At 55.1% G+C, this 230686-nt stretch carries 212 protein-coding genes, 1 tRNA gene and 5 pseudogenes (2 of these 218 only partly in view); 120 read left to right on the plus strand and 98 right to left on the minus strand.

Going from position 1 to position 230686, the window contains the following annotated elements:
* Window positions 1-1173, minus strand: the 5' portion of a protein-coding gene (locus MID00_RS16860; RefSeq protein ID WP_021446536.1) for an NCS2 family permease. It extends 120 nt beyond the left edge of the window; only the first 1173 of its 1293 coding nucleotides appear in the window; its start codon is at window positions 1171-1173; its stop codon lies off the left edge, out of view.
* Between the two features lie 188 nt (window positions 1174-1361).
* Between MID00_RS16860 and tsaD the strand changes: the two genes are divergently transcribed.
* Window positions 1362-2420: a tRNA (adenosine(37)-N6)-threonylcarbamoyltransferase complex transferase subunit TsaD gene (tsaD, locus tag MID00_RS16865; RefSeq protein ID WP_254499156.1), complete on the plus strand. Its 1059-nt coding sequence runs from the start codon at window positions 1362-1364 to the stop codon at window positions 2418-2420.
* Between the two features lie 3 nt (window positions 2421-2423).
* Here the strand turns inward: tsaD and plsY are convergent, their stop codons facing one another.
* Window positions 2424-3065 carry a glycerol-3-phosphate 1-O-acyltransferase PlsY gene (plsY, locus tag MID00_RS16870; RefSeq protein ID WP_026483344.1) on the minus strand — a complete coding sequence of 214 codons (642 nt, stop codon included), beginning with the start codon at window positions 3063-3065 and terminating at the stop codon, window positions 2424-2426.
* Between the two features lie 114 nt (window positions 3066-3179).
* On the opposite strand from plsY, the gene surE reads away from it, so the two are divergent.
* From surE to rlmD, 4 genes are all read left to right on the plus strand, one after another.
* Complete coding sequence (gene surE / locus MID00_RS16875; protein ID WP_226349772.1) at window positions 3180-3920, plus strand: 5'/3'-nucleotidase SurE; 741 nt, start codon at window positions 3180-3182, stop codon at window positions 3918-3920.
* Window positions 3917-4741: a protein-L-isoaspartate(D-aspartate) O-methyltransferase gene (locus MID00_RS16880; protein ID WP_009462090.1), complete on the plus strand. Its 825-nt coding sequence runs from the start codon at window positions 3917-3919 to the stop codon at window positions 4739-4741. Before surE ends, MID00_RS16880 begins: the two co-directional genes overlap by 4 nt.
* Before the next feature lie 23 nt (window positions 4742-4764).
* Complete coding sequence (locus tag MID00_RS16885) at window positions 4765-5589, plus strand: peptidoglycan DD-metalloendopeptidase family protein (RefSeq protein ID WP_009462088.1); 825 nt, start codon at window positions 4765-4767, stop codon at window positions 5587-5589.
* 297 nt (window positions 5590-5886) lie between these two features.
* Window positions 5887-7197: a 23S rRNA (uracil(1939)-C(5))-methyltransferase RlmD gene (gene rlmD / locus MID00_RS16890; RefSeq protein WP_254499157.1), complete on the plus strand. Its 1311-nt coding sequence runs from the start codon at window positions 5887-5889 to the stop codon at window positions 7195-7197.
* 321 nt (window positions 7198-7518) lie between these two features.
* On the opposite strand, the gene MID00_RS16895 is transcribed toward rlmD, so the two are convergent.
* A complete protein-coding gene (locus MID00_RS16895; protein ID WP_254499158.1) occupies window positions 7519-8187 on the minus strand; it encodes a TetR/AcrR family transcriptional regulator in 669 nt (222 codons plus the stop codon).
* A 218-nt stretch (window positions 8188-8405) separates the two neighbouring features.
* On the opposite strand from MID00_RS16895, the gene MID00_RS16900 reads away from it, so the two are divergent.
* Window positions 8406-9818 (plus strand): FAD-binding oxidoreductase, encoded by a 1413-nt coding sequence (locus MID00_RS16900; protein ID WP_254499159.1) that lies wholly within the window; start codon window positions 8406-8408, stop codon window positions 9816-9818.
* Between the two features lie 154 nt (window positions 9819-9972).
* Complete coding sequence (locus tag MID00_RS16905; RefSeq protein ID WP_254499160.1) at window positions 9973-12423, plus strand: penicillin G acylase; 2451 nt, start codon at window positions 9973-9975, stop codon at window positions 12421-12423.
* 420 nt (window positions 12424-12843) lie between these two features.
* Here the strand turns inward: MID00_RS16905 and MID00_RS16910 are convergent, their stop codons facing one another.
* The 4 genes from MID00_RS16910 to MID00_RS16925 form a co-directional block, all read right to left on the minus strand.
* The gene (locus MID00_RS16910; RefSeq protein ID WP_254499161.1) at window positions 12844-14787 is read right to left on the minus strand and encodes an AAA family ATPase; all 1944 of its coding nucleotides are present in this window, start codon (window positions 14785-14787) and stop codon (window positions 12844-12846) included.
* Window positions 14775-15338 carry a hypothetical protein gene (locus MID00_RS16915; protein ID WP_254499162.1) on the minus strand — a complete coding sequence of 188 codons (564 nt, stop codon included), beginning with the start codon at window positions 15336-15338 and terminating at the stop codon, window positions 14775-14777. Before MID00_RS16915 ends, MID00_RS16910 begins: the two co-directional genes overlap by 13 nt.
* A complete protein-coding gene (locus MID00_RS16920; protein WP_254499163.1) occupies window positions 15331-16590 on the minus strand; it encodes a hypothetical protein in 1260 nt (419 codons plus the stop codon). The genes MID00_RS16915 and MID00_RS16920 overlap by 8 nt, the downstream gene beginning before the upstream one ends.
* Before the next feature lie 278 nt (window positions 16591-16868).
* Window positions 16869-17492: a tyrosine-type recombinase/integrase gene (locus MID00_RS16925; protein ID WP_254499164.1), complete on the minus strand. Its 624-nt coding sequence runs from the start codon at window positions 17490-17492 to the stop codon at window positions 16869-16871.
* Window positions 17493-17794: 302 nt separating this feature from the next.
* Here MID00_RS16925 and MID00_RS16930 point away from each other — a divergent pair, with 302 nt between their 5' ends.
* On the plus strand, window positions 17795-18616 hold the full coding sequence (locus MID00_RS16930) for a hypothetical protein (RefSeq protein ID WP_254499165.1): 822 nt from the start codon (window positions 17795-17797) through the stop codon (window positions 18614-18616).
* Window positions 18617-19098: 482 nt separating this feature from the next.
* Here the strand turns inward: MID00_RS16930 and argH are convergent, their stop codons facing one another.
* Window positions 19099-20520, minus strand: a complete 1422-nt coding sequence (argH, locus tag MID00_RS16935; protein ID WP_254499166.1) for an argininosuccinate lyase — start codon at window positions 20518-20520, stop codon at window positions 19099-19101.
* Between the two features lie 145 nt (window positions 20521-20665).
* Here argH and MID00_RS16940 point away from each other — a divergent pair, with 145 nt between their 5' ends.
* From MID00_RS16940 to MID00_RS16950, 3 genes are read left to right on the plus strand one after another with little or no spacing between them, the layout of a single operon-like run.
* Entirely contained in the window at window positions 20666-21976 is a 1311-nt protein-coding gene (locus MID00_RS16940; RefSeq protein ID WP_060185150.1) for a mechanosensitive ion channel family protein, read from the plus strand.
* A gap of 19 nt (window positions 21977-21995) precedes the next feature.
* Window positions 21996-22334, plus strand: coding sequence for a P-II family nitrogen regulator (locus MID00_RS16945; protein WP_003799650.1), 339 nt, complete (start codon window positions 21996-21998; stop codon window positions 22332-22334).
* Window positions 22335-22384: 50 nt separating this feature from the next.
* Window positions 22385-23227 carry an aldo/keto reductase gene (locus MID00_RS16950; RefSeq protein ID WP_254499167.1) on the plus strand — a complete coding sequence of 281 codons (843 nt, stop codon included), beginning with the start codon at window positions 22385-22387 and terminating at the stop codon, window positions 23225-23227.
* Window positions 23228-23302: 75 nt separating this feature from the next.
* Here the strand turns inward: MID00_RS16950 and MID00_RS16955 are convergent, their stop codons facing one another.
* Both MID00_RS16955 and MID00_RS16960 read right to left on the minus strand, forming a co-directional pair.
* A complete protein-coding gene (locus MID00_RS16955) occupies window positions 23303-24511 on the minus strand; it encodes an MFS transporter (protein WP_250755758.1) in 1209 nt (402 codons plus the stop codon).
* A 50-nt stretch (window positions 24512-24561) separates the two neighbouring features.
* Complete coding sequence (locus MID00_RS16960; protein WP_254499168.1) at window positions 24562-25137, minus strand: chorismate lyase; 576 nt, start codon at window positions 25135-25137, stop codon at window positions 24562-24564.
* 36 nt (window positions 25138-25173) lie between these two features.
* Between MID00_RS16960 and MID00_RS16965 the strand changes: the two genes are divergently transcribed.
* Window positions 25174-25908: a pseudouridine synthase gene (locus MID00_RS16965; protein ID WP_009457119.1), complete on the plus strand. Its 735-nt coding sequence runs from the start codon at window positions 25174-25176 to the stop codon at window positions 25906-25908.
* Between the two features lie 15 nt (window positions 25909-25923).
* Here MID00_RS16965 and MID00_RS16970 read toward each other — a convergent pair whose 3' ends face one another.
* Both MID00_RS16970 and ugpQ read right to left on the minus strand, forming a co-directional pair.
* Window positions 25924-26778: a 23S rRNA (adenine(2030)-N(6))-methyltransferase RlmJ gene (locus MID00_RS16970; protein WP_254499169.1), complete on the minus strand. Its 855-nt coding sequence runs from the start codon at window positions 26776-26778 to the stop codon at window positions 25924-25926.
* A 25-nt stretch (window positions 26779-26803) separates the two neighbouring features.
* On the minus strand, window positions 26804-27550 hold the full coding sequence (gene ugpQ / locus MID00_RS16975; protein WP_009457115.1) for a glycerophosphodiester phosphodiesterase: 747 nt from the start codon (window positions 27548-27550) through the stop codon (window positions 26804-26806).
* Window positions 27551-27720: 170 nt separating this feature from the next.
* On the opposite strand from ugpQ, the gene MID00_RS16980 reads away from it, so the two are divergent.
* The 4 genes from MID00_RS16980 (at window position 27721) to MID00_RS16995 (ending at window position 31681) form a co-directional block, all read left to right on the plus strand.
* The gene (locus tag MID00_RS16980; RefSeq protein ID WP_021446540.1) at window positions 27721-29679 is read left to right on the plus strand and encodes a SurA N-terminal domain-containing protein; all 1959 of its coding nucleotides are present in this window, start codon (window positions 27721-27723) and stop codon (window positions 29677-29679) included.
* Window positions 29680-29749: 70 nt separating this feature from the next.
* Entirely contained in the window at window positions 29750-30622 is an 873-nt protein-coding gene (locus MID00_RS16985; protein WP_254499170.1) for a M23 family metallopeptidase, read from the plus strand.
* A gap of 21 nt (window positions 30623-30643) precedes the next feature.
* Window positions 30644-31327 carry an AzlC family ABC transporter permease gene (locus MID00_RS16990; protein ID WP_254499171.1) on the plus strand — a complete coding sequence of 228 codons (684 nt, stop codon included), beginning with the start codon at window positions 30644-30646 and terminating at the stop codon, window positions 31325-31327.
* Window positions 31328-31336: 9 nt separating this feature from the next.
* The gene (locus MID00_RS16995) at window positions 31337-31681 is read left to right on the plus strand and encodes an AzlD domain-containing protein (protein WP_009457110.1); all 345 of its coding nucleotides are present in this window, start codon (window positions 31337-31339) and stop codon (window positions 31679-31681) included.
* Between the two features lie 193 nt (window positions 31682-31874).
* On the opposite strand, the gene MID00_RS17000 is transcribed toward MID00_RS16995, so the two are convergent.
* The 6 genes from MID00_RS17000 to MID00_RS17025 all read right to left on the minus strand — a co-directional run bounded on the left by MID00_RS17000 (window position 31875) and on the right by MID00_RS17025 (window position 36862).
* Entirely contained in the window at window positions 31875-34154 is a 2280-nt protein-coding gene (locus MID00_RS17000; protein WP_009457108.1) for a bifunctional (p)ppGpp synthetase/guanosine-3',5'-bis(diphosphate) 3'-pyrophosphohydrolase, read from the minus strand.
* A gap of 21 nt (window positions 34155-34175) precedes the next feature.
* Window positions 34176-34379 carry a DNA-directed RNA polymerase subunit omega gene (rpoZ, locus tag MID00_RS17005; RefSeq protein ID WP_003799665.1) on the minus strand — a complete coding sequence of 68 codons (204 nt, stop codon included), beginning with the start codon at window positions 34377-34379 and terminating at the stop codon, window positions 34176-34178.
* Between the two features lie 35 nt (window positions 34380-34414).
* Window positions 34415-35059 (minus strand): guanylate kinase, encoded by a 645-nt coding sequence (gene gmk, locus MID00_RS17010; protein ID WP_254499172.1) that lies wholly within the window; start codon window positions 35057-35059, stop codon window positions 34415-34417.
* 37 nt (window positions 35060-35096) lie between these two features.
* Complete coding sequence (locus tag MID00_RS17015) at window positions 35097-35426, minus strand: hypothetical protein (protein WP_009457104.1); 330 nt, start codon at window positions 35424-35426, stop codon at window positions 35097-35099.
* Window positions 35427-35441: 15 nt separating this feature from the next.
* Complete coding sequence (gene xth, locus MID00_RS17020) at window positions 35442-36224, minus strand: exodeoxyribonuclease III (protein WP_009457100.1); 783 nt, start codon at window positions 36222-36224, stop codon at window positions 35442-35444.
* A 564-nt stretch (window positions 36225-36788) separates the two neighbouring features.
* Window positions 36789-36862: transfer RNA gene (locus tag MID00_RS17025), tRNA-Cys, on the minus strand.
* Between the two features lie 165 nt (window positions 36863-37027).
* Here MID00_RS17025 and MID00_RS17030 point away from each other — a divergent pair.
* Window positions 37028-39295, plus strand: a complete 2268-nt coding sequence (locus MID00_RS17030; protein WP_021446542.1) for an arginine/lysine/ornithine decarboxylase — start codon at window positions 37028-37030, stop codon at window positions 39293-39295.
* A gap of 192 nt (window positions 39296-39487) precedes the next feature.
* Here MID00_RS17030 and MID00_RS17035 read toward each other — a convergent pair whose 3' ends face one another.
* Window positions 39488-40381: a LysR family transcriptional regulator gene (locus tag MID00_RS17035; RefSeq protein WP_254499173.1), complete on the minus strand. Its 894-nt coding sequence runs from the start codon at window positions 40379-40381 to the stop codon at window positions 39488-39490.
* A gap of 286 nt (window positions 40382-40667) precedes the next feature.
* Between MID00_RS17035 and MID00_RS17040 the strand changes: the two genes are divergently transcribed.
* Window positions 40668-40808 carry a hypothetical protein gene (locus MID00_RS17040; RefSeq protein WP_021446543.1) on the plus strand — a complete coding sequence of 47 codons (141 nt, stop codon included), beginning with the start codon at window positions 40668-40670 and terminating at the stop codon, window positions 40806-40808.
* Window positions 40809-40877: 69 nt separating this feature from the next.
* Here MID00_RS17040 and MID00_RS17045 read toward each other — a convergent pair whose 3' ends face one another.
* Window positions 40878-41663 carry an isocitrate lyase/phosphoenolpyruvate mutase family protein gene (locus MID00_RS17045; protein ID WP_254499174.1) on the minus strand — a complete coding sequence of 262 codons (786 nt, stop codon included), beginning with the start codon at window positions 41661-41663 and terminating at the stop codon, window positions 40878-40880.
* Window positions 41664-41724: 61 nt separating this feature from the next.
* Window positions 41725-42186 carry a universal stress protein gene (locus tag MID00_RS17050; RefSeq protein WP_009457090.1) on the minus strand — a complete coding sequence of 154 codons (462 nt, stop codon included), beginning with the start codon at window positions 42184-42186 and terminating at the stop codon, window positions 41725-41727.
* A gap of 193 nt (window positions 42187-42379) precedes the next feature.
* Here MID00_RS17050 and MID00_RS17055 point away from each other — a divergent pair, with 193 nt between their 5' ends.
* The 11 genes from MID00_RS17055 (at window position 42380) to MID00_RS17105 (ending at window position 56401) form a co-directional block, all read left to right on the plus strand.
* Window positions 42380-43561: an acetyl-CoA C-acyltransferase family protein gene (locus MID00_RS17055; protein WP_009457088.1), complete on the plus strand. Its 1182-nt coding sequence runs from the start codon at window positions 42380-42382 to the stop codon at window positions 43559-43561.
* Window positions 43562-43821: 260 nt separating this feature from the next.
* Window positions 43822-44994, plus strand: a complete 1173-nt coding sequence (bktB, locus tag MID00_RS17060) for a beta-ketothiolase BktB (protein ID WP_009457084.1) — start codon at window positions 43822-43824, stop codon at window positions 44992-44994.
* A gap of 186 nt (window positions 44995-45180) precedes the next feature.
* Window positions 45181-45942 carry a hypothetical protein gene (locus MID00_RS17065; protein WP_009457082.1) on the plus strand — a complete coding sequence of 254 codons (762 nt, stop codon included), beginning with the start codon at window positions 45181-45183 and terminating at the stop codon, window positions 45940-45942.
* Window positions 45943-46097: 155 nt separating this feature from the next.
* Window positions 46098-47009, plus strand: coding sequence for an ABC transporter substrate-binding protein (locus tag MID00_RS17070; protein ID WP_223254123.1), 912 nt, complete (start codon window positions 46098-46100; stop codon window positions 47007-47009).
* A gap of 79 nt (window positions 47010-47088) precedes the next feature.
* Window positions 47089-47985: an ABC transporter permease gene (locus MID00_RS17075; RefSeq protein ID WP_009457079.1), complete on the plus strand. Its 897-nt coding sequence runs from the start codon at window positions 47089-47091 to the stop codon at window positions 47983-47985.
* Entirely contained in the window at window positions 47985-48779 is a 795-nt protein-coding gene (locus MID00_RS17080) for an ABC transporter ATP-binding protein (protein ID WP_009457077.1), read from the plus strand. The genes MID00_RS17075 and MID00_RS17080 overlap by 1 nt, the downstream gene beginning before the upstream one ends.
* A 307-nt stretch (window positions 48780-49086) precedes the next feature.
* Window positions 49087-50325 (plus strand): efflux RND transporter periplasmic adaptor subunit, encoded by a 1239-nt coding sequence (locus tag MID00_RS17085; protein WP_009457075.1) that lies wholly within the window; start codon window positions 49087-49089, stop codon window positions 50323-50325.
* 5 nt (window positions 50326-50330) lie between these two features.
* A complete protein-coding gene (locus tag MID00_RS17090) occupies window positions 50331-53525 on the plus strand; it encodes an efflux RND transporter permease subunit (protein WP_021446545.1) in 3195 nt (1064 codons plus the stop codon).
* Entirely contained in the window at window positions 53525-54988 is a 1464-nt protein-coding gene (locus tag MID00_RS17095) for an efflux transporter outer membrane subunit (RefSeq protein WP_254499175.1), read from the plus strand. Before MID00_RS17090 ends, MID00_RS17095 begins: the two co-directional genes overlap by 1 nt.
* Before the next feature lie 55 nt (window positions 54989-55043).
* Window positions 55044-55781 carry a pyridoxine 5'-phosphate synthase gene (gene pdxJ, locus MID00_RS17100; RefSeq protein WP_009457072.1) on the plus strand — a complete coding sequence of 246 codons (738 nt, stop codon included), beginning with the start codon at window positions 55044-55046 and terminating at the stop codon, window positions 55779-55781.
* A gap of 50 nt (window positions 55782-55831) precedes the next feature.
* Window positions 55832-56401 (plus strand): nitroreductase, encoded by a 570-nt coding sequence (locus MID00_RS17105; protein WP_009457070.1) that lies wholly within the window; start codon window positions 55832-55834, stop codon window positions 56399-56401.
* 198 nt (window positions 56402-56599) lie between these two features.
* Here the strand turns inward: MID00_RS17105 and MID00_RS17110 are convergent, their stop codons facing one another.
* Window positions 56600-57061 (minus strand): MerR family transcriptional regulator, encoded by a 462-nt coding sequence (locus MID00_RS17110; RefSeq protein WP_254499176.1) that lies wholly within the window; start codon window positions 57059-57061, stop codon window positions 56600-56602.
* Between the two features lie 128 nt (window positions 57062-57189).
* Here MID00_RS17110 and MID00_RS17115 point away from each other — a divergent pair, with 128 nt between their 5' ends.
* Window positions 57190-58575, plus strand: a complete 1386-nt coding sequence (locus tag MID00_RS17115) for a dihydrolipoyl dehydrogenase (protein WP_254499177.1) — start codon at window positions 57190-57192, stop codon at window positions 58573-58575.
* 133 nt (window positions 58576-58708) lie between these two features.
* Here MID00_RS17115 and MID00_RS17120 read toward each other — a convergent pair whose 3' ends face one another.
* Window positions 58709-59062: a helix-turn-helix transcriptional regulator gene (locus MID00_RS17120; RefSeq protein ID WP_035271750.1), complete on the minus strand. Its 354-nt coding sequence runs from the start codon at window positions 59060-59062 to the stop codon at window positions 58709-58711.
* A 204-nt stretch (window positions 59063-59266) separates the two neighbouring features.
* On the opposite strand from MID00_RS17120, the gene fusA reads away from it, so the two are divergent.
* Complete coding sequence (gene fusA / locus MID00_RS17125) at window positions 59267-61384, plus strand: elongation factor G (RefSeq protein WP_254499178.1); 2118 nt, start codon at window positions 59267-59269, stop codon at window positions 61382-61384.
* 201 nt (window positions 61385-61585) lie between these two features.
* On the opposite strand, the gene MID00_RS17130 is transcribed toward fusA, so the two are convergent.
* From MID00_RS17130 to MID00_RS17150, 5 genes are read right to left on the minus strand one after another with little or no spacing between them, the layout of a single operon-like run.
* Complete coding sequence (locus MID00_RS17130) at window positions 61586-62197, minus strand: SCO family protein (protein ID WP_250755744.1); 612 nt, start codon at window positions 62195-62197, stop codon at window positions 61586-61588.
* Window positions 62198-62212: 15 nt separating this feature from the next.
* On the minus strand, window positions 62213-64285 hold the full coding sequence (locus MID00_RS17135; protein WP_254499179.1) for a M3 family metallopeptidase: 2073 nt from the start codon (window positions 64283-64285) through the stop codon (window positions 62213-62215).
* A 15-nt stretch (window positions 64286-64300) separates the two neighbouring features.
* Entirely contained in the window at window positions 64301-65164 is an 864-nt protein-coding gene (folD, locus tag MID00_RS17140) for a bifunctional methylenetetrahydrofolate dehydrogenase/methenyltetrahydrofolate cyclohydrolase FolD (RefSeq protein ID WP_026483301.1), read from the minus strand.
* Window positions 65165-65788 (minus strand): response regulator transcription factor, encoded by a 624-nt coding sequence (locus MID00_RS17145; protein WP_009457051.1) that lies wholly within the window; start codon window positions 65786-65788, stop codon window positions 65165-65167.
* Window positions 65785-67542 (minus strand): PAS domain-containing sensor histidine kinase, encoded by a 1758-nt coding sequence (locus tag MID00_RS17150; RefSeq protein WP_009457049.1) that lies wholly within the window; start codon window positions 67540-67542, stop codon window positions 65785-65787. Before MID00_RS17150 ends, MID00_RS17145 begins: the two co-directional genes overlap by 4 nt.
* A 267-nt stretch (window positions 67543-67809) precedes the next feature.
* Here MID00_RS17150 and aceE point away from each other — a divergent pair, with 267 nt between their 5' ends.
* The 8 genes from aceE (at window position 67810) to MID00_RS17190 (ending at window position 79853) form a co-directional block, all read left to right on the plus strand.
* Window positions 67810-70518 (plus strand): pyruvate dehydrogenase (acetyl-transferring), homodimeric type, encoded by a 2709-nt coding sequence (gene aceE / locus MID00_RS17155; protein WP_060185117.1) that lies wholly within the window; start codon window positions 67810-67812, stop codon window positions 70516-70518.
* Window positions 70519-70529: 11 nt separating this feature from the next.
* A complete protein-coding gene (gene aceF / locus MID00_RS17160) occupies window positions 70530-72230 on the plus strand; it encodes a dihydrolipoyllysine-residue acetyltransferase (RefSeq protein WP_021446548.1) in 1701 nt (566 codons plus the stop codon).
* Between the two features lie 9 nt (window positions 72231-72239).
* Entirely contained in the window at window positions 72240-74018 is a 1779-nt protein-coding gene (lpdA, locus tag MID00_RS17165) for a dihydrolipoyl dehydrogenase (protein WP_009457034.1), read from the plus strand.
* 92 nt (window positions 74019-74110) lie between these two features.
* On the plus strand, window positions 74111-75502 hold the full coding sequence (gene folC / locus MID00_RS17170) for a bifunctional tetrahydrofolate synthase/dihydrofolate synthase (RefSeq protein WP_009457032.1): 1392 nt from the start codon (window positions 74111-74113) through the stop codon (window positions 75500-75502).
* Between the two features lie 38 nt (window positions 75503-75540).
* The gene (locus MID00_RS17175) at window positions 75541-76383 is read left to right on the plus strand and encodes an SPOR domain-containing protein (protein WP_250755741.1); all 843 of its coding nucleotides are present in this window, start codon (window positions 75541-75543) and stop codon (window positions 76381-76383) included.
* Entirely contained in the window at window positions 76380-76868 is a 489-nt protein-coding gene (locus MID00_RS17180) for a CvpA family protein (protein WP_009457028.1), read from the plus strand. The genes MID00_RS17175 and MID00_RS17180 overlap by 4 nt, the downstream gene beginning before the upstream one ends.
* Before the next feature lie 23 nt (window positions 76869-76891).
* On the plus strand, window positions 76892-78376 hold the full coding sequence (purF, locus tag MID00_RS17185; RefSeq protein ID WP_009457026.1) for an amidophosphoribosyltransferase: 1485 nt from the start codon (window positions 76892-76894) through the stop codon (window positions 78374-78376).
* 259 nt (window positions 78377-78635) lie between these two features.
* Window positions 78636-79853 (plus strand): serine hydrolase, encoded by a 1218-nt coding sequence (locus MID00_RS17190; RefSeq protein ID WP_254499180.1) that lies wholly within the window; start codon window positions 78636-78638, stop codon window positions 79851-79853.
* Window positions 79854-79919: 66 nt separating this feature from the next.
* Here the strand turns inward: MID00_RS17190 and MID00_RS17195 are convergent, their stop codons facing one another.
* Genes MID00_RS17195 through map form a run of 4 tightly spaced genes read right to left on the minus strand, consistent with a single transcriptional unit; the run spans window position 79920 to window position 84524 of the window.
* A complete protein-coding gene (locus tag MID00_RS17195) occupies window positions 79920-80420 on the minus strand; it encodes a disulfide bond formation protein B (protein ID WP_021446550.1) in 501 nt (166 codons plus the stop codon).
* Between the two features lie 4 nt (window positions 80421-80424).
* A complete protein-coding gene (locus MID00_RS17200; RefSeq protein ID WP_254499181.1) occupies window positions 80425-81138 on the minus strand; it encodes a MarC family protein in 714 nt (237 codons plus the stop codon).
* Window positions 81138-83717 (minus strand): [protein-PII] uridylyltransferase, encoded by a 2580-nt coding sequence (locus MID00_RS17205; protein WP_021446551.1) that lies wholly within the window; start codon window positions 83715-83717, stop codon window positions 81138-81140. Before MID00_RS17205 ends, MID00_RS17200 begins: the two co-directional genes overlap by 1 nt.
* Window positions 83718-83720: 3 nt before the next feature.
* Window positions 83721-84524 (minus strand): type I methionyl aminopeptidase, encoded by an 804-nt coding sequence (map, locus tag MID00_RS17210; RefSeq protein WP_254499182.1) that lies wholly within the window; start codon window positions 84522-84524, stop codon window positions 83721-83723.
* A gap of 609 nt (window positions 84525-85133) precedes the next feature.
* Between map and rpsB the strand changes: the two genes are divergently transcribed.
* The 17 genes from rpsB to MID00_RS17295 all read left to right on the plus strand — a co-directional run bounded on the left by rpsB (window position 85134) and on the right by MID00_RS17295 (window position 102270).
* Complete coding sequence (rpsB, locus tag MID00_RS17215; RefSeq protein WP_021446553.1) at window positions 85134-85883, plus strand: 30S ribosomal protein S2; 750 nt, start codon at window positions 85134-85136, stop codon at window positions 85881-85883.
* A 111-nt stretch (window positions 85884-85994) separates the two neighbouring features.
* Window positions 85995-86873 carry a translation elongation factor Ts gene (tsf, locus tag MID00_RS17220; RefSeq protein ID WP_009457016.1) on the plus strand — a complete coding sequence of 293 codons (879 nt, stop codon included), beginning with the start codon at window positions 85995-85997 and terminating at the stop codon, window positions 86871-86873.
* A 93-nt stretch (window positions 86874-86966) separates the two neighbouring features.
* The gene (gene pyrH, locus MID00_RS17225) at window positions 86967-87683 is read left to right on the plus strand and encodes a UMP kinase (protein ID WP_003799741.1); all 717 of its coding nucleotides are present in this window, start codon (window positions 86967-86969) and stop codon (window positions 87681-87683) included.
* Between the two features lie 19 nt (window positions 87684-87702).
* Window positions 87703-88263: a ribosome recycling factor gene (gene frr / locus MID00_RS17230; RefSeq protein ID WP_009457015.1), complete on the plus strand. Its 561-nt coding sequence runs from the start codon at window positions 87703-87705 to the stop codon at window positions 88261-88263.
* A gap of 25 nt (window positions 88264-88288) precedes the next feature.
* Complete coding sequence (gene uppS / locus MID00_RS17235; RefSeq protein WP_035271876.1) at window positions 88289-89053, plus strand: polyprenyl diphosphate synthase; 765 nt, start codon at window positions 88289-88291, stop codon at window positions 89051-89053.
* A 13-nt stretch (window positions 89054-89066) separates the two neighbouring features.
* Window positions 89067-89921, plus strand: coding sequence for a phosphatidate cytidylyltransferase (locus MID00_RS17240; RefSeq protein ID WP_254499183.1), 855 nt, complete (start codon window positions 89067-89069; stop codon window positions 89919-89921).
* Between the two features lie 40 nt (window positions 89922-89961).
* A complete protein-coding gene (locus MID00_RS17245) occupies window positions 89962-91164 on the plus strand; it encodes a 1-deoxy-D-xylulose-5-phosphate reductoisomerase (RefSeq protein WP_250755736.1) in 1203 nt (400 codons plus the stop codon).
* Between the two features lie 11 nt (window positions 91165-91175).
* The gene (gene rseP, locus MID00_RS17250; RefSeq protein WP_254499184.1) at window positions 91176-92498 is read left to right on the plus strand and encodes an RIP metalloprotease RseP; all 1323 of its coding nucleotides are present in this window, start codon (window positions 91176-91178) and stop codon (window positions 92496-92498) included.
* 52 nt (window positions 92499-92550) lie between these two features.
* On the plus strand, window positions 92551-94893 hold the full coding sequence (gene bamA, locus MID00_RS17255; RefSeq protein ID WP_009457011.1) for an outer membrane protein assembly factor BamA: 2343 nt from the start codon (window positions 92551-92553) through the stop codon (window positions 94891-94893).
* A 61-nt stretch (window positions 94894-94954) separates the two neighbouring features.
* Window positions 94955-95509 carry an OmpH family outer membrane protein gene (locus tag MID00_RS17260; protein WP_003799754.1) on the plus strand — a complete coding sequence of 185 codons (555 nt, stop codon included), beginning with the start codon at window positions 94955-94957 and terminating at the stop codon, window positions 95507-95509.
* Between the two features lie 6 nt (window positions 95510-95515).
* Window positions 95516-96649, plus strand: a complete 1134-nt coding sequence (gene lpxD, locus MID00_RS17265; RefSeq protein WP_021446557.1) for a UDP-3-O-(3-hydroxymyristoyl)glucosamine N-acyltransferase — start codon at window positions 95516-95518, stop codon at window positions 96647-96649.
* A 12-nt stretch (window positions 96650-96661) separates the two neighbouring features.
* The gene (fabZ, locus tag MID00_RS17270; RefSeq protein ID WP_003799758.1) at window positions 96662-97117 is read left to right on the plus strand and encodes a 3-hydroxyacyl-ACP dehydratase FabZ; all 456 of its coding nucleotides are present in this window, start codon (window positions 96662-96664) and stop codon (window positions 97115-97117) included.
* A 3-nt stretch (window positions 97118-97120) separates the two neighbouring features.
* Window positions 97121-97909: an acyl-ACP--UDP-N-acetylglucosamine O-acyltransferase gene (gene lpxA, locus MID00_RS17275; protein WP_254499185.1), complete on the plus strand. Its 789-nt coding sequence runs from the start codon at window positions 97121-97123 to the stop codon at window positions 97907-97909.
* A 77-nt stretch (window positions 97910-97986) separates the two neighbouring features.
* On the plus strand, window positions 97987-99168 hold the full coding sequence (lpxB, locus tag MID00_RS17280; RefSeq protein ID WP_250757231.1) for a lipid-A-disaccharide synthase: 1182 nt from the start codon (window positions 97987-97989) through the stop codon (window positions 99166-99168).
* Window positions 99165-99770, plus strand: coding sequence for a ribonuclease HII (gene rnhB / locus MID00_RS17285; RefSeq protein ID WP_009454127.1), 606 nt, complete (start codon window positions 99165-99167; stop codon window positions 99768-99770). The genes lpxB and rnhB overlap by 4 nt, the downstream gene beginning before the upstream one ends.
* A 10-nt stretch (window positions 99771-99780) precedes the next feature.
* On the plus strand, window positions 99781-100563 hold the full coding sequence (locus MID00_RS17290; RefSeq protein WP_009454126.1) for an RNA methyltransferase: 783 nt from the start codon (window positions 99781-99783) through the stop codon (window positions 100561-100563).
* Between the two features lie 258 nt (window positions 100564-100821).
* Entirely contained in the window at window positions 100822-102270 is a 1449-nt protein-coding gene (locus tag MID00_RS17295) for an amidase (protein WP_021446559.1), read from the plus strand.
* Window positions 102271-102469: 199 nt separating this feature from the next.
* Here MID00_RS17295 and MID00_RS17300 read toward each other — a convergent pair whose 3' ends face one another.
* Window positions 102470-103303, minus strand: a complete 834-nt coding sequence (locus tag MID00_RS17300) for a pyruvate, water dikinase regulatory protein (protein ID WP_009454124.1) — start codon at window positions 103301-103303, stop codon at window positions 102470-102472.
* 169 nt (window positions 103304-103472) lie between these two features.
* Between MID00_RS17300 and ppsA the strand changes: the two genes are divergently transcribed.
* Window positions 103473-105839, plus strand: coding sequence for a phosphoenolpyruvate synthase (gene ppsA, locus MID00_RS17305; RefSeq protein ID WP_021446560.1), 2367 nt, complete (start codon window positions 103473-103475; stop codon window positions 105837-105839).
* Between the two features lie 425 nt (window positions 105840-106264).
* On the opposite strand, the gene MID00_RS17310 is transcribed toward ppsA, so the two are convergent.
* Window positions 106265-106906 carry a TetR/AcrR family transcriptional regulator gene (locus tag MID00_RS17310; protein ID WP_235484220.1) on the minus strand — a complete coding sequence of 214 codons (642 nt, stop codon included), beginning with the start codon at window positions 106904-106906 and terminating at the stop codon, window positions 106265-106267.
* A 341-nt stretch (window positions 106907-107247) separates the two neighbouring features.
* On the opposite strand from MID00_RS17310, the gene MID00_RS17315 reads away from it, so the two are divergent.
* Window positions 107248-108558, plus strand: coding sequence for an NAD(P)/FAD-dependent oxidoreductase (locus MID00_RS17315; protein ID WP_254499186.1), 1311 nt, complete (start codon window positions 107248-107250; stop codon window positions 108556-108558).
* A 32-nt stretch (window positions 108559-108590) separates the two neighbouring features.
* Here the strand turns inward: MID00_RS17315 and smpB are convergent, their stop codons facing one another.
* The gene (gene smpB, locus MID00_RS17320; RefSeq protein ID WP_003799781.1) at window positions 108591-109055 is read right to left on the minus strand and encodes an SsrA-binding protein SmpB; all 465 of its coding nucleotides are present in this window, start codon (window positions 109053-109055) and stop codon (window positions 108591-108593) included.
* A gap of 59 nt (window positions 109056-109114) precedes the next feature.
* On the opposite strand from smpB, the gene MID00_RS17325 reads away from it, so the two are divergent.
* The 5 genes from MID00_RS17325 to mmsB all read left to right on the plus strand — a co-directional run bounded on the left by MID00_RS17325 (window position 109115) and on the right by mmsB (window position 113272).
* On the plus strand, window positions 109115-109549 hold the full coding sequence (locus MID00_RS17325; protein ID WP_009454121.1) for a type II toxin-antitoxin system RatA family toxin: 435 nt from the start codon (window positions 109115-109117) through the stop codon (window positions 109547-109549).
* Window positions 109542-109895: an RnfH family protein gene (locus tag MID00_RS17330; protein WP_009454120.1), complete on the plus strand. Its 354-nt coding sequence runs from the start codon at window positions 109542-109544 to the stop codon at window positions 109893-109895. The genes MID00_RS17325 and MID00_RS17330 overlap by 8 nt, the downstream gene beginning before the upstream one ends.
* 149 nt (window positions 109896-110044) lie before the next feature.
* Window positions 110045-111193 (plus strand): acyl-CoA dehydrogenase family protein, encoded by a 1149-nt coding sequence (locus tag MID00_RS17335; RefSeq protein WP_250755726.1) that lies wholly within the window; start codon window positions 110045-110047, stop codon window positions 111191-111193.
* Window positions 111190-112317, plus strand: coding sequence for an enoyl-CoA hydratase/isomerase family protein (locus MID00_RS17340; RefSeq protein ID WP_254499187.1), 1128 nt, complete (start codon window positions 111190-111192; stop codon window positions 112315-112317). The genes MID00_RS17335 and MID00_RS17340 overlap by 4 nt, the downstream gene beginning before the upstream one ends.
* Before the next feature lie 58 nt (window positions 112318-112375).
* The gene (gene mmsB, locus MID00_RS17345) at window positions 112376-113272 is read left to right on the plus strand and encodes a 3-hydroxyisobutyrate dehydrogenase (protein WP_035271705.1); all 897 of its coding nucleotides are present in this window, start codon (window positions 112376-112378) and stop codon (window positions 113270-113272) included.
* Here mmsB and MID00_RS17350 read toward each other — a convergent pair.
* Complete coding sequence (locus tag MID00_RS17350; RefSeq protein ID WP_254499188.1) at window positions 113247-114098, minus strand: folate-binding protein YgfZ; 852 nt, start codon at window positions 114096-114098, stop codon at window positions 113247-113249. The genes mmsB and MID00_RS17350 overlap by 26 nt on opposite strands.
* 269 nt (window positions 114099-114367) lie before the next feature.
* On the opposite strand from MID00_RS17350, the gene mltG reads away from it, so the two are divergent.
* A complete protein-coding gene (gene mltG, locus MID00_RS17355; protein ID WP_254499189.1) occupies window positions 114368-115375 on the plus strand; it encodes an endolytic transglycosylase MltG in 1008 nt (335 codons plus the stop codon).
* A gap of 88 nt (window positions 115376-115463) precedes the next feature.
* Here mltG and MID00_RS17360 read toward each other — a convergent pair whose 3' ends face one another.
* Window positions 115464-116273, minus strand: coding sequence for a deoxynucleotide monophosphate kinase (locus MID00_RS17360; RefSeq protein WP_250755717.1), 810 nt, complete (start codon window positions 116271-116273; stop codon window positions 115464-115466).
* Window positions 116274-116409: 136 nt separating this feature from the next.
* On the opposite strand from MID00_RS17360, the gene holB reads away from it, so the two are divergent.
* Together holB and MID00_RS17370 are read left to right on the plus strand one after the other, a co-directional pair.
* Window positions 116410-117459 carry a DNA polymerase III subunit delta' gene (gene holB / locus MID00_RS17365; RefSeq protein ID WP_250755716.1) on the plus strand — a complete coding sequence of 350 codons (1050 nt, stop codon included), beginning with the start codon at window positions 116410-116412 and terminating at the stop codon, window positions 117457-117459.
* A gap of 17 nt (window positions 117460-117476) precedes the next feature.
* Entirely contained in the window at window positions 117477-118247 is a 771-nt protein-coding gene (locus tag MID00_RS17370; RefSeq protein ID WP_009454112.1) for a TatD family hydrolase, read from the plus strand.
* A 232-nt stretch (window positions 118248-118479) separates the two neighbouring features.
* Here the strand turns inward: MID00_RS17370 and MID00_RS17375 are convergent, their stop codons facing one another.
* Window positions 118480-118641, minus strand: coding sequence for a hypothetical protein (locus MID00_RS17375; RefSeq protein WP_254499190.1), 162 nt, complete (start codon window positions 118639-118641; stop codon window positions 118480-118482).
* Between MID00_RS17375 and MID00_RS17380 the strand changes: the two genes are divergently transcribed.
* Window positions 118640-119494 (plus strand): ankyrin repeat domain-containing protein, encoded by an 855-nt coding sequence (locus tag MID00_RS17380; protein ID WP_021446566.1) that lies wholly within the window; start codon window positions 118640-118642, stop codon window positions 119492-119494. The two genes, MID00_RS17375 and MID00_RS17380, sit on opposite strands and share 2 nt — an antisense overlap.
* A gap of 163 nt (window positions 119495-119657) precedes the next feature.
* Here MID00_RS17380 and MID00_RS17385 read toward each other — a convergent pair whose 3' ends face one another.
* The 3 genes from MID00_RS17385 to MID00_RS17400 form a co-directional block, all read right to left on the minus strand.
* Window positions 119658-120497 (minus strand): DUF2789 family protein, encoded by an 840-nt coding sequence (locus tag MID00_RS17385; protein ID WP_081055307.1) that lies wholly within the window; start codon window positions 120495-120497, stop codon window positions 119658-119660.
* A 167-nt stretch (window positions 120498-120664) separates the two neighbouring features.
* Window positions 120665-121456: an RsiV family protein gene (locus MID00_RS17395; RefSeq protein WP_254499191.1), complete on the minus strand. Its 792-nt coding sequence runs from the start codon at window positions 121454-121456 to the stop codon at window positions 120665-120667.
* Window positions 121457-121468: 12 nt separating this feature from the next.
* On the minus strand, window positions 121469-122167 hold the full coding sequence (locus MID00_RS17400) for a glutathione binding-like protein (protein WP_009454096.1): 699 nt from the start codon (window positions 122165-122167) through the stop codon (window positions 121469-121471).
* 122 nt (window positions 122168-122289) lie between these two features.
* Here MID00_RS17400 and arsC point away from each other — a divergent pair, with 122 nt between their 5' ends.
* Window positions 122290-122634 (plus strand): arsenate reductase (glutaredoxin), encoded by a 345-nt coding sequence (arsC, locus tag MID00_RS17405; RefSeq protein WP_009454095.1) that lies wholly within the window; start codon window positions 122290-122292, stop codon window positions 122632-122634.
* 31 nt (window positions 122635-122665) lie between these two features.
* Here the strand turns inward: arsC and MID00_RS17410 are convergent, their stop codons facing one another.
* Genes MID00_RS17410 through MID00_RS17420 form a run of 3 tightly spaced genes read right to left on the minus strand, consistent with a single transcriptional unit; the run spans window position 122666 to window position 124421 of the window.
* Window positions 122666-123238 (minus strand): YceI family protein, encoded by a 573-nt coding sequence (locus MID00_RS17410; RefSeq protein ID WP_250755711.1) that lies wholly within the window; start codon window positions 123236-123238, stop codon window positions 122666-122668.
* Window positions 123239-123291: 53 nt separating this feature from the next.
* On the minus strand, window positions 123292-123855 hold the full coding sequence (locus MID00_RS17415) for a YceI family protein (protein ID WP_254499192.1): 564 nt from the start codon (window positions 123853-123855) through the stop codon (window positions 123292-123294).
* Window positions 123852-124421 carry a cytochrome b gene (locus tag MID00_RS17420; protein ID WP_254499193.1) on the minus strand — a complete coding sequence of 190 codons (570 nt, stop codon included), beginning with the start codon at window positions 124419-124421 and terminating at the stop codon, window positions 123852-123854. Before MID00_RS17420 ends, MID00_RS17415 begins: the two co-directional genes overlap by 4 nt.
* 214 nt (window positions 124422-124635) lie before the next feature.
* On the opposite strand from MID00_RS17420, the gene MID00_RS17425 reads away from it, so the two are divergent.
* From MID00_RS17425 to MID00_RS17500, 16 genes are all read left to right on the plus strand, one after another.
* Window positions 124636-125220, plus strand: a complete 585-nt coding sequence (locus MID00_RS17425; protein WP_009454091.1) for a hypothetical protein — start codon at window positions 124636-124638, stop codon at window positions 125218-125220.
* A gap of 74 nt (window positions 125221-125294) precedes the next feature.
* A complete protein-coding gene (locus MID00_RS17430) occupies window positions 125295-125807 on the plus strand; it encodes a ClbS/DfsB family four-helix bundle protein (protein ID WP_009454089.1) in 513 nt (170 codons plus the stop codon).
* Between the two features lie 73 nt (window positions 125808-125880).
* The gene (gene xerC / locus MID00_RS17435) at window positions 125881-127002 is read left to right on the plus strand and encodes a tyrosine recombinase XerC (RefSeq protein WP_254499194.1); all 1122 of its coding nucleotides are present in this window, start codon (window positions 125881-125883) and stop codon (window positions 127000-127002) included.
* Window positions 127003-127084: 82 nt separating this feature from the next.
* Window positions 127085-127546 carry a GNAT family N-acetyltransferase gene (locus MID00_RS17440; RefSeq protein ID WP_009454086.1) on the plus strand — a complete coding sequence of 154 codons (462 nt, stop codon included), beginning with the start codon at window positions 127085-127087 and terminating at the stop codon, window positions 127544-127546.
* A gap of 483 nt (window positions 127547-128029) precedes the next feature.
* Complete coding sequence (locus MID00_RS17445; protein WP_009454085.1) at window positions 128030-128692, plus strand: hypothetical protein; 663 nt, start codon at window positions 128030-128032, stop codon at window positions 128690-128692.
* A gap of 137 nt (window positions 128693-128829) precedes the next feature.
* The gene (locus tag MID00_RS17450) at window positions 128830-129591 is read left to right on the plus strand and encodes a glucose 1-dehydrogenase (RefSeq protein WP_009454084.1); all 762 of its coding nucleotides are present in this window, start codon (window positions 128830-128832) and stop codon (window positions 129589-129591) included.
* A 157-nt stretch (window positions 129592-129748) separates the two neighbouring features.
* Window positions 129749-130693 (plus strand): ParA family protein, encoded by a 945-nt coding sequence (locus MID00_RS17455; RefSeq protein ID WP_131070579.1) that lies wholly within the window; start codon window positions 129749-129751, stop codon window positions 130691-130693.
* 8 nt (window positions 130694-130701) lie between these two features.
* The gene (locus tag MID00_RS17460; protein WP_254499195.1) at window positions 130702-132486 is read left to right on the plus strand and encodes a ParB family protein; all 1785 of its coding nucleotides are present in this window, start codon (window positions 130702-130704) and stop codon (window positions 132484-132486) included.
* A complete protein-coding gene (locus MID00_RS17465) occupies window positions 132483-133088 on the plus strand; it encodes an STY4526/YPO1902 family pathogenicity island replication protein (protein WP_026484871.1) in 606 nt (201 codons plus the stop codon). Before MID00_RS17460 ends, MID00_RS17465 begins: the two co-directional genes overlap by 4 nt.
* 6 nt (window positions 133089-133094) lie before the next feature.
* Window positions 133095-133691, plus strand: coding sequence for a hypothetical protein (locus MID00_RS17470; protein ID WP_254499196.1), 597 nt, complete (start codon window positions 133095-133097; stop codon window positions 133689-133691).
* Between the two features lie 7 nt (window positions 133692-133698).
* Window positions 133699-135333, plus strand: coding sequence for a hypothetical protein (locus MID00_RS17475; protein WP_254499197.1), 1635 nt, complete (start codon window positions 133699-133701; stop codon window positions 135331-135333).
* Window positions 135334-135481: 148 nt separating this feature from the next.
* A complete protein-coding gene (locus tag MID00_RS17480; protein ID WP_051316415.1) occupies window positions 135482-135871 on the plus strand; it encodes a hypothetical protein in 390 nt (129 codons plus the stop codon).
* Between the two features lie 47 nt (window positions 135872-135918).
* Window positions 135919-137037: a PFL_4669 family integrating conjugative element protein gene (locus MID00_RS17485; RefSeq protein ID WP_226348712.1), complete on the plus strand. Its 1119-nt coding sequence runs from the start codon at window positions 135919-135921 to the stop codon at window positions 137035-137037.
* A gap of 31 nt (window positions 137038-137068) precedes the next feature.
* The gene (locus tag MID00_RS17490) at window positions 137069-137563 is read left to right on the plus strand and encodes a hypothetical protein (protein ID WP_045929872.1); all 495 of its coding nucleotides are present in this window, start codon (window positions 137069-137071) and stop codon (window positions 137561-137563) included.
* Window positions 137564-137629: 66 nt separating this feature from the next.
* Window positions 137630-138067, plus strand: a complete 438-nt coding sequence (locus tag MID00_RS17495; protein WP_086060003.1) for a single-stranded DNA-binding protein — start codon at window positions 137630-137632, stop codon at window positions 138065-138067.
* A 52-nt stretch (window positions 138068-138119) separates the two neighbouring features.
* Entirely contained in the window at window positions 138120-140123 is a 2004-nt protein-coding gene (locus MID00_RS17500; protein WP_254499198.1) for a DEAD/DEAH box helicase, read from the plus strand.
* A gap of 44 nt (window positions 140124-140167) precedes the next feature.
* On the opposite strand, the gene MID00_RS17505 is transcribed toward MID00_RS17500, so the two are convergent.
* The 3 genes from MID00_RS17505 to MID00_RS17515 all read right to left on the minus strand — a co-directional run bounded on the left by MID00_RS17505 (window position 140168) and on the right by MID00_RS17515 (window position 143199).
* Window positions 140168-140776: a hypothetical protein gene (locus tag MID00_RS17505; RefSeq protein ID WP_254499199.1), complete on the minus strand. Its 609-nt coding sequence runs from the start codon at window positions 140774-140776 to the stop codon at window positions 140168-140170.
* On the minus strand, window positions 140766-141836 hold the full coding sequence (locus MID00_RS17510) for a DUF262 domain-containing protein (protein WP_254499200.1): 1071 nt from the start codon (window positions 141834-141836) through the stop codon (window positions 140766-140768). The genes MID00_RS17505 and MID00_RS17510 overlap by 11 nt, the downstream gene beginning before the upstream one ends.
* 394 nt (window positions 141837-142230) lie before the next feature.
* Complete coding sequence (locus tag MID00_RS17515; RefSeq protein WP_254499201.1) at window positions 142231-143199, minus strand: IS5 family transposase; 969 nt, start codon at window positions 143197-143199, stop codon at window positions 142231-142233.
* 241 nt (window positions 143200-143440) lie between these two features.
* Between MID00_RS17515 and MID00_RS17520 the strand changes: the two genes are divergently transcribed.
* Window positions 143441-144052 (plus strand): DUF937 domain-containing protein, encoded by a 612-nt coding sequence (locus tag MID00_RS17520; RefSeq protein ID WP_042489548.1) that lies wholly within the window; start codon window positions 143441-143443, stop codon window positions 144050-144052.
* A gap of 51 nt (window positions 144053-144103) precedes the next feature.
* A complete protein-coding gene (locus MID00_RS17525; protein ID WP_042489547.1) occupies window positions 144104-144640 on the plus strand; it encodes a DUF2058 domain-containing protein in 537 nt (178 codons plus the stop codon).
* Between the two features lie 89 nt (window positions 144641-144729).
* Here the strand turns inward: MID00_RS17525 and MID00_RS17530 are convergent, their stop codons facing one another.
* The 5 genes and pseudogenes from MID00_RS17530 to MID00_RS17550 all read right to left on the minus strand — a co-directional run.
* Window positions 144730-145854 carry a GGDEF domain-containing protein gene (locus MID00_RS17530; RefSeq protein ID WP_042489545.1) on the minus strand — a complete coding sequence of 375 codons (1125 nt, stop codon included), beginning with the start codon at window positions 145852-145854 and terminating at the stop codon, window positions 144730-144732.
* Complete coding sequence (locus MID00_RS17535; RefSeq protein WP_123794763.1) at window positions 145854-146747, minus strand: amino acid ABC transporter substrate-binding protein; 894 nt, start codon at window positions 146745-146747, stop codon at window positions 145854-145856. The genes MID00_RS17530 and MID00_RS17535 overlap by 1 nt, the downstream gene beginning before the upstream one ends.
* 135 nt (window positions 146748-146882) lie before the next feature.
* On the minus strand, window positions 146883-147200 hold the full coding sequence (locus MID00_RS17540; RefSeq protein WP_042489543.1) for a cupin domain-containing protein: 318 nt from the start codon (window positions 147198-147200) through the stop codon (window positions 146883-146885).
* 41 nt (window positions 147201-147241) lie between these two features.
* Window positions 147242-147934: pseudogene (locus MID00_RS17545) on the minus strand (IS5 family transposase); the annotation flags it as partial.
* 68 nt (window positions 147935-148002) lie between these two features.
* Window positions 148003-148230 (minus strand): annotated as a pseudogene (locus MID00_RS17550) (recombinase family protein); the annotation flags it as partial.
* A 429-nt stretch (window positions 148231-148659) separates the two neighbouring features.
* Between MID00_RS17550 and MID00_RS17555 the strand changes: the two are divergent.
* The 13 genes and pseudogenes from MID00_RS17555 to MID00_RS17615 all read left to right on the plus strand — a co-directional run bounded on the left by MID00_RS17555 (window position 148660) and on the right by MID00_RS17615 (window position 160150).
* Entirely contained in the window at window positions 148660-149358 is a 699-nt protein-coding gene (locus MID00_RS17555; protein WP_254499202.1) for a DUF3577 domain-containing protein, read from the plus strand.
* A gap of 411 nt (window positions 149359-149769) precedes the next feature.
* Window positions 149770-150384, plus strand: a complete 615-nt coding sequence (locus MID00_RS17560; RefSeq protein WP_254499203.1) for a DUF3275 family protein — start codon at window positions 149770-149772, stop codon at window positions 150382-150384.
* A 530-nt stretch (window positions 150385-150914) separates the two neighbouring features.
* Window positions 150915-151190 (plus strand): hypothetical protein, encoded by a 276-nt coding sequence (locus MID00_RS17565; protein ID WP_254499204.1) that lies wholly within the window; start codon window positions 150915-150917, stop codon window positions 151188-151190.
* 78 nt (window positions 151191-151268) lie between these two features.
* A complete protein-coding gene (locus tag MID00_RS17570; RefSeq protein WP_254499205.1) occupies window positions 151269-151577 on the plus strand; it encodes a hypothetical protein in 309 nt (102 codons plus the stop codon).
* Between the two features lie 190 nt (window positions 151578-151767).
* Window positions 151768-152103, plus strand: coding sequence for a hypothetical protein (locus tag MID00_RS17575; RefSeq protein WP_254499206.1), 336 nt, complete (start codon window positions 151768-151770; stop codon window positions 152101-152103).
* 108 nt (window positions 152104-152211) lie between these two features.
* Complete coding sequence (locus tag MID00_RS17580) at window positions 152212-152517, plus strand: hypothetical protein (protein WP_254499207.1); 306 nt, start codon at window positions 152212-152214, stop codon at window positions 152515-152517.
* Between the two features lies 1 nt (window position 152518).
* Window positions 152519-153634: a DUF6094 domain-containing protein gene (locus MID00_RS17585; protein ID WP_254499208.1), complete on the plus strand. Its 1116-nt coding sequence runs from the start codon at window positions 152519-152521 to the stop codon at window positions 153632-153634.
* Window positions 153635-153914: 280 nt separating this feature from the next.
* Window positions 153915-154472 carry a DNA repair protein RadC gene (gene radC / locus MID00_RS17590; RefSeq protein WP_254499209.1) on the plus strand — a complete coding sequence of 186 codons (558 nt, stop codon included), beginning with the start codon at window positions 153915-153917 and terminating at the stop codon, window positions 154470-154472.
* A 109-nt stretch (window positions 154473-154581) separates the two neighbouring features.
* Entirely contained in the window at window positions 154582-154923 is a 342-nt protein-coding gene (locus MID00_RS17595; RefSeq protein WP_254499210.1) for a hypothetical protein, read from the plus strand.
* A gap of 82 nt (window positions 154924-155005) precedes the next feature.
* The gene (locus tag MID00_RS17600) at window positions 155006-155626 is read left to right on the plus strand and encodes a hypothetical protein (protein WP_254499211.1); all 621 of its coding nucleotides are present in this window, start codon (window positions 155006-155008) and stop codon (window positions 155624-155626) included.
* A 116-nt stretch (window positions 155627-155742) separates the two neighbouring features.
* On the plus strand, window positions 155743-158040 hold the full coding sequence (locus MID00_RS17605; protein ID WP_254499212.1) for a DEAD/DEAH box helicase: 2298 nt from the start codon (window positions 155743-155745) through the stop codon (window positions 158038-158040).
* 225 nt (window positions 158041-158265) lie between these two features.
* Window positions 158266-158400, plus strand: a pseudogene (locus MID00_RS17610) (integrase); the annotation flags it as partial.
* 328 nt (window positions 158401-158728) lie between these two features.
* Complete coding sequence (locus MID00_RS17615) at window positions 158729-160150, plus strand: HEPN domain-containing protein (protein ID WP_254499213.1); 1422 nt, start codon at window positions 158729-158731, stop codon at window positions 160148-160150.
* A 403-nt stretch (window positions 160151-160553) separates the two neighbouring features.
* Here MID00_RS17615 and MID00_RS17620 read toward each other — a convergent pair whose 3' ends face one another.
* The 9 genes and pseudogenes from MID00_RS17620 to MID00_RS17670 all read right to left on the minus strand — a co-directional run bounded on the left by MID00_RS17620 (window position 160554) and on the right by MID00_RS17670 (window position 167894).
* A complete protein-coding gene (locus MID00_RS17620; RefSeq protein WP_254499214.1) occupies window positions 160554-161861 on the minus strand; it encodes a Y-family DNA polymerase in 1308 nt (435 codons plus the stop codon).
* Window positions 161831-162310 carry a LexA family protein gene (locus MID00_RS17625; RefSeq protein WP_368044553.1) on the minus strand — a complete coding sequence of 160 codons (480 nt, stop codon included), beginning with the start codon at window positions 162308-162310 and terminating at the stop codon, window positions 161831-161833. Before MID00_RS17625 ends, MID00_RS17620 begins: the two co-directional genes overlap by 31 nt.
* Before the next feature lie 39 nt (window positions 162311-162349).
* The gene (locus MID00_RS17630) at window positions 162350-163018 is read right to left on the minus strand and encodes a recombinase family protein (RefSeq protein WP_045929848.1); all 669 of its coding nucleotides are present in this window, start codon (window positions 163016-163018) and stop codon (window positions 162350-162352) included.
* A 229-nt stretch (window positions 163019-163247) separates the two neighbouring features.
* The gene (locus MID00_RS17635) at window positions 163248-163484 is read right to left on the minus strand and encodes a hypothetical protein (RefSeq protein ID WP_254499215.1); all 237 of its coding nucleotides are present in this window, start codon (window positions 163482-163484) and stop codon (window positions 163248-163250) included.
* A 375-nt stretch (window positions 163485-163859) separates the two neighbouring features.
* The gene (locus tag MID00_RS17645) at window positions 163860-164624 is read right to left on the minus strand and encodes an IS6-like element IS6100 family transposase (RefSeq protein WP_001389365.1); all 765 of its coding nucleotides are present in this window, start codon (window positions 164622-164624) and stop codon (window positions 163860-163862) included.
* A 506-nt stretch (window positions 164625-165130) separates the two neighbouring features.
* Window positions 165131-165631 (minus strand): GNAT family N-acetyltransferase, encoded by a 501-nt coding sequence (locus tag MID00_RS17655; RefSeq protein WP_000376623.1) that lies wholly within the window; start codon window positions 165629-165631, stop codon window positions 165131-165133.
* Window positions 165632-165758: 127 nt separating this feature from the next.
* A complete protein-coding gene (gene sul1 / locus MID00_RS17660) occupies window positions 165759-166598 on the minus strand; it encodes a sulfonamide-resistant dihydropteroate synthase Sul1 (protein WP_000259031.1) in 840 nt (279 codons plus the stop codon).
* Window positions 166592-166939 (minus strand): quaternary ammonium compound efflux SMR transporter QacE delta 1, encoded by a 348-nt coding sequence (locus MID00_RS17665; protein ID WP_000679427.1) that lies wholly within the window; start codon window positions 166937-166939, stop codon window positions 166592-166594. Before MID00_RS17665 ends, sul1 begins: the two co-directional genes overlap by 7 nt.
* A 116-nt stretch (window positions 166940-167055) precedes the next feature.
* A pseudogene (locus MID00_RS17670) lies at window positions 167056-167894 on the minus strand (AadA family aminoglycoside 3''-O-nucleotidyltransferase).
* Window positions 167895-168039: 145 nt separating this feature from the next.
* Between MID00_RS17670 and intI1 the strand changes: the two are divergent.
* Window positions 168040-168837, plus strand: a pseudogene (intI1, locus tag MID00_RS17675) (class 1 integron integrase IntI1); the annotation flags it as partial.
* A gap of 52 nt (window positions 168838-168889) precedes the next feature.
* Here intI1 and MID00_RS17680 read toward each other — a convergent pair.
* From MID00_RS17680 to tetR(C), 3 genes are all read right to left on the minus strand, one after another.
* Window positions 168890-169594 (minus strand): IS6-like element IS26 family transposase, encoded by a 705-nt coding sequence (locus MID00_RS17680; protein WP_001067855.1) that lies wholly within the window; start codon window positions 169592-169594, stop codon window positions 168890-168892.
* Between the two features lie 374 nt (window positions 169595-169968).
* Window positions 169969-170283 (minus strand): helix-turn-helix transcriptional regulator, encoded by a 315-nt coding sequence (locus MID00_RS20690; protein ID WP_061342203.1) that lies wholly within the window; start codon window positions 170281-170283, stop codon window positions 169969-169971.
* Window positions 170270-170929, minus strand: a complete 660-nt coding sequence (gene tetR(C), locus MID00_RS17685) for a tetracycline resistance transcriptional repressor TetR(C) (protein WP_001038045.1) — start codon at window positions 170927-170929, stop codon at window positions 170270-170272. Before tetR(C) ends, MID00_RS20690 begins: the two co-directional genes overlap by 14 nt.
* Before the next feature lie 92 nt (window positions 170930-171021).
* Here tetR(C) and tet(C) point away from each other — a divergent pair, with 92 nt between their 5' ends.
* A complete protein-coding gene (gene tet(C) / locus MID00_RS17690; protein WP_001297013.1) occupies window positions 171022-172212 on the plus strand; it encodes a tetracycline efflux MFS transporter Tet(C) in 1191 nt (396 codons plus the stop codon).
* Between the two features lie 55 nt (window positions 172213-172267).
* Here the strand turns inward: tet(C) and MID00_RS20695 are convergent, their stop codons facing one another.
* Entirely contained in the window at window positions 172268-172396 is a 129-nt protein-coding gene (locus tag MID00_RS20695; RefSeq protein ID WP_001260374.1) for a type VI secretion protein, read from the minus strand.
* A gap of 265 nt (window positions 172397-172661) precedes the next feature.
* On the opposite strand from MID00_RS20695, the gene MID00_RS17700 reads away from it, so the two are divergent.
* Complete coding sequence (locus MID00_RS17700; RefSeq protein ID WP_000015696.1) at window positions 172662-172940, plus strand: tyrosine-type recombinase/integrase; 279 nt, start codon at window positions 172662-172664, stop codon at window positions 172938-172940.
* Between the two features lie 55 nt (window positions 172941-172995).
* Here MID00_RS17700 and MID00_RS17705 read toward each other — a convergent pair whose 3' ends face one another.
* The 7 genes from MID00_RS17705 to MID00_RS17735 form a co-directional block, all read right to left on the minus strand.
* Window positions 172996-173700, minus strand: coding sequence for an IS6-like element IS26 family transposase (locus MID00_RS17705; protein WP_001067855.1), 705 nt, complete (start codon window positions 173698-173700; stop codon window positions 172996-172998).
* Window positions 173701-173816: 116 nt separating this feature from the next.
* Window positions 173817-174137, minus strand: a complete 321-nt coding sequence (locus MID00_RS17710) for an H-NS family nucleoid-associated regulatory protein (RefSeq protein ID WP_254499216.1) — start codon at window positions 174135-174137, stop codon at window positions 173817-173819.
* A gap of 102 nt (window positions 174138-174239) precedes the next feature.
* Window positions 174240-175148: a hypothetical protein gene (locus MID00_RS17715; RefSeq protein ID WP_254499217.1), complete on the minus strand. Its 909-nt coding sequence runs from the start codon at window positions 175146-175148 to the stop codon at window positions 174240-174242.
* Window positions 175149-175155: 7 nt separating this feature from the next.
* Complete coding sequence (locus tag MID00_RS17720) at window positions 175156-175755, minus strand: hypothetical protein (protein ID WP_254499218.1); 600 nt, start codon at window positions 175753-175755, stop codon at window positions 175156-175158.
* A gap of 23 nt (window positions 175756-175778) precedes the next feature.
* The gene (locus MID00_RS17725) at window positions 175779-176528 is read right to left on the minus strand and encodes a DsbC family protein (protein ID WP_254499219.1); all 750 of its coding nucleotides are present in this window, start codon (window positions 176526-176528) and stop codon (window positions 175779-175781) included.
* Window positions 176529-176549: 21 nt separating this feature from the next.
* Window positions 176550-177038, minus strand: a complete 489-nt coding sequence (locus MID00_RS17730) for a PH domain-containing protein (protein ID WP_254499220.1) — start codon at window positions 177036-177038, stop codon at window positions 176550-176552.
* Window positions 177039-177130: 92 nt separating this feature from the next.
* The gene (locus MID00_RS17735; protein WP_254499221.1) at window positions 177131-177937 is read right to left on the minus strand and encodes a SprT-like domain-containing protein; all 807 of its coding nucleotides are present in this window, start codon (window positions 177935-177937) and stop codon (window positions 177131-177133) included.
* A 479-nt stretch (window positions 177938-178416) separates the two neighbouring features.
* Between MID00_RS17735 and MID00_RS20700 the strand changes: the two genes are divergently transcribed.
* The 10 genes from MID00_RS20700 (at window position 178417) to MID00_RS17780 (ending at window position 191893) form a co-directional block, all read left to right on the plus strand.
* Window positions 178417-178776 carry a hypothetical protein gene (locus MID00_RS20700; RefSeq protein WP_368044554.1) on the plus strand — a complete coding sequence of 120 codons (360 nt, stop codon included), beginning with the start codon at window positions 178417-178419 and terminating at the stop codon, window positions 178774-178776.
* A gap of 93 nt (window positions 178777-178869) precedes the next feature.
* Window positions 178870-179136, plus strand: a complete 267-nt coding sequence (locus MID00_RS17740) for a CopG family ribbon-helix-helix protein (protein ID WP_115633686.1) — start codon at window positions 178870-178872, stop codon at window positions 179134-179136.
* Window positions 179136-179411, plus strand: a complete 276-nt coding sequence (locus tag MID00_RS17745) for a type II toxin-antitoxin system RelE/ParE family toxin (RefSeq protein ID WP_115633685.1) — start codon at window positions 179136-179138, stop codon at window positions 179409-179411. Before MID00_RS17740 ends, MID00_RS17745 begins: the two co-directional genes overlap by 1 nt.
* A 103-nt stretch (window positions 179412-179514) precedes the next feature.
* Window positions 179515-179733 carry an antitoxin MazE-like protein gene (locus MID00_RS17750; RefSeq protein ID WP_254499222.1) on the plus strand — a complete coding sequence of 73 codons (219 nt, stop codon included), beginning with the start codon at window positions 179515-179517 and terminating at the stop codon, window positions 179731-179733.
* Between the two features lie 542 nt (window positions 179734-180275).
* Window positions 180276-183509 (plus strand): DEAD/DEAH box helicase, encoded by a 3234-nt coding sequence (locus tag MID00_RS17755; protein ID WP_254499223.1) that lies wholly within the window; start codon window positions 180276-180278, stop codon window positions 183507-183509.
* Complete coding sequence (locus MID00_RS17760) at window positions 183506-184312, plus strand: DUF4391 domain-containing protein (RefSeq protein ID WP_254499224.1); 807 nt, start codon at window positions 183506-183508, stop codon at window positions 184310-184312. The genes MID00_RS17755 and MID00_RS17760 overlap by 4 nt, the downstream gene beginning before the upstream one ends.
* A 9-nt stretch (window positions 184313-184321) precedes the next feature.
* On the plus strand, window positions 184322-186445 hold the full coding sequence (locus MID00_RS17765; RefSeq protein WP_254499225.1) for a DUF262 domain-containing protein: 2124 nt from the start codon (window positions 184322-184324) through the stop codon (window positions 186443-186445).
* Window positions 186446-186486: 41 nt separating this feature from the next.
* Window positions 186487-188394 (plus strand): site-specific DNA-methyltransferase, encoded by a 1908-nt coding sequence (locus tag MID00_RS17770; protein ID WP_254500310.1) that lies wholly within the window; start codon window positions 186487-186489, stop codon window positions 188392-188394.
* Complete coding sequence (locus tag MID00_RS17775; protein ID WP_254499226.1) at window positions 188394-188903, plus strand: gamma-glutamylcyclotransferase family protein; 510 nt, start codon at window positions 188394-188396, stop codon at window positions 188901-188903. Before MID00_RS17770 ends, MID00_RS17775 begins: the two co-directional genes overlap by 1 nt.
* Window positions 188900-191893, plus strand: coding sequence for a type III restriction-modification system endonuclease (locus MID00_RS17780; RefSeq protein ID WP_254499227.1), 2994 nt, complete (start codon window positions 188900-188902; stop codon window positions 191891-191893). The genes MID00_RS17775 and MID00_RS17780 overlap by 4 nt, the downstream gene beginning before the upstream one ends.
* A 210-nt stretch (window positions 191894-192103) precedes the next feature.
* Here MID00_RS17780 and MID00_RS17785 read toward each other — a convergent pair whose 3' ends face one another.
* The 21 genes from MID00_RS17785 to MID00_RS17885 form a co-directional block, all read right to left on the minus strand.
* Complete coding sequence (locus tag MID00_RS17785; protein WP_254499229.1) at window positions 192104-193732, minus strand: conjugal transfer protein TraG N-terminal domain-containing protein; 1629 nt, start codon at window positions 193730-193732, stop codon at window positions 192104-192106.
* Window positions 193733-193747: 15 nt separating this feature from the next.
* On the minus strand, window positions 193748-194149 hold the full coding sequence (locus MID00_RS17790; RefSeq protein ID WP_254499230.1) for a hypothetical protein: 402 nt from the start codon (window positions 194147-194149) through the stop codon (window positions 193748-193750).
* The gene (locus MID00_RS17795; protein WP_254499231.1) at window positions 194146-195537 is read right to left on the minus strand and encodes an integrating conjugative element protein; all 1392 of its coding nucleotides are present in this window, start codon (window positions 195535-195537) and stop codon (window positions 194146-194148) included. The genes MID00_RS17790 and MID00_RS17795 overlap by 4 nt, the downstream gene beginning before the upstream one ends.
* A gap of 17 nt (window positions 195538-195554) precedes the next feature.
* A complete protein-coding gene (locus MID00_RS17800) occupies window positions 195555-196901 on the minus strand; it encodes a TraU family protein (RefSeq protein WP_254499232.1) in 1347 nt (448 codons plus the stop codon).
* Between the two features lie 9 nt (window positions 196902-196910).
* Complete coding sequence (locus tag MID00_RS17805; protein ID WP_254499234.1) at window positions 196911-197390, minus strand: TIGR03757 family integrating conjugative element protein; 480 nt, start codon at window positions 197388-197390, stop codon at window positions 196911-196913.
* Window positions 197387-200317 carry a conjugative transfer ATPase gene (locus MID00_RS17810; RefSeq protein ID WP_254499235.1) on the minus strand — a complete coding sequence of 977 codons (2931 nt, stop codon included), beginning with the start codon at window positions 200315-200317 and terminating at the stop codon, window positions 197387-197389. Before MID00_RS17810 ends, MID00_RS17805 begins: the two co-directional genes overlap by 4 nt.
* The gene (locus tag MID00_RS17815; protein ID WP_088452920.1) at window positions 200307-200816 is read right to left on the minus strand and encodes a TIGR03751 family conjugal transfer lipoprotein; all 510 of its coding nucleotides are present in this window, start codon (window positions 200814-200816) and stop codon (window positions 200307-200309) included. The genes MID00_RS17810 and MID00_RS17815 overlap by 11 nt, the downstream gene beginning before the upstream one ends.
* A complete protein-coding gene (locus tag MID00_RS17820; RefSeq protein WP_254499236.1) occupies window positions 200803-202383 on the minus strand; it encodes a TIGR03752 family integrating conjugative element protein in 1581 nt (526 codons plus the stop codon). The genes MID00_RS17815 and MID00_RS17820 overlap by 14 nt, the downstream gene beginning before the upstream one ends.
* A 15-nt stretch (window positions 202384-202398) precedes the next feature.
* Window positions 202399-203286 carry a TIGR03749 family integrating conjugative element protein gene (locus tag MID00_RS17825; protein ID WP_254499237.1) on the minus strand — a complete coding sequence of 296 codons (888 nt, stop codon included), beginning with the start codon at window positions 203284-203286 and terminating at the stop codon, window positions 202399-202401.
* A 284-nt stretch (window positions 203287-203570) separates the two neighbouring features.
* Window positions 203571-204371 carry a PFL_4703 family integrating conjugative element protein gene (locus MID00_RS17830; RefSeq protein ID WP_254499238.1) on the minus strand — a complete coding sequence of 267 codons (801 nt, stop codon included), beginning with the start codon at window positions 204369-204371 and terminating at the stop codon, window positions 203571-203573.
* Window positions 204368-204907: a TIGR03750 family conjugal transfer protein gene (locus tag MID00_RS17835; RefSeq protein WP_009454033.1), complete on the minus strand. Its 540-nt coding sequence runs from the start codon at window positions 204905-204907 to the stop codon at window positions 204368-204370. Before MID00_RS17835 ends, MID00_RS17830 begins: the two co-directional genes overlap by 4 nt.
* 15 nt (window positions 204908-204922) lie before the next feature.
* Complete coding sequence (locus MID00_RS17840; protein ID WP_254499239.1) at window positions 204923-205333, minus strand: DUF2976 domain-containing protein; 411 nt, start codon at window positions 205331-205333, stop codon at window positions 204923-204925.
* 45 nt (window positions 205334-205378) lie between these two features.
* Window positions 205379-205630, minus strand: a complete 252-nt coding sequence (locus MID00_RS17845) for a DUF3262 family protein (protein ID WP_021446579.1) — start codon at window positions 205628-205630, stop codon at window positions 205379-205381.
* Between the two features lie 22 nt (window positions 205631-205652).
* The gene (locus MID00_RS17850; RefSeq protein ID WP_131071821.1) at window positions 205653-205916 is read right to left on the minus strand and encodes an RAQPRD family integrative conjugative element protein; all 264 of its coding nucleotides are present in this window, start codon (window positions 205914-205916) and stop codon (window positions 205653-205655) included.
* A gap of 103 nt (window positions 205917-206019) precedes the next feature.
* On the minus strand, window positions 206020-206802 hold the full coding sequence (locus MID00_RS17855) for a TIGR03747 family integrating conjugative element membrane protein (protein ID WP_003799956.1): 783 nt from the start codon (window positions 206800-206802) through the stop codon (window positions 206020-206022).
* Window positions 206799-209063 carry a type IV conjugative transfer system coupling protein TraD gene (gene traD, locus MID00_RS17860; RefSeq protein WP_254499240.1) on the minus strand — a complete coding sequence of 755 codons (2265 nt, stop codon included), beginning with the start codon at window positions 209061-209063 and terminating at the stop codon, window positions 206799-206801. The genes MID00_RS17855 and traD overlap by 4 nt, the downstream gene beginning before the upstream one ends.
* Window positions 209053-209604 (minus strand): PFL_4695 family integrating conjugative element protein, encoded by a 552-nt coding sequence (locus MID00_RS17865; protein WP_045931319.1) that lies wholly within the window; start codon window positions 209602-209604, stop codon window positions 209053-209055. The genes traD and MID00_RS17865 overlap by 11 nt, the downstream gene beginning before the upstream one ends.
* A complete protein-coding gene (locus tag MID00_RS17870) occupies window positions 209594-210385 on the minus strand; it encodes a transglycosylase SLT domain-containing protein (protein WP_003799963.1) in 792 nt (263 codons plus the stop codon). The genes MID00_RS17865 and MID00_RS17870 overlap by 11 nt, the downstream gene beginning before the upstream one ends.
* 11 nt (window positions 210386-210396) lie before the next feature.
* A complete protein-coding gene (locus tag MID00_RS17875; protein WP_003799964.1) occupies window positions 210397-210969 on the minus strand; it encodes a hypothetical protein in 573 nt (190 codons plus the stop codon).
* The gene (locus tag MID00_RS17880; RefSeq protein ID WP_254499241.1) at window positions 210969-212201 is read right to left on the minus strand and encodes a hypothetical protein; all 1233 of its coding nucleotides are present in this window, start codon (window positions 212199-212201) and stop codon (window positions 210969-210971) included. Before MID00_RS17880 ends, MID00_RS17875 begins: the two co-directional genes overlap by 1 nt.
* Window positions 212198-212752 carry a hypothetical protein gene (locus tag MID00_RS17885; RefSeq protein ID WP_009454013.1) on the minus strand — a complete coding sequence of 185 codons (555 nt, stop codon included), beginning with the start codon at window positions 212750-212752 and terminating at the stop codon, window positions 212198-212200. The genes MID00_RS17880 and MID00_RS17885 overlap by 4 nt, the downstream gene beginning before the upstream one ends.
* Before the next feature lie 530 nt (window positions 212753-213282).
* Here MID00_RS17885 and MID00_RS17890 point away from each other — a divergent pair.
* From MID00_RS17890 to pap, 3 genes are all read left to right on the plus strand, one after another.
* Entirely contained in the window at window positions 213283-213822 is a 540-nt protein-coding gene (locus tag MID00_RS17890; RefSeq protein ID WP_254499242.1) for a hypothetical protein, read from the plus strand.
* Window positions 213823-213981: 159 nt separating this feature from the next.
* Window positions 213982-216309: a MobH family relaxase gene (mobH, locus tag MID00_RS17895; protein WP_254499244.1), complete on the plus strand. Its 2328-nt coding sequence runs from the start codon at window positions 213982-213984 to the stop codon at window positions 216307-216309.
* Window positions 216310-216661: 352 nt separating this feature from the next.
* Window positions 216662-218191: a polyphosphate:AMP phosphotransferase gene (gene pap, locus MID00_RS17900; protein ID WP_254499245.1), complete on the plus strand. Its 1530-nt coding sequence runs from the start codon at window positions 216662-216664 to the stop codon at window positions 218189-218191.
* A 74-nt stretch (window positions 218192-218265) separates the two neighbouring features.
* Here pap and MID00_RS17905 read toward each other — a convergent pair whose 3' ends face one another.
* The 4 genes from MID00_RS17905 to MID00_RS17920 all read right to left on the minus strand — a co-directional run bounded on the left by MID00_RS17905 (window position 218266) and on the right by MID00_RS17920 (window position 223334).
* A complete protein-coding gene (locus MID00_RS17905) occupies window positions 218266-218724 on the minus strand; it encodes a hypothetical protein (protein ID WP_254499246.1) in 459 nt (152 codons plus the stop codon).
* An 18-nt stretch (window positions 218725-218742) separates the two neighbouring features.
* A complete protein-coding gene (gene purT / locus MID00_RS17910) occupies window positions 218743-219945 on the minus strand; it encodes a formate-dependent phosphoribosylglycinamide formyltransferase (RefSeq protein ID WP_009454002.1) in 1203 nt (400 codons plus the stop codon).
* A 150-nt stretch (window positions 219946-220095) separates the two neighbouring features.
* Entirely contained in the window at window positions 220096-221685 is a 1590-nt protein-coding gene (locus MID00_RS17915) for a multicopper oxidase family protein (protein WP_009454001.1), read from the minus strand.
* A gap of 584 nt (window positions 221686-222269) precedes the next feature.
* Complete coding sequence (locus tag MID00_RS17920) at window positions 222270-223334, minus strand: DNA-binding protein (protein WP_254499247.1); 1065 nt, start codon at window positions 223332-223334, stop codon at window positions 222270-222272.
* 188 nt (window positions 223335-223522) lie between these two features.
* Between MID00_RS17920 and MID00_RS17925 the strand changes: the two genes are divergently transcribed.
* The 5 genes from MID00_RS17925 to MID00_RS17945 all read left to right on the plus strand — a co-directional run bounded on the left by MID00_RS17925 (window position 223523) and on the right by MID00_RS17945 (window position 228259).
* On the plus strand, window positions 223523-224722 hold the full coding sequence (locus MID00_RS17925; protein WP_035271586.1) for a tyrosine-type recombinase/integrase: 1200 nt from the start codon (window positions 223523-223525) through the stop codon (window positions 224720-224722).
* Window positions 224723-224869: 147 nt separating this feature from the next.
* A complete protein-coding gene (locus tag MID00_RS17930) occupies window positions 224870-225802 on the plus strand; it encodes a LysR family transcriptional regulator (RefSeq protein ID WP_254499248.1) in 933 nt (310 codons plus the stop codon).
* A 103-nt stretch (window positions 225803-225905) separates the two neighbouring features.
* Window positions 225906-226577 carry a DsbA family protein gene (locus tag MID00_RS17935; protein WP_137430408.1) on the plus strand — a complete coding sequence of 224 codons (672 nt, stop codon included), beginning with the start codon at window positions 225906-225908 and terminating at the stop codon, window positions 226575-226577.
* 45 nt (window positions 226578-226622) lie between these two features.
* Entirely contained in the window at window positions 226623-227648 is a 1026-nt protein-coding gene (locus MID00_RS17940) for a cyclase family protein (RefSeq protein WP_035271584.1), read from the plus strand.
* 170 nt (window positions 227649-227818) lie between these two features.
* Entirely contained in the window at window positions 227819-228259 is a 441-nt protein-coding gene (locus MID00_RS17945; protein ID WP_009453991.1) for a YtoQ family protein, read from the plus strand.
* Window positions 228260-228407: 148 nt separating this feature from the next.
* On the opposite strand, the gene MID00_RS17950 is transcribed toward MID00_RS17945, so the two are convergent.
* Window positions 228408-230686, minus strand: the 3' portion of a protein-coding gene (locus tag MID00_RS17950) for a heavy metal translocating P-type ATPase (protein ID WP_083053514.1). 184 nt of this gene lie beyond the right edge of the window; 2279 of the gene's 2463 nt are visible here — the last part of the coding sequence; the start codon falls outside the window, past its right edge; the stop codon is at window positions 228408-228410.

Below are 230686 nucleotides of genomic sequence, written 5' to 3' on the forward strand. Positions count from 1 at the left end.
GGCCAGACCGTTGGCAATCGAGTAGGTGAAGGGCATGGTGAAGGCAGCCAGGGCAGCAGGCACGGCCTCGGTCATGTCGTCCCATTTCACTTCAGTGATTTCGCGCATCATCAAGCACGCCACATACAGCAAGGCGGGGGCGGTGGCGTAACCGGGAACGGTCGCGGCCAGTGGCGAGAAAAACAGGGCCAGCAGGAACAGGACACCAATGGTCAGCGCTGTCAGACCGGTACGGCCACCGGCTTGCACACCCGAGGCGCTTTCCACATAGGCAGTGGTGCTGCTGGTACCCAACATGGAACCGGCCACAATGGCGGTGCTGTCAGCCAGAAGGGCGCGGCCCAGGCGATTGGGCTTGCCTTCTTCAATCAGGCGAGCGCGCTTGGCAACCCCGATCATGGTGCCCGTGGCATCAAACACCTCAACCAGTACCAGAACCAGAATCACGTGCACAAAGCCGGTGTGCAGGGCACCCATGATGTCCAGTTGCATGAAGGTAGGCATCAGTGAGGGGGGAGTGGAGACCACACCACCAAATTCGCTGTGACCGGTCAGCATGGACAGAATGGTCACGGCCAGAATGCCGATCAGGATTGCACCGCGCACCTTCAGCGCGTCCAGGGCGGCAATAATGAAAAAGCCCAGAATTGCGTACAGGGCTGCGGGCTGGGTCAGGTCACCCAGACCAATCTTGGTGGCAGGGTGGGCCACCACAATACCCGAGTTCATCAGGGCGATCAGGCCCAGGAACATGCCGATACCGGCGGCAATGGCGCTTTGCAGGGATTTGGGAATGCCCCGAATCAGCCAGGACCGGATGCCAGTCACCGTTAGAATCAGGAAGATCACGCCGGAAATAAAGACCGCGCCCAGTGCCTGTTGCCAGGTATAGCCCAGGGTGGCGACCACGGTGAAGGCAAAAAAGGCGTTCAGGCCCATGCCCGGTGCCATGCCGATAGGCCAGTTGGCCACAAAGGCCATGATGAACGTGCCCAGAGCAGCAGCCAGGCAGGTGGCTACAAAAATGGCATTGCGATCCATCCCTGTGGACGACAGGATGTCTGGATTCACAAAAATAATGTAGGACATGGTCAGGAAGGTAGTGATACCTGCCAGGACCTCGGTACGGACGTTGGTGCCATGCTCAGTGAGTTTGAAGAGACGTTCAAACATGGGCAGCCTCCTTGTGATTATTAGGCGATCGGAGCGTGAAATTATCGATGCGGGATTTTAACCACGAGTGTGCCACTGCGTCGCCCCCCTTTGTCGCGATGTATCGGCACAACCCAGACACTATCCGCTGATTGTCTTGAGGGGATAAATTCCTATTTTCCCCAATACAGCAGGCTAAAATAGGCGCCATGAATATTCTTGGATTTGAAAGTTCCTGCGATGAAACTGGCGTGGCGCTGGTCAGCACGGAACAGGGCCTGCTGGCCCATGCCTTGCACAGCCAGATCGTCATGCACCGTGAATATGGTGGGGTGGTGCCTGAACTGGCCTCTCGCGATCATATCCGTCGCGTCCTGCCTTTGACACGGCAGGTGTTGGCTTCTTGCCATATGCAGCTCGATCAGGTCGATGCCATTGCCTATACCGCCGGCCCCGGTCTGGCCGGTGCCTTGCTGGTGGGAGCCAGTGTGGCGCAGTCGATTGCCTGGTCGCTGAAAAAACCGACGATTGCTATCCATCACCTGGAAGGTCATTTGCTCTCGCCCTTATTGGCCGAGCCGCGTCCCGACTTTCCCTTTGTGGCCTTGCTGGTCTCGGGTGGCCACACTCAGCTGATGCGTGTAGATGGTGTGGGTCAGTATGAATTGCTGGGTGAAACGCTGGACGATGCAGCAGGCGAAGCCTTTGATAAAAGCGCCAAGCTGATGGGCCTGGGTTATCCCGGCGGCCCGGCCTTGTCGCGTCTGGCTGAACAGGGTGACCCCAGCGTCTACGAGCTGCCGCGTCCCATGATGCACAGCAAGGATCTGGATTTCAGCTTTAGTGGTTTGAAAACTGCCGTGCTGACGCGCTTGCGCAAGCTGGAAGCGGAAGAGGGCGGGATTACCGAACAGCAACGCGCTGATCTGGCTGCTGCGACCGAGGCCGCCATTGTGGACGTGCTGGCCGCCAAGGCGATCAAGGCCTTGAAGCAAACGGGCTTGAAACGTCTGGTGGTTGCCGGTGGTGTGGGCGCCAACCGCCACTTGCGGGCTTATTTACAGAAAGCCGTGGCGCGTTTAAAGGGCGAGGTGTTCTTTCCACCGCTGGAATTTTGTACCGATAACGGTGCCATGATTGCTTTTGCGGCGGCCATGCGTGTCAAGCACGGTTTGGTGACTTTGGATGATAGCCAGCATGGCTTTGCCATCCGGCCTCGCTGGGATCTGGCTTGTGTGAACCAGCCTGTCTCCCAGCAAGAGCGTTAGTGCTTATTTTTTCTTGGAACCGATCTTGCTTTCTTTGCCCGTCATCAGACGACGAATGTTTTCCTGGTGACGCCAGAGCAAGAAGGCACTGATCAGGACCAGGGCCGTGGCAATAGAGGCATTCATGGGCCAGACCACCTTGGCACCGAGCAGGTAAAACAAGGGGGCAAACACGGCACTGATGATGGCTGCCAGCGACGAGTAACGGCTGACATAAGCGATAATCAGCCAGGTGGCCGCGGTAGCCAGAGCCAGCCAGGGCAGCAGGGCCAGGATGACACCCAGCGCGGTTGCCACGCCTTTACCGCCTTTAAAGCCCAGAAAGACCGGGTACAAGTGACCCAAAAAGGCAAAAAAGGCGCTGACACCCAGTAAAGTCGGTGCCCAGCCCCAGTTGCTGATGGCCTGTTGGGTCAGAAAGACAGCCAGCCAGCCTTTGAAGGCATCACCCAACAAGGTCAGGACAGCTGCTTTTTTATTGCCGCTACGTAGTACATTAGTGGCTCCCGGATTTTTCGAACCAAAGGTGCGAGGGTCTTGCAAGCCCATGATCTTGCTGACGATTACGGCAAACGGCAAGGATCCCAGCAAATAGGACAAGAGGGCGACAAGCGGGGCGGCCACAGCAAAAGAAACGGCGTTCATGAGGATTGAGCTCCACAATTATTGTTGCGCGGATTCTACCGGCCTTGCAGCAAAATACCAAAGGCAGCGGGTACAATTTGCTGCCCCTGTTAGATTTTTAACGGAAAAGTAAGCATGCGTATTCTGGTCTCCAACGATGATGGCTATACAGCAGCCGGTATCGAGGCTTTGTATGAAGCCTTGCAAGGACTGGGTGAGCTGACTGTCATTGCACCCGAGACCAATTGCAGCGGTGCCAGCAATTCCCTGACCTTGAATCGTCCCCTGTCGCTGCGCCAGGCCAGCAATGGTTTTTATTTTGTTAATGGTACACCGTCCGATTGTGTGCACGTGGCCCTGACAGGCCTGCTGGATTTCCGTCCCGATCTGATTGTGTCCGGCATTAATAACGGCGCCAATATGGGCGACGACACCTTGTATTCGGGCACGGTGGCGGCCGCGATGGAAGGTCATTTGTTTGGTATTCCCGCAATTGCGTTTTCCCTGATTGAACGCGGCTGGAAGAACCTGGACAGCGCAGCGCGCGTGGCACGAGATCTGGTACAGCGTTGTCAAAAGAAGCCGTTGGCGGCCAATACCTTGCTGAACGTGAATATCCCGTGTTTGCCCTACGAAGCCTTGAAGGGCACGCAAGTCACCCGCCTGGGCAAGCGTCATCCTTCGGAGCCGGTCGTAAAAAGCCAGACGCCTTATGGCGAACCCGTGTACTGGATTGGCCGTGTCGGTGGTGTGTCCGATAGCGAGAAGGGCACAGATTTCGGTGCCGTGGAACAAGGTGCAGTATCCATTACGCCCTTGCGCGCGGACCTGACTCACCACGAGCAACTGGCCGGATTGCGGGACTGGATGCAATGACAAGTAAACCAGGCAAACGCTATCCTTTTGCAGACGGCACTCGGAATCGGTTTGGCAAGTCCAGCCTGGGCAGTGGCCTGTCTGCCAGCAACAGCAATACCCGTATTGTGCAACGGGGCCAGTTACAACCGACACCGTCGGCCATTTTGTCACCGCAAGTGTCAACAAGTGTCAACCTGGGTTTGAACTCGGAACGCTCGCGTGGCATGATGATCGAGCGCTTGCGCCGTCAAGGAATTACCGACGAACGAGTGCTGGCGGCCATGCAGGCAGTACCGCGCCATCAGTTTGTTGATCAGGGTTTGGCCAGTCGGGCCTATGAAGATGATGCCTTGCCTATCGGCTTTGCGCAGACCATCTCCCAGCCTTGGGTTGTGGCCCATATGATCAGCCTGGTGTGTGACCAGAAAATACCGACCAAGGTGCTGGAAGTGGGGGCCGGATGTGGTTATCAGGCTGCTGTTTTGGCACAATTGGTCAAAGAAGTGTATGCGGTAGAACGTATCAAAGGCTTGTGTGATATGGCTCGCGATCACATGCGCCAATTAGGGCTGTCGCAACGGGCTCGAATAATGTTTGGTGACGGAATGCAAGGTTACCCTGCCGCGGCACCATATGATGCTATTGTTGTGGCGGCAGCCGGTCCGGTCATTCCCAGAACCTTATTGGAACAATTAACATTGGGGGGGAGACTGATCGCCCCTGAAGGTACGACACAACAGCGCCTGGTTTTGGTGGAACGCACCGGACAGGCTACTTGGCGTCGTGAAGAACTTGATGCGGTTCGCTTCGTGCCGATGCGAGCCGGAACCCAGATTTAGTCAGATATTCTCAGGAGATTTATATGCAGCATGCAGTCAGGTTACCGTTAACCGCTGCTTCCACCGGTACACAGTGGTTCTTGACGCCCCGTCAGTGCCTGGTGGCGGCTGTGGTCACCAGTACCCTGCTGGCTGGTTGTGCAAGCCGTAATGAGCGCGCTCCAGTCACTGACCTGAGTTCCTCTTCGGCGGCAGGCAGCGTCAGCAGTGCCTCGGGTACCTATGTGGTACGCCCCGGCGATACGCTCTACAAGATTGCACAAGCGCACGGCATGGACGTGAACTCGCTGATCCAGTTGAACCAGATTACGGATCCTTCCATGTTGCGCGTGGGTCAAACCTTGCGTCTGGATGGCAATACCTCGATGGCGGCAGTGACGACTCGCCCAGCCGGTAGCGGTAGCACACAGACCTCGCCCGTCAGCCCCGCCACCCCGGTCAAGACTGAAACGCCCGTGTCTGCGCCTCGCGCCAGCGACGCGGCTCTGATCGCCTGGGGCTGGCCTGCCAGTGGCAAGATCATCCAGGGTTTCAATGCCTCGACCAAGGGTATTGATATCGAAGGCAAGGTGGGCGACCCCGTGGTTGCCGCAGCGGATGGCAAGATCATGTACGCCGGTAACGGTGTGCGCGGTTTAGGCTCCATGGTGCTGGTCGGCCACAGCAATGGCTTTATCACTGCTTACGCCCATAACAGTGTCTTGCACGTTAAAACGGGTCAGCAGGTGAAGAAGGGGCAGCGTATTGCCGATCTGGGTCAGTCTGACACCACCTCGCCACGACTGCACTTCGAGATTCGTCGCTCCGGTACGCCGGTCAACCCGATCTCGTACCTGCCTACGCGATAAGCTCGGTATCTGGACTGAAAAAAGCGGCTTCTGGCCGCTTTTTTTGTGCGCCCTGTTCGAGGGTGCTCAACTGAATGACTTTTTGAGTGCAGATTGCTCTTCCAACTTGAAGGCTATGCCTGTCGGACGGGCGGGTCATTCAGAATTTAATAGCGTTGTGGAACAGCTAGTGCCGCGTTGTGCTTGTTTTTACCCGTTGTGCCGAATGCTCATTGTAAAATCAGCGATTCGCCATCGTTTGCAGCAATGCAACTGCGCCATTCTGCTTGGCAGGACGCTTATTTAGGTTTTTATCGAATGTCTGACGTATTGTTAATTGAATCGCTGGATCTGGAAGGACGCGGCGTCGCCCACAAAGAGGGCAAAGTGGTGTTTGTGGAAGGTGCCTTGCCCGGCGAGGAGGTGCTGGCCGAGACGGTGCGCTCCAAGGACTCCTACGATAAAGCCCGCATGACGGCCTTGTTGAAAGCCTCGTCGCAGCGTGCTGAACCTCCCTGTCCCAACTTTGGTGTCTGTGGTGGCTGTGCCATGCAGCACCTGGAGCCTTCGGCCCAGGTTGCCGTCAAGCAACGTGTGCTGGAAGATTCCTTGGGTCATATTGGCAAGGTAAAGCCAGGTCGCGTGCTGGCACCCTTGCACGGCCCTTACTGGGGTTACCGTTACCGCGCCCGTTTCTCCATGCGCTACGTGCCTAAGAAGGGTGGGGTGCTGGTCGGCTTTCGTGAAAAGAATGGTCGCTACGTGGTGGACATGACGGAATGTCGTGTGTTGCCCGCCAAAGTTTCTGCCTTGCTGGAGCCCTTGCGTTCTTGTTTGGCAGGCCTGTCCCGCCCGGATCGCTTGCCGCAGATCGAGCTGGCCATGGGCGACAAGATCACCACCTTGACCTTGCGCCATATGGAGCCGCTGACCAGCGAGGATATCCAGCGTTTGCAGAGCTTCGGTCAGGAGCACGACATTAGCTGGTGGCTGCAGCCCAAGGGCCCGGAAACGGCCCATCCTTTGCTGCGCGAAGATGCGGGCAAGCTGGCGTATGCATTGCCTGAATTTGATTTGCGTATGCCGTACCGTCCTACAGACTTTACGCAGGTGAACCACGACATTAACCGCAGCCTGATCTCGCGTGCCTTGACCCTGCTGGACGTCAAGCCCGAGCATCGTGTGGCGGACTTGTTCTGTGGTCTGGGTAACTTCAGCCTGCCGCTGGCACGCCGTGCCGCCGAGGTGGTTGGCATTGAAGGCAGCAGCACCTTGACCGAACGTGCCGGTGAAGCAGCCTTGGCCCACAATTTGCAGGACAAGGCGAAATTTACAACGCTGAATCTGTTTGAGGTGGACGTGCAATGGCTGCGTGACCTGGGCCATTTTGATCGCATGTTGATTGACCCGCCGCGTGATGGTGCCTTTGCGGTCGCCACTGCTTTGGCGCAGCTGGAAAAGCACGAGCGCCCCGAGCGTCTGGTTTATGTGTCCTGTAGCCCAGGTACTCTGGCTCGGGACGCCGGTGTATTGGTTCACCAGGGTGGTTACACGCTGGAATCGGCCGGTGTGGTGAATATGTTCCCGCATACGGCACACGTGGAATCGATTGCCGTATTTACGCGCTAAGCCCAGCTAGGCAAGCTTGGACTAAAACGCCCCGCCAATTGGACAAAGTTCCAATTTGTGGGGCGTTTTGTTTTTCTTGGAGGGCTTTGTCAGCTCGTTCGTCCAAGGTGCTGTTGCCTTCAACACCGACCATTTCGGTGGTGTCACGTTTTAAAGGCTGGCTGAAGGATCAGTCCCGTTCAGGTGTTTTTCTCGAAATGTGGGCATGAGCCAGCCCGTGTCCTTGCCAAGGTGGCCGGCAGCTACATGCTTTTCATCACCACGTTTGAAGGCTAGGCTGGCTGATCGGCTTTGTGTGTTTGATTCGGTCCGTTTCTGGTTTTACTGCTTGGTGGCAGGTGTCGCCGCTTTACCTGCATGGGCAATCAAGCCATCGTGTATCAGCTCCATCATCATCTTGAATACCTGCTCGGATTGCAGATGCACAAAGCGCGGCAGAATCTGGCGCAGCATAGGCACATCCTCGGCGGGCCATTGTTCCAGTTCGCTCAGTTCTTCTTCTGTGACCGGGCGGATAAGCCCACCCAGCTCGCCCTGAATCAATCCATATAAAGCGGCATACCAGCCCACACAGGCGGCGGGGATTTCGGCATCGCTCAAACCGCCATCGCGCAAGGCCCTGTATACCTGCTCAAGAACCAGATAGTCGGCCTTGCCGGTATTCAGAAAACGCTGCATTTGCTGAAAAGTCTGTGGGTGGCCCAAGGCCAGCTCACGGTACTGTCGGGCCAATTCATACAAACGCTCTGTCCACGACAGACCTGTATCCACAGCCTGAATGCGGCCTGTCAAATAATCTGCCATCGCACGCAGCAAGCCGTCCTTGGACTTGAAGTGATAGAGCACGGCCATTGGATCGCAACCGACTCGCTCTCCCAGCTTGCGTAAAGAAAAGCCGCTGTCTCCGGCTTCCTCCATCAAGATGACGGCGGCGATCACCAGCTCGTCCTTATTCAGTTTGCGTGTGCGCGTGGCGGGTGCTTGGGCCAATAGAGTTCCTTTGATAGGGAAAGGGCAGATTTGCCAAGTTTAACTCTACAGAGTAGAATAAATTAATTCTACAGCGTAGAAGAAGATCGTTCCACCCCGTTTTTACAACGGGGTGTTGATAACGAGACAGAACGGAACGCCGCGTTGACGGGGCGTCACCGGAGCATTCCGCTCTGTGATCCAGGCGGCCAAAAGGCCGTAACAGACACAGGACATTTATGCTTATTTCCAAACCGACTCTTTTAAATGATGTTTCCAATGCAGAGAGCCTGCTGGTCAGTAATCCCCGATTGTGGAACTGGCGACAAGGCCATCTGAACGAAGCTGTCGCGCCCGCGACGTATTACGAAGCATCGCTTGCCCCCTGGAACCGCTTTGAGCCTCTGCAAGCCGACACGCAATGTGATGTGCTGGTAGTGGGTGGTGGCTTGCTGGGTGCCTCTACCGCCTTGCACCTGGCCCGCTCTGGCCTGGACGTGGTGCTGGTAGAAAAAGACAGTATTGGCTCTGCCGCTTCAGGCCGAAACGGTGGTCAGTTGACTCCCGGCCTGGCCCGTTGGGAAGCCGCAGACATGATTGCGCATCTGCCTTTGGATGAAGCTCGCCGCTTATGGCGCTTCGCGTCGCATGAAGCTATGGATCTGCTCGATCAGATTGCTCAGGATTACGAACTGGATTTTGATCGGCGTCGTGGTCATTTAACGGCTGCCATTCACGCAGGCCATATGGGAGCATTGGTAGAGGGGGCGGATGCCCGCCGCTATCTGGGCGATACCAGCGTGGAAGTTGTGGGTAGCTACGAGCTGGAGCAGGAAATCCGCTCGCCCTTATATCATGGTGCCGTGGTGGATACCTTGGGTGGTCAACTGCATCCTTTGGCGCTACTGCGCGGACTGGTTTACGGCCTGGTTCAGCACGGCGGTCGAGTTTACGAAGGCAGCCCGGTCGAGGAAATCGAGCAGACGGAAAAGGGCGCTTTGGCTATCACCCCCGGTGGCACGATTCTGGCCCGTCAGGCCTTGGTGCTGGCCGTGCATGATACGACTTCGCAGTTCTTGCCGACACAATCCAATACCACTGTCCCGTTCTATACCTATGTGGGTGTGACTGAACCTTTGGGGTGTCCAGTCAGCGAGTTGCTGCCAACAGACCGTGCGGTGTATGACACGCAATTCCAGATCGATTATTACCGCGCCGTGCGTCAAAACCGCCTGTTGTTTGGCGGGCAGGGTACGGGCACCAGTTGGTCCCCCGAACGTATCAATGACTACCTGCTGGATCGTATCCAGACGGTTTTCCCACAGCTGGAGCAGGTGCAGCTGGACTTTTCCTGGAGCGGGATCAGTGATTTCACCTTGAACGGGGCAACCGACTCGCGCAAGACCGAGGATGCGGTACCTGTGTACATGGTGCATGGCTGGAGTGGTCACGGCGTGGCGCAAACCGTGCGTATTGGTAAAGCCATTAGTGACGACGTCATGGGTCGCAACGAGGACTTTGCCATGCTGACGGATATTACCCATCGCAGCATTCCCCTGGGCCATCAGTTATCCGGCCTGGCGATCCCTGTGGTCAAGGCAGCCATTGGCATGATGAGTGCGGTGAATCCCGGTCGTCTGGTGTCTTTCTAAATACGTTTTCAAGCCCTTGCTTAGCAGCGCTGACTAGGGCAAGCCCTTACTTGTTTTCGATCCTGATTGTTTTACATTGTGATTTCCTATTTGTATTGGCTTCAATATTTTAGGTTCATAAGAATTTTCAGTATCATAAAAACAAGGGACAGATATGCAGAAAGGGCTTGTTCGTACAGGGGTTACGGCCGCTGGTTTGATCTTGGGTTTGGCGGGGGCACCGGCCCACGCGCAGGTGCAGTCGGTAGAGGTGATGCGTGACAGCTATGGTGTGCCGCACGTCTTTGCCGACAGCCACTATGGCTTGTATTACGGCTATGGTTATGCGGTCGCCCAAGACCGTCTGTTCCAGATGGATATGGCGCGCCGCTCCTTTGTAGGCACAACAGCCGCCGTTCTGGGCCCTGGCGAGCAGGATGTCTACGTCAAGTACGACATGCAGGTGCGACAGAACTTCACCCCTGCCTCTATTCAGCGGCAGATTGCAGCCTTGTCCAAAGATGAGCGCGATATTTTCCGTGGCTATGCCGATGGCTATAACGCTTATCTGGAGCAGGTGCGCCGTCGTCCAGAACTGCTGCCTAAAGAATACATAGACTTTGATTTCCAACCCGAGCCGCTGACCGACTTTGATGTGGTCATGATCTGGGTGGGCTCCATGGCCAATCGCTTTTCCGACACGAATCTGGAAGTGACGGCACTGGCCATGCGTCAGTCTCTGGAAAAACAGCACGGCCCGGAACGTGGCCGCGCCTTGTTTGATGAACTGCTGTGGATCAATGACACAACAGCCCCCACCACCGTTCCGGCACCTGCTGCCGAGCGCAAGCCAAAGGCGCAAGCAGGGACGCAGAATCTGGCTCATGTTTCTTCACAAGTGCTGGCTGCCGAGCTGGAGCGTCAGGACAAGCATTGGGGTGGCCGTGGCCCGGACTTTGCACCTAAAGCCAGTAATCTGTGGAGCACCCGCCCCGAGCTCGTTCAGGATGGTTCTACGGTTCTGATCAACGGCCCGCAGTTTGGCTGGTACAACCCGGCTTACACCTACGGTATTGGCCTGCACGGCGCGGGCTTTGATGTGGTGGGCAATACGCCTTTTGCTTATCCGATTGTTCTGTTCGGTACCAACAGCGAGATTGCCTGGGGGGCGACTGCTGGTCCCCAGGACGTGGTGGATATGTATCAGGAGAAACTGAACCCGGCGCGCGCCGATCAGTACTGGTTCAATAATGCCTGGCGCACGATGGAGCAGCGCAAGGAGCGTATCCAGGTACGCGGTCAGGCTGATCGTGAAATGACGATCTGGCGCACCGTACACGGCCCCGTGATGCAGTTTGATTACGATCAGGGCACGGCTTACAGCAAGAAACGCAGCTGGGATGGTTATGAGGTGCAGTCCTTGCTGGCTTGGCTGAATGTGGCCAAGGCGCGCAACTGGACGGAGTTTCTGGATCAGGCCAGCAAGATGGCGATTTCCATTAACTGGTACTACGCCGACAAGCACGGCAATATCGGCTATGTCTCTCCTGCTTTCTTGCCCCAGCGTCCTGCCAATCAGGACATCCGCGTGCCAGCCAAAGGGGACGGCAGCATGGAGTGGCAGGGCATCAAGAGTTTTGACGCGATTCCTAAAGCCTACAATCCGCCGCAAGGCTATCTGGTCAACTGGAATAACAAGCCCGCGTCGGATAAAACTAATACGGATACTTACTACTGGACCTATGGCGACCGCATGAACGAGCTGGCCAGCCAGTATCAGCAGAAAGATGTGTTCAGCGTGCAGGAGATCTGGGCGTTCAACAAGAAGGCGTCCTACAGCGATGTGAACTGGCGCTACTTTCGTCCGCATCTGGAAAAGCTGGCGCAAAGTCTACCTGCCAATGACGCTGGTCAGGCGGCGTTGACGACTTTGCTGGCCTGGGATGGTATGGAACGCGATAAAGCTGGGCAAAATGCTGGACCAGCTCGGGTGCTGTTCAAGACATGGCTGGAAGAAATGTACAAACAGGTCCTGATGCCGGTGGTGCCTGAATCGCATCGCGCCATGTATAGCCAGACCGGTTTTGCCACGCAGCAAGGCCCCAACCCCGGTTCGATCAACTTGAGCATGGGCACCAAGGTTCTGTTGCGTGCTTTGGCGCTGGAAGCCCATCCTGATCCCAAGCGTGTGAATGTCTTTGGCGAGCGCTCGTCTCAAGACGTCATGCACACAGCTTTGCAAAATGCGCAGGCCCGCTTGAGCCAGGAGCAGGGTGCCCAGATGGAGCGCTGGACCATGCCGACCTCAGTGCATCGCTTCAGTGACAAGAACTTCACGGGAACGCCGCAAACGATGTTGGGCAACACCTTTGCTTTTACCGGCTATCAGAACCGTGGCACGGAAAACAACCGTGTGGTGTTTGATGCCCAGGGCGTGGAGTTTTGCGATGCCATGCCACCCGGGCAAAGCGGTTTCACCGACCGTAATGGTGTGCGCAGCCCGCATTACGAGGATCAGCTGAAGTTGTACGAGAACTTTGAGTGCAAGACCATGGATGTGACGCATACGGACATTCGTCGTAATGCGCAAACCAGCACGATGCTGTTGATTCAGCCGCAGCCTTAACGTCGAGTGCGGCACCTGCACTTTGAGGCGGTGCCGCTTTTTTGATCGTTGCTGGAGGCTTTAGCTGGCCAGGAGATGTAGCCCGAAGTTGTAAATTAGTAAAGATAGCCTGTCAGTATCAGGAGCGAAGCTGAGCATGAAGTCCAAGCTGCAAATCCGGGCAGGATCGGAAGTGGGTTGAAGCGATATAAATGTATTGACTCAGGTTGATCTGACAGACGCTGGCAGATCTATTGGGCAGAAAACGACCCAAAGCGGTCATTTAATAGGAGAAACCACAAGCTGTTTTGTAGCAGAAGCGGTCGTCCGGCGCATGGCCGCGACCGGCTGGCTCAGGCAGATTAGCTTCAGTTAGCTAAAAAAGAGTAATGACAGTTGTTAGTGAAAAGCCTTTATCCAAAAAGCGAGAGCGTTGCTCGTTCAAGACGTCATCGCGTCTTTAGGAATCAAAAGTCTGTTCGCTTTTGACATTCTCAACAGGACTTTCGATGCAAACTCCGGAGGGTACTTGTCTTGACCTGTTGAGAAGAGAATCTGAAATGGCTTGTCATTGGGATTCTCTAGCTCTGCAATCTTTCGAATAACCTTCACGAGTCCATCGAAGTCGATACCGGCAGTTTCAGGTGTGTCAATCAATAGGAGACGCGGGAATGGAATTTCCGAAATCAACGACAACTGCAACAAGCTGAGGTAGTAGAGAAAACGCTTAGGAACCATAGCGCTGTGCTCTCGGTACTTCCCTCCGTCGATAAGAGGCAAGTACGTCTCAGGGTCGATGGATGCACTTCGACAATCAGCAACGGCCGACGTCATGAAGTCGTTATAGATTTTGTTGAAGGCGGTAAGCTGAGTCTCAAGTTCCGTCTTTGATTCTGCATCCAGACGCTTCACATTATTCTTCGCGGTAAAGAGAAGGGCCGTCTTATTATTGAGCTTGGCTTGAAGTCCAACTAGCTTGCTTTCGAGCCTCAGCGCCTCTTTTGCCTTGGCCAACTTCTCACGCGCCTCCAAAATTTTTTCGTCGAGTTCCTCGATAACTTTCTCGACTTTATAGGGGCTAGCGCCAGCTTCAGCGATTCGTGCCCGCTTTGCGGAAAGTTTGTCCATGACCCTGTTGCGCTCATCTATCGTGCTGGCGTGCTCATCTCTAACGCCAGACATCGCCAATCGCAAGGTGGACAGTGCACTGGTCTTTCCCTTCAAAATCTCCAAGTACTCCGCAGGGCTGTAGAAGAACCGCTGATAGTCCTGCTCCTCAACACGTTCTCCGCAAACACAGTGACCGGGTGTCCGTATGACGTCATTCAAGCAATAAGGGCATGTGTCGCGAGAGAAAAGATTCAGTTGACTATGAGCATAGATAACCTTGTTGATTCGCAGAATGTCGGCTTCAAGTGAACGCTCAACATCAACCAGGCGACCAGCTTCGCGAGCCAATTGCTCTCGCTGCTCGTCAATGACACGCCGCTGCCCTTCAAGCTCAACGACCTGCTGTAGCTCTGCATCCAGAGCTTGCTGCGCTTGTTCGTCACCCAACTGCCCACGGGAAAACGCCCTGCGTGATTCAAGCAGTGCAGAAATTTGGTCATTGAGCTCGTGAGTTTGCGCCGTCCATGCCTCAGCATTCGAGGTCTCACTGATTCCACTAGCGCGGAGCAAATGCCCAACGATGTCTTGGTACTCTTGGTGCACCGACTTCGCGGCTTGAAAATCTCTCTCTGCATTCTTCTGGGCACCTATCGCCTCGTAGAGCTCCAGCAAGGTCTTGCCCACCAGAATCTGGAAGATTGCACGACGAATCTCTAAGGAGTCGGACAAAAAGCTCCCCACGTCTGCCGGCTTATAAATACCGTTTGGGTCCGAGTTCTGGTTGTGATAAATCAGCCGAGCTAGGTCGGTGAAATTTAGCTTGAACTGTCTCCCTCCCTGAACGATGTCGACGACAGGAATGTTCAACTTCTCCAACAACCAGTCAGAAAAAATTTTCGCGTCATCGCGTCGGAATAGCGGATAGGTATCAGCTTGCACTTCGGCCGTGACCCCATCTACCTCCGGAGCGGCCTTGATTACGGTGATGTTGTTGTCACCAAAGCGCCGATTGAGGGTGAAGAGCTCTTCATCGATGCCAATGACGAGACGAACGAGGTTGTTCGTGTCATTCACAATCTCCGTGTGTGGCTCTTTCGCGTCGGAGCTAAACTCTTCGACCCTTCCCCCCAGCCCGTAGTAAATAAGATTAAAGAAGGTCGACTTACCTCCGCCGTTCTCCGCGGCGATGAAGGTGACACCGTCCCCAAACGTAGGTGACTCAAAGCTGTACTGATCACCGATGTATTCAACCTTCCTGATGCTCAGGAAACCCATACGCTAACCCCTCTCTCCCTGTACAGGTGTGACAGCAGAGTGTCCAATGTAAATCTCGATAGACGAGGCAGAAGCCTCTTCAACGTTTCAGCGTTAGTTCGCTCTTCAGCGAATTGGTCACTCTTGAAAAAGTCCTTTGGTAAGGCTTTGCTTGTTAAGGTGATGGCGAGCTCCTCGACTCTTCCTGCTCGCTGTATCGTTAGGAAGCCCTTCCGCTCCAACGAGAAAAGTATCTTGAAGACCTCTCGCTTATGAAGTTCTGCATTGGCATAGCTAGAGAAGAGAAGTTCGCGGTCAACCATGTTGGCGACGCCGGTTTCCTGTGTCCTCTCCAACAAATCGACCAGTCGTGAGTCTCCTAAGAACTGGATTAAGTAGGCAATCTTCCTATGGTCCGCCACCCTCTTGGACGGCCCCCCTAGGAACTCAAGAACCAAGAGGATGGAATAAGCTACAAAGTAGAAGTCTTCACCAGAGATGAAGAACAACGGGCGTTTGCTCTTGTGTGGTCCCTTGGGGGGGCCTGCCGGCGAATGTTCATTACTACTCATCAGCTTGGACCTCATCGAAGGCTAAGTAGCAGTCGTCAAACAAGGTAAGCACGGCTCCCTTAATCGACTGAGCGTCACGTAAGCCATACTGATAGCGACCTCGTAAGGAAGCGACATGCTGGTCGGCAAGCTTCACCAACTCCTCAATCATGTCTTGCACCTGCCTCTGAGTGAACGCGGAAGCCTCAGAGCTACTTGCCAGCAGGGGCTCTTCACATACGTCCAAAATTCTGCGAAGAAGCGCCTTCATTTCTTTTTCCTCATGTGCCCCTACGTTTCTCGCGAGGCTACAAGTTCGTGCGTATACCTTCAGTAATTTAGGACTGAAATCAGGACAAACGGCCGTGATTTTCTCGGTCAGGTTTCTGAACTCAGGCTGCTCAACATCGTCCCAATCGTCCCAGGCAGGGTCAACTGTCAGCACGTTAGTTGAGGGAGCGAAGAGGATGTCACTGAAAATAGTTTTTAGAGTGTCTGTGCTGAGCAGTCTGTCAGTAACAGATTTCGCACCAGACCTTTTTTCGAGCTCATTGAGTAGAGTCGAAAGAATGAACCGCTCGAGGCCGGTATGGCGGTGGGTGTAGAACTTGCATGTTCTGACTAAGTGGAGTGCTGCTGTCTCTAGGCTTTCATTGGTTTCATCATTCAGTGACCACTCAATTGACTTGATGAAGGCTGAGAAATTGGCCAGAGGCATTGCCTCCAGCATGGCTCCATACCCCTTTTTTTGGGCGTCTTTGTACTGCTTGAGGTACTCAGTCCGAACTATCGCAAATGCAATTTTGCTCTCTTCTGCATCCAGGTCAAAACCCAGCGTGAGGTTCTGAAGGATGTCATAGAATTTCTGCTTTTTTTCGAAACCGAGACTGGATCGAAACTCAGCAGAGATACGTTCTTGAGCGACTTCTGCAGAGGCGTAAACACCTAGCTTTAAGTCTCCTGAGCCTTGGAACGCGAAGTATAGGTCCAAGAAGGCGACCATGGTGTTCTTCATGGCCTCAGAATTGAAGCTGATGCGTGAACCGTAATATTTGTTCTCTTCACCATTGACGAGGGCTTCACTACTGCCGTCAAACAGCACAGAGTCCTCAAGAAGCTCCATTGCACAAAGGACTTGCCCGCCATTGCTAGCCTGCACTCGTTCTAGAAAACGAATTGCCGCACGTAGCTTCTGAAAACGAAAGCCTTTCGTCTTATCGCCAGCCTCCCGATTAATGTGCTCGGCACTTGTGGAGCATGTTTCCTCTGTCATTACCCTTACCAAATGATTTGATTTGTATATTTATCTAAATCTACTTAGTACATCGGTCGAGACTACGTCTTGGTCAGCCCCTAAAAAGCACATGCGAGCGGCAAGTCAACAAATTGCATCCGAGCCATCATCTCCATCGATTTACTGAATTTGCATCGAATCGCATTTCCTAAATCGCGTCCGACCTTTGGTAACTGCTCAATCACTGTCACTTAATGACTGCTCTTGGCCGGACAGCGACAATCTGGATAGATGCGCTGTCCGATTGTAAGCAAACCTCACGTTTCTGTCTGCTCTGCCATTTCCAGCGCATCGTCGACTTCGATGCCAAGGTATCGCACTGTGCTCTCCAACTTGGTATGTCCAAGAAGGAGTTGGACGGCCCGAAGGTTCTTCGTTCGCTGGTAGATAAGCGTCGCCTTGGTTCGACGCATAGTGTGCGTGCCATATGTCCCAGGGTCTAAACCGATCGATTTGACCCAACCGACAACGATGCGTGCATACTGCCGCGTAGACAGGTGCGGCGATTTTGTTATCTTGCTTGGAAATAAGTAGTTGTCTGGAGCAAGACTCGCCAGATCAATCCACGCTGCCACCGACTGTCGCGTCAATTCAGTGATCTCGAATTGCACACGATGTGTCTTGCGCTGCATGACGATAGCTCGTGGGTAGATGATCTTCCCTTGTGAAATATCGCAAACGCGCAAGCTGACTAAATCGCAGCCACGTAATTTACTGTCGATGACTAGGTTGAAAAGCGCCAGATCCCGCACTTTTTCAGCTAGCTGTAGCCGTATGCGGATCGCCCAGATTTCTTTCAGCTTCAACGGAGCCTTTTGGCCAACAAGCCTCCCCTTGTTCCAAGGAAAGAACGGTTTTGCTTCATTGATATCCGGTTTCATGGGGTTCTCCTTCGATGAAAGGAGCCCTCATTGTCGTCAACGAACAGTATGCTTTCGACCCGAGGCGGACGTTGAGTCGCTCCCACCATAATTGGCGGCTCTTGCGCCAACAACTGTCAGTGTCCCGGACGTAAAGTCACCCCGCCTCAACGGCTAAGGTGGGCCGGAGCAGCAACGGCGGCTCGTCTACAAAGATTAAGTTAATTTATACTATTGGCCAATCTGCGGTTTATCAAATTCTACTAATGCCAAAGCCATCGAATACTCTTGCGTTGATTCCAGGTGCACGTCTCAGCAGCCGCATGCGCGAGCAATTGGAACTTGAGGTCGTTTCCACGTCCGCACGGCTTCAACTGACGAGGCTCTTACGTAAGAGTGTGAAATCAGACAGCGCTAATGATGATGCGCATCAGATCGAACTCATCCGGCAAAACAAGGTTGTCAACATCGTGAACAACGCTGTCGGTAAGCCAATCTACACTCTCGAGCTTTCGGACTGGGACTACCTTCCGGCCGAGTACGCTTGGCATAACGGTGAAATGGAGGTTGCGATGCGGCGACCCGACACCGCGACGCTCGCTGAAATCCTTGCGGACCTGATCGAGGAAACTAACATCCAATCGACAGACGTCAATCGGATCCTAAAGGCAGACGGGTGCGGCTTTCGCATATCTCTAAAAGACGACGACGCACGGATCGTAATAGCTAAGGTTACGGAGCTGCCAGACCAACCAGTCGGATCGGAAAAGTACGTAAACATCCGCAAACTTGTTGAGCGCATGGACAGGGCCATGCAAGATAAGGATTGGTCGCTAGTGCTTCACACTGGAGCGTCAATTTTTGAGACTCTCGCCAAGCAAGTTGTGCCAAACCCTAACGTACAAAACCAGAGTCTCGGAGGTTGGTTCAGCCAGTATCGCAACCATTCGAAACTGGCCACACCGCTACTTGATGTCATGGAGGGCATTTTTAAACGCCGCAACATAGAGCCTCTCGCGGGCCACGGTTCCGCAAGTGACCCTTCCATCACTCAACAAGAAGCGATTCAAATTCGTGAACTCGCGATTGTCCTCGTTCGCTTAGAGCGAGCTCTTACCGAAACGACGGTCGGTGCCCATAGTTAATCCTATTTTTCGCTCGCGTTAAACCTGCGTTCCGCATACGACTTGAGATGTGACCGCCTGCGCTTGAATCGCCTTATGCCAGAGGTGTCGGCATGATTGCTATCAACTTGACGGCTAAAGGCTTGATGTCTAACGTCCATTCGGCATTCGAGTGGCGCTGGACGCACGCAGTTAGATCCGTCGTCAGTGGCGGCTGCCGTGCCCGCGAAACCGACCCTGTGCGACTTCCAGCATGTTTTGGAAACGGCGCAATAGGCAACGTTCATAGGTGTGCGTCGAGTGGCCGCTTTCTCGGTGGATGAGACGTTTGAACGTTTGAGCGACGGTCCCGGCGAACGGCGCTTCCTGGCCGAAAGCAGAAGTTCCAGTCCTAACCCTAACGCAACTGACAAAACACGTCAGATCAAATCTGAGTTGATACCTATAAAAAAAGCCGCTCCTAAAACAGGAGCGGCTTTTTCTGCTTCCAGTCGAAGCTCTTATCAGCCTGGAATGCGATCCAGAATACGCTTTGCTTCGATACGAACACGCTCGGGGGCGGTGCCACCGATGTGTTTGCGCGAAGCAACCGAGCCTTCCAGAGTCAACACGCCAAAAATGTCCGACTCGATACGGCTGTCGAATTTCTGCAGCTGTTCCAGCTTCAGATCAGCCAGATCGCAACCCAGTTGCTCGCACTCACGCACGGCCAAGGCCACGGTTTCGTGGGCATCACGGAAAGGCAGGCCTTTCTTGACCAGGTAGTCGGCCAGATCAGTAGCAGTCGCAAAACCTTGCAGCGCTGCGGCGCGCATGGCTTCTGGCTTGACCTTGATGCCCGAGATCAGGTCTACAAAAATGGTCAGGGTGTCGCGAATGGTATCAGCCGAATCGAACAGACCTTCCTTGTCTTCCTGGTTGTCCTTGTTGTAGGCCAGTGGTTGGCCTTTCATCAAGGTCAGCAAGGCGATCAGGTGACCATTGACGCGACCGGTCTTGCCACGGGCCAGCTCGGGAACGTCGGGGTTTTTCTTTTGCGGCATGATGGAGCTGCCGGTGCAAAAGCGGTCGGCCAGATCGATAAAGCCTACGCGTGGGCTCATCCACAGCACCAGCTCCTCGGAGAAGCGGGAAATGTGCGTCATGATCAGGGCGGCAGCGGCGCAGAATTCGATGGCGAAGTCGCGGTCCGACACAGCGTCCAGCGAGTTGCGGCACACATCGTCAAAATCCAGCAGCTTGGCAACCATTTCACGGTCGATCGGGTAGCTGGTGCCGGCCAGTGCGGCCGCGCCCAATGGCAGGCGGTTCACGCGTTTGCGGCAGTCTTGCAGACGCTCGGCATCGCGCTGGAACATTTCGGCGTAGGCCAGCAAATGGTGGCCAAAAGTAACGGGCTGTGCCACTTGCAGGTGGGTGAAACCGGGCAAAATAGTGTCTGCCTGAGCCAGTGCCAATTCAGCCAGCTTGCGCTGCATCTGGGCCAGCAGGTCCAGGGCAATGTCGATTTCGTTGCGCAGCCACAGGCGGATATCGGTGGCGACCTGGTCATTGCGCGAACGGCCGGTGTGCAGGCGCTTGCCCGCATCGCCAATCAGCTCGACCAGACGTTTTTCAATGTTCAGGTGCACGTCTTCCAGATCCAGCAACCACTGGAACTGGCCTTGGGCGATTTCGTCCAGAATCTGGCTCATGCCGCGCTCGATGTCGGCCTTGTCCTGCTCGGTGATCACACCGACGGCAGCCAGCATGCTGGCGTGGGCCAGGGAACCCTGAATATCAAAGCGGGCCATGCGCTTGTCAAAGTCCACCGACGCTGTGTAGCGTTTGACGAGGTCAGAGACGGGCTCGGAAAAGCGAGCCGACCAGGCCATGGCCTTATTGGCGAACTGGTCTTGGGAAGAGGAGGGGGTGTTTGATGACATAGAGGGCAATTATAGTGGATCGGACGGGCTGACGCAGGTCATCCAGTCCCGCAGGAAACAGACGCTGTGCAGTATATTAGATAGTTTTCAGACTCTAGGAAACCATGCGGGCCCTTTTTGGGGTTGGCTGGACAAGGAAGAATACATGGAGCAAGAACGCACCTTTGCCGATTTGTTGGGATGGCAATGGATCGAAGCGTATTTACCGCAGGATCGCTGGGTACAGATTTTGGCCGGTTTGGCCATGCTGACGGTGCTGGTCTGGATTGTCAGCTGGTTGACCAGTTCCGTACTCTCACGCCTGGTGCGGCGCTTGCTGAAAGTGGCGGGCAAGGACGATTGGGCGCGTGCCCTGGTCAAAAAGCGCTTTGTGCGCAATGTGGGCTATGCCGTGCCCTTGCTGGTGGTCAGCTCCAATCTGACCTTGCTGCCCCTGGCCAAGACCTTGCTGGAAATCATAGAGCGGGTGGCCTTGCTGGGCTTTCTGGTCTTTCTCATCATGGCGATTGTCAGCCTCCTGGGGGCCTGGCAAGAGGTCTACGCCAATTCCAGCAAGGGGCGCACCAAGTCCATCAAGGGCTATGTGGAAGTGGCCAAGATAGCGGTGTGGGCGATTGGCATTATTGTCATGATCTCCATCATTCTGGATCAATCGCCTGTTCTGCTGCTCTCCGGTTTGGGTGCACTGTCGGCGGTGCTCTTGCTGGTCTTTAAAGACACTTTGCTGTCGCTGGTGGCCAGCACGCAGATGAGCACCAATGACATGTTGCGCATCGGCGACTGGATCGAAATGAAGCAGGCCGGGGCGGATGGTTTTGTCATTGATATGGCGCTGCACACGGTCAAGGTCCAGAACTGGGACAAGACCGTCACCACCATTCCCACCTACAAGCTGTTCTCCGAGAGCTATCGCAACTGGCGTCAGATGTTTGAGTCAGGCGGCCGCCGTATCAAGCGCACGTTGAGCGTTGATGCCTCCAGCGTTCGTTTTTTGACGCCGACTGAAGTCGATAGCCTGTCGCGCTTTGCCTTGCTGCGCGATTACCTGAACGAGAAAAAAGAAGATCTGGAGCGTTCCAATCAGGAATTGAGCCGTGCCGGTCTGGATGCGGTCAATTACCGCCGCCTGACCAATCTGGGTACCTTCCGTGCCTATTGCATGGCGTATATCAAGCGCCATCCTGAAATCCATCAGGACATGATTCAGATGGTGCGCATGATGGAGCCCACGGCGGACGGTATTCCTATCGAGGTGTATTGCTTTACCAATAAAACCGCCTGGGTGGACCACGAGCGCATCCAGGGCGATATTTTTGACCACATTCTGGCTGTGCTGCCTGAGCTTGGCTTGCGTCTGTTCCAGTCGCCTACCGGTCGCGACTTGAGCCTGGGCTTGAGTCTGGCAGCAGAAAGTCATCGTCCGTCCTTGCCGGGCGCTGCCAAAGATCCTCTTTAAATTTGACGTGCGAGTAACCATGAAACAAATTACGGCCATCATCAAACCCTTCAAGCTGGATGAAGTTCGCGAAGCCCTGGCAGAGCTGGACGTTAACGGCTTGACCGTGACTGAAGTGAAAGGCTTTGGTCGCCAAAAGGGGCATACCGAGCTGTACCGCGGTGCCGAATATGTGGTGGATTTTCTGCCCAAGATTCGTGTGGACATCGTGGTGGCAGCTGATCGCTGTGACGCGATTATCGAAGCCATTATCAAAGCCGCCCATACGGGCAAAATTGGCGACGGCAAGATTTTCGTGACGCCGGTCGAGCAGGCTATCCGTATCCGTACTTCGGAGAGCGGTCGCGACGCCTTGTAAGGGGGTCGCAGTTGGGCTGGTTTGGACAGTAGTTATGGCAGGACAAGCTGATGCGATATGAAAAACTAGGGTCGGCACCACGTGTTTCGCGTGTAGGCCAAGGCAGTTGGTATGTGGAGCAGGCTGATTGGGCGCAGAGCGTGGCCGCGTTTCAGGCCGGGCTGGACGCGGGCATGAACCATATCGACACCGCCGAGATGTATGGCGATGGTCAGGCAGAAACCTTGATCGGTCAGGCCCTGCAAGGTCGTCGGCACGAGGCGTTTCTGGTGTCCAAGGTCTTGCCCTTCAATGCCAGCCGTCAGGGTGTAATCCGCGCTTGCGAGGCCAGCCTGAAGCGTCTGGGCACGGACTATCTGGATCTGTACTTATTGCATTGGCCCGGCCAGATTCCTTTGGAAGAAACCTGCGCAGCCTTTGACCAGCTGGTTCAGCAAGGCAAGATCAAGCAATGGGGCGTCAGCAATTTTGATGTGCCGGATCTGGAAGAGCTGTATGACATCGTTGGGCCGGGTGAAATTGCCTGCAATCAGGTCTTGTATCACCTGAACGAGCGTGCCATTGAACACGCAGTCATGCCCTGGTGTCAGCAGCATCAAGTCAGCGTGGTGGCTTACAGTCCTTTCGGTCACGATGATTTTCCCGAGCCGGACTCTCAAGGCGGGGCCTTGCTGGCCGAGATTGCCAGCCATTATCAGGCTACTGCGCGGCAAGTGGCTTTGGCTTTTTTGCTGCGTGACCCCAATGTGTTTGTGATTCCCAAGGCCTCGCGCGCGGTTCATGCCCAGCAAAATGCCGCCGCCGGGGATCTGGTGCTGCAGCCCGAGCATATTCAGGCATTGGACGCTCAGTTTCCTCGCGGCCCTAAGCCTGCTTATTTACCGATGATTTGAACGCAAGAGGAACGGCCTCCAAGCCTTGGATTTCATCCAGGCTTGGGGGCCGTTTTTCACGAGCCCTTGCTTTGCCTAACTGGCGAAGTAGGGCTGACGCTTATTCTTGAAGTACAACCAGGCCAAAGCCAGCATGACTACCGCCGAGATCGGCAGCGTCCAGGTATTGACCCCATACCAGCCATACACGGCCAGCACGCGGCCCGAGGTGAAGGAGGACAAGGCCACACAGGTAAAGATGATGAAGTCATTCAAAGCCTGCACACGGCCACGCTCTTCGGGGCGGTAGCAGTCCACCACCATATTGGTGGCACCGATGAAACCGAAGTTCCAGCCCAGACCCAGCAAAATCAGGCTCACCCAGAAATGCGGCACCGTCATGCCCAGCAGCGCCACAATGCTGGCCAGTCCCAGCAAGAGCACGCCCGCAAAGGTGACGGGGATCTTGCCAAAGCGCTTGATCAGATTGCCGGTAAAGAAGCTGGGGCCGAACATGGCCAGAATATGCCACTGAATCCCCAAGGTGGACTCTTTCAGGCTATGGCCGTGCATCACCATGGCCAAGGGCGAAGCCGTCATCAAAAAGTTCATCAGCACATAGGAAGCGACTCCGGCCAGGAGCGCAATGATGAAGTAGCTATTGGAGGCAATCTCGCGTAAGGGGCGTCCGGTGTAGGGGATTTTCTCTTGCTGATTCCGTGTGCCCGGTGCCAGGCGCAGGCCAAAGGCGAAGGGCAGGACCAGGGCTGCCAAGACTGCTTGTGCCAGGAAGGCGGCGGCAAAAGGGTGCTCCGGCCAAATGTCCTGGGTATGGATAATGGTCTGGGTGGCGATAATCGCGCCCAGCAGCCCCCCGGCCATGACCCAGGAAATGGCCTTGGGGCGGAAGGCATCACTGGCGTCATCGGCCGCGGCAAAACGATAGCTTTGTACGTAAGAGGCATACAGCCCGGCCAGCAGAGTGCCCACACAGAACATGACAAAGGACAGGCTGTAGATCCCGGCGGCGGCCAGCAGGCCCGCCCCTATGCCCAGCAAGGCACCGATGATATAGCCACCCTGGCGCCCCAAGCGGCGCATCAGGTAGGCCGCTGGCAAAATGCCCACAGCCAGACCCAGGTTGAAAATACCTACCGGCAAGGTCGCCAGGTCCGGGCTGCTGGCCATTTTTTGGCCCACCAGACTGCTGAGTGCGACCACCAAGGCCGGGTTTGCCCCGCCTAATGCTTGCATCCCGGAAAGAATAAAGGCGTTGCGTCGGCTTGGATCGGCTTGCGTGGACATGGTCTGGTTCTGTATATAACTTTGTTTTATTAGCTAATGCTGAATTTGAGCTAAACCAGTGTAGCACCGCGTGCCCAGAAGGCTGGCATAAAGGATTCGGCCACCAGGAGGGGGTGACCGTGCCGCCAGAAGACGGAGCAGCGCGACAGAATCTGCTGAGCCTGCGGAACCGGCTCGCCACTGGGATTCAGGGCGCGCTCAATCGTGCGAAAAAAGCTCATGCCGCGATTCAAACGGCAGCTTAAAAAGGCGGAACGTTGTATCTGGGCATCGTTATAAAGCATGTCGGCCAGCGGACGGCTACGCAGCCGCCGTATGCCTTGCCAGACGCTGTGTGAGGCGGGCAGGGGAGTGAAACTGCGGGCAATCACGCAGCGGATTCCGTCCACCGCCATGGACACCTCGCGTATCCAGGCCAGCGTGCCTGGCGGCTTTTGAATCAAAGCGGCTTCTTGCGGGTTCAAGCGGCAAGCGTATTCGCTGACCACTTCCAGATCGACCTTGCCCAAGCGGCGCAGACCGCCAGTCAGGGCACCGGGACGGTGTAGCCAGTACTTTTGAGCGGGGGTAGCAGAGGGGTGAACGTGCTCATGCCAGGGTTTTTTTGTGCTGGAGGGAAATTTCATGTCCTGTATTATCGCCAAAGCCATAAAATAGCGCTCATGGAAAAAGAACGTATCTCAAAATTAATGGCCCAGCGCGGCATGTGTTCACGCCGTGAGGCGGATGCTTTCATCGAGCGCGGCTGGGTTCGTGTGGACGGTCAAATCGTCTCTGAACTGGGGAGCAAAGCCTACCCCAATCAGAAAATCACACTGGAAAAACAAGCGCGTCAGCGTCAGACCCAACGTGCCACTATCTTGCTGCACAAGCCCGTGGGCTATGTGTCGGGGCAAGCCGAAGCCGGTTATCGCAATGCGGTTTCCCTTATCGGCGCTTCCACGCAGTACAAGGGTGGTCGCGGCAGTCAACGCTTTGATCCGGCGCATTTGCGCGGTCTGGCGCCGGCTGGTCGTCTGGATATCGACTCCACCGGATTGCTGATTCTGACTCAGGATGGTCGTATTGCGCGGCAGATTATTGGCGAAGACTCGGTCATCGACAAGGAATATCTGGTGCGTGTAACCGGCAAGTTGAGCGAGCGTGGTCTGGAACTGCTGAACTTTGGTTTGAGCCTGGACGGCAAGCCCTTGCTGCCGGCTCAAGTGTCCTGGCAGAACGATGACCAGCTGCGTTTCATCTTGCGCGAAGGCAAGAAACGCCAGATTCGCCGCATGTGTGAACTGGTCGGCTTGAAAGTGGTGGGTCTGAAGCGCGTGCGTATTGGCGATCTGGTGCTGGGCGACCTGCCTATGGGCCAGTGGCGCTACATGAAAGAATCCGAGAGCCTGGCCTAAAGGCAAAGGGGCGGCTTACAGCCCCGAGTGACGAAGTTGAAAGCTGGCCTTGTCATCCTGGGCCAGCGTTTTTGTTAACCACGGCATGCTTTGTTCCAGAGCTTTGAGCAGCGTCCAGGGAGGATTGCTGATGAACAGGCCACTGCCATGCAAACCCAAACCATTTTTGGCCGGAGCACGAACCGACAGGCTGACATGCAGCCAGGGCGTATCCAGTTGCTCCAGCTTGCGTTGCAAGGCTTGTACTTCGGGCCGCTGCACAATGGGATACCACACGATAATACAGGCTTGAGCAAAACGCTTGAGCGCGTTTTTGACGCTGTTCAAGACCTGCTGGTAGTCGGATTTGGCCTCGTACGAGGGGTCCATTACCACGATGGCACGTCGCGAGGGCGGCGGTAGCAGGCGTCCCAACTGTTCAAACCCATTTTCCGGATACAGGCGCACCCGACGGTTTCCCTGGGGGAATAGTTGCGCCACGTTGTCGCTCAAGACTTCGAATTCAGATGGGTGCAGTTCAAAGCCGTGAAAGCTGTCCTGCGTGCGCAAGCGCTCCAGCGCCAGCCAGGGCGAACCGGGATAGTAGCGCGCGGTACCGTCCGGGTTCAGGTCGGCAATGGCATCAATATAGTGTTCCACCAGCTCCGGGTAGTCGTCCTGCTGCAAGACCCGGTCCAGGCCGTCGTAGAACTCGCCCTTGGTTTGCGCCCAGTCGTGCTCCAGATCATAGATACCGGCACCACAGTGGGTATCGATGATGCTGAAAGCGCTGTCTTTTTGAGCGTAGTAATTAAAGATATGCAGCAAGGTGGCGTGCTTGAGCACGTCTGCATGATTGCCAGCATGAAAGGCGTGACGGTAACTGAACAAGAGAAATCCTGGTGTTGCGGTTTAATTAAAGAGTGTCGGGGCGAATGGTGGTGACTTTATCAGTGAAAATGCCATTGCACCCCCAATCGAGCAGTTCGCGCACCCGCTCGGCATCGTTCACGGTCCAGACAGCCACGGTGTAGCCTTTTTGTCGAATTGCCTGAACCAAAGCCTGAGTGACAAAGCGGTCATTCAGATTCAGACCCATGCAGCCCAGACGCTCCAGACGTTCGGGCCAGTCGGCCGGAACATCTTCTTCAATCAGCAGGGCACGGGGCAGGGTGGGGGCGGCTTGTTGGGCTGCTTCCAGAGCCTCTTCAGAAAAAGACGACAGCAGCGGCGGCAAGCTGGCCTGCGCCCACAAGGCTTGGGCGGCCAGGGCGACCAGTCGGCCCGTTTCGGCTTCGTCCCCGGTAGTCGGCTTGATTTCGATATTGCTGTGAACCTGATTGGCCAGGGTGAAGGCGGCTATCGAACTTAATGTGGGCATGGGCTCCCCGGCGTAGGCCGAGGAATGCCAGGCACCGAAGTCCAGGGCGGACAGCTCGGCCAAGGTTAGCCTGGAGGCAATACCCTGACCATTGGAAGTACGGTCCAGCTCGTCATCGTGCAGCAGCACGGGAACCGCATCACGGCTCAGTTTGACGTCGTACTCCATCATGCGAAAACCGTTCTGGGCACCGACCCGAATGGCGGCCAGGGTGTTCTCCGGGGCAATCTTGCCGGCGCCACGGTGGGCGATCAAAGCAGGGTAGGGCCAGTGATGATTCATTGAAGACATGGCGGACTCGCAAGAGGCGTGATAAAAAGCCAATGTACTATTTTAACCGGGGCTGTACACTGTACGGTTTTCATATACGGTATATTTTCAGGCCGAGCCGGCTCACCGGCCTGATGCGCCACCCGCAGCGCCCTGCTGCAAGCGAAAGTAGGTGATGATTAATGTTCGAGATTATCCGTAAGAACCAACGCGTCATGCAGCTGGTCCTGTTAGTGTTGATTTTGCCGTCTTTTGTACTGATCGGCGTCAGCGGCTACTCCAGCTACGTTTCGGGCGATAGCGATATTGTCAAAGTTGGCGATAGCGCCATTACGTCCCAGGAATTTGATCGTGCGCGCCGCATGCAGCTGGACGATATGCAGCGCAACAATCCTTCCGGTTTTGATCTGGCCCAGGCCGACAGCCTGGAAAGCCGTCGTGCATTGCTGGAATCCTTGATTGATCAGCGTGTACAAATCGAAGTGGCTACTGCCGCTCGCTTTAACGTCTCCGACATTGCGCTGCGCGACTACATCGCCACTATGCCGGAATTTCAGGAAAACGGTTCTTTCTCGCCCGCCCTTTACAGCCAGGTTCTGGCTTCGGCTGGCATCAATACCCGTGATTTCGAGCAAAGCCAGCGCGGTCAGATGGCCCTGCAACGCGTGCTCGGTCCCGTGGCTGCCAGCTCCTCCATGCTGCCCAGCGTGATGAACAAGTTGGAAATCGCCCTGACCGAAGAGCGTGGTGTACGCACACGCAGCTTCCTGACCCGTGATTTCGAATCCAAGGTTCAGATCAGCGATGCCGATCTGCAAGCCTGGTATGACGCCAACAAGCAATCGCTGGAACTGCCCCAGCAAGTCAAAGTGGAATACCTGCTGCTGAATGAAGCAGCGGCCTCCAAAGATCTGGCGACACCTACCGACGATCAGCTCAAGCAATACTACGAGCAAAACAAGGCTCGTTACGTGCAAGCTGGCCGTGTGAACATCAGTCACATTCTGGTGACATTGCCTGCCGGTGCCTCCGATACCGAACGTGAAGCGGCCCAGACCAAGGCTCGCGAACTGGCTGAAAAAGCCCAGGCCAATAAAGAAGGCTTTGCCGACCTGGCCCGTGCCAACTCCCAGGACGAGGGTAGCGCCCGTGAAGGTGGCGAACTGGGCTGGATCAGCAAAGGCTCCTGGCCGTCCGTGCTGGAAAGCGCTGTATTTGCCTTGAAAAAAGGTGATGTGTCGGGCGTGATTGAAGGCCCCAACGGTTTCCACATTTTCAAGAGTAACGAAGTTCAGCCCGAACAAGGCGAGTCCTTCGAGCAAGCTCGCAGCAAGGTGCAGGACGAAGTGCGCAAGCAGCTGGCTTCCGAGCGCTTTGCCGATATGGCCAGCAAGCTGACCAATCTGGTTTACGACAACGAGGACAATCTGGAAGCCGCCGCCAATGCCTTGGGCCTGACTCTGAAGCAGGCTGAAGGCATCAGCCGCCAAGGTTTGATTCCTGCTTCGCAAGTTGAAGGTGAGCTGGCTGCCGCCAAGAGCCCTGATGCAGCCGTGCTGGATGACAGCCGTGTTCGCCAAGCCTTGTTCAATGCCGAAACTCTGGCTTCGCGCAAGAATGCAGGCGTTGTAGAAGTATCGCCTGACACCTTGATTGCCCTGCGCGTCACCGACGTCACCGAGGCTCATGTGCCTGCACTGGATAAAGTACGCACTATTGCTGAGGAAAACCTGCGCCGTGAAAAAGCGGCTGCCTTGGCGGTTCAGGCCGGTGAGGACTACCTGAAGCAGCTGCAAGCGGGTGCCGAACCTGAGAACTTCTCGGCCCAGTTTGCCGTGAGCCGTGCGGAATTCCCCGAGATGGACGAAGCCTTGCTGAACAAGGTTCTGGCCAACCCCGTGGACAAGCTGCCTGCCTATGTGGGTGATCGCCAACCCCAGGGCTACACCGTGGTGCAGATTCTGAGCCATGAGCCCGGCAAGTCCGGCAACCCTGGGCTGGACATGCTGACAGCACAGTTGACCCAAGCCATGGCCCGCACGGAGACTCAAGCCGTTCTGCAAGCCATGCGTGTGGAAGAGAAGGTTCAGATTCTGCCAGAAGCAGAAAAAGAGTTGACCTCCACAGGTGAAAATGAATAAAGCGGCTTGAATCAGAGCCTGTAACCCTGGAGCCAGCAGGCTCCAGGGGTGTTTTTCAAAGAGCATTCTGATGAATCACACTGATATTTCCCTGGTACGGCGGCGCCTTTTAGGCGCCGCAACTGTTTGGGGCCTGACGGCACCGTACTTGGCCTATGCTGCACCTGGTCAGGGCACTTTTATCGAACGCACCTTGCATCGCCCTGTGCCGGGCGGGGTGGCAGTGCTGGACCTGGGAGCGGGTGGCTCAGCGCCGGTGGTGCACTTTAATGGCAACCGTGTGCTAGTGATTCAGGATGCTGATCAGCGTTGGAAAGCGATTGTCGGACTGGACTTGAAAACCCAAGCAGGCCAGTACAGCATATCCGTGCAAGGACAGTCGGGCGTAGCGTTTCAGGTTGGCAGCAAGCGTTACCGCGAGCAGCGCATCACCCTGAAAAACAAGTCGCATGTGAATCCGGACCCGCAGCAGCAAGCCCGTTTTAAGCGTGAATACGAGGAGCAGATGCAGGCATATGCCAGCTTCCGCACAGAAGGCCCCAGCAATGTGGTCTTTGAAAAGCCGGTACCGGGTCGCCTGACCAGTCCTTTTGGTTTGCGCCGTTTCTTCAATGGTGAAGAGCGTAATCCACATTCGGGCCTGGACTTTGCCGCGCCTACCGGCACGGCAGTAAAAGTGCCCGCTGACGGGATCGTCACCATTGTGGCGGATTACTTCTTTAACGGTAAAACCGTATTTGTGGATCATGGTCAGGGCCTGATCACCATGTTTTGTCACTTGTCGGCTTTTGATGTGCGCGTAGGTGATCGTGTCAGCAGGGGCGATGTGGTGGCGCGTTCCGGCGCAACGGGCCGTGCGACTGGCCCTCATTTGCACTGGAATGTCAGTCTGAATAACGCACGGGTGGACCCCGCCATCTTTATTGGTGCATTCCAGGCCTAGGCAAGGCCTGCAAGGTTTTTCATGATCATCGGTTCGGCATATCGACGGGGCTTGCGAGACAGCGCCTCAATCGCCCTGGGCTATGTCCCCGTTGCGATTTCCTTTGGCTTGACTGCTGTGCACGCAGGCTTGTCGCCCTGGCTGGCAGTCATGGTGTCCCTGATCGTGTACGCGGGAGCCAGTCAGTTTATTTTGATCAGTCTGCTGGTGGCAGGTGCCGCCTATCCCAGCATTTTGGGTATTGTGCTGCTCATGAACCTGCGCCATGTGTTCTATGGCCCAACCTTGATGGGCTTTTTTACCGGCCCAAGAACTGTCTCCAGTCTGTTCATGGCTCCTGGCCTGACCGATGAGGTCTTTGCCGCTTCTGCAGCCGGAGTAGCCCGCCAACCGGCCCAGGAGCAGGAGTCCTGGTACTGCGGCTTGCAACTGGGCTCTTACCTGTCCTGGGTGCTGGGCACCGCCGTGGGGGCCTTCTTCGCCAGCGATTTGCTCGGTCAATCTCCCGTGCTGGAAAAGACGCTGGGTTTTGTCTTGCCCGCCTTGTTCTTTGCCCTGTTGCTGGAAATCCGCCGATCTGCACCTTTGCCGGTGTTGGTGGCTGCCGCTGTAGGGGCTGTTCTGGCCATGGCTTTCTTGCCAGCATATCTGGCGATTATTGTCGGCATGCTGGCCGGTGGTTTGATGGCCCTGCGCCGCGCTTAAGGAGTGGAGATGGATTGGAGTTTTCTGCTCATGATTGTGCTGGCGGGTCTGGGCACATTTTTGATTCGTTACTTGCCCTTGCGTCTGGGTGGACGACAAGGCAAGGTGGACCCCAGCCGCGTTTCGATCTGGCCACGCCTGTTTGGGGCCATTGGCCCGGCAGGTGTGGTGTCCTTGCTGGTTGTGTCCCTGATCTCTTTGCTGCGCCCTGAACATATGTCCCTGGACTTGCCGCCTTTGCTGGCAGGTCTGGCAGGGGTGCTGCTGGGCCGTCGCTGGCCAGGTGGCATTGCGGGTTCAACACTGACTGGCGTGCTGGCCTATGGCCTGTGCGTGGCTTACGTGGGTGTGTAAGTCGCTTGTCTCCCTGTTTCTGCCTTTGTGATATCTGGTGTCATGAGCCGGATGGGAGTTATTTGTGTGCTATTACAGCTTGTATGTGAGGCCCTGACATAGGGCACAGTGAGCACGGTAATGAGATCTGAAAAAAACGCCTGCTATTGAGCAGGCGTTTTTTGTACGGCTGAAAGCTGGTTTGCAAGCGGGTTTAGCCCTTCACACGCACAATCTTCTGAACCTGCGGTACGTGACGGATGGCGCGAATCACGCGTGCCAGGTGGGTACGGCTATCAACCTGAACGGTCAGGTGCAGTACCGAGGTCGCAGCCGATTCGTCCGGCATGGAAATATGCAGGATGTTGGAGTCGGCATCGGTAATTTCAGCAGCCAGACGGCCAAGAACACCACGCTCGTTGATCGCAGTGACATCCAGACGGGTGGACAGGTGGCGGGCGGTATTGCTGTCCCACATGACAGGAACCCAACGTTCGGGCTCTTTGGCCTGGGCGCGTTGTGCCACCGCACACTCAGCCATATGAACAACCAAACCGTGACCCAGACGGATGCCGCCAATAATGGCGTCACCGGGCAGGGGGCCACAGCACGGTGCCAGCTGTACAGCCTGACCTTCGTTACCGTGAATCAGAATCGGTGCAGAAGTGTTGGCGTTAATTTCGTCAAACTCGGCCGCAGTGGTTTCCAGCAAGGGGTTTTCTGGAGCAAAGCGGCGCGCCACGACGGCGGCCAAACGTTTGCCCAAGCCAATATCGGCCAGAATTTCTTCACGGGATGCGGCGCCCGAACCCTTGGCCAGTTTGTCCCAGTTGGGATCGTCGTCGGTGGCATGTGGCAGGCTTAGCTGGTCAAAGGCTTGATCCAGCAGACGGCGGCCAAAAGCCACGGATTCTTCGTATTTAACCGTGCGCAGGTAATGGCGGATTTCCGAACGGGCGCGGCCCGAACGGACGTAGTTCAGCCACTGAGCGCTTGGGCGAGCGGCGGGAGAGGTAATGATCTCTACCGAGTCACCGCTTTTCAGCTCGGTGCGCAGCGGGGCAAACTCGCCATTGATTTTGGAAGCAACAGCGTGATTGCCGATATCGGTGTGAATGCTGTAGGCAAAGTCCACCGGAGTCGCACCACGAGGCAGGGAAATAATCTTGCCTTTGGGCGTATGGACGTAAACGGCATCGGGGAACAGGTCAACTTTGACGTGTTCCAGGAATTCTGTGGAGTCGCCTGTCTGGCTTTGGATATCCAGCAAGGATTGCAGCCAGCGGTGTGTGCGCTTTTGCAGATCGTTCAGGGTGACGTCGTCTTCTTTGTACAGCCAATGAGAGGCCACGCCTTCTTCTGCCACGTGGTCCATTTCGCGGGTGCGGAACTGGAACTCGACAGGGGTGCCGTAGGGGCCAATCAAGGTAGTGTGCAGGGACTGGTAGCCATTCACTTTGGGGATGGCAATGTAGTCCTTGAATTTGCCCGGTACGGGGCGATACAGCTGGTGCAGCGTACCCAAGGACAAATAGCACTCGGGCAGGGTATGCACAATGACGCGAAAGCCATAAATATCCAGCACGTCCGAAAAGGACTTCTTCTGCTCGACCATCTTGCAGAAAATACTGTAGAGCGACTTCTCACGGCCGGAAATTTCGGCATCAATTCCGGCAGCAGGCAGGGCGATCTTGACGGCTTCGGTGATCTTGCCCAGCACTTCACGGCGATTGCCACGCGCTGCCAGCAAGGCCTTGTGCAGCACCTTGTAGCGATTGGGGTAGATCGCCTTGAAGCAGCGATCCTGCAGCTCGCGGAACAGGGCGTTCAGGCCCAGGCGATGCGCGATCGGAGCGTAAATATCCAGCGTTTCCTGGGCGACGCGGCGGCGTTTTTCCGGCTTGACCGCATCCAGGGTGCGCATATTGTGCAAACGGTCGGCCAGCTTGATCAGAATCACGCGCACGTCGCGTGACATGGCCAGCAGCATCTTGCGGAAGCTGTCGGCCTGTTGCTGTGTCTTGGTAGCAAACTCCAGGCGTTCCAGCTTGGACAGGCCGTCCACAATCTCGGCCACATCGGTCCCGAACTTCTCAGCCAGTTCCTGCTTGGTGACGTCCTGATCTTCGATCACGTCATGCAGCAGGGCCGACATCAAGGCATCGGTATCCAGCTTCCAGCCGGCACAGATTTCCGTGACGGCAATGGGGTGCGAGATATAGGGTTCGCCACTGGCGCGAAACTGCCCCAGATGGGCCTGATCGGAGAAACGATAGGCCTCCCGTACCCGTTCTACATCTTTCGGGTCCAGGTACTGCGAGATGATCTTGTGTAGCGGAGCCAGTGAGGCAATAGGAGGACTGGCACTTTCCTGGGCAGCTTGTGCCAGTGCCGGGGTGTTCTTGTCTTTAGGCTTGCGACGACCTAGCCGTGAACCTTTTTTAAGGACGGCCAACAGCCCAGACGATGCGCCCCGTAAACCAGAAAATGCCATACCGTGCTCCGCCTGTGCCTATCAGGTAGGAACTTTGCGCAGCATTTCCAGACCGGTCGCGCCGGAGGCGATTTCTCGCAGGGCGGTAACCGTAGGCTTGTTCTTGCTTTCCAGGCGTGGTTCGTGGCCTTGAGCCAGTTCGCGCGCACGGTAGGCGGCTGCCAAGGTGAGCTTAAAGCGATTGGGGACTTGCTCCAGGCAGTCCTCGATAGTGATGCGAGCCATAGTAGACCTGTTATCAAAAAGTAATAAGAAGGAGATCAGCCCTGATTCAGCAGGGCATCTGCGCCTAATTGTTGAAAGAGTTGGCGATGCCGTACTGACTGAGTGGCAGTGCGCAAACGACTGGCCTGCACAATACTCAATAGCTGCTGTAATGCCGTATCAAAATCCTCATTGATAATAGCATATTGACAGTCATGAACATGGGCGATTTCGTGCTCGGCAGCCTCGAGGCGGCGGGCGATGATCTCTTCGCTATCTTGTCCACGTTTGCGCAAACGGGCCTGCAAGGTGGGCAAGGAGGGCGGCAGAATGAAAATGCCGACGGCTTCGGGGAAATGTTCACGCGCCAGGCGGGCGCCTTGCCAGTCAATTTCCAGCAACACATCACGGCCTGCATTCAGGGCTTTCTGAATGGGTTCGCGGGGCGTGCCGTAGTAGTTGTCATGCACCTTGGCCCATTCCAGCATGGCGTTTTCTGCGACCATGCTTTCAAAACGCGCTTTGTCCACAAAGAAGTAGTGCTGGCCGTCGCTCTCGCCGGGACGGGGGGCACGTGTGGTGGCCGAGATGGACAGCATGATGTTGGAATCGTTGGCCAGAAGGGCGTTGACCAGACTGGATTTACCCGCCCCGCTGGGGGCGACAACCATAAAGACGGTGCCAGGATAGCTCGTGGACATGGAGAGCAGACTCTAGAAGTAGATTTTTATAAAAGAATTAATTGCTGCTTGGGTCGGTTTGCCCAAACTCATTCAAAACGGCCAGGATGCTGGCCTGGTCCGCGCACAGAAAGACCACCGTGTCATTGGGGTTCATGGAGAACAAAACGTCTTCCACTTCCTGTGGGGCATCTTCGGGCTGGGCAATGGCCATCACGTGCACATCGCCACCGGCTTCGAATTGCTCGGGCGGGACAATATGGGCGACCGCATCCAGATCAGGCTCGCTGATGGCCAGATAGGCCCAGACCTTGTGCTCCTCTTCCAAGGTGATCTCAAGCACATAGGCCGAGTCAGTCTGCTCGATGATTTGGCTTTGAATTTGCATAATGAAAAGAGTGTGTCAGCTAAAAGACAAGGTAGCGGTAACGGGAGCGTGATCCGAGGGCTGCTCATTGGCGCGCGGCTCGCGGTCAATATCGCAGGCCGTGCAACGGGACTTGAGCTCATCAGACAACAAGGCGTGATCAATACGCAGCCCCGCATCGCGACGGAATGCAAAACGACGATAGTCCCACCAGGTAAAGGGGCTGCCGCTTTGCTCAAACAGACGGTAGGCATCGTGCAGGCCCAGTGCCAGCAAACGCTCGAACGCAGCGCGCTCGGGCGGGGATACCAGAACATCGACTCCCCATTTGACCGGGTCGTAAACGTCCTGGTCGGCTGGGGCAATATTATAGTCGCCCAGAATGGCTAGACGGGGATACTGCTGCAATTCTTTTTCCAGCCAGTCGTGCAAGGCGGCAAACCATTCCAGCTTGTAGGTGTACTTTTCGCTTTCCAGCGATTGCCCGTTGGGGCAGTAGGCACAGATCACACGCACCGGGCCGTCAGGCGAGGGGTACGTGGCGGCCAGCAAACGCTGTTGTGGGTCTTCGTAGTTGGGTAGATTGCGTTGCACATCCGCGCCAGGCTCACGCGAAATCAGGGCCACGCCGTTATAGGTTTTCTGACCCGCCCAGTGAGCGTGATAACCCATTTCCTGAAAAGCCTCCAAGGGAAAACGCTCGTCGGGCAGTTTGAGCTCTTGCAGACACAGCACGTCTACGGGGTTGGCCTTGAGCCAGTCCAGAACTTGGGGAAGACGGACGTTCAGGGAGTTCACGTTCCAGGTGGTGAGTTTCATGGTGTCAGACAATCTCGGTAAATCAGAGAAAGCCGCTTGTACAGGGCTTTGTCGATAAAGGTAGTGCAGAGGCGGCCATCAGCGTGTTGGAAACGGGCAGGATGGCGCTTAGCGTGCGCGAATGCCGCCATCATATCAGCGCTAGCCAGGGACTGGTTTTAAAGCCAGCGCCACCGACAGGATGAAAATGGCCGATGAGCCTGGGCTTTGTTCTAGGTCGTAGTGAAAAACAGACATTTTCAGACAATAAATTTGTCCTCAAACTATCTGCATGTAACAGCCATAAAGTCAGGCGGCAAGACCCAAAGCGCGCTTGGGGCAGATTGATGTTTTTAGGGCACGAAAAAGAGGGTTTTTTGCGCAGATCACGCGCCTGCTTGTGTTAAATTGCAGGCCAAGTTGGAACGGTGGGCCAAAACCGATGGAAGGGCTTGGCCGCAGCGCGTAGTACAAGGATTTGCTGTACAGGAAAAGGGAATAAAAAAATCGCCGTAATGGCGACTTTTTCTGTGTGATCAAAACCGGAAAGAAGGCCAGTTTTGTCTGTCTTGAATGCAAGCAAGATGGAGGCGTGTGCTGGAATCGAACCAACCTGAACGGATTTGCAGTCCGTCACATAGCCAATCTGTCACCACGCCTTTTGTTTTGTCCTGGGACATGTAGAATTATGCCCAAGGACGTAGGGAAAAGCAAGTGTCACATGACGGGACGTGAAACACGGTACGATCTGCTGCGCAAAAGCGACTGACGTCCCTCCCTTTTTTTGCCGCCCCTGCGGCACTCCCTTGTATTAAGGACATGGCATGCAATATCAATTCCCCATTGTGATCATCGATGAGGATTTTCGTTCTGAAAATGCGTCTGGTCTGAGCATTCGTGTATTAGCAGATGCGATCGAGGCCGAAGGCTTCGAGGTGTTGGGAACCACCAGTTATGGCGATCTGAGTCAATTTGCCCAGCAGCAAAGTCGTGCCAGCGCGTTTATTTTGTCCATCGATGATGAGGAGTTCACGCAAGATGGAGACAGCGCCCCGGCGCTGGTGAATCTGCGTGCCTTTATTCGGGCTGTGCGTCGTCGCAATACCGATGTGCCTATCTATGTGTATGGCGAGACCAAAACGGCTCGTCATATGCCAAACGATATCTTGCGCGAGCTGCAAGGCGTCATTCACATGTTCGAGGATACGCCCGAGTTCGTGGCGCGTCATATCGTGCGTGAAGCGCGCAGTTATGTGGAAGGCGTCAAGCCTCCATTTCTGAAAGCCTTGCTCGATTACGCCGAGGATGGCTCGTATTCATGGCATTGCCCCGGTCATTCCGGCGGCGTAGCCTTTCTGAAAAGCCCGGTCGGGCAGATTTTTCACCAGTTTTTTGGCGAGAACATGCTGCGTGCCGACGTCTGCAATGCCGTTGAAGAACTGGGCCAACTGCTGGATCACAACGGGGCCATTGGCGCCAGCGAACGCAATGCCGCGCGTATTTTCAACGCTGATCACTGCTTTTTCGTGACCAACGGCACCAGCACCAGCAACAAGATTGTCTGGCACCATGCCGTGGCTCCGGGTGATGTGGTGGTCGTGGACCGTAACTGCCACAAATCCATCCTGCACAGCATTGTGATGACGGGGGCTATCCCCGTGTTTCTGCGTCCTACGCGTAACCACTTCGGGATTATTGGCCCGATTGCGCGCAGCGAATTTGATATCGAGACCATTCGCGAGAAGATCCGCAAGCACCCCTTGCTCTCGCATCTGGATGCCGATACGGTCAAACCCCGTGTGCTGACGCTGACCCAGTCCACCTACGACGGCATTATTTACGACACCCAGGTGATCAAGAATGCCGTGGATGGTTACGTGGAAGTGCTGCATTTTGATGAAGCCTGGATTCCGCACGCAGCTTTCCATCCCTTCTATGGTCAGTTTCACGCCATGGGCAAGAACCGTCCGCGCCCGCAGGAAACCATGGTGTTCTCCACCCAGTCCACGCACAAGCTGCTAGCCGGTTTGAGCCAGGCCAGCCACGTGCTGGCACAGGACTCGGTCACCCGTAGCCTGGATCGTCATTTGTTCAATGAAGCCTATCTGATGCACACCAGCACCAGCCCGCAGTACGCAATTATTGCGTCTTGCGACGTGGCCGCTGCCATGATGGAGCCACCCGGTGGCCGTGTGCTGGTTGAGGAAAGCATTATTGAAGCGCTGGACTTCCGCCGTGCCATGCGCAAGGTCGAGTCGCAATTTGACGAAGACGACTGGTGGTTCAAGGTCTGGGGCCCGCCAACACTGGCAGAAGACGGTGTGGGCAAGCCTGAGGACTGGATCATTACGGACGATGCGGAGCATAGCGAGTGGCACGGTTTCGGCCCGCTGGCTGATGGCTTCAATATGCTGGATCCGATCAAGGCCACGATTGTTACCCCCGGCCTGGATCTGACAGGCACATTTGGTGAAACCGGTATCCCGGCTTCCATCGTGACCAAGTTCCTGGCGCAACGTGGCGTGATTGTGGAGAAGATTGGCCTGTACAGCTTCTTCATCATGTTCACCATCGGCATTACCAAGGGCCGTTGGAACTCCCTGGTGACTGCGCTGCAGCAGTTCAAGGACGATTACGACCGCAACTTGCCTGTCTGGCGTGTTCTGCCGCAGTTTGCGCGCCAGTATCCTTGCTACGAGGAAATGGGCTTGCGCGATTTGTGCCAGCATGTGCACCAGTTGTACGCCAAGCACGACATTGCCCGTTTGATGACCGATATGTACCTGTCGGATGTAGTGCCTGTCATGCGTCCGGCTGATGCTTTTGCCTGCATTGCGCAGCGTCGTACGGAACGGGTCGAGATTGATCAGCTGGAAGGTCGCGTGACTACCAACCTGATCACACCTTATCCCCCTGGTATCCCGCTGCTGATTCCTGGTGAAGCCTTTAACAAGACGATTGTGGATTTTCTGAAGTTCTCGCGTGAACTGCATCGCCAGTGTCCGGGCTTTGGTACGGATATCCACGGTTTTGTGGAAGAGGTGGATGCCTCCGGTCAGAAGCGTTACTACGTGGACTGCGTGGCACAGTAAAGCAGTTTGCTATCCAGGGCCGGGGCAGGGCATCGGCCTTTGGGTAGAGCAGTGAAGCAAGCGGGCCTGATGAGGGATGTTCAGGGTTCTGGAAGACTTCCAGACTTGAAGTGTCTGTCATCAGGCCCGTTTTTTTTATGGGCTGTCTATCTGCCACGAATCCTTGCGACAGGTTCGTGTTGCAGAGGCTTGTTACAGACTTTGCGCTGTGCGCAAGGCACATTCCAGCAGCCGTGAAGTCAGTGCTTGGGGATCACGGTCTGCCCGCAAGATCGCCACAACCCGGCGTTTCAGGGCAGGTTGCTCAATCGGGTATTTATGCAGATTGTGCTCGTTCAGCAGGTTGTCGGGAATGCGGCTCGGCAAGATACAGTCCCCCAATCCTGAAGCGACCAGTCGCAACATGGCATCTATGGTTTCGACCTCCGCCACAAATTCGGGGTGCAGGCCGCTGCTGTGAATCATGCGGCGCAGGGCGTAATGGGGCGGAAAACCGATCAGGCGCAAGGCCTGGTGGCTTAAATCTGCACTGGGAAAAGGCTCCTGCTTGGCGGAGATGCGGCACATTTGGTCGTCAAACAAGGTGTGCGAGATCAAGCCGCCACAGTCCACCGCCGAGTCGTACACAAACCCCACATCGGCTTTACCACTTTCCACTAAAGCCACTACTTCGGGCGAACTGCGTCCCAATAAGGACAAATTCACGCCGGGATGCGAACTCATGAAAGTGGCAGCGACATCGGACATGAAGTAGTAGCTCAGGGTATGGACGGTGGCTAGCCTCACGGTGCCTGAATTGACGCCGTGCTCCTGGCGCACGGCGTGGATAGCGCTATCAATACGGCTATAGGCGGGTTCGATTGCTTGGCGCAGCAGCTCGCCCGCATCATTCAGGCTGACTCCGCGCCCGGTACGGTTAAACAGGGTTTGGCCCAGGCTTTGTTCCAGCGAGCTTAATTGTTTGCTCAGGCTGGATTGGCTTTGTCCCAAATCATCAGCTGCTTTGCTGACCGAGCCTAATTGTGCAATGCGTAAAAAACAGCGCAAGGAGCGATCCAGATGATCGGTGGGGCGGGATTCGTGCATGCCATTGTCTCTTTATTGTTGTACTCAAATGGGTGAAAAATGAGTTTTCAAGGGTGCCTGGGGGGCTATGTGAGCAGTCGCGTATTCAGGGCAGTTATTTTGGCTTGAATTGTCTATGAAAAGCCTTGTTTTGAATTGCCTTTATTTTGTTCTAACGTCGCCTAATTTGCATTCATAATGCGCCCATATCATGATCAAAATTGATTTGTGGTCTAATCATTGATATAATAAAGAAATCGGGGCGCTAAGGGCAGCGCCCCCTGTCGATATTGAGCAGGAGTTATTCGTGAGCAAATCGAAACCAGTACGTCGTAAACAGGCCTTTGAGGTTGAGCCCCTGAATTGGGTGGCTCCCAAGAAAGCAGTCGTAGAAACCGATCAGGAAGCCAAAGTGGACGCGTCCAGCGACCAGGCTCAGGACAGCTAAGTTCTGACTGAAGGGTTAAAAAGCGCAAGCCTTGCAGCTTGCGCTTTTTTTATGCCTGCCTGTCTTGTATCAGGACCAGCGGCGATGGGCTTTGGTGGCCGGCAGATGCCCTTGCTCCAGCAGTTGCAGGCTGGCCTCTTCAAAGCGGTTCCAGGTGGCCAGAGCCAGTTGTGACCCTGTGCTGACACGGCGTACACCGATGGTGGCCAAATCGGGCACGTTCAGCCCCGGATGAATCAGCAGCACATTGAGGGGCGTAGGTGCCAGTGCCTGGACCACTTGGGCAATATCGTCCAGATCGCGTAATCCGGGGGCGTAGACCACATCGGCGCCTGCCTGGGCAAAGGCTTTTAGCCGGGTTATGGTTTGTCCCAGATCCAGCGCGTCAATCAGCAGGCCTTCGCTGCGTCCTATTAACAGAACGTCCTCGCCACTGTCGATAATTGCTTGCTTGGCAGCCTGTATGCGGGCCACAGCCAACTCAAGTTCATACAGTTCGTCGCCATGGCGATCTTCAATGGATAAGCCTGCAATGCCGGTTTCAATGGCCAGGCGGACGTTTTCGGCGACCTGTTCGGGCTCATCGGCAAAGCCATTTTCAAAGTCGGCGTTCAGTGGCAGATTCGTGCTGGCCGCCAGCTCTCGCAAATGCGCCAGCAGGGCATCCCGGCCCACCTCAAAGTCTTCCAATCCCTTTGACCAGGCAAACGCAGCGCTGCTGCTGGCAATTGCCTGTGCACCCAGTCTTTCCAGACGCTTGGCTCCACCTATGTCCCAGGGGTTGGGCAAAATCAGTAAGCCACTTTCATGCAAGGCTCGAAAACGGCGTCGTTTTTCCTGTGTGCTGACGTTCATGCGGGACTCCTGAGAATAAAAAACGCAAACCGGAGTTTGCGTTTTGATGCCTGGCCGCGTTTTATTTTTTCTTGGCTTTCTTGCGGATCACCAGAACGGGGATTTCCGAGTAGGTCAGAACGTGCTGGGTTTCGCTGCCCAAGAGCAGGCGCTTGTAGCCCTTGCGGCCATGCGAGGACATGACGATCAGGTCAGCTTTCTGTTTTTCAGCGGTAGAAATAATGGCATCGGCCACCAGTTCGGACTTCACCACCAGGCCCTTGACCGAGACACCAATGTCTTTACCGGCTTGCTTGACGGCGGCCAGCTCGGATTGGGCGTGCTCTACCCAGGAGGCTTCGATACGGCTATCGAGTTTCTGGTCGATAATGGGGCCGCCCTCCAGGTAGCTTTGGCGATAGCGCGGAATGACGCGCAGGGCCAGCAATTTGGCGCCGCTGGTCTTGGCCAGATTCAGGGCATGGGTGACAGCGTGGGCGGACAGTTCTGAGCCGTCGGTACATACCAGGATACGCTCGTACATGAGGGGGGATCCTATAAAAAGGGTTATCAAGAACGTGTCTTGTGGGTAAGGTATCAAACCATACTGCGAATTACGGTCTTTGTGTCTGCTTTATGGTTTTCCATGGCAGCCGTGTATATTCGAGTGGACGTTTTTGTCAGCTTGGCTTTTTTATGCTGGTCATCATATCCCACCGGGATTGAGGGAGATTCATATGAAAGAAGTGGTTGTAGTCCAGGCATGCCGTACCGCGATTGGTGACTTTGGTGGTGCTTTGAAGAACGTGTCGCCTATCGAGATGGGCGCGACGGTATTGCGCGCAGTACTGGATCGCAGTGGCGTGTCGGCGGCAGACGTTCAGCATGTAGTGATGGGGCAGGTTATTCAGACCGAACCACGTGATATGTACTTGTCGCGTGTGGCGTCGGTGCAGGCGGGCGTGGGACACGGAACACCGGCCATGAACGTCAACCGTTTGTGCGGTTCTGGTCTGCAAGCCATTGTGTCGGCCGCGCAGGGTATTCTGGTCGGTGATGCCAAGGTGGCTTTGGCAGGCGGAGCAGAAAGCATGAGCCGTGCGCCTTATATGTCCAGTGCTCATCGCTGGGGCGCTCGCATGGGGGACTCGGTCATGATGGACATGATGACTGGCGCACTGACAGATCCTTTTGATCGCGTTCATATGGGCATTACGGCCGAAAATGTGGCCCGCCAATACGGCGTGACCCGAGCCGATCAGGACGAGCTGGCATTGGAATCGCACCAGCGTGCCCGTCGCGCGATCGAGCAAGGTTATTTTAAAGAGCAGATCGTGCCCATTATCCAGAAAAGTCGTAAGGGCGAGATCGTGTTTGATCAGGACGAGCACGTACGTCTGGACGCTACGATGGAAAACTTTACCGGCCTGAAACCTGTGTTCATGCCTGACGGCGGCAGTGTTACGGCAGGTAATGCCTCGGGCCTGAATGACGGTGCAGCCGCTGTCTTGCTGATGTGCGCGGAAGAAGCTCGCCAGCGTGGGCTGAAGCCTTTGGCCAAGCTGGTGTCCTGGGGGCATGCCGGGGTGGATCCCAGCATTATGGGTATTGGGCCAGTGCCAGCTAGCCGTCTGGCACTGGAGCGCGCCGGTTTGAGCGTGTCGGATCTGGATGTGATCGAGTCCAACGAAGCTTTTGCCGCCCAAGCGTGCGCAGTTGTGCGTGAACTGGGTCTGGATCCGGCACGTGTGAATCCCAATGGTAGTGGTATCAGCCTGGGCCACCCTATTGGCGCGACCGGCGCCGCTATTACAGTCAAGGCCTTGCATGAACTGCAGCGTGTCCAAGGTCGTTACGCGCTGGTCACCATGTGTATTGGTGGTGGGCAGGGGATTGCGGCGATTTTCGAGCGCCCTTGAACCTTGCTGATTATTTCTCTTTAGGCTTCGTTTAAAGAGCAGGAAAGCCGGAAGTGCTACGAGTCACTTTCCGGCTTTTTTTTCGGCATATACAAGTAAATCTTATAAAAACGCCGACTTGATTGTTTGTTTTTGTAATGGGCCCTAAGTATCCAGCCAATTGCATTGAATTGTTTTAAAAGTAACGCGTGGCTTGTGTGGCTGAGCATGAAGCCCTTGTTTTTTCTCATCGGAATAAAACGGAATAAAAGGAGATTCATATGCAAGAAGTCGTCCTGGTTCAAGCTTGTCGAACTGCTTTTGGTAACTTTGGTGGCTCGTTACGGAATGTGCCTCCCATTGAGATGGGGGCGGCAGTCATGCAGGAGGCGCTGGGCAGGAGTGGAGTAGCTGCCTCGGAGGTGGACCAGGTGGTGATGGGGCAGGTGGTGCTGACTGAGCCCCAGGATATCTATATGGCGCGGGCAGCCTCCATGAAAGCGGGAGTGGCTCATGAGGCTGTCGCGATGAGCGTAAACCGTTTATGTGCATCCGGTTTGCAGGCCATTATTTCGGCAGCGCAAGCGATTGTATTGGGTGAGGCTCGGGTGGCCTTGGCCGGCGGTGTTGAAAGTACCAGTCGAATGCCCTATCTGGCGCCAAGCCAGCGCTGGGGGAGTCGCATGGGCAGTGTGGCCTTGGTAGATGTCTTGTCGGAGATTTTCATCAGTCCTCTGACTCGGGAGCATGTGGGGGTGACGGGGGAGAATGTCGCCAGAAAATACGGTGTGTCCCGCTGTGAGCAAGATCAGTTGGCCCTGGAGTCGCACCGTAGAGCGGCTCGTGCCATTGAAAATGGGTACTTCAAGGAGCAGATCGTCCCGCTGGCGGCCCACGATGGGAGCATCTTCGAGCAGGATGAGCATGTTCGGCATGATGGCAGTCTGGAGCAGCTTGCCGCCTTGAAGCCTATTTTCCAGAGCGACGGGGGGACGGTGACGGCCGGTAATATCTTGGGTCTGGCGGATGCGGCGGCGGTGGTGCTGATGATGGAAGAGGGGCAGGCACGCCGTCAAGGCTTGAAGCCTTTGGGCAAGCTGCGCTCATGGGCGCATGCGGGCGTGGATCCTCAATTTGCGGGAATGGGGCCGGTGCCATCGACTCGCTTGGCGCTCAAGCGGGCGGGGCTGACGGTAGCCGATATTGATGTGATCGAGTCCAATGAGGCGTTTGCAGCACAGGTGTGCGCCGTTGCCAAAGAATTGGATTTTGATCCGGAGCGAGTCAATCCAAATGGCGGCAGCATTAGCATGGGGCATCCTTTGGGGGCGACAGGAGCGGCACTGGTAGTCAAGGCCTTGCATGAGTTGCAGCGCATCCAGGGGCGGTATGCTCTGGTCACCATGTGTCACGGCGGTAGCGAGGGAGTAGCCATGATTATCGAACGTCAGTGAGCCGTTCCCCATCAAGTGATCGCTGTTATGATGGCGCCTTGCTAAAAAACGCCGGAAGTGGCGCAATGCCGCCTTCCGGCGCTGTTTTCTCTGTCGTCAGGCCATATCCAGGTTCAGGATTATGTGGGGTGCCACGTTGCTCCCGTGTGAGCCGGGCCGCCTGACTGCTTTGCAAGGAAGAGTTTCATGGCTGGTGAGCAGGGGGACGATAGTCCTACGTTGTCGGAAAGCGAAGGGATCCGTTATCTGCACTTTGGAACGGAGTGGATTCAAGGTGCAATGCGTATTCGCAAGCCCGCTGAATTGGTCTTGGCCTACACACAACAAATGATGGCCTGGCTGCTATTTATGGAAGACCCCAAACCCGAGCACAAGCTGGCTATTCTGGGGCTGGGGGCGGGTTCCCTGCTGCGTTTCTGCCTGAAGCAGACCAGCAGTCAGGTACAGACGGTGGAGTGGAATCCGTCGGTGATTGGTATGTGCAATGCTTTCTTCCGGCTGCCGCGCAGTCCACGGTCTCTGATTGATCAGGCTGACGCCGGTGTCTGGGTACAGGATAGCGATCAGCACAGTCAGTATCGCGCCTTGATGGTGGACTTGTACGACGCGCATGCCGAAGGTCCGGTACGTGACAGTCTGGAGTTCTATCAGGATTGCCGCGCGGTTCTGGATGATGAAGGCATCATGACGGTTAATCTTTTTGGTGCCCATCCCAGCTTCAAACATAATATTGACAACATTCGTGAAGCCTTTAGTGGCAAAGTATTGCTCTTGCCTGAAATGGACGAGGGCAATCAGGTGGTTTTGGCCTTCAAAGGCAGCACGCTGGAGATGACGGCCGGAGAGCTGCTGAGTCGGGCCGAGCAAGTGCAGGCCGATTATGGTTTGCCGGCTACACGTTGGGCCAGGGAACTGCTCTCGTTCCGTCGCCAGATGCAGGACCAGTAGGGGAGCGGGGCAGGGATTACCTGAAGGGTCAAAGTCCTGTCGTTCGCGTTAGACTAAACACCTAAAATTTTCGTTTTTTTGCATCTAAGGAGTATTGGATGAAACTGATCAGATCGGTGCATCAGGTGGCGGCCGCTTTGGCTTGTGTGGGATTGATGTCGGGCGCTGCAGTTCATGCGCAATCTGTATCGGTATCGTCGATTGTGGAACATCCGGCTCTGGACGCCATTAAGGATGGAGTACACAAAGCGCTGACCGATGCTGGTTATAACGAAGCCTCCGGCTTCAAATGGCAGTTTCAGACCGCCCAGGGCAATCCTGCCATTGCGGCTCAGATCGCTCGTAAATTCGTCGGTGACAAGGCTGACGTGATTGTGGCCATTTCCACTCCTTCGGCGCAGGCCGTGGTGTCGGCAACCAAGACTATCCCTGTGGTGTACTCGGCCGTGACCGATCCTGTGGTGGCGCACTTGGTACCCAGCATGGCACCGTCGGGCACCAACGTGACAGGCGTGTCCGATGCGCTGGCACTGGAAGCCCAGGTTGATCTGATCAAGAAAGTCGTGCCTGATGCCAAGCGCGTGGGTATGGTTTACAACCCTGGCGAAGCCAACTCCGCCGTGGTCGTTAAAGAAATGAAAGAATTGCTGCCCAAGCATGGCATGACGCTAGTGGAAGCCACCGCGCCTCGTACCGTGGACGTGGGGGCGGCTGCTCGTAGCCTGGTGGGCAAAGTCGATGTGATCTACACCAATACCGACAATAACGTGGTGTCGGCCTACGAGTCCCTGGTAAAAGTGGGCGTGGACGCCAAAGTGCCTTTGATCGCTTCGGACACCGACAGTGTGGCCCGTGGTGCTATCGCGGCTTTGGGCGTGAACTACTACAACCTGGGTCTGCAGACCGGTCAACAGGTCATCCGTATTCTGAAGGGTGAAAAACCCGGTGATATGGCCTCCGAGACCAGCAGCAATCTGGAACTGTATGTCAATCCGGGCGCTGCCAAGCGCCAAGGCGTTTCGCTTAACGAGGACTTCGTGAAGTCCGCAACAAAAATCGTCGAATAAGCCTGATTTGACTGCTTCTTGCAGGTGGGTTGCCACAAGCTGCCCGCCTGTTTCTTTTGTATCCTAGACGTCCAACAATATGTCTATTTATTCAATGTGGGGGGCCCTGGAGATTGGTCTGATTTTCGGACTGGTTGCTCTGGGTGTTCTGATTTCTTTTCGCATCCTGCGATTTCCTGACCTGACGGTCGATGGTAGTTTTCCTTTGGGTGGGGCGGTTGCCGCCATCCTGATCAGTCAGGGCAATGATCCTTTCCTGGCGACTGTAGTGGCCACTTTTGCTGGTGCCATTGCCGGCACGATTACTGGCTGGTTGAACGTACGCCTGAAAATCATGGATCTGCTGGCCAGTATCCTGATGATGATCGCCTTGTATTCCATCAACCTGCGCATCATGGGCCGTCCCAATGTGCCCCTGATCATGGAGCCGACGGTCTTCACGATTCTGCAGCCCGAGTCCATCGCTGACTATATTGCTCGTCCCTTGATGCTGATTGGTTTGGTAATCATTGCCAAACTGGCGCTGGATTGGTTCTTCGGTACGCAAACTGGCCTGGCCATGCGCGCTACCGGCGCCAATGCGCGTATGGCCCGTGCTCAAGGTGTGGCAACTGGCAATATGCTTTTGCTGGGCATGGCTATTTCCAATGCCCTGGTCGCCTTGGCTGGTGCCTTGTTTGCACAATCGCAGGGTGGGGCGGATATCTCCATGGGTATCGGGACCATCGTGATTGGTCTGGCTGCCGTGATTGTGGGTGAAAGCATCTTGCCCGCACGCAAACTGTTCTACGCCACCTTGGCCGTGGTGCTGGGCGCGATTCTGTACCGTTTCTTTATTGCTTTGGCTCTGAATGCCGATGTGATCGGCCTGAAAGCGCAGGACTTGAACCTGGTCACCGCTTTGCTGGTTACCGTGGCGCTGGTGATTCCATTGCTCAAGAAAAAGCGTGCTCGTAAACAGAAGGGGGCCCAGTAATGTTAGAAGCAAAAGATCTGTCCCTGACATTTAATCCAGGTACGCCCATTGAAACCCGTGCCTTGCGCGGTTTGTCCCTGACCATTCCGGAAGGGCAGTTCGTGACCGTGATCGGTTCCAACGGTGCGGGCAAGTCTACTTTTCTGAATGCGATCTCGGGCGACCAGTCTGTTGATGATGGCCAAATCATGATCGACAAGGTAGACGTGACTCGCCGCCCGGTCTGGGAGCGAGCCAATTGGGTAGCACGTGTGTTTCAGGATCCAATGGCCGGTACCTGTGAAGATCTGACCATTGAAGAAAATATGGCGCTGGCCACCTGCCGTGGCAGCCGCCGTGGTCTGAGCCGTGCCGTGCGTCACTCCATGCGCGCTGAATTTGCAGAGCGTCTGGAAACCTTGGGTCTGGGTCTGGAAAACCGTCTGACAGACCGCATCGGATTGTTGTCCGGTGGCCAGCGTCAGGCCGTCAGCCTGTTGATGGCGGCCTTGCGTCCTTCCAAGATCTTGCTGCTGGACGAACATACGGCGGCACTGGACCCGCGTACGGCTGACTTTGTTTTGCAACTGACCAATCGGATTGTGCGTGAAGGTGGCCTGACCACCATGATGGTCACGCACAGTATGCGTCAGGCGCTGGATGTGGGTGATCGCACGGTCATGTTGCACCAGGGCAAGGTGGTTCTGGATGTCAGTGGTGAACAGCGTCAAGGCCTGGATGTGCGAGATTTGCTGGAGATGTTCGAGCGGGTTCGGGGCGAGACTTTAGCCGACGATAGTTTATTGCTAGGTTAGGAAGCACTATCCCGGATTTGGAAAACCGCGTGAACTCTGAGGGTTAAACGCGGTTTTTTTATATTCAAGAAACCGTAGGTATATGATAATACGTGTTCTTTTGGCATAGGCAGACAGCGGAGCGGGTGCAAGGGGGTAGCTGGCTAATCGTAGTCGCCAAATAATGGCAAGATCGAAATGAGTCTCATCGCAAATTTTCCTGTTTGATTTGCGCTTTTTCGACATATACTTGCTGCTTGTCCAAACCATACAATCCAGTCAGTTTAAGCGTTAAACTCCCATGCAACGCTTAGCTCAGGAGTTCTTCATGTCATTTCAAAGCTTGTTGGGTCGGCAGACTTTTCGTATTGCTGCCTTCTCTTCCTTGGTTCTGCTCGCCGCTTGCGGCAACAAAGAGCCTCAAGCTCCGGCCGGCGGGATGAAGGTCCCAGTCAGTGTGATTACCGTCCAACCGACCTCTACCGAGTTGTTCTCCGAGCTGCCTGGACGAGTCGAAGCAATTAAAGATGCACAAATCCGCGCCCGTGTTTCCGGGATTGTGGAAGAGATCAACTTTGAGCAGGGCGCTGATGTCAAACAAGACCAGCTCTTGTTTACCATTGACCCGGCTCCGTACCGTGCAGTTCGTAACCAGGCTGCAGCTCAGCTGAAAAACGCCCAGGCTGACGCACAAAGTGCCAAGCAGTTGGCCCAGCGTTACGAGCGTCTGATCAAGGAAAATGCAGTTTCCCGCCAGGATTACGACAACGCCAAGGCCCGCGCCATGCAGGCCGATGCCGCCATTGCCGCTGCACAGGCGACCCTGGACAGCGCCAATATTGATCTGGGCTACACCAAGATTGTGTCGCCCGTGTCGGGCCGTATCGGCAAGTCCCTGGTTACCGAAGGTGCTCTGGTTTCCGCCGCCAACGCCACCCATATGGCCACCGTGCAGCAACTGGACCGTGTCTATATTGACGTGACGCGTTCCACTGCTGAACTGACGCAGCTGCGTCGCGCCATGGCCGATGGCACCTTGAAGTCGGCTGGTGAAGGCCAGGCCAAGGCCAAGGCCGTTCTGGAAGATGGCTCCCTGTACGATCAGGATGGCGCTTTGCTGTTTAGCGGTGTCAGCGTGGATCCATCCACCTCGCAAGTAACCTTGCGTGCCGTGTTCCCTAATCCTGACGAAATCCTCTTGCCCGGCATGTACGTACGCGTACGCCTGGAACAAGGCGTTATTCCGGATGCCTTGCTGGTGCCCGCCCAAGCTGTTCAGTACACCTCGGATGGTGCTTCCAACATTTATGTAGTTCGTGAAGAAAAAGCCCAGTCCGTACCTGTCGTGCTGGGACCTGAGAGCGATGGTCAGTATGTGGTCAACAAAGGCCTGCAAGCTGGCGACCAGATCATTGTCGAAGGCTTCCAGAAGATTCGTCCCGGTGCCCCTGTCCAGACGATGCCTTGGAAGGGCAACAAGTCAGCCGCTGCACCTGCTCCTGATGCGGCTCCCGCACAGGAACCGGCCGCCGCTGCTGAGCCAAACGAAGCCAAGTCTAGCGAGTAAGCGACATGCCTCAGTTTTTTATTGAAAGGCCCATTTTTGCATGGGTCGTTGCCTTGGCGATCACGCTATTTGGCTTATTGGCTTTGCCCAATATGCCTGTAGCGCAGTATCCCGATGTGGCACCACCTTCGGTCACCATCCGGGCGACCTACCCAGGCGCAACCGCGGAAGACGTTGCCAGTACGGTAGCCAGTGTGATCGAAGATCAGCTGAACGGTGCCAAAGGCCTGCTGTACTACGAGTCCGTCAGTGACTCCTACGGCTCGACCGAAATCACCGCCACGTTCCGTCCTGGTACCAATCCTGACATGGCTCAGGTAGACGTCCAGAACCGGGTCAGCAACATTACTGCGTCCTTGCCGACAGCGGTGATGGAGCAGGGCCTGCACGTGGAGCAGTCCAGTACCGGCTTTCTGCAAGTGGTGACCTTGTCCTCCACGGATGGCAGTCTGGATCAGACAGCTCTGGCTGACTACATCGAACGCAATATCAAGAACACGATTTCTCGTGTTCCTGGTGTGGCTCGCTTCCAGCTGTTTGCATCCGGTCGCGCCATGCGTGTGTGGCTGGACCCTGCCAAGCTGGTCGGTTACCAGATGAGCCCAGCGGACGTGACCAACGCGATTCGTCAGCAAAACATGCTGGTGTCTGCCGGTATTCTGGGTGGCCCACCCAATCAGGACAGTCAGCGTGTGGCCGCACCCATTACGGTGAACGGTCAGTTGGCAACCGTGGAAGAGTTTGAAAACATCATTCTGCGCTCGCAGCCTGATGGCTCGACCGTACGTATTAAAGACGTCGCTCGTGTGGAAGTGGGGGCGGACAACTACCAGTTTGGTGCCCGTCTGAACAGCAAGCCAACAGCGGCTTTTGCTATCTCCCTGTTGCCTGAAGCGAACGCGCTGGATACTGCCGCGGCAATCAAAGTCGAAATGGAGAAGTTGGCCGAGTTCTTCCCGGAAAACATCCGCTACGACATTCCTTACGACACCTCGCCCTACGTGGACAAGTCCATCACCCAGGTGGTTTACACCTTGCTGGAAGCCATGGTGCTGGTGTTCATCGTGATGTACGTGTTCCTGCAAAACGTGCGCTACACCCTGATCCCTGCACTGGTGGTGCCGGTGGCTATCTTGGGGGCGTTCGCGGTGATGCAGGTGCTGGGCATGTCCGTGAACGTGCTGACCATGTTCGCGATGGTGCTGGCCATTGGTATTTTGGTGGACGACGCGATCGTGGTGGTGGAGAACGTCGAACGTATCATGGTGGAAGACGGGCTCTCGCCTAAGGAAGCGACCAAGAAAGCCATGCCGCAAATTAGTGGCGCTATTGTGGGTATTACGCTGGTGCTGTCGGCCGTGTTCTTGCCCCTGGCATTCATGGCCGGTTCGGTGGGGGTGATTTACCGTCAGTTCTCGGTGGCCATGGCCGTGTCGATTGCCTTCTCCGGCTTTTTGGCACTGACCTTTACACCTGCCTTGTGCGCGACTTTGTTGAAACCTATCCCCAAGGGTCATCACGAAACCAAGCGTGGCTTCTTTGGTTGGTTCAACCGTGTCTTTACGCGTACCACCAATGGTTACGAAAGCTTTATTGGCAAGACCTTGCGTCGTGGCGGTCGGATGATGTTCATCTACCTGATCATGGTGCTGGTGCTGGGCTTCCTGTACATGCGTATGCCAACCGCGTTCTTGCCCGAGGAAGATCAGGGCTACGTGATTGCCAACATCGAACTGCCTGCCGGTTCGACGGCCAACCGTACGATTGAAACCATCTCCAAGGTAGAGGACTACTTCAAGGAGCAGCCTCAGGTTGAAAACATCATTGCCGTGCAAGGCTTCAGCTTTAACGGTAGTGGTTTGAACTCGGCGATTGCCTTTGTGCCCTTGAAAGATTTCAACGAACGTAAAGGCAAGGAAAACTCGGCTCAAGCCATTTCCGGCAAGGCCATGGGCCAATTGCTGTTCGGTTTGCCCGACTCCATGGTGATCGCGATTGTGCCACCCGCTATTTCTGCTCTGGGTAACTCCTCGGGTATTGATATGCGTCTGGAAGACCGCGGCGGCATGGGTCACGATGCCCTGATGGCAGCCGCGGATCAGTTGCTGGCCCTGGCCAAGGCAAGCCCTGTGTTCGATCCACAGAGTGTGCGTATCACGGGCTTGGGACCTGGCAAACAGATTCGTCTGGAAATTGACCGAGACAAGGCGGCTGCCCTGGGTGTGAACTTCAGCGAAGCTTCTGCCTTGATCAGTGGCGCCCTGGGCTCGTCTTTTGTGGGTAAATTCACCAACCAGGGACGTGTGCAAAGTGTCTGGGTACAAGCTGATGCGCCATATCGCATGACCATCGACGATGTGCTCAAGCTCAACGCTCGCAACAGCGAAGGCAAGATGGTTCCGCTGTCGGCTTTTGTCAGCCAGACGACCGAACAAGGTCCGGTACAGATCGTGCGCTACAACAGCTACGAGTCTGTCCGTATCGGTGGTGGCCCCGCTCCAGGCTATACCTCGGGTGAAGCCATGATCGAGATGGAAAACCTGATGAAGCAGTTGCCTAGCGGCTTTGGTGTGGACTGGACAGGTCTGTCTTATCAAGAGCGTCAGGCCGCAGGCCAGTCCGCTATCTTGATGGGCTTGGCGGTTCTGGTGGTGTTCATGCTGCTGGCTGCCTTGTACGAAAGCTGGGCGATTCCGCTGTCCGTGATGCTGGCCGTACCGTTGGGTATGCTGGGTTCGGTCTTGCTGGTCTCCGGTCTGGGTATGCCTAACGACGTGTACTTCCAGGTGGGTATCGTGACGGTGATCGGTCTGTCAGCGAAGAACGCGATTCTGATTGTGGAGTTTGCCAAGGATGCCTACGCACGTGGTGCTACCTTGATCGACGCCACTCTGGAAGCCGCTCGCTTGCGTTTCCGTCCTATCTTGATGACCTCTTTCGCCTTTGTGCTGGGTGTGGTGCCTCTGGCTACCTCGACTGGTGCGGGTGCTGCCAGCCAGAACGCCGTGGGTCTGGGTGTGCTGGGTGGTATGTTGGCCGCAACGCCCTTGGCTGTCTTGATGGTGCCGACCTTCTTTGTCGTGATCCTCAAGCTCTTTAAAACTAAACCCCGTCTGTTTGGCGAAGCCGCTAAATTGCACGAGGAAGAACAGGCCAAACAAGCTGCACAGCCGGCCGGTTCGCAAGGAGGACAGCACTGATGTCTAGCATGTTTTTACGTAGCCCCTTGGTGCTGGCCGTGGCGTTTGCCTTGTCGGCTTGCTCCTTGGCACCGAAGTACGAGCGTCCTGATTCTCCCGTGCCCGCACAATTCCCTCTGGCCCAGCAGGGCCAGGCGGATGCGGCACAGGCTGCTGATCTGGGCTGGCGTGAATTCTTTACGGATCCGCGTCTGCATGCCCTGATCGAGCAGGCTCTGGAGAATAACCGCGATCTGCGTATTGCCACCCAGCGCATCGAGGAAGCTCGCGCGCAATACGGCGTGGCACGCAGTGACCAGTTGCCCAGCATTGGTGTGCAGGCGGCCGAGCAGGCCACCCACACACCGGCTGAGCTGCGTCCTGGTGGCCCAAATTCGGCCCCCGTAACCCGTACGTTCCAGGCCGGTGTCGGTATCACTGCTTTCGAGCTGGACTTCTTTGGTCGAGTGCGTGATCTGGCCCGTGCTGCTCAAGAACAGTACTTTGCCACCGAGCAGGCTCAGCGTACCGCCCATATCGCCCTGGTGGCGGGCACCGCCGAAGCCTACTTCAAGGTACGTACTGCCGAAGAACTGCATGCTTTGATGAGCAATACCTTGCGCAGCCGTCAAGAGACATTGCGCCTGGTGCAGTCTTCTTACGATGCCGGTACGGTGTCGGCGCTGGACCTGAACCAGGCCAAGGTGCAATACAACACCGTGCGTTCCGATATGCAGGCTGTCGAGCGTGATCGTCAGCGTGCACTCAATGCCTTGCAGGTCTTGTTGGGCGGTGAAATACCGGCTGACTTGCCAGCAGGCTTGCCCTTTACCCGTGCTCAGCTGATGCCTAGCTTGCCTGTAGGGTTGTCGGCAGAATTGCTGGAGCGTCGTCCTGACATTCTGGCCGCCGAGCACGCCTTGCGTGGTTCCAACTACAGCATCGGGGCAGCACGCGCTGCTTTCTTCCCGCGTCTGAGCCTGACCGGTCTGCTGGGCTTCATGAGCCCCGAGCTGGGTGGTCTGTTCAGTTCGGGTAACCGTTACTGGCAATTCCAGCCGCAAATTACCATGCCGCTGCTCTCGGGCAGTACCTGGGCCAATCTGGATCTGGCCGAGGCTCGTCGTGACATTGCGATCAGCCAGTATGAAAAAACCATTCAGGAAGCCTTCCGCGAAGTGGCTGATGCTCTGGCGGGCGAAGCCACCTACGGTCAGCAGATCGACGCCTTGCAAGAGGTTGATCAGGCTGCCAGCGAAAGCTTGCGTCTGGCCAAGCTGCGTTACGAAGTGGGTATAGACAGCTTCCTGCAGGTGCAAACGGCGGAAGTCAGCCTGTACGGTACGCGTCAAGCCTATATTCAGACTGGCCTGGCATCCCTGATGAACCGGGTCGAGTTGTACAAGGCTTTGGGTGGCGGCTGGACAGCTGAAACCGTCAAGCCTGAAACAAAGACCCAGGCCACTGGGACAGCACCGGAGTAAACAGGCGATAATACGTCTGGTCATTCATCCCTGAAACTACGGAGGTCCTTGGGGAATGTTAGAACTGGGCGTCAATATCGATCATGTGGCGACGCTGCGCCAGCAGCGTCTGACCACATACCCTGATCCAATTCAGGCCGCTTTGCGAGCAGAAGAAGCCGGAGCGGACCTGATCACCTTACATCTGCGTGAAGACCGGCGTCATATTCAGGATGCCGACGTCGAGGCCCTGCGCCCCGTACTGCGTACCCGGATGAATCTGGAATGCGCCATCACCACCGAAATGCTGGACATTGCCTGCCGTATCAAACCGGACGATGTCTGCCTGGTTCCCGAACACCGTGCTGAACTGACGACCGAAGGTGGTCTGGATGTGGTCGGTCATCTGGACCAGGTCAAGGCGGCTGTGCAGCAATTGCAGGCTGCCGGTATTCGCGTCTCGCTGTTCATTGATGCCGACCCGGCGCAAATCCGAGCCGCCAGCGACGTGGGTGCCACCGTGATTGAACTGCACACCGGCACCTATGCGGATGCTCAAACGCCCGAGCAGGCCGCCAGCGAACTGGAGCGTATCCGTGCCGGTATTGCTCAAGGTGTGTCGCAAGGTCTGCGTGTGAATGCGGGTCATGGCCTGCACTACGGCAACGTACAAGCGATTGCCGCCTTGCCGGGGCTGACGGAGCTTAATATTGGTCACGCCATTGTTGCCCAGGCTGTCTTTGACGGTTGGGAAAAAGCCGTGCGCGACATGAAAGCCCTGCTGGTGCAAGCGGGCGCTCCTGCTCAAGCCTGACTGAGCCCTGCCATCTGGGCAGGGCACTCTTAACTGATTCTGGAAGCACTATGAATACCATTGATTCCCTATTGTCCCGCCGCTCCATCAAGCTGGTGCAAGGCCCCGGCCCGAACGAGCAGGAGCTGGACCTGATTTTGCGCGCTGCCATGGTCGCTCCTGACCATGGCCGTTTACAGCCTTGGCGCTTTTGCCTGATCCGCGGTGAAAACGTGCAGGCTCTGGGCGAACTGGCCATTGCCGCCAATGAGCGCGCCGGTAATCCCTTGACCGAGCAGAAAGCTGCCAGCGTCCGCGCCTGGCTGGCCAAAGTGCCCATGCTGATTGCTGTAGCCAGCCACATCGATCATGGTGAAGAAAAAATTCCTGAACTGGAGCGTGTTCTGGCAACGGGCGCAGCCGTCAGCAATATGCTGCATGCTGCTCACCAGTTGGGCTTTGGCGCTTTCTGGAGCACTGGCCTGGGCACCTATGGTGAAGAAGTCCCGGAAGCCCTGGGCTTCGATTCCCTGGATTACCAGTTCCTGGGCTTTGTGTCGGTAGGTACGCCTATTCACAATCTGGGTCCTGCCCAGCGTCCCGAGCCACAAAAGTTCGTGACGGAGTGGCAGCCTGCTTAAATTTGCGGGGTAGCCTGCGCGAGCCAAGTTCGCGATTCTGAAGAAAAAGCCTGAGTTCAATGACGAACCCAGGCTTTCTTGTCTTCTCTTGTTCAGTAAGTGATGCAGGCTGGATGAGCAGCAGGAGGCGGTAGCTTCCTTGTCCTATTCTCCGCGCCCTTGTCTTGATTCCTGCCTGTCTAAACCCGATCTGAGGCCTTAAAGCTTGGCTGTACTGGTTTTCTGATGGACAGGTTTATGCGGTTGAGCCTTGGTCGAGGCATCTGTATGACAGCATGCTCCCTCCAAACCATCCAGAATCGGACAATCTGGATGTTGGTCCCCCTGGCATTGTTCAGCCAGCACACGCAGCTTGGCGGCCATGTCCAGCAGCAGGGCCGCGCGGCTTTCCAGATCCTTGATATGAGCCTGGGCCAGTTGCTTGACCTCGCTGCTGGGGCGTTGCTGATCGCGCCACAGGCTGGTCAGTTGCTGAATGTCCGCCAGATTGAAACCCAGGTCCTTGGCACGAACAATAAAGTGCAAGGTATCCAGGTCCTGATCCTGGTAGACGCGGTAGCCATTGGGGGCACGGTCACTATTCAAGAGTCCCAGATCTTCATAGTGCCGGATCATTTTGGGTGTCAGGCCGGTTACGCGGGCCGCTTCACTAATCAGCATGGGCTTTCCTCGGGCAGTGCAAGGGGACTGCGTTATGATTGAAAGAGTCAATTCTGCACATTGTAGAACGGGTGGTCGGGCAGGTCATCAGGCCCCTGATAGCCTTAGTATGGACTCAAGGAGCGGTTATGAAAGAAATTCAGTGTGATGTTGCCGTGATTGGAGCGGGGACAGCAGGCATGACAGCGTATCGTACGGCCAAACGTGCCGGTAAACGAACGCTGATGATTGAATCAGGCCCCTATGGCACCATGTGCGCACGTGTTGGCTGCATGCCATCCAAGTTGCTGATCGCAGCAGCGGACGCTGCCCATCATGCCCGCCATACCGCTCCTTTCGGTGTTCACGTAGACGGCAATATCCGCATTGAAGGCAAAGAGGTCATGGATCGCGTGCGTCGCGAGCGGGATCGCTTTGTGCAATTTGTGGTGGACGATGTGGAAGGCTTTGATGCCGAAGACAAAGTGCGTGGTCATGCCCGCTTTGTGTCCGAGCATGTGCTGGAAGTGGATGACCATACCCGTATCACCGCAGGGCACGTGATTATCGCCACTGGCTCCACGCCCGTGCGCCCCAAGGAGCTGGAGCCGCTGGGGGCTTTGCTGATCAATAACGAGGATGTTTTTGACTGGACGGATTTGCCGGAAAGCGTGCTGGTCGTAGGTACGGGTGTAATCGGTCTGGAGTTGGGGCAGGCGCTGGCGCGCTTGGGCGTGAAGGTGTCCATCATCAACCGCAGCCAGAGTCTGGCGGGTCTTTCCGATCCTGAGGTACGTGAAGCCGGACGGGCGATTTTCAGCCAGGAACTGAATATTCGTGCCGACGTAGCTGTATTAGGTAGTGAAGTCGTCAATGGCAAGGCGCGCCTGCGCTTGCAGGTGAATGGCAAGGAGTTGGTCGAGGACTACGACTATGTACTGGGGGCGGCAGGCCGCAAACCGCAGTTGGATAATCTGGGGCTAGAAAACACGCCTGCGCAATGGGATAGCAAAGGGCGGGTGGTCTTTGACCTGGACAGCTTGCAACTGAAAGGCACCTCTATCTATCTGGCAGGCGATGTGAACCAACGTGCACCCATCTTGCACGAGGCAGCAGATGATGGTCGTCTGGCTGCCTTGCAAGCCGTCAGCAATGGCCAGGATGAGCCTATGGCGCGTCGTGCACGCATGGCTGTGGTGTTTAGTGATCCGCAGGTGGCTGTGGTTGGTACGCCCTTTAAATCCTTGCCAGAGGGTGCGGTGACAGGCAGCGTGAACTTCGGCAATCAGGGCCGTGCTCGCGTGATGCTGGTCAACCGTGGCTTGTTGCACGTTTATGCGGACAAGGCGGGCAAGTTTCTGGGGGCCGAGATGGTGGGGCCTCAAGCTGAACATATTGCTCACTTGCTGGCCTGGTCCTTGCAGATGGGACTGACGCTGGATCAGATGCTGGCCATGCCGTTCTACCATCCCGTATTGGAAGAGGGCTTGCGTACGGCCTTGCGCGGTGCGCAATCTGCTTTGCGAGGCAAATAAGTCAGCCTGAACGGGTTTGATCCCGTTTTCGGGCTCTGGCCCCGAGAGTCCTGATCCTGTATGTGAACTGCTCGCCAAAAGTTGGACATTGATCCGACCTTTGGCGGGCAGTTTGATTTTCAGGGTGCTTTTATTATTTGGCGGCGTTTTGCAGATGCTGCGCGGTGGTCGCCTCGGTTACCGGGTCATTTTCCAATGCGCCCAGCAAGGAATGCAGCAGGCCGGGAAAGCGGTCCTCCAGATCGTCCTTGCGCAGCGACAGCAGGTTTTCTCGTCCAGAAGGTCGTTGCCAGATTACGCCGCTATCACGCAGGACGCGCCAGTGATGCGTCATGGTGGATTTGGTTTGGCCTTGCAGTAGCGAGCCACAGGCGCGTTCGCCTTCGGAGGCCAAAGCACGCACAACGGCCAGACGCAAGGGATTGCCCAGGGCAGTCAGTACATTTTCCAAGCGAATCTGTGCGCGCTCGGGATGATTGGGAAGCATATCGAGTCCTGTCATTATTCGTCGCGGTGATTGTACCTGTGTCCACGTACCGTTTTCGCGCTGTGGTGTGGATGCACGACGCGTGGAAAAAATCTTGTTAATAGTACGATTGTAGGCGTACTATCTGATTGTTATCAACCACTGAAACAACAGGAGCCCAGGTGCCTTGCACTGCAAGGCAGGACGACTCCAAGGACAATCATCATGGCTCGCCATACACCCATCACTCGCTATCGGAACATTGGTATCTCGGCGCATATTGACGCTGGCAAAACCACCACGACCGAGCGCATTCTTTTCTATACCGGCGTCAGTCACAAGCTGGGGGAAGTGCATGACGGGGCGGCCACTATGGACTGGATGAGCCAGGAGCAGGAGCGTGGCATCACCATTACCTCGGCGGCCACCACCTGCTTTTGGCGAGGCATGGATGGCTCGCTACCCGAGCACCGCATCAATATCATCGACACCCCCGGCCACGTGGATTTCACCATCGAGGTTGAACGCTCCATGCGCGTGCTGGACGGCGCGGTCATGGTGTATGACGCGGTCGGTGGGGTACAGCCGCAATCTGAAACGGTTTGGCGTCAGGCCAACAAGTACAAGGTTCCGCGCCTGGCTTTCGTCAACAAGATGGACCGCGTCGGGGCGGATTTCTTTCGTGTACGTCAGATGATGGTGGACCGCCTCAAGGCCAATCCTGTGCCTGTGGTGATTCCTATGGGGGCTGAAGATGGCTTCAAGGGCGTGATCGACCTGCGTTTGATGAAAGCGATCGTGTGGGACGAGGCCTCTCAGGGTATGAAGTTCAGTTTTGAGGACATCCCTGCGGATTTGCTCGCTATGGCCAGGCAATGGCGCGAGCGCATGCTGGAAGCGGCGGCCGAAGCCAATGAAGAGCTGATGAATCAGTACCTGGAAACGGGTGAGCTGAGCGTGGCCCAGATTACGTTGGGCCTGCGCTTGCGCACCATTGCCGGAGAGATTCAGCCCATGCTGTGTGGCTCGGCCTTCAAGAACAAGGGTGTGCAACGCATGCTGGATGCGGTGGTGGAGCTGCTCCCTTCTCCCGTGGATGTACCTGCAGTGCAAGGCGTGGACGAGGCTGGCGAAATCGTCACTCGCCAATCTGACGACAATGAGAAGTTCTCGGCATTGGCCTTCAAGCTGATGACGGACCCTTATGTCGGCCAGTTAACCTTTGTGCGAGTGTATTCCGGTGTGCTGGCCAAGGGCGATAGCGTCTATATTCCCGGCCGTGGCAAGAAAGAGCGTATTGGCCGGATTGTGCAGATGCATGCCAATGACAGGCATGAAGTTGATGAACTGCATGCGGGTGATATTGCGGCCTGTGTTGGCCTGAAAGAGGTCAGCACAGGGGAAACCTTGTGTGATCCTTCGGCCATCATCACGCTGGAGCGCATGGAGTTTCCCGAGCCGGTAATTCGTCAGGCTGTGGAGCCCAAGACCAAATCCGACCAGGAAAAGATGGGGATTGCGCTCTCGCGTCTGGCTTCTGAAGATCCGTCCTTCCGTGTCAGCACGGACGAGGAGTCGGGCCAGACGATTATTGGCGGTATGGGCGAGCTGCATCTGGAGATCATTGTGGATCGCATGAAGCGCGAGTTCGGCGTGGAAGCGAATGTGGGCAAACCGCAAGTGGCCTACCGCGAAACCATCAGCAAGACCGTGCGCGATGTCGAAGGCAAGTTTGTGCGTCAGTCCGGTGGTAAAGGACAGTACGGCCATGTGGTCTTCACCCTGGAGCCGCAAGAGGCGGGCAAGGGCTTTGAGTTTGTCGATGCCATCAAGGGCGGGGTGGTTCCGCGTGAGTACATTCCGGCAGTGGAAAAAGGTGTGCTGGAGGCCCTGAACAGCGGTGTGTTGGCGGGCTATCCCGTGGTGGATGTGAAAGTGACACTGACCTTCGGTTCTTACCACGACGTGGACTCGTCCGAGCAAGCCTTCAAGATGGCGGCGATCTTTGGTTTCAAGGAAGCGGCCAAACAGGCATCACCCGTGATCCTGGAGCCCATGATGGCGGTGGAAGTGGAAACGCCTGAAGATTATGCCGGTAATGTGATGGGGGACCTGTCCAGCCGTCGTGGCATGGTGCAGGGTATGGATGACATGGTGGGGGCGGGCAAGCTGATCAAGGCGGAAGTGCCTTTGTCCGAGATGTTTGGCTATGCCACTACGCTGCGTTCCATGTCCCAGGGCCGTGCAACATACAGCATGGAGTTCAAACGCTACGCGGAAGTGCCCAAATCCATGGTGCAGGATCTGGTGGCTGAACGTCAGAGCACACGACACGCAGGCTGATACTAAAGGGGGCGGGTGTTCCTGTGTCTAACCAGGCACGGGAACATCCGCCCCGATGCTTTGCCTGTTGTTGTTGTTGTTGTTGTTGTTGTTGTTGTTGTTGTTGTTGTTGTTGTTGTTGTTGTTGTTGTTGTTGTTGTTGTTGTGCTGAGGGCGCTGTTGGCTAGTCTGATCTGAGGTTTGATTCAGGCCCAAGCCCGCTTAGTTCAGCAGACTGCGTACCCCATCCGCCAGAACCTGCACCGACTCGGTATCCGGTGCTAGATATCGCGCTCGGCCTTGCTGATCGAAGATATATACGCCACGGCTGTGCGAGACCTCGTAGTTTTCGGGTGCTTTGGGATCGGGTTTTTCAATCTGGAAGGCCACTCGGTAACGACGGGCCAGATCGGCAATCTGCTTTTCAGAGCCTGTCAGGCCTGTGGTGTGCTTGCCATCAAAGGCGGCCACATAACGGGCCAGGGAGTCGGGTGTATCGCGGTGGGGGTCCACACTGACAAAGATGATGCGCACCTGCTCGGCATCGTTCCCCAGCTCTTCCATGACCAGGCCCAGTTGAGCCAAGGTGGTGGGGCAAATATCCGGGCAACTGGCATAGCCAAAAAACATCATGACGACGTTATCCTTGAAGTCATCCTGGGTGACGGTTTTGGGGCCAGCGGCTTGCAGGGAAAAACGCAGATCGGGCAGGAAGCCACGTACGGGATGCAGATTGGCAGCGGCAGCGCTGCCTAGCAGGAACAAGCCCAGCGCCAGTGTCAGGCCAAACTGTTTAAACAAGACAAGAATGGACTTTACTGGGCTGGGTGTCATGGACGTCCTCTGGGTTCAAGCTGGCTCTGGAGTGAGCCCGCTGTGACGGAGCAGGGCGGTAATGGAAGGATCGCGGCCACGGAAAGCCCGGAAGGAGTCGGCAGCCGGGCGTTCGCCCCCTACGGACAAAATCTCGCGCCAGAAGCGATGGCCCGTATTGCTGTCGAGGGTATCACGTGCTCCATCCGAGTGGGTATAGGCTTTTTCCTCAAAGGCCGAGTAGGCGTCGGCGGACAGGACTTCAGCCCATTTGTAGCTGTAGTAACCCGCGCCGTAGCCACCCGCAAACAAGTGTGAGAACTGATGCGGGAAACGGTGCCACTCAGGCGGAAACAGCACGGCGACTTCCTGGCGAACCTGATCCAGAATCTCCATGACGGCTTCAATGCTCAGACCGCTGTCACGCGAGTGGATCAGCATGTCAAACAGGGAGAACTCCAGCTGGCGTACCATTTGCATGCCGCTTTGGAAGTTGCGGGCCAGATTGAGCTTGTTGTAGAGCGCACGGGGCAGATGCTCACCGGTTTCCACATGGGCCGTCAACATTTGCACCACAGGCCATTCCCAGCAGAAATTTTCCATGAACTGCGAAGGCAATTCGATGGCGTCCCATTCCACGGCGGAGAAGGCCGAGGCGGCTGGATCATCCACACGCGAGAGCAGAGTGTGCAGGGCGTGGCCGGACTCGTGGAACAGGGTGATCACATCGTCATGCGTGAGCAGGGCGGGGCGACCGGGCTGGGGTTCGGCAAAATTGCATACCAGGTAGGCAATAGGCAGGCACAGCTGTTCACCCAGGCGGCGACGGCTGCGTTCGCTATCGACCCAGGCACCGCCTTGCTTGCCTTGGCGGGCGTGCAGGTCCATGTACAGATAACCCAGAACTTTGCCGTCGGAAGCCATGACTTCAAAGGGGCGTACGGCAGGATGCCAGGCAGGCACGTCGGCGGCGCGCAGTGTCACGTCAAACAAGCGCTGAATGACTTTGAACAGGCCGTTCAGAACGGCGGGTTCCGTGAAGTACTGTTTGACCTCGTCTTCCGAGTAGGCGTAGCGCTGTTCACGCAGGCGTTCAGCGCTGAACGGCACATCCCAGGCTTGCAGGGTGTCCAGGCCCAGCTCCTTTTTGGCGAAGGCTTGCAGCTCGTCCAGGTCCTGGCGGGCGTAAGGGCGAGCCTTGGCAGCCAGATCGCGCAAGAAGCTCATCACCTGTTCCGGGGTGTCGGCCATGCGGGTTTCCAGACGCATATGGGCGTAGCTGGCAAAACCGAGCAGGCTGGCTTCCTGGGCACGCAGATCCAGCAGCGTTTCAATCGCCTGGGAATTATCAAACTGGGCATCGCCCTGATCGGAGGCAATGGTGGTGTAGGCTCGGTACATCAACTCACGCAAGGTCTGGTTGCGTGCGTATTGCATGACAGGCAGGTAGCAAGGCATTTTCAATGTCAGACGCCAGCCTTGCTGATCGTGTTCCTGAGCAGCGCGTTGGGCGGCGGCCAGCACGTCGTCCGGGATGCCGTCCAGTTCGGCCTGGTCGGTGACCAGGTAATGCCACTGATCAATCGCATCCAGTACATGCTCGGAGAACTGCTGCGAGGTTTGCGCCAACTCTTCGGAAATACGGGCGTAGTCTTCACGCGCCTGACCTTCCAGTTGCACACCGCTCAGGCGAAAATCGCGCAGGGCCAGGGTAATGATGCGTTGGCGCTGGGGCGTCAGGGTGGCAAAGGCCGGGCTATCGGCCAGCGCCTGATAACGCAGGAACAAAGGACGGTTCAAGCCCACCCAGGTCGAGAACTCGCTCATGCGCGGCAGGCACTGGTTGTACACCGTGCGCAGTTCGGGCGTGTTGACGACCGAGTTCAGGTGACCGGCCACCGACCAGGCGCGATACAAGGTTTCGGTGGCGTCGGTAATGGGCTCGACGATGTTGTCCCAAGTGGGTTCGCTATCGTCGTTGGAGACTGTGTCTACGGCTTGGCGGGCCAAGGCCAGCAGTTGGTCCACCGCCTGCTCGATGTGCTCGGGCTGGATGGCGGGATAGTCAATAAGGCTGTCGATAGGAACCAGTAAGGGATTTGTCGTCATAAACCGTTGATTAAATTAAAGACTGATGTTGGCCGAACGTTCGGCCGCTTCCAAGGTGTTGACCAGCAGCATGGCAATGGTCATGGGGCCCACGCCGCCGGGTACGGGCGTAATGGCCGAGGCCACTTCGCTGGCACTGGCAAAGTCCACGTCGCCGCACAGCTTGCCGTCTGCTCCGCGATTGATACCCACGTCGATCACGACGGCACCGGGCTTGACCATATCGCCGGTAATGATGCCAGGGCGGCCTACAGCAGCGACCAGCACATCCGCACGGCGGGTCTGGGCAGCCAGATCGCGCGTTTTGGAGTTACAGAGGGTGACGGTGGCGCCCGCAGCCAGCAAGAGCATGGCCATGGGTTTGCCCACGATATTGCTGGCACCCACGACTACGGCTTCTGCACCGCGCAGTGCCACGTTTTCGGATTCCAGCATTTTCATGACGCCGTAGGGCGTGCAAGGTGCAAATAGCGGCTTGCCCGTCATGAGCATGCCAGCATTGCTGACGTGAAAACCGTCAACGTCCTTGTGCGGTGCAATGGTTTCAATCACCTTGTGCTCGTCCAGATGGGCGGGCAGGGGCAACTGAACCAGAATGCCGTGCACCGAGCTGTCCTGATTCAAACGAGTGATCAGGGCAAGCAGCTTGGTTTCGGTGGTGTCGGCAGGCAGACGGATGATTTCGGATTTCAGGCCAGCGGCTTCGCATGCCAGGCCCTTGTTGCGTACATAAACCTGGGAGGCCGGATCTTCACCGACCAGCACCACGGTCAAACCGGCTTGAATGCCGTGGGTTTGTTTCAGCTTGGCAACGCGTTCTGCAACGTCCGCCTTGATGGCGGTGGACAGCTTTTTTCCATCAATAATGCGAGCACTCATTTACGCATCCTCGGACTTGGTGAGGGCGATTTTCATGAGGTCGGCAACCGTAGTGACTTCCAGTTTTTCCATGATATTGGCGCGATGCGCTTCGACAGTTTTAATGCTGATGTTCAAGTCCCCGGCAATCTGCTTGTTCAGGCGACCGGCAACAATGCGTTCCAGCACTTGCTGCTCGCGCGCTGTCAGGCGGCCCAGGACTTCTTGTTGATCTTTCTGTGCCTGCGCTTGGGAGGCACGAGCTGTAGCCTGTTCGATCATGCGGCTGACGATGGTGCGCAGATCGGCTTCGTTAAAGGGTTTTTCCAGAAAGTCGATAGCGCCTTTCTTCATGGTGCTCACGGCCATGGGTACGTCACCGTGGCCGGTAATGAACACAATCGGGATAGTCGATTTGCGAGCGATCAGGGCTTCCTGCAGCTCCAGGCCGCTCATGCCGGGCATGCGCACGTCCACAATCAGGACAGCCACCTGGGCCGGGTCGTAGGCGCCCAGAAACTCTTCGCCCGATGCAAAGCAGCGGACCCGATAGCCGTTGGCTTCCAGGAGCCAGCGCAAGGAGTCCCGTACGGCTTCGTCGTCATCGACTACGTAAATGGTGCATGGCATTTGCGGGCTGGTCATTCGGGTATCTCCAGTTTGTTATCAAGGGTGTCCGTTACATCCGGTGCCGCACAAGGTAGACTGAAACGGAAAATCGTTCCACCCTCTGGATTGCCGACAGCCCACAGGCGGCCGTGATGCGATTCAATAATTGTGCGACAGATATTCAGGCCCATCCCAAGGCCTTCGGACTTGGTACTGTAAAACGGTTCAAAGAGGCGCTCGGGGTCTTTCAAGCCATGACCGCGATCGATGACGGCCATCTCCAAAAGCGATTCTTGTTGGGTAATCACCAATTGAAGCACATGATGCTCGCTGTGTTCCATGGCTTCGATCCCATTTTTGAGCAGATTCAATAATACCTGTTCTATGAGAATGGGGTCGGCAATGACGTCAGGAACCGGATCAGGAATGCTCAATTCAATTTCAATTTGGCGCTTGCGGGCGTCGATTTCGGCAAAGCCGACGGCATTTTCCACAATACGCATGACCTTGACCCGGACGCGACGCGGTTCGCTACGTTTCACGAATTCACGAATACGGCTGATGATCTTGCCCGCGCGCTCGGCTTGCTGGGCCGCTTTTTCCAGTGCGGCCAGCAAGGTTTCAGGCTGGTAGCGACCGGATTTCAGCATGGCTACTGCGCCCATGCTGTAGTTATTGATGGCCGTCAGCGGCTGGTTCAATTCGTGCGCCAGCGAGGAGGCCATTTCGCCCATGGTGGTCAGGCGGCTGGTCAGCTGCACCTTTTCCTGCTGAATGCGCGAGGCTTCTTCGTGCTTGCGGCGGTCGGTAATATCGCGCGCCACTTGCAGACGGACACGGCGGCCGTCTGTCCAGGCCAGCATACGGTGATGAACTTCGAACCAGCGAGCCGCCGATTCGGAGTAGATCTCTACGGTTTCATCCGTAAAACGACCCAGGCGGCCACCCAGCAATTCAGCGTGGCCATTGGATTGGGCGCCAAAGAAACGACGATAGGTACGGTTGGCAAACAGCAGTTCCAGACCTTCCGATGTATCGGCCACCACGGAAATGGCATCATCCAGACCTTCCAGCACCGTCATGAAGCGTTCATGGGCGGCGGTCAGGGCTTCGCGAATACGCTTGGGTTCGGTAATGTCCGTCATGGAAGTCATCCAGCCGATCTGCTCTCCATTAGGGGCACGCAAGGGCGAGACATACATACGGGCCGTAAAGCGCGAGCCATCACGGCGCTGAGCCTCCACTTCCAGACCACTGCTGGGCGTGCGGCCGGACAGCAAAAGGTCCAGGGTTTCCTGGTGTTGTTGGTGACGACCGGGTAGCCAGTAAGGGAAGGGGGCGGTGCGACCGACCAGATCGGCCTCGTTCCAGCCGATCATTCTGCAAAAAGCCGGGTTCACATAAGCAATGCGGCCCTGCATGTCAAAAACGCGCATCCCCGTGGACATGGAGTTTTCCATGGCACGCCGGAAACCCGTCTCGGCGGTTTGTGCTGCCTCGGCGTGGGTACGGAAGCGGGTATAGCGCCACAGGGCCAGCAAGCTGACCACAATCACCAGGGACAGGGCCAGAATCACCATCATCAGGCGTTGCTGGCGCGTTTCCTGATCGATGGTCACAAACATGACGCTATCGTTCTGCAAACGCTGCAGCCACAGGAATACCCCCATGACACAGAGGTAGAGAAACAGCACGACAACCGGTGTCAGCCAATAGAATCCACGCCGATTCTGCTTGGCCTGATCATAGAAGGTTGAAGGGATCAGAGACTTTTTGGGATGAGTAGCCATAACAGCAAGAAAAGAAGTATGGCTGGATTGTAATGTAGGGCTATTTTTTTTAGTGATATTTCGTATTATGAAAACACATACCATAAAATGAAATTTTGCTTGAGCGTTTCTGTGTTCTTTCCTAGAATGGTTTGGTGCAGGCGTACCCCGCCTTGAACGCTCACAGTCCGCAAAACCCGCTTCGGTCAGGATCGCTTTACTTCTTATTAGATGGGCGGCTCAGCGTCGAGCAAGACCGGACTACTACCACATATATGGAGACACTATATGTCCTCAACCCAAGACAATAGTTCGGCTCAGGTCAGTCAAGACCAAGCCCTAGAAACAAAAGAGTGGCTTGACGCCCTGGAAGCGGTGGTGGACCGTGAAGGCCCGGCCCGTGCTCATGATCTGATCGAAAAGCTGATCGATCTGGCCCGTCGCTCCGGTGCTCACATCCCGTTCTCGCCCAACACGGCTTACGAGAACACGATTCCTCCCGGTCTGGAACCTGCCCACCCTGGCAATCTGATGCTCGAAGAGCGTATCCGTTCCTACATTCGCTGGAACGCCATGGCCATGGTGGTGCGCGCCAACCGCGAAACCCCTCCTGATGGCGGTGGTCTGGGCGGTCACATTGCCTCCTTTGCTTCGCTGGCCACCATGATTGGCTGCGGTCAGAACCACTTCTGGCACGCTGAAACCGAAGATCACGGCGGCGACATGGTGTTCTTCCAGGGCCATTCCTCGCCCGGTATTTACGCCCGCGCCTTCATGGAAGGCCGTATCTCGGAAGATCAACTGAATAACTTCCGTCAGGAAGTTGATGGCAAAGGCCTGCCATCCTACCCGCATCCCAAGTTGATGCCCGAATTCTGGCAGTTCCCCACCGTATCCATGGGTCTGGGCCCATTGATGGCGATCTACCAGGCTCGTTTCCTGAAGTACCTGCATGCCCGTGGCATCGCTGATACCAGCGGCCGTAAAGTCTGGGTGTTCCTGGGCGACGGCGAGATGGACGAACCCGAATCCCTGGGCGCCATTGGTCTGGCAGCACGTGAAAAACTGGACAACCTGATTTTCATCGTGAACTGTAACTTGCAGCGTCTGGACGGTCCTGTACGCGGTAACGGCAAGATCATCCAGGAGCTGGAAGGTACCTTCCGTGGTGCTGGCTGGAACGTGCTGAAACTGATCTGGGGCGGTTACTGGGATCCATTGCTGGCCCGTGACAAGGAAGGCATCCTGCGCAAGGTCATGGAAGAAACCGTGGACGGCGAATACCAGGCCTACAAGGCCAACGACGGTGCCTACGTTCGCGAGCACTTCTTTGGCAAGCACCCCAAGCTGCTGGAAATGGTCAGCCGCATGAGCGACGAGGACATCTGGCGTCTGAACCGTGGCGGTCACGATCCTCACAAGGTGTACGCTGCGTTTGACGCTGCCACCAAGCACGAAGGTCAGCCTACCGTTATTCTGGCCAAGACCATCAAGGGCTACGGCATGGGCCACGTGGGCCAGGCCAAGAACCCATCGCACCAACAAAAGAGCCTGGATCTGGACGCCGTGCGCGAATTCCGCGACCGTTTCAACATCCCGGTTCCTGATGACAAACTGGAAGAGCTGCCTTACTTCAAGCCCGCTGATGACTCTCCAGAAATGCAGTACCTGCACGCCCGCCGTCAGGCATTGGGCGGCTACTTGCCCAAGCGTCGCACCAAGGCCGATGAACAGCTGACCGTGCCGACCCTGGACGCATTCAAGCCCATGCTGGAAGCCACTGCCGAAGGCCGTGAGATTTCCACGACGCAAGCGTTTGTGCGCTTTTTCAACACCTTGCTGCGCGACAAGCAAGTGGGTCCTCGTGCCGTACCTATCCTGGCAGACGAATCCCGTACCTTTGGTATGGAAGGTCTGTTCCGTCAGATCGGTATTTACGCACCGGAAGGCCAGAAGTACACCCCGGTCGATAAAGACCAGGTCATGTACTACCGCGAAACGGCCAATGGTCAGTTGTTGCAGGAAGGTATTAACGAACAGGGTGCTTTCAGCTCCTGGATTGCGGCGGCCACGTCGTACTCCAACAGCAACCGCATCATGATTCCGTTCTTCATTTACTACTCCATGTTCGGCTTCCAGCGCTTTGGCGATCTGGCCTGGGCAGCGGGTGACATGAAGGCACGCGGTTTCGTGCTGGGCGGCACTGCCGGTCGCACCACCTTGAACGGTGAAGGTTTGCAGCACGAAGATGGCCATAGCCATATTCAGTCCTCGCTGATTCCTAACTGCGTATCCTACGACCCCACCTTCGCTCACGAAGTGGCTGTCATCATGCAGCATGGTTTGAAGCGCATGGTTCAGGACCAGGAAGACGTGTACTACTACGTCACCCTGATGAACGAGAACTACGCTCAGCCCGGTCTGGTCGAAGGCGACGAAGACGGCATCTTGCGCGGTATGTACAAGTTCAAGTCCGTGGCCAAGGACAGCAAGCTGCGCGTTCAGCTGATGGGTTCGGGCACGATTTTGCGCGAAGTGATCGCAGCACAGGAACTGCTGGAAAAAGACTGGGGCATTGGCTCCGACGTTTGGAGCGTGACCAGCTTTACCGAACTGCGTCGTGATGGTCTGGATTGCGAACGTGCAGCGCTGTTGAATCCTGAAGGCAAGGATCTGCCCGTGCCTTACGTGACGACTCAACTGGCTAAAACGGACGGTCCTATCGTGGTCTCCACCGACTACGTCAAGGCCTTTGGCGACCAGATTCGTCCGTTCGTGCCTAAGGATCGCACCTTCAAAGTGTTGGGCACCGATGGTTTTGGCCGCTCCGACTACCGCTTCAAGCTGCGCGAGCACTTTGAGGTTGATCGTCACTTTGTGGTGCTGGCTGCTCTGCGCGCGCTGGCTGAAGACGGCAAGATTCCGTTCAGCAAAGCGTCCGAGGCGATTGCCAAATACGGCATCAATCCTTCCAAGGCCAACCCGCAGCACGCATAAGGGACTGAACCATGAGCAATATCATTCAAGTCAAAATCCCGGATATCGGTGCTGACGACGCTGTCGAAGTGATCGAAATCCTGGTCAAGGAAGGCGAGACCATTGAGGTCGAGCAAAGTCTGATTACCGTGGAGTCCGACAAGGCCTCCATGGAAATCCCCTCGTCCGATGCTGGCGTGGTCAAGTCGATCAAGGTCAAGCTGGGCGACAAGGTTAAGGAAGGCAGTCTGGTTCTGGAACTTGAAGCCGCCGAAGGTGCGCAGGCCGCGCCTGCCGCTGAGCCTGCCAAGGCCGAAGCTGCTCCCGCTCCTGAAGCTGAAGCTGCGCCCGCAGCGGCTCCTGCCGCTGCCGCGGCAGCCCCGGCCGGTGGTGAACAGCAAGTTACCGTTCAAGTGCCTGACATTGGCGACGCCCGCGATGTGGACGTTATCGAAATCATGGTGCAAGTGGGTGACACCATTGAAGTGGATCAAAGCCTGATCACCGTGGAGTCGGACAAGGCTTCCATGGAAGTGCCGTCCTCCCACGCAGGTGTGGTGACGGCCATCAAAGTGAAACTGGGTGACAAGGTCAGCCAGGGTAGCGACATTCTGGAACTGACAGTGCAAGGAGCTGCTGCAGCCCCGGCACCAGCCAAGGCCGAGGCTGCTCCCGCCCCTAAAGCCGAACCTGCTCCTGCAGCAGCGGCCGCTCCTGCTGCCAGCTCCTCGGTGGTGGTCGGTGCTGGTGCGCCGGCTCCAGAGCGTGTTTCGCCCACTGCCGCTTTTGCGGAAACCGAAGGCTCCTTGCGCAATCTGCCGCATGCCTCGCCTAGCGTACGCAAGTTCGCTCGCGAGCTGGGTGTGGATCTGACCAAGGTTCATGGCTCGGGCGATAAAGGCCGTATTACGGCTGACGACGTGCGTGGCTTTGTGAAGCAGGTCATGGCGGGCGGCGCTGCTCCGGTTATTGCTGCCGGTACCGCTGCTCAAGTCGGTGGTCTGGATGTGCTGGCCTGGCCCAAGGTCGATTTTGCCAAGTTTGGCCCAGTCGAAACGCAGGCCCTCTCGCGCATCAAGAAGATTTCCGGTGCCAACCTGCATCGCAACTGGGTCATGATTCCTCATGTCACCAATAACGATGTGGCTGACATCACCTCTTTGGAAGCCCTGCGTAAAGAGCTGAACGAGGAATACAAGAAGTCCGGCGCTCGCGTCACCATGCTGGCTTTCGTCATCAAGGCTGCCGTAGCTGCCCTGAAGAAATTCCCCGAGTTCAACGCTTCGCTGGACGGCGACAATCTGGTGCTCAAGCAGTACTACCATATTGGTTTTGCAGCTGACACGCCTAACGGTCTGGTTGTGCCGGTTATCCGTGATGCCGACAAGAAAGGCATTCTGGACATCGCTCGCGAAACGGGCGAACTGGCTGCCGCTGCCCGTGATGGCAAGCTGAGCGCAGCCCAGATGCAAGGCGGTTGCTTCACCATTTCCTCGCTGGGCGGTATTGGCGGTACGGACTTCACACCCATTATCAATGCGCCGGAAGTGGCCATTCTGGGTCTGTCGCGTTCCTCCATGCAGCCAGTCTGGAATGGCAAGGAATTCGAGCCACGCCTGATGCTGCCTCTGTCCCTGTCCTACGACCACCGCGTTATCGATGGTGCCGCTGCCGCCCGTTTCAATGCCTTCCTGGCAACGATGCTGGCCGACTTCCGTCGCATCGCACTGTAAGGAGTTGTCATGAGTCTGATTGATCTGACGGTCCCGGATATCGGCGACTCCGGTGAGGTAGATGTCATCGAAGTGCTGGTGCAAGTCGGCGATACGGTCGAGGTCGAGCAAAGCCTGATCACCGTGGAGTCCGACAAGGCCTCCATGGAAATTCCTGCCGCTCAGGCAGGGGTGATCAAGGAGTTGCTGGTCAAAGTGGGTGACAAAGTCTCCCAGGGTTCGGCCATTGCCAAGATTGAAGCGTCCGAGAGCCAAGCCGCTCCCGCTGCAGCACCCGCTAAACAAGAAGAAGCGCCTAAAGCAGCGGCGGCTCCGGCCGCTGCCGCTCCGGCTGCGGCACCTGCTCCGCAGGCGGCCAGCCATCAGGGCGGCGCGGATGATTCCGTGGATGTGGTCGTTCTGGGCGCGGGCCCAGGCGGTTACAACGCGGCCTTCCGAGCGGCTGACCTGGGCCTGAAAGTGGCTCTGGTCGAGCGCTACAGCACCTTGGGTGGCGTGTGTTTGAATGTGGGTTGTATTCCTTCCAAGGCCTTGCTGCACACCGTAGCGGTCTACGAGGAAGCCAAGTCCCTGGCAACACACGGTATCAAGTTCGGTGAAGCGCAAATCGATATCGACGCGCTGCGCGATTACAAGAACAAGGTGATCGGCAAGCTGACCGGTGGCCTGGCTGGTATGGCCAAGGGCCGCAAGGTACAGGTTGTGGTCGGTAACGGCCAATTCCTGGACCCCAACCACATCGAAGTGACCGCCAACGACGGTACCAAGAAAGTGATCAAGTTCGGCTCGGCCATTATTGCGGCCGGTAGCCAGTCGGTAAAACTGCCATTCCTGCCTGACGATCCACGCGTGGTGGACTCCACCGGCGCGCTGGAACTGAAGTCTGTGCCCAAGCGCATGCTGATCGTGGGTGGTGGCATCATCGGTCTGGAAATGGGTACGGTGTACTCGGCTCTGGGTGCACGCCTGGACGTGGTGGAAATGCAAACTGGCTTGATGCCAGGAGCAGACCGCGACGTGGTCAAGGTGTGGGAGAAGATGAACAAGCACCGCTTTGATCACATGATGCTGGAAACCAGCACCGTGGCCGCCGAAGCGCGCGAAGATGGTATTTGGGTGACCTTCGAGGGCAAGAATGCTCCGGCCGAGCCGCAGCGTTACGACCTGGTTCTGCAAGCCGTGGGCCGTTCGCCCAATGGCAAGAAGATCGGTGCCGAGAAGGCCGGTGTGCAGGTGACAGATCGTGGCTTCATCCCGGTTGACAAGCAACAGCGCACCAACGTGCCGCACATCTATGCGATTGGCGACATTGTGGGTCAGCCCATGCTGGCACATAAGGCCGAGCACGAAGCGCACGTGGCTGCTGAAGTCATCGCCGGTGAAAAATCCTTCTTTGATGCCCGCGTGATTCCTTCGGTGGCTTACACCGATCCGGAAATCGCCTGGGTGGGTCTGACAGAAGATCAGGCCAAGAAAGACGGCATCAAGGTCGAGAAGGGCGTGTTCCCATGGGCTGCCTCGGGTCGTGCCATCGCCAACAACCGCGACGAAGGCTTTACCAAGGTTCTGTTCGATGCTGAAACCCACCGTATCGTGGGTGGCGGTATCGTCGGTACCAATGCGGGCGAGCTGATTGGCGAGCTGGTTCTGGCTATCGAAATGGGTGTGGACCCGGTCGATCTGGCCAAATCCATCCACCCGCACCCCACCTTGTGCGAGTCGGTCAGCAAGGCTGCTGCCGTCGCAGAAGGGACGTGCACGGACTTGCCACCCACACGTCGCAAGTAATACCAGTATTCGCCTGATAGTTAAGGCGTATTGGATCACGGCAGGTGCTATCATCAGCGCCTGCCGTTTTTATTTTGTAATTGGTGTTGTCCATGACTCATCCTGTTCTGAAAGCCGACTCCTCGCTGAGTGACTGGCTGTCCTATCTGGAAACTTTGCATCCCTCGGCCATTGATCTGGGCCTGGGCCGGATTCGCGAGGTTGCTCAACGTCTGAACATCAAACTGGATTCTGTCGTCATTACGGTGGGGGGCACCAACGGCAAAGGTTCGACCTGCGCCATGCTGGAAGCGATTTTGCTGGCCGCCGCGTACAAGGTAGGCGTGTACGCCTCTCCGCATCTGGTGCGCTATAACGAACGCATTCGCTTGAATGGCGAGATGGCCGAAGATGCGCAGATCACGGCGCAATTTGCCCGTATCAACGAAGCTCGTGGCGATCTGACCCTGACTTATTTTGAATTTTCCACGCTGGCTGCCTTGTTGCTGTTCCAGGAGCAGCGTGTTGATGTCGCGGTGCTGGAAGTGGGCCTGGGTGGTCGCCTCGATGCCGTCAACATCATTGATGCGGACTGTTCCATCATTACCAGCATTGATATCGACCATGCTGAGTACCTGGGCAATACCCGTGAACAGGTGGCCTGGGAGAAAGCCCATATTTTCCGTGCCGATCGTCCTGCGATTTGTGCCGACCCCGTGCCACCACAGACCATGCTGGATTACGCCAAGGAAATTGGTGCCCAATTGTGGCTGTTTGGCAAAGATTTCAACTATTCCGGCGACCGTCAGCAATGGGCTTACGGTGGCCGCAATCAGCGCCGCGCTGCCCTGGCTTACCCGGCCTTGCGTGGAGCGAATCAGCTGCTGAATGCTTCTGCGGCATTAGCTGCGCTGGAGTCGCTGCACCCACGTTTGGCTGTGCCTGCGCAAGCTGTACGTGCCGGCTTGCTGCGTGCTCACATGCCTGGCCGCTTCCAGATTCAACCTGGCCAGCCTTGTGTGATTTTTGACGTGGCCCACAATCCCCATGCGGCGGCTGCCTTGGCGCAGAACCTGGACAATATGCCGCCTTACCCCAAGACGATTGCCGTCGTGGGTATGTACAAGGACAAGGATGTGGACGGCGTGATCGCCCGCATGGCTACCCGTATCGACCACTGGATGTGTGCCAGTCTGGAAGGCCCACGCAGCATGTCGGGTGAAGAATTGGCCAATCATGTACGCGCTGTTCTGGCCAGTGGTCAGACGCCTGATGATGTGTTGGCACCCGAGGCCGAATCCGGCTCGCATCGCCCAGGTGTTCGGCCGGTTGCCCGCGCTTCGGTCAGTAAAGAGTCAGCGGTCGTATCCAGTTACAACAGTCCTCAGCTCGCTTACGAGGCGGCGTTAAAAGAGGCCAGTGACAATGATAGAATTGTCGTGTTTGGCTCGTTTGCGACAGTAGGACCAATACTTGAAGCCGCAAACGACCGTTCATCTTCCTGAATATCAGTAAGACTGCTTATTTCATAGGTCTAGGGCTCATGGGTTTATTTTCACGTAACGATACTTCCTCATCGTCGGGTCGCCGCGGCAGTGCTTCCAGCGATTCACAATTATCGGAACTGCGTGGACGGGCTCGCCGCCGTCTGATCGGTGCGCTGGCTCTGGTTCTGGCCGTCGTCGTGCTGGTGCCCATGCTGACCGCCGACAAGACCCCACCTGAGCCCGAGCAGTCTTTGGCCTTGGGTCCCATCGGTCAGACAACGGGGCAGGGCACGGTGCAGACTCGTCCTGGCGAGCTGGTGGTGCAAGAAGGCACGCCTGCTCCTGTCATCGAACAACCTGACGAGCCGCTGGTCACTGATCCTTCCACCAGTACCGACGGTGGTCTGGCCGTGGTCAATCCCGGTCTGGAAACCGATCCTGCTCCTGTCACGACACCTAGCACTCCCGCTGCGCCGCCGCCCGTGACCACACGTCCAGAGCCGCCCAAGCCGGTTGAGAAGCCCAAGCCTGTCGAAAAACCCAAGCCAAGCCCAGCGCCTGCACAAAATGGCCGTACCGATGACGGCTCCTACGCGCTGGCCCTGCTGGAAGGCCGTGTACCGAGTAAACCAGCCCCTGCTGCTGCTAAACCGGCTACGCAACAAGGCAACTTCATTTTGCAGATTGTCGCCTATTCCAACCAGAACGATGCCCAGTCGCGTCGTGATCAGCTGGTATCGGCCGGTGTGACCAATGCCTATGTAGAGACGGCACAAAGTGGTGGCAAGCCAACCTATCGTTTGCGTGTGGGGCCATTCCCCACCCGTGAAGCGGCTCAGGCAGCCCAGGCCCGCTTGCGCTCGCTCGGTTACGAGAACAGTTTTATCTCGGCTAAGTGAGCAGCTTCGACTATATCGTCCTTGGAATTGTGGGTGTATCAGGCCTTCTGGGCCTGATACGCGGATTGATCAAGGAAGTTCTTTCGCTCAGCGCCTATTTGCTGGCCTTCATGGCCGCAATCTGGTGGGGGCCACGCACATCAGGCTGGATACAAGTCTGGGTAGAAAACGGCTTATTACGTACGGCTTTGGCCTACGGAGCCGTTTTTTTTATGGTCTTGCTGCTGGTGGGCCTGTTGAACATGCTGTTGGCCAGCTTGATCGAGCAAACGGGTTTGACGCCCGCCGATCATGGCTTGGGCGGCCTGTTCGGACTGGCTCGCGGGGTGCTGCTGGTGCTGATTCTGGTCATCCTGGCCGGGCATACCGATTTACCTAAGGAACCGTGGTGGGAGCAGGCCAAGCTGGCCGAGCCTGCGATCCGCGCGGTGCAGTCGATTAAGGCCATGCTGCCGCCGTCTCTGGCAGAATGGCTGCCTTATTGAGAACACACTAACGGGAACCAATCATGTGTGGAGTTGTAGGGGTTGTTGCGCGCAGCCCTGTAAATCAGTTGATCTATGACAGTTTGCTCTTGCTGCAGCACCGCGGGCAGGATGCAGCGGGGCTGGCGACCTGGCACGACCAGTTCTTCAGCATGCACAAGGCATTTGGCCTGGTGCGGGACGTATTCCGTACCCGCAACATGCGCTCCTTGCCGGGCAATAGCGGTATTGGCCATGTGCGTTACCCCACGGCAGGCTCCAGCCAGAGCGTGGAGGAGGCACAGCCGTTTTACGTCAACGCCCCATTTGGTCTGAGCTTTGTGCACAACGGCAATCTGACCAATTGGCGTGAGCTGCGTGAAGAACTGTTCACCATTGATCGTCGCCACATCAATACCAACTCGGATTCCGAGGTTCTGTTGAATGTGTATGCCCACGAGCTGCAACGCGCTGCCACGGGTCCTGAGCTGACTCAGGACGAAGTGTTTGAAGCCGTCGCTGCTGTGCACCGCCGTGCGCGTGGGGCTTATGCGGTAGTCTCGCAAATCGCCAATTTCGGTCTGGTGGCTTTCCGTGATCCGAACGGGATTCGTCCTTTGTGCCTGGGTCGTAATGTGACGCCCAAGGGTGAAGAATGGATGATTGCTTCCGAGTCCGTTGCCTTGACCGGTTGCGGCTTCGAGCTGGTCCGCGACGTTGAGCCCGGCGAGGCCATCATTGTGGATCTGGACGGTAATCTCAGCAGCCGCCAGTGCGCCGAGAACCCGCGCCTGAATCCCTGTGTCTTTGAGTATGTGTACTTCGCCCGCCCCGATTCCACCGTTGATGGTGTGTCGGTTTACGACGCCCGTTTGCTAATGGGGGAGTACTTGGCCGAGAACGTCGCCAAGAACCTGCGTCTGGCCGATATCGATGTGGTCATGCCTATCCCTGACTCGGCGCGTCCTTCGGCCATGCAGTTGGCAGCACATTTGAACCTGAACTACCGCGAAGGCTTCATCAAGAACCGCTACGTGGGCCGCACCTTTATCATGCCCGGTCAGGAAGTGCGCAAGAAGTCGGTGCGTCAGAAACTGAGTGCTATTCCCATGGAATTCCGCGGCAAGAACGTGCTGCTGGTGGATGACTCCATCGTGCGTGGCACAACGAGCCGCCAGATTGTGGATATGGCCCGTGCCGCGGGTGCGAACAAGGTGTTCTTTGCTTCGGCAGCGCCACCGGTCCGCTTTCCGAACGTGTACGGCATCGACATGCCTACGGTTTCCGAGCTGATCGCCACAGGTCGTGATGTGGATCAGGTTGCCAAGGAAATTGGTGTGGATGGCCTGGTTTATCAGGACCTGCACGATCTGGAGCAATCCCTGCGTGACTTGAACCCACGCTTTGCCGGCTTTGAGTCCTCCTGCTTTAGCGGCGAGTACGTTACGGGGGATGTGGACGAGGCGTATCTGAATCTGTTGGCAGAAGGCCGCAAAAATGGTCGTGAAGTGCCTGATGTAACGGACTGATAGCTTGATCTTGTGCCTGATTGGAAAAACCCGCTTTTATGGCGGGTTTTTTTGAATTTATGATTGCGGGGTGGTTTTGGATATTTTATTTTCAGGCTTTAATTATCAGCCTCTTATATAAATTAAACCTATTATTTTTTATTTTTGATGATTTTATAATCTACGAATTAATTTCATATCATTTAGTAATCGGCTTATATTTTCTTTGCTTCTTTCGATAAATCATGCGCCTTGGTGCGCATTCTATCTGGAATCAAAGATGAAAAATCCAAGTAAAGATAGCGAGTCTGATCAGGCATTAACAGATCCTGATCCCACTGAGCAGATTCCAGTCAGTATTCAATCTGGTATCGAATTTCCTGCCTTGCATCATTTGCTGGAGCAGGCCCTGGAGCAAAACCGGGTGATGGGTGCCGTGGTGCTGGTGGCTTACCAAGGTGAACTGATATTTCGTTTTAGTGGTGGTTGGGCGAATAAGGAGCTGGCCCAAGCCATGCATGAAGATACGGTCTTCAGTTTGGGGTCCTTGAGCAAGACAATCAGTTCCTGGCTGGCCTTGCGTTTGATTGAGCGGGGACTGCTTTCTTTGAAAGATAGGATCACGCGCTATCTTCCCCATTTCGGCCCCAGTTTCAATTCTATTTGCCCACCTATTTCCATTCATCAATTGCTGACTCACACATCGGGGCTTAGTTATCGTTTTATTGATGGTGAGCAGAGTGCCTACGCTCACGCCCAGGTAAGTGATGGGCTGGATGATCCAGAGCTGAGCTGGCAAGAGAATTTTCGACGTATTTGCTCCGTACCACTACGTTTTGCACCGGGTACGGGCTGGCGTTACTCCTTGGGAGTGGATGTGGTGGGGCAGGCTTTGCAAATTGCTTCGGGACGGGGCTTGTCGGAGTTACTGGAGGACAGCATTAGTCGTCCCTTGGGCTTGAGACATTGTTCCTTTTACAAGCACGATGATTTTCAGATGGCCATGTCGTATCAAAATCATGAGACTTGCTTGACGCGGGTGGATGGTGCGTTGGATCTGGGTATCGGCGTGCTGCGGTTTGATGAGCAGAGCCTGTCACAGCGCTCCAGGCCGATCTATGCGGGGGCATCCATGCTTGGGTCCGGGGCAGATTTGATGCGCATACTTCTGGCTTTGCGAAATGGGAGTTTGCTTTCCAAACCGTATTGCGAAGCGCTGTTTACCGATCATGTGCCATATTCTGCCAAATGCATGTGGCCAAATTGGGGCTATACCTACGGGGCCGCCATTTCACGACAGCCGCCTGAGCGGACCATGCCGATGTCTGCTGGAAGCTTGCAGTGGGTCGGTGCATTCGGGCAGAAGTGGATGTTTGATCGACAGCAGGATCTCATCATTGTCAGCATGACCAATACCGCTCCAGAGGGCCTGTTTGGTGCATTTCCGGATCAGGTTCGTGATGCTGTTTATACCGATTTGGGTTTGATGCCTGATTGAGCGGGATGGAACAAAAAAGCCCTGCTGGAAGGCAGGGCTTCACGGCTGTAGTGGCTGCCCAGGCGCTCAGGCCCCTCGTCGCTTGAACAGCGTCAGCAACAAACCCAGGCCCAGGATCACAAATAGCGCCAAGCTCCAGTAAGCGTATTCAATCCCCAGCAAAGGTTGGCGTGCATCCATGCAGGAGGCATAAATACCAAATAGCCAAGGCAAGCCGCTTTCCAGGCCGGACTGGGTGATGAAGCGATCGGCAAAGGTCTGGTCGCAGCTGAACAGGTGCTGCGCGACCGATACCTGGTACCAGGCAGCCAGAATGCCACCTACTGAGGTAGCCAGACCCAGCAAGCTGGCGACGGTAGAGCTGCGCTGATGCCCCAGTTGACGCAACACACCAGCAACCAGGCTGAATACGCCCAACACAATGAAAATCAGGCGTTGCAGGACGCACCAGGCGCAAGGTGGGATGCTGAATACATGCTGGGAAAGCAGTGCAATGCCTACGCCGGAAAAGGCGAGCAGGGCGATCAGGTAGTAGGGTGCAGCGGACTGGCGGGAGGATGCGGCCATGGTATCAAGAGGAACTTAAAGAATGAAAGGTAGATGCTTCGTGCAGCAAACCCAGGAAAAGTTCATGGAAACCGGCCCAGGTAATCTGCACGCCCAGGCATAAGAGAATAAAGGCGGACAGGCGCATCACGACAGCCGTGCCATTTTTACCCAGTTTGTACAGAAATTGCGATGCAAAACGTAAGGCCAGAAACACGATACAACTGGCCGCAGCAATAGCTGGCAGCGCGCCAGCCAGCTTGCTCATGGTGCCGGTGACCGAGTTGTCATGCAAGGTCGCCCCTACCGTCAGTGCTGCAGACAAGGAGCCGGGGCCGCAGAGCATGGGGAAGGTCAGGGGGTAGAAGGCTTTGGAGCGAATCTGTTCCCAGGAGTAGGACTCGGCCATGTTCTGGGCGTGCGCCGCATCAAAGTCCGAGGCGTTGATCAATCGCCAGGCCGTGCCTATGACCAGCAAGCCCCCGCCAATACGAATGATGGGCAGGGAAATGCCAAAGAAATTCAGCACGATATTGCCCGCCACCATGGCAATGGCCAGCATGATGAAAATATTGATGGCGACTTTCTTGGCAAGGCGGGCACGGTCAGGCACGCTGGCGCCTTCGGTCAGGGTCAGAAAGATGGGGGCAGCCGCAGGCGGGTTCAGCATGGGCAATAGCGTCGCCAATGCAAACAGGAAGCTGCGGCTGACATCAGCAAATACGGAGGAGATTTCCATTAAGACGGGGTGGCTTGTTGAGAGAGGGCTAAACGTACATCGCGCTCCAGGCGCAATTGATTACGGTTTTGTTCCAGTGCGGCACCACTCAGGATAAAGACGTCTTCCACGCGGTCGCCCAAGGTCATGACTTTGGCGGAGCGTAGCTGCACGTCGTGGTGCTCGAATACTTGGGCGAGACTGTACAACAAACCGCGCCGGTCTGTGGCACTTAGCGTCAAAATCCAGTCCTGACCCTGTTCATCCTGGCGCAGGTCCACGGTGGGTTGAATGGGGAAGACGCGGGCCCGGCGGGAGCGTATGTCGCGGTAGTGGTCGTGGGGGTGCTCGTTGGGGAGCCAATCCTGCTGGAGTGCCTGGCACAGCTCGGTTTCGATCAGCAAGGGATCGCGTCGCAGGGCGTGATCGTAGGTGGGCAGCATCACGACAAAGCTGTCCAGTGCCCAGCCGTGGCGAGTCGTGTAAATGCGTGCGTCCTGGATGCTGACGGCCTGGCTGTCAAAGTAGCGACAGATGCGCAAGAACAGGCGGCTGGCGTCCTTGGTGTAGACCAGCACTTGCAGCGCATCGGTTTGTCCGGCGGGACGTATGCGCACCACCGGTGTCGGGCTGTGAGACTGGTGGTAGAGCTGGATGGTATGCCAGGCGATTTCGCTGGCGTCGTGGCGCAGGAAATAGGGCTTGTCCAACCATTGCCAGAAGTCCTCGCGAGCTTCGTCCAGCAGACCGGCCAGGCGAATTTCGCCAGCGGCGTCACGCTTGCGTTGATCCAGTACGGACACGCCATCCTTGGCCTGCCGTCCCAAAGCTGCCAGTGACAGCTTGTACAGGTCTTCCAGCAGCTTGCCTTTCCAGGAGTTCCATACCGTTGGGCTGGTGGCCCGAATGTCGGCGACAGTCAGCAGGTACAGGGCAGTCAGGCGGCGTTCCGTACCTACGGTCTGCAGAAACTGGAAAATGACATTCGGGTCGCTCAAATCGCGTTTCTGAGCCACTTGCGACATGGTCAGGTGCTCGCGCACCAAAAACACCACCAGTTCTGCGTCTACCGGCATCAAGCCGTGATCCTGGCAAAATGCCAAGGCGTCCTGCGCACCCAGCTCGGAGTGGTTGCCGCCGCGTCCCTTGGCAATGTCGTGAAAGAGGGCGGCAATATACAGTAGCCAGTGGCGATCAAAACCGCTCATCAGCTGATTGGCCATGGATAGCTCTTCGCTGTGCTCGGCCATGGTGAAGCGGCGTAGATTGCGTATGACCTTTAGCGTGTGCTCGTCTACGGTGTAAGCGTGAAACAGGTCGTGCTGCATTTGTCCGACGACGCGTCGAAATACCGGCAAATAGCGTGGCAGCAGGTTCAGCAGATTCATCAGCCGCAAGGTATGCACGATGCCTTTGTTCTGCTGCAGGATTTCCAGAAACAGACGTCGATTCCGGGGCTCGGCCCGGAACTTGGCATCGATCAGGCGGCGGGCGTGCCAGAGGGCTCGCAAGGTGTCGGCTTTCAGGCCACGCAGATTGGGCTGTTGCTGCAAATGCAGCATGGCTACAAAAATCAAAGAGGGGTCTTGCTCGAAGCCATCAGGCTGACGCAGTTCCAGCTGTCCATGATGAATCTGGAAATGGCTGTCCAGAATCAGCGGTTCCTGATCGGTTTGCGGGAACAGGTGTTCCTCGATGCTGCGCATCAGGATCAGATTGAGCTGGCTGACAATCTTGGCGGCCCAGTAGTAACGCTGCATCAGCAGTTCGCTGGCGCGTCGGGTGGCCGTGGGTTGAAAACCGTAAATGTCAGCCAGACGTGGTTGCAGGTCAAACAGCAGTCTGTCTTCGGCGCGGCCAGTCAGTAGATGAAGCTCAATGCGCAGACGCTTGAAGGCTTCTTCCACGCGTTGCAGAGCTTTCAGCTCGGATTGCGTCAGTAGTTCGGATTGCGCGACATCCACCCAGCTGCGTCCCAAACCGGCTGCCCGTGCCATCCAGAGCAGCACCTGCAGGTCGCGCAAGGCGCCAGGAGACTCTTTGCAATTGGGTTCCAGGGAGTAGGGGGTGTCTTGCAGATGCGCATGACGCTGCTGCTGTTCGGCCTGTTTGGCCAGGAAGAAAGCCTGCGGGTCCAGCTGGCTTTGCAGTTGCTGTTGGGCATGGCGTAGCAGCAATCGGGAACCCGCCAGCCAACGGCTTTCCAGCAAGGCGGTTTCGGTGGTGATGTCCTGGCTGGCTTGTTCCAGGCATTGGGCGGGCGTGGCCACATTATGGCTGGGAGCCAGACCTATATCCCACAAGGCGGCGACCAGAGCCTGAATTCGGTCTATATCCTCTGCATTGGGCTCGCGCTGCAACAGGATCAGCAAGTCCACATCCGAATGCGGATACAGCTCCCCGCGACCATACCCCCCCAAGGCCGCCAGGCTGGCTTGGCGGGGCAGGGGGTAACGGACCAGAAGTTCACGCAGACCTTGGTCGCAAATCTGGCACAGGCTTTTGAGCAGGCGATCGCAATGCAGGTCTTGTCTGAAGCGCTCGTAGGCCCTGGCCCGGCGGCAAGCAATTCTGTCGCGAAGCTGGGCCAGGAAAGACATGGTTCAGGCCTTGTTGATGATGGCTGGAGGGGCAGGCATGCCGGGCGAGACGGTCAGCACTTCGTAGCCGGTATCGGTTACCAGCACCGCGTGCTCCCATTGGGCCGACAGGCTGTGGTCGCGTGTCACCACGGTCCATTGGTCAGCCAGCGTGCGCAGTTCGCGACGACCGGCGTTGATCATGGGCTCGATGGTGAAAATCATGCCGGGTTCCAGTTTTACGCCGGTGCCGGGTTTGCCGTAGTGCAGCACTTGCGGATCCTGGTGAAACTTCTGGCCCACACCATGGCCGCAGTATTCGCGCACAACGGAAAAACCGTGTTTTTCAGCGTGTTGCTGAATGGCGTGGCCGACATCACCCAGGGTGGCGCCGGGTTTGACTTGATCAATACCCAGCCACATGCATTCGTAGGTGGTTTCAGTCAGGCGGCGGGCCAGGATGCTGGGCTCGCCCACGTAGTACATACGGCTGGTGTCGCCAAACCAGCCGTCTTGAATAATGGTGACGTCCATATTCAGAATGTCGCCATTTTTCAACACTTTATCGCCGGGGATGCCGTGACAGATGACGTGGTTGACGGAGGTGCAAATAGAGCCTGGAAAGGGTGGGTAGCCAGGAGGCGCGTAGCCTACGGTGGCAGATTTGACCCCCAGTTCATTGATGCGCTCCATGCACAGGCGATCCAGTTCGCCGGTCGTGACACCTGCTTTGACAAAGGGAGTCAGGTAATCAAGGATGGATGCCGCGGTCTGGCAAGCAGCGCGCATTTTTTCGAGATCAGTGGGGTCTGTGACGAGAATACTCATAGCAACTTGAACAGGTCTATTGAAAAATAGTAGAATTATAGGCTTTTGTGAATTTTGCAGTTACGCTCCGTCCCGTTTGGGGGGATCATGTGTCGCGGAACACCGCGCCAAATCTGGGCTTTCCTGGTTTGACCAGTTTTTCTTGGGCCGCCTGAATTTTCAGGCTGGATGAGCCAAGCCAGGCATCAGGAAATCGTGCCCCAAGATTGGAAGAAGCCTCGGGCCATGGCCCGTCAGCAAAAACAAGCAGAATTCACAACACATACAGGGTCAACACGATGACAAGCGTTGCGAAAGCAACAGGGCGGCAGCCCGGTTCTTGTTCAAGTGATGCTGACCAAGCAATCCTCTAGGATACACCTGCGAACAGTACCCTGTATGCAGGCGGTAGCCAGAAAAGTTTCAGGCTCGGGCCCGGATGGCAGATATCTTGTCTGCCTGCAGGCGTGAGTCCGTTGCAGTGCAGGCGTTCGCTCATGCTGGGCAACGTTTTTATGTTTTAAGTTGTAAATCGCGTGACTGTCCGTCTCGGGGTGTCTGGAATGCAGCACAGGCTGCGGCCCTTACCGGATACCGGGCAGTTACAAGACCAAACCCTTGGAGAACTTTATGTCTTTAATGCGTGAAATGCTGGAAGCTGGTGTGCACTTTGGCCACCAAACCCGTTACTGGAACCCCAAGATGGCTCCGTTCATCTTCGGCCAGCGTAACAACATCCACATCATCAACCTGGAAAAAACGGTTGTTCAGTACGAAGAAGCAACCAAATTCGTGCGTCAACTGGCTGCCCGTGGTGGCAACGTGCTGTTTGTAGGCACCAAGCGCGCTGCTCGCGAACTGGTGGCTGCTGAGGCTGAACGTTGCGGCATGCCTTACGTCGACAGCCGCTGGTTGGGTGGCATGATGACCAACTTCAAAACGGTCAAGACTTCCATCAAGCGTCTGAAAGAAATGGAAGCTCAGATGGCTGAAGGTCGTCTGGAAACCATGAGCAAGAAAGAAGCCTTGATGTTCGAACGCGAACTGGAAAAGCTGAACAAGGCCATCGGCGGTATCAAGGACATGAACAACCTGCCTGACGCCCTGTTCGTGATCGACGTTGGCTACCACAAGATTGCCGTGGCTGAAGCCCGCACTCTGGGTATCCCTGTGGTGGCCGTGGTTGACACCAACCACTCGCCAGAAGGTCTGGATTACGTGATCCCTGGTAACGATGACTCGGCCAAGGCTATCGCTCTGTACGCCCGTGGCATGGCTGACGCCGTGCTGGCTGGCCGCGAACAGAACCTGAACGGTCTGGTTGAAGAAATCGCCGCTGACGAAGAGTTCGTCGAAGTTCAGGCTGACACCCAGGAGTAACAGGCTCACCGCTGTCTGCCAGACACCATCAGTTGTCATGGCAGACAGCTACAGTGATCCTTCGTATCGCCCCGGCTTGCCGGGGCATGTTCTACAGAATTGGAGAAAACCGTGGCTCAAATCACCGCATCGATGGTTAAAGAATTGCGCGAGAAAACCGACGCGCCCATGATGGAATGCAAAAAAGCACTGACCGAAGCCGACGGCGATATGGCACGTGCTGAAGAAATCTTGCGCGTGAAGCTGGGCAGCAAGGCTAGCAAAGCAGCTACCCGCGTTACCGCTGAAGGCCTGGTTTCTGTTTACATCGCTGACGATGCCAAGACCGGCTCCGTAGTTGAAGTTAACTGCGAAACCGACTTTGTTGCCAAGAACGATGACTTCATCGGCTTTATCAACGACGTCGCCCAACTGGTCGCCAAGAACAACCCGGCAGATCTGGCCGCTTTGGCTGAACTGCCACTGGCCGACAGCAATGTCGAGACCGTGCGCGCTGCTCTGGTTGGCAAAATTGGTGAAAACATCTCTATCCGTCGCTTCCAGCGCTACGAAACAGCCGGCCAACTGGCCAGCTACGTTCACGGTGGCAAGATCGGCGTATTGGTTGATTTCGCCGGTGGCGACGAAGAAGTGGGTAAAGACCTGGCCATGCACATCGCCGCGACTCGTCCTAAAGCCATGGACGCTTCGGGTGTTGACGCTGCCGAGATCGAAGCCGAGCGCTCCGTGGCTGCTCAGAAAGCCGCTGAATCGGGCAAGCCTGCTGACATCGTCACCAAAATGGTTGACGGCGCTGTTGCCAAGTTCCTGAAAGAAGTGACTCTGCTGAGCCAGCCTTTCGTCAAGAACGACAAGCAAAGCGTGCAGCAAATGCTGGACGAGAAAAAAGCATCGATCGCTGGCTTTACCCTGTACGTTGTGGGTGAAGGCATTGAGAAGCGTGTTGAAGATTTCGCCGCTGAGGTAGCTGCCGCTGCCGGTCAAGCCTAATCTAGCTTGTTTTTGCAGGGCAGGCACCGTAGTGGCGGTGCCTGCCCTGCTGCTTTACACTCTCTTCTGTCTTCGTCACTTGGAATCCCACCCATGACTACCCCTCATTACAAACGTGTTCTGTTGAAGCTCTCCGGCGAAGCGCTGATGGGCGAGGACTCGTTCGGTATTAATCGCAGCACAATCATTCGCATGACGGAGGAGATCGCCCAGGTTGCCCAGTTGGGGGTACAGCTGGCTATCGTGATTGGCGGGGGCAATATCTTTCGCGGCATCGCTCCAGGTGCCCAGGGCATGGATCGTGCGACAGCCGACTACATGGGCATGATGGCTACCGTCATGAATGCGCTGGCCTTGCAAGATGCCTTGAAGCACCGTGGCCTGGATGCCCGTGTGCAATCTGCCCTGAATATTGAGCAGGTCGTAGAGCCTTACATTCGTCCCAAGGCACTGCGTTACCTGGAAGAAAACAAAGTTGTTATTTTTGCAGCCGGTACGGGCAACCCGTTCTTTACCACCGATACGGCAGCAGCCTTGCGCGGCGCCGAAGTGGGTGCGGAAATCGTACTGAAAGCGACCAAAGTCGACGGCATCTACAGTGCCGATCCCAATAAAGACCCAGGTGCGACGCGTTACTCGCGTATCAGCTTTGATGAGGCTATCGTACGCCGTCTGGAAGTGATGGACGCGACCGCCTTTGCCTTGTGTCGCGATCAGAAACTGCCGATCAAAGTGTTCTCCATCAACAAGCCCGGCGCCTTGACGCGCGCGGTCTCTGGTGAAGATGAAGGCACCCTGGTTCACGTTTAAAGTTATAGGAATTTAGTCCATGAGTCTTTCCGAGATTAAAGCATCGACCGACAGCCGGATGGGTAAGTCCCTCGAGTCTCTCAAGACAGGCCTGGCCAAAATTCGCACTGGCCGTGCTACTGCAGGCTTGCTCGATCACATTCAGGTTGAGTACTACGGCTCCATGGTGCCGGTCAGCCAGGTGGGCAACATCACGGTGGTGGATGCTCGCACGCTGAACGTGCAAGTGTGGGAAAAGCATATGGCTGGCCCGATTGAAAAAGCCATTCGTGACAACGAGTTGGGTCTGAACCCCATCTCGATGGGCGAGAGCATTCGTGTGCCCATGCCTGCGCTGACCGAAGAGCGCCGTCGCGATCTGGCCAAAGTGGTGCGTGGCGAAGGCGAAGATGCCAAGGTCGCCATTCGCAACCTGCGTCGTGACGCCAATGACACGCTCAAAAAGCAAGTCAAGGACAAGGAAATCTCCGAGGACGACGAGCGTCGCGCCCAGGACGAAATCCAGAAGCTGACCGACAAGTATGTGGCTGAAGTCGACAAGCTGATCGCCCAGAAAGAAGCCGAGATCATGACGGTCTAACGGCTTTTGCACAGGTGGCTAGGTGATTTCTTTCAGTTCTACCCAAACTATTCCGGAACACGGTCAGGTTCCTGGCCACCTGGCGATTGTCATGGACGGCAATGGACGATGGGCAACCCGTCGTCTTTTGCCACGCACGGCAGGGCACTTGCGTGGTGTGCAAACCGTCCGGCGTATTGTCGAGGCCTGTGGCGAGCTCGGCGTGCGTTATTTGACCCTGTTTGCTTTCAGCTCCGAGAACTGGCGACGCCCTCCTGAAGAGGTGTCTCTGTTGATGGGGCTGTTCGTCAAGATGCTGCAAAAAGAAGTGGCAACACTGAAAAAAAACGGCGTCCGACTTCATATTATTGGTGAGCTATCCGCATTTAGCGAAGAATTGCGCGGGCTGATTGCCGATGCAGAAGAACAAACGCGTGATAACGACACCTTGCATTTGACGATTGCCGCCAATTACGGTGGTCGTTGGGATATTTTGCAGGCGACCCGAAAGGCCTTGGCTGCCAATCCCCATTTGGTCGATCATCCTGAACAACTGGATGAGGCCATGTTCAGTCCCTATTTGGCGATGTCTTACGCCCCCGAACCGGATCTGTTCATCCGCACGGGCGGAGAGCGCCGCATTTCCAATTTTTTGATCTGGCAGATGGCCTATACCGAACTGTACTTTACAGACGCGTACTGGCCGGATTTTGACCGGGCGCAGCTGGAGCAGGCCTTCGAGTGGTATCGTGGGCGCGAGCGGCGCTTTGGGCGCACCAGTGCCCAGGTGCAGGGTAGCCCCGCGCCTTGACGGAGCCTTATCTATGTTGAAACAACGAGTCATCACCGCCCTGATCCTGCTGGTCATTCTGGGCGCGGCCATGCTTGTCCCCGTGCGCTGGCCATTGCTGGCTATTTTTGTCCTGATGAGTACGCTGGCTTGCTGGGAATGGGAGCGCCTGAGTTTGACCCAGGAGCAGCAGCGTTGGGCCTGGCCCCTGGCCATGCTCAACGGTGCCTTGATGCTGTGGCTAAGCGTGCACTGGTATCACACCGGCCCGCAAGGGCAGGCGGCCGATTTGGTCTACCGTGGTCTGGTGCCCCTGATGGCGGTCTTGTGGGTCGTCGGCGCTACCGGGCTGGTGCTGCAAGCTCAGGCCACACAGCGTGCGCAAGGGGTCTTGCTCAGCGTGATGGGTGTACTGGCTCCTTTGGTTGCCTGGGCCAGCCTGTATCTGTTCCTGCATACGCAGGGCATTGTCTATGTGCTCTCCTTGCTGGTCCTGATCTGGGTGGCAGACATCGCTGCTTATTTCGCTGGACGTGCCTTCGGTAAAGCCAAGCTGGCCCCGCGTGTCAGCCCTGGCAAGACCTGGGCTGGAGCGCTCGGTGGTATGGTTGCCGCTGCTGCATGGATGTTGATCAGCGCAAATTGGGCCGGCAGTTTCGGTGCCGATGTGCAGCAGCGCTGGGGCTGGGTCGCCACGGCTGCTTTGGGCCTTGCGCTGGCGGCTCTGTCTATCGTGGGTGACTTGTTCGAGTCCCTGCTCAAGCGTCGTGCCGCTGTTAAAGATTCCAGTCAATTATTGCCCGGTCATGGTGGGGTGTACGACCGTATCGACGCCTTGCTGCCGGTTGCTCCCGTGGCCTTGCTGCTAAGTGGGGCGTGGCTCTTTTAGTCCTGCGTGGATTCAAAGTGTTTGCGTCAAGGAAGAACTCATGAGTTTCCAGCATGTATGTGTGTTAGGGGCCACTGGCTCTATTGGTATCAGCACACTGGATGTGATTGCTCGTCATCCCGATCGGATGGCGGTTTATGCCGTGAGCGGCCACACTCGCATGGAGCTGTTGGCCGAGCAAGCTCGTAACAGCGCAGCCCGTGTTGTCCTCGTGCCGGATGAAGCTGCGCGTAGCCGCTTTCTGGCCGCGTGGCAGGGCGGTGCCTTGCCAGAGATTCGGGTAGGTGCTCAGGCGCTGGCCGACACGGCTGCCGATCCGCAAGTCACTACTGTCATGGCCGCGATTATCGGCGCCGCAGGTTTGCCCTCGGCCCTGGCCGCTGCACGTGCTGGCAAGCGTGTGCTGCTGGCTAATAAAGAGGCGCTGGTTGCCGCAGGTCGTATCTTCATGCAAGCCGTGCAAGAGGGTGGGGCGCAGTTGATGCCCATTGACTCTGAGCACAGCGCCATCTACCAATGCCTGGCGGGTGAGCTGCCGCCAGAACCCGGTCAGCCAGTTGCGGCTCTGCGCCGTCTTCTGGTAACCGCTTCCGGTGGACCTTTCCGCTCGCGCAATCTGTCCGAGTTGGAGGGAGTGACCCCCGAGCAGGCCTGCGCGCATCCTAACTGGAGCATGGGCCGCAAAATTTCGGTGGACTCGGCCACCATGCTGAATAAAGGTCTGGAAGTAATCGAGGCGCATTGGCTGTTTTCAGTGCCTGTTGACCAGATTGATGTGGTGGTGCATCCGCAAAGTGTGATTCACTCCATGGTCGAGTACATAGACGGTTCCGTCATGGCGCAATTGGGTCAGCCTGACATGCGTACGGCGATTGCCTACGGTCTGGGCTTTCCGGAGCGTTTGTATAGCGGCGTAGGCTTGCTGGATCTGGCCACAATGGGACGTCTGGATTTTGAGCAGCCCGATTTTCTGCGTTTCCCCTGTTTGCGACTGGCCTATGATGCCTTGCGCAGCAGTCAGGCCGCCTGCGTAACCTTGAACGCCGCCAATGAAATCGCCGTAGACCGCTTCCTGGAGCGGCAGATTGGCTATACTCAGATTCCGGCTGTGATCGAGCATTGTCTGGACAAGCTCAATGGCCGTGCCAGCCAGGCCTTGGATGCTCTGGACGGGGTCTTGGAGCTCGATAGCGAAACCCGTTCGCTGGCGCTGGATTACTGTCGAAGCTCTGCGCGTATTTAACAGGACTTAACATGCTCTTTACCGTGCTGGCTTTCTTGGTGGCGTTGGGCGTGCTGGTGACCTTTCACGAGCTGGGCCACTACTGGGTGGCCCGTCGTTGCGGGGTACGGGTAGAGCGGTTTTCGATTGGTTTTGGCAAGGTGTTGTACCGCCGTTCTGACAAGAATGGCACCGAATGGGCCGTCTCGGCCTTGCCCTTGGGCGGCTACGTCGCCATGCAAAATGATCCGCCTGCTCATGCCACGCAGGCGCAGATCGACGAATCTTTCAACCACAAACCCCTGCGACAACGCGCCGCGATTGTGCTGGCGGGCCCGATGGCCAACCTGATTCTGGCCGTGGTGATCTATGCCTTTGTGGGCTTGCTGGGTACTCAAGAGCCTATTGCGCAAATTGGCCCCGTTCCAGAAGGGACACCCGCCGCACAAGCTGGGTTCGAGGCTGGAGATCGCCTGGTCTCTGTCGATGGCAAGCCGGTGGACTCCTGGTTGCAGGCGCGTTGGGCCTTTATGGATGCCTTGTCCTCGGGTGGCGAGCTGGAAGTGGGCGTCAAGGACCCGCTTGGACAGGAAAAAAATCGTTACTTGAGATTACCGGCGGGCGAGATTTTGCCAGACGGGCAGGACTTGATGGCCCAGGCAGGATTGATGCTGCGTCCGGCGCGATCCATCGTCCAAGAGGTGTTTAAAGATACGGCAGCCGAACAGGCAGGCCTGCGGGAGGGTGACCTTATTATCCGGCTGGATGATTTGATCGAGCCCGGGATCACGGCTTTCGTTCAAAAGGTGCAACAATCCGCAGGCAAGACACTGGAGCTTGACGTGCTGCGGGACGGCGAAATTCAACGCCTGCTCCTCGCTCCTGAAGGTGATGCCAATGCGCAGGGGCGTATCGGTGCAAAAGTGGCTATGGATATGCCCATGACACTGGTGCGTTATGGGCCGATCGAGAGCGTGGAACGCGGATTTACCCGTACCGGGCAGACCTTCTGGTTCTCTTTGAAGATGATCGGGCGCATGATTACGGGGGAAGTCTCTGTACGTAATGTCAGCGGGCCGGTTACTATTGCGGATTATGCGGGCCAGACAGCACGTATTGGCTTGATCGCCTACCTGAATTTCCTGGCCTTGATCAGTATTAGCATCGGTTTACTGAATTTGTTGCCCGTACCTATGTTGGACGGGGGACATCTACTGTACTATGCCATCGAAGCTGTGCGCGGCAAGCCCGCTTCGGAGCGTATGATGCTTGTCGGTCAGCGCCTGGGCCTGGCCTTGTTGGCCCTGCTGATGAGTATTGCTTTTTTTAATGACATCACCCGCCTTTTCAGTTGAGGGCGGGTGGCATACAATTTCCAACCATTTGACCGACCAAGGATTGTCCAGGATGTCGTTTAGCCGGAAACCTACTTTTGCGTTGCGTGTTCTGCCCGTATTGGTGGCAAGTCTGCTTGCTCCCGCCTTGGCGAATGCATTTGCACCGTTTGTCGTGCGCGATATTCAAGTCAACGGCATCCAGCGGGTCGACCCCGGCGCCGTGTTCTCGTCCTTGCCTGTCAAGGTCGGTGAGTCCTTCTCGGAAGAGCAGGCCGCAGACGCGATTCAGCGTTTGTACGCCACAGGCTTTTTCAGCGACGTGCAAATTGACACCAGCACCAATGTGCTGATCGTCAACGTCAAAGAGCGCCCAACCATCGCGTCGGTGTCCTTTAATGGCATGCGCGAGTTCGATGCGAAGAATATTACCAACTCCCTGGCTCAGGTAGGCTTTGGAGAAGGCCGGGTTTTTGACCGTTCCATGCTGGAACGTGCCGAATTCGAGCTGAAACAACAATACCTGTCCAAGGGCAAGTACGGTGTGGAAATCACGCCCATCATCACGCCCTTGCCACGTAACCGCGTCGGTGTCAGCTTTGACATCTTTGAAGGCGGTCTGGCCAAGATCAAGGAAATCCGCATCGTCGGTACGGAAGCCGTCTCGCAAGGTGACTTGCTCGATCAGATGGAACTGACGACTTCGGGCATGATGACCTGGTACACCGGTACCGATAAGTACTCCCGCGAGAAGCTGGAAGGCGATATGGAGCGCATCCGCTCCTACTACCTGAATCGCGGCTTTCTGGAGTACTCCGCCGAGGCTCCTCAGGTTTCGATTTCCCCGGATCGCAAAGATATTTTCATCACCTTGACCATCCACGAAGGCCAGCCCTACAAACTGAGCAGTGTCAAGCTGGCGGGTGATCTGCTGGGTCTGGAGGACAAGATCCAGCCTCTGGTGCAGCAGAAAGAAGGCGAGGTCTTCTCCTCGGACAAAACCAGCGCCACTGTGAAATCGATTACCGAATACCTGGGTGGCCTGGGTTATGCGTTTGCCAATGCCAACCCGAATCCGGTTCTGGATCGCGAAAATCACACGGCTGACTTGACCTTCTACGTCGATCCCGGTCGTCGCGTGTATGTGCGTCGTATCGAGGTGGGCGGAAACGTCCGTACCCGTGATGAAGTGGTACGTCGTGAAATGCGTCAGCAAGAAGCGGCCTGGTATGACTCGGACGCCATCAAGTTCTCGCGTGACCGTATTGACCGTCTGGGCTACTTCAATGAAGTGGACGTGAACACCAAGCCTGTGCCCGGTTCGCCTGACCAGGTCGACGTAAACGTGGACGTGAAAGAAAAGCCCACCGGCTTGGTTAACCTGGGTATTGGTTACGGCTCCACTGACAAGTTGATGTTGTCGGCAGGTATCAGCCAGGACAACATCTTCGGTAGCGGTAATAGTCTGTCCTTGCAGGTCAATACCAGTAAGGTGAACCGTGCGGCGGTGATCAGCCACACCAATCCTTTCTGGACGGGTGACGGCATCAGCAAAACCACCTCGATTTACTACCGTCGTACCACGCCTTACCAGTCCAATGATGGTTGGGGTGATTACCAGAACACCGCCATTGGTGCGGGCTTGAACTTTGGCGTGCCTATTTCCGAGTACGACCGTATTTTCATGGGTGTGAACTTTGAGCAGAACAAGCTCTCACGCCTGAGCCCCCAGTACACGCCACGTGCCTATCAGGATTATGTGAACGAGTACGGTGAGCGCACCAATACGTTTATTTTTAATCTGGGTTGGTCCAAAGATACCCGTGACAGCGCGATTGCTCCCAACAAGGGTAGCCTGACCAGCTTGTCGGCGGATATGGGTACCGTGGACCTGCGCTACTACATGCTGCGCGCCAGCCACCAGCACTACATTCCATTGGGTCGTGCGTATACATTGGCTCTGAATGGTGCCATTGACTATGGTCGCAGCATTGGTGGCAAGACCTTCCCGGTCATCAAGAACGTATACGCCGGTGGTATCGGTTCGGTACGTGGCTATGAAGGCGCATCCTTGGGTGGTCGAGACACCTTGACCGGTGACTACCTGGGTGGTTCGCGTCGCATGATCGCCAACGCCCAGCTGTACCTGCCTTTCCCGGGCGCGTCACGTGACCGCACGTTACGTTGGTTCGTCTTTGCCGATGCCGGTAAGGTCGACAACACTAGCGGTGGTTGTGCAATGGGTCGCCCTGATCGTTTGTCGGAAGACCCATGCGGTTGGAAGTACGCTGCAGGTCTGGGCTTGTCGTGGGAATCCCCGCTCGGTCCTTTGCAGCTGTCCTACGGTCGCGCCTTGCGCGCCAAGGAAGGTGACGACAAACAAGCCTTCCAGTTCCAGATTGGTACCGCTTTCTGATGTTCGTGTTTAGTGGCACAATTGCACTATTCTGCAGCCTAATTAGCAAGGTAGATTTTTCATGAAGTCAAACATCGCATTAAAACTTACAAACATCGCCCGCAGCTTGTCGCGTGGCAATAAAGCGCTCGTTCTGGCTGCCGCGCTGGGTGTCGGCGCCATGACCGCTGCACCTGTTGTTCAGGCACAGACCAAAATCGGTTTTGTCAGCACAGAGCGTATCTTGCGTGATTCCAAGCCCGCCAAAGCTGCCCAGACCAAAATCGAAGCAGAATTCAAGCGTCGCGACGAAGAACTGGAGCGCATGGCCAACAACCTGCGTTCGCAAGCTCAGAAGTTCGACAAGGACGCTCCTGTTCTGTCCGAGTCTGACCGTGTGAAGCGTCAGCGTCAGCTGGCTGATCTGGATTCCGATTTGCAGCGCAAGCGTCGCGAATTCCAGGAAGACTTCAACCGTCGCCGCAACGAAGAGTTCTCGGCCATTGTTGAGCAGGCTGATGCCGCCATCAAGCGTATTGCTGACTCCCAAGGCTACGACCTGATCATTCAGGACGCCGTTACGGTTAGCCCACGTGTGGACATCACCGAGGAAGTTCTGAAAGCACTGGGCGGTTGATGCACTATGCCGGTATTGCTGAACGTTGATCAGGCTGTACAGCTGTCTGAACTTATAGACGCCATCAACAAGACCGGACTGGATTGCAAGCTGCCAGAAGGCATTAAAGAGCCTATGCCCCGGATTCGGGGCCTAGGCTCTTTGCTTTCTGCGGGCCCGGAGGAAATCAGCTTTCTGTCCAATCCCAAGATGCAGGATCTGCTGGAGCAGACCTCTGCTGCGGTGGTGATTCTGACGCCACAAGTCTATGAAGGTCTGGGCTTTGCACCGTCCTTTATCCCGGTTTTGTGCTCGCAACCTTATCTGATGTACGCGCTGCTGGCGCAACGTTTTGATCAGGTACGCATGGCGGATTTGCCTCAGGGCATTCATCCCAGTGCGGTGATTGATCCCAGCGCTGACTTGGGCGAAGGCGTGTCGGTCGGGCCATTCTGTGTGATCGAGGCCGGTGTCAAGATCGGACGGGGCACCCGTTTGGGCGCGCATTGCGTAATTGGCGCAGGCTCCACCTTGGGTCAGGACTGCTTGCTGCACGCACGTGTCACTCTTTACCATCAGGTGCATATTGGTGCACGCGCCATTCTGCATTCGGGTGTGGTGCTGGGCGCGGACGGTTTTGGCTTTGCACCGGATCCCGTGAAAGGGAAGGGGGCGTGGGCCAAGATCGCGCAGATCGGTCATGTACGTATTGGTGACGACGTTGAAATCGGTGCCAATACCACGGTGGACCGTGGCGCACTGGACGACACGGTGCTGGCCAACGGCGTCAAGCTGGATAACCAGATCATGATCGGTCATAACGTGCAGGTCGGTGAACATACCGCCATGGCGGCGTGTGTGGGGGTGGCCGGCTCTACCCAGATTGGGGCACGTTGTACGATTGCCGGGGCAGCCATGCTCTCGGGACACCTGGTTCTGGGGGATGACGTGCACGTCTCTGGCGGTACGGCTGTTACCTCCAACATCAGCCAGCCCGGACGTTATACCGGGGTTTATCCCTTTGCAGGACACCAGGACTGGCAGAAAAATGCTGCCGTATTGGGACAATTGAGCGGTTTGCGCCGTCGCCTGCGTTCTTTGGAACGTCAGCAGGCGGATGGGGCAAATGAATCATCTGAACATATCAATAAACAAAAATAAGCAGGACAGGACATGGAACTCGACATTCGACAAATTATGGATCGCCTCCCTCATCGTTACCCGATGCTGCTGGTCGATCGCGTCTTGGAACTGGTGCCCGGCAAGAGCATCGTCGCCATTAAAAACGTGTCGATGAATGAACCCTTTTTTACAGGTCACTTTCCGCATATGCCGGTTATGCCTGGGGTCTTGATCATTGAAGCCATGGCTCAGGCAGCCGCACTGTTCTCTTTTACCGATCCCGAGGATCCGTACGCCAAAGTGGACAACAAACTGGCCTATTACCTGGTCGGTGTGGATGGCGCGCGTTTCCGCAAGCCCGTGATGCCAGGCGATCAGTTGCGTCTGGAAGTGACGGCTGACCGCATCAGCCGCGCTTTGTGCAAGTACACAGGCCGCGCCCTGGTCGATGGCCAAGTGGTTGCCGAAGCCAAAATTATGTGTGCTATCCGTCAATTGGAAGAATAGTTTATGCGTATTCATGAAACGGCCATCATCGAAGCAGGCGCTCAGCTTGCAGATGATGTCGAGGTCGGGCCTTACAGCATTATCGGGCCCAATGTCACGATAGGGGCGGGCACCAAAGTGGGCCCTCACTGCGTGATAGATGGCGTGACCACGATTGGTCGCAACAACCATTTCTACCGTTTCTGCTCCATCGGGGGCATGCCGCAGGACAAGAAGTACGCTGGAGAACCGACTCGCCTGGAAATCGGCGATGGCAATATGGTTCGTGAATACGTCACCATCAATACCGGCACGGTGCAGGATGTAGGCGTGACCCGTGTTGGCAATGACAACTGGATCATGGCTTACACCCACATTGCTCACGATTGCCAGATTGGCAATCACACGATTATTGCCAATAGCGTCCAGCTGGGCGGCCACGTACATATTGGCGATTGGGCCATTCTGGGCGGTTTGACTGCCGTGCACCAGTTCGGTCGTATCGGTGCGCACAGCATGATTGGTGGTACCAGCTCGGTGCGTCAGGATATCCCTCCTTACGTCATCGGTGCAGGCGATCCTTTCCGTCCTGTCGGTGTCAACAGTGAAGGCTTGGGCCGTCGCAACTTTTCGGCTGAAGCGATTTCGGCGGTGAAGGAAAGCTACAAGCTGCTGTATCGTCGCAAGCTGACGGTGGAGCAGGCGGTAGAGCAAATGCAAGCCTTGCAGGAAACGCAGCCTGACAGCCGTGCCGCGGTTCAGGTCATGATCGACTTCTTGAATGACTCCAGCCGGGGTATTTGCCGACCATGAGCAGCGCCTCCAGCCTATTAGCGGCACGTTTAGACGGGTCGGGGCAAACAGGGGCCAAGCGGGATCTGCGTATAGGAATGGTGGCCGGGGAGCCGTCTGGCGACTTGCTGGCGGCTCGCATCATTCAAGGGCTGCGCCAAGGCAGTCCTGGCGTGCAGGTAGAAGGCATAGGCGGCCCCGAGATGGCCGCCCAGCAATTTCACCAATACTATCCCATGGACGCCTTGACGGTATTTGGTTACGTCGAGGCGCTCAAACGTATTCCGGGTCTGGTCTCCACCTATTTGGGCATGCGCAATCAATGGTTGCGGCAGCGTCCCGATGTGTTTGTGGGTATTGATGCCCCGGACTTCAATTTGCGCCTGGAGCATCGTTTGCGTCAGGCTGGTGTGCCTACGGTGCACTTTGTGGGGCCCTCGATCTGGGCCTGGCGCTACGAGCGTATCCACAAAATCCGCGAAGCGGTTTCCCATATGCTGGTGCTGTTTCCTTTCGAGACCGAGATCTACGAAAAGGAAGGCATTCCGGTGACCTATGTGGGCCATCCCTTGGCAGCGAATATCCCTTTGCAGCCGGACAAGGCCGACGCTCGTCGTCGCCTGGGTTTGCCCGAGACGGGTCGTATTCTGGGCGTGTTGCCTGGCAGCCGCTCCTCCGAGGTCAAGATGCTGTCGCCGCGCTTCTTGCAGGCCGTACAGATTTTGCAGGACCAGGACCCGGATCTGATGATTCTGGTGCCCATGGTCAATCCCAAGCGCCGTCAGGAATTTGAAGAGGCTCTGGTTCAGCATCCTATCCGTAACTTGCACATTATTGATGCCAACACAGCGGGTATTCGTCAGCCGGATTCGGAAGGAGTGGTCCGTCCACCCGCCTGGACGGTGATGGAGGCCAGTGACGCGGTGCTGGTGGCCAGCGGTACCGCCAGCCTGGAAACGGCCTTGTACAAGCGTCCTATGGTTATTTCGTATGTGCTCAGCCCCATGATGGAGCGCATCATACGTTGGAAGTCCGGCCAGGACAGACCGTATGTGCCTTGGGTGGGCTTGCCTAATGTGCTGGCTCGCGATTTTGTCGTGCCTGAACTACTGCAAGAAGATGCCGAACCCCAGAAGCTGGCGCAAGAGTGCTGGAAAGCCTTGAGCGATCAGGAGTATGTAGCTCATATCGAGCAGGTCTTTACCGAGATGCATTTGACCTTGCGTCGGGACACCCCCGCCTTGGCGGCTGAGGTCATTTTGAATATGGCGCGTGCATGAAGCAGCTGGATTTATTAGTCAGTGATGTCTCGGCAGGTTTGGTGGCGGGGCTGGATGAAGCAGGACGTGGTCCCTTGGCCGGTCCCGTTTTTGCCGCTGCCGTTATTCTGGACCCGAACAATCCCATTGAAGGCCTGAACGACTCCAAGAAGCTGACCGCCAAGCGACGTGAAGCCCTGGCTGTGTTGATCAAGGAAAGAGCCTTAGCCTGGGAAATTGCCAGTGCTACTGTGGCAGAAATTGATGACATCAATATCTTGCACGCCGCCATGCTGGCGATGCAGCGGGCCTGTAATGGCCTGAGCGTCAAACCGGAACAAGCCTTGGTGGATGGCAATCGCATTCCAGGCGGCCTTTGTTGTCCGGCAGAGGCCATCATTAAAGGCGACGCCAGCCATGCCGCCATTGCGGCCGCATCGATTTTGGCCAAAACAGCGCGGGATGCGGTCTGCCTGGAATTGCACCGAGACTATCCTGAATACGGTTTCGACCAGCATAAAGGCTACGGGACGGCCTTGCATTTGGATCGTTTGTCCCAGCACGGACCTTGTCCCGAGCATCGTCGAAGTTTCGCGCCGGTACGCGCATCTTTAGTTAGGTAAGTTGAAGACAATGAGGCTGATTGAATCCAAAGATAATGCGCTGTTCAAACGAGTACAGCGCTTGGCTCACGATAAACGCGAGCTGGACGGGGGGGATCAGCTGATTTGGTTGGAAGGCATTCATCTGTGCCAAATGTGGCTGGAACGCCGTGGTTTGCCGGAACTGGCTGTTTTCGAGATGGACCGTCACTCCGACGAGTTGCTGGAACTGGCGCGTTTCTTGCCAGGCCATAGCAGCGTGACGTTCAATGCCACGTTGATGAATGCGGTGTCCCAAGTAGGTCAGGGGCAGGGCATAGGCTTTATTGTCCGCGTGCCTCGTGGACAGACTTGGACGGCTCCCACGAAACGCGCCATCTTGCTGGATCAGGTGCAAGATCCGGGCAATGTAGGCACGGTACTGCGCACTGCCGTAGCGGTGGGCCTGGAAGCGGTGTATCTGACACCGGGCTGTGCTAGCGTCTGGTCGCAGAAAGTGCTGCGTAGTGCGCAGGGCGCTCATTTCTCCATTCAAATCCATGAGCAGGTCGATGGCGTAGCATTGCTTGAACAAGCGGCCTTGCCGGTGCTGGTGACTTCTCTGGGCCCGGATACCCAGGACCTGTACGAGTCCAGCCTGCCAGACCAAGGGATTTGGGTTTTTGGTAATGAGGGCCAAGGTGTCAGCCCGGCCTTGCTGGCTAAGGCAAATCAACGCCTGTTTATCCCCCAGGCGCCCGGTGTTGAGTCCTTGAACGTGGCCATTGCCACCGCACTGTGCCTCTACGAGCAACGTCGTCAGCACAGCCGCTAGTTCCAGCGGCTTTATTTCACAGCATCAAGCAGAGTTAGCCTGTAAGCGCTAATTCTGTCTTGATCTGGCACTTGTCTCCACTTGTAAAATCAAGTAAATCATCTAGTAAGGCGCCTGCTTATCGGTACGCTAGTACTGAGTGCCTGGCGCAGTAGACGCTTGTCTGCTAGCGGCTCGTGCAGAGCCGTCTTTCCCTCCCTTTATCGCTGCATCGTTGTATCCGGCTGGATTCCTAATCTTTTTCAGATGAGGTCAACAATGAAACTTAGCGAATACGCGACCTATGATGCCCTGGCTCTTGCTGAGCTGGTCGCCAAGAAACAAATCAGTGTTCAAGAATTAAGCCAAGTTGGCAAAAAAGCCGTCGACACCTTGAACAGTAAAATCAATGCGGTTGTAGAGAGCTGGGACGGGGAGATTGACCCTCATGCTGACCGGGACTCCGTACTCTACGGCGTCCCGTTTTTGATTAAAGATTTGGCGATCACCATGAAGGGCAAGCGCTACGAGCTGGGCAGCAAGCTGGCGCAAGATATGGTGATGGATGCAGACAGCACCTTGATGAGCCTCTACAAGGAGGCGGGACTGGTCACGCTGGGGCGCACGACCACCTCGGAGTTCGCCATCAGTACCACGACGGAAGCGCGCTGCGTAGGCCCTACGCTGAACCCTTGGAACCCGGCTTTTAATGCTGGCGGCTCTACAGGCGGTTCGGCCGCTGCAGTGGCGGCAGGGATGGTGCCAGTGGCGCATGCAACTGACGGCGGTGGCTCTATCCGTGTCCCTGCAGCAGTGAACGGCCTGTTTGGTTTGAAGCCCACTCGGGGGCGTGTCTCCAGCGGCCCTCAGCAAGATGAAGTGTGGAGTGGTCTGCTGGCCCATCTGGGTGTCAGCCGCAGTGTGCGAGACAGTGCGGCCTTGCTGGATGCGATTAGTCGTCCCGGTATCGGCGAGCCCTATTACACCGCAGCGCCCCCGCAGAGCTTTTTATCGGCCGTCAAGAAGAATCCGGGTTCCTTGCGTATCGGCTTGATGATGGACCCGCCCAGCGGCGATAAAACCCAATCTGCCATAGCGGCCAAGGCGATTGATATGGCCTCGGTGTTGGAGTCCTTGGGCCATCAGGTGGAGCCCCTGGTGTTTGACTCCGGCGTCAGTTGGGAGGCTTTTGTGCACGCCAATGCTCAGTTCTGGAACGTGAATACGGCTGCATGGATAGACAGCATTGCAGCGGCGACAGGACGCCCGGTGAACGAGGAGTATCTGGAACAGGCCACGCTGGCGGCCTACGCCTACGGCAAGAAGATTAGCGGGATTGATATTCTGGGGGCGATTGCCGTGCGTAATACAGTTTCACGGAATTTGGGGGCGTATTTCCAGAAGTACGATGTGCTGATGACACCCACCGTGCCTACGCTGCCCATGAAGGTGGGCGAGTACAACAAGGTACAGGATCAGGTGGATGGCCTGGGCTGGATTGCCCACGTCTTCCGGCAAGCGCCTTTTGCTGCTTTGGCCAACATCAGCGGTTCACCCTCCATGTCCGTGCCTGCTGGGCAGGATGTGGCCACCTCTTTACCCATAGGCATGATGTTTACAGCCGGCTATGGGCAGGAATGCCTTTTGTTCGGGCTGGCTGGCCAATTGGAGCAAGCCTTGCCTTGGGCCGATCAGCACCCGCAGGTTTGGGTGGGCAAGCTGGTCTAAGATGGGGCAACAATAGGGGATGCAAGCCGGTATAGGCAAACCGACACCCGTAGAGGCGCAAGTGGATGCGCAGCAGACCTGTTACCGTACCCGCAGCAAACAAAAAGGCCTGAGCCAGGTATCACACCGGGTTCAGGCCTTGATGTTGAGGCTGTCCGAATACGCCCGAAGGGGGGCGCTTGGACCAGGAGTTCAATCCTTAGTAGGAGCGGCGGTCCAAACCGACATCATCCAGAATCTTGGTGGAGATTTCCTCGATGGATTTGGTGGTGGTGGACAGCCAAGGGATACCTTCCATACGCATCAGGCGCTCGGCTTCGGCCACTTCCATGCGGCACTGTTCGATGGTGGCGTATTTGCTACCCGGACGGCGTTCATTACGCACTTCGGACAGGCGGTCTGGATGAATGGACAGGCCAAAAATCTTTTTCCGGTAAGGAGCCAGCGTCGCGGGCAGGGTACCGCGCTGGAAATCCTCGGGAATGATGGGGTAGTTGGCGGCCTTGACGGCATACTGCATTGCCAAGTACAAGCTGGTAGGCGTTTTTCCGCAGCGTGACACACCCACCAGAATCACGTCGGCTTGTTCCAGACCATTCACGTATTGACCATCGTCGTGCGCCAGGCTGAAGTTGATGGCCTCGATACGGTTGTTGTAGCGCTTGGACATGCCACCGGAGTGAGAACGGCCCACGGAACGGCTGGATTTCACCCCCAGGGCGCGTTCGATGTGTCGTACAAAGGCACCAAACAAGTCCAGGAAGGTGCAGTTGGCAGCGCCAATGATATGCGCCATCTTGGGGTCAACCAGGGTGCTGAAGACCAGAGGCTGCTGGCCCTGTTCCTGCGCGCATTGGTTGATGCGATCAGCAACAGACTGGGCTTTCTCGATGGTATCGATGAAGGGGATCCGGATGGCCTGAAATTCGAATTGAGCGAATTGCGACAGGACGGAGTTGCTGAAAGTTTCGGCGGTAATGCCCGTGCTGTCGGAAACGACAAAGACGGTACGCTCAATAGGAGAAGAAGACATGGAATAAGTCGTGCACAATGCTCGGGAAACGGTACAATTTGCAAGATTACCATTTACCGCTCGAATCGGGGGATGGAAAGGCAGGTTTGCTTAGGACAGATCACACGGACAGCGCTGCTGGGATCACTGCCTTAAGCAAACACGCTTTTTTTTCTATTCAAGGTGACTTATGTCTTACGTAATTGGTTTCGACAAGCTCCGCATGACGGACGTCGACACAGTGGGCGGTAAAAACGCTTCGCTGGGTGAAATGATCAGCCAGTTGGCTGATGCCGGTGTGCGCGTGCCAGGTGGTTTTGCCACAACAGCCGAAGCATTCCGCGTTTTCCTGAAAAACAAGGATCTGGACAAGCGCATTCAGCAGCGTCTGGACGCGCTGGACGCCGACGACGTGCGTGAACTGGCTGCTGCCGGTGCCGAAATCCGTCAGTGGATCATCGACACTCCGTTCCCAGCCGAGTTTGAACAAGCCGTACGTGACGCGTTTGCTGAGCTGGACGCCGATGGCAAAGGTTCCTTTGCCGTGCGTTCTTCCGCAACCGCCGAAGACTTGCCTGACGCCTCCTTTGCCGGTCAGCAAGAAACCTACCTGAACGTGGTGGGCATTGACGAGGTGCTGAGCAAGATTCACCACGTATTTGCTTCCCTGTACAACGACCGCGCTATTTCCTACCGCGTGCACAAGGGCTACGCCCACGCTGAAGTGGCTCTGTCCGCTGGTATCCAGCGTATGGTGCGCTCCGATAAGGGCAGCGCCGGCGTGATGTTCACCCTGGACACCGAATCGGGCTTCAAGGACGTGGTTTTCCTGACCTCCTCCTACGGCCTGGGCGAAACCGTGGTGCAAGGTTCGGTCAATCCGGACGAGTTCTACGTTTACAAGCCAACGCTGGCTTCCGGTCACTACCCCATCATCAGCCGCCGTATCGGCTCCAAGCTGATCAAGATGGAATTTGACGAAGGTCGTACCACCGATCACGCTGTACGTACCGTGGACGTGCCTGTGTCCGAGCGCAATCGTTACTCCCTGAGCGACGAAGAAGTGATCGAACTGGCTCGCTACGCCACCATTATTGAAAAACACTACCAGCGTCCCATGGACATTGAGTGGGGTCGTGATGGTATCGACGGCAAGATCTACATTCTGCAAGCCCGTCCTGAGACGGTTAAGTCCCAGCAAGGCAGCAACGATGTGCAAGAGCGTTACCGCCTGAAAGCCACCGGCGACGTGCTGGTCACAGGCCGCGCCATTGGCCAGAAGATCGGTTCGGGCAAAGTCCGTATTGTGGCGGATGCCTCCGAGATGGATCTGGTCAAACCCGGCGACGTGCTGGTGACCGACATGACGGACCCTAACTGGGAACCCATCATGAAGCTGGCTTCGGCTATTGTCACCAACCGTGGCGGCCGTACCTGCCACGCGGCGATTATTGCTCGCGAACTGGGCATCCCTGCCGTGGTCGGTTGCAACAACGCCACAGACGTGCTGAAAGAAGGCCAGGAAGTGACGGTATCGTGTGCTGAAGGCGACGAAGGCCGTATTTACGACGGTTTGCTGGAAACCGAGATCGAAGAAGTCAGCTGGGGCCAAATGCCCGAGATCGGCCTGAAAGTTATGATGAACGTGGGTAACCCACAACTGGCTTTCGACTTCTCGCAAATCCCGAACGATGGTGTGGGTCTGGCCCGTCTGGAATTCATCATCAACAACAACATCGCGATTCACCCCAAAGCCGTTCTGGACTATCCCAATGTGGATAGCGACCTGAAAAAGGCGGTGGAATCGGCGGCTCGTGGCTACGCCAGCCCACGTGCTTTCTTCGTGGAAAAACTGGCTGAAGGTATTGCGACTCTGGCCGCTTCCTTCTACCCCAAGCCCGTCATTGTGCGTTTGTCGGACTTCAAGTCCAACGAATACCGCAAACTGGTGGGTGGTTCGCGCTACGAGCCCGAGGAAGAGAACCCAATGCTGGGCTTTCGCGGTGTGGCTCGCTACCTGTCCGAAGACTTCGCAGAATGCTTCAAGATGGAATGCGAAGCCCTGAAGAAAGTGCGCGACGAAATGGGTCTGACCAACGTCGAAATCATGGTGCCATTCGTGCGTACCCTGGGTCAGGCAGAGCGTGTGGTTGAGCTGCTGGCTTCCCACGGTCTGGCTCGTGGCGAAAACGGCCTGCGCCTGATCATGATGTGCGAAGTGCCTTCCAACGCTATTTTGGCCGAGAAGTTCCTGCAGTACTTTGACGGCTTCTCCATCGGCTCCAACGACATGACTCAGCTGACCCTGGGTCTGGATCGTGACTCCGGTATGGAACTGTTGGCTGCTGACTTCGACGAGCGCGACGAAGCCGTGAAGTTCATGTTGAGCCGTGCCATCAAGGCATGTCTGGCACAAAACAAATACGTCGGTATTTGTGGCCAAGGCCCTAGCGACCACCCCGATCTGGCCAAGTGGCTGAGCGAAGAAGGCATTATTTCGCTGTCGCTGAACCCTGACACGGTTGTGGACACCTGGCAGCGTCTGGCCAAGGCCTAAGACCAAGACCTAATCCACTGCCAGGGAAACGTCTCTGGCAGTAAGCTGGTCAAACCAGTCAAGATTCAACACCCCGACATGGAGCTTCCATGTCGGGGTGTTGTCGTTTTGTGGTTCTTTTAGCCTGATAGTGCGTCTATGTTGGCGTATTGGCAGGCTGGAGTCGGTGTGCGAGCTCGTACAGGTATCGCCGAGTGCTCGTGGTGTAGGGCAGTGAGAAGGACAGGTTCAATCCTGACAACCGGCACCGATCAGGGGCAGGGAACTGGTGAAAGGTAGTGATGGGGAAAAAGGAGTCGCCGTCACCGCCCTGGATCGGGCGGCATGGATTCAGATTGTCTTGAAGGGTTCGCTGTCAGCTGTAGAGCATAAAGCCGGGAACCGTAAGGAATGACAATCAGCGGTTGCCGCCGATTGATGCAGCCTTAGTTTGCCGTGTCGTTTTGATAAACGTGCAGGAACATATCCAGAATATGTTCGGTTTCGCTTTGAATGTGTTCTTCGCTCCAGGGCTCCATGGCGCCCATCAGCAGGAGAACGATTTCGCCTTCGCTCAGGCAGCGGAAGTGTTCCACCATCAATGCCGGGTCCAGCTTGCGCAAGGTGCCGCGCTCGATGTGGTGGGCAAAAAAGCACTGCACGCCGTCCCAGATCTGATCATCCAGCATCTCCATGAAGCGCTTGCCGATGTCGCTATGGCCACCTACAGAGACGACGATACGTAACAACTGGGCGGTTTGCTTGGAGTAAAGATTGCGCAGCATGGGCAGCAAAAAGCGCTTCAGTTCTTCGCGAATATCGCCTTCGCAGTCCAGCTTGGTCAAGACCTGTTCGGTAAAGTCCTGGGCGCCTGTCAGCAAGACAGCCAGCAAGAGGTCTTCTTTGGACGGGAAGTAGTTGTAGAGTGTGCCCTTGGAGCCGCCTGCCAATGCAGCGATTTGGGACATGGATGTGGCCTCAAAACCATTCTCGCGAAAAACCTCGGAAGCCACTTCCAGGATTTTGTCGCGGCGTTCGCGCCCTTTTCGAGTCGCGCGTTGGGATTTTCGGGGAACATCGTCGTGCATAATGGCAGGCAAAAAATAAGTGAATAGGACAAAGTCAGCATCATACCGTATCAATAGCTGCTGTGCTGTTGCTCTATTTCGATCGTTAAGGGCAAGCAAGACCAAACCCCTTGATTTTACGACATGCACTGCTGCTGGACCTATTTGTTTGCGTCGGTCTTTGATCTAAGGCCTATTAAAGCGCAAAAGAGCCACACATTCGGGTGGTAGCGCAGGCCGGCGCTTCTGGGCGCGCCTGGCGGCGTCTACAGATCGCTATAGTCCTTATCTGTTTTGATTTAAAGTATAAGGCGGCGGTTCTGATACTCTCTTTGCTCAAGACAAGTCCCAAGGAGTTCTGGATGTCTACTACGCAGTCGTATCAAGTGGTGATCGTGGGGGGCGGGGCAGGTGGCCTGGAGCTGGCTGCCAAATTAGGACGTCAGTTCGGGCGTCAGCATATCTTTCTGGTCGACAAAGACAGTGACCATATCTGGAAACCGTCCTTGCACGAGGTTGCCGCCGGCACCTTGGATATTCACCGCGAAGGGCTATCGTATTTCATGCTGGCACGAGACTGTGGTTTCACTTTTATTCAAGGTGAAATGACCGGTATAGACCGCGAGCAGCGCAGTATTACGCTGGCTCCTGTCCTGGGGCCCGATCATGAAGAAGTGTTCCCGGAACGCAGCCTGTCCTACGGCACCCTGGTGATGGCCGTGGGTAGCAAATCCAATTTTTTCAATACGCCTGGCACCCATGAACACGCGCTGGCCTTGGACTCGACCCATCAGGCAGAGCGTTTCCGTTTGAAATTGCTCAATGAGCTGATCAGTGTGACACGGCGCGCGCAGCGTGAGCCGGGGGCACCGCTGTACATCAATATTGTCGGGGGCGGGGCAACCGGGGTGGAACTGGCTGCCGAGTTGCTGGAAGCCCGTGCTGATTTAAGCATCTACAGCATTCCGGGCAGCAGTTCGGACCGCGAAGTGCGCATTACCTTGCTGGAAGGCGCCGATCGCATTCTGTCTGCCTTGCCGCCCAAGCTGTCCGCTACCGCTCAAAGCCTGCTGGAGCAGCGTGGCGTAGCGGTACGGACCTCGGTGCGGGTCAGCCGTCTGGCGGCGGATCATATCGAGGATATGAACGGCGGCCAATATCCCAATGATTTGTGCGTTTGGGCGGCGGGGATTGAAGCCCCTGCCTTTTTGGGCCAGTTGGGTTTGCCCGTGAACCGCATCAATCAGCTGGTGCTGGATTCCTGTCTGTCCACACCCGATCCCTATATCTGGGCCTTGGGCGACTGCGCACAAGTGCCCTGGGACAAGGAAGGTCAGTTCCTGCCTGCACGTGCCCAGGTCGCGCACCAGCAAGCCAGTTACTTGCGCAAACGTCTGGCCGCTCGCATCCAGGGCAAGCCTGTGGATGAAGCACCCTTTGTCTATAAGGATTACGGCTCGCTGGTTTCCGTGGGCCACAGCCGTGGGGTAGGGAGCCTGATGGGGGTCTTGTCCGGCAAGAGCTGGTTTGTGGAAGGTTTGCTGGCTCGCATCATGTACATGAGTCTGCACCTGATGCACCACATGGCGATTTTAGGAGTTGCGCGAACGGCAACCTTGGCTTTGGGCCGCTTGCTCAGCAAACGGGCCGCCCCTCGTGTTAAATTACATTGAGATTTGGAACAAAACGGGCTTTTTAGCCCGTTTTATTCATTCGTCTTACGGCGGGTGTCGTGTTTCATCAAGCGTTCTTGTTCGCGCTTCCAGTCTTTGTCGCGGGAAACATCACGTTTATCGTGCAGTTTTTTACCGCGTCCCAGACCGAAGTCCAGCTTGATACGACCTTTCTTGTAGTGGAGGTTCAGGGGAACCAGGGCGTAACCTCGTTGTTCAACCTTGCCGATCAGCTTGCTGATTTCTTCGGCTTTGAGCAGCAGTTTACGTGTACGAGTGGCATCGGGCCGGATATGAGTGGACGCTGTCGGCAAAGCGCTGACGTGCATCCCTAAAATAAACAGCTCGCCCTCGCGTACGATGACATAGCTTTCTTTGAGCTGAACATGCCCAGCTCGGATCGCCTTGACCTCCCAACCCTCCAAGACCAGACCGGCCTCAAAGCGCTCTTCGATAAAATATTCGTGGGTAGCCTTGCGATTATCAACAATACTCATGAATTAATTGCCAACCATAGATTGTAAAATCAGAACATTCTATCTATTAACCAGACCTGATGCATACAGTAAAACGCTCCGTCCTCCTTCCTTATAGCTGCGAACAGATGTTTGACCTGGTTGCAGAGGTGGAAAAATACCCTGAATTCATGCCGTGGTGCGGTGGCGCCAGTGTCAACCAGCGTGACGAAAAGGGGATGGAAGCCTCGGTTACCATCAGCATTGCGGGTATTCGTCAAACCTTCACCACACGTAACGAACACGATTATCCCAATCGGATTGTCTTGCGCCTGGTCAAAGGGCCTTTCTCGGCCTTGACGGGGGATTGGCAGTTTACCCCTTTGGGCGAAGACGGTTGCAAGATCGTGTTCACCATGGAGTACGAGTTCTCCAGCCGCGCGCTGGAAATGGTGGTCGGTCCCATTTTTAACCGCGTTGCCAACAGCTTTATCGACTCCTTCACCCGCCGTGCCCAAGAGGTCTACGGTGACTGAATTATCCGTCAGCGTGATTGTGGCTACCCAGGCGCAGGTCTGGAAAGCCGCCCTGCATTTGCCTGCGGGCAGTTGTGTGCGTGATGCCCTGTTAAAAGCTGGCATTGCCGAAGGCCTGCGTGAATGCGGCTTGCCGCCGCTGGACGATGAACAGGGCCTGGACGCGCTGCACGTCGGTGTCTACGGCCAGCGCTGCCAGCTGGACCAACTCTTGCAGGATCAGGACAGGGTAGAAGTCTATCGCGAGCTGGTCTTTGACCCCATGGATTCCCGCCGTCGCCGTTATGCGCACAAGCTGGCCGCCCGCGCTGCCGCCAGACCTCGCCGCAAACCCGCCCGCACCTAGTTCTTCTGCGCCTGATCATCAGGCCGCTACTTTCAGCTAGACTGTCGCCTCCTGCCTTGCACTGCCCCCTATGAAACGGCTGATTGTCATCAGCACGACAACTAAAGGGGGCGGCACGCATTATGGTGGGTGAAAATAAGGAGACAGACATGATACTGACTGACGATCAGAACGCTTTTGCGCAAGCGGCTCGCGAGTTCGCACAAGGGGAACTGGCACCGCATGCGGCACGTTGGGATGAGGAGCAGATTTTCCCGATCGAGGCGTTCCGTAAAGCCGGTGAGTTGGGTTTTTGTGGCTTGTATGCCCCGGAATCCATCGGCGGCCTGGGCCTGGGGCGTCTGGAATCCAGCCTGGTGTTCGAAGAAATGGCGGCAGTTGATCCCTCGACCACCGCGTTTCTGACTATCCACAATATGGTTGCCTGGATGGTCGGCACCTGGGGTACGGACGAGGTCAAATCCCAATGGGGCGAGCTGCTGAGCAGCGGCCAGAAACTGGGCTCTTACTGTTTGACCGAACCGGGCGCAGGCTCGGATGCTGCCTCGCTGCGGACACGTGCCGAGCGTGATGGCGACGACTACCTGATCAGCGGTAGCAAAGCCTTTATCTCCGGTGCCGGGGACACGGACTTGTTGGTGGTTATGGCTCGTACCGGCGGGGACGGCGCAAAGGGGATTTCCGCTTTTGCCGTACCTGCCGATGCCGCTGGTATCACTTACGGTCGTAAAGAATTGAAGATGGGCTGGAATAGTCAGTCCACACGGGGCATTACCTTTGAGCGCGTACGCGTTCCTGCCTCGGCCATGCTGGGCCAGGAGGGCGAGGGCTTCAAACTGGCCATGAAGGGCCTGGACGGTGGGCGCATCAATATTGCCTGCTGCTCGGTAGGAGCCGCCCAGGGGGCTTATGATGCTGCCCGCCAATATATGCAGGAGCGCCGCCAGTTCGGCAGGCATCTGGACCAGTTCCAGGCTCTGCAATTCAAATTGTCCGATATTCTGACCAGCGTGGTTGCTGCCCGCCAAATGGTACGTTTGGCCGCTTCGCACCTGGACGCCGGTAGCAATCAGGCCAGCACCTACTGCGCCATGGCAAAGCGTATGGCCACGGATCTGGGTTTTCAGGCTTGCGTGGATGCACAACAGCTCTTTGGCGGTTATGGTTACCTGAAGGATTATCCTGTTGAGCGACTGGTGCGCGATACTCGGGTGCACCAGATTCTGGAAGGCACAAACGAGATCATGCGTGTCATCATTGCACGACAAATCATTGATCTTGGAGCTGATATTCGATGACGGATTCTGTTTTGTTTGATCGCCTGCCCGGCCAGAACGGAAAGGCGATTGGTGTTGCTACGCTGAACCGCCCGCAAGCCCTGAATGGGCTTAATTTGGAAATGTGCCAGCTGCTGTTCAAGCAGTTTCAGGAATGGGCGCAGGATTCCAGTATTGCCATGATCGTGTTGCATGGCGCCGGAGAAAAGGCCCTGTGTGCCGGGGGCGATCTGCATTCCCTGTATGCCTCCATGCAAAAGAATCAGGGTGGTTCGGCCTGGGATAACGAGTACGCCCGCGAATTCTTCGATGTGGAATACCGCCTGGATTATCTGATCCATACCTTCCCTAAACCAGTTTTGTGCTGGGGTGACGGTATTGTGATGGGTGGGGGCGTGGGCTTGTTCAACGGTGCCAGCCATCGTGTGGTGACCGATACCACGCGTTTTGCCATGCCCGAGATCTCCATTGGCCTGTTCCCCGATGTAGGTGGCACCTGGATGCTGTCACATCTGCCTGCGGGTATCGGCCATTTCCTGGCACTGAGCGGCGCCCAAATCAACGCCTCGGATTGCTTGTTCCTGGGCTTGGCCGATGCCTACTTGCCACGGGTGCATTTCGATGCCTTGCTCAAGGCCTTGCAAGCCACGAACTGGTCTGATGAACGCGCCGCTTGTGACAGCAGCCTGCATCAGGTCCTGCGTGGTCTGGCAGAGGGTGCTCGCCCCGATACCGGCCCGCTGGAGCAAAACTACGCCATGCTGCGTGATGTCTGCGCCAGTCGCGAGTTTGAACGCATTACACAGGCTTTGCAGCAGTGGCAGGACAGTGCCGACCCCTGGCTGTCCCGTGCCGCACAGACCTTCGCCAAAGGTGCTCCAGGTTCGGCTCGTTTGTCCTTTGAACTGCTGGAGCGTGTACACCACCTGTCTTTGGCTGATGTCTTCCGCCTGGAATACATTGTGTCGCTGCAATGTGGCGTACAGGGTGACTTCCAGGAAGGCATACGCGCACTGCTGATTGATAAAGACAAACAGCCACGCTGGAATCCGGCCTCGCTGGAACAGGCTGATGCCCGCTGGGTGGAACGCTTTTTTGTTCCCGCCTGGCCTGCAGAAACGACTCATCCCTTGGCTGACCTGTGATCCAGGCAGACCGCTGCGGCGCCTGACGGCGCCGTTTTCATAATGACGAGGAGACAAAATGAGTAACACGATTGCATTTATCGGGCTGGGCCATATGGGCAAACCCATGGCGCTGAATCTGCTCAAAGCCGGCCATAGCCTGAAGGTCTTTGACCTGAATGCAGAGGCCATGAAGGAGCTGCAGGCAGCGGGGGCGCAAGTGGGCGAGTCGGCGGTGCAGATCGCCAAAGACGCGCAGATGGTCTTTACCATGCTGCCTGCTGGCCGCCACGTTCGTCAGGTTTACGAGGGCGAGAACGGCTTGTTGCAGGCCGTGGCCCCCGGCACAGTGCTGGTCGATTGCAGCACGATTGATGCGCAAACCAGCCAGGATCTGGCGGCCAAGGCGGCCAAGCTGGGTCTGTTGATGCTGGATGCGCCTGTTTCCGGTGGTACTGGTGGCGCAATGGCCGGCACCTTGACCTTTATGGTCGGGGGCGAGGATCCGGCGCTGGAAAAGGCGCGTCCTTACCTGGATGCCATGGGCAAGAACATTTTTCACGCTGGTAAAGCCGGTGCGGGTCAGGTTGCCAAGATTTGCAACAATATGCTCTTGGGGATTTTGATGGCAGGTACCGCCGAGGCCCTGGCTCTGGGCGTTGCTCACGGTCTGGACCCGGCAGTGCTATCGTCCATCATGGCGCGCAGCTCCGGCCGTAACTGGGCGACCGAACTGTACAACCCCTGGCCTGGCGTGATGCCGGATGTACCGGCTTCGCGTGATTATCAGGGTGGTTTTGCAACAGGTTTGATGCTGAAAGACCTGGGTTTGGCGGCCGATGCAGCCGTGAGCCAAAACAGTGCGACACCCTTAGGCGAACTGGCCCGTAACCTGTTCGCCTTGCATGCCGCACAGGGTCAGAATGCAGGGCTGGATTTCTCCAGCATTCTTAATTTGTACCGTCAGAAGAGCTAAGTTCTGGCAGAGCGTAGGGCAGGGGCTGCAATTCCAGCGCCTGTCCTTGCTCCAGTTGAAACTGGCCTTGTTCCAGGTCCGCCAGTACCACTTCCATCAAGACATACAGACGCTGCTGCTCGGCTTGCCAGGCGCGGTTGATAATGCGCGCAGCCGCAACCGGCTCTGCACCTTGAGAGACCAGGAACACATCGGCGGCTTCTTGCACCTGTGGTGCCGTGTCCAGAATGGCGCTGCGGGCGGCCATCATGCGGCGCTTGATCGTGCCTCGATAGTGGCTGCGTGCCACCACTTCCTGGCCGGGATAGCAGCCTTTCTTGAAGTTGATGCCGTCGATCAGGTCCAGGTTCAGAGTCTGGGGAATGAACAGATCCTGGGTGTCGGCGCTGATCCAGGGCAAGCCTGCCAAAATATCCGCCGTTTCCCAACGACCCTCAGAAGCCGGAGCGTTCGTATCCTGCTGGGGAGAAATCCGCCAGTAGCGATTCAAGCCGTCCAGCTCGCCGGGGGCTTGGATGAAGGTGTCGTCACCATCGCGCTGCAAATTCCAGACCGCTTGGGCAGCGGATTGATCCGCTACACCGTAAACCTGCAACTCGGCCAGACTGATCGTCACTTTGCTGCGCAGCACGAACATGCGCAGGCGCTTGATCAGGGCCTCGCTCAGGTCACGGCGCACCAGGGCATAGACGGTCTCGTCCTGTTCACGCCACAAGACCATGGTCGCCAAACTGCGACCTTTGGCGGTGCAATAGGCCGCGATGCAGGCGCGGTCGGCTGCCAGATTCTCCAAGTCATTGCTGACTTGAGCATGGAGAAAGGACACGGCATCGGCTCCCTGAAACTGGAGGACGCACAAATCAGGCAGGGCGAAAGAGGAGGGGGCTGGCATTCCGGTCATGGCTGAGCGAAAAAAATAAATTTAAACATCAATGATACCGTGTGTGAGGCCGGTTTCAGGGGCATATCCCCGCTGGGATCAGGGCATGAGCTGGATAGCGCAATCCGGTAGCGCGGGCCTGTCCCGGTTTCTGTGTTTGACTGTGACACATATTCAGGAATATGCCGCCTTATTCTGATTACAATAGCGCTCGCATGAAAAAAACTGTCAAGATCTTCTTTGCCCTGTTGGGCCTTCTGGTGGTCGTCGCCTGTGTGATAGCGGGTGGCGCCTGGTATTGGGCCAAGAAGCAGCCCGTGACGATGAGTGCTGAACGCATCGACTATGTGGTGCCTGCAGGCTCTGGCCCCCGTGCGATTGCACGCAGCATGCAGCAGGCCGGGATCGATATCCAGGAAGATGCTTTTGTCTGGATGGCGCGTCTCTCTGGCCTGGATACCTCCTTGCAAGCGGGGGCTTACGAGGCCGTGCGTGGTGATACGCCATGGATGGTGATGGAGCGCATGTCCAGCGGCAATATGCTGCAAACCCGCCTGACCATTCCTGAAGGCTGGACCTATCAACGCATTCGCGAGACGTTGGCGAGCAATCCCCAGGTTCGCCAAACCTTGAGTGATGTCAGTGATACAGACTTGCTGCAGCGTTTTGGCTTGGACGCTGTACATCCTGAAGGTCTGTTCTATCCCGATACCTATGTTTTTGTACCGGGTACGGCAGATGTGGATATCCTGCGGCGCGGGTTTCAGGCTCAGCAGGAACTGCTGGAACAGCTATGGGCGGACCGGGATGCGGATTTGCCCTTGAAGACGCCATACGAGGCCTTGATCATGGCTTCCATCGTGGAGCGTGAGACAGGCCACAGTCAGGATCGAGCGCGTGTAGCCGGGGTGTTCATGAACCGTTTGCGCGTAGGCATGCCATTGCAGACAGACCCGACTGTTATTTACGGCATGGGTTCAGCCTATGACGGCCGTATTCGCAAGCGCGATTTGACGACGGATACCCCCTGGAACACTTACACGCGCAATGGATTGCCTCCCACGCCGATAGCCAGTCCTGGCAAGGCTTCCTTGATGGCGACTTTGCATCCCGAAAAGCATGATTTCTATTATTTTGTATCGCGTGGCGATGGAACCAGCGAGTTCTCGACGAATCTGGCTGCACATAACCGGGCCGTCGCCAAATATATTCTGAAACGCTAAACCATTCAGGCCCTATCAGGGGCCTGAATGGTTTTTGGGGGCGGTTTGGTGACACTTGGACGGCTGAGCGCTATCCAAGGCCAGGGAGTCAAAGTTTCAAGCCGTGCCGTTGCGTGAAGCCCGTCCACAAATCATGGACCTTGCTGGCCAGTTCTTCCAGGCCTGCGTCATTGCGAATCAGATAGTCCTGGGGGGCGCGTTCTACACCCCATTCGGAAGAGTGCTGGCTGATCACTGGATTGCCAGGGCGTTCGATATGCCAGATTTCCCCACCATGTTCACGGATGAAATTGGCCTCGTTTTCGTAACGAATGTCTTTAATCAGCAGACAACGGGCCTGACTCATATCAGGAAGCTGGTGGCTGGGCAGGAACAGGGGCAAGGTTTGGCGACGGTGCTCGTAATCCGGGTATTCGGCCAGAACCTGATTGCGTAGATGTTCGGCCGCCTGACGCGGACTCAAACCCCAAAAGGCATCCACATTATCCGCCCGCTCATCATCCAGGTGCTCAGGCACCATGCCGTAAATCGCGGCCAGAGCCAGCGCCCAGACCGAGTAGTTCTGAATGCTTCTGGCAAGGGGGGAGCCCGGTCCAAACTCCAGCACATGTTGGGCGCGGCGTAGCCAATGATCGGGATCGCGCTGGCGCATCCAGTCCGTTCCCAGTAGCTGGAAACACTGTCTGGGGGAGCGCTGCCAAAGGGCAATAGGCACTTCTTTCAGGCTGTCGTCTGTCCAGGCTTGGGCTGGACTTAGGCCAAACAGCACTTCACAGCCCATTTTCACGGGGTCGGCCAGGGCATAAGCGGCCAATAAAGGGTTTTGTGCCAGTAGTAGATTGGCGACGGTATCTTTGCCTGAACGCGCTTTGGCGGCCAGCCCGATCAATAAGCTCACTTCATCATCCTTGGTAGTGGAGCAGGCATTTTACCGGTTCATATTACAATGTGCGCTGAGCTGTTCAAGTGGGGGCGATTGCCTGGTCTTTCCTGCGTGAATCAGGCCTTTTGATGTGCAACCTTGAGGCAATACGGTGTCTGATAGTTTGACTTTTCTACCTTGGCAAATCGCGACCGCCCAAAATTGGCTGGGCAATCAGGAGCGTTTTGCCCATGCCTGGCTGATCCACGGTCTGCCGGGCATCGGCAAGACGCGATTCGCCCGTGCGGCCGCCGCCAGTTTATTGTGCGACCAGCCGGTGCAGGGTCTGGCTTGTGGCCACTGTCAGGCCTGTCAGTGGGTGCGGGGGGGAAATCACCCGGACTTGCGCCTGCTGCGCCCGGATGCGGTTGCGCTGGAAGAGCAGGGGCCAGACACCCAGGAAGGGGACTTGGCCAAAGACTCGGCTGCCCGTAAAAATCCTTCCCGGGAAATCCGGGTGGAGCAATTACGCCAGTTGCAGCACTGGTTCAATACGGCCACTCATAGAGGCGGGTGGCGAGTGGCGGTGCTTTATCCGGCTCAGGCTCTGAATCTGGTATCGGCCAATGCCTTGCTGAAGGTGCTGGAAGAACCTGCGGACCGCACAGTTTTTCTGCTGGTAGCCGATGCGCCAGATCGGCTGTTGCCTACACTGGTATCGCGTTGCCGCCGTTTGCCTTTGCCCGCACCTGATGCTCAGCAATCGGTGCAGTGGCTGGAGCAACAAGGGGTGGATCAAGCCTCGGACTGGTTGGCTGCCTGGGGTGGTGCTCCACTAAAAGCGTTAAGCGCCAGCCAGGATATGAATGCACCGTGCCCAGATTGGTTAAGCGTCTGGATGGATGGGGTATTGAAAGCAGGCCGTGAGGCGGATTTGTCCTTGGCCGATACGCTGGAAAAACTGCCTGCTCAAGAGTGGATTGACCATTGGCAACGCTTGTTTGTCGATATTCAGCTGGGTGGTTTTGCCCAACCGGCGCGTTACTATCCTTCCCTGCAAAAGCGCATTGATGCCTTGGCAGCCCAATCCAACACCACAGCGGTGACGGAAGCCCTGAAGTGGCTGGTGCAGCAAAAGCGGCTGGGGAATCATCCGCTCAATGCTAAATTGTTTATTCATCATGCCCTGGACCGTTTGCACCAGGCATGTCGTCGTGTTTAAAAAAGTACCGTCTAATCATGTTTGTTGATTCGCATTGCCATCTTAATTTCCCTGAACTTGCTGAAAATCTGGACGACATCCTGGACAAGATGCGCCAGAACCAGGTGGGCTGTGCGCTGGTGGTCAGCGTGGATATGGACGACTGGCCCGGTTTGATGGAGCTGGTGCGTCCCCACGGCCATTTGTTTGCCTCGGTTGGCGTGCATCCGGATTATGAGAAAGTCACCGAGCCTACCGTCCAGGAGCTGATCAAACATGCTCAAGATCCCAAAGTGGTGGCTATTGGCGAAACGGGTCTGGACTATTACCGCTTGCAAGAGCCCCTGGATTGGCAGCGTGAGCGTTTCCGCACCCACATCCGTGCCAGTCGCGAGTCGGGCCTGCCCTTGATCATCCATACTCGCTCGGCCAGTGAAGACACCATTGCCATCATGCGCGAAGAGCAGGCGCAGATTGCCGGGGGCGTGATGCACTGTTTCACTGAAACCTGGGAAGTGGCACAAGCGGCCTTGGATCTGAATTTCTACATTTCCTTCTCCGGGATTGTGACCTTCAAGAACGCTACCCAACTGCAGGATGTGGCGCAACGCGTGCCGCTGGATCGTTTGTTGATCGAAACGGACTCGCCATTTTTGGCTCCTGTGCCATATCGAGGCAAAACCAATGATCCTTCCCTGGTCATTCATGTGGCCGAGAAGATTGCGGAGCTTCGTGGGATCTCGGTGAAGGAAGTTGAAGAGGCTAGTACAGAGAATTTTTTCAAATTATTCAGTAAGGTACAGCTTTAAGTTAATCTAGTTTAGAGATTTTGATGAGGCTTTTGTGACTGTTTAAGCCAAGGTACAGGATCTTGAGCGGAGGTTGCTTAAAGCTGATTTAAAACTTTAAGAAAATAGTTTAACTGGTTGATTTTTAGATTAAAAATGGAAATTTTCGTGATTTTCTTTGCTTTTCGGGCTTAGTGGGGATGCACTGAAAAAGCTAAATTTTCGTTAATAATCAATGGTTTGTTGATGATTCTTAAGCTTTTTTATAGATAAATGCTCCCCCGCTTGGATAGAGAGGAGCAACGCTTGAAGCGGCATCTATCTGTACTTTCATAACCTGATAAAGCACTTTATGAAAAGGATTTAATAGCATGATTTTTAAAAGAAAAATACCCAATAAAACCATCCTTTCCATGGTGCTTCCTTTGGCCTTTCTGCTGTCAGCCCCTGTGTCGGCGCAGGAACCAGAGCTTGAAAGCCGAAATTGGTATTTGGCGCTGGAAAATGACCGACCCAACATCATCGAGCAGGAGTTCATCAAGGGGGCGAACCCCAACGCCGTGGACTCCAAGGGCAATCCTTCCTTGATGCTGGCGATACGCAACAAGTCGTGGAAAGTGGTGGACACTTTACTGGCTAACCGTCAAACCAATGTGAACATCGAGAACGAGGCCCGCGAAACTCCCATGATGTATCTGGCCCTGATGGGGGAGACCGCTCGTTTGCGTGATCTGCAAGCACGAGGGGGGCAGGTGAATCGGGTGGGCTGGTCACCTTTGCACTATGCCGCTTCCAAAGGACATGAAGAGACGGTGCGCTATCTGCTGTCTCAGAAAGCGATTGTGAATGCACCTGCACCAGACGGGACCAGCCCCTTGATGATGGCTGCCTTGTCGGGCAAACGGGCTGTAGTCGATGTGTTATTGGCAGCGGGTGCTGATCCGAGTATGCAAAATGCCCAAGGTTTGAGTCCGGCAGACTGGGCGCGTTCAGCCAATCATGAACAATTGGCCAGTTATCTGGATCAAGCTGTCGCTCGTAAAGCGGCCGCTGCACCAGCCGCAGCGGGGACTTACTCCGGTGGAGCGGTAGAGACTTATGGTGTGCCAGAGCGGGTAGAGCAGCCTGATCTGAATCGGGTGCAAACGGTGACGGTAGAGCCCGAGCCAGCTCCTGCAGCAGACAGTTCCAGTTCGAAACCTGCTTCGTCCAGCAGTACCAGTCGCTATTTTGACCTGGATCGTTTCGACAAGCCTGTACAGCCTTAAGTCTGGGGGCAGGATGTAAAAAGGAGCCTTGAGGGCTCCTTTTTTGTTGTGGCAATAATCGGGAATGGTTGTAGTGATACTGACGTCCTGCACTGCGTTCGCAGCTGTGCTGACTCAGTATCTCTATAGGCAGAGAACTAAACCCCTTTTTATCTATTGCCCCTTAATTGCCCTTTTCTTGCGCCTTGGCCATATGGGAGGCATGCACAAAGGTCTGGAAACCTTGCAGGTAGTTGCTCAGCATTTTCTGGATATTCTCATCTTGCAGTTTGCCTTCCGCATCAAAGGAATTCTGCGCACGAGACACCAGCAACGAGCCGCCGCTGTACAGGGACACGCCCAGCATTTTCAGCGTAGGTAACCAGGCTGCCTGGGAGGAGATCGTGCCAAAGCCCCCCATGGAAGCGCCAATCAGCCCGGTGATACGGCCCGAGAAGATGGCTTTCATGTCTGTGCGAGACAGCCAGTCGATTCCGTTCTTGAATACGCCGGGTACGCCATTGTTGTATTCCGGGGTAACGAGCAAGAGAGCATCGGCGTTCAGGATCTTTTCTTTCAAGGCCAGTACGGCTTCTGGAATGCCGTCCTTGCTTTCGAGATCGCCGTCATACAGGGGGATGCCGTGTAGGGTGGCGACTTCAATCGCCATGCCTTGGGGGGCCAGGGCTTGAGCGGCGTGTGCCAAAGCGGTGTTGAAGGAGCTTTGGCGCAGGCTGCCTGATAAAGCCAGAACGCGGCAAGGGCCGGACAGATTCACCACGCCAGTCGTTTGACGCAGGGCCTCGCTTAACTGGTCAATGATCTGGATCCATTCCGGGGAATCTTGGAGTCGTTTTTCCCGAATGAACTCGGCTTGAGACTCGTTCCAGAAGGGAGCGTCAGCCAGCAGCACGTCATTGGGCAAAGGGCGGTGTTTTTCCAGAAAGCTGGCAATCGCCTCGGGGGTGTTGGGCAGACCCAGTTGAGCAAACAGGTCGTGAAAGCGGAACAAGTTATCAGACATGGTGGTAGGGGAGCTTGGAAGAGGGGATGATCGGACGCTAAGGACGGGCGTGGCTCCAGCATGTATGGCTAAAGGTTCCGGGCTTTGAGTAGCGTACAAAAAAATACTGTTTTTATTAACAGGCAGCCTGATATACGCTGCCTGTCTATTTACGGTGACCCAAACGCTTAATTCGCGGGCAGGTAGTCAGGACGCAGAATGCCACGCAGTTCCGAGTAGGGCAGCAGTAGCTCTGGCTGACCGAAGGAATACGGGGCGACCTCGTACGGGTTGTACTTCACCAGCAAGCCCTGATCGGTCAGAGCAATGTTCTGGGCGGGCTGGAAGGGCCACATTCTGTCCCAACCGGCTCGGTCTTCACGCGCTTCACTCAGGCTGGAAACCCAGTTGTTGTGCGCATGGCGTACTAGTTCCTGGAAAGGCTTGATCTTGCCGGGGGCAATAATGCGGTCCAGAGGTAAAGCGGTCTTCAGGCGATTGTCCCAGTTGATGAACTGGGTTGCTGTAATGCCGTGGGCCGCACCCGTCATGTAGATGCCCGAACTTAGCTCTACGACCGTCAGATCCCGGTTACGGTAGCGCGTACGGGCGGATAAATGTACTTCGTCACGATTATTGGCGGTAGCCCAGTAGTAGTTCTCGAATTCCTTCAAACCGCGATAGCCAGGATGGCGCTCAGAGATAACCGTCATATGAGCCAGGCTTTCATCGACCAGTTTGGTCAGCTCGGCATTGCCGGGGAAAATCAGAGATTTCACTTCCAGGCGCGGGCATTCACCGGTACAGCCTGGTTTGACGTGCTTGTAGTCCAAGGGCTGGGTAAAAACGCCATCTTTTTCAGTCTGATCCTGGGTTTGCGTTGGAATCAGGGAGATATTGCTGGGCGTGCTGGAACACGCAGACAGAGCCATGGCTGTCAGGCCAATAAGCAGCAGCTGATAGGGGCGCTGTAAGGTCATGGGATCGTAGTCCTATCGGATGGTTTTAGAATCTTGGCCAAAGAGGATTTGACGGGCCTTGTCGTCATGGACGGGCGAGCCGGGGTTAATCTGTTCGACCAAGGCATAGGCACGCTCAGTTGCGGGACGCGCGCCAATACGCTCAAACCAACGCTTCAGATGTGGGAAGTCGTCCAGATTCTGGTTTTGACGCTGGTGGGAGACAATCCAGGGGTAGCTGGCCATATCGGCAATGGAGTAGTCCCCAGCAATAAAGTCGCGCTGCTCCAGATGTTTGTTCAGCACGCCATAGAGACGGCCAGTCTCACGCACATAGCGGTCGATCGCGTACTCGATTTTGACGGGTGCATAGACATTGAAATGGTGGTTCTGGCCTGCCATGGGGCCCAGGCCACCCATTTGCCAGTACAGCCACTGCAAGGTTTCGGTACGCACTCGCAAATCGGTCGACAGGAACTGGCCGGTTTTTTCTGCCAGATATTGCAGGATGGCGCCGGACTCGAACAGGGAGATAGGTTCGCCACCGTCTTGCGGAGCCTGGTCAACAATGGCGGGAATGCGGTTATTGGGGGCGATACGCAGGAATTCAGGTTTGAATTGATCGCCTTGGCCAATATTGATGGGGTGGATGGTGTATGGCAGACCGGACTCTTCCAGAAACATCGTGATTTTATGTCCGTTGGGAGTGGTCCAGTAATACAGGTCGATCATGTGTTCTCCTGGCTAAGTGAAGACGCTGGCCTGTCTGCAGCAAGCTACCCAGATGACGTATCCGGCGGCGCTGGGCTACTATTGTTCGCCTGAATACGGTTTATAGGAAGTCAAAGACTGTCATGAGCAAAATCTATCATAATCCGCGCTGCAGCACTTCGCGTAATGCCCTGGCCATGATGCGTGAAAAAGGTCTGGAACCCGAGATCATCGAGTACCTGAAAACACCTTTGTCACGCAGTGAACTCAAAGCGCTGATTGCGGCAACGGGCTTGACGGTACGCGAGGCCATGCGCAGCAAAGAGGCTGTTTACAGCGAGCTGAACCTGGGCAATCCCGATCTGAGCGACGAGGACTTGCTGGCAGCGATTGAAGCCAATCCTGTTTTGTTGAACCGTCCTATCGTGGTGACAGAAAAAGGGACGCGTCTGGCGCGTCCCCTGGAAGTGGTTCAGGAAATCCTTTAAACAGACTTCCTGAGTAGCGAGTGCTTCGCTATTACTGGGCAATGGCTTCCAGCGCAATGCGGATAGTGACTTCATCACCGACGTAAGGCACGTTGGCAGCCATGCCAAACTCGCTACGCTTGATCTCGATCTTGCCGTCCGCGCCCAGGGCGGGTTTGTTCATCATGGGGTGCTTGGGCATGGTCAGGAAGGACTCAATGGTCATGGTCACGGGCTTGGTAATGCCCTTGATGGTCAGATCGCCCTTGGCGGACACAGGCTTGTCACCGTCGAACTGAATGTCCTTGGACACAAAAGTTGCTTCGGGGAACTGCTCGGTGTCGAAGTGATCCTTGCCCTGGATGTGTTCGTTGAACAGGGGAAAGCCGGTGCTGACCGAACGGGTGTCGACTTTCATGTCGATGCTGCCGGTCTTGGCTTCCTGGTCCAGTGTAACCGTACCTTGTGCCTTGTCAAAACGCTGGCTTTGCGTGCTCAGGCCCAGGTGCTTGTAGCTGAAGTGCACAAAGGTGTGGCTGGGTTCAACCTGATAGGTGACTGGAGCCGCCTGGGCAGCAAAAGCAAACATGAAACTGGCGGACAGGGCAATCACTGGCTTGATCATGAGGGTGTAATCCTTGTTATGCAGGGAGAGAGAGGGGGCGCTGATGCGTCTGCTTACTTGGCATCAATCTTGAAGTTGACGGTGATCTCGTTGGCCACGATGTCGTAGCTGGACCAGGAGCCTTCACCGATAGAAAAATCGCCACGCTTGATTTCAAAGGCACCGCTAAAAGTGGCTTTGTCGCCTTCGGGAGCCATGGTCGCCATGACAGTGACGGGTTGCTCACGGCCTTTGATCTGCAGCGTGCCTTGCACTTCATATTGCTGGTCGCTGACAGCGCGGAAACTCCTGGAGCTGAAAACGGCCTGGGGATGCGCGTCAATATCGAACCAGCGCACGTCTTGCAATTCATCATCGGCTTCTTCTGAGCCGGTATCAACGCTATCCAGGGCGACCTTCAAGACCACCTTGGACTGATCCAGGGCGTCGGGGTTGAAGTTCAGTTCGCCTTCAAATTTACGGAACTGACCATCCAGCTTCACGCCCATCTGGGAATACTGAAAGCCGATTTCGCTATTTTGGGTGTCCAGAGCCTGGTAGTTTTTGGCGTTGGCCGACAGGCTGGCGCCTAGGCCCAGAGAGCCGATCAGCAGGGACACGAAGACAGATTTTTTCATGATTTGGCTTTGCCTAAAGTAAAGGTGATGCGGCCAAGCAAGCCGTCACGGTCTATAAACTGATGCTTCAAGGCCGCCAGAATATGCAGGCTGACCATGGCAATCAGGGCGTAATTCAAAAAGATGTGGACTTGGACCAGCAGCTCGCCCAAAGGTTTATCTTTGGAAACCAGGTCGGGCAGGGGGATCACGCCAAACCACACTGTCTGGAAGCCTTTGGCTGAGCTCATCAACCAGCCCGTCAAAGGGATGCCGATCATCAACAAGTACAAAGCAGCATGGCCACAGTGGGCCAGAACTCGACTGAAGCTTGACATGTCGGCGGGTAGAGCAGGGGGGCGGTTGAACAAACGCCAGAGCAGGCGCAGGATCACCAGTACCAGCAAGGAGATGCCGGCCCACTTATGCCAGGAATAGACTTGCAGTTTCAGAGGGGACAGGGGCAAGGTTTTCATGGTGTAGCCCACGGTCACCAGTGCGGTCAGGGCCAGTGCCATCAGCCAATGCAAGATGCGTGCGACTCGGGTGTAGCGTTGGCGATTCACTGGAACAGGGGTGATACTCATTGATAATGCCTTTCATTTACGAAGCCAAGAAACTTTAACCTGTTTGTAAGCATCGTAAAAGACCAGATTTTGCAATGCAGTAATGCAATATTGAGGGGTATTGGTCGTGCACTCTTGCAAGATGACTATTTTCTTGCAGCGTGTGACAAGGCTTTCAGGGTGGGGTGGGGGCGGGCTAAACTCCTTTTTTCAGCTCGCAAGCAAGGAAGTCTCTATGTGGAAAACAGCGTTGGTCGTCGTGGTAGCCGGTTTGTTGGCAGGATGCCAGGACTCGAAAAAGGCCAATGAGGAAAATTTCAGCACGGCAATCCAGAGCTATCTGGATACGCGAGACGGCTTGTGTGTAGGAGTGCCTGGACGTGTGTATCCCTATCAGGCCGAGCACGATTCCCCCTTGATTGTGGAAGATCGAGCTCGTCTGGCTGCCTTGGCCAAGGTAGGTTTGTTGCGTCAGGTAGGAAAGGAAGAGGCACCGCGCTACGAGCTGGATGCCAATGCAGACACCTATTTGCGTCGTTCCAGCTCCGAACAGTCGCAGGGCGAGCATGATGCATTTTGTACGGGCCGCCTGGTTCTGGACCGTATCAACTACTTCACCGAACCGGCCAGCGCAGACGGGTTTACCGTCAGTCAGGTGAGCTATGTCTATCATCTGGCCGATGCGGCAGGCTGGATCAAAGATAGCGCGGTTCAGGATAGCTACGAGGATCTGCGCGCGTTGACGGCCCAGGAAGTCGAGGGACAGGCACGAATGATTCTGACCAATAAGGGCTGGGTTCATCAGAACCTTTATCGTTAAGTGATGCCACACGGCTGCATGAAAAAGGTGGGGCAGTACGGTGTGGTTCGGTCTTGAGCAAGAGGAGCAATCATATGGCTGTGCCTCAAAACAAACACGATTTATTAGTGGCCATTTGCAGCAATTATCAAAAGTTGGCTGCAGATCTGGCTACTGTTCCCATTACGCGGGCTCGTGAAAAAGACCTGGAAGGTCATACCAAGGGGACGCAAATGAGTGTGGCTGATCTGGTCGCTTATTTGATCGGATGGAACGAACTGGTTTTGAAGTGGAGCCAGGCCAAGGCCAAAGGTTTGCCGGTAGATTTCCCTGAAACCGGTTTTAAATGGAACGAGCTCGGGCGTCTGGCACAGAAGTTCTATGCCGACTTTGCCAATGTGTCGTACTCGGACTTATTAAATCGCCTGGAGGAGGCGCAAGCTCGTATTGTTGCCTTGGTCGAGCAAAGTACAGATGGTGATCTGTATGGAGCGCCTTGGTACAAGAAGTATTCTCTAGGGCGCATGATTCAGTTCAATACGGCCTCACCTTATGCGAATGCTCGGATCCGACTGCGGAAATGGAAGAAAATACATTCCATTGTCTGATAAGACGAAGTTGCATCAATCCACCGTAAGGTTTTATTATAAAAATGCAATTAACGGAAAAGATAAATAGGCAATGAAAAAACGGTCTACAAGAGAAGAAGGGCAGTTTGACCTGCCCATTTTGGGCTCGCAGGCCGCCGATATCTCGGCGGAGGCCTTGTTTGACACGTGGTTGCAGCATCAACGCCCACCCATGGCGCCCAGCACGCAGCGGGTTTATCGCACCTTGTGGCGACGCTTCTTGCAGGCGCTGCAAGATCACAAAAAGCAGTACACCCAGATCAAGCCTGTGGATATACGGGACTTTTTGAGCAATCTGGACGAAGTGCGCCGCCCGCAGCGTGAACGCTATCAACAAGTAATCGCCCGTGCTTATGAAGAACTATGTCGCCAGGATGGACGCTCCGAAAATCCTGCACTGGGCCCCGCCATCAACGACCCCTTCAAGGAAAGCTGGCGCCAGGCCCCTGACAACCAGGCCACCCAATTTCTTTCTGTAGATCAATGCTCTGCCACCATCAAGGCATTGCAAAATCGATGGCGTGTCCTGGAGTTGGCCAGTGATATGACCATTGCCGCCCGTTGGCGTGAATATCGAGATATGACAATTGTGGCTGTGATGCTGGGCACAGGCTTGCGCCCGGTGGAGTTGGGGCAGTTGCACCCTTGCGCGGTAGGCGTAGCCAAACGCACTGCAGAGTCTTCAGAAACAGACGACTCAGATCACGAGGAGACAGCTCTTTGGCGGGATGGCACTCTTCTGCTCAGGCTTGCTGGCGCGGCAAAACGCGACGTTGTTGTGCCTGTCTGGTGCGAAGGCATTTTGCGTAGCTGGTTGATCTTTAGCGGAGCCGAAGATGCTTCCGCTTGGGTAAAAGATAGCCGGGTCTTTCCTGGTAGCCGTCAGATCAGCGCTGCGCGTCCCCAGGCACAGATGAATCCTGCCACGCTGGCTCGTATCGTCAGCAAATGGGGAATCAAGCAGATGGATCTGTTGATGACGCCACAGCGTTTGCGTAATACCTTTGGTGCAGGTTTGATCGAGCGTGGTTTTTCTCTGCCAGAAATCGAGGAAATCATGGGCTACGCTCCCGGTGCTGCCAGTGCATGGCGCCTGCAAGCTTCCTGGCTGGCTTGGTTGGATGCACAGAGAACGCCTGATAAGCCAGCAATTACAGAGAATACGCAGCCGTAATGAAGGGCTAGTCACGGATTGGTCAGCTTCAGGAGGCATAATTTCAAGTCCATTCCGTCTATTTCTTGATGAGGAGTTTGAATTGACGTCTACCCCTGTTTTTCGTCGTGCTGTAGCAGCAGATCTGGAAGCGATCGTGGCCATGTTGGCCGACGATATTTTGGGCCATGAGCGTGAAGATACCAGTCTGCCCCTGGCGCAGTCCTATCTGGATGCCTTTGCAGCGATAGAAGCGGATCCAAACCAGTATCTGGCCGTTGTAGAGCTGAATGGCGCTGTGGTCGGAACCTTGCAGATCAGCTATATGCCCGGCTTGTCGCATCAAGGTGCCTGGCGTGGGGAAATTGAGTCCGTACGCATCGCCAGCTCGGCGCGTGGCTGCGGATTGGGCCGTTTGATGATTCAGTGGGCGGTCGAGCAATGCCGTCAGCGTCAATGCCGCATTGTGCAGCTGACCTCGGATAGGGCTAGAACGGATGCTCATCGGTTTTATGAGCAACTGGGTTTCACGGCCAGTCACAAGGGTTTCAAGCTAACTCTGTAAGACGGTTTTCTCTTGAGTAATCAGCCCTGACGCGGTGCAAAAAATAACTATAAAAAGCCGCATAGGCTGAATGTTGTGCTCTGTGCTCTGTGCTTTTGGAAGCCCTCTGTCGAATATTGGATGTAGCAAGAGCATTATTGATAAACGCTACGCGATTCCATTGATCGAATACAGATCACATTTTTTTGCTGCTAAAGCGGCTCTGTTTGCAGATGAGTCTGGATTAAAAATCTGTAAAGATTTTTTTCTCTGAAAGTGAAGGGGTAAAATTAATACGCTTGCTGATAGATTAAAGTTAGTTCCTTAACTGGCTGATTATATGAAATAAATAATTTTAGTTAGTCGCCATGATTGGTTGACGGGTTTTGTCTGGTTAATATATCTTTGCTGTGGTGTTTATTTGATTTTATTAATAATAAAAAAAATATAAATATCGGGGGTCATTAATATTGTATTGGATATCCTTGATAGGGAGATATTGAGATGGCCGTTAAAGCGAAAATAACGAGTATTGCCATACAGCCAGGGCCCACATGCGTATTTCTTGGCTACAAATCCTCTGGTATTACTGCCAAGAGCCTGAACCACCGAGAAATCATAAAATCTTATCCCGAAGGGAAAAAAGACGATTGGGCAGGGCTTTATATCGCCGAAGACCGGGCTACCGCGGAAGGTTATCTGCCGGATTCTCTACCTGGAAACGGTACGGGCGATGCCTATATCAACCTGATCTATATTGAAGCGTCTACCGTTAAAAATTTTGACGGCAAGGGCAGGAAAACCCAGTTCGTTGACATTACTGGCAGCGAAATAGCGGATCCTAATGTTCCACAAAAAGAAAAAGCCAGGCTGGTCAGGAAAGCATTGAGCGACATAGGGGTTCAAATCCCTGAGAGCAAACCGCTGATTGAAACGCTGGGATTACAGGGGTATCTCTATCGGGGGCCGCATACGAGCACGGAACTGGAAATCATCGTTCCCTTCAACTTTATCAACGCCAAGCTGGCTATCTCTTTAGCCAATTTGCAGTCTTTTAAATTCAAGGGTCATTTGCCGGTCGGTAATCCCGTACTGAATCCGGCGCTTGGTATCACAAACCCCGATACTCCCATGAATACGAGACAGGCTTTGTCCCTGGCGCCTTGAGACAGACAGGTCGGAATTGCTCCGACCTTTATACGCAATACCTTCGGATGGGGGCCGGAGCCGATGCGCATCGGTTTTACGTCCAACCTGGTTTTTCGCCTTATCATGCCTTCAAACAGTACGTTGGAGATAGGCTAATGGGTTTGGCGTCAGATTATCCAGTTATTTTGATTACCGGCGGGAGTCGTGGCATAGGAGCGGCAACGGCGCTCCTGGCTGCACAACAGGGCTATAACGTTGTCCTTAGCTATGTTGCGCGCGAATCAGATGCCTTGGCGGTGGGCAGTGCAATAGAGGTGGCAGGTCGGCAAGCTCTTGCTGTCAAGGCAGATTGCGCAGACCCTGAGCAGATAAGCCGGCTGTTTGAGCAGATTGACCAAAGGTTTGGGCGGATAGACGTCCTGGTGAATAACGCAGGCGTGTTGTTTCAGCAGTCTCGTCTGGAAGATCTCAGCTTCGAGCGTATACAACACACTTTTGCGGTCAACACGATTGGTCCCATGCTTTGTGCGCAACAGGCGGCCAAACGCATGGCTTATCGCTATGGTGGGAAAGGCGGTTCTGTCATCAATGTTTCCTCGATAGCGGCCAAGCTTGGCAGTCCAAACGAATACGTGGATTACGCCGCTTCGAAAGGAGCTCTGGAGACTTTCACAACAGGTTTCGCTAAAGAGGTGGCCCGAGAAGGGATTCGTGTTAATTGTGTTCGGCCTGGGCATATTTATACCGAGATGCATGCCAGTGGCGGCGAGCCAGACCGTGTAGACCGATTAAAGGACAGCATCCCGATGGGCCGTGGTGGCCAAGCAGAGGAAGTGGCGCGTGCAATTTTATGGCTAGCCAGCTCTGAGGCGTCCTTTATCACGGGAACATTCCTGGATGCGAGCGGTGGCAAGTAGCCATTGAGGGTGACGAGGTTTTGGGCCTTGAAATACGATGTTCTGGATAATTATAAAAATCGCATAATGTGGCTTTATGTTAAGTCGCCTGTTAATTAGAGTTTTTTATACAGTAATTTAAGCAGAGATTTCGTTGGTTTTTCAACGAGGTTTTTTAATGCTTACATTCACAACTGTTGCCACTAAAGGTGGCGTTGGCAAAACCACATTAACTGCCAATTTGGGCGGATTGCTTGCTGATTTCGGATATCGCGTTCTTTTAATTGATGCGGATATTCAGCCATCTCTAACACGCTATTACAAACTGGCTCATCAAGCTCCTCATGGCTTAACGCAAATGGTGATGTCGGGAGCACTCACCACGGACTGCATTAGTCACGTCGAATTTCCACCTGCTGAATTTGAGAGTGATCGTTCAAGTTTGAATGTGCAGGGCGGTTTCTTGCATATTGTGTGCTCCGACACTCAGCGTGACGACAGCCCCCTTCAAATCTGGTTGTCTAATCAGCTTGATCGCCTGGTGCGTATTCGGATGGCCCTAAGTAACCCGGATATTCGTGCTCAGTACGACGTCTGCATCATCGATACCCAAGGGGCAGTGGGCCACCTACAAGACGCCGCCGTCAATGCGGCGGATGTGCTTCTCGCTCCTGTAGCCCCTGATGTTCTGTCGGCCCGTGAGTTTGTTGACGGCACGATTAAACTGGTGGCTCGTCACGAATCTGCCTCCAATCTTGGCTACAAGGTGCCCGCCATTCAGTGCGTGATAAATCGCACCGAAAATACCGTCGATAGCCGCACCATGTCCAGCCTAATCCGCAATCAGTTCATTGAAATGAGCGGGCGTGTCACCGTGCTGGCCACCCAGATTCCACAAGCGGTCGCGTACAAAAAAGCCGCTACCGCTCAAGTCCCGGCTCACTGGATTGATCCGGTCAGGGCAGGCGATCACATGCACAGTTTGCTATGGGAATTGATCCCCAATCTGAGCAATAAATTCACTCCCAATCACCGCAATGAGTTAGCTCCCGCGCTAGCGGCATTGCATGTCCCTATCTCCACGTCTGAAGAGCCAGACAGCCCGCTAACGACTAACTCGTAGAGCGTGCCATGTCTAAAACTCCGGAATTGCTGACCGCCAGTCAGCGTGCCGCGCAGTTGCGCATGAACGCTGAGTTGAGCTCAACATCAAGAGAGACCAGTCCCGTGTCCTCAAAAAAATCGAACTATCAAGACATTGCAAAACGCTCCCTGATGGGTACCCCTCCACCGCTAAATGCCATGGGAGCTATGACGCCCATGGATGTGGTCGATGGCAGTATCTCAAATTTGGCGATTACCGATATTGATCGGTACGAATTTGATCCGCGTACCGAAATTAACCCACTCTATGACGAGATCAAGGCGTCGATTCGGGCCAATGGCATCTTGAACCATATCAGCGTTACTAGGCGTCCTGGTCAGCCGCGCTATATGGTTTACGGTGGAGGAAATACACGGCTGCGTATTGCGAAAGAGCTTTACGAAGAGGGTGACCAACGCTTCGCACGCCTGACGGTTATCGTCAAGGTCTGGAAAGGGGATGCTCCGACTATTGCGGCGCACCTGGCTGAAAACGAGCAGCGTGGCGACATTTCGTTTTGGGAAAAAGCCCAGGGAGTGCTGTCGTTTAAGGAGCATTTTGAGAAGGAATCGGGCAAAACACTTTCGACTACAGAATTGAACCGAGAGTTGCGCCAGGCCAGTGGCCTGAATTTCGGCATGAGCATGCTGCAAAACTTCCTTTTCGCTGTGGAGTATTTAGCTCCAATAGGTCCTTGGCTCAAAATTAGTGACGTTAATCTGGTTCTTAAACCTCGTGTAACACAGCTTTTAAAACTAGCTGACAAATTCAACCAACAGCCTATTGCTGAAACAGCATTACAAACAATCCTGCACAAGTATGCCGCGTTACTTAGCCAGCAATCCGCTGCCCGTCAACTGAGTAACCGTACTAGTGCGGAAGAGGTCAGCGATCGGGATGTACCTGCACTTTTACAAGTGGAGCAACTACTCGAAGAGGTCACCATAGCGGTTGCTGCGGCTTTAGAAGTGATTCCCGATAAGTTATTAGCCATGGCTCAGGCTTTGGAAGCTAACCCACGTATGGCGGTTGAAACCCTTACGTTGATTGAGGCGACAGTTTCAACCTCCGTAGGCCAATCGTCCGCTGTTCCTGAACCGTCAATAAAGCAAACTCCAACGCAACCTCCGCTAGGTCGAATGTTGGCCAGTGTGCCTGCTCCTATGAGTAAGCCCGACAGTTCTGGCGGTGCCTTCCTACCAGTCTCCCCATCGGTTTCGCAGAGCGTGATTATGAGCGGGGAGAGCGAAGGATTTGATCCACAACCGATATTTACGGTGTTAGGAGAATTTCAAAGTCTGATCGATATGTCTGATGTGCTTTTTAAAAGCGATCAGCCACATCACATCTTTGGCTTTTATCTGGACTTCCCTGCCCAAGGTATTGGGTATGTCGATGGGATTGAGCTGGAGCCAGAATTGGTCATTTATCGCAAAGCCCTCTGGAAAATCCTGATCAGTCTCACCGGTCAGCTTGATCGTCGATTTACGCAGCTCATTCCACACGAAGCCGATGGCTTCACCATTGCTTGGAAACAGCTTTGGGAGCAGGGCGAGGAGCAGTTTCAGGAAGGAGCGCTGGAGTTACTGGGCGAGGCATTCGACCATGTCTCGCTCCAAAGCGTGAGCCTGGTATTGCGGCATGAGCAATTGGGGCCGTTGGTGACTCGTCTGCTCACAGAAATGGAACGGGTTCGTACTCGTTACCCAGAGCGCCAACTGGACGGGTTTATGCCCTTGTTCATGCCGGATGTGACGGAGGAAATTTCATGAATAAGATTCCTATTCAATGTCCTGTTCTACGGCGCATGTTACTGGCCCACATTATTGAGCAAATCGATGGCGGGCACATGGACTCTCTGCTGCGTGCAGGCTACTCCCCCGAGTTTCTTGATGATCTGCGTTACCGGACTACTCGGGACATCACGAATCTGGCCAACTCACCACAGGAAATGTGGTTTTCACTGTCTGAGCAGGTCATCAGCAAGGGGCTACATCTGCTTGATATGCGTCGTGAACACGCCAAGTTACGCGAATACTTCGTGATTCATGGCGCTTCGCGTCGGATGGTGTGTGCGTATTTCAAGTTGTCCCACGAGGAGTATCGGGACTTGCGCGCACAGCTCAGACCGGGAGGGGAGCCCGGTGGCCGTACAGCCCTACCTCCAGTCGCTGTGCGTGATGCCATCCATCGAGCCTGGTTCGATATTCAGCAATCGATGTCTGATAAACCCTGCCGAGACCGAATCTACGCCTTACACCAACAGTTTCCTGAGCTGCGAATCAGTGTACTCCAGCAAACCATTGTCGAGTTTGCTGAAGATGATGAGCTTGGTTTGGAAATAAAGCCGACGACGCCACCGCTGCAAGGATAAAGCCACATGGACGAAATTATGACTATGCCAAGTACTTCTACAACTGCGTTACATCCGGCGACTGTCCCTGCGTCAGAGCGTGATTACTGCGGTCAGGCTCAGGGCGAGTGGGCCTTACCGTCTCCTCATGTCGGTGACTCTCAAAACAGTAAAGACGCGCCAAGGGAAGACTTTCTAGCGCAGGCGGCGCTGTTGAATTTGATGGGGCAAACGCCAATCAGCTTTCATCGTCTGTATGTCGACATTACGGGCAATGTCATCACGGGCTTATGGCTTTCGTCTGTGTTGGAACGGGTTGCTCAAGCTAAGCCCGAGGAGTTCCAGGAGGATGATTATGTGTTTCGACTATCAGCGACGCAGTGTCATCAGGTCACAGGGATTACTGCCTCTCAGCAGCGGACATGCCGACGAGATTTGATCTCATTGGGCATGCTAAGTGAACAGTCCGGACCAGGTCGTGTACCGGAATACCGCTTGCATCTGAATGTTGTCGCAGATGCCATTCTCCAAGCGTCCGCTTCATTGGCCAACTCGCTCGAGGAGGTTCATCAACAACAAGGTTCATCGTCGTCACAACCCGTTCTTTCCAAGCGATACGGATGAGATGGCTATGGGTGCCGCATTAAACACCGATACAACAACGGCGTCTCTAATTGATGAGGCTATGCAGTTGCTTACCAGCCAAGGGTTCGTGCAGTACTACCCAAACCTGGCTGAAACGCTGGGCAATTTCAAAGCTGCTTTGTTTTTGGGGCATGCGCTCTATTGGGCTCGGCATACTGCCGTTCACTATAAAAATCGTGATGGCTGGTTCTTTCTGACGGCAAAACAGTGTACGCAAGCAACGGGATTGACCACCCGAGAGCAGGAGAGCGCTCGTCTCTTGCTCGTTCAACATTCGCTGATCCAGGAAAAGTTGGCTGGTAGACCGGCCAAGCTCCACTATCGTATCAACCTTGATCGTCTCGCTTCTTGCCTGGGGATCTCAGTTGTTGATCAGAAAGCAAACTGGGCGCAACTCGCACCATTGCTGAAACGCTATGTGAGCTTCTATCGGCCATTGGCGGATATTGCGGGCAATGTGGCCTCTGGCTTGTACCTATCGTATCTGCTGATTCAGCAACGGCATGTTCTTACTTACAGCCGAAGCATCGAAGGTGAATTTACGCTGTCTCAACAGGCGATTCGTAACGCCCTATGCTTGACCAGTAAAACACAACGCAATGCCCGTGATCGCCTGAAACAAATGGGTTTACTCCAGGAGGCAGGTAATCGCATACGCATTAACTTGTTGGCCTTATGCCCTTTATTGCACGGTCAGGAGCAGTACCCCCTCAAGTCTGAGTCTACTGATCAGCCACCCATTGCTGCTACAACGAAACTGACATCGGCATCCAAACCTGACCCTGTGAATGGGCAGAAGCCTGCGCCATCACGATCAAGCAAATTATTTGGAGCTGGCACACAGTCACAAAGGCCGCTGTTTGATTTGGATAGTGCTGGCGCAGCACGGGCAAACGCTACCCTCCAGCACGCGCTGCGTGACCCTGCCAGTATGAATCCTGGACGTCTCTTTGCTCAGGCCTCAGTCAGTCCTGGTGCAGCTTGTGGACAACTCACAAAAGCAAGCGACCTCACAACTCGCCCAGCTGCCCAAAACGCGAAACTTGATGCCCAAACCGCAAAACTAACTTGCCCAAAACGCGAAACTAAGCTGCCCAAACCGCGAAACAACAATACAACAATATCTCTTCAAACAACTACAAGACCCGCCATCACCACGGCGTCTGCAGGGGATAAGTCCAAGGCACTGGCCGAGATAGCGGGTTGTCGTCGTGATGATTTGAATTTTCAAAACGACGAGGTTGATATCAGCCTACCCAGTGTGCTTGGCAAGCAATGGCATGAGGCTGTACGGAAAGTGCTGGCCACAGCTAAACCCGAACATCGTCAGTGTTTACTGGATGAACTGGAAGGCCAGTTGCGCAATCCAGGTAAGCAAATCGCAAATCCTCCTGGTTACTTGCATTCGCTGCGTGTTGGCTTGGAATCGGGGCGTGTGCATCTGGCGTATGCACAAAGCATCGCGAGCCAGCGTGAACAAAATCGACATGCGCAGGACGCCGTCCAAGAGCACATCAAGGCGCTCAATACAAACCTAACGACTTCTCTGCCTCCAATGACAAAAGAGGAGGCTTTTGCCCAGTTGCGCCAGCAAGTGCAAGCCATGAGGAAGCAGTCATGAGGACCTGGCTGACCAGAACTTCATTCAGTAGGACATTTTGTCCTAATCCCAAACAGTTGGGAGGTAGCCCATTTTGGGCCACCGCACACAGTGTGGGAGGTGGCCCGTTTTGGGCCACTTAACAGAACACATTCAGGAGATCGTATTAATGACCAACGAACAATTGTTTATCCATCTTCTGCATAGACTACAGAAATACAGCGATGCCCTTGTTCTTCATGTACTGCTACAAGACCACGGAGATGAGCGCCGAGTTCGGACGTCCGCTACCAAGATGGCTTTGGACTCATTGTTAGGTCAAATCAACCGTCGTCAAGTTCAACGCGCCTTAGAGCGATTGGAGACGATGGGACTTATTAATGTCATGCCTCAGCCCAATTACCGCACCTTGGTCACAGTCAACAGTGACGCATTGTTGGAGTTCCTCAATCAAGACCCTTTGAGCGGCATGTTACCTGGATTTCGTGCCAATACGTTCCCGTTTCTGGATGCTGTCAACGCAACCCCGCTGGCAGATTTCAAGGGCTCGACGATCTGATGATGTCCATCACCACCCATTCATTTTTCTCTTCTCAGTGACTACCTATGCCTACTTCGACTGATAAGCAGCCACGACTCAAGTCCGGCGACAAGCCCGCTGCCATTCCCGCACCCAAGTCTCTTATTGGGTTCTCTACGGAGGAGAACTCCCCATTCACCGATGGGTATTCGATTACCGGCGAAGAAGCTTTGCTGGCTGCGTATATGGCAGGTCCGATGCATGAGGATGATCCTCTTTATGAACGGTATATCGAACTGGAAGATCGCAAAGATCAATTGGCTCGTATGCAGGCCAAGTTCCAGACACGCAAGGGGTCTGATCCTGACGTCAAACCAGCGGAGTTCTTTGCCATGGATGATTTGGGCTCTCTGGTCGATTCAGAAGACGATCTGATGACCTTGCATACCAAAGAGGCGTTCAGGCTGTTTATGGGGCGTGTCCGTGAGCCTGGCTCGGATGTGGCGCCCATTGTGGGTGGTCGCCGTGTCGCCAGTTCGTTGCGCAGCTTATGGCTGTTGACGGGCAATGACAACCCCTATGCCGATTGGTCTTTGCTGCGGCACGAGCAATCCATGGAAGAAGTGAATGAGCGGCTGCAAGAGGAGATCAAGGCTGCCGAGAATTTGCTGTCTAGCCAGCAGCAACGAGGGTTGAGTTATTCCGTCCTGAAGTCTGCACAACCGCAGTCTTTGCAGCTGGGGTTCCGATCTCCCTACGGATACAGCATCAGCCGCTTGATTGTTGATTACGACTACTTCATCCGTTTGCAAAAGACCCTGGGCCGCAAGACGCTCTTAAGCGATCAGCAGATGCGCCGCTCAATCACGGAAATGACGCGCTTTATCCGTCGCGTATTCAATGAAGTCGCCAGGTTTTCACGTTGGCTCATGCAGCCAGATATTAATGCGCTGTCCCGACTGGACTTCATTACGGAACATGCTTCAGAAGAAGGCAAGCAGCGTGTGGAGTTCGTGCGCGAAGTATTCGGCATGGTGCCTGCCGATGTGTTCACCGCCAAGCTGCAACCACGACACTCTCGACGCCGGTACACATTGACTGAGAAGGAAAGGAACCTGTTGCAGTCAGTTGGTGTGCAACTGGCTGAAGCTGAAGCACAGCGCGCAGCCAATGAGTATCAGGATGCCGATTCTGATTTGGTGTGAAGAAAGGGTTTTGTGAAGAAAGGGCAAATGAATGGCAAAGCAGACTCGAAGTCAACGTGTCAATGTAGTTGAGTGGGCAAGGGGGACCTTGGAGAACGAAACGTGTCAGAGCGTGATTGACACAAAGCCCTTTACGGGTAGGGGCACCGCCCAGACGCTGCGCCACCATCTTACGCAAGTTGACCAGGTTGAAGCAGACATGGTTGCGCTCTGTGCTGCCACAAAGAAAGTGGCTGGCTATTCCATGTATCTGGCCGAGCACCGTCGTAAGGCGGATGGCTATATGGCTCTGCGTTGGCGTGAGATTGGCACAAGAAAGCATCTGTCATGGGAAGAGGCGCACGCAAGATATTCGGTCTTACCGACCGTGCTGCGGCAGTGGTACGAACACGCCAATGCCCAGGCACAAGAATTCAACTCGCAACACCTCAAATTGCGCGGGCTCGTACGTGAACTGAAGTTACTGAGTCAGCAACGCAAAGTGCCCACTTTTGCTAGGCCAATTCCGAGCCGAAGCGGGACGTGATCCAGTTAATGCAGGGCAGTCTGACCATACGGTCAAGTCGTTTGTTATTCACCGAAAGGAGTTGATATGCAGAACTTGTTTATTGGCAAAGGCAACCTGGGCGACTCACCCACCTTGAAACGTATTCCTCGTAAGAACAATTCGGGCGAAGAGTTTAGTGTGTGCAGTATGCGTGTGTACTTTGGGCGTTACGGGGTGGACCAGGCCACCGGCGAAGTTGGGCAGATTGGGGGCTTCTGGCGCGAGGTTGAGATCTACGGCAGCAAGGCCGAGGCGTGCGCACAGTTTTTGCGCAAGGGAGCTCGCGTGCTGGTCATTGGTGAGGAGCGGGATTTCTTTGCCAAAGATGAGACCACGAATGCCGAGGTACAGGTGATCAAGATCGTCGCTGAGGATGTGGCCCTGCAGCTCACACGCATTGAATCGATCACCTACAAGCAAGCAAACCGGCCTGCGGCAGCTCGTGATCAAGATGTGCCGTCGGATGAGGATGTTCCAGCGTAATTAACAAGATAGGGGGCAATGTTCATAGATATGGAGGTGTTATGAAAGTAAGGTGCTGCCGTTGAATATTGTCCCAATCTCGCTTAAGGCCCCTGAGTTACTTATTCAAGCTGTTTTTGATGGGCGCAGGCTTGGGCTACAACTGTTCAATATTTCAGGAATGGCTGCTCGGTTGTCCAAAGCTGGAGCATGGTGGTGCCCAAGACGGCGGATGTGGGTATTGGAGCAGGGCAGTGCAGATCATGCCCTGGCATGGTTGCAGGCGCTCTATCTGCGTGAGCACGTGGATTTTGACGGGGCTGCTGCGCTATTAAAGGCGGCTATAAGGGCCCCCGAGCCTGATTACTTTACCCAACTGCTCGACGTCCAAATTTTTGAGCTGGCCAGAGGCCAGCTCAACCATGGCCAACATGCCGTCAGCTTTTCTTACGATGGGCTGTGCGTGCGTGCCATGCGTGCGCTACAGGGGAGATTCCATAAGCCTGCTGCGGCGTGGCAAGTACGCGGTGGTGTGGCACACATCCAGCACGTGCTTCGTGACCTGGCAGGCGTTGCGGCTGAGTTTTCGTTCGTGCATGAGCAGCCCGTCGTACTCGAAGAGCTGGTATCACCAAGCGCGGACGAATCGCCCATCCTGGTGCCTGCCGCGACCCCTGAGCAAGGGGAAAGCGGCCCCGCCCAAGATGTGGATGGAGCGGGTTTTTTGTCTGCCGACCTGGAGCAAAGCAACGCGGTCGACATCGATGAAGCAGTGCTGGCTGCGATCGCTGTGGGCGCAGGTTTACGGGACTATCAAATCGACGGTGTCCGTCACCTAGCCGGTCAAACTGGTGCGTGCTTGGGCGATGATATGGGCCTGGGGAAGACACGTCAGACTGTTGTAGGTGCTCGTCTAGCTGCGGGGCAGGGTAGAGTGCTTATTGTCTGTCCCGCCTCTTTACGTATCAACTGGGAACGCGAGATCCAGGCAGTGTATCCCGATGCTGTAGTCGGCTTTGCCGGAGATGATCGAATCTCGACGTTATACGGCTGTCAGTGGGTCATTGCAAACTACGAAAGATTGGGTGGCCTGGTACGAGAAGTCGGGTTGGCGTTCGGGGCCATGGCTATTGATGAAGCGCATTACCTGAAGGAGCATAAATCCGGGCGTACACGCAATGCCTTTGTGATGGCCACGCGTATTCCGAAGCGCTATGTGGTAACAGGTACACCGCTTCTAAATCGTGAAATTGAGCTGCACACGCTATTGCGTCTGACGGGCCATTCGCTTGGCCGTATGGAGCTTAAGGAGTTCCGCAAGACCTTTACGGGTTCGCGAGAACGTCGTGCCGCCTTAGCCCGCGCCTTGGGCGGGTGGATGCTACGCAGGCGTAAGGATGTACTCGACCTTGGCGCTAAAACGCATTCTGTTCGCTATATCTCGCCCAGCGAAGGCTTGGCGGCTTACAAAGAGATTTACGATGACATGAGCCTGATGGCCATGCCTAAGATCACTAAGCTGCGCCAGTGTCTTGAAACGCTTAAAACACCGTTCCTGATAGAAACTGTTGAGAGCTTACAGGCCGAAGACAAGATCATCATCTTTTGCGAGTACATGAGCACGGTCAATGCCATGCATGACGCCTTTGCGGCCGCCGGTATCAAGGCTGTACGCCTGGTCGGCGCTGACTCGGCTACCAAGCGTCAAAGAGCCATCGACACATTCCAAGATGACCCCGAGGTCCGGGTATTTATCGGCACTACGATGGCGGCTGGAGTAGGTATTACTCTAACCGCTGGTAACTACGTGGCCTTTGCATCGATGCCCTGGACACCTGCACTCATGCGCCAAGCCGAGGATAGGGCGTACCGGCTGGGCCAGCAGCGCGATGTGATGGTTATCGTGCCGCTCATACCCGACACGATCGATGAGGCCGTGTGGAAGATTTTGGAGGGTAAACGTGAGACCGAGATCGACGTGGTTGAGGCTGTCACGAAGACGCAGGCCAATGAGGCGACCGCAATTACTAACGCGGCCCTCGGGCGTTGGTTGAAAACTGAAACCACGACTTTATAGTTATTATAAATATATACAGTTTTTTTTAAGAAGCATGGCCAGATTTAGACAATTTGTTTGGCAATAACCTTCATGAATGCAGGCCAAGACTTGTATCTTTGAATCCCGGATAAGGTGTAATCAAAAGCTATTTCAGCTACGGAAATTTTTCCTGCAGGATTCGACATTAAATGTTGTCTTACTGTAACGGCTGAGTTTTTTGACTGATGCGCGATATAGTTTCTCAAGTATCTCATTTCATCCAAAGGCCATGGAGTGACTCCAAGGTAGTTTGTGATTTCAGTTAGGTTCGATAATTTCAATCTCGTGGCAGCATCAATAGCTTTGTTTGAATGGCTCCATTCAGGCTCACGATTGTTATTATTGTTCCTAAAAGTAGATAGAAGTGTATAGAGCGCTTGCTCTCTCGTTTTTGGAGGATTGGGTAATCCAGAGACCACTGTTCCGTTAATTCCCTGAAATTGTCCAGTGGCACTGTCTAAGATAAGCCTCCTGATAAAATGCTCCCATTCAATCTGAAGTTGCATAAGATTTTTTTCCAGGAGTGATTTTTCTCGTTTTGTCAGTGCTGGCTTGGCAGACAATTCGTCAATTTCACCTTCAATATGAGAAAGCCTTTGCTCTAATCGGGCATAATGTCGATTAAGAAACATGATTGCTAAATTCTTTAACTAAGTATTCAAATCTTGGTTTTCTGGAGGACACGCGATGCGTAGTGCTTTTGCTTGCGCTAATAAATTCAGCATGTCGAACATCAGCGTCTTCATCATTATTACCTGACTCAAGTTCTTGAGATAGCTCTGCTAGTACATCAATAGCATTTTTCCAATTGACTCCTTTCCCCTTATGCTCTTTCACGTCTGCTGTCACTCGGTTATCTGGGAAGCCATATAATAGATAAGCTACAGCGGCAAATAGGACAAGAAAATTAGGGCCATCAAAAAATGGAGTATCTGCAAAATCCTCTTCTAGCTTGTCAATTATCACTTCCAGAACATCATCTACCTTTTTTCTAATTGGTAAAAAATATGACTCTGGCTCTGTTTTTTTGTTTTTATAGAATTTAGTTATTGTTGCTTCTCCTCCATCACCAAATCCAAGATCTAATGTCATGAAAAATTCGGCCATAAGAGAGACGTTTTTCATTCTAACGCTCTCTCTTACTGATACAATTTTCAATTCATTCCAAAGATATTTCCAATCTCGAGCTGCATCATAAATTGCCCATTTCACAGGTTCAATATATTCGGCATGTCGAAGCTCTGATGGGGTGACCTTGACACTGTAAGAGTTTAGTCTGGCAAATATTTCCAATACCATGGCATTGTCTGAGTTTATTAATTGGACGCATGGTATTTTGTATGATAGGAATGCCTCTTGGTCTGAAAGTTCCAAATCAGAATATGTCAATCCTTTAAATTTAGGTGACTTGCTCGTAAGTTTAAGCTTGCCAGACGCGAACTCAATTATTGCTCTAAGACGCTGTTGACCATCCACAACTTCCCTTGTCATGGTTTGGGTTGACGCATTTATTTTCGTCCGAAAGAAAACTTGAGGTATAGGCAAGTCATTCATAATTGAATCAATTAAGAATACTTTGGCATTAACAGACCAGACTGAGCCGCGTTGAAACTCCGGAGATAAATTCAATTGTTTCTTTGAGTTCCATTCAATAAAGTCTGATATTGTATAGGTTTGGGGTATGCTAGACATATATGGGTCCGTAATTTTAATTTAGATACTTGAAAACAAACTTTTAATTATTTTTTTGATCTATGCCGAAATGGCTAATTATGCACAATTTTTTGGCTTACTGGTAGATCATTAAGCGTGGCGGAGGTCTCGAGATTGCCCATTTTTTGCTGGCACGGCCATAATAGCAATTTGTACTGGATTGGGTTATGTGGTAGGGAATATGTCGATTAGTTACTTGCTCCGGCGGATCAGCGTATGTTCAAACTTAGGGACGGTCTGATCAATCAGCCAGCCGACCCAAATTCCCCACTGGTTGTCGCCTGATTTCAGAAAATCAGAAAAAAACGTCCAAAATCCCGATTTTCCGTTGTGTTTTCGCTCAGAATAGCCCTTTTCCGGGCCTTTTGATGTCCTATGGGCGCACCTCTGCCATCAAATGTCGTCGCGCCATCCACAGATTGCTCAACGTGAACAGCGTCAGCAACTGCGCGGTGTTTTTCGCCAGCCCCCTATACCTCACCTTCGTGTAGCCGAACTGCCGTTTGATCACCCGAAACGGATGCTCCACCTTGGCCCGCAGGCTGGCCTTGGTGTATTCATAGGCGTCTTGCAACGATTGCACCGTCTTGCTCAATCTCTTGCGCAGGCTCGGGCGCAACGCAATATGCCACTGCACATCGCGCCCCTGGTGCTCTTCGCGCTTGCCCACACCTTGATAGCCCGCATCACCCAAGACCAGTTCTTCCTCACCGTGCAGCAGCCCATCGACCTGCGTCACATCCGCCACGTTGGCCGCGGTACCTACCATCGAATGCACCAGGCCCGTATGCAGATCGACCCCAATGTGCGCCTTCATGCCGAAGAAATAGTTATTGCCTTTCTTGGTCTGGTGCATCTCGGGGTCCCGCGCGCCCTGGGCGTTCTTCGTCGAGCTGGGCGCATCGATGATCGTCGCGTCCACAATCGTTCCCCGGCGCACCATCAGCCCATAGTCTTGCAGCAGCAGGTTCACGCCTTCGAACATTTCTTCGGCAATGTTGTGCTTCTCAAGCAGGTGACGAAAGTTCAGAATCGTCGCCTCGTCCGGCGCACGACCACCGGGCAGCTTGGCGAACTGGCGCATCGAAAAACTGTCGTACAACGCCTCTTCCATCGCCGGGTCGCTCAGGTTGAACCATTGCTGCATGAAGTGAATCCGCAGCATCGTCTCAATGGGATACGGCTGGCGACCCACCTTGCCTTCTTGCGGGTAGTGCTTGGCAATCTCACCGGCCAGGTAATCCCACGGCACCGTGCGATCCATCTCGTTCAAGAACTTCTCACGGCGTGTCTGCTTGCGCTTACCGGCAAATTCCGCTTCAGAAAAACTCAGTTGGCTCATGATGAACAGACTCGTGAGGGTGTGACAGACGAAGTTTACCGTTGCGCGGGGGAATTGTTCAGAGATTCCTTAAAGGCCTATTGTGGAACCTTGAAGGCGGCCGGGCTATGGCGATCATCTGGCCGCAATAGCGGAAGGTCCGTTCAGGCCTGACAGTTGTTTGCACTGTGAAAGCCTGGCATTTCGTATGATTCAGCCTGGACTCTTTCCCTGTCACCGCCATTGCTTAAGGACGCCGGCCATGAACGACCTCACTTCGCTTTCCAGAGAACTTCTCGCGCAACTAGAGGGCGCACCCATGCAGCAGCTGTCGAAGCAGCTCAATACCGACACGGCGCAAACCTCGTCGGCCGTCAACGCAGCACTGCCATTGCTGTTTTCGGCACTGGGCCGAAACGCTCAGCAAGGCGGTGCCGATTCCCTGATGCAGGCTTTGCAGCGCGATCATGCGGGCAATGGCGGTGTCGGGCAGTTGTTGAGCGGCTTGCTGGGTGGGGGCCAAAGCGGTAACCGTGATGGCGCCGCCATATTGGGCCATATATTTGGTCAGGGGCAGCAAGAACGCGTCGAAACAGGCCTGGGACAGGCGACCGGAATCGGCAACCACAGCGGCGATCTGCTGAAATTGCTGGCGCCCATTGTGATGAGCTTCCTCGCGCAGCGAGTACAGGCAAACCACCTTGACGCCGATGCATTGGGCCGTACACTGAACCAGGAGCGCCAGCAGGCACAGCAGCAGGGTGGCGCAGTGGGTGGTTTGATAGGTAATCTGTTGGATCAGGACGGTGACGGTCAACTCGGCCTGAATGATCTTGTAAAACTCGGCAGTTCTTTGTTTGGCGCCAAGCGCTAACTCGCCCCCGGCGCGCTGATTCACAGATACGATTTTTTCAGGACAATGCAGATGGTTTCGTTGCAAGAGCAGCTCTTGAAGGCAAAGTTGGTCGATCAGAAAAAGATCAAACGAGCCAACCAGGACAAAAGTCAGCAGAAGAAAATACAACGCCGCACTGGCGTGCAGGAATTGGACGAGTCTCGTCAGGCTGCGCTGGAAGCCCAGCAAAAGCAACGTGAAACGGTGCGCGAACTTAATGCACAGCGTGATGCTGAAGCTCAGAAGAAAGCCATCCAGGCGCAGATTCAGCAGATGATCCAGCAAAGCCGTCAGGGCAGGGGCGGTGGCGATATCGCTTACAACTACACCTACGGCAGCAAGATCGAACGCATTTATGTGTCGGCAGCGGTAAGAGACCAATTGGCGGCCGGGCAGCTGGTTATCGTCAAGCCCGCTGATACCGCCGAACTGGTTCCCCGGGTTGTGGCCGATAAAATCGCCGAACGCGACCCCGATATCGTCGTTCGGGTCAAAAAAACCGAATCACGGCCGGCCGAAGACGACCCGTATGCGGAATACAAGATTCCCGATGATCTGATGTGGTGAGAATTGAAGGTTCTTTCAAACCAATAACCGGCCGGAATACCGACCGTTGATTGTTAGCCCTGCTGCACGCCAGAGTCGTTCTACATCTGTCATTTAGTCATTTTTACCCGATACATTTCAGCATCTGCCTGCGCCAGCAGGGCGGTGGTGGTGCTGCCCTCCGGTCCAAACCGGGTCCATCCGATACTGCAGGCAATCTCTATCGTGTTTCCTTGCCAGTCAAGTGTTTCACTCATGGCCTGCTCGATGCGTTTCACCAGCGCGTTGATGTTGTCAGGCTCTGGAGACGACGGGATATCGCTGGTGACGATGACGAATTCGTCGCCTCCCAGCCTGGCAACGATGTCGGTGCTGCGCACACAGGCCAGCAGGCGTTGGGCAACCGTACGCAGCACCTCATCTCCGGCGGCGTGGCCCAACGAGTCATTGATAGGTTTGAATTTGTCCAGATCAAGCAGAAGTACATGGCCTTGAGACCCCTTGCGCTCGACTTGAAGGATGGTGCGGTTCAGATATTCTTCCAGCAGCAGGCGGTTGGCTAGTCCGGTCAACGGGTCGTGCCTCGCCTGACGGCGCAGATCATGCAACTGAGTGTTGTAAGTTTGGGTGACCTCGCTCAATTCTTCGGTCCAGTCGTCCGGGATGGGGGTCAGAGGCCGGTGTTCACGCATGGCTTGGCGCAACGTTGATAGCGGGGACCCTATCGTTCGGTTGACGGTCCAGAGCACGCTGGCCAGTACTGCTGCCAGCATCGATAAAAAGACGGCCAGCTGCGGCACCAGGCTGCGGGAAGCAGCGGTAAAAATTGAAATGGGATGAAATGCGATGCGCAACTCACCCAAGTCGTGAACACGGCCTGTTTCGTCGGTATATCGCAGTGTGGTCGTCAATGTGTCTTTGTCGCCAGGTTCAGGCGCGACGCCGGCTTGTATCGGCTGCTGTGCACACTGATCCAGCGCACTCACCCCCAGTACCTCAGGTTGCAGAATCATGGCATGGATGATGCCGCCGGCGGTCAGACTGTTGCAATCCCATAAGGGTTTGATCAGGACATGAGCGAATGTGTCCAGAGTTTTATTGCGTTGGTTACCGGCTTCAGTGATCTGATTCTGATAGTAAAGCGCTGCTGTCAAGAAGGCGGCCAGAATATAGGCTACCGCCAGAAATGGAAACAACTGCTGCAAGAACCGTGTGTAAAGTTTTCGGGAAGGCATCACGATATTGTTTTCTTGAGCAGCAGGTGGCGGTAACGCTGCGGCACGATGTCGGGCCCGTAAAAAGGGTTATCCAGGTCAATGACAGTGCGCTTTTCCCATGAGCCGGCGGGGGGCATCTGGCGCATCTGGTTCCAGATCGACTCGAATTCGCCGTTGTCGCAAATCAGGTCGAAGCCGTGTTGCAGGGCTTCATACAGCTCATCAGCGCTGGGGTGGGGCGATACCCAGACGAAGCGATACCAGGGGTAACGGAGCAATAACGACGTTTCCAGTCTGAGTTGTTGGCGATGCTGACGAAAATGCGGCAAGAAATAACTCAGGGACTCTTCCAGCCCCAATGGAAACAGGTCAATCACTCCTGTCTTCATCTGTTCTGCGAACTCGCCGTTACGCCAGGCCTGAACCTCGCGCGTAGTGATACCAGCGGCACGGTAGACCTCTGCATCCCACCAGCCTGCGCCCTGCCCGATCGTCAATTTCCGCAGGTCGTCGAGATTCCGGATATGGCGCAAAGTCTTTTCCTGGCTGTCCAGGACAAACGATGTACGCCACCCCAGCAGCCCGCGCTCAAGAGGCACCGGAATCATTCTCAAGTCTCCCCGTCGCACCATGTCCAGTCGAGCGGGAGACGCAGGAAGGAGATTGATGTGGATACGTCCGGCCGTTGTTTCGTGAAGATTGCGTGCTTCAGAGGCGTGTGGTGCATTGGCTAGCGAGGCTCGAAACCCGGCGGCCTTCAAAGCGCCATGCAGTAGGGCGATGCAATGTGCCAATGAGGGTTCGGTCTGCACGCTGAAAACAGGAGCAGAGGCAGCGTACACAGAGGGGAGGCAGGCGCCGGCCATTATGCCCAACAGGCTGCGGCGATAGGGCGAGAATGAAGTGTCCATACTTTGGAGCCTACTTGTTGCGGAATCAGTTCGGGCCGACCCAATCATAGTGCATCAACAGGGGCGGAGCACAGGAGCTTTACGATCCTTGTTCTCCTGCCCAGGCGTTCATCAAAGCACAAAGTATTCAATCCATTAGCGGTGGACGGCCAGCCAGATTGTGGGGCCCTCCGGTGCCGTCGAATCTACGCGATGCCTGAGGCCGGCGGGTATCCAGTAGTGGTCGCCCGGCTCCAGCAGAACCAGGGTGTCGCGGCCTTCAACTTGAAGTGACGCTTTGCCCTGCAAAACCATGACCCATTCGTCTTTGTCCTGTTCGTACCAGAAGCCGGGTGGGCTTGCCTGCCCGTAAGACACAATGCGCTCAATGCGCAGGCCGGGAACGTTCAGCAGATCGTCGAACGTTTCATTGCTGGTGCCAGCAGGTATGGCTGTAAAGAGATTCTTGAGCATTATCGAGCACTGAAGGTAGGGGCCTGCGTCAATTTGTTTCGATGTTCTTCGCGCTTGCCCACACCTTGATAGCCCGCATCACCCAAGACCAGTTCTTCCTCACCGTGCAGCAGCCCATCGACCTGCGTCACATCCGCCACGTTGGCCGCGGTACCTACCATCGAATGCACCAGGCCCGTATGCAGATCGACCCCAATGTGCGCCTTCATGCCGAAGAAATAGTTATTGCCTTTCTTGGTCTGGTGCATCTCGGGGTCCCGCGCGCCCTGGGCGTTCTTCGTCGAGCTGGGCGCATCGATGATCGTCGCGTCCACAATCGTTCCCCGGCGCACCATCAGCCCATAGTCTTGCAGCAGCAGGTTCACGCCTTCGAACATTTCTTCGGCAATGTTGTGCTTCTCAAGCAGGTGACGAAAGTTCAGAATCGTCGTCTCGTCCGGCGCACGACCACCGGGCAGCTTGGCGAACTGGCGCATCGAAAAACTGTCGTACAACGCCTCTTCCATCGCCGGGTCGCTCAGGTTGAACCATTGCTGCATGAAGTGAATCCGCAGCATCGTCTCAATGGGATACGGCTGGCGACCCACCTTGCCTTCTTGCGGGTAGTGCTTGGCAATCTCACCGGCCAGGTAATCCCACGGCACCGTGCGATCCATCTCGTTCAAGAACTTCTCACGGCGTGTCTGCTTGCGCTTACCGGCAAATTCCGCTTCAGAAAAACTCAGTTGGCTCATGATGAACAGACTCGTGAGGGTGTGACAGACGAAGTTTACCGTTGCGCGGGGGAATTGTTCAGAGATTCCTTAGCAAATGCGCCTATCACAGACAGCATAAAGCTTGCCATCAGCGAGTCTTCGCCGGTGAGAGTCGTGTGTTCTTTGATGAGCTCGTTATGCACGCCGCGATGGGTGTCCTAGCCTGATGCTTGATCTGCAAACACTTTATCGACCAAGGCGTGTTCAGGCTGGCGAGCAGGGTTTTGTTCAAAGCTGCTGACGCGGATATAGCCTATTCGATTGCCTTTTAAGATGTTTCCTGAAAAAAGTGACAGATAGAGACTTGAGATCTGGGTCCTCAAGCGTCAAGAGATTACAAATGTAACTCAAATTGGACTTTTTCAGCCGAATTTGGCTGACGGCCAGTTGAGATATAGTCATTCTGGCATTGCATTTTGACTGCTTAGTATTTCTCCATGTCTAACTCTTAGGAGCATCCAACAATTTGAGAAATAGTATTGACAAAAAAAGAAGGTGTTGATAGTTTATCGCTGTGCATGGCCGTAAGGCTCCTGACAGCGGCGTCTCAACTCTTGAAAGACGCACGTACTGATCCTCTAGGGCAGTACCAGAGTACATCTTCTTCTTTGCTACCCGGACAGGGAATCCGCTTTCCCTGTCCAGGCCATTCGGCTCTTGGGTGGGTGCGTGTTCCTCCAGTCCATTTTCTGGAGTTCACCATCATGACTACCGCTTCCACTCAAACTTCCAACCACTTCAATCTTCACGTGAACGGTCTCGGTTATCTGAACCGTGTACGCTGGGTTGAAACCAAAGGTTCTGGCCGCAAGGCACAACCCTTTCTTGCTTGCTCGATTTCCGCCGTGCGTGGAAATACGGATGAACCTGACTACACCTACTTTGACCTACGGGTCTCTGGGAGCGAAGCCATTGAAATGGTGGAAAAGCTCATGGGTGATGTCGAGGCGAAACGTAAGGTTTTCGTATCGTTTCGTGTGGGTGATATCTACACACACGTTTACATGCGCAACCTTCGAGATGAGAAGGGACGTACAACTGGCGAGCAAGAGCCTGCCGCACTTATCAAGGGACGTCTGTTGTTGATCAACAGTGTTACTGTTGATGGCGTTAATATTTTCCGACGTGAATTGCAAGAAGAGTCCAGCATGGATAACATTCCTTTTCAGGAGGAAGCTCCTTTGCAGAACTCCTCGACCGAGGATGAATCTTCTCAGAATGTGCCTGAGCAAGACCAGTCTGAAAATAAAGCACCACAGGAAAACGCTCGAGGTCCAGCAACTCCAAAGTTCAACAGCACTCCAGTGCCCGTGAACCAAGGCGCTGTTGCATATCAAGCAGGATATGGAGCAAGTAGTGCGCTTCAATACGCTGCAAGCTATGCCCATCAGAGCGTCGCTTAACTTTTAATGCCTCATCGAAACCCTCGTTACTGTTCCCGCTAGGGGCTGTGCGAGGGTTTTCTTCTCCTTGATGATGGAAAGGTTAGCGACTAAACTAATCCGGTTTTGCGAGTGTTTTCAGGTGTCACTTGAATAACCTGGTCGCCTTCGGGCACGACACGTCAACCCCTGAAACGTGAACGCTCTGTATAGAGTTGGGGTACATCTCACACGAGTACGTCCGTTGAATTGCACGTTCAAACTGGAACCTCACGTGCTCCAAAGTACTATCTGATCGCAAGTTGGATAGCCACCATTTAAGCCCCCCTGTACCCGTCCGGCGTAAGCTGCACGGGTACTTTCATTTCACACCCCACCGGGAGATCTCTTCCGGCTGGACGTGGTCTCCCTATTTTTATGAAGGAGATCACGATGATCCGTATAGATGGAGCGCAACTGCGCGTAAAACGGATTCGGCAAAGTCGAAATGGTGCGTTCTGCGTTGCAGACCTTTCAACTGCTTTTGGTGAGTTCAAGGTCAAAGACCCACTCCTGGATCAGTTTGAGGAAGGTGAGTACCAGGCAACTGTGTGGATTAGTGAAATCTATCTGTCGCAATACATCGCGTTTGGCAAAGGTGTGACAGAGATTCGTGCGCGTTTGCACGACTTACAAGTGGAGAGCCAGGCCGAATTATCGACTGCTCATGAGCAAGCTGAGCCTGACCCTATTGACGAGCAACGGCCTGTACGGGTTGCAGCCTCTAAAAAGTCAGTACCCCCGCCATCTACCGCAAAAGACTTCAGCCACTTTAATAAGGGTGGGAAGCCTCAGTCAGGGTCTTTGAATTCTGTGCCACTGGAGTCTACGCAGGGAGAGAATGATGGGTTGCTTGATGCAGAAATGCTCCATGCCATTGCCAACCGAGATCCCATCAAACTTGATGCGACTGTAGAGCGTGCGCTGCTACGACGGCAAGCAGCTGAACTTGGCCAACGTCATGGCTACCGTTTCGATGCGAAGCAACAAATCTGGTTTGCCCAGTAAACCCACATTTCTAAACCGCCCAAAGGTGGCGGTTTGACTTATGTTCTTGATGCGATCGAGACCATGAGCCAGACCGCACAGTGCATGGGTGCATCGTTGAATCTGGGAGGCGGCGTCCCCATGCGCCCGCAGCTTTTGCGCTAAGCCGGAGCTGGTGATAGCAAAATCAGCCACGTACCTTGCGCGCCGTTTCATTTGTCACCAGGACCTCCATTTCGGTGACACACACCTTGGATCTGCTAAGGGAGGTGAGGGGGTATGAATTTTAATTTGTTATGTAAGCCCGGAACCTAGATGGGTTCCCTTGCGAGCCAGGATAACCAGGCCCGGCCTGCAAGGGAAATCATCTAAGCAAACCAACGATGGTTTCACTCAGGTGCGTTCAACCCTGTAAACGCGCCAAGGCAGTAAGTGCTGCCTGGGTAACTCGCTTTATTCATTCACGCAGATTTAACCTGCGCTTCTTACTAACCCTGTGGGGACACCGTGTCCCCTGGGGCTCGTTCGTCCCCATTTTTTGGAAGACGATCATGGCTCAACTGCATTTTTTCCCTATCACGACGGCTCAGCGCAAGAGTTTGCATTCCCTCTTTAATGACTGGCTGTCCCAGGCCAATGAAGAGGGATTTGAGCAGTTTCTGGCTGTTCGACATGAGTTGGCACCCGCACAGGTGTGCTCGTTCGTACGTCTGGTCCAAGGTTGCTCTGTTCGACAAGATTTGGCCCAACGCTTGCCAGGTGATCTCAAGCAGCGTCTGCAAGCACTTCATTGGCTGCGATTCGGCGCTACATTGGTAGCCGCTTGATTCTTTAACTAACCCTTGGGGGCTTTGACCCTCGCGGGTTGATAGCCCTCTTGATTTTTTAAGCGGTACTATATGTCAATGAGTCCATCTGACTTGTTCCTGCTGCGGCAGGGCCTGGTTGATGCCGGTATGAAGCAAGAGGTTGCCGAAAAGGTGGCCATCGCAATGGAGGGTGCTATGGCTCTCACACTTGATCAAGTGCTGGAGAAGTGGACAGCCAAGGTTGAACACGACATTGCCGCGCTTCGCACTGAACTGAAGCACGACATTGAGGTGACCAGAAAAGACATCGAGGTGACCAAGCGGGATATGACAATCCGTCTTGGCTTGATGCTGGCTGGTTTTGCCGGTCTGATCTTAAGCGGCATGAAGATGTTCATGTCCTAGTGTTTAGCACGCGACCATTTCAGCTTACCTCGGTGTGCCCCATGAGGAGTCCGCTCCTCCAAATTAGCGAATGTATACCAGGTCTTTCATAGGCTTGGTGACATTCGCTTTTCTTTTGTTTTCCCATTTTCAGCCCTGCGGGCACAGACCCGCATGGGTATGGCCTGCGCATTTTTTAGTGAGGCCGACTATGACTGAACAGACTCAACCAGTGTGCAGAGATTCCTTCGATCTCTCGCCTCTTGCCGATGTGCTGCCGCGCTTTGAACTCGGTGTGGTTGTGGCTACGCCAGGTGTTACCAAGCTGGATCAAGAAGGCACGATCAACGCTTGTGAGTACCTGGCTCGTCACGCTATTGGTGAGTGGGGGGATCTGTGCCACGAAGATTGGCGATTTAACCAGCGGTCCCTAGCGTGTGGAGGGCGACTGATGTCATCGTATCGCGTCACCGACCAACTCAAAATCTGGATCGTTACAGAATGGGATCGATCCAGTACCACACTGACGTTGCCATCGGAGTACTGATCCTCTAACCCATGCAAACCCATCAGGATGGGTTTGCATTTTCCTCTTTCACTTTCCCGACGGGATGATCCGTCTGGGTCTCTCGTTGTGTATTTTTCGGAGACCCACATGATCGTTGTCCGCTATTTCTCCTTACCGCTGTACACCACTGACAGAAACCGTACCGATGATCGACTGATCTGGACCGGGCCAGAACCTGTTCCAGCCATTGGCGAAACTGTGATGGTCAGGTTCAACAATATTGGTGAATGCAGAATCGTTTGCTTTGCCTCACAAGGTCCGTACCTTGGGCTGCTTGTTTACCCCCTTCAACCACCCAGTTGGTGGATTTCTCAAAATGGCGAGCCTTCGCCTGAAACAGCAGGCCTAGTGTTTGGCCGTGAGATCTCGCTCATTGATGGTCAGGAGGTGTGAAATGGCGCTTTTGTTCACCCGCTTGGCTCGCAACTTCGTCAAAGCCGGGTACTACCCGACCGATGATGAGACTTTGCAGCGGATTCAACACTTCCTCATGCCAGCATCAAGACCAATGCGATTGCTTGACCCATGTTGCGGGGAAGGTGCGGCGCTGGCTGACATCCGTCTTGGCTTACAGGAGCGTGCTGGTGACGCTTCAGTAAGCATTGAAGCTCTGGGTGTTGAGTTTGATAAAGAACGCGCCTGGCACGCGAAAACCCTCTTGGATAGGGTTATTCACGCGGACCTTCATGACGTCGTGGTTAAGGCTCGCAGTACTGGCCTACTGTTTCTGAATCCTCCTTACGGGTTTGGAATCAGTGATGCGGCGAACTTAGCCAACGCCGACTCTGACAAAGCCGAGCGTCTGGAGCGTACGTTCTTGAGGAAAACGGCATCATTCCTGGTTGAGGGCGGGGTGCTTATCTACATCATTCCGTACTACGCCTTAGATGCTGAGATTCGGGCATTTTTGGCCCGTAATTTCGACAATTTGCGGTTTTTTATGGCCCCGGAGCAGCAATTCAAACAATGTGTGATCTTCGGGACCAAAATCCGAAGCACACATCCACGTAAAAGCGTTCTTGATTGGCTTGCGCAGGCTCAGGCCGGAGAGTTCGTAGATCAAGTATTGCCAGAGGTCTGGGATGATGAGCCCTACCAGGTGCCAGCAGCTGATACGGAGCTTGACTTTCATGCAGTGCGAATCGATGCCGCTCAATTGAAAGACGAGCTCAATACATGGAAGGCGAGTCTATTGTGGCAAGGCTTTGATGTTCATTTCTCTCAGGCACGGACCAATCACAGAAGACCGCTTCGTACGATGACGCAATGGCACCTGGCGCTTGCACTGGCGGCCGGACAGGTGACTGGTTGTATTGAATCTAAGGACGGACGAATTTTTCTGATTAAGGGAGATACCTTTAAGAAGAAAGAACGCATCCAGAACCTGGAGGTGGATGAGAAGGGGAATGTTTCAGAGACCATCACGATGCTGGATAAGTTTGTACCTACGATCAATGCCATTGAATTTACTGCCGATCATCGGCTTGGTCAGATAGTAAAGATCAGCTGATGCTTTATTCCTCGGTGCCAGTAGTTGGCGCTATTCACCCTTCATTAGAAGGGTTCCTCAAGGGGCCTGGACCAGGCCATTTGGGGAAACCTTCTCATCTAGCCTAAAGAGGTTTCTATAGGTGCGTTCAACCCTGTAAACGCATCAAGGTGGTCTTTGACTGCCTGGGTAGTTTTTCTTATCTGCTGCAGTCATGCATGGCATGTCAGCAGCCTCGTCTTATCCCTTGGGGACATCCGTCCTCAAGGGGCCGGATGTCTCCAGCTTTTTGGAGATACCCATGTCTTCTTTCAATCCGTCGATTTTACCCATCGCGCCGTCTGTATACGCTCAGGCAGCGCCTAAACCCGCGCAATTGCATGTTGCTGATGCGCATGGGCACTACGTGTTGGCGACTCCAGGGCAGATATTGGAGGCAGCACGTGAGGCGATTGTGTCTTTAGTGCCTTCGGGAGTTCCCATGGCAACCCCGAGCATTGCGGAACGCTATGCTGTCGCTCGTTTGGCTGGCCTAGAACATGAGGTTTTCGCTGTTTTCTTTTTAGACAACCAGCTTCGCCTGATCCAGTATCGGGAATTGTTCCAAGGCACCCTGAACCAGACGGCTGTCTATCCTCGTGAGGTCGTTAAAGAGGTGCTCAAAAACAATGCTGGCGCGGTCATTTTGGCTCACAACCATCCAAGCGGAAAGTTAGAGCCTAGCCAGGTAGACCGCCAACTTACTGAGCGGCTTAAAAAAGCATTGGAGCTGATCGATGTAAGGGTTCTGGACCATTTGATCGTCGGGCCTTCAGCCGACACAACTAGCTATTCGTTCGCTGAGCACGGCGACCTGTAACTTGAGTCATTTCTTGTTTGTTTAGCCCGCATTTGGGCGTTTTTAACCTGTACCCATGGGGTCGCTGCGGCCCTTATGGGGCGTTGCGACTCATTTTCTGGAGTTTGTCATGAGTCGTCATTATTTTGAAACCACGTACAAAGATCATCCCGTCACTGTGCTCTTGGGCTGGGATAGGCCTTTGGGTCATTATTTTCTGGTCATCGAAAAGCGGGCGGATTTTGTTGATCCGGACGTGACCACGTTTGATGAGCAGTACCTGTATAGCAATCTTTATGAATCCAACCCATTTGGTTTGAGCCTGGAGCACTTTAAAGCGGTGTTGCACCGGCTCAAGATTACTGTGCCAGCAAGTATGTTCACTGAGGTCGAACGTGATTCCTGGAGCAACGTGGGTAATCGGGACATCCTTCATCAAGCTGACGGCTCGTTTGCTGTACGTTCAGTTTGACCATCTCTCTAAACCACGCGGACAGGCTTCTTCCCTCATCTTTACGAGCAAGAAGTCTGTCGCATTTTTATGGAGCTCGGTGATGTACCAAGTGGAGGAGTTTCCTGAAGTCTGGGCAGATGCCTGCATCCGAGAGTCGGACGGTCGCTTTTTGTTCGTTTCGCTGTATGGACGCGATGGCTCGCTGATGCAATTCATGGCTGCGATGCAGTTGGGCAATAAGGAAGGCGGTATACAACGCTTTCACTTGCGCGGCGATGATGGCCAACGCCACTTAGTGGAGGTTGGCGGTGTGGATCGCTTAGGCAAACACACCGGCAGGTTGCCTAAGCAAAACCTGTTTGGTCCTCTGGGGCAACTGTGGGTATTTGACAAGAATCTACAGGAGCCAGACCGTGCCAATCGAATCGGTTGGGCTCTGTACTACTCAGCAGTGAGCGACTTGGTCAGCCTTAACGAAGCTCAGGAGCATGATCTCTTTGGTCGTGCCTGGCAACTGATCAAAAGCTTGTCGCCGGTGGCTCTTTTAGACCATTGGCGTGCTGAAGTGCTGGCTTGGTGCCGTGATAAGCAAGCTGTGCAGATAATGGGCAGCGATTTGTATCCCACGCTTGGCCCTGTCAAGGCAGTTCGGGTGAGCCTAAGTGAGCATTTTCTTGATTTCATCTCTGATGGGGTCAGGGAAGGGCGCCTACGTTTGTAGTTGTAATTTTCTAAGCTGATTGGCTGATTTCCGGATCCAGCCTTTCCTAAGTTTTTTCCAACCCATGCGGGGAGCAGCCCCGCTGGCTCCCCGTATCCCTTTTGTGGAGAGCCAGTATGGGCGCTATACATCCCCAGCTAGATACCCCAGAGCAAGATGCCGATGAGCTGCATATGCCTCTGGCCAATTTTATTGATCAGTTTGGTGAGGGCTTGTTGGAGCAAGTCCGTCGCCAGAACCCGCCTATTTACGATCCGGACCTGGACACTCAAACTCCCGTTTGGCGTGCGCGGCAACACGCTCTGGACAATCTGACCCGTCATCCATTTGAAGCCCAGGCCCATGCTGTACACGCTGTTGTGAAGCTGTTGTTGGATCACAATGAACCGGCAGCGGTACTCAATGCGGATATGGGCACGGGCAAAACCATGATGGCCATATGTGTTGCGGCTTTAATGCAGAGTACGCATCCACGTACCCTGATCGTGTCGCCGCCTCACCTGGTCTATAAGTGGCGACGTGAGATCCTGGCCACCGTCCCTAGTGCTAAGGTTTGGATTCTGAATGGGCCAGATACGCTACGCAAACTGTTGGCGCTACGAAATGCCCTGGGTTTGAAAACCAGCAAGCCAGAGTTCTTTGTGCTTGGGCGTGTGCGTATGCGCATGGGGTTTCACTGGAAACCGGCATTTTTGACTCGCCAGGTATTGCAAGATGGTCAACGGTTTAGGTTTGCTTGTTGCCCTGATTGCATGGAACCCATCGAACGTGAGAATGCGGATGGTGAAATGATGCCGCTCTCCGCTGAGGCGGCCGCACTCATGCTTGCAGACAGACGTTGTAAATGCAGCCACTGCGATAGCACGCTTTGGACGTTGATTCGTGCAGGTAAGCGTATCGACTCCATGCACGATCTGGTATTGGGTGCCTTGAAGCAAATGCCGACGATCGGAGATAAAACCGCTCGCAAATTGCTCTCGATTTTTGGAGAGGATCTGCTTGGGGGAATGCTCGACGACAACGTCTATGAGTTTCTCAACCTCATGGATGAGTCTGGCGAGCTTGTTTTCTCCGATCGGCAGGCCATGCGTATGGAGCGATCCCTCGCGTCCTTTGAGTTCAGTATAGGGGAGGGGGGCTATCAAGCCACTGAGTTCATCAAACGCTACTTGCCTCGTGGGTATTTCGGTCTTTTGGTTGTAGATGAAGGCCATGAATACAAAAATGAGGGCTCAGCCCAAGGCCAGGCCATGGGCGTGCTGGCCAGCCAATGCCAAAAAACACTGCTGCTCACTGGGACACTGATGGGGGGCTATGCCGATGACTTGTTTCATCTTTTGTGGAGAATAAATCCGACACAGATGATTCAAGATGGCTTCAAACCTGCTCGTAATGGGTCAATGGGAAGCGCAGCTATGGCGTTCATGCGTGAGCATGGCGTGCTCAAAGACGTGTACAAGGAAAGCACTGGCCCATCGCATCGCACTGCTAAAGGTAAGCAGATGACGGTACGGACCAGTAAAGCTCCTGGCTTTGGTCCGGTTGGCATTATGCGGTATGTAGTGCCGATCACCGTTTTCTTGAAGCTGCGCGACATTGGCCAGAACGTCTTGCCTGACTATGACGAGCACTTCATTAACGTACCAATGAGCCAGGCGCAGGATGAGGCCTATCAGCGCATGGCAAAGCACCTGGTGTACGAGCTCAAGAAGGCGTTGGCCCAAAAGGACAATAGCTTGCTTGGGGTTGTGATGAATACGCTACTGGCTTGGCCAGAGTGCTGCTTTCGCCCAGAAACCGTCCGGCACCCTCGAAGTAAGGCAGTCTTGTTTTCGCAAGGGCCTGTTTTTCAGGAGTCTGAGCTTACCCCCAAAGAGCAACAGCTCTTGGATCTGTGCAAACAGGAGAAGGCCCAAGGAAGAAAGGTGCTGGTGTACTCGATTTACTCGGGTACACGTGACACCACCGCTCGACTCAAAAGCCACCTTGAGATGAACGGCTTCAAAGTTGCTGTGTTGCGTGCTTCTGTTGACGCAGCTCAACGCGAAGACTGGGTTGCTGACCAGGTGGAGCGGGGTATTGACGTCCTTGTCACCAATCCAGAGCTGGTCAAGACTGGCCTGGATCTGCTGGAGTTTCCTACGATTGTGTTCATGCAATCTGGCTTTAATGTCTACACGTTAATGCAGGCGGCCAGACGGTCATGGCGGATTGGCCAGAAGAATCCAGTCAAGGTCGTGTTCTTGGGCTACTCAGGTTCCAGCCAGGTGGAGTGTTTAAGGCTGATGGCCAAGAAGATCGCTGTTACGCAGTCAACGTCAGGGGATATGCCTGATTGTGGCTTGGATGTTCTGAATGATGCCGGTGACAGCATTGAAGTCCAGTTGGCCAAGCAGTTGTTGGCCAACGCATAGCATACTTTTCCTTTTCACTTTGCCCCTCAATATGAGGGGCTTTTTTTTTGTTTCACGATGACTCCAGCATCGCAATTCGCTGGACTACGCCAAGGTTCGATACAGCAAGTTTATCAATCACTTAGGTGACATCAACATATGCTGGTGCTTTCCGAAACTTGACCCGGCTTCCCCTCGCGTGGCTCCCATGCGGCTCTTGGAAACCGGGCTTTCATAGGAGTCATCATGGCGAAGATCAAGCTCACCAAGTCCGCAGTCGATGCGGCACAACCTCAAGACAAGGCCTTCAAACTGCGGGGCGTCGTGGTGCCAGGCTTCCTGTGCAATATCCCCCCGGCCGGCCGCAAGGTGTTCATGGTGGGGGATCGGGGGTTTAGGAGGGAATACGGCAGCAGTAACAAAATCTGAACAAAATCCTATAATGCCAGCTATCGTCCAAAATCGGCCACTGACTCGGCGCTACCAAGAGGTACCATTTCAGTCATCAGACAGGCTAAATATTTAAATTAGCTACATTTGGTTGTCGAGGCATGATGAGCATCTCTACTGCTATTGGCTGGGCCCATCAATCTGAGATTTTCATAATATTTTTAATAATCTGTTTGTGGGCCGTGGAATGCATTTCTCAAGCTGAAGATCAAAAAATATCTGCAGAATGCGCTAGTGTAAAGATGAAAAAGGAGGGGAAGTGAGTGAGCCTATTATTAGGATTGACGGTGTGTTCAATTGGTACATGCCTGGTGAAATCGACGACGACAGCAAGGAGCCGGTGGCGGGCACCCTTGAGATTGCGGAAAACGGCATCTCTACGCTTTCGCTAATAGGATTGTTGCCTGACGACACCTCTGCTGGAATCCCCCTTAATCTCAAACCTATTGGCACAGAAAGATGCATCTTTGGTGTCTTGAAGGACAGTCGCTATGTATTCCTGCGTCGGATTGAGAGTGGCGGCACGACGTTAAGCAACACGTTTTCTCATCAGAAATATCTGGCACGAGAAACTGTTGTTTTTAACAGTTTTAATAATTTTCCTGAGCTGGATGCAGTCACAAACTTAATGATAGGGCTCGACGCCTTGGAGCGCTGGGCAAGCGAACCAGCAGTGAAGGTCAGCAAAACAAAGCGCGGTGCTACAGCTCGTGCCTCTAAACCCAAGACATACACGTTCAAGCTATCGGATAGGACGGTACGCCTAGAAACAAAAATCAGGCACACTGCACCTGCAGATATCTGGCTTCAGTCAGCAACCATCAAGCAAGAGACCTTCTTGGAGGTTGAACCGAAGGTGCCTTGCAGTCTTGAGTCTATTCGCGAAGAATTTCACTTGCTGGAGGATCTTTTTCTCTTGCTCGCTGATGTCGACGTGGCCTTGCCTTGGCCCACAGTGCGGTATGGCAATGAAGTAGGGCGCTACTATTTCGAACGACGTCGGTCGGATTCTCAGAAAGTGGATATCTTTAAGTCTTGGGCGGCGTTGACATGGTTGACAGACAGCTTTGGAACTCTGCTCTCCACCCTAGAAGCGCAGCAAGACATCCTTGGGCCTGGCTTGTACCTGTATCTTGGTATTCGACGGAGCCCGGCCCTCTACCTTGAGAATAGGTTCTCTACAGCAATTTTTGGCCTTGAGTCGCTGCATCGGAGGGTTGGCGCTTCTGTCACACAGGCGAAACTTGAGGAGAAAATTGCCCGCATTATTGAGAATGTGCAGCTTAAAAAGGATCGTAACTGGTTGAGTGTACGGCTCAAAAATGCGTGCGAACCGAGCCTTGAAGAGCGTCTATTTTCCACATTTACTGAGCTTGATATAGGGCTTGAGCCAAAGGAACTACGTGCCTTCTCCAAAGAGTGCGCCGACCTTCGCAATCAGGTCGCTCACTTTGGTGGTCAACGCGACGGCGGTTATAGCGAGTTCATACAGAAAATGCACACGCTTAATGAAGCGGTTAGAATGCTCTATCACGCGATTCTATTGAGCCGGATTGGACTTGATCGCGATTTCATCCATGCGTATTTTCACAGGTCTCCATACTCTCCTGTACGCAAGAGGATACTGGAAGCCGCCGGACTCACCGTTTTTTCTGCACCGATCTCGCGCACAGAGGCGTAGTGAGCTGCAGAATTTGAGCAGTAGTGTGCGCCTCCGCTCCCTACGGAACAGGAACTGGTCAAATAGCAGTCATCTGCCTTTGCATCTGCTGTTGTGCCTTTTGGTTCAGGTGGTGCGCTAAGGGCTAGGCTGCCATGACGAGCAAGCGTGCTGCTTCTGGATAGTATTCAACGCCACAGCGCGACATGGCTTGCTTTCTTTGGGCTCTCATGTGGCTCCTAGCTCACAACGCAGAGCCTTCTGCAAGCGGCACGAAACAGAGCTAACCTATTGCCGTGTATATAGTTTCAAGCCCCGTGCGATTTGCACGAAGGGCTTGGCAACGCCCCTTTTTTGGGCGACGGAGGATATAAATCCCCAGAGAGCGCAGGTATTGATCGGAGCGTAAGCACCGGCCTGTCAGCTATTTCCAGACATCAATTATCTGGCCCCAGTCCGTCGTGTACGCCGGGGTCATGCGTTCCTGTCGCATTTTCCACACGGCATCGTCTGGTGCAAATGAGCTGGCAGCAGCAATTGTGCTGCGACCGTACCGTTGATTGATGCCATCCAGCACAGCCATCAGCGTAGATCGGTCGGATGTATCGACCACTGCACCGGAAGAGAACAGGGTGCGCTGCGCATCCGCTTGCTGCTGCGTAGCGAGATCCAACAGGCAAACCCCCGCTTTTGCGTATTTGAAACCTTCACGATAGATTTGATGCAGGCCCTGCAGCGCAGCTTGTACCAAGCTGGCCGTGCTGTCAGTCGGCGTCAACAGGCGTGCCACTGTGCCGCCGGAGTACTGGGGATCGTTGCGAAAATAGCTAGTGCGAATGAACACGAGAATTGACGCTGTCACGCCCTCCTGGGCACGCAGCTTCTCAGCGGCGCGACTCGTGAACGTGCTGATGGCCTGTTCAAGATCCTGCAGATCAAGAACAGGCTTGCCGAACGAGCGTGAACACATGATTTGCTGCTTGTCTGCTGGCACCTCTTCCCATTCGAGGCAGCTTTCTCCGAATAGCTCCCTGGCGGTCTTGGCCACAACAATTGAGAATCGGTCCCGCATTACACGCCAGTCGGCTTGGGCCAGGTCAGCAGCGGTATTGATGTTTAAAGCCTGCAGCTTGGGCGCCAGCTTCCTGCCCACACCCCAGACCTCGTCAATTGGCACATGGCGGATTGCACGCATCAAGTCCGCCGTGGCCAGCCCTGACAAATCGCACACACCCTGTAAGCGCGGCATCTTTTTAGCCAAGTGGTTTGCCAGCTTGGCCAACGTCTTTGTCGGCCCGATGCCCACGCATGTTGGAATCCCAACCCACTGCCTTACGCGCTGGCGGATTTCGCTTCCAATCTCTCGCCCCGTGCCGGGCACCCCGGTCAAATCAAGAAATGACTCATCGATCGAGTAAATTTCTTGGAGTGGTGAGAATTGGCCAATCACATTCATCATCCTGCTACTCAGGTCGCCGTAAAGGCTGAAATTCGCAGATAGTGCGATCAGGCCATGAGTATCGGCCAAGTGCTTGATCTGGAACCAAGGGGCACCCATTTTGATACCCAAGTCTTTGGCCTCTTGCGTCCTGGCGATAGCACAGCCATCGTTGTTGGAAAGCACAACCAACGGCCGCCCTTCATATGCTGGGCGCATCGCACGTTCGCAGGAGCAATAAAACGAATTCCCATCGATGAGTGCTATGCGGGTAACAGGCCTTTGAGCGTCCATGTCACTACCCCCCAAACGATCAACTCTTGCCCATCACGGAACTCGATATCGGTAAATGTCGGGTTCGCTGCCTGTAGCTTCGCCCGACCAGCCCGACGAAACAAGCGTTTGATCGTGAACTCACCATCGATAACGGCTAAGACGACATTGCCGTGCTTTGCCTCCAGAGATCTATCGATTACCACGTAGTCCCCGTCGTCTATCCCGGCGTCACGCATGGATGGGCCACGCACGCGCATGAAAAATGTCGCGTCAGGCTGATGAATCAGCAACTCATTGAGGTCGAGCCGTTTTTGGGTATGGTCTTCCGCAGGGCTTGGGAATCCACACTGTACAGTCGCAGAAATTGCCCAGACCTGAACTGGAAGCTGCGTCACAGGAAGTGGAGTATTCATAATTTTTACTGGATAAATAAACAGTGATTTTACAGAATAAAACTGAAAAGTCATTTCTGCTTGTATCTCAGTAAGTTTTTAGAGCATGGGACACTACGACCCGGCCGACCGCGCCAATGGTTGATGAAGCGCCCAAACTCTCTTGACCTGACTTGCGCTGCATCCGGCCAATCTTGCCGTAGCAGCAATACTATGGCCTGCAGACCGCAGCGCAATAATCCGATCGTGCATTTGGGTGTCAGCTTTGCGGCCAGCATAACGCCCAGCATCCTTGGCCAGCTCCACGCCTTGTCGCTGCCGCTCGCGCCGATCCTCGTAGTCGTCGCGTGCAATCTGCAACGCCAGCTTCAAAAGCATGTCCTGGACGGATTCCAGGACAACCTTGGCCACGCCTTTCGCCTCGGCTGCCAGCTCCGTCAAATCCACAACACCAGGCACGGCCAGCCTGGCGCCTTTGGCCCTGATCGAGGCTACTAGGCGTTCGGCCTCTACAAGCGGCAAGCGGCTGATTCGGTCGATCTTTTCCGCAACCACGACTTCACCTGGTTGCAGGTCGGCAATCAGGCGCAGTAGCTCGGCGCGATCGGCCCGTGCGCCGCTGGCTTTCTCGCGGTAAATGCCGGCGATGTAAAAGCCGGCTGCTTTCGTGCTCTCTACGATGGCATCCTGCCGGTTTAGGTCCTGGTCCTCCGTACTCACGCGCATGTAGATGCGTGCCACCTTGAGGGCAGCACCCGGTGCCTGGTGTTCACTTGGGCTCATTATTTATATTTCGCCTAGTAAGCAGAGCAACAATCGCAAAGCCAAAAGCTAGCACTGCGGTTGCTGCGTGCCATAGAAATTGTTGGAAGTCCGTGTGAGCCATAAAAAGATGGATGGCCGATACTGCATTGGCAACGCCACCGCCAAAACAGAGCAATGCCATAAACACCGTAATACTTCTCTGCCTATTCACGCCGTCACCTTTTTGACTGGTCATTTTGGGTATGGGTCAGCTATCTGAGTCAGTGGGAGAGCGCAGTTTCACTCGCCGCGTGGTCACTGTTTTGATTGTTCCAGCAAGCGAGACTGTGATACCGCCACCGACAAGCCCAATCGCAAGCAAGGCAAAACCTACAGGCGACGGCACGAAATATTGCACCGCGCACCCGATCAAGCCAACGCATATCCCAGCCCAGCCAATCATCGCCGTGACGTTATAGCGAGTAATCGTGATTTTGGTTTCCATACTAGCGTCGAGCCTCACTTAGTTAAGTTGGGTATGCCTCAAAGTTCCATTTTATCGCCGGTGGCTCATAGCTCAAAATGTCGGCTTATAAGTGCCTAGCCCAAAAAGATAACCCTTATGTGCCAGGTACAAAAAAGCCCGGTCAATGCCGGGCTTTCCTGGTTGCTGTTGTCATTTTCAGAAGACGACTGCACCAGTTGATTGGGCGTAATGGCTGTTGTGCAGCCAGCTCCTGACAGTTCAATATCAGAAGTGATCTGCACCAATCTCGACTATGCTCAATACTCGTGTGCACCAAAGCGAGGTGAGCATGGCGACGGAGGCTCTGTTGCAAAGATTGGCGGCAGTCAGAGGTAGGCTGTCGCTCTGCGCCGATCAGGCGGCTGCTGCGAAATGGTGGTTGAGCATGCCCATGGCCTCCGTCAGCGCCGAGGGCCCAATGCCAAAAGCTCTCTCCACAAGGCGCACCTCGCCCCTGATGCCGGGCTGCAGGCACCAGGGGCGAGCCTGTCCTTTGCGCAGGGCTCGCATGACTTCGAATCCCTTGATCGTGGCATAGGCCGTGGGGATCGATTTGAAACCGCGCACCGGCTTGATCAGTATCTTGAGCTTTCCGTGATCGGCCTCGATCACGTTATTGAGATACTTCACCTGCCGGTGGGCCGTCTCCCGGTCCAGCTTTCCTTCGCGCTTCAATTCGGTGATCGCTGCACCATAGCTCGGCGCTTTGTCGGTATTGAGCGTGGCAGGCTTTTCCCAGTGCTTCAGGCCTCGCAGGGCCTTGCCCAGGAACCGCTTCGCTGCCTTGGCGCTGCGGGTCGGCGACAGGTAGAAATCGATCGTGTCGCCCCGCTTGTCGACTGCCCGGTACAGGTAGGTCCACTTGCCCCGCACCTTGACGTAGGTTTCATCCAGGCGCCAGCTCGGATCAAAGCCACGCCGCCAGAACCAGCGCAGCCGCTTCTCCATCTCCGGGGCGTAGCACTGGACCCAGCGATAGATCGTCGTATGGTCGACCGAAATGCCGCGTTCCGCCAGCATTTCCTCAAGGTCGCGATAGCTGATCGGATAGCGACAATACCAGCGCACCGCCCACAGGATCACATCACCCTGGAAATGGCGCCACTTGAAATCCGTCATCGTTCCGTCCGTCCAATCTCCGCCAAGCATGCTCAAGCTTCACGATTTTTGCAACAGAGCCCACACGAGTATTGAGCATAGTCGAGATTGGTGCAGATCACTTCTGATATTGAACTGTCAGGAGCTGGCTGCACAACAGCCATTACGCCCAATCAACTGGTGCAGTCGTCTTCTGAAAATGACATTTGGTATCTCTCATAAACGGATGTTTTTGAGAGAACTATCTTCGGCCTTCACACGCACGAAAGGCGGCGAAGCTCCGCCGTTAATCCGTCCGCCGGAGATCTCGCCCAGGCAGGCTGAAGGCCGAGCAAGCCTGACAGGCCCGAAAAGCCCGGCACGGGCGTCGGCGGCGATGACGGCGGCGGCATTATCCAGGGTTGATGATGGAAGTGGAGGATATCGACAACCTCTCGCGCAACCAAGACATCGCGGTCGGACTGCAAGTGATCTTGAAGCCACGGGCCCGTCCCACCCCGACATGGACCTCGATGCCCGAACGGACGTTAGATTTCGAGTTCTAGGCGTTCTGCGATGAAGGTTGGATCCCAGCCGGGATTGAAAGTGTCGACGTGGGTGAATCCGAGCCGCTCGTATAGGCCACGCAGGTTCGGGTGGCAGTCGAGCCGCAGCTTGGCGCACCCCTGCGTTCGCGCGGCATGGCGGCAAGCCTCGATCAGCGCGGAGCTGACACCCCGGCCCGCATGTGTCCGTCGCACCGCGAGCTTGTGCAGATATGCGGCCTCCCCCTTGAGGGCGTCGGGCCAGAACTCGGGATCCTCGGCCGACAAGGTGCAACAGCCGACGATGCCGTCGCTGCAACTCGCGACTAGGAGCTCGGATCTCAGGACGAAGGTCTCCGCGAATGTCCGGTCGATCCGCGCGACGTCCCAGGCGGGCGTTCCCTTGGCGGACATCCACGCCGCAGCGTCGTGCATCAGCCGCACAACCTCGTCGATATCACCCGAGCAGGCGACCCGAACGTTCGGAGGCTCCTCGCTGTCCATTCGCTCCCCTGGCGCGGTATGAACCGCCGCCTCATAGTGCAGTTTGATCCTGACGAGCCCAGCATGTCTGCGCCCACCTTCGCGGAACCTGACCAGGGTCCGCTAGCGGGCGGCCGGAAGGTGAATGCTAGGCATGATCTAACCCTCGGTCTCTGGCGTCGCGACTGCGAAATTTCGCGAGGGTTTCCGAGAAGGTGATTGCGCTTCGCAGATCTCCAGGCGCGTGGGTGCGGACGTAGTCAGCGCCATTGCCGATCGCGTGAAGTTCCGCCGCAAGGCTCGCTGGACCCAGATCCTTTACAGGAAGGCCAACGGTGGCGCCCAAGAAGGATTTCCGCGACACCGAGACCAATAGCGGAAGCCCCAACGCCGACTTCAGCTTTTGAAGGTTCGACAGCACGTGCAGCGATGTTTCCGGTGCGGGGCTCAAGAAAAATCCCATCCCCGGATCGAGGATGAGCCGGTCGGCAGCGACCCCGCTCCGTCGCAAGGCGGAAACCCGCGCCTCGAAGAACCGCACAATCTCGTCGAGCGCGTCTTCGGGTCGAAGGTGACCGGTGCGGGTGGCGATGCCATCCCGCTGCGCTGAGTGCATAACCACCAGCCTGCAGTCCGCCTCAGCAATATCGGGATAGAGCGCAGGGTCAGGAAATCCTTGGATATCGTTCAGGTAGCCCACGCCGCGCTTGAGCGCATAGCGCTGGGTTTCCGGTTGGAAGCTGTCGATTGAAACACGGTGCATCTGATCGGACAGGGCGTCTAAGAGCGGCGCAATACGTCTGATCTCATCGGCCGGCGATACAGGCCTCGCGTCCGGATGGCTGGCGGCCGGTCCGACATCCACGACGTCTGATCCGACTCGCAGCATTTCGATCGCCGCGGTGACAGCGCCGGCGGGGTCTAGCCGCCGGCTCTCATCGAAGAAGGAGTCCTCGGTGAGATTCAGAATGCCGAACACCGTCACCATGGCGTCGGCCTCCGCAGCGACTTCCACGATGGGGATCGGGCGAGCAAAAAGGCAGCAATTATGAGCCCCATACCTACAAAGCCCCACGCATCAAGCTTTTGCCCATGAAGCAACCAGGCAATGGCTGTAATTATGACGACGCCGAGTCCCGACCAGACTGCATAAGCAACACCGACAGGGATGGATTTCAGAACCAGAGAAAGAAAATAAAATGCGATGCCATAACCGATTATGACAACGGCGGAAGGGGCAAGCTTAGTAAAGCCCTCGCTAGATTTTAATGCGGATGTTGCGATTACTTCGCCAACTATTGCGATAACAAGAAAAAGCCAGCCTTTCATGATATATCTCCCAATTTGTGTAGGGCTTATTATGCACGCTTAAAAATAATAAAAGCAGACTTGACCTGATAGTTTGGCTGTGAGCAATTATGTGCTTAGTGCATCTAACGCCGGAGTTAAGCCGCCGCGCGTAGCGCGGTCGGCTTGAACGAATTGTTAGACATCATTTACCAACTGACTTGATGATCTCGCCTTTCACAAAGCGAATAAATTCTTCCAAGTGATCTGCGCGTGAGGCCAAGTGATCTTCTTTTTGTCCCAGATAAGCTTGCTTAGCTTCAAGTAAGACGGGCTGATACTGGGCAGGTAGGCGTTTTATTGCCCAGTCGGCAGCGACATCCTTCGGCGCGATTTTGCCGGTTATTGCGCTGTACCAAATGCGGGACAACGTAAGCACTACATTTCGCTCATCGCCGGCCCAGTCGGGCTGCGAGTTCCATAGCTTCAAGGTTTCCCTCAGCGCCTCGAATAGATCCTGTTCAGGAACCGGGTCAAAGAATTCCTCCGCTGCCGGACCTACCAAGGCAACGCTATGTTCTCTTGCTTTTGTAAGCAGGATAGCTAGATCAATGTCGATCATGGCTGGCTCGAAGATACCCGCAAGAATGTCATTGCGCTGCCATTCTCCAAATTGCAGCTCGCGCTTAGCCGGATAACGCCACGGGATGATGTCGTCATGCACGACAAGGGTGACTTCTATAGCGCGGAGCGTCTCGCTCTCGCCAGGGAAAGCCGAAGCCTCCATAAGGTCATTGAGCAATGCTCGCCGCGTCGTTTCATCAAGCTTTACGGCCACAGTAACCAACAAATCAATATCGCTGTATGGCTTCAGGCCGCCATCCACTGCGGAGCCGTACAAATGCACGGCCAGCAACGTTGATTCCAGATGGCGCTCAATGACGCTTAGCACCTCTGATAGTTGGTTCGAAATTTCGATGGTCACCGCTACCCTCATGATGTCTAACTTTGTTTTAGGGCGACTGCCCTGCTGCGTAACATCGTTGCTGCTCCATAACATCAAACATCGACCCACGGCGTAACGCGCTTGCTGCTTGGATGCCCGAGGCATAGACTGTACAAAAAAACAGTCATAACAAGCCATGAAAACCGCCACTGCGCCGTTACCACCGCTGCGTTCGGTCAAGGTTCTGGACCAGTTGCGTGAGCGCATACGCTACTTGCATTACAGTTTACGAACCGAACAGGCTTATGTCCACTGGGTTCGTGCCTTCATCCGTTTCCACGGTGTGCGTCACCCGGCAACCTTGGGCAGCAGCGAAGTCGAGGCATTTCTGTCCTGGCTGGCGAACGAGCGCAAGGTTTCGGTCTCCACGCATCGTCAGGCATTGGCGGCCTTGCTGTTCTTCTACGGCAAGGTGCTGTGCACGGATCTGCCCTGGCTTCAGGAGATCGGAAGACCTCGGCCGTCGCGGCGCTTGCCGGTGGTGCTGACCCCGGATGAAGTGGTTCGCATCCTCGGTTTTCTGGAAGGCGAGCATCGTTTGTTCGCCCAGCTTCTGTATGGAACGGGCATGCGGATCAGTGAGGGTTTGCAACTGCGGGTCAAGGATCTGGATTTCGATCACGGCACGATCATCGTGCGGGAGGGCAAGGGCTCCAAGGATCGGGCCTTGATGTTACCCGAGAGCTTGGCACCCAGCCTGCGCGAGCAGCTGTCGCGTGCACGGGCATGGTGGCTGAAGGACCAGGCCGAGGGCCGCAGCGGCGTTGCGCTTCCCGACGCCCTTGAGCGGAAGTATCCGCGCGCCGGGCATTCCTGGCCGTGGTTCTGGGTTTTTGCGCAGCACACGCATTCGACCGATCCACGGAGCGGTGTCGTGCGTCGCCATCACATGTATGACCAGACCTTTCAGCGCGCCTTCAAACGTGCCGTAGAAGGCACTGTTGCAAAGTTAGCGATGAGGCAGCCTTTTGTCTTATTCAAAGGCCTTACATTTCAAAAACTCTGCTTACCAGGCGCATTTCGCCCAGGGGATCACCATAATAAAATGCTGAGGCCTGGCCTTTGCGTAGTGCACGCATCACCTCAATACCTTTGATGGTGGCGTAAGCCGTCTTCATGGATTTAAATCCCAGCGTGGCGCCGATTATCCGTTTCAGTTTGCCATGATCGCATTCAATCACGTTGTTCCGGTACTTAATCTGTCGGTGTTCAACGTCAGACGGGCACCGGCCTTCGCGTTTGAGCAGAGCAAGCGCGCGACCATAGGCGGGCGCTTTATCCGTGTTGATGAATCGCGGGATCTGCCACTTCTTCACGTTGTTGAGGATTTTACCCAGAAACCGGTATGCAGCTTTGCTGTTACGACGGGAGGAGAGATAAAAATCGACAGTGCGGCCCCGGCTGTCGACGGCCCGGTACAGATACGCCCAGCGGCCATTGACCTTCACGTAGGTTTCATCCATGTGCCACGGGCAAAGATCGGAAGGGTTACGCCAGTACCAGCGCAGCCGTTTTTCCATTTCAGGCGCATAACGCTGAACCCAGCGGTAAATCGTGGAGTGATCGACATTCACTCCGCGTTCAGCCAGCATCTCCTGCAGCTCACGGTAACTGATGCCGTATTTGCAGTACCAGCGTACGGCCCACAGAATGATGTCACGCTGAAAATGCCGGCCTTTGAATGGGTTCATGTGCAGCTCCATCAGCAAAAGGGGATGATAAGTTTATCACCACCGACTATTTGCAACAGTGCCCTACAAAGCAGACCCGTTGAGGTTATCAGTTCGATGCACAATCAGCAGCGCATAAAATATGCACAAGAACAGGAGCACCCTTCGCATTAAGCTGTGGTGGTAACAAGTAGTGCCGGGCTACCATCAGCGAGCATGATGCGCTCCCACAGCATTCGCCTTGGCAGTATGGAAGTTCCTCGCTCCAGTTCGGGCCGGTATCCACCTCGAGTGACCCCAGCCGCCCCTCATGCCAACCGAGCCCATTAAGCGCAGAGTCGGCCGCAACTATCTCGGGGACGCATAAACACGCAGCGATTTACCAAGGAGTTCGGCTAGGTCAATCCGCAATTCCCTTTGCCTGGCCGGAGATGCCGCGAGCAAACAATGTGTCCGGTCGCTACCAGATGGACTTTGTGGGCGGAGGATTGCACCAGACGCTTCAGCGCAGCGTCGTACGATGAATCGGAAGGCCCGGTAAGCAATTGAAGAACCGCTGACCACCTCCCATCCGACAATGCAAGGGTGCCCCGCTCCCAGCGCGACACGGTTGCCTGATCCACACCCATTAATTCAGCTAGGTGACTTTGCTTCATATGACGAAGCAACCGCGCCCTCCGCACCTGCCGCCCCCTGTCATTCGTCAACATTCTTCAGCACCTCAATGTCGTTCGTAGTGAGCCTCATTTTTTCAAGACCGCCGATGATGAGAGCCAGGCCTCGCTCGAATGCCGCGTCCGGACCGCCTTCGTAGACGATTTTCATCGCGCTCTGTAGGCGCGCCGGCATCGTAGACGCTGAGGTGGTCAACTGATCTTCGCCCCGCTCCTCGGCGTCTGCCTCGCTAGCTTGCTGCTCAAGAACAGCGCCGACGGTGAAGTAGCTGATTGCCATCAACGCATAGGTCGCGTCACCTGCCGAAAAGCCAGCATCGCAAAGGAAGCGAAGCTGCGCGTCGGCTTTTTCCATCTGCGGCGCGGCTGGCCGCGTCCCGGCATGAATACGCGCGCCATCGCGATAAGCGAGCAACGCCCGTCGAAAACTGCATGCATTGCCCTTCAGGAACGAACGCCAGTCGTCGTCATCCCTTGGCGTCGAATGCGTGTGATTTATCGTCAGCATGGCTTCGGCAAGTGCGTCGAGCAACGCACGCTTGTTCTTGAAATGCCAGTAGAGCGCTGGCTGTTGCACCCCGAGGCGCTCAGCCAGTCGGCGCGTCGTTAGACCTTCCATGCCCACGTCGTTAAGCAGTTCGAGCGCGGTTCGGATCACGGCCTCGCGTTGGAGCTTGTTCATTCGCGAATTCTCATGTTTGACAGCTTATCATCGATAAGCTTTAATGCGGTAGTTTATCACAGTTAAATTGCTAACGCAGTCAGGCACCGTGTATGAAATCTAACAATGCGCTCATCGTCATCCTCGGCACCGTCACCCTGGATGCTGTAGGCATAGGCTTGGTTATGCCGGTACTGCCGGGCCTCTTGCGGGATATCGTCCATTCCGACAGCATCGCCAGTCACTATGGCGTGCTGCTAGCGCTATATGCGTTGATGCAATTTCTATGCGCACCCGTTCTCGGAGCACTGTCCGACCGCTTTGGCCGCCGCCCAGTCCTGCTCGCTTCGCTACTTGGAGCCACTATCGACTACGCGATCATGGCGACCACACCCGTCCTGTGGATCCTCTACGCCGGACGCATCGTGGCCGGCATCACCGGCGCCACAGGTGCGGTTGCTGGCGCCTATATCGCCGACATCACCGATGGGGAAGATCGGGCTCGCCACTTCGGGCTCATGAGCGCTTGTTTCGGCGTGGGTATGGTGGCAGGCCCCGTGGCCGGGGGACTGTTGGGCGCCATCTCCTTGCATGCACCATTCCTTGCGGCGGCGGTGCTCAACGGCCTCAACCTACTACTGGGCTGCTTCCTAATGCAGGAGTCGCATAAGGGAGAGCGTCGACCGATGCCCTTGAGAGCCTTCAACCCAGTCAGCTCCTTCCGGTGGGCGCGGGGCATGACTATCGTCGCCGCACTTATGACTGTCTTCTTTATCATGCAACTCGTAGGACAGGTGCCGGCAGCGCTCTGGGTCATTTTCGGCGAGGACCGCTTTCGCTGGAGCGCGACGATGATCGGCCTGTCGCTTGCGGTATTCGGAATCTTGCACGCCCTCGCTCAAGCCTTCGTCACTGGTCCCGCCACCAAACGTTTCGGCGAGAAGCAGGCCATTATCGCCGGCATGGCGGCCGACGCGCTGGGCTACGTCTTGCTGGCGTTCGCGACGCGAGGCTGGATGGCCTTCCCCATTATGATTCTTCTCGCTTCCGGCGGCATCGGGATGCCCGCGTTGCAGGCCATGCTGTCCAGGCAGGTAGATGACGACCATCAGGGACAGCTTCAAGGATCGCTCGCGGCTCTTACCAGCCTAACTTCGATCATTGGACCGCTGATCGTCACGGCGATTTATGCCGCCTCGGCGAGCACATGGAACGGGTTGGCATGGATTGTAGGCGCCGCCCTATACCTTGTCTGCCTCCCCGCGTTGCGTCGCGGTGCATGGAGCCGGGCCACCTCGACCTGAATGGAAGCCGGCGGCACCTCGCTAACGGATTCACCACTCCAAGAATTGGAGCCAATCAATTCTTGCGGAGAACTGTGAATGCGCAAACCAACCCTTGGCAGAACATATCCATCGCGTCCGCCATCTCCAGCAGCCGCACGCGGCGCATCTCGGGCAGCGTTGGGTCCTGGCCACGGGTGCGCATGATCGTGCTCCTGTCGTTGAGGACCCGGCTAGGCTGGCGGGGTTGCCTTACTGGTTAGCAGAATGAATCACCGATACGCGAGCGAACGTGAAGCGACTGCTGCTGCAAAACGTCTGCGACCTGAGCAACAACATGAATGGTCTTCGGTTTCCGTGTTTCGTAAAGTCTGGAAACGCGGAAGTCCCCTACGTGCTGCTGAAGTTGCCCGCAACAGAGAGTGGAACCAACCGGTGATACCACGATACTATGACTGAGAGTCAACGCCATGAGCGGCCTCATTTCTTATTCTGAGTTACAACAGTCCGCACCGCTGCCGGTAGCTATTGACTATCCGGCTGCACTAGCCCTGCGTCAGATGGCTCTGATCCAAGGCAAACTGCCAAAATATCTGCTGGCACCGGAAGTCAGCGCCCTGCACCATTATGTTCCGGATCTGCATCGCAGGATGCTGCTGGCTACCCTGTGGAACACCTACATCTGTATTAACGAAGCGCTGGCATTGACCCTGAGTGATTTTTCTCTGGTGCCGCCTTATCACTGTTGAAGGGGCACTGTTGCAAAGTTAGCGATGAGGCAGCCTTTTGTCTTATTCAAAGGCCTTACATTTCAAAAACTCTGCTTACCAGGCGCATTTCGCCCAGGGGATCACCATAATAAAATGCTGAGGCCTGGCCTTTGCGTAGTGCACGCATCACCTCAATACCTTTGATGGTGGCGTAAGCCGTCTTCATGGATTTAAATCCCAGCGTGGCGCCGATTATCCGTTTCAGTTTGCCATGATCGCATTCAATCACGTTGTTCCGGTACTTAATCTGTCGGTGTTCAACGTCAGACGGGCACCGGCCTTCGCGTTTGAGCAGAGCAAGCGCGCGACCATAGGCGGGCGCTTTATCCGTGTTGATGAATCGCGGGATCTGCCACTTCTTCACGTTGTTGAGGATTTTACCCAGAAACCGGTATGCAGCTTTGCTGTTACGACGGGAGGAGAGATAAAAATCGACAGTGCGGCCCCGGCTGTCGACGGCCCGGTACAGATACGCCCAGCGGCCATTGACCTTCACGTAGGTTTCATCCATGTGCCACGGGCAAAGATCGGAAGGGTTACGCCAGTACCAGCGCAGCCGTTTTTCCATTTCAGGCGCATAACGCTGAACCCAGCGGTAAATCGTGGAGTGATCGACATTCACTCCGCGTTCAGCCAGCATCTCCTGCAGCTCACGGTAACTGATGCCGTATTTGCAGTACCAGCGTACGGCCCACAGAATGATGTCACGCTGAAAATGCCGGCCTTTGAATGGGTTCATGTGCAGCTCCATCAGCAAAAGGGGATGATAAGTTTATCACCACCGACTATTTGCAACAGTGCCCTAAATCGTGAGGTGCACCGCTGTCAACTAGTCGCACTAAAAATCGCATTGGCTCAACCATTTTTAACTGCAAAGTCTTCACGGGAACGGCCTTCCGATTCAATTTGCTTGATCCATGTCGGCGTGCGTCCTCTACCAGTCCACGTATGACCATCTGGGTGTTGATACCTGATTTTCGATACTGCTTTCGTCTTTAACGGGTTTTTGTGAAACGCCTGGGCAATATCTTCAAGTGTCAGGTCGTGCTCCTTCATCAAGCGAAGCATATCGCTGATTACTTTAGATCTTGTTTTCTGCTTCAATTTATCGGCATCACGTTGTAGTCGAGCAATTTCATTTTGTATTTCGGTGATGGAGTTGAATTCTTTTCTCATGCGTTCCTCTTTATTATCTCTCAACCGGCGAAACTGAGAGGTGGCCTTTCTAACGTGGATGTTGTCCAGGCACCAGCAGCCTGGCTAACTTTTTTTCTGGAGTTAGAACAACGACATCACAACAATGAATGACATTCCGATCATGATGGTTTTCTGTACGCCACTTACAAGTTCGACCTTTTCGATTGAACCAGTTGAGTAGTTGCGAAAAAGCGCCGTAATAAACGACATCAAGATAAGGGTAACAAAAGCAGTTGATATCGCAAAAATGATCGCTCTTAAATTGCCCATGCTGACGCCAGATCCAGATGCAAATCCTTGCTCCAGGCTTTCGGTTAAAGGCAGGCAGCCTTCACCCTCACGGATACACGGATCGACAGGTGGCCGGTAGGTGCCACCTTGATCAGGGTTTGGTCGAATGATGTCGTCAACAGGATCGCCGTTATTGCCCGTAGGTGGGCCATTCCGTATTCGGTCAGCCATTTTGCAAATGGTTGTCCCATTTATATCCGCAAAGCCGTTGCAACTGCCTGAGTTGATCATTTTCTGGCAGTTTCCGATCCCGAGTTGCACGCACGCTAGAACCATATCACCATCGACTTCTCGGCCATCGAACGTTCCCAGCCCCGCAAGTGTCTTCGGTGCTTGTGCTTGCATGGCTTTAGTGGTCAGTTTTGACCAGGCATCTACTTGCTCCTGTAACCCCCATGTCCTGAACTCCTCGGGAGATACCTTGGCATATTTTTGAATATTGGTTTTATTCATTTGCAAAATGCCTGAGCAGCATGAGCCATTGTAAACATCTAGTTGTCCGCCACCTGATTCGAACATAGCCAAGCGTCCAACGGCATCTGCATTGGCTTTTAGCCACGGACTGGCATGTGGAGAATTTTTTATCGCTTGGGCAACTTGCTCAGCAGTGACAAGGGTTGCAGCAATAGTGACAACTGAGAAAGTAAAGCCAAGGAAAGACCATACTAACTTTTTAAAGTGATAAAAGTTCCTGAACATGCTTTTTCTACCGTAATGTCAATTTGCGATCGCATGCCGGTACGTGTTTTCCGTGCTGGATAACTCGGAAATGTGCCGTCATATTTTTTTCGTCAAATGCAAATTCTGTTTGATTGACATCGCCAGGGTGGTCAGGTGGAAAGGGATAGAGATGACAATAGTTTTGAAACTCTTGAGTGTGCGACTGAGAGCCTTGAAATTCTGTCACTCGCAATGGGCATGTCTCGTACATGTCTTCAATCCCACTGCCATTACCAGGCTCAACGCATCCTGGTGTTCCAGCTGAACTAAAGATTGAAAATGTGTACTGCACACCTTGATTCGTAACTGAGCTAACTAAGATGAAAGAAGGCAATTTTGTTCCGTCATCGTCTAGGGGGGCAGAGTTGATTTCTTTATTCCAGACGGTTCTTGCTAGGTTCATATCTGCACGCGATACATCAGGAACATTTATTCTGCCGTAATTAAATGAAGCTATAGCCATGGGCCGCCATCGCAGATGATCTGTTGTGTCATCCTTAAGGTTCATGCTAGTTTGGGCCAGTGTTGCATTTGTACTGGCCAACGTGATGGCAATTGCTAGAATTGACGCTGTGCTTATTTTCATTTCCTATTTCCTTAGCGTGATTTTTAAGAGGCATCTAATTCTGCAATAAATTGCTCTGGAGGTGTTGCTCCAACTAGCCGCTTTCCGTTGCCCAATATAACTGTAGGTGTGTTAGCAATATTGTTTGCTTCTCCAAACTTTAGAATCTCCACGAGCCCAGTGATGTCGCAATCTTCACGACCGTCTATGTTTCGTCCATTCATGACCATGTTCCAGGCAGTGTTTCGATCTGGCGAGCACCAGGCTTTGCGGGCGATTGGGGCCGATTGAGGGTCAATAACGGGAAAGATAAAACGATAGACCGTCACGTTTTCCAGTTGATCGACGAATTTTGTGAACACGCGGCAGATGGGGCAGAGCGGGTCCTCAAAAACAGCCATCTTGCGTTGTCCATTGCCATGAACTTCCACGATAGCTTGGCTTAGCGGTAGTGATTCCCATGGAATCGTGTTGAGCTTCTCCAGGGCTGGTGCGGTCACATCGCGGCGGTCTTTCATGTCCATGAGGGCCCCCCCAACAAATGCGTACCGTCCGGTCGAATCGCTATAGAAAATTTCGTTGCCACTGACGACCTGGTACATGCCGGGAATAGGTGTAGTGGAGATGCTATCGATCGGTACAGACCCTTGCGTGTGCTGCTCGATGGCAGCTTGTACGTCAGGCGGTACTCCCTGAGCCCACGATGCTGTGGCCAGGCCCAGGCCAAGGCCAAGGCTTGCGCTGGCAACGAGTCGCATCAGCAGAGGAGAACGAGAAGAGGTAGGCGCGATCATTGTTTGGCAAGTTCCTGGTTTTCAGTAATCAAAGGCGCGTACGCCACGGGCTACGCGGCAATGTTCTACCGCGTCACGAAGAAGTTGGGATACGTGCTGTGGGCTGGTAATAGCGCTCAAGTGGACTGTTGGCGTTGAGACGTCGGTGGTTTGCAAAATGACGCGGCCACGGCCAAATAATGCTTGAAGGAGAGTGCCCGAAACGGCTATGTCCTTGACCCGATACAACTCCAGGGTTTCAACATGCTTGACGATGATTCCGCTGTATTCAAGCAAGCGCTGGTTCGTTAGCTCATACCGATGATTGGCAACTTTAAGATATCGGTATATCGCCCATAGGACAGGAATGACTGTCCAGCAAAACAGGATGGCGACAATGAACCAGCCGAGATTGACCAGCTGGCCTTCTGTGCCCGCCCAAATAAGTTCTGTCTCTCGCGTAGAAGCAGGAGGCGCAATGTGGCTGGCAGCAGCCTGCGATAGTGGAGGAGGGGTGTCGAATGGGTCCATGTGGCCACTGTAGGGCCGCATGAAGTGTGTGTCTGTTCAAACCCTTGGGCACATAACCGAGGGTTTCGACTTGACAAGCCTTTAAATCAATTCTAGGCCGATTCGCTGTTGGCGTTTAGTCGAGCGGCGTCCGGCGATGTGAATGTGCTTTCACAGGATCCGCAGATAATCTTCAACTTTGGTTTACCCCAGACGCTTGTGCCGCATGGGCAGACGTACTTCCATCGGTTTGAATTGCCGGTGGGTTTTACCGGCATACTCTCGTCGCTCTGGGCGGCGTTGCTCGTGGAGGCGGCACCGGATGTCAACGCTTGAGTGAGCGCTGGAAGTGCGATGTATGGAGGAGCCCCACCTCCTACTGAGCTGTCCAAGTTCTCAGCGGCGCTACGAGGTGCGTCAGCATGTGAGAAGCGATCGTACCAGGTCAGACAGAATGACTGGGTGAGCAGATCGGCGCACGCTTTCACAAATTTGCCATCCTCAATCGCATAATCAGCCATGAGTTGGCCAGTACGAGCGCCACCAGGTTGGCCAGTCGAAGATGGCATCAGTCCAATCGCCTCCATTTTCGAGGCCCACTCTTCATTGTGATACCTGCCACGCCCAGGCTTACCGAAATGGAATTGCCAGAGATGGCACATTTCATGTACCAAAGTTTGCATGGTTTCGATCAAGGGCACGACGGCAAAGTAGGCCGGGTTCATCGCTATTTCGTCTGTATAGGTGCCTTGAGCATCTACAAATCGCTGGCTTGAGAAATAGCCCATTGAGCGTTTCTCGCGTTGCAAAGTAATCAAACAGTTAGGCAACCTACCGTCGAATAGGGCGGTATTAAAATGATCGTAGGCTTGTTGCAGCTCGGTATATGTTTGATGGGTCGGTACCGTTTTCGTGTTCATAGCGGTTCTGAAGTATGAATTTGTATTGCACAATACAATAACTTTAAAGGTTTTCAACTATGGTCTGGCTATGAATACAGCTCTTTGAGAAAGCAAAGAGCCCTCCGGTTTCAGTAATGAAATCAGAGGGTAAGTATCATACTGAGTAGAGGGTCTTTACCTCGACGAGAGTGGAGACCATCAGGAGATTTTCGGGGTCTACCTTGACTGGCACGTGAGTGTAACCAGCGTCCAGTAATGCGTATAGCCGATGTCGACCATCCATAATTCTTGTACGTCCTCCACGGAATGTCAGCCAAGGCATATAGAGAGTTTCGTTGTTCGCTACTGAGGCCACAGCTCTGTCGTACTTGCTTGGTTTATATGTCTTGTCTGAAACTCGGTCTGCTTTGACTGTGCACCATATGGGATCCCCATCTAACGCCTGAGTGAGCAGATCCAGGCTTATTGTTAAGGTTTGGGCTGTGTCATGTTCCGAGATGGGGTGGTATCTTTCATACTCGCGACGTGGAGGGGGAGGGGGGTATGGAGGAACTAACTCCTCTAATGAATATAATCGACTCATACTATTGACTCCTGGTTTTCCTAGCCTAGAAGGGAGGTTGAATTTGTTGCAAAAAGCCGAAGTGTGCAATCCTAAAATTAGAGCGGAAGCATTACGAGACTCGCATGGGGCTACCGCCTACAATCAATGGCTTGCCGCTGAGATTACCGACTCTTTGGAAGACAGTCGACCTAGTGTGCCACATGATGTGGTGATGGCTAGGATGGGTACCCGCACTTTGCACCGTAATGCTGGAGCTGCGCGTGACTTCTGGGGTATTGTCAAGCAACCTTGATCGATTGAGTTTTAATCGTTATGATTAAAATATATTTTTTACGTTGGGCTAGGTACTCGGTTTGACAACTCGAGTCTCGATTGGAGGTGTTATATGACAGCAGCAACTAAGGTACTTACCGCACATGTACCGCTTCCGTTGGCTACCAAGGTAGACCAGATGGCTGCTCGTCTTGATCGCTCGCGTGGCTGGATCATGAAGCAGGCTCTTTCAGCCTGGATAGCCCAAGAAGAGGAGCGCACGAGACTGACCCAAGAGGCGTTGGTTGATGTCGACAAGGGTTGTGTCATTGACCACCAAGCTGTACAGGCTTGGGCTGAGAGTCTTGGTACTGAGCAGCAGTTGCCACTGCCACGCTGATGAAATTAAAGTGGACTAGTAAGGCGCTTTCTGATTTAGAGCGCCTGTATGAGTTTTTGGCCGTGGTGAATAAACCTGCTGCTGCTCGTGCCGTGCAAAAACTGACCAAGGCCCCGAGCATTTTACTGAGCAATCCACGCATTGGTGAGCAGCTCTTTATGTTTGAGCCACGTGAGGTAAGGCGAATTCTGGTCGGAGAGTATGAAATTCGTTATGAGCTTCAGGATTCGTTTATCTACGTGCTTCGGATATGGCACACCAGAGAAAATCGTTAAACTGCTTCTCGTAGACTACGACCTTAAAGGATATCCAGTAATTGTCAGACTTCCCGTTTCACGCAATGAGAGGTTGCCGCACTCTGGGTCTAAGGTATTTAAGATGGCAAACGTACACGCAAGAGTTCAGAAGAAGTGTGTTTTGCTCCGGCGGGCTGGGTTGCGCCCAGTGCAACTCTGGGTGCCTGACACACGTCAGCCTAGCTTTGCGAAGGTATGCTTTCTTCAGGCGCAAATAGCAGCCAAGGCAGATAAGGTTGATGTGGGTACAGAACATCTAATGGATAAGGCTCTAGCTGATCTGAATAGCTGGACAGAATGATACGTGGGAATCGCTAGTAATACTGATTGTGAGGAGGGTTAAGGCAGATGAAGTATGCTTTGAAACTAGCACGACATGGAAGTATTTTTCTTGCTCGAGTGACATGGATAGGAGCCACGCTACTAGTTGATTTCTTACTGTTGTTAATTAATTCAAGTAGCAAGGAAACTGGAAATAATTTGGCCGCACCAGATGTTCCTGACCCGCTGGATCGGTTAGATCCTAGTTGGGAGTTCTACTGGGGTGATCGTGAGTGATTGAGCGTAATTTTTACTAACGCAGGTTTGAGATGGCAGGAATCGGTTAGTCAAGACGTCAGGGTCTCCTTGCCAGGCGGAATTCAAGCGGCAGTCACTATTATGGGCTCGGCACTCACAATCAGTAAACTTCGTGACAGTATTAAATAGCCCTAACGTCGTACCTTTGGCTGATTTTAAGTAAGATGCGCATCGGTACAGAATCTCTCGCACTACGCTTTACAGGTATGCAGGAGGTGATTCCTCCTCGCGAAAAAAAATATTTAGAAGTGAGCGAAGGCGTTCATGAAGCTAATCCAAAACATCGGAACACAGCGCGTCATCGACTTGATGAGGCCTCACCTCAAGCACGGCAACCGACTCGACTGTGTAACGCCTTCTTTTTCTCTCTACGCCTTTGCAGAAATCCGGGAGGCGTTGTCCGCTCTGGATCGAGTTCAATTGATCGTGCCTCCTGATAGCGAGGCACTCGAACTCTTGGGTACGGAGGGCGACCGCGCTGCGCGTAATCGTTTGCAGGCACGCTGGTTGGCCAATCAATGCGCGAAATGGATCACTGAGAAAGTGGAGCTTCGGTGGGCATCAAAAGGGGTGCCGCAGGGGGCTGCCGTCATGCGCGGGCCGGACGGGGCTCCTGCGCAAGTGATTCTGGGTTCTTTTGCTTTCAACACGTCTGGCCTTGGCCTGACGCCGGGCAACCCGCTGAACCTGATCCAGGCATCAGAAACGGTTGACGAAGCCACGCAGCTCGCCCAATGGTTTGATCACCAGTGGTCAGGCTTGCATGGTGCTGATGCTACCGACTACAAAGGCCAGCGCAACGAGAGCGAGTCCATCCTTGAAGCACTGCAGGCCCTAGGTGAGCACCGCGATCCCTTCACCATCTACACCTTGATGTTGGACCGCTTGTTTCAAGACAGCGGTGACGAGATGGACGAGGAGCGCATCGTCAAGTCTGCCACCGGCATTCGCAATGCCGTAGTGTGGAAAAAGCTGTTCAAGTTTCAGCGCGATGGTGTGGTGGGTGCCATCGACAAGCTGAACCGCTTTGGCGGCTGCATCATCGCCGACAGTGTAGGGCTGGGTAAAACCTTTGAAGCTCTGGCCATCATCAAGTATCACGAGCTGCGCAACGACCGCGTTCTGGTGCTGGCGCCCAAACGCCTGCGCGACAACTGGACGCTCTACAAGGCCAACGACAAGCGCAACATCCTTGCGGCAGACCGGTTCAACTACGACGTGCTCAACCACACCGATCTGTCGCGTGATGGCGGCCTGTCGGGTGACATCGACCTGTCTCATGTGAACTGGGGCAACTATGATCTGGTGGTGATCGACGAGTCGCACAACTTCCGCAACAAGGCCACGCATAAGGGCAAGGAATCGCGCTACGACCGCCTGATGCGATGCATCATCCGTGAAGGCGTCAAGACCCGCGTGCTGATGCTCTCGGCCACGCCGGTGAACAATCGCTTGGCCGACCTGCGCAACCAGATTGCCTTCGCCACTGAAGGCGATGACGCCGCCCTGATCGAGCATGGCATCGCCAGCATTGAGGCCACGACCCGCAAGGCACAGGCGCAATTCAATCGCTGGCTGGCGCTGGACGAAGCTGAAAAGACTCCCGGTCAGTTGGTAGAAATGCTGGGGTTCGACTACTTCACCCTGTTGGACCATCTCACCATTGCCCGCTCTAGACGGCATGTGGAGAAGTATTACGGTACCAGTGAGACCGGCCGCTTCCCCGACCGGCTGCCGCCCATCAATATCAAGGCCGACGTGGATCTTGCGGGCGAATTTCGTGCCATCCGCGATATCAACCAGGAAATCCGTCGGCTCACGCTCGCCAGCTACGCGCCGCTGCGTTATGTGCTGCCCCACAAGCAGGCCGCCTACGACGCCAAATACAGCACCCAGGTGCGTGGTGGCGAAGGTTTTTTCCGGCAAGCCGATCGTGAGGAAAGCCTGATCCACCTGCTGCGCGTGAACGTGCTTAAACGCATGGAAAGCTGTGTATCGGCCTTCACCCTGACCGTGCAGCGCCAACTCAAGGATGTAGAGAACACACTGGCACGCATCGAATCCCACGCCGAAGCGCTGGAGGAAATCGACATTGCCGACGTCGATATCGACGATCCGGCGTTTGAGACCTTGCTGGTCGGTCGTAAAGTCAAGGTGCTGCTGGGCGATGTGGATCTGATCCGCTGGAAGCAGGACCTACTGGAAGACCGCAACCGCCTGGCGACTCTGCTGGCTGCAGCGCGCCAAGTGGATGCCGCCCGTGATGCCAAGCTGGCGGCCTTGCGCGACATGATTGCCCGCAAATGCGCCGAACCCATCAACACCCACGATGGTAAAGCCAACCGCAAGATCATTGTGTTCACCGCCTTCTCGGATACGGCGCACTATCTCTACGCCCAACTTGCCCCCTGGGCCAGGGATAAGCAGGGCATGCACGCAGCGGTCGTCACCGGCAGCTCCGGCATCCAGTCCACCTTGCCAGGTCTGCGCAAGAACATGGGAGACGTGCTCTCAGCCTTCGCACCGCGCGCCAAGGAGCGCCCGCAAGACCTGGCGGATGAAGGCGAAATCGACTTGCTGATCGCCACCGATTGCATCTCTGAAGGGCAGAACCTGCAGGACTGCGACTGGCTGATTAACTATGACATTCACTGGAACCCGGTGCGCATTATCCAGCGCTTCGGGCGTATCGACCGCATCGGTTCGCCCAACCAGCGCATCCAGCTCGTGAACTTCTGGCCCAATATGGAGTTGGAGGAGTACATCAACCTGGAGCAGCGCGTCAGCGGCCGCATGGTGCTGCTCGATGTCTCGGCCACCGGCGAAGAAAACCTGATCGAGCAACAGTCCGGCAACGCCATGAACGATCTGGAGTACCGGCGCAAGCAACTGCTCAAGCTGCAGGACACGGTGATCGACATGGAAGACCTGTCCACCGGCGTGGCGATCACCGACCTCACCCTGACCGACTTCCGCATCGACCTCGCGCAGTACCTGAAAGCGCACCCCGGTAAGCTGGACACCCAGCCGCTGGGTGCTTTTGCGGTCACCACCACGCTGGATGCCGACATTTCCCCTGGTGTGATCTTTTGCCTGCAAGCCTGCGGCCCGACGGCAAAATCCGCCGCATCGTCCGACTATCCGCTCGCGCCGCACTACCTGGTGCACGTCGGCGATGATGGCCACGTGTTGCTGCCTTACCCGCAGGCTAAACGCATCCTGGATCGCCTCAAGCGCCTGGCGTTGGGGCGCGAACGGCCGGATGGCAGTGCCTGCGCACGTTTCGACAAGTTAACCAAAGGCGGCGAGGACATGCGCCACGCCCAGAAGTTACTCGCTGCGGCTGTGGCCTCCGTCGCCGGGAAGCAAGAGGAACGGGCCGTGGCTAGCCTGTTTACGCCCGGTGGCACGCACGCGATGAAAGGCGAGTTCGCTGGCAGTGGTGATTTTGAGGTGGTGGCATTTCTCGTCGTGCTGCCGGAAAGGGAGGCAGCATGACGGTCATCGACGCGTACGCCGTTATCCAGGCATTGGGCTTGCCCGACAGTTGCCGGGTAGAGCAGCGCGTTCCCAAGAAACTGTTATTGGAGAATGGCGTGCCTACGGCATCCGATAAACGCTTGATCACCGATGCCATTGAAGAAATCCAGTGGTTCGCTGCGCTCAAACCCAACACTATCGGCGTGCCTGACTACCGGGACTCGCAGCGCGAGTACCTTGAGATCGCAGTACTGGTTGTAACCTTGCGGGGTACCGTCAAACCCGCCAGTTGTTCGAGACTGGCTGAACTGGTGCACCGTGCGGTGCCTTATCCGGTGCTGTTGCTGTTGGTTGAAGGACAAACGGTGGCTTTGTCCCTGGCCCACAAGCGCTGGGCGCAGAACGAAGCCAGCAAAGTGGTGCTCGACGGCAGCCTGACGTCGACCTTGCTATTCCACGCAACCGCCGATGCCACGGCGACCGATGCCGCTGCACGCTCCGAAGCCGAGCATGCCTTCGTGCAGTCCTTGTCGATTGCACACCAACCCAAGACCTCGTTGCACGCTCTCTATCAAGGCTGGATGGATTGTGTGCAGGCCCTGCAGGCTGCGCAGTGGACAGGAAACTACCGAACCACGGCAACGCCGGAGCAGGCTGTGGCGCGTCGGCAGGCATTGGCTGATTGCGAGCGGCTTGAAGCCGAGATCAGCCGCCTGCGGGCACAAGGCACGAAGGAAAGGCAGATGGCACGCCAAGTCGAAATCAATCTCCAGTTAAAAGCACTGTTGGCCGAGCGTCAGCGGATCGCTCAATATCTCTGAGGAATAGAAGTGAAGGCCACCGAAACCAACCTGCTCAAGTTCTTGAAGAAATCTCCGCAGTTTGTCATTCCCATATATCAGCGCAATTACTCCTGGACGGAAGCCCAATGCCAACAGCTGTGGTCAGATTTGCTGAGGTCGGGTCGTGACGAGCAGATTAATGGCCATTTCATCGGTTCCATCGTTTATGTGGAGCGAGGTCTGTCCACCGTCACTACTCAGGAAGCGCTGCTGGTCATCGACGGACAACAACGCCTTACCACGTGCACCTTGTTGATTGCAGCACTGGCCAAGCACTTTGAGGCCAATCAGCTGCCTGAACTGCTGGACAGTTTCTCCGCGCGAAAGCTGCACAATTACTATCTCCTCAATCCTGAAGAGGACGGCGAGCGCCACTACAAACTCATTCTGTCGGAAACTGATAAGAAGACGTTGTTGGCCATCATCAAGTCCGCACCGATGCCTGCGGAGATCAGTACCCGCATAGAGCAGAACTACACGCTCTTTCAGGCGCTGATAAGCAAGCATCAGGACGAGCTCAAAGCCATCTGCCAAGGGTTGGCCAAATTGCTCATCGTCGAAGTGTCGCTCGATCGTGCTCAGGATAATCCCCAGCTCATCTTCGAGAGCATGAATTCCACCGGCCTTGAGCTCAGTCAGGCTGATCTGATTCGTAACTACATCCTGATGGGGTTGGAGCCAAAGCTCCAGACTGAGCTTTACCAGAGTTACTGGCGGCCGATGGAAAAATCGTTTGGTCAGAAGGCCTACGTGACGCACTTCGATCCCTTTATGCGTCACTATCTCACCGTCAAAACAGGTGAGATTCCCAACGTGCGCGAAGTGTATGCCGCCTTCAAGGCTTTCGCTCGCGCCAGCCAGCTTGATACCACTGCGCTTGTTGCTGATATCCACGCTTATGCCAGCTACTACTGCGCCATGGCGCTTGGTGCGGAAACGACGTCGAAGCTAAAAGAGGCTTTTCACGATCTGCGTGAGCTGAAGGTAGACGTAGCCTATCCCTTCCTGCTTGATGTCTATCACGACTATAAACAAGCACGCTTGGCTGCGGACGAATTGGTGAGCATTGTTCGCTTAGTTGAAAGCTACGTGTTTCGCCGCGCCATCTGCGCCATTCCTACCAACTCGCTGAACAAAACCTTCTCAGGTCTAAGCCGGACACTGAAAAAAGACCGTTATCTGGAGAGTGTGCGAGCGGCGTTTCTGTTGTTGCCGTCCTATCGACGCTTCCCTGGGGACGAGGAGTTCCATCGTGAACTCAAACAACGTGATTTGTACAACTTCCGCAGTCGTAGCTATTGGTTGCGTCGTCTTGAAAACCACGGGCGCAAAGAGCGAATCGTGGTTGAGGACTACACCATCGAGCACATTTTGCCTCAGAACGAAGTACTGTCACCAGCGTGGCAGGCGGAGCTCGGCCCCGATTGGAAACAGACTCAGCAGAAGTATTTGCACACCTTGGGAAATCTCACTTTGACGGGATATAACAGCGAGTATAGCGACTATCCATTTTCCTACAAGCGGGATCAGGTCATCAATGCCGATGGCAAGAAAATTGGCTTCAAGTACAGCGCCCTCAACATCAACGAAGGGTTGGGTGAGGTGGAAAAGTGGGATGAAGCAGCCATCCATGCACGCGCCGAACGCCTTGCTAGAGACGCCGCCAAAGTATGGGCTGCACCGCAATTGGATAGCAGTATTCTTGATGCCTATCGCCCTTCGGCAACCAACGCAGGGCAGCACTACAGCATCGACGATCATCCGCACCTGACCAGCGGCAGCATTCGCACACTGTTTGACGCCTTGCGCAAAGAAATTCTGGAGTTGGACCCGTGCATCTACGAGGAATACCTCAAACTCTACGTCGCCTATAAGGCAGAGACAAACTTCGTGGATGTTGTCCCTCAAGCCAGACGCTTGCGTCTGTCACTAAATATGCCATTCAGCGAGATTGATGATCCCAAAGGGCTGTGCACAGATGTCACCAACCTTGGTCGTTGGGGCAATGGCGACGTGGAAGTCGGCTTGTCCACCCTGGATGAACTTCCCTACGTTATGGGCCTGATTCGCCAGTCTTTTGATCGTCAGATGGGCGACCCGCAGGATGCCTGATATCAAAGAATATCTAGTTTGAGGAAAGTCTCACCATGACCATGAAAAAAATCGACACCGCCAGCCCCGCCGCTCAGTCTGCCGACTTGGTGGCGGCAAATATCGAACAGCTCAAGGCGTTGTTCCCGGAATTGATTACTGAGGGCGCGAACGGCGTGGCCGTGAATGTGGACGTGCTCAAGGCGCTGGTGGGTGATGCCAGCGTGACCGACGCCGATGAGAAATACGGCCTCAACTGGCATGGCAAGCGCCGCGCCCGCCAACTAGCGCTCACGCCCAGCACCGGCACCTTGCGCCCCTGCCCGGAAGACAGCGTGGACTGGGAGACCACCCAGAACCTGATGATTGAGGGCGACAACCTCGAAGTGCTCAAGCTCCTGCAAAAAAGCTATGCCGGCAAGGTCAAACTGATTTACATCGACCCGCCGTACAACACTGGTAAGGACTTTGTGTACCCGGACAATTTTCAGGACAACATCAAGAACTATCTGGAATTGACTGGTCAAATCGAAGGTGGGCAGAAGATCAGCAGTAATACCGAGGCCAGCGGGCGGTTTCATACTGACTGGCTGAACATGATGTACCCCAGACTGAAGCTGGCCCGAAATCTTTTGAAGGACAACGGGTTCATTTTCATCAGCATTGATGACGGCGAGGTGGAAAATCTACGTAGAGCGTGCGATGAAATTTTTGGAGAGGAGAACTTCGTTGCGCAGCTCGTGTGGAAGTCTCGGGTGAGTGAAGACACACGAGCGAAAACGGGCGTTTCTACCGATCATGAGTACATCGTTTGCTACTCACGGGGCGATCAAGTGGCTCTTCGTGGATCTGAAAAGGATATAGATAAGTTTTCGAATCTAGACAATGATCCTAGGGGGCCGTGGCGAAGTGCTGACCTTACCGGGCTGGCCACGAAAGAGTCTCGGCCTAACCTTCATTACGATCTAATTGACCCCAAAACGGGCATCAATTACGGCTGCCCCCCAAAAGGGTGGCGCTACGAAAGATCGACAATGTCCCAGAAGATAGACGAAGGACGGATATTGTTCCCTTCGAATGGTGACGGGCGTCCCCGTCATAAACTGTTCTTGAATGAGATGCGAAGTCTTTACAAGAATATGAGTTCCGTAATCACGGAATTCAGCACGGCAGATGGAACGAGAGACGTTAATGGTCTTCTGGGTGCTGGAGTGTTTTCCTTCCCCAAACCAACCGGGCTGGTAGCTAGCATCATTGAGCAGGCAACGGAAGCGGAAGAAATCATCCTAGATTTTTTTGCAGGTTCAGGAACCTCTGGGCATGCAACGCTGCTTCGAAATGCTGCTGACTCAAGCAACAGACGATTCGTATTGGTGCAACTTCCGGAGCCATTGGACCCGACGACCGCAGATCAAAAGGTGGCTTCGGACTTCTGCGATGGGCTCGGAAAACCCCGCACCATCGCCGAGCTAACCAAAGAACGCCTTCGTCGGGCCGCCGCCAAGGTCAAAGCCGAAAACCCGATGTATGCTGGCGATACTGGCTTCCGTGTCTTCAAGCTCGACACCTCCAATATTCGCGCCTGGAACCCGAAACCGGACGATCTGGAAGCCACACTGTTCGACCATCAGGATCACCTCCTCGAAGGCCGTAGCGAGTCCGATGTGCTTTACGAGTTGCTGCTCAAGCTGGGGCTGGATCTGTGCGTGCCCATTGAACAACGCAATATTGAAGACCTGCACGTCCATGCCATCGGCGGCGGCGTGCTGCTGGCGTGCCTGGCCGAGACCATCACCTGCGAGCAGGTAGAGGCGCTCGCCCAGGGCATCATAGCTTGGCACAAGGAACTGGCCCCAGTCGGCGATACCACCTGCGTGTTCCGCGACAGTGCCTTTGCTGACGACGTGGCCAAGACCAACCTCGCTGCGATTTTGGAGCAGCACGGCATCCAGAATATAAGGAGTCTGTGATGCCAGAAAATTCCTTTCTGTATTTTGCTTATGGCTCGAACATGCTTTCCGGTCGTCTACGGGAGCGCTGCCCTTCTGCGAGGCCATTCGGTGTGGCTAAATTGCCGGATCATGAACTTCGCTGGCACAAGCGAAGCAAAGACAACTCGGGGAAATGCGATGTTGTCGCCTGCCAAGGCAAGCGCGTCATCGGTGTTCTTTATCGGATTGAAGATTCAGATAAGGCAGAACTTGACCGTGCAGAGGGGCTCGGACACGGATATGAAGAGATCGAGGCTCACGTTCTGCATGACGGCAATAAAGTTATTGCCAAGGCGTACCAAGCAACGGCGACAGATGAATCATTAACGCCTTATGGATGGTACAAAGCCTTGGTGATTGCCGGTGCGCAGGAAAACTGCTTGCCGCTGGACTATGTTGAGCAGCTCAAGCTCGTGATTTCGACAGATGATCCGGACCGTACCCGCCACGATAGAGAGTCCCGTTTGATCGAAGAGGTGAGCCAATGAAGCTGCATTTTGAGCCCAACCTTGATTACCAAATGCAGGCCATCGAGGCCGTGTGCGATCTTTTCCGTGGTCAGGAGATCTGCCGCACCGAGTTCACTGTGACCATGCCTGCGTTGAGTTTCGATAAACAAGATACAGGACACGGTATTGGCAACCGATTGACGCTGTTGGACGACGAACTGCTGAAGAACTTGAATGATGTGCAATTGCGTGGAGCTCTGCCGCCTTCCAGTTCGCTGACTTCCGGCGATTTTACGGTGGAAATGGAGACCGGCACTGGCAAGACCTATGTGTATTTGCGCACGATCTTCGAACTGAACAAACGCTACGGCTTTACCAAGTTCGTGATCGTAGTGCCGTCGGTGGCCATCAAGGAAGGCGTCTACAAGACCCTGCAAATCACCGAGGAGCACTTCAAAGGCTTGTATGCGGGCGCGCCCTTCGATTACTTTCTGTACGACTCGGGCAAGCCCGGGCCGGTGCGCAATTTCGCCACCAGCTCCAACATCCAAATCATGGTGGTGACGGTGGGTGCCATCAACAAGAAGGATGTGAATAATCTCTACAAAGAGAGCGAGAAGACCGGCGGCGAGAGGCCTATTGACCTGATCAAGGCGACTCGGCCGATCATCATCGTGGATGAGCCGCAAAGCGTGGATGGTGGTCTGGAGGGCCGTGGCAAGGAAGCATTGGATGCGATGACCCCGCTCTGCACGCTGCGCTACTCCGCTACCCATGTTGACAAGCATCACATGGTGTTCCGCCTGGATGCCGTGGATGCCTATGAGCGCAAACTGGTCAAGCAGATCGAGGTGGCGTCAGCCACGGTAGAAGATGCGCACAACAAACCCTTCGTGCGCCTGCTGAAGGTAGAAAACAAGCGAGGCCGCATCAGTGCCAAGGTCGAATTGGACGTGGCCACGGCCAGTGGCGTACAGCGGCAGGAAGTTCTGGGCGTGCAGGATAGCGATGATCTGGAGCAGTTCGCCAAGCGGCCGATCTACGCCGATTTCCGGGTGGGCGAGATCAATACGGCCAAAGGTGAAGAGTTCATGGAGCTGCGCTACCCCGGTGGCGAAGTGTTTTTGAAGCTGGGCGAGGCCCACGCTGATGTGGATGCGCTTGCCGTACAGCGCGAGATGATTCGCCGCACGATCAGGGAACACTTAGACAAGGAAATGCGCCTGCGGCCCATGGGGATCAAGGTGTTGAGCCTGTTCTTCATTGATGCGGTGGACAAGTACCGTCAATACGATGTGGACGGCCAGCCGGTCAAAGGTGTGTATGCGCAGATGTTCGAGGAGGAGTATCGTCGTGCCGCCAAGTTGCCAGCCTACCAGAGCTTGTTTGCCGAGATCGACCTGGCGTCAGCCGTCGAGGAGGTGCACAACGGCTATTTCTCAATCGACAAGAAGGGCGGCTGGACCGACACCGCCGAGAACAATGCGGGCAACCGTGAGAATGCCGAGCGCGCCTACAACCTGATCATGAAGGAGAAAGAGAAGCTGCTGTCCTTCGGTACGCCGCTGAAGTTCATCTTCTCCCATTCGGCACTCAAGGAGGGCTGGGACAACCCCAACGTGTTCCAGATTTGCACCTTGCGCGACATTCAGACCGAGCGCGAGCGTCGCCAGACTATTGGCCGCGGCCTGCGCCTGTGCGTCAACCAGGATGGCGAGCGGGTTCGCGGCTTTGAAGTCAACACCCTCACCGTGGTGGCCACGGAAAACTACGAACAGTTTGCCGAAAACCTGCAAAAGGAAATCGAGAAAGATACGGGCATCCGCTTCGGCATCGTGGAGCAGCACCAATTTGCCGCCATTGCCGTGACCGGCGCTGATGGGCATGCCGCACCGTTGGGCATCGAGCACTCAAAGGCACTGTGGGAGCACCTGAAAGCCGCTGGCCATATTGATGCCAAGGGCAAGGTACAGGATTCACTGAAAACGGCGCTAAAGAACGGCACCTTGGAACTGCCGCCTGAGTTTGATGTGCAGAAGGCTCAGATTGCTGAAGTGCTGCGTAAGGTGTCTGGCCGGCTCGATATCAAGAATGCCGATGAACGCAGGCAAGTGCCGCTGCGCAAGGGCAAGGATGGCAAGGCCGTTTATCTGAGCGACGAGTTCAAGGCACTGTGGGACCGCATCAAGCACCAAACAACGTACCGCGTGCAGTTCGACAACGCCAAGTTGGTGACGGATTGCATTGCAGCGTTGCAGAAGGCCCCGGTGATTGCCAAGGCACGGCTGCAATGGCGCAAGGCCGACATCTCTATCGGCAAGGCGGGTGTCGCCGCGACAGAGAAAGTGGGCGCGGCAACCGTGGTGCTGGACGAGGCGGATATCGAGTTACCGGATTTGCTGACCGACCTGCAGGATCGCACCCAGCTCACTCGACGCACCATCGTCAACATCCTGACGGGAAGCGGCCGCCTAGACGACTTCAAGCGCAATCCGCAGCAGTTCATCGAATTGACTGCCGAAACCATCAACCGCTGCAAGCGCTTGGCCCTGGTCGATGGCATCAAGTACCAGAAGCTGGGTGACCAGCATGTCTATGCGCAGGAACTGTTCGAGAAGGAAGAGCTCACCGGCTATCTCAAGAACATGCTGCTGGATACCCAGAAGTCGATCTATGAGCACGTGGTGTACGACTCGATTATTGAGCGTGACTTTGCCGATGGGCTGGAAAAGAACGACGCCATCAAACTCTACGCCAAGTTACCAGGCTGGTTTAAGGTGCCTACGCCGTTGGGCTCTTACAACCCCGACTGGGCCGTGTTGGTGGAAGAAGAAGACGGCACCCAGCACCTGTACTTCGTGGTGGAGACCAAAAGCAGCCTGTTTACCGACGACCTGCGCGACAAGGAAAGTGCCAAGATAGAATGTGGCAAGGCGCATTTCGCTGCGCTTGGGACTGGTGAGAATCCCACTCGCTATGTGGTTGCTCGTTCAGTAGGTGAGCTCTTGGCCGACGTCGTAAAAGAGTAGGTTTTCTCGCTGCCATGGCTAAGTGAGGTGGCTAGACAGTAGGCGCTTCAAGCTTCTTCCAACGGATTCTTGAAGCGCACATTTTCTAGCCCCTAAACTAAGAGAAGGGCACTTCACATGGGCGATTGAAGCTAAAAGTAGTCCATATTCGTGTAAGTTCACATAAACATTAAAATTTGTTTGGGTTTCTTGCATGAAAACAATGAGGTGTTACTTCTTCCCACCAAAGAATTTCCCTAACAATGGAAGTCGTCCTGAATTGGCTGCTCCGTTTCCTCCTTCACTTACCATTTTATCGATACCACCCGCCACTTTTAGCCCAGCCCACGCCATCATCGACGACCAAATGATCGGTAGCCCGACATACAGCGACAATAAAATCGTGTTCAGCACCATTCGTTTATAGCCTGCTGGAATCGCTCCTTTGCCGATCATCATGGCTTCTTGAACAAATATATTGCCCAGAGCGCCAGGGTACATGGCATTAATTAGGTGGCCGTCGATCCAGGTGGCGATGTACCACATCGATGCCCACATCTTGATAGTAAGAATGGCCATGGCACCTAAGAACAATACCCGGAGACTGAAACCGCTTACCAAAGTGGCCAAGGGTAGAAAAGCGTAGATACCCATGAGAACCAATGCCTGGATCATCGGTAACGAGGTCACCAATGGCATCCATGCCATGCTGGCCATGAAAGCTGCGCCTCCTACACCGAGCGTGCTCCCAGCGCCCGTTATCGTTCGACCCGCGATTGTGGCAGCATCATAAGGGGTGCCCATCATTTGATCGAAATCGACAAAGACTGGATTGGCTGCGGTTGACGCCAGACGAGCCACTTCATCTTTTTGTTTGTCGAACGACGTAAAGGTGAGAACGTTCGCTGCTCTGGATGCGAACGCTCGCACCCCAGGGCTTCCATCGATCAGCTTTTCTCGTAGCCGATCCTCCCACCATTGCTTGCAGGTTGGGCGTCCAAACTCTGGGTTTACAGCGCCGGTGACTTGTGGATCCACGTCGCTCGATGGGTCGTAGTACTCCGTATCGCGGGAGTAATCGATCGCAAAACCAGTTACTGGAGCACGACTGCGCATGGAGGCGTAATACCCAGGCTCAGTTCTGAAAAACTGGCTGCCCATCCAATCCACATCAGTTGGCCCATAGTCGGTATTGGATTCTGCCAAGATCGAGGCACCTGATGCACTGATTCTGCTGCGATCGCTGCGCAGATACTGACTGCGTGCCGGGATAAAGCATTCGCTATAAAACCGTTGCACATCACCGAGCAACGCGGGGTCTTCGATTGTGGCATTCTTGGCCATATCCTCCAGAACCCGCATATCAGAGCCGGAGTTATTCATGCCATTGCGAAAGGCATTGTTGATCCCAGAGCTGATGGACATGATGGAATACCACCATAGGGGCACGTTACTCAGCCCGCTGGCCTGGCTCATGCTTCCATCAATAGCGTCGCGTAGTGCCGTATCGTAGGTGCTGTCACTGGCTCCAGGCGTTGCCTCTACAGGGTTAGGGTTATCAATCGAAGGAGGAGGCACGTACGACAAGCGCGCATACGTTAGGCTTGTGATGGGCGAAGTGAAAAAGCAGACCGACATCACAAACAACATGACGATGAGCTGCGTTTGTACGCTTTTGATGACCCCCATAACGCCGATGTCTTGCATTCCCCGCTGGCCAGCTTCGCGCCAGGCATTGAGGATTACCACAAGAAAGGGGATGACGACCAAGCCGGTGCCGGTCACGATCTCGCCAAAAATATTGGCAAAAGCCCACCCGTAGAAAGTGGTAAAGAGTTCGAGGTAACTGTCTAGTTGCATGGCTTATTCCCCCACCTAAGCCGTCATGAGCGCTGTTGCCAAGCGCCAGATACGGTCGAGGCCAATCGGGATCAAGATTAAGTACAGTGTGATAAATGCGGCCACCTTGCGGCGGCTGGCCAGCACGGCGTCATATTCGAATTCTTGAACAATGTGTCTGGCTTGAAGCCAGCGAACGACGGCTGGCCAGCGCCCGATCATGAGTAGTGTTGCCACACATTGAGCGATAGCACCGATATCTCGCACTGACGACGTTCCCTCAAGAAGGGTCAGGAGTTTATGTTCCTGGCCGATAAATGACTGTGCTAGTGCGCCGAGCAGCCCAATGAGCAGCAGAAATCCGGCCATACCGATGGCGACCCATACCAAGGCTCGCCACAGCCAGCTGCGTTTATTGGTGAGAGAGCCTTGGGTCATAGTCCAGGCACCCGTCCACCCACTGCTGGGGCAGGATCAACAGGGTTGCCGCCCGGTACGTTCAGTGATTGAGTGTCAATGGCGGACTGGGTGTTGATGATTGACAAGGCCGTCTGGGACGTCAGATCCTTACGGATCCGAGCCTCATACATCAAGTCGTCAATGTAGCCACTTAAGCGATCGACCGAGGCCTGGGTGTTTTGGATGGCATCTCCTGCGGCCGTCACCTCCGGTAATGTCAGGCCGGTCATCAACACGCTACGCGCCACCAACGCTTTATTGATCACCCGGTGCATCGCCATTTCCTGAGCAATGCGGTTCACAGCGATGCTGCGGGTGTCAGGCGGCATAGCCCGTAATGAGTCAAGCAACTGGGGAGACACGGCAAAGCCAGGAGCTGAGATTTCTGCGAGATCGGCATACGTGGCCGAGTTCGATGGGTTGGCCATTGCTTCTAGCTTGGGCTGGACGAAATCGACTTCAGCTTCATATTTGGGGCCCAGGCCGCTGGAGGTCACGACCGTGGTTGGGGCGGGGCAGTGATGTTGCCCGCAGGTATAGACCTTCTGATCCCCCAGGACTTCGGTTGTCCATTGGGCAAGTTCTGCCGGCGATTTAAACGCACGAACCAGGCGAGAGTTTTTCTCGGCAGGTGAATTACTGTAGTCCGTGGTTTCCGGTGCGGTGATTGGTTTGTTGAGGGTAGCGTTATAGCCCGCCACAGAGAGATCTCGCACCGGCTCAATGGGTCGGCCTCCTACACCCCCGGCATTCTGGCCAAAAACCCATGGCACTCCAGCTTTGTTTGCCTCTTCATTTTTCTCAATGTCGATTTTCGCCTGGTAAATATCACCTTGCGCAGAGGCCTTGATCTTCCAGCCTTCGCCTTTGGCCATCTTGATCCAATCTTCATAGGGGTTCTGGCCCGCTTTAACCATTGCCTCCATCTCTTCGCAGGATTTAAGGCTGGCACCAAGCAGGAGATCCACTTTCTGCGAATAGTTTTGGAAAATCTGATACAGGCCTGGCTGTGCGCGTTGCAAGACGTATAAGGGGAGAGCGGCGATACCAGATTGAATTGCCCCAGTCACCGTCTGGCCCAGGTTGTTGAGGTTATTCATGATATTGGCCCAAGATAGGCCTATATCAAATTTGCCACATGAATAATTCAGCCTGGCATTTGCGCCAAAGCCTAGATTGTGTGCGACCTGGCCGCGATAATTGGCAGAGCCGCCGGGCGACCCGCCTCCCATTCGGTAATACAGCGAGGAGCCGCGTACGGGCTGTGCGTAGGCGTCGTCCATGACGCTCATCGAAATCAACGCAAGAGCCAGCAGCATGGCGGCTGGTTTCAAGCGCAGTGAGAAGGGGCGTTGTGGTTGTTGCATAGATAGTCGTCCTTCGCTTAAGGAATGCTGTACAGAAACTCACCACGGATGCGGCAGCAGTCGTAGTGGTTCCACATGTTCCACATGTAGCCGTCGGCACCGTCTGTCTTGTAATCGCCAAAGCTGGCTAGGCTCAGAGAGTCATCAGCACCAAAGGTCATGCAGGACCGCTGAGCGCTCGGGTAGATCATTTGCCAGGTAGTAGGCTTGGAGGTAGGGAAGTACTTGTAGCCACTACCGGGTTGCAGACGCTTGTAAATGTGGGGCTGTGCCGATTGCGAGATGATGCTTCCGACACGCGTGGCCAGAACGGCGGAGGCCTTTACAGGGTGTGACTGCACAAGCTCGCCATTGCGTGGGTAGATAGGGCCCCAGGTGGTGGAAAGTGGCGAGGTGCTTACTTCTCCTGTACCAAGCACCCATGATTGGGGGTAGAGCATCTCTAGCGGCCAAAACCCTCGCCAGCTCATCGCGTCCATGTCTGACTGAAAATGCAGATTGAACACCGACGCTGAGCCGGGGCAGAACATCTCAGATAGCCCACCGGAGGCACCCAGATTTTGAGCGAGTTGCACCATGTCCCGGATTGGCCCCAAATCGGCCCCCACCATATCGACGCCGGACAAGCCAATGGCTTGGGTGCTGACGCTTCCACCAAAGACATTGCTCAAATTTCCAATCGATGAGCTCAGCTCGCCAAGTTTTGCCGGAAATGCAGAGACGGAGGAAATGATGTCTGCTGGTGCATTGGTCATGGCACGGGCTGCTTCAATAAACTCGTTGCCCAGTTGCTGAGGAACTTGCCTCCAAGACTGCGCGATACGAGGCAGTTCTGTGCGAGTAAAAGCCAACAATTCGCTATAGCCCGGAAACTGGAATGAACTGCCAAAGCTAGGGATGTAGCCGCTGGCGATGCTGGCAATCAAGCCTGCGGGGTTGCCAATGGCGTCCGCACTTTTATAGGTAGTCACCTCTGTGCCCTCGCGCTGTGTTCCTGCTGATGCGTCGATCGGGGCGCCGACTACGGCTGATCCCACTGAAGATATAGCTGTCGCCAATGGCTTACCCACCTCAGCCCAAGGGTGAGCCAGAGGATCGTTGTAGGTGCTGATCACGACATCGGGCACGTAATGTGCAACCCGAACCGACGTCCGGATGAAGCAGCCAATGAGCGGGATGCAAACCAGCCAGACGCAAATGCCTTTGACCTGATAGGATGTGCAGCTGGGTAGTGCTGCGACCGTATTGGTGACGACGCCCGCCGTGGTTGTGGCAGCTGTTGCTGGAACAGGCCGCAGCGCGGTGGCCAGCACCAGCAAACTAATCGCCAGCATGTGCCTAAAGCGCAAAGTAGTGATTGACATGAGCGCCCCTTAATTTTGGCTGTCACGCCAGGCCATTAGCGCCTGGTCAACGTCGACATAGCCAAAGACTACATAGCGCTGGTTGATGACCACCGCTGGTAATCGGTCAATCTGATAACGCTGTGCGCGTGCCAGGCCGTTAACGGCACTCGCGACCATGGGTTGGATCATTTGTCGTAAGCGGGCTTCATTGTTGGCAACCCATAGACGTGCTTCTGCTTCGTCTTGTGGCATACCTTCATTCATCTGAGCTTCGAGATTACTCATCGCATCCAAGCGATAGATGGAAAGAGCATAGTGAGGAGACGTAGTCGGGGTGATTGGCATGGCGGTATTGGCAAACACCTCTACGGTCATGACGCCTGCATACAGATCCTGGCCAAACTGTTGCGCAAACGATGGGGTGACAACGGCAGAAAGTGCAGGCAGCAATACCATGCGAGCTGCAAGACGAGAGGCGGCGATGAAAAATGAGCGTGTCTTAGTCATGAGCGACTCCGCGCCAGCTCTTGTGCCACCATTTGAGCAGCCCCCATTTCGTTGATCCCATGCTTTTCCATCAGGCGACGTCGGTGTGCTTTCTCATGGCCCTCAGTCATGGCTAACGCAATGGGAAGAGCAGGAGGAACGTTGCGAAAGAGCATCTGGCCGGTCGCAGATATCAGAACCCCTTCCGTGTATTTCGGGGGCTCCTTTTGGGCGGATTCCATCATGGCTCGCTGTTCGTTAGTGAGCGACCGAAACCGCACCACTTCTTCGATCTCCGCTTTGTCCATGGTCAGCAGCATCCAGTACTCACACATCGAGAGCACGCGCTCCATGGAGTCGGGGAAGTCTTTGAGGTTTTGTGTGGCAAGCCAGAACCAGGTATTGAATTTGCGCCACATTTTGGTGCCCTTGGCTATCTTGGGGCCAAGCAGCTCATTGGTTGTGATCAAGTGGCCCTCGTCAGTGAGAAAGACCATCGGGCGACCAGAGTGTTGGTTCAGCTCGGCACGGGACTGTACTGAGTCGATGAGGCTTGTGTACGCAACTGCTAAGGCATCTTCATAGCCGTCTTGAGTGAGCGTACCCATTTCGACCAGAGTGACGTCTGCATCTGGCCAATCCTGTCCCTCTCGATTGAATAATTTGCCTCGCAGCGCCTGGGTGAAGGTCATCATGGACTGACCCATTTCTTCGGCGCGTGCACGCCGCGCCGGTGACATGGTCTGGTCCTTATTCATGTGCATCAGCTGCAGGGCCACATCTTGTGTCAACGGGTGCTTGGCTCCCCGTTCTTTGCAACTGATCGCGGCCATGATGATGGCGCGTGATACCAAGTACCGGTCGGCTCGACTCATCTGTGCGACTTCGTCCGCTTCACCGCCTGTGATCATCAGGATCGCGGCAATCAGCATCTCGCCCAGCAAGTCCCTTTTATCCAGTTCGTCGTCCTGCTCGTCGTCTTCTTGTCTGGCCTGGAACGTTTCATGAAAGGACACGCTGTCAGAGGACGGCTCGTCATCGTCTCCGAGCAGGGCATTGAGCAGCTCGTCGTCGGGCAGGCCTGCGTTGCTTCGTGCCTGCTGCTCAGCCGCCACGAAGCTCTCCATCACCTCGCTATCGTCTAGCAGTTGGTACGCATGGACGAACGGTGGCAATGACACTTTTGCACTACTGTTAAGTTCTACTTTGTAGGTCGATAACCCTCTGTCTTTAAAAAAATCAACCAAAAGGCCGAAGGAGTTCCCTGCATCGACAATCACCAGTCGTGGCCGATGAATGGCCATCGTCATCATGGCGATGTAGTTCAAGGTTGCCGATTTACCGGCTCCTGTCGGCCCCAGCACCAACATATGTGCGTTCTTTTTACGATCGCGTTTGTTGAGCGGATCCACAAACAAGGGTTCGCCGCCGCGATTCCAGAACCACATGCCAGGGTGGGGTGTGCCACGGGCACGGCCATACAGTGGTAAGAGGCGCGCAATATGAGAGGCGAATGTCAGACGGGATCGACGAAGTACCTGGTTATCGAAAGCGGGGTCATAGTTAAACGGCAGCGCCCGCATGAATGTGTCCAGCGGGACCAGGTCATGCTGATTACTGATGAACTTCAGGCCCGATGGGATCAACAGCGCATTAATTGTGTTGATGTTGCTATCGAGTTCATCCGTGCTGGTGGCGGTCGCGTACAGGGTCACCATCATTGGAAATAGGTGGTTGCCCCGAACTATCTCATTCAAAACGTTGGAGCACTCCCGGTAGGTTTCAATGGCCTGCGCCGTCTTAGCGCGTGATGCATCCCGGATCCGCTCAATTTGTGACTCGACGATGTGCTGCGGCGCGATGGTAATGGACACTGAAAGCATCGAACCGGGAGGAAGCCGATCAAAACGTGCAAATCGTTCTTTGCCATTGGCTAGTTCGGCCGTGAAGTGTCCGATTTCTGGCTGTTTGCGCATATTTTGCAAAGTCAGCGCTTTGACCGGTACGCCATCAAACTCAAATAACCCCTGTTCCAGGTCCGAACGAGGCTCATTGATGCTCAATAGCTCTGACAAGTCCCATCCAAAAATGGGCGTATCCTCGTCGTTGGTCAACGGGGTGTCGCCGGGGTAGGGTAATTCACGCATCATTTGCGTGCCTGGCGCCCAAGGCAGATCACGGTTAAAAAACGGCAGTAGCCACTCATAGAGGTCTTTGCCGGTACAGCGGCGAACGGCCACACCGGCCTCGGAAAACGTGGCCATGATGGTGTTGGCCACCGACTCGATTTGCTGCACCGGCGTTTGTGGATCATCGGCTGCGCCGCCAAATCGACGATACAGGCAACAACGAACACGGCGGATTTGCCCGCGCCAGACTTGACCAGTGACAAGCGTATCGGTGAATAGGCCATTGGGTTGCGAGACATTCGACAGGTGCGAGCGCACCTCATCCAATACTGCCTGGGTAAACGGCGAGTTCAGGATCTCCTGGCCCAGGCCATCGTCCTTATGTTGCTCCAGGATATAGTCGGTAAAGGTGTCATTAAGATGATCCAGGTTACGGTCATCATTGACAAAAAACTGTGCGATCCACGGTGCGCCGTTGACCGATGGCATGGCTTGCAAGGCCTCCTGAATCTTCTGGGCGTGCTCATTCAGAATTTCGATAGGCATGGCCTCGGTCGCAATCGGAGAGAGCTCAAACAGTGCACCGAGCGTATTGCCATCACGCAACACGAAAATGCGTTCATCAGGGGCATAGCTGATATAGGGCAGCATGTCGGTAAACGAAGGTGGCCGCAGGGCCATACGTCGACGGTCTGCGACGGTCTGGCCAGGAGACGATGCCTTTGCAGTGACTTGAGGAGATCGAGGCGTGCGTTTGCTGCCTGGTTGCGCTGCACGTTGACGCGTGAATCCGAACAAGCTGGCCACATTAGCGATCATCTGCGCCTCCCTTTTTCTTGGCGCTGGATTTAGCTTCAAAGTAGTCACCTCGCCACTGCAGCAAATCTTGGGTGACTTCACCAGGTAGCGCATACTGCGTCTGGTCGTACATCGGGAAGACAGTTACGTAACCTGGAACCGGATACTGGCCCTTGGCTAGGTGGGGGAACACCACCATTACCAGGTCAGGGTTGGGCAAACGAGCAAAGCGTTGATTCATGGGTTCAATGGCTGACCAATATCGCTGTGTCAACTCATCGCCCGCATTGATCGGTCTGGCTTGCGTGCGCTCGCGCATCCGCTCCTGGGGGGTAATACGCGACTGACGAGTCGCTTCGTTTCGATAATCAGTACCTCGGTAGACGTCCAGCACCGTTGGCGAGTCCTTGGTGACCTCATTGAGCGGGGATTCGCGATCCATCATGACGGTGCAACCGCTGAACATGGCGGTGGTGATTAGAGCCAGCGCCAGGCGTTGGGCAGTGTTATTCCAGACCATAATGTGCTCCACGAGAAAGCTGCTGCGTCCCTTGCTGGCGGTACACCAGCTTGCGGGCGTTGGGCATCTTGTCAATTTGCAGTTCTTTATCTAGGTGAATGACTATTTGCTTGCCAGCCGGGGTTACAACGGCGTCGAAACTATTCTTGAGGCGGGAGGTCATCCAGGCGACGATCTCATTGGTTGCGCCAGAGGCCGCTTGCCCCATGGCGTAGCCACTGCGTGAGCCGGTGATTTGAGAGGTGGTATTGCCCGTGCCCAGGTTGTTGGAGACGGTGCGCTGGGCATCGGAGTAAGCTTGTGCGGCGACATCCAGCCCCTTGAGCATGGCCAGGTCAGCCAAATAGGCCGGGGCATTGGTGACGAATTTGCCGGGAATGCAGGGGTTGCCGTGAACGTCGGAGATGTAGCCCAGGTCTTGGGTGCTGCCGCCACCATTGACGTTGGCATTACCGCCGCCTTTGGAGCGCTCAGAGATGGTGCGAACCGTGCCGTCATTAAAGACAAAGGTGACCGAGCGCACTTTTCCTTCTGAGCATGACAGCGCCATATCGCCAATTGCCACACCCGTCACGATCATGCCTTCAATGTCGGCAGGTAACTCAAAGCCATTGGCCGCCAGGTTGTCTCGTCCGACGATCGCCTTAAATTGCATTGGATCAGTCACACGTCCATCAATCGGCACCCGACCGATGAGGCTGGTCATAGAAACAGCGCCAACCAGTGTTGAGTTCTCGGGCACTGTGAAGTACGGAATCGGTTCAGGCTTGGCGGCTTGTGGTGCTGACCGGGTCTGTGCCACGTTTGATGATGTTAGAGAGCCAATTGAACTATTCGTATAGGCTTGGTTACCACTGGTACGGATATAGCGCGTTATGGCTGGACCATCATTGCCATTGCGGCCACGTTCGGACTCCGTTATCGCGCTGTACCCCATGGGAGGCAATACACGGTACGGGCCGGATGAGGCAACAGTTGCCGTGGTCGCTTGTGTTCCCATGGGCGTTGATTGATGAGGCCGCAGCGGAGTCGTTCTAGCTTGGGCCGCTCGATTGGCAGCTTCTGTTTCAGAACGGGCAGGCGACATGCCCATTTGAAAGGCGCGTGAAAATGTATCAACCGCCTCGGAGCCGCGCTGCAATGTCAGGTTGACTGCGCTTTTGGCACCAGTCTCGTCGCCGCTCGGATCGATCGAGTCCGTACGGGGTCCGTCCAGATTGAGCGTGTCACGCTGCTCTTGTTCGATGCGACGTGAAACCGTCGCATTAGCACCGCCCATGCGCTTATTCTCAGCGATGAGTTGATTGTTCATTTCAATCACGCGTGCCACATCACGCCGCAATTGTTCATTGCTGGCGGTGACGGTGCGCAAGGTTTCAGCGGCGTTGTCATTGTCCGCTCCTTGCGCTGTGGGCAGTGTGGCACTTTCAGGTGTCGGAATGGAGGTCAGTACCGGGTCTTGAGAGGATCCTGAACCTGAAAACTGCTTGTATATCACTACGCTCACGATCAGGACGGCGACACCACCGAGGATGGGGATCAGTTTGTTGCTAGACGTGCTGCTCATACTGTTGTTCCTTTATTAGCGGCAGGCTTCAAATCGGCGCTGGCACACCAAATAAATGGCGGTGGTATCCGTCTCGGAACCGGCTGAACCAATCCGCCCATGCTGCGCGGTTGCTGCAATCCATTGCCCGCGCACTTGCTCCAGGGGAATTTCCAAGGGGTGGTGTGATCGGTTCTTGATGAGGACGGCTGTCACATAGAGCTGGCCAGAACGCCACTGACCAACGGGGGTTGATACAACATTGACGCCGCGTATTAGGTTGGCAATTGGCTCGGACGTGACTTCGACCTGCTGTACACCTGAGAGTGGCGCGGCCAGCCGCTTGGGGGCATACAGCTGGCGTGCGGCGTAGCGAGTAAGCTGAACCATGTCTGTGGGGGCTGATTCCGCCATTTGCTGGCTCAATGTGTGTTCATTGGCCATGCTGGTCGCTTGAGCAGCCGCTTGGGAGGCGGGGCCATCACCGTCAATTCTTCCTGCACCAGGTGATGAGGAGGCCACGACAAAAACCTGCAGTTCACTACGAGCACTGGCTGTCGTGCTGTCGGCAAGCAGATCGAAGGGAATTTGCTGCCCGGAATCAATGAGTTCGGCAATGATTCGCACGGGTGTGAACTGCTGCAGCGCCGTGATGTACATCGTGCGATCAATGACTTCGATTCGTGCAATCTTGGACATATCCGAGGGCACATGCAGGGCGGCAGGCGCCGGCAAAGTGATCATGCGTTCAATACCCACGGGAAGCGGGGCGCGCACAGGAGCACGATCAAACACGGCCCGCTCGACTCCATGTGGCTTGTTCTGCGGTGGCTTGCGGATGGTTTTGCCTGTTTCGTCTTGGTTTTCCGCTGCCTGCTGAATCGCAGCATCCACGGCACTGAGCGGCATTGACTGGCCACTCATCCCATTGCTGCCAGAGTACTGATACTCAGTGTTCGATGATGGGGTGCCGAGATCGGGGATCTCTCCCAGGTCGGGCGGATTATTCCCAAGTGCAGTTGTAGTGGGGGCCACATTGGCAGGTGGGTTTGTGCTGCCAGGATCTGGAGCAATGAGATCAGCTGGCACGCTCTCCAAGTTTGGTCCCAAGTCTCGCACTTGCGCCTGTGCGTACTGGGCCAGTCCTAAAAGAGCGCAGGCCAGAGCTGTTTTGCGAATGCTAAGAATGGCTTTCATGGATGACAATCTCACTCGCTTTGTGGTTGGACGGGACGCACCTGGATAGGCGTCGGAGCGGGGTCGGTCACGTTGGTGGCCGGGTCGCTGACGGTGCCTGGCAGCGTCGCAGGGATGATCTCTGATTCAGAAGGCAGGTCAGGGCTCTGATTGTTCTTTTGAACGGCGGCGACTTCGTCAGGGTTCAAGCGGGCTGGGCGGTTGTTGCCATAACAATCAATGGCCAGCTTCCACGGGTTTTTCTCGGGGTCGACGTCATATTTCACGACACGCATCGGATACCGGATGTAGATGTCTTTGATTTGCTGGCCACGAAATGTCTCTTGCAATTGCATGTCGAGCAGTACTGTCCAGGTGTTGGTGCCTTGCGAAATGACTCGTCTGGGTGAAAACCCAAACCCTGGAATCTCGGTCATGATGCGTGTGCGTGATCGCAACTCACCGGCTCTATCTCTTGTGTTCATGTCGTTCTCTAGCTGAGCGCGACAAGACGGGGTGATGTAGGCCTGGTAGTAGTAGATTTGCTTGCCGTAGTCCTTGTACCCGTCGGCTTGCCAGCGGTTGACCTGCTGCCAGATGTAGTAGGCAAAGCCATACACATTGACGTCAGGGACCGGCGACTGACCGTCGGTTACGGTGACAACGTCCCCACCTTGAATGTTGGGGTGCAGGTTGACGTCGATTCGATGCGGTGTGCGGGCAGCAAAGTACATACCCACAGCCCCAAGTGCGGCGACAACTAAAACAAGTGCGCCCAGTCTTTTATTTGTCGCCTGAACAGTGGCCAGGGCGTTTAAATATTTTGAACTCATACGTTGTTGCTCGCTTTATCCGCTATCGGTGTCACACCTTGAGCAGCGCAAGAAGAGGGGATGGCCGTTTCGCCCGTAGAAACAACGTTCTGACGGGACGGTTTAGGGTTGAATGATGTGGACAAGCTAAAGGGCAAGGTCCGGCCCAAGCTCCAATAACCGTTGTGGCGGATGAATTTGGCTTTCACCCACCCACGAGAGGCCATCCAGTGGTGCATAGCCTGGTTGTAATAGCCGTCAGGACGGTTGCGCTTAAGTCCAGCCAGGTATTTAGAGGCAAACCACAAAATGACTAATGGTCCAAATAGCATGATGGCCAGAAGTGTTTGCCAGAAGCCGGTTATGGCCAGCAGTACTAAGCCCAGCAGCAGACACACCACGACGGAGATCAGACCGATGATTTGTGCTTCATCGACCGTCATACCGTTCAGAATGGCTGGTTGAACATTCACGCGATCGGTTATCGGCGTAGCGATGCCCTGGGTAACTTGCTCATCTAGCTGTTCAAGGTGTGGGGCAGAGGGCTTGCGAGCCATATCGACTTTTCCCCTTTACCCGAGCGTGGCGATGGCATACGTGGCCAGTGCGACAAGCGCAATGGCAAGCACACCGCCAGTGATTACGTATTCTTTCAGGTCAGCAATATCAGCCTGGCCACGTGTGTATTGGGTCCACTTTGTGATTGCGCCCATCACGACTTTCAGGAAAAAGTAGCCAACAAAGATCATGGCCAGAATCGTGATGCCCTGTTTCCAGTAAGCACCCATCGCTCCAAGCCAATCGCCGTCAGCAACTTGAGCCCCGTCAATGCCAGATCCCGGTGTGGGCATCGTGGGCAAAGCTGCCATGGCAGGTGACGAAAGTAACGCTACAGCAGGGATCAAAGCGGCTTGCGCGAAGTGACGCTTGGCTTTTTGCCACCCCGCTCGGGGTGCCGCCAACAGAGCGTTCAGTGTGGTCATAGCTAAACTCCGTATGGTTTGATGTGTTAAGAAGTCCTGTGAGCGTCAAACCAACACCCACAGGATTAAGGACAACAGCACAACTAATTTGACGCAGGCCCAGACCACCTCTTCTTGCTTGAGTTGGTTCTCCCGGTAGTTCTCTAGAGCGGCCATTACCAACCACGCAAAGAACAGAGCCACAGCTGCTACCGTTATGACCGTCAGCACGATCTTCATGGCGTTTGGGTCAACACCCGAGCCCGCTGCAAACGCCTCTCTCATGCTCGAACCCATCTGCGCATTGTTCATGCCCATAAGGAGATCTCCTGAAGCTGCGTCATTGGCGGTAGTCGCCTCGCAGTGGCTCGACCGGACGCGGCTGCATAGGGGCATTAAGGTGTTGTTGAATTCCCCGACGCATCACGTCCAGGTCATTGATCAACCACTCATATCGAAAATTGACTCGTTGAGATGGAGGCGCATCACGAGAGGCCGCGGCCACCATCTGCTGCACGACGGCCAGCTCGTTTTCAATCCGTGCCAGACTTTCGCGCTCACTATCGGCATCTCCAGCCTGAACGGTGGCGCACGCGACGAGCATGAGCGCGGCTACCCAGGCGCGATGAGTCTTACGTTCTGAGAGGCCAGATTGCTGTGGTTTCATTTCTGTCGTTTCTCCAATGTCGTGATGTGAGCGAGAGGCGCTACATATACTTTTTGAGGGAAGCCACTGTGGTGCTGAGCGTTGCAGCGACCAACGCGGTGAAAATCAGAACCATGTAAGCGGGGTTGAAGCCGCCGAAAGGCCAGGTCAAATACAGACCGAAACCTCCAGTCAGTGCCCAGGCGGTGTATCGCTTAGCGTGGTGATAAACGAAGGAGGATTCTCGGCCGCCGCTCCACCGGCGCAAGTCACGCCGTACCAGGCCATCGACCGCACCCACTAGGCACGCAAGAACGAAGGCTGGCAGCGCATAAAGGGCAATCGAAAGTCGAAGCGCTACATCCATGGCGACGTACATGGAAAGCACGAGTACCGTGCTGATAAATTGGCTGGCATCAGCGCCAATCGTTTTCAGCCTGGAGGAGAGGCTGTTGCCGTTTGCCTTTATTTCTTGTGCACGACGAAGGGCCTGTTGACGCTGCATGGCGGGGTCATGGCTATTGGCATACCATTGCAAGATTCCGAACTTCTCGTAAGGCCATGAGATGTAGCCGAGCATCTTGTTTGAGAAGGCCACTGTATTGGGAATAATCAGGCTCTTCGGGGCAGCCTCGATATAGCTCAGGTCCTGCTCCACGATAGAGCGAGCATGGCCTGTGCCTTGGTCCTTCCAAATCGTATGAATGCCGGCCAGTTCTATGAACAATCCCAGCACACACGCTGAGACAGAGACCATAAGCAAACCCATGACCATCTCAAATGTCATCAAAATGGGGCCGCGAGTGGTGGGCTTAACAGGGCGGCTGGTCGAGTTGGTACTCATCCGTGCCCCCTTGTGATCAGGCCCATCGTGTCAGTGTTTATCGCGCTGTTGCTTTGAGTGTCGTCATCGGGGTCAGGATTCTGCACCGCTAGATCAGTGGCGATCATGCCCGTGCCATCGGCGATTGGCTGGCTATTGAGCCAGTTTTCAGTGAACCAGTCGGTTTCACTGGCCCATTGCTCGGAAGTCCGGTAGCGGGCCTTCATTTGCGCGGCGACGTTTTGCAAAGACTGCGGTACAAATTCGTCGTTTCTTGCATCAGCCAACGGGATTCGGATCTTGAAGCGTCGATTGCCTTCAAGTAGCGCAAAGGCTTGGCCTTGCGGTAGTTCCAGCACATCGGCTGGTTCAATCATAGGGACCTTGGTTTTGGTCCAGATATCATCGTTGCGACTGATGAAATCGACGCCGGTGCCTTGGGCGGCGGTGTCTGTGACGCCTGACATTGGCGTGAGATGGACCACCTCGACTTCGGGAACCTGGTCCGTCAGCAGCTTGGCCGTAGTGACACTACGCACGCGCAGCATGACCAGGTGGTTAAAGTTGTCCAGGATCTGGCCCGCTTTGGCCTTATCTCCGACTTTTGCCTCAATATCAAATGCTGACTGTGTGTACGCGGTGATCCGAAAGCCCGAGCCCCCCAGCTTGTTCACCATGGGCACAAATTCAGGGCCTGCAATCTCATTGACCTCGTCAAAGTGCGCACAAATGGTCGGCAACACGATTTTTCCGTCTGGGGCATGAGGGTCCAGTCCGGTCTTGTAGAGTTTGCCGCCCACGCTGACCAAGTCGGCCAGCATGGAATTACCGACCGCAGAGCTGACCACGGAATCAGAGAGGGCATCTAAGCCTACGTAGACCACGCCTCCCTGCCGGATGACGCTCATCCAGTCGAAGATGGGACGCTTATCGGTTTGGTCGTAATAGTCAGGTGAGATCAGTTTGCCTACTGCGCCGGTGGTCAACTTCTCCAGGAATGGCCCCAAGGACGCGATGATCTTTTCGTAGAAACTACGCTCATAGCTAAAGGCGGCTGCCAGTCCTGCGAGGACCGTATCGTTGATCTTGGCCTCTTTGATGAGCAAAAACATTGCTACAAATTCGGGCTGTCGATCGGCCAAGGCTCTTGGCACCGGCGGCGCGGTTTTGCGATCCTGCAGCGCGAGCTCAAGGCTGGCCAGTCTTACTTCCCAGTCGATCAGACGGCCTTGGCGGGCTTGTTGGCCAAACACCATGCGGGCATAGTCCATGAACAGACCATCAATGCCGGTCACATCTTTGAGCAAGGCTTCATAGGTCGGGACACGACCCAGCGCAACTTGGGCCTGAGCCACAATATTGGTAAAACGCCAGGAGAACTCTTTAAAAGCGGCGGAGTTTCCGCTGCTGGGCAAGGCGTTGGTGGCACGAGTGGCGACTTCGGTGATACGGGAGAAGTTGCCGATGCCGTTGTACCTGGCTGAGATCTCGGGGTAGCCAAGATGGAACATGTAGAACTGGTCCAGGCGGCCTGCACGAGCGCATTCGGCATACATACGCAGCATCAGATCGGCATCCCCCTTGGGATCGATCACGATAGTGACGTGCCCAGCATGAATGTCCTGGGTGGCAAATAACTCCAGCAGCCTGGTCTTGCCCACGCGCGTGGTGCCCATGACCAGCATGTGTCCATTGCGAGAAGACTGGCGAATCTTGACGGGGGCTTCGTCCATGCTGCCCACGCCATGCACGATGGGTGAGCCACCTAAGTCTGGATGAGGCTGCAATGGGTTGAGCCAATGATCAATGCCCGCAATTCCTGCAATGGCTCGCACAATGGGTTTGACGGGGCCTTTGCCTTGCGCTTGTTCGATGGCTTTTGAACCCAGGCTGCGTAGAGCCAGCTCTTTGCCCGATGGACGCACAAAACGCTTGGCCTGCGGTTGCAAGGCCTCACGTTTACGTTGTGTGTGCGCTTGCGACCACTCGAACCCTTCGCCCAGGTAAAACTCGCCCGGTGCCACGGGGATTTTGGCGGGAGCAATTTTCGTGACTTTGTAGTATTTCAGGTGATGGTGATAACGCTTGATCCGCATCGCCTGCTTAAAGCGGACCCCGCCAAAGTAGCCCGATCCTGCTGCTGCAACGTAGCCCAAAGAAGGGGGCATCATCAGCGCCCAAGGCGCCAGGGCAGCCGTGGCCGTGACGGACCAGGCCGTTGCCGCACTCCAAATTTCGACAGGTGGACGCAGTAACGCTTCCAAGACGGCGTTATTTTTCATGCGCTTCACCTCGTTCAAAACCTTCTGAGAAGATGATCTGTCGCGCTTGACCGTCCAAGCCAATCAGCACGGGATAGACAGTCACATGCGCTGCGGCAAGACGGCTCTGTAACCAGTGGCCGGGATCAGGGACGATTGGCAATGCGTTGGCTTGTCGCTGGATGTCTTTAAAGCGTTTTTCACTGGCTGCGGATACCACAATGACAGTGGCCTGCAGAGAAAGCAGGCGTTCCAAATGGAGCTTGAGCCATTCTTCTGAGCCTTTGTCGTCACCCACAATGGCTAATGTTTGGGTCATCCATTTTGGGTTAAATACTGGAACAGCCGATGGCTTAAGCACGCCAGGTTGTAGCAAGTTCGACGTCAGCGGAAACTGGATGCCGGCACCAACACCAGGTTGGTCTGCACCTGAAATTAAGGCCGAATAATAGGAAACAGCCGGAACCGAATCGTCCAGGACGACCGGTGCAGTCTGAGCGTTGACCGAGCTGGAGATCAGTGTGGTCGCTGCAAAGAAGGCGAGGGCGAGATTACGGTGCATATCGCCTCCAACCGGTTGAAGTGGCCAGTTCCGACGCATCTAAGCCCAGGTTGGCTAATTTGTTGAAAACGCCACGGCTATAGCGATTGCCGCGGCTGATTCGTTCTTGCGTATTTCTGGAGCCCGTGTGATAGAGAGCGACCGCCAAACGCCAGGAACTGTTGCGGTCAAAGTGTTCACGCAGAATTTGTGCACCTACATCGAGATTGGGGTAAGGGTCCAGAGCACGTTCAAAGCTTTGGAGCTTGTCGTTGTGGTAGCCCCAGTTCACCTGCATCGCACCGCAATCCACATTGCGGATACCTCTGACATCCACATACTTGCGCAAGGCCTTGAGGGTGGCCTCATAGGAGCCATAGCGCTTGGCAGCACCTCTGACGCACAGAGTCCAAGGGTAGGGCAGCGTCTGCCGACCAAATTTCATTTGCGACTCTTGCAGTGCCACGCCGTAAAGCAGCCACGGATCTATGTTCCAGCGCTGTCCCGCCCAGTCATAAGCGCGGGGTGGCAACAAGGATGCCGTCACGATCGGTGCACCAGGACGGGTGCGTGTGCGAGGCATCTGACGAACATAGCCGTGGGGGATAGTCGTCTGCTCCTGGGGTGTGATCTTGGGCTCAATGCGCACAGCCGTATCTGACCAATATGGCCACCATTGCGGGTCCAGGCCTTCAGGCTGCGTCAACTCCGATTGCGCAGGTGCAGCCATTGCCCACGAGCGCGTCATGACGCCACTGGCCGTCAGTGCGGTGAGGGCGCCAAGAAACTGTCGGCGGTGCATGGAGGTCCCCATTACTTCGCAGAGCCCTGTGCTGGCACACTTTGAGTCAGAGGCGTGTAGCCCGGAGCGGGGGTCTCGATGATGGCAGTGCGCGGCACGTTCAAAGTGTCAGCCGCACCTACCGTGGCGGGAACGGGTGGGATTTGACTGAAATTGACAACTGGCTCATTTGGGTAAAGGCGTGCCATCGCTTCGGTGAAAGCACGATTCCATGCCAATGAGCGCTCCACGTCGGCATGAAAGGCTCGGGCGAACATTTCGGCATATTTACGGCGCTCTGCTTCCGAGGTCGCGTGAATGCCCAGCGCTTCAATAGGCGAGAGGTTTTCCACCGAGAATGCTTTGCGAGGGCCTTCCAGCAAGGTTTTGGCGCGCAACATTTCTTCGTCGGTTAAGCCCCAAATATTGGCGCGCAGGCGATCTACGGCATCCAGCGCAATCGGATTACGCCCTTGTGCCTGCGTAGCATTGGCGACTTCTTCGGTACGCTGCTGAGCGGTGGCCTGGGTTTGCGAATGCGCCATCGCAGGGAAAAGCAGGGGCAGGCTGATGGCTGCTGCTTTGATTTTTATAAGGCGCGGCATCACTGGCCCTCCACAGTTAATTTGGTGGTTTTTCCGTTTACGAGAAAAGAGGCGCTGCGCTCGGATGCGCTTGCGCTTTGCAGCGTGACGCCGTTGACGGTGTCACCTGGTCGCATCACTAAGGTTTGGTTGTCGCCTGCGCGTGTACTGGCGACGACAACGGAGGGTTTGCCATCCCACATATCGACTGAGACCAGACGAACGCTTGGCTTCGGTGCGGCCTTGGCTCGACGAGTGACCGGCTTTTTCACGGGGGCAGGTTCAACAACTGGCACCGCCTCTGGTTCTGGTTCAGGTGTAGGTGCAGGTGTGGACAGAGCAATCAACTGTTCGTTTTGTTGTAAGAGCTCATTGAGTAACTGCCTGATTTCGTTGACATCACGTTGCAGGGACGAGATTTGCACCTCAAATGTTGGTGTTTCTTGAGCGGCGTACGAGCCTTGCGATGTTTCAAGGTTCGATGGGAACGTCTCTCCGAGATCAATGGGGATATCTTGGAATTCCGTTGACCCCGCTGTGTTTATCGGTTCCGTTCCCATCGGTATGTCAGATGTTTTCTCTACACTTCCTACTTCACTGCTGGTGGGAGCAGGGGAGGGCTCAGAACCCTTTTCCTCATCCTTAACAGGGGCGACCTGATCTTCGATTTCAGCCAGTGAGGGTTCGGCTGCAGACAAGGCGGCTGTTTGCTCAACCACAGATTGGTTAAACAGGTATTTCCAGCTCAAGAAAAGGACAGCAAAAAGCACCAACGCCAGGATTAGCTTCCACGGATAGCCTGTCTTTTTCTTGGGAGTTGGAGTACCGGTTTGTGCAGCAGATGCCAATGGGGATGGCGAAACGCTGGCAGGTTGCGGTTGATTGTCTTGTTCAGCAAAGAAATCGGTGACTGCTTCATTGTTTTGCGTCTCGGTCAGGGGATCCACTACAGACGAAAACACGGGCTCCACGTTCTGTTTTTCAACGCTTGCCGTTGGTTCTTTGCGAGAGAACAAAATTTGCATGAGTGTTCGCAAGACACCAGGCTTGTTTGGGGTAGCGTCCTCCAACTCACGACGGGAGTCATAGTCGTGCTGATCCAGCTTTTCTTGGCGTTCACGCTCAAGCTGCTGGTCTTGCTCCAGTCGTTCATGTTCCAAGCGCTCGAGCCGTTCACGCTCTAGCTGCTCGGCTTGTTCCCGGCGGCGAAGATCGTCTTGCTGCTGTTGCCATTGTTGATCTTGTTGGTTCATGGCTGCACCCCGCTGATGCGCTCGGTCAGGGGCAACCACGGCTTTTTAGGGTCAACTGTGACGGGGTAGGTTTGGGCGTGGAGCCAATTCTGTGACAGTTCGACGCCTGACAGAGTCGGCTGTGCCGCTAGACTGATCCACAGTCTGCGACGGATGGGGTCCTCGTCCCAGCGCCAGGTCTCACCTACGAGTGCATTTAAGACATCACGCACACGATACGTGCCCAGCGACCGCTGGGACTCTGGAAGTGGTAAGCGAAGAAACTGCGCGGCTTCTAGCGACAGCTTGGAGCGATCAAGCTGCCAGCCAGTCCGTTTGAGGGTGTACTCAATCGCACCATCAATGGTGGCTACGTCTTGACGTGGGTAAGTCAGTGCAACAAACACAGACAGGGGATCAGAAACGCTATGCCCTGGTGTGCTGGCTTGTGTGCTGTATTGTCCTATTCGCACCTGTGTGCCGTTGTCGTAGGTATCCCCGACCTGGGCTTGGGCCTGCAACGCCAAAACAGCCAGTGGCGCGGCAACAGCGAGTCTAGCTGTCCAGCTCATGAAGTACTCCATCCGATTGAGAATGGCGTTCAGTGTTGCAAAGGCACCCCAAGGTGTCGCTCGTTAACCCAAGGTCACGTAACACGGGGTTTCAGCTTGACGAAAACAGTTATGTGCGTTATCCGCGCGGCCTGCTATATGCGTTTTTGAGTAAGTGAAGAAAGGGTATTCAAGTTAAAATGTTTTGCATTGCACAATACAACTAGAACAAGAATGTGTTGACGGACTGCCGGGGCGTCAATCCGCTACTGGGAAAAGGTTGCTACGGGTCAAGGGCCTTATCCAAAGGGCCGCCGTCCACCTAAAAATCCGGTGGCCGTCGGGAAAGGCCTTACGGGTAGGGGAAAAGGGGGCTTACGGGTTACGCATCGCTTCACCCAGGGGCTGGGTGAAGCGATGCAAATGGCCTCGGCCAGCATAGCGGGCTGTGACTTATCAGAACTTAACGTTGCGCGCAAGCGAGAACCCTAGGTTACGTCGCACCCGGTATCGCGTTGAGAGATAGCAAACCGCTTTGTAGAGTGGCCGCTATGACTATCCTCGCCCACACGTACCTAGACGAGCATCCATACCCCGATCCTGGGTTCCCCCATTTTGGGCGTGATGCGCACGACCGTGCTCATGCGATTTACCGCATTGTCGAGCTCCTGACTGAGCTCGGATTGGCTGAATGGGTCCCCCATTTTTCAGCCTGGCTATCGCGCTATGACGGATTAGAAATTTATGCCGAGGATGAAGATGATCCTCATCTGTGTGTGAGAGAGATTTTGAAGAATCATTGTCAGAACCTGGCGCAAGAAAGCAGCCAGGCCGTAGATCTCGCAGGGCGCAAAGAGAGCATTGTTGACGATATTTTGCAGCAGCCATTTGTCCATTATCGGGCTCACTGGGGCAAAAACATGCTGCCTGATCCTGATTCAATTCAATGGAATCCACTGGAGATGAGCTGGTTCCATTTCCTGCAGCAGGGCGACCCTCAACATCCCACTGAGTCACTGCATATTTTGCTCACATTGCGACATCCTCGTCCGACTCTGGAGACGTTGCGAGCCCATTTGCTTGAACGTTAGAGCATGACTCACCGCCGAACCCCGCCTTGGATCTCGAAGTTCTCCACTTTTATTCCGCGACGCGCCTCCAGTACGACTAAGCCCGCACCGGTTCCGCCACCTCCAAGCCCCCCACCAGTTCCAGTTGCCCAACGTGTAGCAGGGCGGGAGGAAGGGTGGTTGCGTGTTCTTGAGTCTGATGACTTGATCCGTCTGCTGAAAGCTCAAAAAGCGGTTCATCAAATGTTCCTGCAGTCTCGCGTAGCAGATCCTGTTTTTAGACGAGATTTCATCCCAGCTATCCGACGATATGCAGAATACGTCCAGCTCATGCCTGCCTCAGAAGCACACCATCACGCCCACGCAGGTGGTTTGTTGGCCCATACGCTGGAGATGGTATTGGCAGCCATGACCTGGCGAAACGCGCATTTTTTACCGACGAATGCTCCCGTTGAGCAGATTGACGCCGAGCGTGATCAGTGGACCTATGTGGTCTTTTACGCGGCACTGCTTCATGACATTGCCAAACCGATGACGGACCTACGGATCTTATGGCGAGGCGGGGCGATGGATGAACCGTTGCGATGGAAACCGCTGGCGGGCTCCTTGTTCGAAGTGGGGCAGGGGCGTCTGGATCTGGAGTATCGAGTCGAGTTTGAGCCAAAAGCCAGCCGGGACTACCAGGCCCATAATCGCCTGGCACTGACCTTGCTTCATCAGATTGCCCCAAAATCTGCCTTAACTTTTTTGTCTCAAACGCCTCACGCCTTTGATGCGCTGACTCATTATTTGTCTGGCCATAAGGATGGATTATTGGCTGACATTATCAAACGCGCTGACCAGGCCTCCACCAGCAACGCATTGATGAAGGGCAGTAAGGCTCGTTTTGCGACAGCTAATGCAGTACCGCTGGTGGATTTACTCATGCAAGCGCTCAAAAGCATGTTGCAGTCTGGAACGGAATTGCCGCTCAATCGTACTGGAGCTGCCGGATGGGTGTATGACGGCTCTGTGTGGTTTGTGGCTAAGCGTTTGGCCGATGCCACGCGGGCCTGGATTAAAAAGCATGAGCCTGACGAGTCTGTACCTGGAGAGGCCAAGAACGATAGGCTGTTTGACACATGGCAGGAATATGGAATCTTGCAAGTCAGTCCTCATTCTGGCCAAGCTATTTGGCACGTTGAAATCAACGGGCAAACGCCGGCAACAGAAGAGGGCACAGAAGCCCATCAATATCGACACAGACTAAGTGTGCTGCGCTTTCCACTGTCAAAGCTCTATGATGATCCAAACTTATACCCACCGGCGATGTCCGGAGAGATCCATGTCCGGGCCAAGCGTGGCGATGATGAGTTTGAAACAGAGGCTGATCCAGCTGCGGTTGATTGTGAGCACAGCGCTGACACAACAGTCATTCAAGCCAAAGCTGCTCCAGAACACATTGATGAAGGAATATTGCCGCAAAAGGTGGCCACAACGGCCAAAACTGCTTCAGCTCGTTCCCAAACTGCAGCACCCAAGCGTAATCTCGTACCAGCAATGGAGTTTAGAAAGCCCAAAAATGCGTCAACTGGCGCAGCCAAGCGGCAAACACCGAAAAATGGCGCAACGCAAAGCGGCAACCAGCCCAAACCTGTGCCAACCTCAAGCAATAGTCACCAAACTGCTTCAATTCAGGTATACGACGACGAGACGGTGATTTTGCCAGCCGAACTCGCCGTAGATGGCTTTGATGTTGACGATGACTTTCTGGATGAAGCTGATACAGCATCCAACGTTATTCATCGCAGCCCACCGCAAGCGTCGCATAAGCCCACACCTGTGAACTCAGCGCCGACAGCAACGGTTAGCAGCGCACGCCCAGGCAAAAAATCACATCAACATGAAGCAACAGCCATAGCTGCAGCAAAGGCTAAAAGTGTTGTGCCAGCCTCTGTTGAGCACACACCTGGAGCATTACCAGCCTTACCGACGCCTAAAGCGTCGGTTTTTGAACCAGAGCTTGCTCCAAAGACACAGGCAAAATCGCAACGCATGTTCAGCCAGGCCAACACCACGCCTGTCGTGTTGACCCCGAGCCTGCCTGAACTACCGCACGAAGCTCCTGTGAAGGAACCCAGTGAAGCCGCGACGGCGTTTATACAGTGGCTGCAGCAAGGCTTGGCCAGCCGTGAGATTAAGTACAACGAATCCGGGGCACCCGTGCATTTCGTAGAGGAAGGCATGGCACTGATTTCACCCAAGATTTTCAAGCTCTACGCGGCTCAAACAGGGCCTGAAGAACAGGCCGACGCCATGGGGATGCAGATTCAGCGAGAGGTTATCAAAGCTGGGTGGCATCGGATGCGGCAAGTAGAAGGTGGTGGCAAGGTCAACATCTTGCGCTACCAGATCATTGGCAAAGGAAATGTGCCGATCGCCTCGCTGGCGGCGGTGGTGTTGATGGACCCGGACCGGTTTGTTTTACCCGTGCCGCCCGTCAATCCAGTATTAAAGTTGGATCGTTGAATGAAGGGGATGTTTGACACAGGATAAAGTGCTGTGCTACCGTCCGATCAGTCGTGCAATTCAACGTTTCGACGGGGTTTCGGTTTAGATTACTGTGAGGTGCCTAACTTCACATAATGCAAAAGACTGCTGAACAGGCTCGTTTTCCTCCCTCGAGGACGGCTGGGAAACATCGCATAATGTATATTATGTAAAGTCAATAATCGATAGACATTAGCCCCATTCCCTTAAGCACCTGTTCTTATCGCTTGTCACTCCTCTCTCTTCTTCCGGATTATTTTTGCTCTGAAGGTAGTTAAGTGTTCCCTTGCATGGTTATAGTGAGCAGCTATGTAAATCGGAGCAAAGCACCATGGGCCATGTACTACAGTTTGCCGAACGCGATCCCAGCTTGAGTGATGACTTGGCCAAGGCGCAGATTGAAATCCTGCGTGAAGCCTTGCTGTCAAAGCAGTACGAACGTCTGGATAAGGCAGATCAAACCCTGCTGATCGTGGTGGCAGGTATGGACGGTGTGGGTAAAGGCTCTGCTATCAATACCTTGAACACGTGGCTGGATCCGCGCCATGTGCACACTCTGGCGTTTGGCAAGTTAAGTGAAGAAGAAGCCATGCGCCCTTTGATGTGGCGTTATTGGAATAGCTTGCCCGCTCGTGGTCAGACGGGTTTGGTGTTTGGGTCCTGGTATGCGCCTTTAATGAAAGAGTTGGGCCGTAAAGCACCGGATCCGGCCAAGATTGCTTTGTATACCCATCTGATCAATCGTTTTGAAGCGCAGTTGGCCTATCAAGGCGTGCAGGTTTTGAAGCTGTGGTTCCATCTTTCTGCGCAGGCTCAACTGGATCGATGCGTTACCTTGATGGCTGATCCTAGTACTGCCTGGCGTGTCAGCAAGGCTGACCTGAAAGTTCATAAGCAATTCAATCGCTTGCGCAATGCCGCGACGCAAACTATCAATCTGACCCATCGAAATTACGCCCCTTGGGTTGTTATCCCTAGCGCAGATAAGAACCTGCGTGATGTGTCTTTGGCCAAGGTGGTGTTGCAGGCCATGGACAAGCCTATTGTCCCGCGTCAGGTGAAAGAGCCGCATGCCTTCCCGTTTCGCTTGAACGTCCCGACTGCTTCGCTTCAGTCCCCTCCTCCTGAAGAATCTGTGCAGGATTACGACGCCGAGCTTTTGCATTGGCAGGGCCGTTTGTCTTGCGCGGTGCGTAGTAAAGCTTTCCGCAAGCACTCTTTGGTACTGGTGTTTGAGGGGCGGGATGCAGCGGGTAAAGGCGGCACTATCCGCCGTTTGACCGAAGCCCTGGACGTCCGTACTTACGATATCCACCCTATTTCTGCTCCTAATGCTGTGGAGCTGGCACGCCCTTATCTATGGCGTTTCTGGCGCAAACTGCCGCGTCTGGGGGAAATTTCGATTTTTGATCGATCCTGGTATGGTCGTGTGCTGGTGGAGCGGGTGGAAAAATTGATTTCCCGTGCCGCCTGGCATCGTTCTTACGAGGAAATCAACGAATTTGAGGCACAGTTGCTGGCCAACGGTACGGCTGTGATCAAGTTCTGGCTGGATATTGATAAGGACGAGCAGCTCAAACGATTCAAGGCCCGCGAGGAAACGCCCTTCAAGAATTACAAGATTACGGAAGACGATTGGCGTAACCGGGAGAAATGGACGGCGTATCAACGCGCTGCGGAGGAAATGTTCGCCCAGACCGATACTCACATGGCACCTTGGCATATTGTGCCCAGCAAGGACAAAAAAGCCGCCCGTATTCAGGTTCTGCGTACGGTCGTCGAGACGCTGGAGTCTTTGGATGAGCACATGATCAGCCTGAATGAGCCGGCCTTGTCTGATCAGGTGAGTGAGCAGGTATAAGGATGCACGTGCTTTTTTACTGACAAGGCTTTACTTCGGTTAGGCGTATTGTCGATTTGCTTTGACGATGAGCCTTATAAATCCTGCCGTGCTGCCAGGCTAAGGATTTTGCGCCAACGTTTGGCTTCTGCGGTATGGGCAGGCTGGATTTCCCAACTTTGCGTTGGGTTACGCAAAGTCAGCGTCAATCCCCTGCCCTGCAGCTCGACCGAGTCTATATCCGCAAAAATAAACGCTCGTGTTCCCTGCCCCGTTTGAATCTGACCGCGTTTTTGCAGGGCCTCCAGGCGTATTGAACCGTCGGGTAAGGCCAGCTCCAGAATGCGCTGGCCTTGCTGCTTTTTGCCGTGAATGGCCAGATAACGGCGTCGCCATACGATGAAGGGGGCCACCAGAATGGCCGCTGCGATCAGCAGGCTCAAGATCGCGGCAATAACTCCGGCACTGGCACTGACCAGGCTAAAGAGCTGCATTCCACCATACACAAGCGCCGCAATAATCCCCAGGAACAGCAGGACGACGATGATGGGCATGGTGGAAAACTCCTTGTTTTAGCGGGCTTGGACTTTTACGGTGGCCGCGGCCTGGCGGGCGTTTGCACGGGCCGTTTCCAGATCAGCGTCTGCGGCCAATGCGACACCCATGCGGCGCTTTTCAAAGCTCTCGGGTTTGCCGAACAGACGGATATCGGTTTGCGGGATGCGCAAGGCTTCAGCCACATTCAGGAAATTCACGTCTTTTGCATCTACACCGCCGTAGATCACGGCGCTGGCGCCGGGCATACGCAAGGCGGTATTCACAGGCAGGCCCAGAATGGCGCGTGCATGCAGTTCAAATTCTGACTGCCATTGGGTGGCCATGGTGACCATGCCGGTGTCGTGTGGACGGGGGCTGACTTCACTGAACCAGACCTGATCGCCCTTCACGAACAGCTCAACGCCAAACAAGCCCTGGCCGCCCAGGTTCTGGGTAACGGCTTGGGCAATATCGCGTGCGCTTTGCAGAGCCGCGGGACTCATGGGCTGGGGCTGCCAGCTTTCAACGTAGTCGCCATCTACCTGCTTGTGGCCGATGGGATCGCAGAACTGGGTTTCGATCTGGCCGTCTGCGCCTACGGCACGGACAGTCAATAAGGTGATTTCGTAGTCGAAGTCGATAAAGCCTTCAACAATGATGCGGCATTGGCTGACGCGGCCACCCGCCATGGCGTAGTCCCAGGCTTTGGCAACATCGTCCGGGCCGCTGATCTTGCTTTGACCCTTGCCCGAGCTGCTCATCAAGGGTTTGACGACGCAAGGGTAGCCAATCTTGTCGTCGATAGCGGCTTGAAGCTCTTCCAGCGATTCGCAGAACTGGTAGGGGCTGGTAGGAACACCCAGGGTTTCAGCGGCCAGGCGACGGATGCCTTCGCGGTCCATGGTCAGGCGAGCGGCACGGGCCGTCGGAATGACGCGTACCTTGCCTTGGGCTTCCAGCTCTTCCAGCACGCCGGTGGCAATGGCTTCAATCTCGGGTACAACCAGAGTGGGCTTTTCTTCTTCGATCAGGGCGCGCAATTGTTCGGCATCACTCATGGTGATGGTGCGCGAGTGATGGGCGACCTGCTGGCCGGGTGCGTTCTCGTAGCGGTCCACCGCTATGGTTTCTACCCCCAGGCGTTGCAGCGCAATCAGTACTTCTTTGCCCAGCTCTCCCGAGCCCAAGAGCATGATTTTGTCCGACGACGACGATAAAGGGGTGCCCAACAGGCTCATGGCGCGTGCTCCGCTGAAAATGAGAAATTCAAAAGCGGTATTGTAATGCAGGCGACGCCGGGTTTTTTTCAAGCAGGACTGCTTTGTCCGCCCTGCTGGCATACAGGCTTGCAGGGCGGATGTTTTCAAGGCTCTACCTCAGGGGTCAGGCTACTCCACCATTAGCTGCGCCATCATGCCCAGGTCCTCGTGCTCCAGAATGTGGCAGTGGAACATGCGCAGGCCGGGCAATTCCTGGCGGAATGCCAGCCGGACCGTCTCATTGGGCCGCAGATTGACCGTGTCGCGCCAGGCCCGGAACGCCTCCGGTACGGACTGCATCCCGGTTTGGCGCGCCAATACCTGAAACTGTGTGCCGTGCAGATGGAAAGGATGGTCCATATGGGAATCGTTAATCACATCCCAGTACTGCCACTGCCCTGTTGGGCAACGCAGGTCGATGCGGTCCATGTCGTAGACCTGATTGTTGATACGGAACATGGAACGCATGGCAGCCATGCCGGGCATCATATCGTTATCCATGCCTGCCATACCCTGGTGGTTCATCCCGGATGAGTTTGTCATACCAGAACCGTGCCCAGACTGCATGTCATGGTTCATGGGCATGACTTCGCTGAACACGACTTTTGCGGTACTGGCGGCTGCTGGAATGGCAGGGATTGCGCGTAATTGCTTGGGCAGTTCGATTTCCTGATGGTGGATTTTCAGTGTTGCCAGCGTCAGGGTTTCGGGACTTTCCTGCACCATCATTTTTTGCCGATCGTAATACAGTGCTTGCAAGCTGCTATCCAGATCTTTATCCGCCTGGATAAAGAACTCCACCCGTTCGGCCGGGGCCATCAAAATCGACTCGGCCGCTGCCAAGGCTTGCTCTAACAGTCCGCCATCTGTAGCGACTTGAACCAGCCGAGCGCCGGGGATGTGCAGCTTCAAATAACGGGCAGAACACGAGTTCCAGACACGGATGCGTTCTGCTGTGCTGGCCTGGATAAGGGGTTGGCGTTGACCATTCAGCAGCACGAATTGCCCTTCCCTGCCGTTCATCCAGTCAGGACCTGTGTTGGCCGGAATATGGCCATTAATGTCCAACCGCAGATCGCTAATGGCCCAGTGTTGCTCCGTATAGTCTTTCAATGGGTCTTTGAGAGAGCGGACAATAATTGTCCCGCCCAATCCGTGGGCGACTTGCTCACCGCTTTTGCCATGAGGGTGTGGGTGATACCAGTACGTACCGGCGCAGCCTTCGGGCAAGGTAAAGCGGTAGTAGCGGCTTTGTCCTGGCATCACCGCGTCTTGTGGGTTGCCGTCCTGATCAGAAGGAACCGGCAAACCGTGCCAGTGGATGGTAGTGGCCTGATCCAGCTGGTTTTCAAACTCGATTTCTACTTGGTCGCCCTCATACAGTTCGATCAGCGGGCCGGGAGCTTGGCCGTTGTAAAGCCAGAGTTCGGTGCTTTTTCCATCTGCCAGAACGCGTTGATGGGCAGCAGCAGTAATTTTGGCCTGGAAAAGCCCTTTTTTCTGACTACTGTTTTTAAGTACAGGTAGAGCTTGCAGAGCCTGGCCAGCCGGCATTTTTTCTATGGGCATCAGGCCTGGGCGGGTGCTCATGCCGTGACCGGGCATACCTTCAGACATGGAGCCGTGGTGCCCCATCATGCCCTGCCCCCAGCTTCGCATAGGCAGGCTACTCAAGAGGCTGGCACCCAAAGTCAGTTTAAAAAAATCGCGTCGTTTCATGGGTTTATCCCTATCAATCATCAATACACACGTACCACCCAGGCTGGATCAGCACAGGCTTTTAGCGCTTGGGCGGCAATTAAAACGAGATGATCAGGACGAGCGCGGAGGTGGCTGGGCGGGGCCAATCAGCCGGGAGACGTAGTTTTGATGCAGGGGGACGGGAGGGAAAACGGGCTGTAATGCCACCGCTTCAGGTGGTGGAGCCTGCGTCGCCAGACAAGCGCAGCAACCACTTTTCATTGGAGTGCTGCAATGGTTGGGAGCGCTATGGTGAGATTGCCCCGACGAGGCATGTTGCGCTTGAACAGTGCTGCGATCCGTATTTTGAATCGTGGCGTGTGCGGCAAAGCTGCTACTCAAACCCATGCTGGCAAAAAAAACAAGCAGGCCGACTAATAAAAGCCAGCCTATTGTTTTGCGAGATGAAATGGGTGCGCGCAGCATGGCAAAAGCTTAGCATAAGCCTTCTGTGCATCGTTTGCGCTAAAACAGACCGTTACACGCAGTGGTCTATTCAGGCGATTGCAAGCGTAGCAAATCAGCCTTACGGATGGCTGGCATAAGCTGCTAAATAGATTTTATTATTCAGGATCGTTCTTGATCAGGCGTCGCTTCAACCGTAGGGGGCGTACAGGCTGGCTTTGGGCTTGTTCCAGTTCCTGGCTGAGTCGTTGGGCTGTTTTGCGCGCCTCTTCATTCTCCCGCTCAAGCAAAGCAGCGCGAGTACGCAACATTTGCAATTGCCCCTGCATCTCTTTGGCCAAGTTATGGCTGATATCCATAGCCGCTTGCATCGCGCGGCGCTCGCCCTGTTCTTGCCCCAACTCCTGGCGCAGTTTCTGCATTTGATCCTGCTGTTTGTTCAGCTCCTGTTCGTGAGCTTGACGCTGGGTCTTGTTTGCTTGCTCGGCCTCTTCTATTTGCTGACGCAATCGCGTTTGAATGGAGCGTTCCTTGTCGATTTCCAGTAAAGCACGGCGCTCGTTGGCCTGGGCGCGTTCTTCGGTCAGCTCAATAGCCTTTTGCAGCCGCTCCAAGTCCTGGGTGAATTGCTCACCTTGGCGGCGCAGTTCTTGTTGAACCAATTGTTTTTCGGTTTCCAGCTCGTTTTGACGTTGTTTGGCGTGCAGCAAGTCTTGTTTCAGAGCTGCTTGTACCTGACTGGCTGCCTGTAGTTCTTCTTTCAGCTTTTCTATATGGGCTTGGGCATTTTTCAAGGCGTCCTGCTCTACTTCCAGCGCCTGTTGGGCCTCCAGGGTTTGGGCTTGGGCCTGTGCGACGCGTTCATCAGCCTGAGTCTGGTAATGCAGCATTTGCTGCTTCGAGTGCCCCATCGCTTCTTGCCAGATACGACCCAGCAGATCCCCCGTCAGGGCTTGTAGCTCTTCAGGCATGTCGGCCACATCCAGCCGAACTCGACTTTTATCCCGCAAATCTTCCCAGAACGTCTGTAGTGCCTGAGCCGGAGCGCTCATGCTGCCTTTGCGCACCAATTGGTACAGCTTGTTGGCCGTAGGTGTGACGCCATAGCGGAAAAACAGGAGTGCGGCCACTTCTTTGTACAAAGTCTGCGTATGGCTGAAGCGATCACGTAATTGGGCAACATCGGCCAGGATTTGCCCCTCGTTTGGCTGGTTTTGCTCCATTTTTCCACCTTTGTTGATAATTTAATTAATAATACAACGTAATATATAAAATTATCAACAAATTGGATTTTATAATTTGACATTATCTCTATAATGTCAAATATCTGACCCTAAACAGACTGATTGGCACAGGCACGGGTTTGAAGCCCTTCCCTGCTCTCTTATCGCCTTCGTTTTTCTGCTTATTCATGGAAATAGCCAACACTTCGCCGTCAACCGACCTGGGATCGGACGATATTGCTCAATTGCTGGCTCGTTTTGACGGGCGGCAAGGGGCCAACCGGTCTATCGGCGGACGTGCACAGATTGAGGCGCAAACAGATATAGAGGCATTGCGGGCCTGGTTGGCGCGCTATATAGATAGCCCACGCACCTATGCGAACTACCGCAAGGAGGCGGAGCGTCTCTTGTTATGGGCGGTATTGGAGCGTCGCAAGGACTTGTCCTCGCTTAGCCTGGAAGACATCCTGGCCTATCGTTTGTTTCTGGCGGACCCTCAACCCGCTCATCGCTGGGTGGTTCAAGGGCGCTCCCGCCCTGCTCGTCACCATGCGGCATGGCGGCCATTTGCGGGGCCCTTGTCTGAAAGCAGCCGGAATCAGGCGTTATTGATTCTGAACTCTTTATTTAGCTGGCTGGTGCAGGCGGGGTATTTGGCGGGCAATCCTTTGGCCTTGTCTCATCAGGGCCGACGTCAAAAGAAAACCACCGCCCCCCAGCAACGGTACTTGACCCGGTTGCAATGGCGTTGGGTACAGGAGTACATCCAGGCCCTTCCTGAAGATACGCAGAGCGAGTTGCGCTACAAAGCCCGCGTACGTTGGCTCTTTTCCATTCTTTATGGCGGCGCCCTGCGCATTTCCGAACTGGTTCAGGCGCGTATGGCCGATGTTCAGGAACGTGTTGATGCGGGAACGACGGCTCAATGGTGGCTGCATATCCACGGCAAGGGCGACAAATGGCGTCGTGTGCCTTTAACGCAAGAGCTGTACGGCGAATTGATGCGCTACCGACAAGCGCATGGGCTGGAAGGACCGCCCCAGGCTTTGGAGCCCTATCCGTTATTAATGTCCGCCGGCGCCAGCGACAAGCATTTGACGCGGGCCATGGCGCATGTTCTGGTCAAACAGGTTTTTCAAGGTAGTGCGGATCGTTTACGGAGTCTGCATCCCGATCAGGAGTCCCAGGCCCGTATTCTGGAGCAGGCCTCGGCTCACTGGCTGCGTCACTCGGCAGGGTCTCACCTGGCTGATCAAGGGGTGGATCTACGTATCATCCGTGACACCTTGGGCCATGAGTCTATCGCTACGACCAATATCTATCTGCATGCGGATGATGATCAGCGTCACCAGGCTCTGGAGCAATCCCATAGCCTGGGTTGGAAATAAAGCACCCGCCTCGAGACAAGAAAATCAGACGCAGACAGCCCCCGGCAATGCGGTAGGATACGATTCCTGTGGGGACTGCGTTCCTGTTTTCAGACATGCTCCCCGCCCATGCCTTGCTATAGCTGATTGTTGGAGTACCTATCCCTTATGGACACTTTTAATGTCATGCGCACCTTCCGGCGCATTGTGGAGCTGGGCGGACTTGCCAAAGCCGCGGAGGATCTGGGGATATCCGCAGCGGGTTTGAGCAAGCAACTGCGTACCCTGGAAGCGCATCTGGATACGGTGCTGATCCAGCGCACTACGCGCAGCATGAGTCTGACGGAGACTGGCCGCAGCTACTATGCCGAATGCTGTCGGATACTGGATGAGCTGGACACTTTGGAGCGCTCGGTCAAACAGCAGTCCCAGCGCGTGACGGGGACCTTGCGCGTGAATGCCCCCTTGTCGTTTGCACTTAGCGTCCTGTCGCCATTGATGACGGATTTTCTACACAAGTATCCGGAACTGAAGCTGGAGCTGGTGATGGAAGACCGGATCGTGGATGCCGTGGCTCACGGTTTTGATGTCTCGGTGCGTTTGCGTAGCAGCCTGGATGATTCCACCCTGATTGCTCGTCGCCTCGCCACCATCGAGCAAAAATTATGCGCCGCCCCCACCTATTTGAAGCAGCATGGCCTGCCTCAGACCTTGCAGGATCTGCGCAATCACAAAATGATCAGCTATAGCCTGGCACATACCCAGGGCCTTGCTTTTGATAGTGATTTCGACAGCAATCCTCAACAGCACCCCCCCAGTGGTACGGCTTTGCTGTTTTCAGGCGAGCATAGTCAAGTGAATAACAGCCTGATGCTGCGCGACTTTCTGATTGCCGGTTTGGGTATTGGCGCCCTGCCTTCCTTTCTGGCAGATCCAGCAATTGCTTGCGGGCAGTTGCAACGCGTTTTGCCCGAATTGGTGAATGAGCCCCGCCATATCTACGCCGTGTATCCAACCAACCGACACCTGCAACCCAAGGTCAAAGCCTTCGTGGATTATCTGGCCGACCAACTGCCCCATGCCATGTCCAACGCCCTGTAAACAGACCTTTATGAACTCGGAGTAAAAACTGTCTGCACCGCCACGTGCTTATTCTCCGCTCCGGGGAGCGCTATTGTGATGACCATCTTACAAGGACATCACAATGCACGATCAAACACACCCGACCCAGCCGCTTGTCTCCCCCCTGATTATTGATTTCTTCCATGACGCCGTCTGCGGATGGTGTTATGTCATGTCGCCACGCTTGCGGCAAGTTGCCGCCGAACTGGGCATCCAGGTCCGCCACCATACCTTTGTTCTGCAAGACAGCCGCGAGCAGATGCTGCAAGCCTTCGGCTCCATGGAGCGCGCCAAACGTGAAATCCTGGGCCACTGGGCCGCCTGCGCCCAACACGACGATACGCAGTCCATCAATATCGAGGGCATGCGAGCACAGAACTTCGACTATCCCCATGGAATGTTGTCCGCTCGGGCGTGTCAGGCGGCGCAGCTACTTTCTGGCGATAACGCCCATTGGGATTACTTCGATGCGGTGCAGCGTGCGCATCTGGCAGAAAGTCGCAATATCGGCGATATGGACACGCTACTGGAGGTCGCCATTGCGCAAGGTTTTGATGGTGAGGCCTTTCTGAATGCTATGGATAGCGATATCGCGCAGCAGCGAGTTCAAGCCGATCGCGCCGAAGCGGTACGGCTAGGGATCCAGTCCATCCCCACTTTATTAGTCTCCTCACGCGAGACCGGCCAAGTGTTGGCCCGTTTGCAGACCCAATCCGCCGAAATGCTCAAAAGCCGTTTGCGCGCTTTGCTGTAAGCGCTGCCCCTCTCTTTCTTATCTACGCTTCATAAAAGGACATCCATGTCGATTCGTTTTTCTCACCGTCTTCTCGGTTTACTGCTGGTTGGTGCAAGCAGCATGAGCGTCTCTCTGGCTCATTCCACTCACCCAGCGAGCAACCCTTTGCCCCTTAGTGCTCAGGAAGTGGGCATCAGCCCCTGGGGGCCGGACGATGAAATTGGTCGCTTGAACCTGATCACCCCTGCTTCCCGGGCCGCCATCTTGTCCCGTCTGGATGGCAGCAAAGTGTATGACCTGGCAACCGACTACTACCTGGGCATGCCCAGTTGGCAGGACGCGGGAGACCCGCACTATCAGTTCTGGATGACCCATACCCCTCGTGGTACCGCAGTGGATGACCCGATGGGAGTTGGCGATGAGATGAACGCGGTTCGTAGCTACACAGGCACGGCTTTTTCCATGTACAGCCATACGGGCACCCATATCGATGCCCTGAATCACTTCGGCATTCATGGAAAGATCTGGAATGGTTTCAAGGCTGATGAGCATCTGGGTGACCGTGGCTGGAACCGTACTGGCATCGAGAAATTCCCGCCCTTGATCGCCCGTGGCGTCTTGATTGATGTGGCCGCCGCCAAAGGCGTAGACATGCTGCCCGATCAATACCGCATCACACGCCAGGACTTGAAGGATGCACTGGCCCGTCAGAAAACGGTGCTGAAAGAAGGCGATATTGTCCTGATCCGCACGGGCCGCATGAAGCTCTTTAATGATCCCAAAGCCTATATGAACGCGCCACCTGGCATGGGTCTGGATGCTGCTCGCTATCTGGTGGAGGAAGGCGGTGCGATGATAGTGGGTGCGGACAATTTGAGCTTTGAAACCTTCCCTTCCGAGGTGCCTGATGACTACGTCCCCTTGCATACCTATCTGTTGGCCCAACAAGGCGCACCGATCATTGAGTTGATTGCTCTGGATGAATTGTCCAAGGACAAGGTCTATGAGTTTGCCTTTATTGGCGGTCCGCTCAAGATCCGGGGCGGTGATGCGGCTCCGCTGCGTCCGGTTGCCATTCCGATTCGCTGATCCACAGGCTTCATAAAGAAACCCGTTTCTTTAGCCCCTGATGCGTTTGCGAATAAGGGCTATCGCGTTTGCCCGCTGTTAGGTGCCGCTCAATATGCTACTGTTGGGTGGGTTTGAATGCGCCGGGCGCCTGTTAAAGAGGCGTCCGGCTTTTCTTTATGGAGTATGTAATGACTTACACCGTTTATCTGTCCGGCGAAATTCACACGGATTGGCGCGAGCAGATTGCTCAAGGTTCAAAGGCCGCTGGATTGGATATTACCTTTACCAGCCCTGTTACCGATCACGATGCCAGCGATGCCGCCGGCGATCACCTGGGACCGGCCAGCGAAGGTTTCTGGCGTGATCACAAATCCTCCAAAATCAATGCCATCCGTACCAGAACCTTAATTGAGCAGGCGGATCTGGTCGTGGTGCGTTTTGGGGACAAGTACAAACAGTGGAATGCTGCCTTTGATGCCGGTTTCTGTGCCGCCCTGGGCAAACCGTACGTGACGTTGCACGCCGAAGACATCATCCACCCCTTGAAAGAAGTGGATGCCAGTGCGCAGGCCTGGGCAACTAGCCCCGAGCAAATCGTGGAGATTTTGCGTTATACGCTGAAAGCCTGATCGGTGAAGGCCGGATCATGAGTTTGGCAATATCGCTTTGCTGAAAAATGCCGCCCCGGTTGGGCGGCATTTTTTTCTCTGCTTGAAAGAACCCCTTGGTTTACACCGGGTTCTACTGCGCTGTAGTGAAACGTGTTGTGCGGGTACCTTAGTTCAGCTTCACCCGTCGCAAACGCAAGGCATTGCTGACCACAAAGACACTGGACAAGGCCATGGCGCCAGCGGCAAACATGGGCGAGAGCAAAGTGCCGTTAAAGGGATAGAGCACGCCTGCTGCTACCGGAATCAGTGCCACGTTATAGGCAAAGGCCCAGAACAGGTTTTGACGGATATTGCGCATGGTTGCGTGGGACAAGGCTATCGCGGTGACCACGCCTTGCATATCGCCCGACATCAAGACTACATCAGCCGCTTCAATGGCAATGTCCGTTCCGGTGCCAATCGCAATCCCCACGTCTGCTACAGCCAGAGCGGGTGCATCGTTGATGCCATCGCCGACATAGGCCAGATGCTGATGGGTATCGCGCAAGGCCTGAACCGCTTGCACCTTGCCTTCAGGCATGACTTCCGCCACCACTTCATCAATATTGAGACGGCGGGCAATGGCATTGGCTGTGTGGCGGTTATCGCCGGTAATCATGACGACCTTGATGCCACGGGCATGCAACTGCTCGATGGCGCGCGGCGTGGTTTCCTTGATGGGGTCAGCCACGGCCAGCAAGGCAATGACCTGCTTGTTGCGGGCGGCGTACATGGGGGTTTTGCCGTCCTGCGCCAGCGTCTGGGCTTGCTCGGTAAAGGCTGACAGGTCCGCCCCTAATTGCGTCATCAGGCGATCTGCACCCACATGCCATTGGTCAGCTCCGATTTGGGCGGTGACACCCAGGCCTGTCAGGGACTCAAACTGCTCAGCCTTGGGCAAGGTGATTTGCTTTTCCTTGGCGGCGCTGACAATGGCTTGGGCAATCGGATGCTCGGAGTAGTTTTCCAGAGCGGCAATCGCTGCCAAAGCCTGATCCTGGTTCTCTCCGGGTGCGCAGACAAAATCGGTCAGTTCGGGCGCGCCCTTGGTCAGGGTGCCTGTTTTATCCACGGCTACGACTTTTACATCGCGCAGTGCTTGCAAAGAGTCCCCTTTACGGAACAGCACGCCAGCCTGTGCGGCTCGGCCCGTCCCCACCATGATGGAGGTTGGCGTGGCCAGACCCATGGCACATGGGCAAGCAATAATCAGCACAGCGACGGCATTGACCAGTGCAAAGCTCAATGCGGGCGATGGTCCAAAAATCAGCCAGACAATGGCGGTCAAGACGGCCAGTGTCATGACGGCGGGCACAAACCACAGCGTGATTTTGTCGACCACGGCTTGAATAGGCAGCTTGGAGCCTTGGGCCTGCTCTACCATGGAAACAATATTGGCCAGTACGGTGTCCTGCCCCACGGCGGTAGCCTCAAATTCCAGCGAACCTTTTTGGTTCACTGTGCCACCAATGACTTTATCGCCCTGGGATTTGGACACGGCAATGGATTCGCCTGTCACCATGGATTCATCCACATAGCTCTGACCGGCAAGAACATCTCCATCAACGGGGATACGCTCGCCGGGACGAACCAGCACGACATCGCCCGTATGCAGGTCTGCCAGGGGCAGCTCAATTTCCTGACCGTCGCGACGTACACGAGCGGTAGGCGGCTGCAGGCTGAGCAGGCGTTGAATGGCTTCAGACGTGCGACCTTTGGCGCGCGCTTCCATGACACGGCCCAGCAAAATCAGGGCGACGATGACAGCGGCAGCTTCAAAGTACACGTAGACGGATTCGGAAGGCAGCCACTGTGGCGCAAAGGTAGCCACCAGCGAGAAGCTGTAGGCCGCCAGGGTGCCCACAGCGACCAGCGAGTTCATGTCCGGACCACCGCGCAAGAGAACAGGAATCCCTTTGGTGTAGAACTCGCGGCCTGGGAACAGCAAAACCAGCGTGGTCAGCACGAACTGGATCAGCCAGCTGTTTTGTGTACCTATGGTGCTGGCCACCCAGTGATGGAAAGCAGGCACCATATGGCCGCCCATTTCCAGAATGAAAACGGGCAAGGCCAGTACTGTCGCCAGCCAGAAACGCTTGCGCAGCGTTTCGTAGGTTTGTTCGGCACGCTCGAACTGGTCATTCGTGACAGCCGCTTCGGCAAGGCTGGCGGGATAGCCCGCTTTGCTTACCGCCTGGATCAGCTCAGGAGCTTTCACACCCTGCGCCACTTGCACATGCGCTTTGGCGGTTGCCAGATTGACCGAGGCTTTTTGTACGCCCGGCACCTTCAGCAAGGCCTTTTCAACGCGGCCCACGCAGGAGGCGCAGGTCATGTCCTGCACGTCCAGCACAATGTCTTGCTGGGAAATTTTGTAACCACCCTTTTCCACTGCCTGCATAATGG

The sequence above is a fragment of the Alcaligenes sp. NLF5-7 genome, assembly GCF_024266725.1.
Taxonomy (GTDB): Bacteria; Pseudomonadota; Gammaproteobacteria; order Burkholderiales; family Burkholderiaceae_B; genus Alcaligenes; species Alcaligenes phenolicus.

Coding starts and splice junctions, on each gene's coding strand:
- arsC (WP_009454095.1), top strand. CDS start 122,290: ATGAGCAAAATCTATCATAATCCGCGCTGCAGCACTTCGCGTAATGCC.
- MID00_RS17645 (WP_001389365.1), bottom strand. CDS start 164,624: ATGACGGATTTCAAGTGGCGCCATTTCCAGGGTGATGTGATCCTGTGG.
- MID00_RS17655 (WP_000376623.1), bottom strand. CDS start 165,631: ATGGACAGCGAGGAGCCTCCGAACGTTCGGGTCGCCTGCTCGGGTGAT.
- MID00_RS17145 (WP_009457051.1), bottom strand. CDS start 65,788: ATGACCAGCCCGCAAATGCCATGCACCATTTACGTAGTCGATGACGAC.
- MID00_RS17045 (WP_254499174.1), bottom strand. CDS start 41,663: ATGAACGTCAGCACACAGGAAAAACGACGCCGTTTTCGAGCCTTGCAT.
- MID00_RS16945 (WP_003799650.1), top strand. CDS start 21,996: ATGAAACAAATTACGGCCATCATCAAACCCTTCAAGCTGGATGAAGTT.
- map (WP_254499182.1), bottom strand. CDS start 84,524: ATGAGTATTCTCGTCACAGACCCCACTGATCTCGAAAAAATGCGCGCT.
- gmk (WP_254499172.1), bottom strand. CDS start 35,059: ATGTCCACGAGCTATCCTGGCACCGTCTTTATGGTTGTCGCCCCCAGC.
- MID00_RS17870 (WP_003799963.1), bottom strand. CDS start 210,385: ATGCACCGCCGACAGTTTCTTGGCGCCCTCACCGCACTGACGGCCAGT.
- MID00_RS17945 (WP_009453991.1), top strand. CDS start 227,819: ATGACTTACACCGTTTATCTGTCCGGCGAAATTCACACGGATTGGCGC.
- MID00_RS16985 (WP_254499170.1), top strand. CDS start 29,750: ATGAATCACACTGATATTTCCCTGGTACGGCGGCGCCTTTTAGGCGCC.
- MID00_RS17785 (WP_254499229.1), bottom strand. CDS start 193,732: ATGCAACTAGACAGTTACCTCGAACTCTTTACCACTTTCTACGGGTGG.
- MID00_RS17465 (WP_026484871.1), top strand. CDS start 132,483: ATGAATAAGATTCCTATTCAATGTCCTGTTCTACGGCGCATGTTACTG.
- MID00_RS16980 (WP_021446540.1), top strand. CDS start 27,721: ATGTTCGAGATTATCCGTAAGAACCAACGCGTCATGCAGCTGGTCCTG.
- MID00_RS17630 (WP_045929848.1), bottom strand. CDS start 163,018: ATGAGCCCAAGTGAACACCAGGCACCGGGTGCTGCCCTCAAGGTGGCA.
- sul1 (WP_000259031.1), bottom strand. CDS start 166,598: ATGGTGACGGTGTTCGGCATTCTGAATCTCACCGAGGACTCCTTCTTC.
- MID00_RS17820 (WP_254499236.1), bottom strand. CDS start 202,383: ATGAGCAGCACGTCTAGCAACAAACTGATCCCCATCCTCGGTGGTGTC.
- lpdA (WP_009457034.1), top strand. CDS start 72,240: ATGAGTCTGATTGATCTGACGGTCCCGGATATCGGCGACTCCGGTGAG.
- mmsB (WP_035271705.1), top strand. CDS start 112,376: ATGAGTAACACGATTGCATTTATCGGGCTGGGCCATATGGGCAAACCC.
- MID00_RS17540 (WP_042489543.1), bottom strand. CDS start 147,200: ATGCTCAAGAATCTCTTTACAGCCATACCTGCTGGCACCAGCAATGAA.
- MID00_RS17925 (WP_035271586.1), top strand. CDS start 223,523: ATGGAAATAGCCAACACTTCGCCGTCAACCGACCTGGGATCGGACGAT.
- MID00_RS17090 (WP_021446545.1), top strand. CDS start 50,331: ATGCCTCAGTTTTTTATTGAAAGGCCCATTTTTGCATGGGTCGTTGCC.
- MID00_RS17200 (WP_254499181.1), bottom strand. CDS start 81,138: ATGGAAATCTCCTCCGTATTTGCTGATGTCAGCCGCAGCTTCCTGTTT.
- MID00_RS17795 (WP_254499231.1), bottom strand. CDS start 195,537: ATGCAACAACCACAACGCCCCTTCTCACTGCGCTTGAAACCAGCCGCC.
- MID00_RS17195 (WP_021446550.1), bottom strand. CDS start 80,420: ATGGCCGCATCCTCCCGCCAGTCCGCTGCACCCTACTACCTGATCGCC.
- MID00_RS17770 (WP_254500310.1), top strand. CDS start 186,487: ATGAAAAAAATCGACACCGCCAGCCCCGCCGCTCAGTCTGCCGACTTG.
- MID00_RS17295 (WP_021446559.1), top strand. CDS start 100,822: ATGAAACTTAGCGAATACGCGACCTATGATGCCCTGGCTCTTGCTGAG.
- ugpQ (WP_009457115.1), bottom strand. CDS start 27,550: ATGAATCATCACTGGCCCTACCCTGCTTTGATCGCCCACCGTGGCGCC.
- MID00_RS17175 (WP_250755741.1), top strand. CDS start 75,541: ATGGGTTTATTTTCACGTAACGATACTTCCTCATCGTCGGGTCGCCGC.
- MID00_RS17715 (WP_254499217.1), bottom strand. CDS start 175,148: ATGTTCAGGAACTTTTATCACTTTAAAAAGTTAGTATGGTCTTTCCTT.
- MID00_RS17260 (WP_003799754.1), top strand. CDS start 94,955: ATGAAGTCAAACATCGCATTAAAACTTACAAACATCGCCCGCAGCTTG.
- frr (WP_009457015.1), top strand. CDS start 87,703: ATGAGTCTTTCCGAGATTAAAGCATCGACCGACAGCCGGATGGGTAAG.
- MID00_RS17245 (WP_250755736.1), top strand. CDS start 89,962: ATGAGTTTCCAGCATGTATGTGTGTTAGGGGCCACTGGCTCTATTGGT.
- MID00_RS17915 (WP_009454001.1), bottom strand. CDS start 221,685: ATGAAACGACGCGATTTTTTTAAACTGACTTTGGGTGCCAGCCTCTTG.
- surE (WP_226349772.1), top strand. CDS start 3,180: ATGCGTATTCTGGTCTCCAACGATGATGGCTATACAGCAGCCGGTATC.
- MID00_RS17490 (WP_045929872.1), top strand. CDS start 137,069: ATGGCAAAGCAGACTCGAAGTCAACGTGTCAATGTAGTTGAGTGGGCA.
- lpxB (WP_250757231.1), top strand. CDS start 97,987: ATGGTGGCCGGGGAGCCGTCTGGCGACTTGCTGGCGGCTCGCATCATT.
- MID00_RS17680 (WP_001067855.1), bottom strand. CDS start 169,594: ATGAACCCATTCAAAGGCCGGCATTTTCAGCGTGACATCATTCTGTGG.
- MID00_RS17445 (WP_009454085.1), top strand. CDS start 128,030: ATGGCCGTTAAAGCGAAAATAACGAGTATTGCCATACAGCCAGGGCCC.
- MID00_RS17120 (WP_035271750.1), bottom strand. CDS start 59,062: ATGCTTCCCAATCATCCCGAGCGCGCACAGATTCGCTTGGAAAATGTA.
- MID00_RS17940 (WP_035271584.1), top strand. CDS start 226,623: ATGTCGATTCGTTTTTCTCACCGTCTTCTCGGTTTACTGCTGGTTGGT.
- folC (WP_009457032.1), top strand. CDS start 74,111: ATGACTCATCCTGTTCTGAAAGCCGACTCCTCGCTGAGTGACTGGCTG.
- MID00_RS17450 (WP_009454084.1), top strand. CDS start 128,830: ATGGGTTTGGCGTCAGATTATCCAGTTATTTTGATTACCGGCGGGAGT.
- MID00_RS17150 (WP_009457049.1), bottom strand. CDS start 67,542: ATGGCTACTCATCCCAAAAAGTCTCTGATCCCTTCAACCTTCTATGAT.
- MID00_RS17815 (WP_088452920.1), bottom strand. CDS start 200,816: ATGGTCTGGAATAACACTGCCCAACGCCTGGCGCTGGCTCTAATCACC.
- rpoZ (WP_003799665.1), bottom strand. CDS start 34,379: ATGGCTCGCATCACTATCGAGGACTGCCTGGAGCAAGTCCCCAATCGC.
- MID00_RS17905 (WP_254499246.1), bottom strand. CDS start 218,724: ATGCCCATCATCGTCGTCCTGCTGTTCCTGGGGATTATTGCGGCGCTT.
- MID00_RS17395 (WP_254499191.1), bottom strand. CDS start 121,456: ATGACCTTACAGCGCCCCTATCAGCTGCTGCTTATTGGCCTGACAGCC.
- MID00_RS17400 (WP_009454096.1), bottom strand. CDS start 122,167: ATGATCGACCTGTATTACTGGACCACTCCCAACGGACATAAAATCACG.
- MID00_RS17725 (WP_254499219.1), bottom strand. CDS start 176,528: ATGATCGCGCCTACCTCTTCTCGTTCTCCTCTGCTGATGCGACTCGTT.
- MID00_RS17000 (WP_009457108.1), bottom strand. CDS start 34,154: ATGGCATTTTCTGGTTTACGGGGCGCATCGTCTGGGCTGTTGGCCGTC.
- lpxA (WP_254499185.1), top strand. CDS start 97,121: ATGCGTATTCATGAAACGGCCATCATCGAAGCAGGCGCTCAGCTTGCA.
- MID00_RS17585 (WP_254499208.1), top strand. CDS start 152,519: ATGGCGCTTTTGTTCACCCGCTTGGCTCGCAACTTCGTCAAAGCCGGG.
- folD (WP_026483301.1), bottom strand. CDS start 65,164: ATGAGTGCTCGCATTATTGATGGAAAAAAGCTGTCCACCGCCATCAAG.
- MID00_RS17880 (WP_254499241.1), bottom strand. CDS start 212,201: ATGAACCAACAAGATCAACAATGGCAACAGCAGCAAGACGATCTTCGC.
- MID00_RS17325 (WP_009454121.1), top strand. CDS start 109,115: ATGCATACAGTAAAACGCTCCGTCCTCCTTCCTTATAGCTGCGAACAG.
- MID00_RS17565 (WP_254499204.1), top strand. CDS start 150,915: ATGGCTCAACTGCATTTTTTCCCTATCACGACGGCTCAGCGCAAGAGT.
- MID00_RS17875 (WP_003799964.1), bottom strand. CDS start 210,969: ATGCCGCGCCTTATAAAAATCAAAGCAGCAGCCATCAGCCTGCCCCTG.
- MID00_RS17075 (WP_009457079.1), top strand. CDS start 47,089: ATGTCTATTTATTCAATGTGGGGGGCCCTGGAGATTGGTCTGATTTTC.
- MID00_RS17810 (WP_254499235.1), bottom strand. CDS start 200,317: ATGATCGCTAATGTGGCCAGCTTGTTCGGATTCACGCGTCAACGTGCA.
- MID00_RS17410 (WP_250755711.1), bottom strand. CDS start 123,238: ATGATCAAGCCAGTGATTGCCCTGTCCGCCAGTTTCATGTTTGCTTTT.
- MID00_RS17485 (WP_226348712.1), top strand. CDS start 135,919: ATGCCTACTTCGACTGATAAGCAGCCACGACTCAAGTCCGGCGACAAG.
- MID00_RS17555 (WP_254499202.1), top strand. CDS start 148,660: ATGACTACCGCTTCCACTCAAACTTCCAACCACTTCAATCTTCACGTG.
- plsY (WP_026483344.1), bottom strand. CDS start 3,065: ATGAACGCCGTTTCTTTTGCTGTGGCCGCCCCGCTTGTCGCCCTCTTG.
- MID00_RS17705 (WP_001067855.1), bottom strand. CDS start 173,700: ATGAACCCATTCAAAGGCCGGCATTTTCAGCGTGACATCATTCTGTGG.
- MID00_RS16940 (WP_060185150.1), top strand. CDS start 20,666: ATGGAGCAAGAACGCACCTTTGCCGATTTGTTGGGATGGCAATGGATC.
- MID00_RS17840 (WP_254499239.1), bottom strand. CDS start 205,333: ATGACCACACTGAACGCTCTGTTGGCGGCACCCCGAGCGGGGTGGCAA.
- MID00_RS17190 (WP_254499180.1), top strand. CDS start 78,636: ATGAAAAATCCAAGTAAAGATAGCGAGTCTGATCAGGCATTAACAGAT.
- MID00_RS17730 (WP_254499220.1), bottom strand. CDS start 177,038: ATGGACCCATTCGACACCCCTCCTCCACTATCGCAGGCTGCTGCCAGC.
- MID00_RS17710 (WP_254499216.1), bottom strand. CDS start 174,137: ATGAGAAAAGAATTCAACTCCATCACCGAAATACAAAATGAAATTGCT.
- MID00_RS17015 (WP_009457104.1), bottom strand. CDS start 35,426: ATGCAAATTCAAAGCCAAATCATCGAGCAGACTGACTCGGCCTATGTG.
- MID00_RS17520 (WP_042489548.1), top strand. CDS start 143,441: ATGAACGACCTCACTTCGCTTTCCAGAGAACTTCTCGCGCAACTAGAG.
- bktB (WP_009457084.1), top strand. CDS start 43,822: ATGCAAGAAGTCGTCCTGGTTCAAGCTTGTCGAACTGCTTTTGGTAAC.
- MID00_RS16965 (WP_009457119.1), top strand. CDS start 25,174: ATGGAAAAAGAACGTATCTCAAAATTAATGGCCCAGCGCGGCATGTGT.
- MID00_RS16990 (WP_254499171.1), top strand. CDS start 30,644: ATGATCATCGGTTCGGCATATCGACGGGGCTTGCGAGACAGCGCCTCA.
- fabZ (WP_003799758.1), top strand. CDS start 96,662: ATGGAACTCGACATTCGACAAATTATGGATCGCCTCCCTCATCGTTAC.
- MID00_RS17665 (WP_000679427.1), bottom strand. CDS start 166,939: ATGAAAGGCTGGCTTTTTCTTGTTATCGCAATAGTTGGCGAAGTAATC.
- MID00_RS17475 (WP_254499197.1), top strand. CDS start 133,699: ATGGGTGCCGCATTAAACACCGATACAACAACGGCGTCTCTAATTGAT.
- MID00_RS17720 (WP_254499218.1), bottom strand. CDS start 175,755: ATGAAAATAAGCACAGCGTCAATTCTAGCAATTGCCATCACGTTGGCC.
- MID00_RS17370 (WP_009454112.1), top strand. CDS start 117,477: ATGTTTGTTGATTCGCATTGCCATCTTAATTTCCCTGAACTTGCTGAA.
- MID00_RS17340 (WP_254499187.1), top strand. CDS start 111,190: ATGACGGATTCTGTTTTGTTTGATCGCCTGCCCGGCCAGAACGGAAAG.
- MID00_RS17885 (WP_009454013.1), bottom strand. CDS start 212,752: ATGAGCTGGACAGCTAGACTCGCTGTTGCCGCGCCACTGGCTGTTTTG.
- MID00_RS17830 (WP_254499238.1), bottom strand. CDS start 204,371: ATGAGTTCAAAATATTTAAACGCCCTGGCCACTGTTCAGGCGACAAAT.
- ppsA (WP_021446560.1), top strand. CDS start 103,473: ATGTCTTACGTAATTGGTTTCGACAAGCTCCGCATGACGGACGTCGAC.
- MID00_RS16955 (WP_250755758.1), bottom strand. CDS start 24,511: ATGTCCACGCAAGCCGATCCAAGCCGACGCAACGCCTTTATTCTTTCC.
- MID00_RS17480 (WP_051316415.1), top strand. CDS start 135,482: ATGACCAACGAACAATTGTTTATCCATCTTCTGCATAGACTACAGAAA.
- MID00_RS17865 (WP_045931319.1), bottom strand. CDS start 209,604: ATGCACCGTAATCTCGCCCTCGCCTTCTTTGCAGCGACCACACTGATC.
- MID00_RS17530 (WP_042489545.1), bottom strand. CDS start 145,854: ATGCCTTCCCGAAAACTTTACACACGGTTCTTGCAGCAGTTGTTTCCA.
- MID00_RS17035 (WP_254499173.1), bottom strand. CDS start 40,381: ATGCACGAATCCCGCCCCACCGATCATCTGGATCGCTCCTTGCGCTGT.
- MID00_RS17575 (WP_254499206.1), top strand. CDS start 151,768: ATGACTGAACAGACTCAACCAGTGTGCAGAGATTCCTTCGATCTCTCG.
- MID00_RS17535 (WP_123794763.1), bottom strand. CDS start 146,747: ATGGACACTTCATTCTCGCCCTATCGCCGCAGCCTGTTGGGCATAATG.
- MID00_RS17300 (WP_009454124.1), bottom strand. CDS start 103,303: ATGTCTTCTTCTCCTATTGAGCGTACCGTCTTTGTCGTTTCCGACAGC.
- MID00_RS17080 (WP_009457077.1), top strand. CDS start 47,985: ATGTTAGAAGCAAAAGATCTGTCCCTGACATTTAATCCAGGTACGCCC.
- MID00_RS17205 (WP_021446551.1), bottom strand. CDS start 83,717: ATGTCTTTCCTGGCCCAGCTTCGCGACAGAATTGCTTGCCGCCGGGCC.
- MID00_RS16905 (WP_254499160.1), top strand. CDS start 9,973: ATGCAGAAAGGGCTTGTTCGTACAGGGGTTACGGCCGCTGGTTTGATC.
- MID00_RS17755 (WP_254499223.1), top strand. CDS start 180,276: ATGAAGCTAATCCAAAACATCGGAACACAGCGCGTCATCGACTTGATG.
- MID00_RS17920 (WP_254499247.1), bottom strand. CDS start 223,334: ATGGAGCAAAACCAGCCAAACGAGGGGCAAATCCTGGCCGATGTTGCC.
- MID00_RS17835 (WP_009454033.1), bottom strand. CDS start 204,907: ATGGCTCGCAAGCCCTCTGCCCCACACCTTGAACAGCTAGATGAGCAA.
- MID00_RS17515 (WP_254499201.1), bottom strand. CDS start 143,199: ATGAGCCAACTGAGTTTTTCTGAAGCGGAATTTGCCGGTAAGCGCAAG.
- MID00_RS17495 (WP_086060003.1), top strand. CDS start 137,630: ATGCAGAACTTGTTTATTGGCAAAGGCAACCTGGGCGACTCACCCACC.
- MID00_RS17930 (WP_254499248.1), top strand. CDS start 224,870: ATGGACACTTTTAATGTCATGCGCACCTTCCGGCGCATTGTGGAGCTG.
- purF (WP_009457026.1), top strand. CDS start 76,892: ATGTGTGGAGTTGTAGGGGTTGTTGCGCGCAGCCCTGTAAATCAGTTG.
- MID00_RS16885 (WP_009462088.1), top strand. CDS start 4,765: ATGCAGCATGCAGTCAGGTTACCGTTAACCGCTGCTTCCACCGGTACA.
- MID00_RS16960 (WP_254499168.1), bottom strand. CDS start 25,137: ATGAAATTTCCCTCCAGCACAAAAAAACCCTGGCATGAGCACGTTCAC.
- MID00_RS17420 (WP_254499193.1), bottom strand. CDS start 124,421: ATGAGTATCACCCCTGTTCCAGTGAATCGCCAACGCTACACCCGAGTC.
- MID00_RS17105 (WP_009457070.1), top strand. CDS start 55,832: ATGAATACCATTGATTCCCTATTGTCCCGCCGCTCCATCAAGCTGGTG.
- MID00_RS17070 (WP_223254123.1), top strand. CDS start 46,098: ATGTCGGGCGCTGCAGTTCATGCGCAATCTGTATCGGTATCGTCGATT.
- MID00_RS17560 (WP_254499203.1), top strand. CDS start 149,770: ATGATCCGTATAGATGGAGCGCAACTGCGCGTAAAACGGATTCGGCAA.
- MID00_RS17935 (WP_137430408.1), top strand. CDS start 225,906: ATGCACGATCAAACACACCCGACCCAGCCGCTTGTCTCCCCCCTGATT.
- MID00_RS17460 (WP_254499195.1), top strand. CDS start 130,702: ATGTCTAAAACTCCGGAATTGCTGACCGCCAGTCAGCGTGCCGCGCAG.
- MID00_RS17805 (WP_254499234.1), bottom strand. CDS start 197,390: ATGACTAAGACACGCTCATTTTTCATCGCCGCCTCTCGTCTTGCAGCT.
- MID00_RS17110 (WP_254499176.1), bottom strand. CDS start 57,061: ATGCTGATTAGTGAAGCGGCCCGCGTAACCGGCCTGACACCCAAAATG.
- MID00_RS16910 (WP_254499161.1), bottom strand. CDS start 14,787: ATGGGTTTCCTGAGCATCAGGAAGGTTGAATACATCGGTGATCAGTAC.
- MID00_RS20690 (WP_061342203.1), bottom strand. CDS start 170,283: ATGTTGACGAATGACAGGGGGCGGCAGGTGCGGAGGGCGCGGTTGCTT.
- MID00_RS17085 (WP_009457075.1), top strand. CDS start 49,087: ATGTCATTTCAAAGCTTGTTGGGTCGGCAGACTTTTCGTATTGCTGCC.
- rnhB (WP_009454127.1), top strand. CDS start 99,165: ATGAAGCAGCTGGATTTATTAGTCAGTGATGTCTCGGCAGGTTTGGTG.
- MID00_RS17825 (WP_254499237.1), bottom strand. CDS start 203,286: ATGAGTGGCCAGTCAATGCCGCTCAGTGCCGTGGATGCTGCGATTCAG.
- argH (WP_254499166.1), bottom strand. CDS start 20,520: ATGTCATCAAACACCCCCTCCTCTTCCCAAGACCAGTTCGCCAATAAG.
- MID00_RS17775 (WP_254499226.1), top strand. CDS start 188,394: ATGCCAGAAAATTCCTTTCTGTATTTTGCTTATGGCTCGAACATGCTT.
- rpsB (WP_021446553.1), top strand. CDS start 85,134: ATGTCTTTAATGCGTGAAATGCTGGAAGCTGGTGTGCACTTTGGCCAC.
- tsaD (WP_254499156.1), top strand. CDS start 1,362: ATGAATATTCTTGGATTTGAAAGTTCCTGCGATGAAACTGGCGTGGCG.
- MID00_RS16930 (WP_254499165.1), top strand. CDS start 17,795: ATGCGCGAGCAATTGGAACTTGAGGTCGTTTCCACGTCCGCACGGCTT.
- xth (WP_009457100.1), bottom strand. CDS start 36,224: ATGAAACTCACCACCTGGAACGTGAACTCCCTGAACGTCCGTCTTCCC.
- MID00_RS17845 (WP_021446579.1), bottom strand. CDS start 205,630: ATGGGCATGAACAATGCGCAGATGGGTTCGAGCATGAGAGAGGCGTTT.
- MID00_RS17115 (WP_254499177.1), top strand. CDS start 57,190: ATGAAAGAAATTCAGTGTGATGTTGCCGTGATTGGAGCGGGGACAGCA.
- MID00_RS17310 (WP_235484220.1), bottom strand. CDS start 106,906: ATGCACGACGATGTTCCCCGAAAATCCCAACGCGCGACTCGAAAAGGG.
- aceE (WP_060185117.1), top strand. CDS start 67,810: ATGTCCTCAACCCAAGACAATAGTTCGGCTCAGGTCAGTCAAGACCAA.
- MID00_RS17135 (WP_254499179.1), bottom strand. CDS start 64,285: ATGACGACAAATCCCTTACTGGTTCCTATCGACAGCCTTATTGACTAT.
- MID00_RS20695 (WP_001260374.1), bottom strand. CDS start 172,396: ATGCGCACCCGTGGCCAGGACCCAACGCTGCCCGAGATGCGCCGCGTG.
- MID00_RS17790 (WP_254499230.1), bottom strand. CDS start 194,149: ATGACCCAAGGCTCTCTCACCAATAAACGCAGCTGGCTGTGGCGAGCC.
- MID00_RS17760 (WP_254499224.1), top strand. CDS start 183,506: ATGACGGTCATCGACGCGTACGCCGTTATCCAGGCATTGGGCTTGCCC.
- MID00_RS20700 (WP_368044554.1), top strand. CDS start 178,417: ATGGGGTGGTATCTTTCATACTCGCGACGTGGAGGGGGAGGGGGGTAT.
- bamA (WP_009457011.1), top strand. CDS start 92,551: ATGTCGTTTAGCCGGAAACCTACTTTTGCGTTGCGTGTTCTGCCCGTA.
- MID00_RS16915 (WP_254499162.1), bottom strand. CDS start 15,338: ATGAGTAGTAATGAACATTCGCCGGCAGGCCCCCCCAAGGGACCACAC.
- MID00_RS17240 (WP_254499183.1), top strand. CDS start 89,067: ATGTTGAAACAACGAGTCATCACCGCCCTGATCCTGCTGGTCATTCTG.
- MID00_RS17605 (WP_254499212.1), top strand. CDS start 155,743: ATGGGCGCTATACATCCCCAGCTAGATACCCCAGAGCAAGATGCCGAT.
- MID00_RS17700 (WP_000015696.1), top strand. CDS start 172,662: ATGAGCGGCCTCATTTCTTATTCTGAGTTACAACAGTCCGCACCGCTG.
- MID00_RS17050 (WP_009457090.1), bottom strand. CDS start 42,186: ATGTACGAGCGTATCCTGGTATGTACCGACGGCTCAGAACTGTCCGCC.
- MID00_RS17745 (WP_115633685.1), top strand. CDS start 179,136: ATGAAATTAAAGTGGACTAGTAAGGCGCTTTCTGATTTAGAGCGCCTG.
- MID00_RS17065 (WP_009457082.1), top strand. CDS start 45,181: ATGGCTGGTGAGCAGGGGGACGATAGTCCTACGTTGTCGGAAAGCGAA.
- MID00_RS17315 (WP_254499186.1), top strand. CDS start 107,248: ATGTCTACTACGCAGTCGTATCAAGTGGTGATCGTGGGGGGCGGGGCA.
- MID00_RS17030 (WP_021446542.1), top strand. CDS start 37,028: ATGCAATATCAATTCCCCATTGTGATCATCGATGAGGATTTTCGTTCT.
- MID00_RS17415 (WP_254499192.1), bottom strand. CDS start 123,855: ATGAAAAAATCTGTCTTCGTGTCCCTGCTGATCGGCTCTCTGGGCCTA.
- MID00_RS17855 (WP_003799956.1), bottom strand. CDS start 206,802: ATGAGTACCAACTCGACCAGCCGCCCTGTTAAGCCCACCACTCGCGGC.
- MID00_RS17735 (WP_254499221.1), bottom strand. CDS start 177,937: ATGAACACGAAAACGGTACCGACCCATCAAACATATACCGAGCTGCAA.
- rseP (WP_254499184.1), top strand. CDS start 91,176: ATGCTCTTTACCGTGCTGGCTTTCTTGGTGGCGTTGGGCGTGCTGGTG.
- MID00_RS17620 (WP_254499214.1), bottom strand. CDS start 161,861: ATGGACGCTCAAAGGCCTGTTACCCGCATAGCACTCATCGATGGGAAT.
- MID00_RS16920 (WP_254499163.1), bottom strand. CDS start 16,590: ATGACAGAGGAAACATGCTCCACAAGTGCCGAGCACATTAATCGGGAG.
- MID00_RS17580 (WP_254499207.1), top strand. CDS start 152,212: ATGATCGTTGTCCGCTATTTCTCCTTACCGCTGTACACCACTGACAGA.
- aceF (WP_021446548.1), top strand. CDS start 70,530: ATGAGCAATATCATTCAAGTCAAAATCCCGGATATCGGTGCTGACGAC.
- MID00_RS17505 (WP_254499199.1), bottom strand. CDS start 140,776: ATGTTTCTTAATCGACATTATGCCCGATTAGAGCAAAGGCTTTCTCAT.
- MID00_RS17335 (WP_250755726.1), top strand. CDS start 110,045: ATGATACTGACTGACGATCAGAACGCTTTTGCGCAAGCGGCTCGCGAG.
- MID00_RS17570 (WP_254499205.1), top strand. CDS start 151,269: ATGAGTCCATCTGACTTGTTCCTGCTGCGGCAGGGCCTGGTTGATGCC.
- MID00_RS17635 (WP_254499215.1), bottom strand. CDS start 163,484: ATGGAAACCAAAATCACGATTACTCGCTATAACGTCACGGCGATGATT.
- MID00_RS17850 (WP_131071821.1), bottom strand. CDS start 205,916: ATGCTCGTCGCGTGCGCCACCGTTCAGGCTGGAGATGCCGATAGTGAG.
- pdxJ (WP_009457072.1), top strand. CDS start 55,044: ATGTTAGAACTGGGCGTCAATATCGATCATGTGGCGACGCTGCGCCAG.
- MID00_RS17470 (WP_254499196.1), top strand. CDS start 133,095: ATGGACGAAATTATGACTATGCCAAGTACTTCTACAACTGCGTTACAT.
- MID00_RS16900 (WP_254499159.1), top strand. CDS start 8,406: ATGCTTATTTCCAAACCGACTCTTTTAAATGATGTTTCCAATGCAGAG.
- MID00_RS17055 (WP_009457088.1), top strand. CDS start 42,380: ATGAAAGAAGTGGTTGTAGTCCAGGCATGCCGTACCGCGATTGGTGAC.
- MID00_RS17375 (WP_254499190.1), bottom strand. CDS start 118,641: ATGGAAAGGATGGTTTTATTGGGTATTTTTCTTTTAAAAATCATGCTA.
- MID00_RS16995 (WP_009457110.1), top strand. CDS start 31,337: ATGGATTGGAGTTTTCTGCTCATGATTGTGCTGGCGGGTCTGGGCACA.
- MID00_RS17095 (WP_254499175.1), top strand. CDS start 53,525: ATGTCTAGCATGTTTTTACGTAGCCCCTTGGTGCTGGCCGTGGCGTTT.
- MID00_RS17425 (WP_009454091.1), top strand. CDS start 124,636: ATGTGGAAAACAGCGTTGGTCGTCGTGGTAGCCGGTTTGTTGGCAGGA.
- MID00_RS17750 (WP_254499222.1), top strand. CDS start 179,515: ATGGCAAACGTACACGCAAGAGTTCAGAAGAAGTGTGTTTTGCTCCGG.
- MID00_RS16880 (WP_009462090.1), top strand. CDS start 3,917: ATGACAAGTAAACCAGGCAAACGCTATCCTTTTGCAGACGGCACTCGG.
- MID00_RS17380 (WP_021446566.1), top strand. CDS start 118,640: ATGGTGCTTCCTTTGGCCTTTCTGCTGTCAGCCCCTGTGTCGGCGCAG.
- MID00_RS17385 (WP_081055307.1), bottom strand. CDS start 120,497: ATGTCTGATAACTTGTTCCGCTTTCACGACCTGTTTGCTCAACTGGGT.
- MID00_RS17890 (WP_254499242.1), top strand. CDS start 213,283: ATGACTATCCTCGCCCACACGTACCTAGACGAGCATCCATACCCCGAT.
- lpxD (WP_021446557.1), top strand. CDS start 95,516: ATGCCGGTATTGCTGAACGTTGATCAGGCTGTACAGCTGTCTGAACTT.
- MID00_RS17740 (WP_115633686.1), top strand. CDS start 178,870: ATGACAGCAGCAACTAAGGTACTTACCGCACATGTACCGCTTCCGTTG.
- pap (WP_254499245.1), top strand. CDS start 216,662: ATGGGCCATGTACTACAGTTTGCCGAACGCGATCCCAGCTTGAGTGAT.
- rlmD (WP_254499157.1), top strand. CDS start 5,887: ATGTCTGACGTATTGTTAATTGAATCGCTGGATCTGGAAGGACGCGGC.
- fusA (WP_254499178.1), top strand. CDS start 59,267: ATGGCTCGCCATACACCCATCACTCGCTATCGGAACATTGGTATCTCG.
- radC (WP_254499209.1), top strand. CDS start 153,915: ATGTCTTCTTTCAATCCGTCGATTTTACCCATCGCGCCGTCTGTATAC.
- MID00_RS17800 (WP_254499232.1), bottom strand. CDS start 196,901: ATGTCAATCACTACTTTGCGCTTTAGGCACATGCTGGCGATTAGTTTG.
- MID00_RS17595 (WP_254499210.1), top strand. CDS start 154,582: ATGAGTCGTCATTATTTTGAAACCACGTACAAAGATCATCCCGTCACT.
- MID00_RS17130 (WP_250755744.1), bottom strand. CDS start 62,197: ATGACACCCAGCCCAGTAAAGTCCATTCTTGTCTTGTTTAAACAGTTT.
- MID00_RS17600 (WP_254499211.1), top strand. CDS start 155,006: ATGTACCAAGTGGAGGAGTTTCCTGAAGTCTGGGCAGATGCCTGCATC.
- purT (WP_009454002.1), bottom strand. CDS start 219,945: ATGAGCCTGTTGGGCACCCCTTTATCGTCGTCGTCGGACAAAATCATG.
- MID00_RS16925 (WP_254499164.1), bottom strand. CDS start 17,492: ATGAAACCGGATATCAATGAAGCAAAACCGTTCTTTCCTTGGAACAAG.
- MID00_RS17525 (WP_042489547.1), top strand. CDS start 144,104: ATGGTTTCGTTGCAAGAGCAGCTCTTGAAGGCAAAGTTGGTCGATCAG.
- MID00_RS17430 (WP_009454089.1), top strand. CDS start 125,295: ATGGCTGTGCCTCAAAACAAACACGATTTATTAGTGGCCATTTGCAGC.
- smpB (WP_003799781.1), bottom strand. CDS start 109,055: ATGAGTATTGTTGATAATCGCAAGGCTACCCACGAATATTTTATCGAA.
- mltG (WP_254499189.1), top strand. CDS start 114,368: ATGAAAAAAACTGTCAAGATCTTCTTTGCCCTGTTGGGCCTTCTGGTG.
- xerC (WP_254499194.1), top strand. CDS start 125,881: ATGAAAAAACGGTCTACAAGAGAAGAAGGGCAGTTTGACCTGCCCATT.
- MID00_RS17290 (WP_009454126.1), top strand. CDS start 99,781: ATGAGGCTGATTGAATCCAAAGATAATGCGCTGTTCAAACGAGTACAG.
- MID00_RS17780 (WP_254499227.1), top strand. CDS start 188,900: ATGAAGCTGCATTTTGAGCCCAACCTTGATTACCAAATGCAGGCCATC.
- MID00_RS17455 (WP_131070579.1), top strand. CDS start 129,749: ATGCTTACATTCACAACTGTTGCCACTAAAGGTGGCGTTGGCAAAACC.
- traD (WP_254499240.1), bottom strand. CDS start 209,063: ATGAAAAATAACGCCGTCTTGGAAGCGTTACTGCGTCCACCTGTCGAA.
- pyrH (WP_003799741.1), top strand. CDS start 86,967: ATGACTACCCCTCATTACAAACGTGTTCTGTTGAAGCTCTCCGGCGAA.
- MID00_RS17510 (WP_254499200.1), bottom strand. CDS start 141,836: ATGTCTAGCATACCCCAAACCTATACAATATCAGACTTTATTGAATGG.
- MID00_RS17625 (WP_368044553.1), bottom strand. CDS start 162,310: ATGACTTTTCAGTTTTATTCTGTAAAATCACTGTTTATTTATCCAGTA.
- MID00_RS16950 (WP_254499167.1), top strand. CDS start 22,385: ATGCGATATGAAAAACTAGGGTCGGCACCACGTGTTTCGCGTGTAGGC.